At 48.9% G+C, this 216,095-nt stretch carries 199 protein-coding genes and 2 tRNA genes; 77 read left to right on the top strand and 124 right to left on the bottom strand.

What is annotated here, in order from left to right; all coding sequences use genetic code 11:
- The 10 genes from G441_RS0112925 to rplK form a co-directional block, all read right to left on the bottom strand.
- Window positions 1-767, bottom strand: a 767-nt coding sequence (locus G441_RS0112925; RefSeq protein ID WP_026376746.1) for an elongation factor Tu, incomplete at its 3' end; no start/stop codon positions are given.
- 63 nt (window positions 768-830) lie between these two features.
- Window positions 831-2,927: an elongation factor G gene (fusA, locus tag G441_RS0112920; protein WP_026376745.1), complete on the bottom strand. Its 2,097-nt coding sequence runs from the start codon at window positions 2,925-2,927 to the stop codon at window positions 831-833.
- 65 nt (window positions 2,928-2,992) lie between these two features.
- The gene (gene rpsG / locus G441_RS0112915) at window positions 2,993-3,463 is read right to left on the bottom strand and encodes a 30S ribosomal protein S7 (RefSeq protein WP_026376744.1); all 471 of its coding nucleotides are present in this window, start codon (window positions 3,461-3,463) and stop codon (window positions 2,993-2,995) included.
- A gap of 76 nt (window positions 3,464-3,539) precedes the next feature.
- Window positions 3,540-3,914 (bottom strand): 30S ribosomal protein S12, encoded by a 375-nt coding sequence (gene rpsL, locus G441_RS0112910; protein ID WP_026376743.1) that lies wholly within the window; start codon window positions 3,912-3,914, stop codon window positions 3,540-3,542.
- A gap of 280 nt (window positions 3,915-4,194) precedes the next feature.
- Window positions 4,195-8,373, bottom strand: coding sequence for a DNA-directed RNA polymerase subunit beta' (gene rpoC / locus G441_RS0112905; RefSeq protein WP_026376742.1), 4,179 nt, complete (start codon window positions 8,371-8,373; stop codon window positions 4,195-4,197).
- Window positions 8,374-8,459: 86 nt separating this feature from the next.
- Complete coding sequence (gene rpoB / locus G441_RS0112900) at window positions 8,460-12,488, bottom strand: DNA-directed RNA polymerase subunit beta (RefSeq protein WP_026376741.1); 4,029 nt, start codon at window positions 12,486-12,488, stop codon at window positions 8,460-8,462.
- A 279-nt stretch (window positions 12,489-12,767) separates the two neighbouring features.
- Entirely contained in the window at window positions 12,768-13,142 is a 375-nt protein-coding gene (gene rplL, locus G441_RS0112895; RefSeq protein WP_026376740.1) for a 50S ribosomal protein L7/L12, read from the bottom strand.
- Between the two features lie 71 nt (window positions 13,143-13,213).
- Complete coding sequence (gene rplJ / locus G441_RS0112890) at window positions 13,214-13,738, bottom strand: 50S ribosomal protein L10 (protein WP_026376739.1); 525 nt, start codon at window positions 13,736-13,738, stop codon at window positions 13,214-13,216.
- 310 nt (window positions 13,739-14,048) lie between these two features.
- Entirely contained in the window at window positions 14,049-14,750 is a 702-nt protein-coding gene (gene rplA, locus G441_RS0112885; RefSeq protein WP_026376738.1) for a 50S ribosomal protein L1, read from the bottom strand.
- A gap of 3 nt (window positions 14,751-14,753) precedes the next feature.
- Complete coding sequence (gene rplK / locus G441_RS0112880) at window positions 14,754-15,182, bottom strand: 50S ribosomal protein L11 (protein ID WP_026376737.1); 429 nt, start codon at window positions 15,180-15,182, stop codon at window positions 14,754-14,756.
- A gap of 340 nt (window positions 15,183-15,522) precedes the next feature.
- Between rplK and G441_RS0112875 the strand changes: the two genes are divergently transcribed.
- The gene (locus G441_RS0112875) at window positions 15,523-15,786 is read left to right on the top strand and encodes a DUF2746 domain-containing protein (protein ID WP_026376736.1); all 264 of its coding nucleotides are present in this window, start codon (window positions 15,523-15,525) and stop codon (window positions 15,784-15,786) included.
- Window positions 15,787-16,198: 412 nt separating this feature from the next.
- Here the strand turns inward: G441_RS0112875 and nusG are convergent, their stop codons facing one another.
- From nusG to G441_RS0112840, 7 genes are all read right to left on the bottom strand, one after another.
- Complete coding sequence (gene nusG, locus G441_RS0112870) at window positions 16,199-16,735, bottom strand: transcription termination/antitermination protein NusG (RefSeq protein ID WP_026376735.1); 537 nt, start codon at window positions 16,733-16,735, stop codon at window positions 16,199-16,201.
- Between the two features lies 1 nt (window position 16,736).
- On the bottom strand, window positions 16,737-17,114 hold the full coding sequence (gene secE / locus G441_RS0112865; protein WP_026376734.1) for a preprotein translocase subunit SecE: 378 nt from the start codon (window positions 17,112-17,114) through the stop codon (window positions 16,737-16,739).
- Between the two features lie 246 nt (window positions 17,115-17,360).
- A tRNA-Trp gene (locus G441_RS0112860) sits at window positions 17,361-17,437 on the bottom strand.
- Window positions 17,438-17,600: 163 nt separating this feature from the next.
- The gene (locus G441_RS0112855; protein WP_026376733.1) at window positions 17,601-19,442 is read right to left on the bottom strand and encodes an ABC transporter ATP-binding protein; all 1,842 of its coding nucleotides are present in this window, start codon (window positions 19,440-19,442) and stop codon (window positions 17,601-17,603) included.
- Window positions 19,443-19,521: 79 nt separating this feature from the next.
- Window positions 19,522-20,136: an RraA family protein gene (locus G441_RS0112850; RefSeq protein ID WP_026376732.1), complete on the bottom strand. Its 615-nt coding sequence runs from the start codon at window positions 20,134-20,136 to the stop codon at window positions 19,522-19,524.
- A gap of 16 nt (window positions 20,137-20,152) precedes the next feature.
- Window positions 20,153-20,566, bottom strand: coding sequence for an MAPEG family protein (locus G441_RS0112845; protein WP_026376731.1), 414 nt, complete (start codon window positions 20,564-20,566; stop codon window positions 20,153-20,155).
- Window positions 20,567-20,638: 72 nt separating this feature from the next.
- Window positions 20,639-21,046, bottom strand: coding sequence for a hypothetical protein (locus G441_RS0112840; protein WP_026376730.1), 408 nt, complete (start codon window positions 21,044-21,046; stop codon window positions 20,639-20,641).
- A gap of 301 nt (window positions 21,047-21,347) precedes the next feature.
- Here G441_RS0112840 and G441_RS0112835 point away from each other — a divergent pair, with 301 nt between their 5' ends.
- The 4 genes from G441_RS0112835 (at window position 21,348) to G441_RS0112820 (ending at window position 26,319) form a co-directional block, all read left to right on the top strand.
- Entirely contained in the window at window positions 21,348-22,640 is a 1,293-nt protein-coding gene (locus tag G441_RS0112835) for an APC family permease (RefSeq protein ID WP_026376729.1), read from the top strand.
- Between the two features lie 61 nt (window positions 22,641-22,701).
- Window positions 22,702-23,316, top strand: a complete 615-nt coding sequence (locus tag G441_RS0112830) for a hypothetical protein (RefSeq protein WP_026376728.1) — start codon at window positions 22,702-22,704, stop codon at window positions 23,314-23,316.
- Window positions 23,317-23,445: 129 nt separating this feature from the next.
- A complete protein-coding gene (locus G441_RS0112825) occupies window positions 23,446-24,240 on the top strand; it encodes a class I SAM-dependent methyltransferase (protein ID WP_026376727.1) in 795 nt (264 codons plus the stop codon).
- 6 nt (window positions 24,241-24,246) lie between these two features.
- The gene (locus G441_RS0112820) at window positions 24,247-26,319 is read left to right on the top strand and encodes a M13 family metallopeptidase (RefSeq protein ID WP_026376726.1); all 2,073 of its coding nucleotides are present in this window, start codon (window positions 24,247-24,249) and stop codon (window positions 26,317-26,319) included.
- 48 nt (window positions 26,320-26,367) lie between these two features.
- Here G441_RS0112820 and dbpA read toward each other — a convergent pair whose 3' ends face one another.
- The 3 genes from dbpA to pyrC all read right to left on the bottom strand — a co-directional run bounded on the left by dbpA (window position 26,368) and on the right by pyrC (window position 29,670).
- Window positions 26,368-27,753, bottom strand: a complete 1,386-nt coding sequence (gene dbpA, locus G441_RS0112815; RefSeq protein WP_026376725.1) for an ATP-dependent RNA helicase DbpA — start codon at window positions 27,751-27,753, stop codon at window positions 26,368-26,370.
- Window positions 27,754-27,766: 13 nt separating this feature from the next.
- Complete coding sequence (locus tag G441_RS0112810) at window positions 27,767-28,516, bottom strand: substrate-binding periplasmic protein (protein ID WP_051275585.1); 750 nt, start codon at window positions 28,514-28,516, stop codon at window positions 27,767-27,769.
- Between the two features lie 116 nt (window positions 28,517-28,632).
- On the bottom strand, window positions 28,633-29,670 hold the full coding sequence (gene pyrC / locus G441_RS0112805) for a dihydroorotase (protein WP_026376723.1): 1,038 nt from the start codon (window positions 29,668-29,670) through the stop codon (window positions 28,633-28,635).
- A 148-nt stretch (window positions 29,671-29,818) separates the two neighbouring features.
- On the opposite strand from pyrC, the gene G441_RS0112800 reads away from it, so the two are divergent.
- Entirely contained in the window at window positions 29,819-31,555 is a 1,737-nt protein-coding gene (locus G441_RS0112800) for a lysophospholipid acyltransferase family protein (RefSeq protein WP_026376722.1), read from the top strand.
- 1 nt (window position 31,556) lies between these two features.
- Here the strand turns inward: G441_RS0112800 and G441_RS0112795 are convergent, their stop codons facing one another.
- Entirely contained in the window at window positions 31,557-32,432 is an 876-nt protein-coding gene (locus G441_RS0112795; protein WP_026376721.1) for a LytR/AlgR family response regulator transcription factor, read from the bottom strand.
- A gap of 119 nt (window positions 32,433-32,551) precedes the next feature.
- Here G441_RS0112795 and G441_RS18645 point away from each other — a divergent pair, with 119 nt between their 5' ends.
- Both G441_RS18645 and G441_RS0112785 read left to right on the top strand, forming a co-directional pair.
- Window positions 32,552-33,784, top strand: a complete 1,233-nt coding sequence (locus tag G441_RS18645; RefSeq protein WP_051275584.1) for an acyltransferase family protein — start codon at window positions 32,552-32,554, stop codon at window positions 33,782-33,784.
- A gap of 122 nt (window positions 33,785-33,906) precedes the next feature.
- Window positions 33,907-34,641: a substrate-binding periplasmic protein gene (locus G441_RS0112785; protein ID WP_026376720.1), complete on the top strand. Its 735-nt coding sequence runs from the start codon at window positions 33,907-33,909 to the stop codon at window positions 34,639-34,641.
- Here G441_RS0112785 and G441_RS0112780 read toward each other — a convergent pair.
- The 4 genes from G441_RS0112780 to G441_RS0112765 all read right to left on the bottom strand — a co-directional run bounded on the left by G441_RS0112780 (window position 34,638) and on the right by G441_RS0112765 (window position 36,915).
- Window positions 34,638-34,988, bottom strand: a complete 351-nt coding sequence (locus G441_RS0112780) for a zinc ribbon domain-containing protein YjdM (RefSeq protein ID WP_026376719.1) — start codon at window positions 34,986-34,988, stop codon at window positions 34,638-34,640. The genes G441_RS0112785 and G441_RS0112780 overlap by 4 nt on opposite strands.
- Window positions 34,989-35,051: 63 nt before the next feature.
- Entirely contained in the window at window positions 35,052-35,558 is a 507-nt protein-coding gene (locus G441_RS0112775) for a DinB family protein (RefSeq protein WP_026376718.1), read from the bottom strand.
- A gap of 92 nt (window positions 35,559-35,650) precedes the next feature.
- Window positions 35,651-36,169 carry a lipocalin family protein gene (locus G441_RS0112770; RefSeq protein ID WP_034475103.1) on the bottom strand — a complete coding sequence of 173 codons (519 nt, stop codon included), beginning with the start codon at window positions 36,167-36,169 and terminating at the stop codon, window positions 35,651-35,653.
- 71 nt (window positions 36,170-36,240) lie between these two features.
- Window positions 36,241-36,915, bottom strand: a complete 675-nt coding sequence (locus tag G441_RS0112765) for a substrate-binding periplasmic protein (RefSeq protein WP_169726080.1) — start codon at window positions 36,913-36,915, stop codon at window positions 36,241-36,243.
- A gap of 188 nt (window positions 36,916-37,103) precedes the next feature.
- Between G441_RS0112765 and G441_RS0112760 the strand changes: the two genes are divergently transcribed.
- Both G441_RS0112760 and G441_RS19690 read left to right on the top strand, forming a co-directional pair.
- Complete coding sequence (locus G441_RS0112760) at window positions 37,104-38,075, top strand: aldo/keto reductase (RefSeq protein ID WP_026376715.1); 972 nt, start codon at window positions 37,104-37,106, stop codon at window positions 38,073-38,075.
- 243 nt (window positions 38,076-38,318) lie between these two features.
- A complete protein-coding gene (locus G441_RS19690; RefSeq protein ID WP_026376714.1) occupies window positions 38,319-38,504 on the top strand; it encodes a hypothetical protein in 186 nt (61 codons plus the stop codon).
- A gap of 11 nt (window positions 38,505-38,515) precedes the next feature.
- On the opposite strand, the gene G441_RS19930 is transcribed toward G441_RS19690, so the two are convergent.
- Together G441_RS19930 and folE are read right to left on the bottom strand one after the other, a co-directional pair.
- Window positions 38,516-39,688 carry a tetratricopeptide repeat protein gene (locus G441_RS19930; RefSeq protein WP_051275583.1) on the bottom strand — a complete coding sequence of 391 codons (1,173 nt, stop codon included), beginning with the start codon at window positions 39,686-39,688 and terminating at the stop codon, window positions 38,516-38,518.
- A 60-nt stretch (window positions 39,689-39,748) separates the two neighbouring features.
- A complete protein-coding gene (gene folE / locus G441_RS0112745) occupies window positions 39,749-40,393 on the bottom strand; it encodes a GTP cyclohydrolase I FolE (protein WP_026376713.1) in 645 nt (214 codons plus the stop codon).
- 149 nt (window positions 40,394-40,542) lie between these two features.
- Here folE and folM point away from each other — a divergent pair, with 149 nt between their 5' ends.
- Window positions 40,543-41,259, top strand: a complete 717-nt coding sequence (gene folM, locus G441_RS0112740) for a dihydromonapterin reductase (RefSeq protein ID WP_026376712.1) — start codon at window positions 40,543-40,545, stop codon at window positions 41,257-41,259.
- 56 nt (window positions 41,260-41,315) lie between these two features.
- Complete coding sequence (locus tag G441_RS18635; RefSeq protein ID WP_169726079.1) at window positions 41,316-42,086, top strand: substrate-binding periplasmic protein; 771 nt, start codon at window positions 41,316-41,318, stop codon at window positions 42,084-42,086.
- Here G441_RS18635 and G441_RS0112730 read toward each other — a convergent pair.
- Entirely contained in the window at window positions 42,076-43,716 is a 1,641-nt protein-coding gene (locus G441_RS0112730; RefSeq protein ID WP_034475053.1) for an acyl-CoA synthetase, read from the bottom strand. The genes G441_RS18635 and G441_RS0112730 overlap by 11 nt on opposite strands.
- 147 nt (window positions 43,717-43,863) lie before the next feature.
- Here G441_RS0112730 and G441_RS0112725 point away from each other — a divergent pair, with 147 nt between their 5' ends.
- Window positions 43,864-44,919 carry an agmatine deiminase family protein gene (locus tag G441_RS0112725; protein ID WP_026376710.1) on the top strand — a complete coding sequence of 352 codons (1,056 nt, stop codon included), beginning with the start codon at window positions 43,864-43,866 and terminating at the stop codon, window positions 44,917-44,919.
- Entirely contained in the window at window positions 44,912-45,805 is an 894-nt protein-coding gene (locus G441_RS0112720) for a carbon-nitrogen hydrolase (protein WP_026376709.1), read from the top strand. The genes G441_RS0112725 and G441_RS0112720 overlap by 8 nt, the downstream gene beginning before the upstream one ends.
- 50 nt (window positions 45,806-45,855) lie before the next feature.
- Here G441_RS0112720 and G441_RS0112715 read toward each other — a convergent pair whose 3' ends face one another.
- The 3 genes from G441_RS0112715 to G441_RS0112705 all read right to left on the bottom strand — a co-directional run bounded on the left by G441_RS0112715 (window position 45,856) and on the right by G441_RS0112705 (window position 51,138).
- The gene (locus G441_RS0112715) at window positions 45,856-47,700 is read right to left on the bottom strand and encodes a S8 family serine peptidase (protein ID WP_026376708.1); all 1,845 of its coding nucleotides are present in this window, start codon (window positions 47,698-47,700) and stop codon (window positions 45,856-45,858) included.
- A gap of 284 nt (window positions 47,701-47,984) precedes the next feature.
- Complete coding sequence (gene pdeM, locus G441_RS0112710; protein WP_051275581.1) at window positions 47,985-48,683, bottom strand: ligase-associated DNA damage response endonuclease PdeM; 699 nt, start codon at window positions 48,681-48,683, stop codon at window positions 47,985-47,987.
- Window positions 48,667-51,138, bottom strand: a complete 2,472-nt coding sequence (locus G441_RS0112705; protein WP_026376706.1) for a ligase-associated DNA damage response DEXH box helicase — start codon at window positions 51,136-51,138, stop codon at window positions 48,667-48,669. Before G441_RS0112705 ends, pdeM begins: the two co-directional genes overlap by 17 nt.
- Before the next feature lie 86 nt (window positions 51,139-51,224).
- Between G441_RS0112705 and G441_RS0112700 the strand changes: the two genes are divergently transcribed.
- Window positions 51,225-52,238, top strand: coding sequence for a ligase-associated DNA damage response exonuclease (locus G441_RS0112700; protein ID WP_026376705.1), 1,014 nt, complete (start codon window positions 51,225-51,227; stop codon window positions 52,236-52,238).
- Entirely contained in the window at window positions 52,238-53,818 is a 1,581-nt protein-coding gene (locus G441_RS0112695; RefSeq protein WP_026376704.1) for a cisplatin damage response ATP-dependent DNA ligase, read from the top strand. The genes G441_RS0112700 and G441_RS0112695 overlap by 1 nt, the downstream gene beginning before the upstream one ends.
- A gap of 6 nt (window positions 53,819-53,824) precedes the next feature.
- Here G441_RS0112695 and G441_RS0112690 read toward each other — a convergent pair whose 3' ends face one another.
- The 3 genes from G441_RS0112690 to ubiG all read right to left on the bottom strand — a co-directional run bounded on the left by G441_RS0112690 (window position 53,825) and on the right by ubiG (window position 56,355).
- The gene (locus tag G441_RS0112690) at window positions 53,825-54,433 is read right to left on the bottom strand and encodes a glutathione S-transferase family protein (RefSeq protein ID WP_026376703.1); all 609 of its coding nucleotides are present in this window, start codon (window positions 54,431-54,433) and stop codon (window positions 53,825-53,827) included.
- Window positions 54,434-54,611: 178 nt separating this feature from the next.
- A complete protein-coding gene (htpX, locus tag G441_RS0112685) occupies window positions 54,612-55,484 on the bottom strand; it encodes a protease HtpX (protein WP_026376702.1) in 873 nt (290 codons plus the stop codon).
- Window positions 55,485-55,587: 103 nt separating this feature from the next.
- Window positions 55,588-56,355, bottom strand: a complete 768-nt coding sequence (ubiG, locus tag G441_RS0112680; protein ID WP_026376701.1) for a bifunctional 2-polyprenyl-6-hydroxyphenol methylase/3-demethylubiquinol 3-O-methyltransferase UbiG — start codon at window positions 56,353-56,355, stop codon at window positions 55,588-55,590.
- A gap of 70 nt (window positions 56,356-56,425) precedes the next feature.
- On the opposite strand from ubiG, the gene G441_RS0112675 reads away from it, so the two are divergent.
- The gene (locus G441_RS0112675) at window positions 56,426-56,782 is read left to right on the top strand and encodes a DUF2237 family protein (protein WP_026376700.1); all 357 of its coding nucleotides are present in this window, start codon (window positions 56,426-56,428) and stop codon (window positions 56,780-56,782) included.
- On the opposite strand, the gene G441_RS0112670 is transcribed toward G441_RS0112675, so the two are convergent.
- The 16 genes from G441_RS0112670 to G441_RS0112595 all read right to left on the bottom strand — a co-directional run bounded on the left by G441_RS0112670 (window position 56,779) and on the right by G441_RS0112595 (window position 74,638).
- Window positions 56,779-57,189, bottom strand: coding sequence for a DUF4112 domain-containing protein (locus G441_RS0112670; protein ID WP_026376699.1), 411 nt, complete (start codon window positions 57,187-57,189; stop codon window positions 56,779-56,781). The two genes, G441_RS0112675 and G441_RS0112670, sit on opposite strands and share 4 nt — an antisense overlap.
- Complete coding sequence (gene hemH, locus G441_RS0112665) at window positions 57,186-58,265, bottom strand: ferrochelatase (RefSeq protein ID WP_026376698.1); 1,080 nt, start codon at window positions 58,263-58,265, stop codon at window positions 57,186-57,188. The genes G441_RS0112670 and hemH overlap by 4 nt, the downstream gene beginning before the upstream one ends.
- A 104-nt stretch (window positions 58,266-58,369) precedes the next feature.
- Window positions 58,370-59,959 carry an AbgT family transporter gene (locus tag G441_RS0112660; protein WP_420806154.1) on the bottom strand — a complete coding sequence of 530 codons (1,590 nt, stop codon included), beginning with the start codon at window positions 59,957-59,959 and terminating at the stop codon, window positions 58,370-58,372.
- A 223-nt stretch (window positions 59,960-60,182) separates the two neighbouring features.
- Complete coding sequence (locus tag G441_RS0112655; RefSeq protein ID WP_026376696.1) at window positions 60,183-60,695, bottom strand: GNAT family N-acetyltransferase; 513 nt, start codon at window positions 60,693-60,695, stop codon at window positions 60,183-60,185.
- Window positions 60,692-61,759 (bottom strand): ACP S-malonyltransferase, encoded by a 1,068-nt coding sequence (locus G441_RS0112650; RefSeq protein ID WP_026376695.1) that lies wholly within the window; start codon window positions 61,757-61,759, stop codon window positions 60,692-60,694. Before G441_RS0112650 ends, G441_RS0112655 begins: the two co-directional genes overlap by 4 nt.
- Window positions 61,752-63,992 carry a dehydrogenase E1 component subunit alpha/beta gene (locus tag G441_RS0112645; RefSeq protein WP_026376694.1) on the bottom strand — a complete coding sequence of 747 codons (2,241 nt, stop codon included), beginning with the start codon at window positions 63,990-63,992 and terminating at the stop codon, window positions 61,752-61,754. The genes G441_RS0112650 and G441_RS0112645 overlap by 8 nt, the downstream gene beginning before the upstream one ends.
- 129 nt (window positions 63,993-64,121) lie before the next feature.
- Window positions 64,122-65,018 (bottom strand): protease modulator HflC, encoded by an 897-nt coding sequence (gene hflC, locus G441_RS0112640; protein ID WP_026376693.1) that lies wholly within the window; start codon window positions 65,016-65,018, stop codon window positions 64,122-64,124.
- Between the two features lie 3 nt (window positions 65,019-65,021).
- Complete coding sequence (gene hflK / locus G441_RS0112635; protein ID WP_026376692.1) at window positions 65,022-66,173, bottom strand: FtsH protease activity modulator HflK; 1,152 nt, start codon at window positions 66,171-66,173, stop codon at window positions 65,022-65,024.
- A 105-nt stretch (window positions 66,174-66,278) separates the two neighbouring features.
- Window positions 66,279-67,568: a ribosome rescue GTPase HflX gene (hflX, locus tag G441_RS0112630; protein WP_026376691.1), complete on the bottom strand. Its 1,290-nt coding sequence runs from the start codon at window positions 67,566-67,568 to the stop codon at window positions 66,279-66,281.
- A 17-nt stretch (window positions 67,569-67,585) separates the two neighbouring features.
- Entirely contained in the window at window positions 67,586-67,837 is a 252-nt protein-coding gene (gene hfq, locus G441_RS0112625; RefSeq protein ID WP_026376690.1) for an RNA chaperone Hfq, read from the bottom strand.
- Between the two features lie 80 nt (window positions 67,838-67,917).
- Window positions 67,918-68,838, bottom strand: coding sequence for a tRNA (adenosine(37)-N6)-dimethylallyltransferase MiaA (miaA, locus tag G441_RS0112620; protein WP_026376689.1), 921 nt, complete (start codon window positions 68,836-68,838; stop codon window positions 67,918-67,920).
- Window positions 68,839-68,842: 4 nt separating this feature from the next.
- Window positions 68,843-69,577, bottom strand: a complete 735-nt coding sequence (locus tag G441_RS0112615) for a sugar-binding protein (protein WP_026376688.1) — start codon at window positions 69,575-69,577, stop codon at window positions 68,843-68,845.
- Between the two features lie 3 nt (window positions 69,578-69,580).
- Complete coding sequence (gene mutL / locus G441_RS18630) at window positions 69,581-71,335, bottom strand: DNA mismatch repair endonuclease MutL (RefSeq protein ID WP_051275580.1); 1,755 nt, start codon at window positions 71,333-71,335, stop codon at window positions 69,581-69,583.
- Between the two features lie 26 nt (window positions 71,336-71,361).
- Window positions 71,362-72,657 carry an N-acetylmuramoyl-L-alanine amidase gene (locus tag G441_RS0112605; RefSeq protein WP_240485140.1) on the bottom strand — a complete coding sequence of 432 codons (1,296 nt, stop codon included), beginning with the start codon at window positions 72,655-72,657 and terminating at the stop codon, window positions 71,362-71,364.
- 38 nt (window positions 72,658-72,695) lie between these two features.
- Window positions 72,696-73,157 (bottom strand): tRNA (adenosine(37)-N6)-threonylcarbamoyltransferase complex ATPase subunit type 1 TsaE, encoded by a 462-nt coding sequence (gene tsaE / locus G441_RS0112600; protein ID WP_026376686.1) that lies wholly within the window; start codon window positions 73,155-73,157, stop codon window positions 72,696-72,698.
- Complete coding sequence (locus G441_RS0112595) at window positions 73,157-74,638, bottom strand: bifunctional ADP-dependent NAD(P)H-hydrate dehydratase/NAD(P)H-hydrate epimerase (RefSeq protein WP_051275579.1); 1,482 nt, start codon at window positions 74,636-74,638, stop codon at window positions 73,157-73,159. The genes tsaE and G441_RS0112595 overlap by 1 nt, the downstream gene beginning before the upstream one ends.
- 16 nt (window positions 74,639-74,654) lie before the next feature.
- Here G441_RS0112595 and queG point away from each other — a divergent pair, with 16 nt between their 5' ends.
- Entirely contained in the window at window positions 74,655-75,788 is a 1,134-nt protein-coding gene (gene queG / locus G441_RS0112590; RefSeq protein ID WP_026376684.1) for a tRNA epoxyqueuosine(34) reductase QueG, read from the top strand.
- Between the two features lie 95 nt (window positions 75,789-75,883).
- Window positions 75,884-76,714: an HAD family hydrolase gene (locus G441_RS0112585; RefSeq protein ID WP_026376683.1), complete on the top strand. Its 831-nt coding sequence runs from the start codon at window positions 75,884-75,886 to the stop codon at window positions 76,712-76,714.
- A gap of 80 nt (window positions 76,715-76,794) precedes the next feature.
- On the opposite strand, the gene G441_RS0112580 is transcribed toward G441_RS0112585, so the two are convergent.
- The 3 genes from G441_RS0112580 to nudC form a co-directional block, all read right to left on the bottom strand.
- Complete coding sequence (locus tag G441_RS0112580; protein ID WP_026376682.1) at window positions 76,795-77,397, bottom strand: hypothetical protein; 603 nt, start codon at window positions 77,395-77,397, stop codon at window positions 76,795-76,797.
- 5 nt (window positions 77,398-77,402) lie between these two features.
- Window positions 77,403-78,470 (bottom strand): uroporphyrinogen decarboxylase, encoded by a 1,068-nt coding sequence (gene hemE, locus G441_RS0112575; RefSeq protein WP_026376681.1) that lies wholly within the window; start codon window positions 78,468-78,470, stop codon window positions 77,403-77,405.
- Window positions 78,471-78,754: 284 nt separating this feature from the next.
- Window positions 78,755-79,558, bottom strand: coding sequence for an NAD(+) diphosphatase (gene nudC, locus G441_RS0112570; protein ID WP_026376680.1), 804 nt, complete (start codon window positions 79,556-79,558; stop codon window positions 78,755-78,757).
- A 143-nt stretch (window positions 79,559-79,701) separates the two neighbouring features.
- Between nudC and G441_RS0112565 the strand changes: the two genes are divergently transcribed.
- From G441_RS0112565 to G441_RS20015, 5 genes are all read left to right on the top strand, one after another.
- The gene (locus tag G441_RS0112565) at window positions 79,702-80,151 is read left to right on the top strand and encodes an Rsd/AlgQ family anti-sigma factor (protein WP_026376679.1); all 450 of its coding nucleotides are present in this window, start codon (window positions 79,702-79,704) and stop codon (window positions 80,149-80,151) included.
- A gap of 17 nt (window positions 80,152-80,168) precedes the next feature.
- Window positions 80,169-80,597, top strand: a complete 429-nt coding sequence (locus tag G441_RS0112560) for a transcriptional repressor (protein WP_026376678.1) — start codon at window positions 80,169-80,171, stop codon at window positions 80,595-80,597.
- A gap of 69 nt (window positions 80,598-80,666) precedes the next feature.
- A complete protein-coding gene (locus G441_RS0112555) occupies window positions 80,667-81,131 on the top strand; it encodes a chemotaxis protein CheX (RefSeq protein WP_026376677.1) in 465 nt (154 codons plus the stop codon).
- Entirely contained in the window at window positions 81,121-81,561 is a 441-nt protein-coding gene (locus tag G441_RS0112550; RefSeq protein WP_026376676.1) for a secondary thiamine-phosphate synthase enzyme YjbQ, read from the top strand. The genes G441_RS0112555 and G441_RS0112550 overlap by 11 nt, the downstream gene beginning before the upstream one ends.
- Window positions 81,562-81,707: 146 nt before the next feature.
- Window positions 81,708-82,913, top strand: coding sequence for an OmpA family protein (locus G441_RS20015; protein WP_026376675.1), 1,206 nt, complete (start codon window positions 81,708-81,710; stop codon window positions 82,911-82,913).
- A gap of 55 nt (window positions 82,914-82,968) precedes the next feature.
- Here G441_RS20015 and dnaB read toward each other — a convergent pair whose 3' ends face one another.
- The 8 genes from dnaB to G441_RS0112505 form a co-directional block, all read right to left on the bottom strand.
- A complete protein-coding gene (dnaB, locus tag G441_RS0112540; RefSeq protein ID WP_026376674.1) occupies window positions 82,969-84,360 on the bottom strand; it encodes a replicative DNA helicase in 1,392 nt (463 codons plus the stop codon).
- Between the two features lie 151 nt (window positions 84,361-84,511).
- Complete coding sequence (locus G441_RS0112535) at window positions 84,512-85,477, bottom strand: DUF4097 family beta strand repeat-containing protein (protein ID WP_026376673.1); 966 nt, start codon at window positions 85,475-85,477, stop codon at window positions 84,512-84,514.
- A gap of 10 nt (window positions 85,478-85,487) precedes the next feature.
- Window positions 85,488-85,994, bottom strand: coding sequence for a hypothetical protein (locus tag G441_RS0112530; RefSeq protein WP_026376672.1), 507 nt, complete (start codon window positions 85,992-85,994; stop codon window positions 85,488-85,490).
- Window positions 85,987-86,553, bottom strand: a complete 567-nt coding sequence (locus G441_RS0112525) for an RNA polymerase sigma factor (RefSeq protein WP_026376671.1) — start codon at window positions 86,551-86,553, stop codon at window positions 85,987-85,989. The genes G441_RS0112530 and G441_RS0112525 overlap by 8 nt, the downstream gene beginning before the upstream one ends.
- A 137-nt stretch (window positions 86,554-86,690) precedes the next feature.
- On the bottom strand, window positions 86,691-87,143 hold the full coding sequence (gene rplI, locus G441_RS0112520) for a 50S ribosomal protein L9 (RefSeq protein ID WP_026376670.1): 453 nt from the start codon (window positions 87,141-87,143) through the stop codon (window positions 86,691-86,693).
- A 27-nt stretch (window positions 87,144-87,170) separates the two neighbouring features.
- Window positions 87,171-87,398 (bottom strand): 30S ribosomal protein S18, encoded by a 228-nt coding sequence (gene rpsR / locus G441_RS0112515; RefSeq protein WP_026376669.1) that lies wholly within the window; start codon window positions 87,396-87,398, stop codon window positions 87,171-87,173.
- Between the two features lie 11 nt (window positions 87,399-87,409).
- Complete coding sequence (gene rpsF, locus G441_RS0112510; RefSeq protein WP_026376668.1) at window positions 87,410-87,799, bottom strand: 30S ribosomal protein S6; 390 nt, start codon at window positions 87,797-87,799, stop codon at window positions 87,410-87,412.
- A gap of 209 nt (window positions 87,800-88,008) precedes the next feature.
- Complete coding sequence (locus G441_RS0112505; RefSeq protein WP_240485137.1) at window positions 88,009-88,899, bottom strand: DMT family transporter; 891 nt, start codon at window positions 88,897-88,899, stop codon at window positions 88,009-88,011.
- Window positions 88,900-88,997: 98 nt separating this feature from the next.
- Here G441_RS0112505 and G441_RS0112500 point away from each other — a divergent pair, with 98 nt between their 5' ends.
- Entirely contained in the window at window positions 88,998-89,456 is a 459-nt protein-coding gene (locus tag G441_RS0112500) for a cupin domain-containing protein (protein WP_026376666.1), read from the top strand.
- Here G441_RS0112500 and G441_RS0112495 read toward each other — a convergent pair.
- Entirely contained in the window at window positions 89,449-91,785 is a 2,337-nt protein-coding gene (locus G441_RS0112495) for a carbohydrate binding family 9 domain-containing protein (RefSeq protein WP_026376665.1), read from the bottom strand. The two genes, G441_RS0112500 and G441_RS0112495, sit on opposite strands and share 8 nt — an antisense overlap.
- Window positions 91,786-91,971: 186 nt before the next feature.
- Here G441_RS0112495 and G441_RS0112490 point away from each other — a divergent pair, with 186 nt between their 5' ends.
- Together G441_RS0112490 and G441_RS0112485 are read left to right on the top strand one after the other, a co-directional pair.
- Window positions 91,972-92,445 carry a hypothetical protein gene (locus G441_RS0112490; RefSeq protein ID WP_026376664.1) on the top strand — a complete coding sequence of 158 codons (474 nt, stop codon included), beginning with the start codon at window positions 91,972-91,974 and terminating at the stop codon, window positions 92,443-92,445.
- Between the two features lie 121 nt (window positions 92,446-92,566).
- Window positions 92,567-95,260 carry a M14 family zinc carboxypeptidase gene (locus G441_RS0112485; protein WP_026376663.1) on the top strand — a complete coding sequence of 898 codons (2,694 nt, stop codon included), beginning with the start codon at window positions 92,567-92,569 and terminating at the stop codon, window positions 95,258-95,260.
- A gap of 268 nt (window positions 95,261-95,528) precedes the next feature.
- Here G441_RS0112485 and G441_RS0112480 read toward each other — a convergent pair.
- Window positions 95,529-95,604 (bottom strand) — tRNA-Phe (locus tag G441_RS0112480).
- Window positions 95,605-95,746: 142 nt separating this feature from the next.
- Window positions 95,747-96,019 (bottom strand): oxidative damage protection protein, encoded by a 273-nt coding sequence (locus G441_RS0112475; protein ID WP_026376662.1) that lies wholly within the window; start codon window positions 96,017-96,019, stop codon window positions 95,747-95,749.
- A gap of 196 nt (window positions 96,020-96,215) precedes the next feature.
- On the opposite strand from G441_RS0112475, the gene G441_RS0112470 reads away from it, so the two are divergent.
- A complete protein-coding gene (locus tag G441_RS0112470) occupies window positions 96,216-96,782 on the top strand; it encodes a YceI family protein (RefSeq protein WP_026376661.1) in 567 nt (188 codons plus the stop codon).
- 7 nt (window positions 96,783-96,789) lie between these two features.
- On the opposite strand, the gene G441_RS0112465 is transcribed toward G441_RS0112470, so the two are convergent.
- Together G441_RS0112465 and mutY are read right to left on the bottom strand one after the other, a co-directional pair.
- Window positions 96,790-97,494, bottom strand: a complete 705-nt coding sequence (locus G441_RS0112465; protein WP_026376660.1) for a cupin domain-containing protein — start codon at window positions 97,492-97,494, stop codon at window positions 96,790-96,792.
- Between the two features lie 46 nt (window positions 97,495-97,540).
- Window positions 97,541-98,593: an A/G-specific adenine glycosylase gene (mutY, locus tag G441_RS0112460; protein WP_026376659.1), complete on the bottom strand. Its 1,053-nt coding sequence runs from the start codon at window positions 98,591-98,593 to the stop codon at window positions 97,541-97,543.
- Between the two features lie 84 nt (window positions 98,594-98,677).
- Between mutY and G441_RS0112455 the strand changes: the two genes are divergently transcribed.
- The 6 genes from G441_RS0112455 to G441_RS0112430 all read left to right on the top strand — a co-directional run bounded on the left by G441_RS0112455 (window position 98,678) and on the right by G441_RS0112430 (window position 104,278).
- On the top strand, window positions 98,678-99,403 hold the full coding sequence (locus G441_RS0112455; RefSeq protein ID WP_026376658.1) for an alpha/beta fold hydrolase: 726 nt from the start codon (window positions 98,678-98,680) through the stop codon (window positions 99,401-99,403).
- A gap of 71 nt (window positions 99,404-99,474) precedes the next feature.
- Window positions 99,475-100,194 carry a tRNA (guanosine(46)-N7)-methyltransferase TrmB gene (gene trmB, locus G441_RS0112450; RefSeq protein WP_026376657.1) on the top strand — a complete coding sequence of 240 codons (720 nt, stop codon included), beginning with the start codon at window positions 99,475-99,477 and terminating at the stop codon, window positions 100,192-100,194.
- Window positions 100,194-101,222 carry a methyltransferase gene (locus tag G441_RS0112445; protein WP_026376656.1) on the top strand — a complete coding sequence of 343 codons (1,029 nt, stop codon included), beginning with the start codon at window positions 100,194-100,196 and terminating at the stop codon, window positions 101,220-101,222. Before trmB ends, G441_RS0112445 begins: the two co-directional genes overlap by 1 nt.
- 72 nt (window positions 101,223-101,294) lie before the next feature.
- Complete coding sequence (glgC, locus tag G441_RS0112440; RefSeq protein ID WP_026376655.1) at window positions 101,295-102,518, top strand: glucose-1-phosphate adenylyltransferase; 1,224 nt, start codon at window positions 101,295-101,297, stop codon at window positions 102,516-102,518.
- A complete protein-coding gene (glgA, locus tag G441_RS0112435; RefSeq protein ID WP_026376654.1) occupies window positions 102,519-103,946 on the top strand; it encodes a glycogen synthase GlgA in 1,428 nt (475 codons plus the stop codon).
- On the top strand, window positions 103,946-104,278 hold the full coding sequence (locus G441_RS0112430) for a hypothetical protein (RefSeq protein WP_026376653.1): 333 nt from the start codon (window positions 103,946-103,948) through the stop codon (window positions 104,276-104,278). Before glgA ends, G441_RS0112430 begins: the two co-directional genes overlap by 1 nt.
- On the opposite strand, the gene G441_RS19340 is transcribed toward G441_RS0112430, so the two are convergent.
- Window positions 104,275-104,682 (bottom strand): DUF3293 domain-containing protein, encoded by a 408-nt coding sequence (locus G441_RS19340; protein ID WP_051275577.1) that lies wholly within the window; start codon window positions 104,680-104,682, stop codon window positions 104,275-104,277. The two genes, G441_RS0112430 and G441_RS19340, sit on opposite strands and share 4 nt — an antisense overlap.
- A gap of 183 nt (window positions 104,683-104,865) precedes the next feature.
- Between G441_RS19340 and G441_RS0112420 the strand changes: the two genes are divergently transcribed.
- Both G441_RS0112420 and arcA read left to right on the top strand, forming a co-directional pair.
- Complete coding sequence (locus tag G441_RS0112420; RefSeq protein ID WP_051275590.1) at window positions 104,866-106,440, top strand: sensor histidine kinase; 1,575 nt, start codon at window positions 104,866-104,868, stop codon at window positions 106,438-106,440.
- A gap of 149 nt (window positions 106,441-106,589) precedes the next feature.
- Complete coding sequence (gene arcA, locus G441_RS0112415; protein ID WP_026376651.1) at window positions 106,590-107,297, top strand: two-component system response regulator ArcA; 708 nt, start codon at window positions 106,590-106,592, stop codon at window positions 107,295-107,297.
- 36 nt (window positions 107,298-107,333) lie between these two features.
- Here arcA and G441_RS0112410 read toward each other — a convergent pair whose 3' ends face one another.
- Together G441_RS0112410 and pmbA are read right to left on the bottom strand one after the other, a co-directional pair.
- Window positions 107,334-109,145, bottom strand: a complete 1,812-nt coding sequence (locus tag G441_RS0112410; protein ID WP_026376650.1) for a cation:proton antiporter — start codon at window positions 109,143-109,145, stop codon at window positions 107,334-107,336.
- A 65-nt stretch (window positions 109,146-109,210) separates the two neighbouring features.
- Window positions 109,211-110,536, bottom strand: coding sequence for a metalloprotease PmbA (gene pmbA / locus G441_RS0112405; RefSeq protein ID WP_026376649.1), 1,326 nt, complete (start codon window positions 110,534-110,536; stop codon window positions 109,211-109,213).
- A 77-nt stretch (window positions 110,537-110,613) separates the two neighbouring features.
- Between pmbA and yjgA the strand changes: the two genes are divergently transcribed.
- Complete coding sequence (gene yjgA / locus G441_RS0112400; protein WP_026376648.1) at window positions 110,614-111,141, top strand: ribosome biogenesis factor YjgA; 528 nt, start codon at window positions 110,614-110,616, stop codon at window positions 111,139-111,141.
- On the opposite strand, the gene G441_RS0112395 is transcribed toward yjgA, so the two are convergent.
- The 26 genes from G441_RS0112395 to G441_RS0112270 all read right to left on the bottom strand — a co-directional run bounded on the left by G441_RS0112395 (window position 111,138) and on the right by G441_RS0112270 (window position 139,014).
- Window positions 111,138-112,118: an alpha/beta hydrolase gene (locus G441_RS0112395; RefSeq protein ID WP_026376647.1), complete on the bottom strand. Its 981-nt coding sequence runs from the start codon at window positions 112,116-112,118 to the stop codon at window positions 111,138-111,140. The two genes, yjgA and G441_RS0112395, sit on opposite strands and share 4 nt — an antisense overlap.
- Window positions 112,119-112,201: 83 nt before the next feature.
- On the bottom strand, window positions 112,202-113,644 hold the full coding sequence (tldD, locus tag G441_RS0112390) for a metalloprotease TldD (protein ID WP_026376646.1): 1,443 nt from the start codon (window positions 113,642-113,644) through the stop codon (window positions 112,202-112,204).
- Window positions 113,634-114,431, bottom strand: coding sequence for a carbon-nitrogen hydrolase family protein (locus tag G441_RS0112385; RefSeq protein ID WP_034475093.1), 798 nt, complete (start codon window positions 114,429-114,431; stop codon window positions 113,634-113,636). Before G441_RS0112385 ends, tldD begins: the two co-directional genes overlap by 11 nt.
- A 16-nt stretch (window positions 114,432-114,447) precedes the next feature.
- Window positions 114,448-118,347: a YhdP family protein gene (locus G441_RS0112380; RefSeq protein WP_026376644.1), complete on the bottom strand. Its 3,900-nt coding sequence runs from the start codon at window positions 118,345-118,347 to the stop codon at window positions 114,448-114,450.
- Window positions 118,344-119,810 carry a ribonuclease G gene (gene rng / locus G441_RS0112375; protein WP_026376643.1) on the bottom strand — a complete coding sequence of 489 codons (1,467 nt, stop codon included), beginning with the start codon at window positions 119,808-119,810 and terminating at the stop codon, window positions 118,344-118,346. The genes G441_RS0112380 and rng overlap by 4 nt, the downstream gene beginning before the upstream one ends.
- A complete protein-coding gene (locus tag G441_RS0112370) occupies window positions 119,800-120,378 on the bottom strand; it encodes a Maf family protein (protein WP_026376642.1) in 579 nt (192 codons plus the stop codon). Before G441_RS0112370 ends, rng begins: the two co-directional genes overlap by 11 nt.
- On the bottom strand, window positions 120,375-120,851 hold the full coding sequence (gene mreD / locus G441_RS0112365) for a rod shape-determining protein MreD (protein ID WP_026376641.1): 477 nt from the start codon (window positions 120,849-120,851) through the stop codon (window positions 120,375-120,377). The genes G441_RS0112370 and mreD overlap by 4 nt, the downstream gene beginning before the upstream one ends.
- Complete coding sequence (mreC, locus tag G441_RS0112360) at window positions 120,848-121,717, bottom strand: rod shape-determining protein MreC (RefSeq protein ID WP_026376640.1); 870 nt, start codon at window positions 121,715-121,717, stop codon at window positions 120,848-120,850. Before mreC ends, mreD begins: the two co-directional genes overlap by 4 nt.
- A 47-nt stretch (window positions 121,718-121,764) precedes the next feature.
- Window positions 121,765-122,808, bottom strand: a complete 1,044-nt coding sequence (locus tag G441_RS0112355) for a rod shape-determining protein (RefSeq protein WP_026376639.1) — start codon at window positions 122,806-122,808, stop codon at window positions 121,765-121,767.
- 187 nt (window positions 122,809-122,995) lie between these two features.
- Window positions 122,996-125,803, bottom strand: a complete 2,808-nt coding sequence (locus G441_RS0112350; RefSeq protein ID WP_034475045.1) for a DUF6701 domain-containing protein — start codon at window positions 125,801-125,803, stop codon at window positions 122,996-122,998.
- Window position 125,804: 1 nt separating this feature from the next.
- Complete coding sequence (locus G441_RS0112345; RefSeq protein WP_240485133.1) at window positions 125,805-126,233, bottom strand: type II secretory pathway protein; 429 nt, start codon at window positions 126,231-126,233, stop codon at window positions 125,805-125,807.
- A gap of 1 nt (window position 126,234) precedes the next feature.
- A complete protein-coding gene (locus G441_RS0112340; protein ID WP_034475041.1) occupies window positions 126,235-127,086 on the bottom strand; it encodes a PulJ/GspJ family protein in 852 nt (283 codons plus the stop codon).
- The gene (locus G441_RS0112335) at window positions 127,086-127,664 is read right to left on the bottom strand and encodes a type IV pilus modification PilV family protein (RefSeq protein WP_026376635.1); all 579 of its coding nucleotides are present in this window, start codon (window positions 127,662-127,664) and stop codon (window positions 127,086-127,088) included. Before G441_RS0112335 ends, G441_RS0112340 begins: the two co-directional genes overlap by 1 nt.
- A complete protein-coding gene (locus G441_RS0112330) occupies window positions 127,654-128,202 on the bottom strand; it encodes a prepilin-type N-terminal cleavage/methylation domain-containing protein (RefSeq protein WP_026376634.1) in 549 nt (182 codons plus the stop codon). The genes G441_RS0112335 and G441_RS0112330 overlap by 11 nt, the downstream gene beginning before the upstream one ends.
- A gap of 21 nt (window positions 128,203-128,223) precedes the next feature.
- Window positions 128,224-128,778, bottom strand: coding sequence for a prepilin-type N-terminal cleavage/methylation domain-containing protein (locus tag G441_RS0112325; protein WP_205622182.1), 555 nt, complete (start codon window positions 128,776-128,778; stop codon window positions 128,224-128,226).
- 50 nt (window positions 128,779-128,828) lie between these two features.
- Window positions 128,829-129,434, bottom strand: a complete 606-nt coding sequence (locus tag G441_RS0112320) for a type IV pilin protein (protein ID WP_026376632.1) — start codon at window positions 129,432-129,434, stop codon at window positions 128,829-128,831.
- A gap of 17 nt (window positions 129,435-129,451) precedes the next feature.
- Entirely contained in the window at window positions 129,452-129,976 is a 525-nt protein-coding gene (locus G441_RS0112315; protein WP_026376631.1) for a hypothetical protein, read from the bottom strand.
- A gap of 2 nt (window positions 129,977-129,978) precedes the next feature.
- Window positions 129,979-131,208, bottom strand: coding sequence for a type II secretion system F family protein (locus G441_RS0112310; RefSeq protein ID WP_026376630.1), 1,230 nt, complete (start codon window positions 131,206-131,208; stop codon window positions 129,979-129,981).
- A complete protein-coding gene (locus G441_RS18620) occupies window positions 131,195-132,964 on the bottom strand; it encodes a GspE/PulE family protein (protein WP_084407363.1) in 1,770 nt (589 codons plus the stop codon). The genes G441_RS0112310 and G441_RS18620 overlap by 14 nt, the downstream gene beginning before the upstream one ends.
- A complete protein-coding gene (locus tag G441_RS0112300; RefSeq protein WP_026376629.1) occupies window positions 132,961-134,025 on the bottom strand; it encodes a tetratricopeptide repeat protein in 1,065 nt (354 codons plus the stop codon). Before G441_RS0112300 ends, G441_RS18620 begins: the two co-directional genes overlap by 4 nt.
- Window positions 134,022-134,930 carry an ExeA family protein gene (locus tag G441_RS0112295; RefSeq protein ID WP_026376628.1) on the bottom strand — a complete coding sequence of 303 codons (909 nt, stop codon included), beginning with the start codon at window positions 134,928-134,930 and terminating at the stop codon, window positions 134,022-134,024. The genes G441_RS0112300 and G441_RS0112295 overlap by 4 nt, the downstream gene beginning before the upstream one ends.
- A gap of 2 nt (window positions 134,931-134,932) precedes the next feature.
- The gene (gene mshL / locus G441_RS0112290; protein ID WP_026376627.1) at window positions 134,933-136,600 is read right to left on the bottom strand and encodes a pilus (MSHA type) biogenesis protein MshL; all 1,668 of its coding nucleotides are present in this window, start codon (window positions 136,598-136,600) and stop codon (window positions 134,933-134,935) included.
- Entirely contained in the window at window positions 136,581-136,946 is a 366-nt protein-coding gene (locus tag G441_RS0112285; protein WP_156896368.1) for a hypothetical protein, read from the bottom strand. The genes mshL and G441_RS0112285 overlap by 20 nt, the downstream gene beginning before the upstream one ends.
- Window positions 136,939-137,589, bottom strand: coding sequence for a type II secretion system protein GspM (gspM, locus tag G441_RS0112280; protein WP_026376625.1), 651 nt, complete (start codon window positions 137,587-137,589; stop codon window positions 136,939-136,941). Before gspM ends, G441_RS0112285 begins: the two co-directional genes overlap by 8 nt.
- Window positions 137,582-138,190 carry a hypothetical protein gene (locus tag G441_RS0112275; protein WP_026376624.1) on the bottom strand — a complete coding sequence of 203 codons (609 nt, stop codon included), beginning with the start codon at window positions 138,188-138,190 and terminating at the stop codon, window positions 137,582-137,584. Before G441_RS0112275 ends, gspM begins: the two co-directional genes overlap by 8 nt.
- Complete coding sequence (locus G441_RS0112270; protein ID WP_156896367.1) at window positions 138,187-139,014, bottom strand: type IV pilus biogenesis protein PilM; 828 nt, start codon at window positions 139,012-139,014, stop codon at window positions 138,187-138,189. Before G441_RS0112270 ends, G441_RS0112275 begins: the two co-directional genes overlap by 4 nt.
- 341 nt (window positions 139,015-139,355) lie before the next feature.
- Here G441_RS0112270 and G441_RS0112265 point away from each other — a divergent pair, with 341 nt between their 5' ends.
- Window positions 139,356-141,440, top strand: coding sequence for a TonB-dependent receptor family protein (locus G441_RS0112265; protein ID WP_034475087.1), 2,085 nt, complete (start codon window positions 139,356-139,358; stop codon window positions 141,438-141,440).
- A 57-nt stretch (window positions 141,441-141,497) separates the two neighbouring features.
- Here G441_RS0112265 and ssb read toward each other — a convergent pair whose 3' ends face one another.
- Window positions 141,498-142,031 (bottom strand): single-stranded DNA-binding protein, encoded by a 534-nt coding sequence (gene ssb, locus G441_RS0112260; RefSeq protein WP_026376621.1) that lies wholly within the window; start codon window positions 142,029-142,031, stop codon window positions 141,498-141,500.
- A gap of 2 nt (window positions 142,032-142,033) precedes the next feature.
- Window positions 142,034-143,410, bottom strand: a complete 1,377-nt coding sequence (locus G441_RS0112255) for an MFS transporter (RefSeq protein ID WP_026376620.1) — start codon at window positions 143,408-143,410, stop codon at window positions 142,034-142,036.
- A gap of 196 nt (window positions 143,411-143,606) precedes the next feature.
- Between G441_RS0112255 and uvrA the strand changes: the two genes are divergently transcribed.
- From uvrA to G441_RS0112240, 3 genes are read left to right on the top strand one after another with little or no spacing between them, the layout of a single operon-like run.
- A complete protein-coding gene (gene uvrA / locus G441_RS0112250; protein WP_026376619.1) occupies window positions 143,607-146,438 on the top strand; it encodes an excinuclease ABC subunit UvrA in 2,832 nt (943 codons plus the stop codon).
- 17 nt (window positions 146,439-146,455) lie between these two features.
- A complete protein-coding gene (locus tag G441_RS0112245; RefSeq protein ID WP_026376618.1) occupies window positions 146,456-146,857 on the top strand; it encodes an acyl-CoA thioesterase in 402 nt (133 codons plus the stop codon).
- Window positions 146,858-146,859: 2 nt separating this feature from the next.
- Window positions 146,860-147,573 carry a 2OG-Fe(II) oxygenase gene (locus G441_RS0112240; protein ID WP_026376617.1) on the top strand — a complete coding sequence of 238 codons (714 nt, stop codon included), beginning with the start codon at window positions 146,860-146,862 and terminating at the stop codon, window positions 147,571-147,573.
- Between the two features lie 43 nt (window positions 147,574-147,616).
- Here G441_RS0112240 and G441_RS0112235 read toward each other — a convergent pair whose 3' ends face one another.
- The 3 genes from G441_RS0112235 to ppa form a co-directional block, all read right to left on the bottom strand.
- Window positions 147,617-149,236 (bottom strand): methyl-accepting chemotaxis protein, encoded by a 1,620-nt coding sequence (locus G441_RS0112235; RefSeq protein WP_026376616.1) that lies wholly within the window; start codon window positions 149,234-149,236, stop codon window positions 147,617-147,619.
- 131 nt (window positions 149,237-149,367) lie between these two features.
- On the bottom strand, window positions 149,368-149,838 hold the full coding sequence (locus G441_RS0112230; RefSeq protein WP_026376615.1) for a DUF3299 domain-containing protein: 471 nt from the start codon (window positions 149,836-149,838) through the stop codon (window positions 149,368-149,370).
- 97 nt (window positions 149,839-149,935) lie between these two features.
- A complete protein-coding gene (gene ppa, locus G441_RS0112225; RefSeq protein ID WP_026376614.1) occupies window positions 149,936-150,484 on the bottom strand; it encodes an inorganic diphosphatase in 549 nt (182 codons plus the stop codon).
- A 394-nt stretch (window positions 150,485-150,878) separates the two neighbouring features.
- On the opposite strand from ppa, the gene G441_RS0112220 reads away from it, so the two are divergent.
- Together G441_RS0112220 and G441_RS0112215 are read left to right on the top strand one after the other, a co-directional pair.
- The gene (locus tag G441_RS0112220) at window positions 150,879-152,873 is read left to right on the top strand and encodes a sodium-translocating pyrophosphatase (protein WP_026376613.1); all 1,995 of its coding nucleotides are present in this window, start codon (window positions 150,879-150,881) and stop codon (window positions 152,871-152,873) included.
- 215 nt (window positions 152,874-153,088) lie between these two features.
- Window positions 153,089-153,343 carry a hypothetical protein gene (locus tag G441_RS0112215; RefSeq protein WP_034475039.1) on the top strand — a complete coding sequence of 85 codons (255 nt, stop codon included), beginning with the start codon at window positions 153,089-153,091 and terminating at the stop codon, window positions 153,341-153,343.
- 17 nt (window positions 153,344-153,360) lie between these two features.
- On the opposite strand, the gene G441_RS0112210 is transcribed toward G441_RS0112215, so the two are convergent.
- Window positions 153,361-154,329 carry a class 1 fructose-bisphosphatase gene (locus G441_RS0112210; protein WP_026376611.1) on the bottom strand — a complete coding sequence of 323 codons (969 nt, stop codon included), beginning with the start codon at window positions 154,327-154,329 and terminating at the stop codon, window positions 153,361-153,363.
- Between the two features lie 184 nt (window positions 154,330-154,513).
- On the opposite strand from G441_RS0112210, the gene mpl reads away from it, so the two are divergent.
- From mpl to G441_RS0112195, 3 genes are read left to right on the top strand one after another with little or no spacing between them, the layout of a single operon-like run.
- On the top strand, window positions 154,514-155,872 hold the full coding sequence (gene mpl / locus G441_RS0112205) for a UDP-N-acetylmuramate:L-alanyl-gamma-D-glutamyl-meso-diaminopimelate ligase (protein WP_026376610.1): 1,359 nt from the start codon (window positions 154,514-154,516) through the stop codon (window positions 155,870-155,872).
- Window positions 155,859-156,488 carry a flavin prenyltransferase UbiX gene (locus tag G441_RS0112200; protein WP_026376609.1) on the top strand — a complete coding sequence of 210 codons (630 nt, stop codon included), beginning with the start codon at window positions 155,859-155,861 and terminating at the stop codon, window positions 156,486-156,488. Before mpl ends, G441_RS0112200 begins: the two co-directional genes overlap by 14 nt.
- Window positions 156,489-156,499: 11 nt before the next feature.
- Window positions 156,500-157,294 carry a S1/P1 nuclease gene (locus G441_RS0112195; RefSeq protein WP_026376608.1) on the top strand — a complete coding sequence of 265 codons (795 nt, stop codon included), beginning with the start codon at window positions 156,500-156,502 and terminating at the stop codon, window positions 157,292-157,294.
- A 16-nt stretch (window positions 157,295-157,310) separates the two neighbouring features.
- Here the strand turns inward: G441_RS0112195 and rraA are convergent, their stop codons facing one another.
- Window positions 157,311-157,796, bottom strand: a complete 486-nt coding sequence (rraA, locus tag G441_RS0112190; protein ID WP_026376607.1) for a ribonuclease E activity regulator RraA — start codon at window positions 157,794-157,796, stop codon at window positions 157,311-157,313.
- A gap of 474 nt (window positions 157,797-158,270) precedes the next feature.
- Between rraA and G441_RS0112185 the strand changes: the two genes are divergently transcribed.
- From G441_RS0112185 to G441_RS0112145, 9 genes are all read left to right on the top strand, one after another.
- Window positions 158,271-158,783, top strand: coding sequence for a phosphatase PAP2 family protein (locus tag G441_RS0112185; RefSeq protein ID WP_026376606.1), 513 nt, complete (start codon window positions 158,271-158,273; stop codon window positions 158,781-158,783).
- A complete protein-coding gene (locus tag G441_RS0112180; protein WP_026376605.1) occupies window positions 158,783-159,856 on the top strand; it encodes an MJ1255/VC2487 family glycosyltransferase in 1,074 nt (357 codons plus the stop codon). The genes G441_RS0112185 and G441_RS0112180 overlap by 1 nt, the downstream gene beginning before the upstream one ends.
- A 77-nt stretch (window positions 159,857-159,933) precedes the next feature.
- A complete protein-coding gene (gene lptM / locus G441_RS19555; RefSeq protein ID WP_084407362.1) occupies window positions 159,934-160,077 on the top strand; it encodes an LPS translocon maturation chaperone LptM in 144 nt (47 codons plus the stop codon).
- Between the two features lie 3 nt (window positions 160,078-160,080).
- Window positions 160,081-161,331: a diaminopimelate decarboxylase gene (gene lysA, locus G441_RS0112170; RefSeq protein WP_026376604.1), complete on the top strand. Its 1,251-nt coding sequence runs from the start codon at window positions 160,081-160,083 to the stop codon at window positions 161,329-161,331.
- A 40-nt stretch (window positions 161,332-161,371) separates the two neighbouring features.
- Window positions 161,372-163,393, top strand: coding sequence for a phytanoyl-CoA dioxygenase family protein (locus G441_RS19335; RefSeq protein ID WP_051275575.1), 2,022 nt, complete (start codon window positions 161,372-161,374; stop codon window positions 163,391-163,393).
- 220 nt (window positions 163,394-163,613) lie between these two features.
- Window positions 163,614-164,444, top strand: coding sequence for a diaminopimelate epimerase (gene dapF / locus G441_RS0112160; protein ID WP_026376603.1), 831 nt, complete (start codon window positions 163,614-163,616; stop codon window positions 164,442-164,444).
- A complete protein-coding gene (locus tag G441_RS0112155) occupies window positions 164,441-165,151 on the top strand; it encodes a DUF484 family protein (protein WP_026376602.1) in 711 nt (236 codons plus the stop codon). Before dapF ends, G441_RS0112155 begins: the two co-directional genes overlap by 4 nt.
- 2 nt (window positions 165,152-165,153) lie before the next feature.
- Complete coding sequence (xerC, locus tag G441_RS0112150) at window positions 165,154-166,050, top strand: tyrosine recombinase XerC (protein WP_156896366.1); 897 nt, start codon at window positions 165,154-165,156, stop codon at window positions 166,048-166,050.
- A gap of 9 nt (window positions 166,051-166,059) precedes the next feature.
- Window positions 166,060-166,776 (top strand): HAD-IA family hydrolase, encoded by a 717-nt coding sequence (locus G441_RS0112145; RefSeq protein ID WP_026376600.1) that lies wholly within the window; start codon window positions 166,060-166,062, stop codon window positions 166,774-166,776.
- On the opposite strand, the gene G441_RS0112140 is transcribed toward G441_RS0112145, so the two are convergent.
- Together G441_RS0112140 and cysE are read right to left on the bottom strand one after the other, a co-directional pair.
- On the bottom strand, window positions 166,773-168,920 hold the full coding sequence (locus G441_RS0112140) for a response regulator (RefSeq protein WP_026376599.1): 2,148 nt from the start codon (window positions 168,918-168,920) through the stop codon (window positions 166,773-166,775). The two genes, G441_RS0112145 and G441_RS0112140, sit on opposite strands and share 4 nt — an antisense overlap.
- A 19-nt stretch (window positions 168,921-168,939) precedes the next feature.
- Entirely contained in the window at window positions 168,940-169,755 is an 816-nt protein-coding gene (gene cysE / locus G441_RS0112135) for a serine O-acetyltransferase (RefSeq protein WP_026376598.1), read from the bottom strand.
- 139 nt (window positions 169,756-169,894) lie between these two features.
- Between cysE and uvrD the strand changes: the two genes are divergently transcribed.
- Window positions 169,895-172,063, top strand: coding sequence for a DNA helicase II (gene uvrD / locus G441_RS0112130; RefSeq protein WP_026376597.1), 2,169 nt, complete (start codon window positions 169,895-169,897; stop codon window positions 172,061-172,063).
- 22 nt (window positions 172,064-172,085) lie between these two features.
- Window positions 172,086-173,327 (top strand): response regulator, encoded by a 1,242-nt coding sequence (locus G441_RS0112125; protein WP_026376596.1) that lies wholly within the window; start codon window positions 172,086-172,088, stop codon window positions 173,325-173,327.
- Here G441_RS0112125 and rarD read toward each other — a convergent pair.
- Complete coding sequence (gene rarD, locus G441_RS0112120; RefSeq protein WP_026376595.1) at window positions 173,324-174,229, bottom strand: EamA family transporter RarD; 906 nt, start codon at window positions 174,227-174,229, stop codon at window positions 173,324-173,326. The genes G441_RS0112125 and rarD overlap by 4 nt on opposite strands.
- Window positions 174,230-174,295: 66 nt before the next feature.
- Window positions 174,296-175,000 (bottom strand): hypothetical protein, encoded by a 705-nt coding sequence (locus G441_RS0112115; protein WP_156896365.1) that lies wholly within the window; start codon window positions 174,998-175,000, stop codon window positions 174,296-174,298.
- Between the two features lie 184 nt (window positions 175,001-175,184).
- Between G441_RS0112115 and G441_RS0112110 the strand changes: the two genes are divergently transcribed.
- Window positions 175,185-175,820, top strand: coding sequence for a 2OG-Fe(II) oxygenase (locus tag G441_RS0112110; RefSeq protein ID WP_051275574.1), 636 nt, complete (start codon window positions 175,185-175,187; stop codon window positions 175,818-175,820).
- Here the strand turns inward: G441_RS0112110 and G441_RS0112105 are convergent.
- Window positions 175,817-176,638: a LysR family transcriptional regulator gene (locus tag G441_RS0112105; RefSeq protein WP_026376592.1), complete on the bottom strand. Its 822-nt coding sequence runs from the start codon at window positions 176,636-176,638 to the stop codon at window positions 175,817-175,819. The genes G441_RS0112110 and G441_RS0112105 overlap by 4 nt on opposite strands.
- Before the next feature lie 184 nt (window positions 176,639-176,822).
- Between G441_RS0112105 and G441_RS0112100 the strand changes: the two genes are divergently transcribed.
- From G441_RS0112100 to recQ, 4 genes are all read left to right on the top strand, one after another.
- Window positions 176,823-177,191, top strand: coding sequence for a MaoP family protein (locus G441_RS0112100; protein ID WP_034475037.1), 369 nt, complete (start codon window positions 176,823-176,825; stop codon window positions 177,189-177,191).
- Between the two features lie 134 nt (window positions 177,192-177,325).
- Window positions 177,326-177,823 (top strand): hypothetical protein, encoded by a 498-nt coding sequence (locus G441_RS0112095; protein ID WP_156896364.1) that lies wholly within the window; start codon window positions 177,326-177,328, stop codon window positions 177,821-177,823.
- Complete coding sequence (locus tag G441_RS0112090) at window positions 177,820-178,338, top strand: hypothetical protein (RefSeq protein WP_026376589.1); 519 nt, start codon at window positions 177,820-177,822, stop codon at window positions 178,336-178,338. The genes G441_RS0112095 and G441_RS0112090 overlap by 4 nt, the downstream gene beginning before the upstream one ends.
- Before the next feature lie 98 nt (window positions 178,339-178,436).
- On the top strand, window positions 178,437-180,251 hold the full coding sequence (gene recQ / locus G441_RS0112085; RefSeq protein WP_026376588.1) for a DNA helicase RecQ: 1,815 nt from the start codon (window positions 178,437-178,439) through the stop codon (window positions 180,249-180,251).
- A gap of 302 nt (window positions 180,252-180,553) precedes the next feature.
- Here the strand turns inward: recQ and G441_RS0112075 are convergent, their stop codons facing one another.
- The 3 genes from G441_RS0112075 to G441_RS0112065 are packed head-to-tail and all read right to left on the bottom strand — an operon-like array spanning window position 180,554 to window position 181,944.
- Window positions 180,554-181,219: a glutathione S-transferase family protein gene (locus G441_RS0112075; protein WP_026376587.1), complete on the bottom strand. Its 666-nt coding sequence runs from the start codon at window positions 181,217-181,219 to the stop codon at window positions 180,554-180,556.
- 55 nt (window positions 181,220-181,274) lie between these two features.
- Entirely contained in the window at window positions 181,275-181,595 is a 321-nt protein-coding gene (locus G441_RS0112070) for a hypothetical protein (protein ID WP_026376586.1), read from the bottom strand.
- A 34-nt stretch (window positions 181,596-181,629) separates the two neighbouring features.
- Window positions 181,630-181,944 carry a c-type cytochrome gene (locus tag G441_RS0112065; RefSeq protein ID WP_026376585.1) on the bottom strand — a complete coding sequence of 105 codons (315 nt, stop codon included), beginning with the start codon at window positions 181,942-181,944 and terminating at the stop codon, window positions 181,630-181,632.
- A gap of 126 nt (window positions 181,945-182,070) precedes the next feature.
- On the opposite strand from G441_RS0112065, the gene G441_RS0112060 reads away from it, so the two are divergent.
- The 4 genes from G441_RS0112060 to G441_RS18610 all read left to right on the top strand — a co-directional run bounded on the left by G441_RS0112060 (window position 182,071) and on the right by G441_RS18610 (window position 187,432).
- On the top strand, window positions 182,071-182,370 hold the full coding sequence (locus G441_RS0112060; protein WP_026376584.1) for a DUF3630 family protein: 300 nt from the start codon (window positions 182,071-182,073) through the stop codon (window positions 182,368-182,370).
- 48 nt (window positions 182,371-182,418) lie between these two features.
- Complete coding sequence (locus G441_RS0112055; RefSeq protein ID WP_084407361.1) at window positions 182,419-185,316, top strand: EAL domain-containing protein; 2,898 nt, start codon at window positions 182,419-182,421, stop codon at window positions 185,314-185,316.
- 86 nt (window positions 185,317-185,402) lie between these two features.
- Window positions 185,403-186,020, top strand: a complete 618-nt coding sequence (gene ribA, locus G441_RS0112050) for a GTP cyclohydrolase II (RefSeq protein ID WP_026376582.1) — start codon at window positions 185,403-185,405, stop codon at window positions 186,018-186,020.
- 80 nt (window positions 186,021-186,100) lie between these two features.
- Entirely contained in the window at window positions 186,101-187,432 is a 1,332-nt protein-coding gene (locus tag G441_RS18610; RefSeq protein ID WP_051275573.1) for a DUF3300 domain-containing protein, read from the top strand.
- Window positions 187,433-187,448: 16 nt separating this feature from the next.
- Here the strand turns inward: G441_RS18610 and G441_RS0112040 are convergent, their stop codons facing one another.
- The 3 genes from G441_RS0112040 to G441_RS0112030 are packed head-to-tail and all read right to left on the bottom strand — an operon-like array spanning window position 187,449 to window position 189,775.
- Entirely contained in the window at window positions 187,449-188,327 is an 879-nt protein-coding gene (locus G441_RS0112040) for an ATP-grasp domain-containing protein (RefSeq protein ID WP_240485131.1), read from the bottom strand.
- 10 nt (window positions 188,328-188,337) lie between these two features.
- Complete coding sequence (locus G441_RS0112035) at window positions 188,338-188,871, bottom strand: DsrE family protein (protein WP_026376580.1); 534 nt, start codon at window positions 188,869-188,871, stop codon at window positions 188,338-188,340.
- A 19-nt stretch (window positions 188,872-188,890) separates the two neighbouring features.
- Window positions 188,891-189,775: a substrate-binding periplasmic protein gene (locus G441_RS0112030; RefSeq protein ID WP_026376579.1), complete on the bottom strand. Its 885-nt coding sequence runs from the start codon at window positions 189,773-189,775 to the stop codon at window positions 188,891-188,893.
- Between the two features lie 123 nt (window positions 189,776-189,898).
- On the opposite strand from G441_RS0112030, the gene G441_RS0112025 reads away from it, so the two are divergent.
- From G441_RS0112025 to G441_RS0112015, 3 genes are all read left to right on the top strand, one after another.
- Window positions 189,899-191,056 (top strand): efflux RND transporter periplasmic adaptor subunit, encoded by a 1,158-nt coding sequence (locus tag G441_RS0112025; protein WP_026376578.1) that lies wholly within the window; start codon window positions 189,899-189,901, stop codon window positions 191,054-191,056.
- 5 nt (window positions 191,057-191,061) lie between these two features.
- Window positions 191,062-194,205, top strand: coding sequence for an efflux RND transporter permease subunit (locus G441_RS18605; RefSeq protein WP_051275572.1), 3,144 nt, complete (start codon window positions 191,062-191,064; stop codon window positions 194,203-194,205).
- Window positions 194,206-194,356: 151 nt separating this feature from the next.
- A complete protein-coding gene (locus G441_RS0112015; RefSeq protein ID WP_026376577.1) occupies window positions 194,357-195,490 on the top strand; it encodes a PQQ-dependent sugar dehydrogenase in 1,134 nt (377 codons plus the stop codon).
- Between the two features lie 24 nt (window positions 195,491-195,514).
- On the opposite strand, the gene G441_RS18600 is transcribed toward G441_RS0112015, so the two are convergent.
- The 6 genes from G441_RS18600 to recG all read right to left on the bottom strand — a co-directional run bounded on the left by G441_RS18600 (window position 195,515) and on the right by recG (window position 202,588).
- Window positions 195,515-196,144, bottom strand: coding sequence for a DNA-J related domain-containing protein (locus tag G441_RS18600; protein ID WP_051275571.1), 630 nt, complete (start codon window positions 196,142-196,144; stop codon window positions 195,515-195,517).
- A 56-nt stretch (window positions 196,145-196,200) separates the two neighbouring features.
- A complete protein-coding gene (locus G441_RS0112005) occupies window positions 196,201-197,886 on the bottom strand; it encodes a methyl-accepting chemotaxis protein (RefSeq protein ID WP_026376576.1) in 1,686 nt (561 codons plus the stop codon).
- A 163-nt stretch (window positions 197,887-198,049) separates the two neighbouring features.
- Entirely contained in the window at window positions 198,050-199,231 is a 1,182-nt protein-coding gene (locus G441_RS0112000; RefSeq protein WP_026376575.1) for a BaiN/RdsA family NAD(P)/FAD-dependent oxidoreductase, read from the bottom strand.
- A 20-nt stretch (window positions 199,232-199,251) separates the two neighbouring features.
- Window positions 199,252-199,725: a peroxiredoxin gene (locus G441_RS0111995; RefSeq protein WP_026376574.1), complete on the bottom strand. Its 474-nt coding sequence runs from the start codon at window positions 199,723-199,725 to the stop codon at window positions 199,252-199,254.
- Window positions 199,726-199,740: 15 nt separating this feature from the next.
- Window positions 199,741-200,520, bottom strand: coding sequence for a class I SAM-dependent methyltransferase (locus G441_RS0111990; protein WP_026376573.1), 780 nt, complete (start codon window positions 200,518-200,520; stop codon window positions 199,741-199,743).
- Entirely contained in the window at window positions 200,513-202,588 is a 2,076-nt protein-coding gene (gene recG, locus G441_RS0111985) for an ATP-dependent DNA helicase RecG (protein ID WP_026376572.1), read from the bottom strand. Before recG ends, G441_RS0111990 begins: the two co-directional genes overlap by 8 nt.
- A gap of 217 nt (window positions 202,589-202,805) precedes the next feature.
- On the opposite strand from recG, the gene G441_RS0111980 reads away from it, so the two are divergent.
- Window positions 202,806-204,290, top strand: coding sequence for a methyl-accepting chemotaxis protein (locus G441_RS0111980; protein ID WP_034475033.1), 1,485 nt, complete (start codon window positions 202,806-202,808; stop codon window positions 204,288-204,290).
- Window positions 204,291-204,309: 19 nt separating this feature from the next.
- On the opposite strand, the gene trmH is transcribed toward G441_RS0111980, so the two are convergent.
- The 5 genes from trmH to gmk form a co-directional block, all read right to left on the bottom strand.
- Complete coding sequence (trmH, locus tag G441_RS0111975) at window positions 204,310-205,014, bottom strand: tRNA (guanosine(18)-2'-O)-methyltransferase TrmH (RefSeq protein WP_026376570.1); 705 nt, start codon at window positions 205,012-205,014, stop codon at window positions 204,310-204,312.
- A 22-nt stretch (window positions 205,015-205,036) separates the two neighbouring features.
- Window positions 205,037-205,423: a RidA family protein gene (locus tag G441_RS0111970; RefSeq protein ID WP_026376569.1), complete on the bottom strand. Its 387-nt coding sequence runs from the start codon at window positions 205,421-205,423 to the stop codon at window positions 205,037-205,039.
- A gap of 25 nt (window positions 205,424-205,448) precedes the next feature.
- On the bottom strand, window positions 205,449-207,560 hold the full coding sequence (gene spoT, locus G441_RS0111965; RefSeq protein WP_026376568.1) for a bifunctional GTP diphosphokinase/guanosine-3',5'-bis pyrophosphate 3'-pyrophosphohydrolase: 2,112 nt from the start codon (window positions 207,558-207,560) through the stop codon (window positions 205,449-205,451).
- Between the two features lie 180 nt (window positions 207,561-207,740).
- A complete protein-coding gene (gene rpoZ / locus G441_RS0111960; protein WP_026376567.1) occupies window positions 207,741-208,013 on the bottom strand; it encodes a DNA-directed RNA polymerase subunit omega in 273 nt (90 codons plus the stop codon).
- Window positions 208,014-208,086: 73 nt separating this feature from the next.
- A complete protein-coding gene (gene gmk / locus G441_RS0111955; RefSeq protein ID WP_026376566.1) occupies window positions 208,087-208,725 on the bottom strand; it encodes a guanylate kinase in 639 nt (212 codons plus the stop codon).
- Between the two features lie 104 nt (window positions 208,726-208,829).
- Between gmk and G441_RS0111950 the strand changes: the two genes are divergently transcribed.
- The 7 genes from G441_RS0111950 (at window position 208,830) to G441_RS0111920 (ending at window position 216,084) form a co-directional block, all read left to right on the top strand.
- Complete coding sequence (locus G441_RS0111950; RefSeq protein ID WP_026376565.1) at window positions 208,830-209,498, top strand: alpha/beta hydrolase; 669 nt, start codon at window positions 208,830-208,832, stop codon at window positions 209,496-209,498.
- Window positions 209,499-209,516: 18 nt separating this feature from the next.
- Window positions 209,517-210,446 carry a hydroxymethylbilane synthase gene (hemC, locus tag G441_RS0111945; RefSeq protein ID WP_026376564.1) on the top strand — a complete coding sequence of 310 codons (930 nt, stop codon included), beginning with the start codon at window positions 209,517-209,519 and terminating at the stop codon, window positions 210,444-210,446.
- A gap of 3 nt (window positions 210,447-210,449) precedes the next feature.
- Entirely contained in the window at window positions 210,450-211,157 is a 708-nt protein-coding gene (locus tag G441_RS0111940; protein ID WP_026376563.1) for a uroporphyrinogen-III synthase, read from the top strand.
- Window positions 211,158-212,375 (top strand): uroporphyrinogen-III C-methyltransferase, encoded by a 1,218-nt coding sequence (locus G441_RS0111935; protein ID WP_026376562.1) that lies wholly within the window; start codon window positions 211,158-211,160, stop codon window positions 212,373-212,375. It begins immediately after the preceding gene.
- On the top strand, window positions 212,372-213,523 hold the full coding sequence (locus tag G441_RS0111930; RefSeq protein WP_026376561.1) for a heme biosynthesis HemY N-terminal domain-containing protein: 1,152 nt from the start codon (window positions 212,372-212,374) through the stop codon (window positions 213,521-213,523). Before G441_RS0111935 ends, G441_RS0111930 begins: the two co-directional genes overlap by 4 nt.
- Before the next feature lie 69 nt (window positions 213,524-213,592).
- A complete protein-coding gene (locus tag G441_RS18595) occupies window positions 213,593-213,994 on the top strand; it encodes a VOC family protein (RefSeq protein ID WP_034475031.1) in 402 nt (133 codons plus the stop codon).
- A 197-nt stretch (window positions 213,995-214,191) separates the two neighbouring features.
- Window positions 214,192-216,084, top strand: a complete 1,893-nt coding sequence (locus G441_RS0111920; protein WP_084407360.1) for a sigma 54-interacting transcriptional regulator — start codon at window positions 214,192-214,194, stop codon at window positions 216,082-216,084.
- Window positions 216,085-216,095 lie beyond the last annotated feature (11 nt).

Below are 216,095 nucleotides of genomic sequence, written 5' to 3'. Positions count from 1 at the left end.
CAAGTGGTCTTCGTGGTCTCTTTGATACCAACGATTTCTACTTCTTCACCTACCTTGACGATACCCTGCTCTACACGACCAGTTACTACCGTACCACGGCCTGAGATTGAGAATACATCTTCGATTGGCAGAATGAACGGCTTGTCGATTGCACGCTCTGGCTCTGGAATGTATGAATCCAGTGCTTCACCCAGCTCGATGATTTTCTTTTCCCATTCTGCGTCACCTTCCAGTGCTTTCAGAGCTGAGCCCTGAATGACTGGCAGGTCGTCACCTGGGAATTCATATTCTGAAAGCAGTTCACGTACTTCCATTTCTACCAGCTCAAGCAGCTCTTCATCATCTACCATGTCACACTTGTTCATGAATACGATGATGTAAGGTACGCCTACCTGGCGACCCAGCAGGATGTGCTCACGTGTCTGAGGCATTGGGCCGTCAGTCGCTGCTACTACCAGGATCGCGCCGTCCATCTGAGCAGCACCTGTGATCATGTTTTTAACGTAGTCAGCGTGTCCAGGACAGTCTACGTGCGCATAGTGGCGAGTAGGCGTGTCATATTCCACGTGTGAAGTCGCGATCGTGATACCACGCTCTTTTTCTTCTGGAGCGTTATCGATCTGGTCGAATGCCTGTGCGCTACCACCGTAAGTCTTTGCCAGTACAGTAGTGATCGCTGCAGTCAGTGTGGTTTTACCGTGGTCAACGTGGCCGATTGTACCGACGTTAACGTGCGGTTTCGTACGTTCAAACTTTTCTTTTGCCATTTTACGATTTTCCTAAGTTAAAAGTCCGACCCGCCAGTGGACCGGACCGAACCTTCATTAAGATTACATACGAGCGTCAATAATCGCCTGCGCAACATTGTTAGGCGCTTCGGCGTAATTGAAGAACTCCATTGAGTACGATGCACGTCCCTGCGTTGCAGAACGCAAATCAGTGGCATACCCAAACATTTCAGAAAGTGGCACCTTGGCTCGTACGATTTTAACGCCGCCTACGCCATCTTCCATTCCTTCGATCATGCCTCGACGACGATTTAGGTCGCCTACTACATCACCCATCCACTCTTCAGGAGTGGTTACTTCAACTTTCATGGTTGGCTCCAAAAGCACAGGGTTAGCCTCAGCTGCCCCTTTCTTGAAGCCCATCGAACCGGCGATCTTAAATGCCATTTCAGAAGAGTCAACATCGTGGAATGAACCATCGAATAACGTGACTTTGACATCTAAAACCGGATATCCAGCGAGCACACCGTTTATCATCTGCTCCTGAATGCCTTTATCAACCGCAGGGATATACTCTTTGGGTACCACCCCTCCGACGATTTGATTAACAAATTCGTAGCCTGCGCCTTCTTCCTGAGGCTCGATTTTCAGCCACACGTGGCCATACTGTCCACGACCACCAGATTGGCGAACAAACTTCCCTTCCACTTCAACTGATTTGCGGATTGTTTCTCGGTAAGCTACCTGTGGCTTACCAACATTACATTCAACGCTAAATTCACGCTTCATGCGGTCGACAATGATGTCCAGGTGCAATTCACCCATACCAGAAATGATCGTCTGTCCGGACTCTTCATCCGTATGTACGCGGAATGACGGGTCTTCTGCAGCCAGCTTGCCCAGAGCAATACCCATCTTTTCCTGATCTGCTTTTGATTTCGGCTCAACCGCAATTGAGATAACAGGCTCAGGAAACTCCATTCTCTCAAGCGTGATGATGTTATTTGGATCGCATAGCGTATCGCCAGTTGTGACGTCTTTCAGACCGATAGCCGCAGCAATGTCGCCGGCACGAACTTCTTTCAGTTCTTCTCTGTCTTTCGCATGCATTTGCACGATACGTCCAAATCGCTCGCGTTTGCCTTTGACCGGGTTATAAACAGTATCTCCAGTGTTTACCACGCCCGAATAACAGCGGAAAAACGTCAGCGTGCCCACAAAGGGGTCTGTGGCAATTTTAAATGCAAGCGCTGAGAATGGTTCGTTGTCGTCAGCGTGGCGATCTGCTTCCTTTTCGTTCTCTAATACGCCTCTGATCGGCGGTATATCAACTGGCGCTGGTAAGAATTCGATAACGGCATCCAATACTGCCTGAACGCCTTTATTCTTAAATGCTGAACCACAAGTGGCCAATACGATTTCGTTATTAAGCGTTCTGATACGCAGGCCTTGTTTGATTTCCTGCTCGGATAGGTCACCTTCTTCGAGATACTTATCCATCAACTCTTCAGACGCTTCGGCCGCGGCCTCGACCATGTTGACACGCATTTCTTCTGCGTGCTCTAGCATATCTTCCGGAATCGGATCGTAAGTAAAGGTCAATCCTTTATCTTCTTCATTCCAGTTGATCGCTTTCATTTTGATAAGATCAATAACACCTTTGAAGGTGTCTTCACTACCGATATTCAATTGAATCGGTACACAGTTGGCGCCCAGGCGCTTTCTAATCTGTCCTACGACGCGCTCAAAGTCGGCCCCCGCACGATCCATCTTATTGACGAATACCATGCGTGGTACCTGATATTTATTGGCCTGTCTCCAGACCGTTTCAGACTGTGGTTCAACACCAGATGAGCCACAGAATACAACGACCGCACCATCAAGCACACGCAGTGAACGCTCTACTTCAATAGTGAAGTCAACGTGTCCGGGAGTGTCAATAATGTTGATGCGGTGTTGATCGAACTGCTGTTCCATACCCGCCCAAAAACAGGTTGTTGCCGCTGAGGTGATCGTAATACCACGTTCCTGTTCCTGCTCCATCCAGTCCATGGTGGCAGCGCCGTCATGAACCTCACCCATTTTATGAGAGATCCCGGTATAGAACAGAACACGTTCGGTGGTAGTCGTTTTGCCCGCGTCTACGTGGGCAACGATGCCGATATTACGATAACGTTCAATCGGTGTTTTACGAGCCATACAATCCTCTTTAACAACAACCAGTTGGTTCTACCGGCTGGAACAACCGGCAGATTGGAATCAAATTACCAGCGGTAATGTGCAAACGCTTTGTTTGCTTCAGCCATACGGTGCACGTCTTCACGCTTCTTAACCGCAGAACCTTTGTTGTCAGCCGCATCCAGCATTTCTGCTGCAAGACGCTGTGCCATTGATTTTTCACCACGCTTACGGGCCGCTTCTACCAGCCAGCGCATACCCAGTGCATTGCGACGAACAGGACGAACTTCAACCGGAACCTGATAGGTTGAACCACCTACACGACGAGACTTAACCTCTACGGTAGGACGGATGTTGTCCAGTGCATCTTCAAATACATCCAGGTGCTCTTTGCCAGTTTTTTCAGCAACAATATCAAGCGCACCGTAAACGATTTTTTCAGCGACAGATTTCTTGCCGTCGAGCATTACGACGTTCATGAATTTGGCGAGTAATTGTGATCCGAACTTAGGATCCGGTAGGATTTTACGTTGACCTACGACTCTTCTTCTAGGCATCTTATATTCTCCGTGGAATTCAGGGGTAACCCAAAACTCTAAATTAATTCAGTTTGGCCTTACTAACGGAGAACCGTTAAGACTTGGGCCTTTTCGCGCCGTACTTAGAACGGGCTTGTTTACGATCGTTTACACCTGCGCAGTCCAAGGTACCGCGGACAGTGTGATAACGAACACCTGGCAGGTCTTTAACACGGCCACCACGAATCAGAACAACACTGTGTTCTTGCAGGTTGTGACCTTCACCACCGATGTATGACGATACTTCGTATCCGTTAGTCAGACGAACACGACATACTTTACGTAATGCAGAGTTCGGCTTCTTAGGCGTGGTGGTATATACGCGAGTACATACGCCACGACGCTGTGGGCAAGCTTGTAGAGCCGCTACGTTGCTTTTCGCAGCAGGCTTTCTACGGGGCTTACGCACCAACTGGTTAACTGTTGCCATTAACTAGCTCCTGATTAAAAACTACAAAAACCCGGAAACAACCGGGTGTTCTACTTAATGCGAGTGACTCGCTTCGGTTCCTACCATGAGGAACGTTTTACGCCCCGAAACCGTTATCTATACAGGTTCCCAAATTTCGGGTCGCGGGATCTTAATGACCAAACCCCGCACTGTCAAGGAAACTGCCGTTTATATGGACAGTTTCTTGGTGCGGGGTGTGAGATATCAGGGTGATGTTTGCCGCATAGTGCCTATACGGCATACATCAGTAAGCCTAATATTATTCCTGTGCGTCCGGGCTTTCTGACACTTCAGCATTCAGTGCTTCGGTCAGAGCCTGTTCTGCCTCAGCAGCAGATACTGACGGATCCTGCTCTTCAACCATACGTGACGCAGCACGCTTCTGGTGATAAGCAAAACCGGTACCGGCTGGGATCAGACGACCGACAATGACGTTTTCTTTCAGACCACGCAAATCGTCTTCTTTGCCCTGAACCGCTGCTTCGGTCAGTACGCGCGTCGTTTCCTGGAACGAGGCCGCAGAAATGAACGACTCCGTAGACAGTGACGCCTTTGTGATACCCAACAGCTGAATCTCATATTGTGCCGGGATCTTGCCCTGACGCTCAAGTTCGCGGTTGGCGATCTTGACGTTTGACACTTCAACCTGCTCGCCTTCCAGGAACTGGCTATCACCTGGGTGAGTGATCAGACACTTACGTAGCATCTGGCGAATAACGACTTCAATGTGCTTGTCGTTAATCTTAACACCCTGCAGACGGTAAACTTCCTGTACTTCGTTGACGATGTAGTTGGCTACTGCACTGATACCGCGCAGACGCAAAATATCGTGTGGAGACTCAGGACCGTCAGCAATGACTTCACCTTTCTCAACGGATTCCCCTTCGAACACATTGAGCTGACGCCACTTAGGAATCATCTCTTCATACGGGTCACCATCTTTAGGAGTGATCACCAAACGCTTCTTACCTTTGGTCTCTTTGCCGAAGCCAATCGAACCAGAGATTTCAGCAAGAATGGCTGGCTCTTTCGGCTTACGCGCTTCAAACAGGTCAGCAACCCGCGGCAGACCACCGGTGATGTCACGTGTCTTCGAGCTTTCCTGAGGAATACGAGCCAGTACGTCACCAGGCTGTGCAACCTTGCCTTCTGACGCTTCAATAGTGGTAAAGCTTGGCAGGCGGATTTCCTGTAAACCAACCTCATCACTTTCAAGAATCAGCTTAGGCTCTTTGGCATTGGCCTTAGACAGGTCTTTAACCACGATACGGGTAAGACCAGTCAGCTCGTCCTGCTGCATCTCAGTGTTGCTGTCGTCAACGTCAGCGAAGCTAATCTTCGCAGCGCGTTCCACGATAATTGGGTGACTATGCGGATCCCAGTTAGCAACGATGTCGCCAGCGTTTACATGTGCACCATCATCAATTGTCAGCACCGCACCATAAGGCACTTTATAGCGCTCTTTCTCACGGCCCTGGTCATCAATCATGGTCAGCTCAGTTGAGCGAGACACGATAACAATCTTGTCTTCGGTGTTACGCACATACTTGGCATTGTGCATTTTCAGCGTACCAGAGGTTTTCACCTGTACACTGTTTTCTGCAGACGCTCGAGATGCCGCACCACCGATGTGGAATGTACGCATGGTCAGCTGTGTACCAGGTTCACCGATTGACTGTGCTGCAATAACACCCACGGCTTCACCGTTGTTAACCATGTGTCCGCGCGCCAAATCACGACCGTAACACTTCGAACACACGCCGAAGTCGTTGTCACAGGTGATAACTGAGCGCACCATAACCTGGTCAACTGAGTTGGCTTCCAACATGTCTACCAACTGCTCATCAAGCATCACATTACGTTCAACCAGCACTTCATCCGTGCCCGGTTTAAGAATGTCTTCAGCCACAACGCGGCCCAATACGCGCTCGCGCAGCGGTTCAACAACGTCACCACCTTCAATCAGCGGTGTCATCTTCACGCCTTCATATGTGCCACAGTCTTCATTGGTGATAACCAAATCCTGTGCAACGTCAACCAGACGACGAGTCAGGTAACCTGAGTTTGCCGTCTTCAAGGCAGTATCGGCCAAACCTTTACGTGCACCGTGCGTTGAGATGAAGTACTGCAAAACGTTCAGACCTTCACGGAAGTTTGCAGTAATGGGTGTTTCGATGATGGAGCCGTCTGGCTTGGCCATCAGACCACGCATACCAGCCAGCTGTCGAATCTGTGCGGCACTACCACGAGCACCAGAGTCAGCCATCATAAACACAGAGTTGAACGAGTCCTGCTCTTCAATTTCACCATCGCGATTCGTCACCTGCTCTTTTGACAGGTTAGCCATCATCGCTTTGGCAACACGCTCGTTGGCAGCAGACCAGATATCGATAACTTTGTTATAACGCTCACCAGCCGTAACAAGACCGGACTGGAACTGCTCCTGAATGTCTTTCACTTCAGCTTCAGCACCGTCAATAATTTCAGTCTTCTCGTCTGGGATGACCATGTCATCAATACCGATAGATGCACCTGCAATCATCGCATAGTGGAAACCGGTATACATGATTTGGTCGGCAGCAATAACCGTATCTTTCAGACCCAGCTTACGATAACAGGCGTTCAGCAGCTGAGAGATCTGCTTTTTCTTCATTGGCTGGTTAAGCAGCTCGAATGGCAGACCTTTGGGCAGGATCAAAGACAGAATCGCACGACCAACGGTCGTTTCCATCAATGATACTTTTTCAGTTTTGTTGCCGTCTTCGTCAACGTCAAACTCAGTGATGCGGACTTTCACACGTGAATGCAGCTCAGCGTTACCTGTACGGTAGGCTTTTTCAGCTTCGTGCGGGCTGGTAAATACCATGCCTTCGCCTATGCCATTGACCTTATCGCGAGTCATATAATACAGGCCCAATACAACGTCCTGTGAAGGTACGATGATTGGTTCACCGTTAGCAGGTGCCAGGATGTTATTGGTTGACATCATCAGCGCACGTGATTCCAACTGCGCTTCAATAGTCAGCGGTACGTGAACCGCCATCTGGTCACCGTCGAAGTCGGCGTTGTAAGCAGCACACACCAATGGGTGCAGCTGAATAGCTTTACCTTCGATTAGCGTAGGTTCAAACGCCTGGATACCCAGACGGTGCAGCGTAGGCGCACGGTTGAGCAGAACCGGGTGTTCACGGATAACGTCATCAAGAACGTCCCATACCTCAGGTGCTTCGCGTTCAACAAGCTTCTTCGCTGCCTTGATCGTAGTCGCTAGACCACGAGCTTCCAGTTTGCCGTAAATGAATGGCTTGAACAGCTCCAATGCCATTTTCTTAGGCAGACCACACTGGTGTAAACGCAGTGTCGGGCCAACGGTAATAACTGAACGGCCAGAATAGTCTACTCGCTTACCAAGCAGGTTCTGACGGAAGCGACCTTGCTTACCTTTGATCATGTCGGCAAGAGACTTCAACGGACGCTTGTTCGAACCGGTAATGGCACGACCGCGGCGGCCGTTATCGAGCAGTGCATCAACTGCTTCCTGCAACATACGCTTTTCGTTACGTACGATGATATCAGGTGCAGCAAGATCCAACAGGCGCTTCAAACGGTTATTTCGGTTGATAACACGACGATACAAATCGTTCAGATCTGATGTGGCAAAGCGGCCACCGTCAAGCGGTACCAATGGGCGCAGGTCTGGCGGCAAAACCGGCAACACTGTCATGATCATCCACTCTGGCTTGTTGCCAGACTGTTGGAATGATTCAAGCAGTTTAAGGCGCTTGGTGATTTTCTTACGCTTGGTTTCTGAGTTAATCGAAGGTAGCTCTTCGCGCATTGCGGCTACATCGCCATCAACGTCGAGCACTTTCAACAGCTCAAATACCGCTTCTGCACCCATTTTGGCTTCAAATTCGTCGCCATGCTCTTCAAGTGCGTCCAGATATTCTTCTTCGGTCAGAAGCTGGCTACGCTCAAGCGTCGTCATACCCGGTTCGGTCACTACATAGCTTTCAAAATACAACACACGCTCGATATCACGCAGCGTCATATCCAGCATCAGACCGATGCGGCTTGGTAATGACTTGAGGAACCAGATGTGTGCAACCGGGCTAGCCAGCTCGATGTGACCCATACGTTCACGACGCACTTTGGTCAGTGTGACTTCAACACCACACTTTTCACAAATTACACCACGATGCTTGAGGCGCTTGTATTTACCACACAAACACTCATAGTCCTTTACAGGACCGAAGATGCGTGCACAGAACAGACCATCCCGTTCAGGCTTGAACGTACGGTAGTTGATGGTCTCTGGTTTCTTCACTTCACCAAATGACCAGGAACGGATCATGTCCGGAGAAGCCAGTCCGATTCGAATATTATCGAATTCTTCTGTCTTGTTCTGTTGCTTAAGAAACTTGAGTAAGTCTTTCACATTTTTCTCCCAGCGGAGTCTTGATTTTCGCTGCGCCAACGGCGCAGCGTTCCTGTCTTTTTGCTACGGCAGCCGTAAGCAACGCGTTACTGCTGTTCCAGCTCAATGTTGATACCCAGTGAACGGATTTCTTTCAACAGTACGTTGAACGATTCCGGCATGCCAGGTTCCATGCGGTGGTCGCCGTCCACGATGTTCTTATACATCTTGGTACGACCGTTCACATCGTCCGACTTAACGGTCAACATTTCCTGCAGCGTATAAGCAGCACCGTATGCTTCAAGTGCCCACACTTCCATCTCACCGAAGCGCTGGCCACCGAACTGAGCTTTACCACCCAGTGGCTGCTGCGTAACCAGGCTATATGAGCCAGTTGAACGCGCGTGCATCTTGTCGTCAACCAAGTGGTTAAGTTTCAGCATGTACATATAGCCAACGGTAACCGGACGCTCGAATGCGTTCCCTGTACGACCATCAAACAATGTAATCTGACCACTCTCCGGCAAATCGGCAAGTTTCAGCATTTCTTTGATTTCAGCTTCTGTCGCACCGTCAAATACTGGCGTAGCAACAGGTACACCTTTACGCAGGTTCTCTGCCAGGCGTTTCACTTCATCATCAGAGAAGTTATCCAAATCAACCGACTGATGTGATGAGCCGAGTGAGTAAACGTCTTTCAGGAACTCTCGAAGTTTGGCCACTTCCTGAGCTTCTTTGATCATGCGGTCAATCTTCACGCCCAGTCCGTGAGCAGCCATACCCAGGTGAGTTTCAAGTACCTGACCGATGTTCATACGTGATGGAACACCCAGCGGGTTGAGCACGATATCAACGGGTACACCGTTTTCATCATGAGGCATATCTTCAACCGGCTGAATGGTTGAAATAACACCTTTGTTACCGTGACGACCGGCCATTTTGTCACCAGGCTGAATGTGACGTTTAACAGCAAGGTACACTTTAACAATCTTCAGCACGCCTGGTGCCAGATCATCGCCTTGCGTGATCTTGCGGCGTTTGCCTTCAAACTTCTTGTCAAAGTCTTCTTTGATTTCAGTGTACTGATCGGCGATCTGATCCAAGTCAGACTGCGCGTCTTCATCTTTCAGCGTAATGTCAAACCACTTTTCACGTGGCATGCCGTCAAGCTTGGCTTCATCAGTACCGGCCTTAATCAACAGATTGCGGGCGCGAGCAAAGATGCCGTCGGCGAGAATATTGAACTCGTCACCGAGATCCTTCTTGACCTGACGCAGCTGCATATCTTCGATTTCCAGTGCGCGCTTGTCTTTTTCAACGCCGTCACGGGTGAAAATCTGAACGTCAATAACGGTGCCGTGTACGCTGTTTGGTACACGCAGTGACGTATCTTTCACGTCAGATGCTTTTTCACCGAAAATTGCACGCAGGAGTTTTTCTTCCGGTGTCAGTTGAGTTTCGCCTTTAGGCGTCACTTTACCGACCAGGATGTCACCGCCTTTCACTTCAGCACCGATGTAGACGACGCCTGACTCATCCAACTTAGACAGCGCAGATTCACCCACATTAGGAATGTCAGCACTGATTTCTTCTGGCCCAAGCTTGGTATCACGAGCGATACAGCTTAGCTCCTGGATATGGATGGTAGTGAAACGGTCTTCCTGTACAACCCGCTCAGAAATAAGAATCGAGTCTTCGAAGTTGTAACCGTTCCAAGGCATGAATGCGATACGCATGTTCTGACCAAGAGCCAGTTCACCAAGGTCGGTTGACGGACCGTCTGCCAACACATCACCTGCGACGATAGGGTCACCAACGTTACAGGTAGGCTTTTGGTTGATACAGGTGTTCTGGTTTGAACGCGTGTACTTAGTCAGGTTGTAAATATCAATGCCTGCTTCACCAGCAAACATTTCTTCTTCATTCACCTTCACTACGATGCGAGATGCATCAACGTAATCGATGACACCACCACGCTTGGCAACCACGGTCACACCAGAGTCAACCGCTACGGTTTTCTCCATGCCGGTACCTACCAGCGGCTTATCAGCACGCAGTGTCGGAACGGCCTGACGTTGCATGTTTGACCCCATCAGTGCACGGTTCGCATCGTCGTGCTCAAGGAATGGGATAATGCTGGCCGCAATCGATACGATCTGCTGTGGAGAGACGTCCATATACTTAATGTCTTCGACAGACATCAGCGTTGTCTCACCACGATAGCGACATGGGATCAGGTCTTCAGTCAGCTTGCCATTCTCGTCCAGTTCAACGTTTGCCTGCGCAATCGCGTACTGACCTTCCTCAATGGCTGACAGATAATCGATCTCGTCAGTGACGACGCCATTTTCAACTTTACGGTATGGTGTTTCCAGGAATCCGAAGTCGTTGGTACGTGCAAAACTCGCAAGTGAGTTGATCAGACCGATGTTCGGGCCTTCTGGTGTTTCAATTGGACAAACACGACCGTAGTGGGTGGGGTGTACGTCACGGACTTCAAAGCCTGCACGTTCACGTGTCAAACCACCTGGCCCCAACGCAGAAATACGACGCTTGTGCGTAACTTCTGACAGCGGGTTGTTCTGGTCCATAAACTGAGACAGCTGGCTTGAGCCAAAGAACTCTTTAACCGCTGCAGAAATAGGCTTCGCGTTGATCAGATCCTGTGGCATTACCGCATCTAAATCGCCCAGACTCAGGCGCTCTTTTACGGCACGCTCAACGCGTACAAGTCCGACGCGGAACTGGTTCTCTGCCATTTCACCGACGCTACGAATACGACGGTTGCCGAGGTGATCGATATCATCGACATCATCTTTACCGTCACGGATAGCAATCAACTGTTGCATTACCGCAATAATATCTTCTTTTTCAAGCGTACCTGAGCCGGTGAGTTCATCACGGCCTAAGCGGCGATTGAACTTCATGCGGCCAACAGAAGACAGATCATAACGGTCTTCAGAGAAGAACAGGTTATCGAACAGCGTTTCAGCGGCATCTTTTGTTGGTGGTTCACCAGGACGCATCATGCGGTATATTTCAACCAACGCTTCTAGACGGTTTGATGTACCATCAATACGCAAGGTATCTGAAATGTAAGAGCCGTGATCAAGTTCATTGATGTACAACGTCTCAAATTCAGTGATCCCTGCATCGACCAGTGCCTGAAGATTTTCCAGCGTCAGTTCATCGTTGGCGTGAACCAGGACTTCGCCAGTCTCTTCGTTAATATAACCACGGGCGTATACTTTACCGGCCAGATATTCAGCCGGTACTTCCAGCTCTGTAATGCCGGCTTTTTCCAGCGCACGAGTGTGTCGCGCTGAGATACGACGTCCGGTTTCAACCAGTACGTTGCCTTCGCCATCGATGATGTCGAATTGAGCTGTCTCACCGCGTAAGCGATCAGGCACAACGTCCATCATCAGCTTTTCGCCATCGACACGCACCATGTTCTTTTCAAAGAAGGTATCCAGAATCTCTTCTGTCGCCATATCCAACGCGCGCAGAATGATTGATGCAGGCAGTTTGCGACGACGGTCGATGCGGACAAACAGGTTGTCTTTCGGGTCAAATTCAAAATCTAACCACGAACCACGGTAAGGGATTACCCGTGCGTTATAGAGCACTTTTCCTGACGAGTGAGTCTTACCTTTGTCGTGATCAAAGAATACACCAGGTGAACGGTGTAGCTGAGAAACGATTACACGCTCAGTACCATTGATAACGAAGGTACCGTTTTCCGTCATTAACGGAATTTCACCCATGTACACTTCTTGTTCTTTAATATCTTTTACAGTACCTGGGGCGGCTTCTTTATCAAACAATACCAGACGCAGCTTAACGCGCAGAGGTGCGGAGAAAGTGACACCACGGATTTGACATTCTTTAACGTCAAAAACGGGTTCACCTAGACGATAACTCACGTATTGTAATTCTGAGTTACCTGAGTAACTTTTTATTGGAAATACGGAACGAAATGCTGCTTCCAAGCCGTATTGACCATCGGGATCGATGTCAATGAACTTTTTGAAAGAATCTAGCTGAATTGAAAGAAGGTATGGAATTTCCAGTACCTGTGGGCGTTTGCCAAAATCCTTACGGATACGTTTCTTTTCGCTATAGGAGTAAACCATGGGTTCCTCAGCCTGCTGATTTTTGACCCAACTTGCTGTCTGCCGGCCGACAAACAACAAACTTCCAGCACCCTTTTGCCGGATAATCCGACAGCATACACCAAAACTTCCGGCTTGATTAGCTAAGCGTTTGGTTTTATGCCATTTTTAGTTTTAATTGCGCTGATAAAGCGGATAGAAACTTCAGGGTGTAAAGTGCCTATCCTACAGCGCAAAAAGGCTGGTGATCAAATAATCACCAGCCTATGCCTTTTCAGGCGAGCAATTGCCTATTGGCAATTACTTGATTTCAACTTCAGCGCCAGCTTCTTCAAGCTGCTTCTTCAGTTCTTCGGCTTCTTCTTTGCTCACGCCTTCTTTGATAGCTTTAGGAGCAGATTCAACTACTTCTTTCGCTTCTTTCAGGCCCAGGCCAGTTGCGCCACGTACTGCTTTGATAACAGCAACTTTGTTGCCACCGAATGAAGTCATTACAACGTCGAATTCAGTCTTTTCTTCTGCAGCTTCAGCAGCAGCAGCAGGACCTGCAGCTACTGCAACAGCAGCAGTTGCTTCAACGCCGAATTTTTCTTCAGCTGCTTCGATCAGCTCAACCAGTTCCATTACTGGCATTTCTGCGATCGCGTTCAAGATATCTTCTTTAGTCAGAGCCATTTCTCTAAACTCCCGGGTTAAATGTTAAAAAATTCAAATCTTCAAAGACAAGTAGATTCAGGCGGCTCGCCTTAACCTTGTTTCTCGTCTTTGATCGCCGCCAATACGCGCACAAATTTGGTAGGCACTTCGTTGATCGTGCGAACGAACTTGCCAACCGGTGCTTTGAAGGTAGCGAGCAATTTCGCCAGAGCTTCGTCGCGAGTAGGCAGTGATGCAACTGCATCCAGTTTTTCTGGACCCAGCAAACCACTACCGATAGAAAGTGCAGTCACTTTCAGCTTGTCATTCCCTTTCGCGTAGTCTTTGAAAAGACGCGCCGCACCACCAGGTGCATCCAGAGAGAAGCCGTAGATCAGCGGACCTGTAAGGGCGCTGTCCATATCGCTAAACTTACTGTCTGCAAGTGCACGCTTCGCCAACGTGTTACGTACTACTCGTAAGTAAACGCCTTGTTCGCGAGCTTTCACACGCAGGTCAGTCAGTTCTGCAACTTCCATCCCGCGGTATTCAGCGACGGCAACGGATAGAGCACGAGATGCAACGTCATTAACTTCCGCTACGATCTCTTTTTTAGCTGCTAAACCTAGTGCCACTGAGTTCACCTCTTAAAAAACTGACATCCGTTGGCCTAAGCCTCTGTCTGCCAGAGTTCACAGATTGATGTAAAACCGAAGTCTTACACCGCTCTACGGTGTTCGATTTCCCAGAGAGTCTGAGTCAAACCACCGTCTGCGCAGGCTTGATGATTAAGCGTTCCATTAGCACAGAGGCTCTCTTACTTCCTCTGCTGGTGCGCACCTGCGGTCTAGGACGGGAGTCATGCATTTATGGCTTACGCCGATGATGACTCCAACCCAAAACCTTTAAAGAGAACGTCCAATCGAAACTGAACGCAGTATGTTCTTATGCCTGTTGGCTGATAGAACCCTGGTCAAGCACCACGCCTGCACCCATAGTAGTGCTCAGGCTGATTTTCTTGATGTAGGTTCCTTTAGCAGAAGAAGGCTTCGCTTTCTTCAGTGCTTCCAACAATGCTTCCAGGTTTTCCTGGATCTGCTTAGGCTCGAACGCAATCTTGCCGATGCTGGCATGAATGATGCCGTTCTTGTCGTTGCGGTAACGAACCTGACCTGCTTTAGCATTTTTAACTGCGGTTGCAACGTCTGGCGTTACAGTACCAGTCTTAGGGTTAGGCATCAGGCCGCGTGGACCTAAGATTTGACCTAACTGACCAACAACGCGCATCGCGTCTGGGGAAGCAACAACCACGTCAAAGTCCATTTCGCCTTTCTTAACCTGCTCAGCCAGGTCTTCCATACCAACGATGTCAGCACCCGCTTCTTTCGCAGCGTCAGCGTTCGCACCCTGAGTGAAAACTGCAACGCGTACATCTTTGCCTGTACCGTTTGGCAGAACTGTCGCACCACGAACGTTCTGGTCTGATTTACGCGCATCGATGCCGAGGTTAACAGCAACGTCTACGCTTTCAGGGAACTTGGCAGTCGCAAATTCTTTCAGGAGGGCTACGGCTTCTTCAAAACCGTACTCTTTAGTCGCATCGACTTTTTCGCGAATTGCGCGAATCTTCTTTGATAACTTGGCCATGTATTAGTCCTCCACTACCAGGCCCATGCTGCGCGCAGAGCCAGCGATGGTGCGAACTGCTGCGTCCAGATCGGCTGCAGTCAGGTCAGGTTCTTTAGTCTTAGCAATCTCTTCCAACTGAGCGCGAGTCACTTTACCCACTTTCTCAGTATTAGGACGACCAGAACCACTCTTGATGCCTGCTGCTTTCTTCAGTAGGAATGAAGCAGGTGGAGTTTTCGTTTCAAAAGTGAATGAACGATCTTCGTAAACAGTGATTTCTACAGGTACCGGTGCACCTTTCTCCAGGCTTTCTGTTTTGGCGTTAAACGCTTTACAGAATTCCATGATGTTTACGCCGTGTTGACCCAAAGCTGGACCAACCGGTGGGCTTGGGTTTGCAGCACCAGCTGCAACCTGCAGCTTGATTAAGCCGGTTACTTTTTTAGCCATGATGTGTCTCTCAAATGTGGGTTAAACGCCTCGCAAACACTGAGAATGTCTGCTCAAACGGCTCCCCGGTTCAATAAAAGGCCGCGAATTATAGGCGAGTTTTTAAGCGCACGCAAGGCTAATTTGAATAGTAATTAACGCGTTAGGCTAGATATTCAGTTGGTTTATTGGTCAACGCGCCAATGTAATCGTCAATTTAACCAATTCGAAACGTGTTATTTTGGCGTGCTTAGCTATATATCATTGTTTTTATTGAACTTTACAAAGTGGCCTAATGATTGCTGAATATTCCTGATACGACACCTATACTGATTTATCTACCTTGATTGAGGAGCACACTATGGATTCAGGTATGATTTTTGTCTTGGTAATACTTTTCGCATTTGTATTGCCAATTGTTTTCTTTGGTATTTGGACAACGCATAAAAAAGAAATGGCCAAAGCTGACACCAAGTTAAATAGTTCCGAAAAGGAAAACCTCAAAAACGAACTGGCGGCAGTCAAAAGTCGTCTTGAAGTACTTGAGGCCATTGTGACCGACAAAAAATATCAGTTGAATGAAGAGATTGGTCAGTTAAGTCGGAGCGAAGATCGATTGAATTAGTTAAACGTCATCGAAGAATGTTCGTAAAAGCTAAAGAACAGTCATCCCAAAATTTTTTGCGCCACCGTCATCCCGGAATTTTCGGAGAAAATGTCCGGGATCTCTAACCATATTCCAAATGTGAAAAAACTCGCCTTAGCGAGTTTTTTGGTATCTATCAACACCCCTTCCCTGGTGCTTGGTTCTTGGTGCTTGCTGCTAGCCGCGACATCCTGTCGCGTCGCTAATTGCCTATTTGAGTGACGTTAAGTCACTCAAATTCGCTACGCGACTTTTATTGCTATAAAACAACAGCACTTCCTGTGGCCTAGTTCCAGCCCGGACTTCCTCACAAGGCGTGCCCGTCCGGTCGTAAAATCTTTTTTCGAGTGATTACCTATCACTCGAAATTGCCCGAAGGGCAACCAAGATTTTACCCCTTTTCAACCTGTGAAAATTCCAGTTCTACCGGTGTTGAACGGCCAAATATGAGTACCGATACTTTCAGGCGGTTCTTCTCGTAATCGACTTCTTCTACAACACCGTTGAAATCTGCGAACGGACCATCTGTAACGCGAACCACTTCGCCTGGCTCGAACAGTGTTTTTGGTTTCGGCTTATCAACCGACTCTTCAAGACGATTCAGAATAGCGTCAGCTTCTTTCTTGCTGATTGGCATTGGACGGTCTGATGTACCACCAATAAAGCCCAGTACACGCGGTACGCTTTTGACCAGGTGCCATGAGTCTTCATTCATTTCCATCTCCACCAGCACATAGCCAGGGAAGAACTTGCGCTCGCTTTTACGCTTCTGCCCGGCACGCATTTCAACCACTTCTTCAGTGGGAACCAGCACTTCACCAAAGTAATCTTCCATACCGTGCATTTTGATATGTTCTAACAGAGTCTTCTGTACGCGAGCCTCATAGCCGGAGAACGCTTGAACGACGTACCATTTTTTCTCAGACATATCAGACTCCAATTCCTGTGATGAAACCAACAACCCGCACAATGATACCGTCCAGTCCCCACAGTAATAGTGCAACTACCACCGTAGCGGCTAATACTATCAGGGTTGTTTGCGTGGCTTCCTGGCGTGTTGGCCAAATGACCTTGCGAACTTCAATTCGTGCATCTTTAGAAAAGCTCAGGAACGCAGCGCCTTTTTCTGTCGTGCTGGCAATAAAGCCCGCGATGACGATGGCGACCACTGCGCCTAATGCCCGATACAATACAGACATTTCTTCATACATGTTGTTGGCAACAACAACGCCACCAAGCAATGCAATAACTATTAACCACTTCAGCATGTCTAAAGGGTTGGACGAATTTTCAGTCTTCTCGCTCATGCTTTATTCCAGCAATAAATGGGTTTTACCTGTACCAAGTCATCTATGACCTGATCCAATAAATATTCTGGCAGGGGTGGAGGGATTTCCTCAGTTACATCCTGTAACTGACCGCAAGCGGCGCGACGCGGTACAAATCGTTCCCGACGATTTGTCAAACCCAGTGGTGGTTCTCACCCTCCACTGTTTCGCTCTGCGAGCACACTGATGGAATCATTCCATCCTGCACAGTTTCAAATTTTCAGTTGGCAGGGGTGGAGGGACTCGAACCCCCAACCATCGGTTTTGGAGACCGCTGTTCTACCAATTCGAACTACACCCCTGCAATCACCGGTCGCCCTTTTGTGCTCCGGATTTTAGTTACACTTCCCTTGTGATGCGTCTGCCAGAAACTTGGAAAAACGGGATGTCACATAGGGAGGGACGCGTATTATACCTATCCTTTAAGGTTATACAACCGTTGCTATAGAGTTGAATTTGAGCATGTCATTCAAGACCAAGAAAACCGCCGGTTTGGTGTGCCCATAACTTGGCATAGATGCCATTCTGCGCAAGTAATTCCTGATGAGTCCCCTGCTCTACCACCTTGCCCTCGTCCAACACCAGCAACCTGTCCATTTGCGCAATCGTTGATAGTCTGTGCGCAATAGCTAGCACGGTTTTATCTTGCATAATTTTATTAAGACACTGCTGGATCGCGACCTCAACTTCAGAATCAAGGGCCGATGTCGCTTCGTCCAGAATAAGGATCGGCGCGTCTTTTAGCATCACCCGGGCAATGGCGATACGTTGGCGTTGCCCGCCTGATAACTTAACGCCTCTCTCCCCCACATGCGCATCGTAACCGTTTCGGCCACTATGGTCTGAAAGTCGCTGAATAAATTCATGTGCTTCAGCCTGCTGTGCCGCACGCAGCATATCTTCGTGACTGGCGTCTTCGCGCCCGTAAATAATATTGTCGCGCACCGACCGATGCAGCAATGAGGTGTCCTGCGTCACCATACTGATATGCTTGCGAAGACTTTCCTGACTGACCTGACTGATATCCTGTCCATCTACGCGAATGGCCCCGCCATTTATATCGTAAAAACGCAATAATAAATTCACCAACGTCGACTTGCCGGCGCCGGAACGCCCAACCAGTCCCACTTTCTCGCCTGCTTTGATATCGATATTTAAGTTATCAAAAACCTTGATAGTATTGCCGGCATTGCCGGGATAACTGAAGCTAACGTTATCAAAGCTAATCTGACCGCCAGAGACCACCAGGTCGGTCGCATTATCTTTATCTTTTACTTCTGTCGGTAGCGATAGCGTGTTAATGCCATCCTGGACAGTACCAATATTTTCGAACAGCGCCGACACTTCCCACATCACCCATTGCGACATGCCATTCAACCTCAGGCACAGGCTCACTGCGACCGCTATGTCGCCCGGCGTAACGATCCTCTCCATCCAAAGATAAATGGATAATGCCGCCATACTGAATACCAACAATGAGTTACTCAGCCAGACACAGCCTTTTAACACCGTCACCAGGCGCATTTGTGGATACACGGTGTGTAAAAATCCGTCCATCGCATCGCGCGCGTAATTCTCCTCGCGCTGACTATGTGAGAACAGTTTGACCGTCATGATGTTGGTGTAGCTGTCAACAATACGCCCTGTCATTAGCGAGCGTGCATCGGCCTGACGTTGCGATACTTTTTTGAGGCGCGGGATCAATGCTCTCAATATGACGATATAGGCAACAAACCACACCACCAAAGGCATTGCCAAGCGCCAGTCGGTGCTAAATATCAGCACCAGCATGCTGACAAAATACACGCCGATATAGACCATCAAATCGAGCAGCTTCATCACCGTCTCGCGAACCGACAGTGCAGTTTGCATAACTTTCGTCGCAACTCGTCCGGCAAACTCATTCTGGAAAAAACTCATGCTTTGTCTGACCAGATAGCGATGAGCTTGCCAGCGGATACTCATAGGGTAGTTGCCGAGTAAAGACTGGTGAACCAGCATCGAATGCAGCATGACGCTGCCAGGAAGTAATATCAGTACTACTGCTCCCATCCAGATGAGTGATGCTGACTCTTCCTGTATGAACGTCTCCCGATCCCGCTCTGCGAACCAGTCAACCAACTGTCCCAGGTAGCCCATCAGGGAAACTTCCAGAATGGCGATAAGAGCACTCAATATCGACACGATAATCAGTGTTGGCCACATCCCCGCAGAATAATAACGACAGAAAGCGACAAGGCCTTGAGGTGGTTGACCCGGCTGCACCGGTGGATAAGGGTTAGTCAGTCGTTCAAAAAAGGAAAACATGAAACAGTAGATTATGCCGACAGGAAAACATACAGGATACCCGATCTTCTCTCATCGGGTTCAATCGATACGGAATTATTTATTCGAGCGGAACCTGACCTATCGCTTTTAGCTTTTCATTTACCGTTTGCCGATGTTGAGCTTGCCATTGTGCTAAGGTCAGAGAAGCATCTTTCTGTGCGCGTTGCTGGGCGATATTGTGGGCTTGCGACGCTTGTTCCTTCGGCACAACGGCAATGCCCTCTTCATCCGCTACGATGATATCGCCAGGATGCACATGAACGCCGCCACAGACGACCGGCTGATTAAGGGGGTCGAACGCTTTCTTCGCGCCGGGTTTGGGTATGACACCACGACCGAAGACTGGAAACTGCATATCGCGGACTTCGGCAATATCTCGGATACAGCCATCTACTACAAAGCCAGCGATACCCCGCTGCTGCGCGATGGCACAGACGTTTCCACCCGCTAAAGCATATTCGTCGTCGGCCTCAACAACAATAATATCGCCCGGCGCGGCGGCATAAATTGCTGCATGCAGCATCAGGTGATCACCTGGCGCACAGCGTGCAGTGAAGGCAGGCCCCGCAATACGTGGAATGCCCTGCCAGAGGGGCCGAATACTGTGATGCAGGAACTGGCTGCGTGGCAGTGCATCCGCTAAATCACAAGGGGAAATGTCAGTAAAGTCCACGAGCCATCAACTCCTGTTAGATGAAGCGCATTATCAGCATAATTGTCCAGTACGCACAGATCAGAAACTGCACAAGAAACAGCAAAAATCTGAGCTGGATCGCAGCATTACTGATGGAAACAATATGCACTATGGATTGGCCGACCCTCGCCGCTAACAGCCACAATGCCAGCGGGTCAGTAATAGCGGTAACATCAAGTGCCATTGCCATTAGCATCAGACCGCCGATAAAACTAAAACTCTCTACACAGTTGGCTTGAGCGCGAGTCAATCTATAGCCCAACTCAGGTACGTCAAAACCGTCGGCCTGAAATCGTAGTCCCTTATGTTGACCGCTAATCGCCATAACACTTCGGTAGGTTGCCAACGCAAGGAGTAACAGGAGTGTCCAGCCGATATAGCCAGCTAACGCTAATATGGTTGCATTCATTTTCTTATCCTTTTTTCACCACTGTACTGCAGATGTGGACGTGATGCTATGGTGCAGATTATTGGAAAAACGTTATTTAATGGCTGACCATGCCATCAGAAAGCCTCGTCCCACAGACAGTGTTTGTCCTTCTATTTTCCCATTCATTGTCATCCTGCCCGAGGTAGAGTAAACACCGCTATTATCAGACGTCATAACAGAAAAAATTAGGTATTCGTCTTTGAAGGTATATCGAGCGCTATCAAATGGCGTGCCGTAGAAGTTTCCATCTAAGGTTCCATCCTCATTGACCGCAGATATCATCATGGTTGTGGTTGACGGTTTTGCTGTGGGCGAAAAATACAAGGAAACCTGCCATGCGCCGATAAATTGCTTTGCTAATTGAGGGTAGAAATCAGCACTGTCATCAGCGACAACATGATTGCCAAGAAAAACAGTGAGTAAAACACTGACCTCTTTCCATCCGATTTTTCGTTGCATTGGGACAGACTCACGATTGCGCGTTACTTAAAAGTAGCGCGTGTAAACAGAGATTCAAACATTGAAAAGCCTTGCTTCATTCTTTTCTTGCCCCTGCAGCACAGGCCGAAAAGAGGCCTGTATTCATTCAACAACGCCACACAGCTGAGGAAAAGTCTTTCAAATATACTTGTCTTGAACTGCGTACAAACGACCGATATAAAAAATATCGAAAACTGTCTATTACTAGCTACACTGGATTTAACGTAGATATCGTTGTCCTGAATAGCGATCTAAGACGTTGTCGCGTTAAGGATAAGACATGAAAAAAACAATAGGCTTTTGGAGATCTTGGGCATTGGTTGTCGGCACCATGATCGGTAGCGGCATCTTCCTCATACCAAGTGTTCTAGCGCCTTATGGATCAATCAGTCTTCTGGGTTGGTTTCTTACCGCATTTGGGGCATTACTGATTGCACTAACTCTCGGTTCATTATCCACAAGGGTGGAAAAAGAAGGTGGGCCTTATGCGTATTGTCACGAATTAATCGGCCCTGCAGTCGGCTTTTTCATGGGCTGGGGACTTTGGGTATCCTTTTGGCTTGCGATAGCAGCATCTTCTCTTGCTTTCTCAGGCTATGTGTCTGCGATGTTTCCCCTGTTTGATCACGAGGGAGTATTCCGAACATTAATTTCGTTATTACTTGTGTGGTGTCTGGCATCATTTTTTCTGTTAGGTATACGGGGAGTTGGCTTTCTACAATTGCTCACCACTATTCTTAAATTGATGCCGTTGCTTTTGATCCCAGCGTTAGGCTTTTTGTATGGCGATCAGTCACTCAGTGAAACGTTGGTTTACAACAAAGAAGTCGGCTTTTTTGAACAGATATCAAAGGTGATTTTAATCACCATGTTTGCTTTCCTGGGTATTGAAGTTGCAACGATTCCAGCGAATGAAACCATTAACCCGAAGAAAACCATCCACAGAGCATTATTTTTTGGATTACTATCGGTCAGTTTTGTGTACTTTTTTGCGACGATGGGGGTATGGCTTGCGTTACCCACTGACGCTTTATCAAATTCACCTTCCCCATTTGCTGACGCGGCAGAAATACTGATAGGTCCGATTGGCGCGACTGTGATTACGATAGGCATCATGATTTCTATCATTGGCTCTATGAATGGCTCTTTGCTTGCCGCTGTCCTGCTGCCTCAGAGTATGGCCAGCGACAAGCTGTTTCCTAAAATGTTTCAGGATAAGAATAAATACGAGGCGCCTTGGAAATCTCTGGCTATCGTAGTGATGTTGATTTCTGTGGTTTTATTACTCGGATCTACTACAAATTTAGTGACCTATTATGAAAAACTTCTCATTCTTTCGACCCTGACCGCGATACTTCCTTTTGCAGCATGCGCTATAGCCGAATTAGTTCTGCAAGTCAGAGAGCGACATTCGCATTCCATAAATATATTCACATTACTTCGCGCCCTCGGTGCACTCATATTCTCAGTCTGCATGATCATTGGTGGTGGGTTAGAGTCCGTCATTTATGGTGCTTTTATTCTAGCTGCCGGGGCTCCCATATATCTTCGATATAAAAGAACCAATAGATGAGATATTCAGTCTTAATCTGGTGTAGAGTTATTTCACATGAGTAGCCACCCCTCAGATACACATGGCGCTGTTAAAAAAAGAAACCTTTGTTCGTCTGCTCTTTGAATCTGGCTTAATCATATTCAGCGTTATGCTCGCGTTATTCCTTGATGAATACAGGGTCACTTTAAAACAGGAAGCAGCAACTCAAAAAGCGCTGTCTAATATTAAGCAAGAAATGCAAACCAATTTAACCGTGCTAAGGAAGTGGTATGACTATCACTCTCAAGTCGCTGTAAATATCGATCAGGTTTTACAATCGGACGACATCCCTAAAGAAGACTTTATCAAAGATGACGAAGTGCATTATTTTTCTGTCATGCCTCAGGGGGTTGTGCAGGACTTAATCGACGATTCTGCCTGGAACGCGTTTAAATCAACTGAATCTTATGCAAATCTAGAATTTGAAGTCATGCTGGTGCTCTCAAGAGTGTATAACCTTCAGCAATCCGGTGTAAAAAACACATTGCAGCTTATACTAAGTCACTTCTCTGGTAATGATTTTCTGGATCAAGAAAAGCTAAAAAACAATTTGATTCTGTTGAGAAGATCGTTTCGAGAAATTGCCTCGCAGGAAGCTTATCTTATTAGCGAATATGATTACGCCCTGAAGCATCTGGAAGATAACAATGGTTGATGGCCACACGTTAATTTTCTTGGCGTAAACTTGAAACTTATCCTTTTCACACACTGTTACAAGTTTGCACCGCGTGAAAGCTCAAGAATGTTTATATTATGACCATTATTTCGCGCTTTAAGGATTTTTATGAAACGGATGCTTCCGCTTCTTGCTGCTGCGCTCCTGTCTGGGGGCGTCAACGCAGACAACCACTCAACCACACCGCTAACGACTCAGGATATACTCAATATTCTTGCCCATCCCGAACGTTCTGACGCCGACAAGGCAAGAGACGCAGCCCGACAGCCTGCCAACGTTCTGACATTTTCTGACGTACAAAGGGGCTACACGGTGCTTGACATGAATGCCGGTGATGGTTGGTACACGGAACTGCTATCGCTGGCAGTAGGCGACAGTGGCAAGGTGTACATGCACAATGATGAAATTTATTTCCCATTTGCACAGAAAGACTTACAAACACGCACGCAAGATAATCGACTGAGTAATGTTGAACGTCTGGACAATGTGGCCGTTGAGGCCATTGCTCTGACAGACAAAAGTGTTGACCTCGCATTTGCCTCATTAAGCTATCACGATTTGTTTTTTACCGATTATGAACGTGACGGTGAAACCGTTGTATTGAGGTCAGAGGCGGTAGATTATCAAGCTGCGTTAAGCACGATCCATCGCATACTCAAGGACGACGGCGTTTTTGTCGTTATCGACCATATCGGGCAAGCAGGATCAGGAGATGAAGCATCAAATACGCTGCATCGTATTGATCCGAAAAGAGTCAAATACCAATTTTCTCAATCTGGGTTTAGACTGGTCGAGCAAGCCTATTACCTTGCTAATGCTGACGACGATTACACGAAGTCAGTGTTTGACCCGGCGCTCAGGGGTAAAACTGACCGTTTCATTTTTAAATTCGCAAAGAAGTAACACACTATGTTTAGAAAACACACGATTGTTACCGCACTCGCATTAGGCGGTCTGGTAGCCTGTAGCCCTGCACCTGAGACAACGACACCTCAGTCGGCAACCAGCGATGAACAGGCCCCTGTGACGCAGTTGGATTCTGGCGTCTATGTTGAAAATATGGATACCTCAGTGCATCCCGGCGATGACTTTTTCCGCTATGTAAATGGTGCTTGGGTCGATAATCTCACTATACCCGCAGACAAATCCAGTTACGGCAGCTTTGTTATTTTACGAGACGAAGCACAAGACGATGTAATGAACATCATCCGCTCATCAGCTGAAGGTGACTTTGCCGATGGTAGCGATGAGCAAAAGGTCGGCGATTTATATCGCTCTTATATGGATAATGAGGCTCGTAATGCATTGGGCATAGCACCACTCAAGCCCCAGCTTGAGCTTATCGATAACATTGACAGCTATGATGCATTGGCAGCGTATTTTGCCCGAGCCAGCAAATACGGCTTCGGCGCACCATTCAATACCGCCCAGTACGTCGATTTCAAAGACCCATCAACCTATATGATTTACAGCTGGCAGGCTGGCCTTGGCCTGCCTGAGCGTGAATATTATTTCAACGAGGACGACGCCAGCGTTGAGATTCGCAATGCCTACGTTGAGCATATCGCACGCATGTTTGAACTGGCAGGTTTCGAGTCGCCACAGGCAAGTGCGGATATGATCATGGCACTGGAGACCCGGCTTGCCGAACAGCACATGAAAAAAGAGCAAACCAGAAACATGGTGGCGCTCTATAACAAAGTGCCGGTGGCTGAACTCAACGAGCTGATGCCGAATTTCAACTGGTCTGCCTATCTGCAAGAGGCACAGCTAACGGATCTTGATGGACTGGTTGTAACTCAAATGGACTATATGCGTGAGCTTGATGGCATCATCCAGTCTGTATCTCTGCAAGACTGGAAAACCTATCTGAAGTGGGGCCTGTTGAATGCAAGTGCCACACGCCTAAGTGAAGAGCTGGATAAGGCGAATTTCGCATTTTACGGCGCTGTATTAAGGGGTGTAGAAGAGCAGGAGCCGCAGTGGCGTCGCGCAGTGAGTCTGTTAAACGCCCATGTTGGTGAGATCATCGGCAAAGTATATGTTAAGCAGCATTTCCCACCAGAAGCCAAAGCTCGTATGGAAGAACTGGTCGCTAACCTGCTTAAAGCCTATGAGCAAAGTATCAAAGAACTGGACTGGATGACCGACGAAACACGAGCGCAGGCACTGGACAAACTGGCTAAGTTTACGCCCAAGATTGGTTACCCTGACAAATGGCGTGATTATTCACTTCTAACCGTTGCTGAAGATGATCTGTTTGGCAATCTGATGCGCTCGGCAGATGCCCAATATCAGCAAATGCTGGATAAACAGGGCGGTCCTGTAGACAAGACCGAGTGGCAGATGACACCTCAGACGGTAAATGCTTATTACAATCCGCCAATGAACGAAATCGTGTTCCCCGCTGCCATTTTGCAACCGCCGTTTTTCAACATGCAGGCTGACGATGCGGTCAACTATGGAGGCATTGGTGCGGTAATAGGCCATGAAATTGGCCACGGTTTCGACGACTCTGGAAGTACGTTTGACGGTGACGGCGTGCTACGTAACTGGTGGACAGATGCCGATAAACAAGAGTTTGAAAAGCGCACTGGCAAACTTGTTGCCCAATATGATCAATTCGAAGTCATGGAAGGCCTCAACGTCAACGGCGAATTCACACTTGGTGAAAATATCGGCGACCTGGGCGGTATCAGTATTGCTCACAAAGCCTACAAGCTGTCGCTGCAAGGCGAGCCTGCCCCTGTGTTAGATGGGTTCACTGGTGATCAACGTGTGTTCATCGGCTTCGCTCAGGTTTGGGCCAGTAAGTACCGTGATGAAGCGCTACGCAATCAGGTGAACACCGATCCTCATTCGCCAGCCGTGTTCAGAACCAATGGACCGCTGCGCAATGTGCCTGAGTTCTACGAGGCATTCGATGTTACGCCTCAGAATGCGTTGTATCTGGCACCGGAAGAACGGGTAAAAATCTGGTAATAAAATTTCCGTAGCGCGCGTCATCGCGTGCTACGGAATATCCGTCAGCTATCGCAGCTTTCGGGCTCGCACTTTTTTTCCTTTCAGCCTGTTTTCACGCAGAAATTTCATGCTTCGTTTCACACTGCGTAGCTTAATTGCCACGTAGGAGTGATTCGCTGCGATCTGAATTTTACCAATATCTTCAGCTGGCACCTCAGCCTCTTTGCTGAGTGCGCCAAGAATATCTGTAGGCCTGAGTTTAGCTTTCTTACCGGCGTCAAGGTATAGCGTCACTAAGTCAGGCGTGACAATGCGGTTTAAATGAAATCGTAAGCTAGCGATACCTTTAGGTTTTGCGTCTATTGCCAGCTCTTCACAACACCTGCGCCATGTTGGCTGTTCATGGTCTTCAACTAGTGTCACACAGCGGCCGCTGGCGCCTGCCCGGGCTGTGCGACCAGCTCTGTGAACAAGGGTCTCCTGATTATCCGGCACCGTGACATTCAGCACCATGTCAACGTGCTCAATATCGAGTCCACGGGCTGCAACGTCTGTCGCTATCAATAGGTTGCAACTGCCATTGGCAAAACACGCCAGCACGTCACTTCGCGCCGCTTGCTGCATATCGCCATGCAAGGCCATACAGGCAATGTGCATCTCCTGTAAATCAGCGGCAAGGTCTCTTGCCATCTGTTTGGTTGGGCAAAACAGTATTGCAGAACTCGGTTGAAATTCACTCAATATCGCTGCCACAGCGTTAGCTTTGCGACTTTGCTGATTATGAAAGCTGAGAAATTCGATGTCCGGTGCTGATTGAGTATCAGTTACATCAATACTTATTGGTTCTTGCAGCCACTGCTGACAGGCCGGCTCTATAGCGCTTGGAAATGTTGCAGAAAACAGCAGGGTCTGCCGCCGTACGGGCAACATCCCCATGATATCAATAAGATCTTGCTCAAAACCAAGGTCCAACATGCGGTCAGCTTCATCTAGCACGACCTGCTGCAAAGCATTCAGGTTTATCCGTCGCTTTCTCAGGTGAGCCAGCAACCTGCCCGGCGTCGCGACGATGATGTGGGAGCCATGTTTAAGTGACTGAATTTGTGGACCAATAGGCGTACCACCACAAATAACCTGCACCTTGGTGTTGGACAGTTTACGGGCCAGCTGTCTGATGCTATTAGCCACCTGCTCGGCAAGTTCACGGGTAGGACAAAGTACCAACGCCTGGGGAAACGGCACCTCAACGTCCAGTCGCTGTAAAATACCAATCGCGAATGCCAGTGTCTTGCCACTACCGGTCGCCGCTTTCGCCATCACATCCCGATGCTTGAGGATCTCAGGAATTGCTTGCTGCTGCACGGGCGTCAGCTCGGCAAACCCCATTTCAAGGAGTTGCTGCTGCAATGGCGTAATAAGATTCAACGCCGCAAGTTGCGAGGCAAGACTCATCGTGTATTTCTCGTTACTTTTTAGACCAAAGATTTACTACGCCGTTTGCTTCATGCATCGGGCCAACCTGGTCCTGTTGATAGATAGTTAGCCACTTGTCCACTATCGACTGATAATCACTGGTGGCCTTAAATGCTTTAGCCGCATCCTGAAAATGTTTAACTTCGCTGCCACTACTGTCCAGTTTTGACATAACCAGATACGTGGTGACCAGTTCGTAGGTATATAACCGTTTGAGATCGCTACACGCTTTTTGCAATCTTCGACAAAACAAAACCAACCCGAAATCGGAAAAAAATAGCCCGTCTACCTGCTTTTCGACCAGAGCATCAACGGCATCGAGCCAGGTAGGATATGTCTTAACATCGATATCCGCAGCGCGCAGAATTGCTTCTCTAAAATCACCTTTGAGCACAGCGACCGAGCCGAACTCTGACACGTCAGACAGGACCCTGAACTTATTTTCTGCTGCACGCCCATAGATCCCGTATACGTTTGCGGTTATCGGCGTTATCCAATGATATTGGGATTCTCTTTCCGGCGTTCTGGCTAACGCAAAGACAAACACATTAGGCTTAACCCGCGCCTCTTTGAGAATACGTTCCCAGGGCGCCGCTAACACCATCTGGTCGACCCCAGCGTAGTTGAGGATCCCTTCCACTAATTCAACGGTGTATCCGGTAGGCCGACCTCTTTCATCCAACTGACTAAACGGTGGCTCAAGGTTGGTTAAGACCCAGTATTCGTTACCGTCTATTTGCATCGTATTGCTTTGTGCTCGTAAGAAAAAACACAAGCACAGCGACGCCACCAGCCAGCGCCACTGGCGAATTTCTATCCTGAAGTGTCTCGTCCCTGCTTTACATGCTATACAAAACGTCAACTTTGCTGCAGTTTCCAACTCACTGTTTCACCAGCAAAAAACGGTACAATAGGCTCACCGCTTGGCGGTGTGATGGAAGTTGGGATCTGCCATTCCTGTTTAATCAGTGTGAGGGTTGATGTGTTACGCGGCAAACCATAAAAATCAGGCCCGTAATGGCTGGCAAACCCTTCCAGTTTATCCAGTGCGCCGAGCTCTTCAAACACGTGAGCATAAAGCTCAATCGCGCTCCACGCACTGTAACAGCCAGCGCAGCCGCAGGCATTTTCCTTTTTGTGCTGCTCGTGTGGCGCAGAATCTGTGCCCAGGAAGAACTTGGGCGAGCCGCTGGCGACAATATTTCGTAACGCCTGCTGATGCGTATTACGTTTCAGCACCGGCAGGCAGTAGTTATGAGGCCTGATCCCGCCCACCAGCAAATCATTGCGATTAAGCAACAAATGCTGAGGCGTAATAGTTGCCGCCACGTTATCAGAGCTGGCCACAACGAAATCAACGGCATCTTTGGTGGTGATGTGTTCAAACACGACTCTGAGGTCGGTAAATGTGCTGACAATCTTTTGCAGATATTTGTCGATGAACGCTTTTTCACGGTCAAAGATATCAATCTCAGCCTCAGTCACTTCACCATGGACCAATAACAACATGTTTTGCTGCATGATTTCTTCAAATACCGGAAACAACGCGTCAATGCCTTCTACCGCGGCGTCTGAGTTGGTCGTGGCACCAGCTGGGTAGAGCTTACACGCCGTTACCCCGGCAGCCCTGGCGTCTTTAATATCCTGTCGCGTCGTTTGATTAGTCAAATACAGTGTCATCAGGGGTTCAAACTCGGCTCCTGCAGGCACCGCCTCCATGATCCGCTGCTTATACTCCGTCGCCATTTGCGCATTCACCACCGGCGGAACAAGATTCGGCATCACGATAGCACGTTTAAAACAGCGCGCCGTTGCAGGTACCGTCTCTTTTAACATATCGCCATCGCGGAAATGCAGATGCCAGTCATCTGGTGAAGTAATGGTGAGTGTTTGCATAATGATCTGACCCAAGTAACCAAACCTGCGCATTATGCCTGATTGCAGCTCTGCTGAGAAATACCATCTGGGCTTTATTGCACGTTTGCAGTATTTTACTTATTCATAGTCCTGAATTAATCCACTAAAAGCATAGACCCTTCACGCCATGTCTCAGCGCATTAGTCTGCTAAATCTCATTGCATCATCCCGTCGAGGGAGAGCAACCCGATTCGTGATAAGTCTGGTTGATTCGCTTCTGGGTATCCGACGTATGGATGCTCTTTATCGACAACACAATATGCAGGGCCTGAGTAAAGAGGACTTTGCTGACCGACTGTTGCAGATATTGGATATAAACCTGCAAGGACTAGAGGCACTGACCGAGAAAATACCCCGCAGCGGGCCCTTGCTGATCGCCAGCAATCATCCATTTGGTGGTCTGGAGGGGGTGATTTTGGCCAGATATATCGCAACCGTGCGACCCGATTTAAAAGTGCTGGCCAATCAGGGTCTAAAGCTATTCCCTGAGCTGAATGATTACTTCATTTACACCGATCCTCTGGCCGAGGGTAATCCCAAAAACGCCGCGTCTTTGCGTCAGTCTGTCAAACACCTGAAACAGCAGGGCGCCCTGCTGATATTTCCTGCCGGGCGGGTTTCCTATTTTCGACAAGATAAAGGACGCATCACCGATCATCACTGGAACCGGATTACAGGGACCCTTATCCAGCGCACACAGGCAGCGTTTTTGCCGGTTTTTGTCGACGGCCTTAATAGTCCATTGTTCTATCGTCTGGGACGTGTTTATTACCGCTTCAGACTGTTGATGCTGGCCAGAGAACTTCTTAATAAACAAGGTGCGACCATCTCAATTGCCTGCGGTTCACCTGTACCGTCAGAGAAGCTTTGCAAACAAGCTGACAGTATTCATCATACTGTTGTATGCCGTGCGTTGTGCTATGCACAGTCGCCACAGTGGCGCTACAGCTGGCCACCTGATGCAGTAACCCAGCATCAACCGCTGGCTGCCCCTGTCTGTACAGATACCATTGAGCGTGAGCTCGCGTTGCTGCCAGCGCACCAGCACCTGTTCGACTATAAACACTTTGCCGTGTATTACGGCACGCAGCAGCAGCTTCCAAACACGGTTCGGGATATTGCCAGACTAAGAGAGCTGGTTTTTCGTCAGCATAATGAAGGCAGCGGTGCGCCAATCGATACTGACCATTTTGATGCAACGTACACACAGTTGTTTGCATATGACCGTAAGTCACGTCGGCTTATCGGTGCTTATCGAATGGGCCAGACGGACCATTTGCTCAAAAAGCAAGGGCTTGACGGTTTATACCTGTCACGAATGTTTGATTTTCAGCCCGATTTTATTAACCAGCAGCAACCCTGCCTGGAGCTCGGCCGCTCTTTTCTTATACCTGAATACCAACGAAGCTATCAGGGTCTGTATCTTCTATGGCGGGGAATCGGCGCATTTGTGTGTAAGTTTCCTTGCTATCGCACACTGTATGGCACGGTGTCATTAAGCAAACTGTACGATCCACGCAGCGTCGCGCTGATAAGAGAAATACTGGTCCAGCACCCTGACAACGTGAACCCGCGCTTCCCTTTTATGTTCGACTTACACCCGGAGTGTCGGGATGCCGTCAACTCCAATGATATGACAAGTGACCTCAGTGCATTATTGGCTGGCATTGAGACGGATGGGAAGGATATCCCCGTGTTATTGCGACACTACATGAAACTGGGCGCACGGTTTCATGCTTTGGGACTGGATAAAAATTTTAACGATACGCCCGGACTATTATTAAGTGTTGATCTCGATAACGCTCCTGTAAAACTGATGAAATTGTATATGGGTAACGGTTTTCAGCAGTTTTATCGTAGCTAGCTCAACTCATAAGCTGTTTAAACCCATCCCGATAACGTCGGGACATATTGACATTGACACCCGATTGTAATGTCACAACGGCATCCCCACTCGGTTTAGCCTCGATACTTTGCACGAAATGGATATTGATACTCAGTGAGCGATGTATACGATGAAACCCTTTCTGTGCGAGCCGTTCAGTCAGCGTCCCCAGCGTACCGCGGAAGGGATAAATACGTCCTTTACTGTGTAAATTGACGTAATTTCCGGCCGATTCCAGATATTCAATGTCAGCGACTTTGACCAGAAACTCTTTATCCAGTTTTTTCACCAAAAGGTGTTCCGGGCAACTGGACTTGTTTTCTGTTTGTAAGTCTTCACTCTCTTCACCCTCTTCTGCAATAAGAGAAGCATCTCCTTTTAGTCGGCGATAGACAAACTGAAACACATGAAACAGGACGTAAACCAGCACATATCCCCAGGCGTCTTTTCTGTATTCATACAAGAACTCCATTCCTACATCGCCAAAGTTATAGTGCCCTCCGACGAAGTGATAGACCGCTTTTCTCATGACCACCATGAAAAATATGTGTAATGCTGAAAATATTAAGGTGCCAATAAGATGTGCGACGACTTGAGTGACAATGCCGGTAAAACGAGGAGGGTAGCGGCGAAACCATAATACAAGCAATGGCAACAGCAGAAAGGTACTCAACGCGCTGGTATATTCCCAACAAAAAGGTTCCCATAAGGCAATCGCCGGTTCACCACCGCGGTTTGCTTCCATCCATTCAGACGTAGCATTGATAGTGTTATTGATGAGAACGTATAGAGCGAACGCGCAAAAACCGTAAAGCTGCGGGTGTCTGTCCAGCTTATGAATCCACAATGTGTTCATTTTTTTATCCCTCAAAGCCACCGCTTATCACCAACGCTCATCAGTTCGTCATCCAGCACTGGAAAATCGCCATGCATCTACACGACTCTTAGGCCAGGCATAAACCATCGAGTATCCACATGCAAACCGACAATCCATTCATTTCCTGCGGGCGGCGTTACGACGTCGACTGGGTGCGCAGCCTAGCTTTCATCATACTGATCTTTTATCACGTCGGCATGTACTATGTCGCCGACTGGGGCTGGCATGTAAAAAGCCTACAGCAAAGCGTTTTATTGCAGGAACTGATGATCCTGACCAATCCATGGCGTATGAGTTTGTTGTTTGTTGTATCGGGCATGACATTAGCGTTGATTCAACACAAATACAGCGCCCCGCAACTTATCAAGGTACGTAGCAAGCGTATTCTTATACCGTTAATTTTTGGCATGCTGGTGATTGTACCGCCACAACTTTACTTCGAGCTGCGACAATCGCAGTTATTTGATGGAACTTACGTTACGTTTCTCGGTGAATACGTAAACCTTAACACTCAACTTGCTCCGCACAAGCCGTCTCCTATTGGCCTGCTGACTTGGAACCATCTGTGGTATCTACCTTACCTGTTTTGTTACTCGATTGTGCTGCTGGCGCTACGTCCAATTATCGATATTGTCATCAGTGATCGCTATATCCAGCGAACTCAAGGCTGGTATTTCATTGCGGCAATGTTACTGCTGTTTTGCGCTGCCCGGATACTACGAGCAGACTTTCCGACAACCCACGCACTTTTGGATGACTGGTATAATCATGCACGTTATTTTCTCGCTATGCTGGCCGGATATACCCTGGTAAAGCTGCCACAGGTATGGTCCAGCGCTATCCAGCACCGTAGACGGCTGCTAATAACGGGTGTTATCACTTACGCATTTTTTATTGCAGACCGAAACGGGGCATTTCCGCTTTTTGCCCAGTGGTATCAGCAATATGAAACCGTGAAATTGTCTTATTCGTTAATTGTTGCTGCCAACAGTATTGGCTGGATAGGCGCGGCGATTGGTTTTGCCGGGCACTATCTGAATAAGCCAAGCGCAACATTGCGTTACCTGAATAATGCGATATTACCGTGCTATATCCTCCATCAGACCTTGATTATCCTGCTTGCAATGTGGTTGCTACCACTGGCATTGCCAGCATCAATTGAGAGTGCATTAATCATCATGTTAACGGCGATGGGGTGCGTGTTTGGCTATGAAATAATTCGGCGAATTACTGTCCTGAGGTTTTTATTTGGCCTACCAAAACGAGTTTCAACGCACCTCAATAATGATTATCAGCCGTACGGGAGCATTGAAAATCAATCGAAAGTTTAATGGTATGCAAGTGCGTGAAATCCTAATCTTAATGAACAAGAGTCGAAAAATTTCTGTTTGATTTGAAGTTCCTATTATTGTTTCTGATCCTCATAGCGACGTCAGCATCTGCGGCTGACGCTATGACAGTGCGCACCTGCCTGATGAATAATGACTTATTTCCACTCTGGAGAGCACCGGGAGAAGAAAGCAGCTCTCTACCTGGTATCAATATTGAGCTTCATGAGGCTATCGCAGAAGAGTTAGGGTTCGTCATTGAATGGGTAAGAGCACCGTTTCCTCGCTGCCTGGTATTACTCAGAAACCATGAAGTAGACATGTTTAATGTCGCCAGCTATCGGGCAGATAGGGAAAAATACGGTAAATATCCGACACGTGATGGCGACATCGACCATGCTCGCAGGCTTAAAAGCGACACCTATGAGGCATTTGTAATCGATAAAGGTGCTGTGGACTGGAACGGAGACGCGTTTACTGTGCACGACAGATTACCCGTAGCGATAGAAATAGGCGCTTCTATCCGCAGCTGGTTAAATGAAAGAAACACCCGAGTGTATGAAGTAAGTCGTCCACAGCAGGCATTCGATATGTTAGCCAGAGGTAGGGTTGCGGCAGTTATCACCAACCAATTCAATGGCATCCCATACTTGGATAAAGGAGTAACCCAACTAATGCCTTCGATATCAGAGAAGTCATATTTCATCATGATAGCGGATGAATTTTATGAGCATCACCCGCTCTTAAGTGAACAGGTATGGGATGTATCGAAGATTGTCAGAGAAAGGATATACGGACAGTTACTGGTCAAATACAGTAATCTGAATGGCTGGCCGCCCCTATCCCCTACCGCAAACTAGGTCTTTTTGACATATTTAGACGTCAGCTTCATCGCGCCTAGCCCATCGATTTTACAATCAATGTTATGACCGTCTTTGCTGTGGTCCGCGTCAAGTAGCCGGATGTTTTTTACCTTGGTGCCGACTTTCACCACAGATGAAGAGCCCTTAATTTTCAGGTCTTTGATTACGGTAACGGTGTCGCCATCCGCCAACAGGTTGCCATTGGCATCGGTTATCCCCTGCTCACTGGCACTCTGCTGGTCTGCGTCAGTCCACTCAAATCCGCATTCTGGACAGATAAACAAATTGGCGTCCTGATAAACATATTGGGACTGACATTTCGGACATGGAGGTAAGGATGACATGAGCAAGTCTCTACATTTTCGTGGCGCAAGTCTAACAGGTTGACGGAAGGCTGGAAACGCGATTTACCCCGCCGCACGTCGCACATGACTGAGTGTCGCAGGCGCAACACCCAATCCGTCAGCAACGTCGACACCCTGATATCTTCGCATAATCGCAATCATCGAAAAATGATGGATAGCGTGGCTGGATACAAACATTAATTCTCGGCCCAGCGAAGAGTACACATGCTCATCAGACTGATCAGACAAAGAAACTTCTGATATGACAGTTAACGGCGCATCAAGTTGAGCATCGCTTAATGTCAGCAGCCATTGCCGTATGCGTTGCAGAACATTAAGTGCAGCATCAACCTCACTGGCGACCGGAGACTCTCTGTGTCGCGTATTATAATTAACTGACTGGCTTCGCTCACTGGACAACAATGCTAGATAATGGTCGGTAATGTGACGAATATGCTGTCCTATGCTCGCCTCGAACAGTACTGAATTGACGTCTGTGTAGTGCTCATCAGTGATGTTCGTTAATAGCTGGACCGCCTGATTAACGACGTCGACGTGATCTTTTATCATGTTTTACCTGATAACCCGCTTTACCCACATCGGAGTCTGCTTTGATGGTGAGACCCGGCGACGACCGGCTTTCTTTCACAATGTTAAGCATGTCACTGATGACTGACGAAAATCAACTCATCAACCGCAAAGCCCCATTGTTTAGCCTTAATTTGCAATTTTTCAAGCGTATCAGGTGCGAGCTCAGGTGTGCGTGATAAGATCCACATGTAGTCAGTATCTGGTCCTGTCACCAACGCATATTGGTAATCATCCTGATCGAGTTCAGCGATCACATAGCTCGCATAAAAGGGACCAAAGAAAGACACTTTTAAATGGCCAATGCTGGCATCTTCCACGAAATACGCTTTACCCTTTGCTTCTCTCCACTCACCTTTTTCGGTGTCGAAACCTTTATTCAACACGTCGATGCCACCATCATCACGCACAGTGTAGGTGGCCGATATCTGCTCAAGTCCTCGTTCGAAAGGATGGTCCAGCCTGGCTATTTCGTACCAGGTTCCTAAGTAACGATTAAGTTGAAAGTTATTAATCGGGCTGACGTTCTCTGGCACGGAAGTACAGCTGGCTAACACTATACACACCAGACTCAACAGGCTGCGTTTTAGCATAATAAAATTCTCAAAGGTTTCACTCACTAGGAGTACAGCATGGGTGCGCAAAATGACCAGAGAACATGTATTTACAAATTCTCTGCAATGCGATTTATCGTTGTGATTATAGATTCTGCGCCGGGCGCATCTTTACTCAAGAACAAATGTACCGGCAGCTGCTGGATTTGATAGAAGTGGAATTGTTGCTCCGGATACTTGGCATTTTCATACTGAAAAGGTCCGTAATAACCCAGTACACACTCTCCCCGCTCGAAAATTAATGCCTTAATGGCATTTTCATGAGTCTGCGCTTCCACCGTGATTTGGTATCCGTCTTTTCTGGTAAAGGTTTTATCCGTCCCGTACGTGTAGCCTGAAATCAGAATCACGGGATAACGCTTCAAATCAGAGAATGAGGAAATAGATAAGTTGGGCTGCAAACAAATCGCACCGAGTTTAATGGTGTAAACGGGAGCATCGCTTTTAAAAAACTTTTCGGGCGTTGGAATAAATGAATCGATCACTGTACTAAAGTCAACTTTACCCTGCTCGATATACAACTGTGCCCTCTTTGCCGGCAGCTCCACTGCATTGTAGTGAAGATCGACCTGCTTAAACAGGCGCTCAACACGGTCTGCGATAAGCCCCTGTACTTTTCCATCAACATCGTAATGGTAAGGCGCAAAATTAACGTATCCCCAGGTCAGCGACCGAGACGAATTAGCTACACTGCTTACACAAAAACACACAGATACTATGTACAAAACAACACGAATCAAAACAAGTTGCCAACGACTCTTTAATAACGTTTGCCACTAGTGTAGACCAGCCAATAAGCAGAACACAATGCGCTCTGGCTTATGATATTCAACCACCGCAATCGTATTCACTGCATCTTCACTTCAATAAGCACTACACTGTGGTGTTTGATGACAAGTGAAAGGTAAACATGATGACGACTCACGCCTTGCAGCACTATCTGCCTGACAGTTGCAGACTCGTTTCCGGCTGCATGCATCTTGGTGGCGAATGGGATAACTCAGCAATTACACAACAGCATATCAGTCAGGCGTCTGAATTGATTGATGTATGTACTGAGGTGGGTGTTAAAATCTTCGACCACGCAGATATTTACACGCTGGGTAAAGCCGAACAGGTTTTCGGTGAAGTATTCAAGCGCCATCCATCCCGTCGTCAGGAACTATACTTACAATCTAAGTGCGGTATTCGCTTTGACGACGACAGCGGCCCCAAACGATATGATTTTTCAGCGCAGTGGGTAGAGCAGTCCGTAGAGGGAAGTCTACAGCGTTTACATACCGACTATCTTGATATACTCATCCTGCACCGACCTGATCCGCTGACGGACAGAGACGAACTTGCCCGTGCATTACAAGACTTGGTAAAGCATGGGAAAGTCAGACATATTGGCGTATCGAATATGCACTGGCACCAGATCTCCTATCTGCAAGAGGCGCTTGATTTACCCATTATCGTTAATCAACTAGAACTTAGCCTGGGGCATCTAGACTGGCTTGATGAAGGGGTTACCGCTGGCAACAGACAGGGCGTGGATATCAATTTTACTGCTGGCACGCTGGAATACTGCCAGAGCCATGGTATACAGCTGCAATCATGGGGCAGCCTGTGCCAGGGCAAGTTTTCCGGCAAAGATACCAGCAATGAACCAGAAACCGTCAAGCAAACAGCCAAACTTGTCAGCCATCTGGCTGATGAATACAAGGTATCTGCTGATGCCATCGTTCTTTCGTGGCTGTTACGTCATCCCGCTAATATTCAGCCTGTCTTGGGCAGCACTCGCCCTGACAGAATCAAAGCGTGCGTTAAAGCACTGGATATAACACTTAGCAGAGAGCATTGGTATCAACTCTATGTTACTGCCAGAGGGGCAAGACTACCCTGAACGCATATTTTTTTACTCAGAAACAATTCAGAAACAAACATCAGACTGGAAAGCGATATAGTGTTTATCAGTTAATACGCAGCCCGTATTAATGCTCTCACCCTTATTAGCCCGGCATTCGTGTCGGGCATTTTTATTTGTAGCTCACGCCATTAACTACGTAGGAATATTTGCCAATTCTATTCGCGCAATACGCTGGCAGCGACTACGATTAATAGTGTAGCCATCAGGAGATCATGCACTGTGGATAAAGTCGAATTCAGATGCCCGCATTGTTTCCATGACAATACGGTAGAGTGCGAAACGATTAAAGAAATGTATCATGAGCACATCTTTACCTGCGCTCGCTGCAAGCATCCTGTTGATGTGATATGTGCTGATGGCCCCAATGATTCATTAAATGTCATTGCCAGCTGTGATGAAGACTGAACTGACAGGGCTTAATATCGGGTTTCTAATATACTAAGTTTGGCCTGATACAAATGTTGCTCAGGCGTGAACGCTGCAAGTTCATACGCCTTCTTGAGCGCCTTGTGCGCATGTCCCGTTTTACCCAAACTTAAATACGCCTTTGCTAATCCAAAGTGTCCTTCATGCAGGTATGGCGCATTTTCAACGGCTCGAGAAAAGTATTTTGTCGCCAGCCTCAATTCTCCCTTGGACAAGTGTGCTTCGCCAATGTCCAGCCACTGATATGGATTGTCATCTTCTATGTGCTGAATGGATTCACGTAAATTTGCTGCACCGTCCTTGTCACCTTGCTTTTCTAGAAGGGTCGCAAAGTTACTGATGAGATTGACTGACCCTGCACTGTGCTGTTGTGCATACCGGTAAATCTGCAAGGCTGCATTTTCATACCCTGCCCGTCTGTGTAATACCGCCAACGAATTTAATGTTTCAGGATTGCGTGGCGAGATTGTATGGGCACGTTTAAGCAAGCTGTATGCAGTATGGTTTTCGTTTTCAACCATCGCCTCGGCTGCAAGGTTCTGATAATACATCGAAACGAAATCGTGATAAGTGACCTGTCCGCCAGAAATATTACCCCGTTGAGGAAAGTAATCGATAACCATTCTGGGTTTGCGCAGCACTACGCTACCGTCTGGCGACTCGAAATCTGATTGATAAACAAAGGTTCGCACATGGGAAGAGATGGTCAACAAGTCACCGTGGCGCTGATATACGGGAGGAGCGTTCACCTTCTGGTACTCCACTTCCAGCCCCGCAAGCTTGGCAAGCGACGTTGTCAATATTGCCAGAGACAGGCAATTGCCTTCATTTGAATGATAAGCATGTCTGGCATTGTAGGTTTCGCCACGATAATGAAAACCTTCTATCGACGCTTCCAGGTATTCATACAAACGCTTGTGGCTGGGTACGTGCTGACGCTCTGCTGCATAAAAGAATGCAAGGAACTGCTGTTTCTGCACATCATCCAGAGTGAAGATATCGTGTTCAGACTCAACCGCTACGGTCTCAAACACCCCTTCTGGCAAGACAAGCTGAGTGGTGTGGCCGTAAGCTTTTTTTGACGAATCTACCGGTTGCTGATAAACAGCGCATCCCGAAAGGTGCAGAACAAACCAAACCGCCAAACACAGTCTACTGAACATATGTCACGCATACAGTTGCATCGATACCTGTCTGCAGGTTACCTGCAAATTCTGGGTTTGTCAGTGTCCGGTTACAAACTCAGAACGCAAAATTGCGTCTGTTTTAAACGCACCACCTAATGATGTCGTCCGTGTGTAAGAGTTATTGTCTCTTATCCCTCTGGCTTTCACGCAATAGTGTGTCGCATTGATGGACACGGCAACGTCTTCTGTACCGGTTAGCGCTTGCAGCGCCACCATAACCTGCTGAGTGAGGCGCTCCTGCACCTGCGGACGCTGTGCAAAGAAACCCACCAGGCGATTCACTTTGGACAGTCCAATAACCTTGCGCTTGGGGATATAGGCAACGGTCGCTGAACCATCAATTGTCACAAAATGATGTTCACAGGTACTGGTAAGGTTAATGTCGGAGACCTGAACAGGCTGGTCAATCTGCATCTTATTTTCAATTGCTGTGATCTTGGGGAAGTTCGCGTAATCAAGACCAGAGAATATTTCATCCACATACATTTTAGCGATACGCTTTGGCGTATCCATCAAACTGTCGTCATCCAAATCAAGTCCCAGCGTGCTCATAATATCGCGCATACTCGCTTCAATCTTCTGGCGCTTATCGGCATTTGACAGACCACTGTCCAGCATTGGCGTTTCAAGCCCTTTCGCTTCCAGCGCACTGCGAACAAGAATAGCCTCTTCTGAAATCATCTACTTTTTCCAGTCGTTACTTTATGGCGCTTATACGCAGCAAGGACGTATAAAGGTTTACTTTTCGTGTAAGCTAGCAGGCGAGCGTCAATGTTGATCTGAGCCCAAGCTCTGCACGTTAATGACAAAAAGAAAACCACAGGTAAATTATGACCACATCTGATTACCCTATCCTGATCACCGGCGGTGCCCAACGTCTCGGGTTTGCCATTGCCGAAGCGCTGCTGGCCCAGAACCAGCCAGTGATCGTCACTTATCGATCCAGACGCAGTGGTGTAGATATACTCGAAGCCGCCGGTGCCGTAACCCTGCATGCAGACTTCGCGGACGACCAGGGCATCCTCAAGTGCATTGAAACCGTGAGGTCAAAGACCAAAGGACTGCGAGCAATCATACACAATGCATCAGACTGGGTGGCAGAGCGCCCCGGATGTGATTTATCGGCGCTGATGCAGCGTATGATCCAGGTGCACGTCCAGGCGCCTTATCAGATTAACATGGCTTTGAGAGACTTACTCGACACACCTGAAGGGTTCACTGACATCATTCATATGACCGATTTCGTGCAAGACAAGGGCAGCAAAAAACATATTGCCTATGCCGCCAGCAAAGCTGCTCTGCACAATTTGACCCTGTCATTTTCCGCACTTCTGGCACCGAAAACAAAAGTGAACAGCGTCGCACCCGCATTAGTTATGTTTAATGAAGGTGATGACGAAGAATATCGCCAAAAGGCGTTGCGCAAATCATTGCTGGAAACCTGTCCGGGCGCACAGGAGGCAGTAAAAGCAGTTGAATATTTGCTCAGTAGCGATTACGTTACTGGTCGTACCATGTATATGGATGGCGGAAGGCATTTAAAGTAGTAATGGTCATTCACCTCACGTCGGTTACACAGTCTATACGTAAGCTGGCGTGTTTCATGCTGCTCGGGTTTGCACTGCCCACTCACGCACAAGATGAGTCACCTACGGTGCGATTCTACAGCGAAATAGCCGCGCCTTATTACTGGATCGACAAAGAAAATACTGCTCAAGGCGTTAATGTCGACTTAACTAATGCGCTGATTGAACAAACCAATGTTGAGGCTACTTTGGAACATCTTCCCTGGGCCAGGGCCGTTGCCGAAGCCGTCAGCGAACCGAATGTAGTATTGCTATCAGTGCTCAGAACACCAAGTAGAGAAGCAACCTTGCACTGGCTAGGCAAAGTCAGCGAAGTGCGCGCTTCACTGGTGAGCCTGGCCCATCGCACTGAGATAAAAATCAGTACAATGGATGACGCTCGCCATTATCGGGTTGGCACCATCCGTGGTTATGGCGCAGCAGACTACTTGTTACGTCAGGGTTTTAGTGAGCAGGATAACCTGGTGTTGGTGTCGAACATTGATCAGTTATGGTCTCTGCTGTTTAAAGACCGCCTGGACCTTGTCCTTACCGATCTGGCAACGGGGCGGTATGAGTTAAAGAGTCGCGGGCTACGACCACAAAACGTGGTCGAGGTGTTTGAAGTCAGCGAGTTAAACCTTTCACTCGAACTAGCAACTGGACAAAAAACGTCTGCGCAGCTCAGCGCTATGCTGGCGGATGCGTTGGCCGACTTAAAACAAAGCGGGCAGCTTGCCAGTATTCTGCGACGCTGGGACTTACAGCCATTCCCTGGCTTACCCGATGGCCCCGTTATCAGGCACTGATCTGACTGGCTTGCTCCCGCAGTACATATTTTTGAATTTTACCTGTAGAGGTTTTAGGTAATTCGGTGAAGACCACATGGCGAGGACATTTGAACTTAGCCAGGTTATCTTTGCAAAAATCGATAAGTGCCTGCTCAGATGTCTGACTGCCCGGCTTTAACTCAATAAACGCACAGGGGGTCTCTCCCCACTTTTCATCCGGTTTTGCCACGACGGCAGCAGCTTGTACGCACTCATGACTGTACAACACATCTTCAACTTCAATTGAAGAGATATTCTCGCCACCAGAAATAATAATATCTTTACTGCGATCTTTTATCTCTGCATAACCATCCGGATGCATCACCGCTAGATCGCCACTGTGAAACCAGCCGCCAGCAAATGACTCTGCAGTGGTTTTAGGATTATGCAAATAGCCTTTCATCACGGCATTTCCGCGGATCATGATTTCACCGATGGTCTTGCCGTCTTTTGGCACGGGTTGCATGGTGTCGGGGTCTGCTACCATCAAATCTTCTTGTAGCTCATAGGGCACCCCTTGACGCGCTTTACGATGCGCACGTTCATTATCAGGCAACTCATCCCACTCAGGATGCCAGGCACACACAATGGACGGCCCATACACTTCCGTCAGGCCATAAACGTGGGTAATTTCAATGCCCATCTGTTCAATCTGTGAAATAACCGCGGCTGGCGGTGCCGCGCCTGCGGTCATCATTTTCACGGGCCGGTCAAATTCATAACCACCTTCACGCTGAGCCGCAATCATGAAACTCATCACGATAGGTGCACCACACAAGTGTGTCACACCGTGTTGCTTGATTGCCTGCAGGATCTGATGCCCCTCCACTCTGCGCATACACACGTGGGTTCCGGCCATGGCCGTCACTCCCCAGGGGAAACACCACCCATTGCAATGGAACATTGGTAAAGTCCAAAGATAAACCGGAAAATGCGGCATCGCCCAGGTAAAACAGTTACCTAAGGCATTGATATAAGCACCTCGGTGAGAGTACACCACACCTTTGGGATTGCCCGTCGTACCAGAGGTATAGTTCAACGCGATTGACTGCCACTCATCTTCAGGAAGTCGAAATGCATAGTTATCGTCTGCTGTATCCAGCAATGCCTCATAGTCCATGATCCCAAGGCAATCGCCGCCGGGACCTTGGCTGTCAGCGATATCGATGACTAGGATTGAATGACTCACTTTGTTAAGCGCCTCTCTGATCACAGGCGCAAACTCGGTGTCAGTCAGTAACACTTTTGCCTGACAGTGGTTGAGAATAAATGCCAGGTGATCGGCATCAAGCCGAATATTAAGTGAATTCAAAACCGCTCCACAGAGGGGAACACCAAACGATGCCTCGATAAATTCAGGAATATTCGGCGCCATAATAGATACTGTATCACCGGTCTTCACACCGAGTTTTTCCAAACCACTGGCCAGCTGCAGGCAACGTTGATACATCTGCGAGTACGTGCGGCGAACCTCGCCATGGATGACTGCGGGACGTTGTGGGTAAACCGTTGCTGTGCGTCTTAGCATCGACAGCGGTGAGAGGCTGACATAGTTAGCAGCATTTTTCTCCAGTCCAACTTCATGTTCAGCGTGTACGGCGATCGTCATGTCATTCTCCTGACAAGGCATAATGAGTTAATAGGTAACGTTATAGTCCCAGACGATGTTCATGCATATAAGCTTTTGGTATTAGCACCGCCGACCGCTATACTCTGCGCCAATTACTCATATTGTGCTGACAAAGTCTTCATTATCATGCAACCACTAAGTCGTTTGTTGCCCGAATGGGCACCTCAGGATGCCATTATTCTTGCCTGGCCAGATGAACAAACAGATTGGCGCCTTTGGCTGTCTCAGGTAAGACAGGTCTATCTGGATATCATCAATGCACTCAATGACAGACAGATTGGCGTAATATTGCTTGTTCGTGATGGGCTTGAGAAGGACGTTCAGGCGCTGCTGGCCCAACAGTCTCAGGTGCTGATTGTGAACGCTGATTATAATGATACCTGGGTAAGAGATTATGCATTTTTGACCTGTGAAAGTGCCAATGGGCGAGTGCCTGTAGAATTCGTGTTTAACGGTTGGGGTAACAAATTCGATGCCAGCAAAGACAATCGGGTAAATAGACACTCGCTGGCAAGATTATGTCGTCTGCCCCTGCACCAGGTAAACATCGTGGCCGAAGGCGGTGCTATTGAAATAGATGAAAGTGGGCACTTACTCTCAACAGCAAGCTGTTTATTTAACCCAGAACGCAATGGTGACATGACAGAAGATGCCTACAAGCGCACCTTTACATCAGAGCTTGGAGCGGCAGAGGTCAGCATTTTACAGCACGGCCATCTTGAAGGTGACGATACTGATGGTCATATTGATACCTTGGTCAGATTTACACCAGATAAGGGTTTAGTCATACAAACCAGTTATAACCGTCCAGAAGATCCTCATTTTTCTGAACTGACTGCACTTACGGATGAATGCAGGGAAGTGTTTCCCGATCACAGATTGTTTGAACTGCCCTTGCCTTACATTGTCAACGTTGATGGGGACAGACTACCGGCGTCCTATGCTAATTTCTTAATCACCAATGGCGCAATACTTGCGCCAGTCTATCAGCAGCCCGAGGATGACGAAGCGCTTGACGTGCTGAGCCGTGCTTATCCACAACACGACATTGTTGCGATAAATTGCCGTCCACTAATAGAACAGTTTGGTAGTCTGCATTGCATCAGTATGCAGGTGCCTAAACACACTTTGCTTGATGATGTTGTCGAGCAGCTAAATTCAGGAGTTTCTGTGTATGTCTAATCGAACGCTCAATGTTGGTTTGGTACAACAAGCAATCACGTCGAATGACAAGGATGAAAACTGGCGACAGAGTGCAGAGAAAGTCAGACAACTAGCAGCCGATGGTTGCCAGTTGGTGATGTTACAGGAGTTACACAGCACGTTGTATTTCTGTCAGGAAGAAAACACCGACAATTTTGACCTGGCCGAGCCAATTCCCGGTCCAGCAACCGAGTATTTTGCTAAGTTGGCAGCAGAGCTCGATATCGTTCTGGTCACCTCCCTGTTTGAAAAACGTGGCTCAGGCCTTTATCACAACACCGCCGTGGTATTCGATAAACAGCAGGGCATGGTCGGTAAGTATCGTAAAATGCATATTCCAGACGACCCAGGATTTTACGAAAAGTTTTATTTCACGCCCGGCGATTTGGGCTTTACCCCCATTGATACCAGCGTCGGACGATTGGGCGTCCTGGTGTGCTGGGATCAGTGGTACCCAGAAGCAGCGCGCTTAATGGCCATGGCTGGCGCAGATATTCTGTTTTATCCAACAGCCATTGGCTGGGATATGACCGATACCGAGCAGGAGCGACAGCGTCAGTTTAATGCATGGCAGACGATCCAGCGTGGCCATGCTGTAGCCAATTCGTTACCTGTAGTAGTAGCCAATCGTACCGGCTTTGAGCCTTCACCTATTGAGGGCGATCCGGGCATTCAATTCTGGGGGCAAAGCTTTATCGCGGGTCCGCAGGGAGAAATTCTGGCGCAGGCGGGCGCAGACGAACAAACCACTCTGATGGTTGAGATTGATATGACCCGAACCGAACAGGTTAAGCGCATATGGCCTTATTTCCGTGACCGCAGGATAGATGATTATCATGATCTGACCCGCCGTTGGCGAGATTAGGACACAAAAAAGGCGAGCATCATGCTCGCCTTTTCATTCCTGCGTATAATTTAGAATATAACGCGCGCTGTGTCTGAACAGGTGCTGGTACCTTCGTCACATACCTGATACAGGTAGTCTCCGCCACCTTTCACATTCAGCGAGTCAGTATAGCTGCCGTCATTCTGTGTAGTAGAAATCAGCGCACCGTCTCTGTAGATATCAACGTTCGTGGTTGAAGCGCCAGACCAGTTAAGATCTACATTCTGGAGGCCGCGAGATTTGTAGCCAGTAGCACTCAAGGTGAAGTCACCGCCGCCGGTGTCACCACCACCGCCGCCACCACCTGAGCCGCCTGCACAGCCGTTTGCAGTCAGATAGGCGTCTGCATCTGCAGCCTGTACGATGCCGTAGCCAAAGAAGTCATCTTTGCCCGGTGCGCCAGAGTCCATTGCTGTGGCTTTCAGTGCCGCACGGATTTCCTCACCTGTACAACTTGGGTGATTTGACCATACCAGCGCTGCAACACCTGCTACCGCTGGCGTCGCCATTGACGTACCGCTCATCAGGCCATAATCACTGGCGCCGATGAAGATATCCATGGTTGCCGCTGCCAGTAAGGCATCGCGATCTTCCAGAGCTGCGCCTACTGCCGGAATCGATGTGGTGTTGGTGTCACCCAATGTGCCATAAAGCATGCCTGGCTCATTATTAATGATTACCGCACCAATACCGCCTGAGTTTTCGCAGTTTTGTACTTTGTCAAAAAACGAAATCGTACCGCGATCAATCACACAGACTTTGCCTGCTGCACCGCTGTCTACGCTGTTACCAATACCCATGAAGTAGGTTGCGCCTGTTGCGCTGCCTGCATTTTCCATAGCAGAGGACGCAAAGCCAACGCCATCAGCAGCCAGAGACGCTGAGGTCGCCATGCCTGCAGGATAAGTAGAGAGTGTATCTACACCACCCGCTGTTACCTCGACACAGATGGTTTCGTCTGTTGTCACACGTTTGCCGCGACCAGTAGTACAGCTAGGATATTGAGAGAAGCTGGCGATGTTGTTGTCAGCATCATTAGCACCGATCATCATGACCGGGGAATATCCTGCAGGATATGAGCGTACTGAGTTGCCATCATTACCGGCTGCAGCAACCACCAGACCGCCGTTATCCACGAACTGCTGGAACGCTGCTTCTTCAGTGCTGCTGGCACCGCCGCCGCCCAAACTCATGTTAATGATGTTTGAACCTGCCGCACCACAAAGCTGAGCGGCTTGAGCAAGCGAAGAAGAGTATCCCCAGCCTTCGGCATTAAACACTTTAATAATGTGCATATCCACGCCTGGTGCCATACCTACCACACCATAGCTGTTGTTCTCTGCACCGATTGTGCCCGCAACGTGCGTACCGTGTGGGCCACCATTATCGAACCAGTTGCCAGTGCCAGGATCGTTGTCGCCAGTAATCGCATTCCAGTTGAAATCAGGGTTGGTTTGATCGAGTCCTGAGTCGATGACACAGACTTTCATACCCGCATTGGCATCAAATGAGAGCTGGTCAGCCTGTGCCTGGTAAACGGCATATGGCGTGACCTGCTGGGTCATAGGGTTGCCTGCATCATCATTGAATAGCGCAAGCGGTTTGCGCACGTGATCCACTTCTACGAGCTTAACGTGCGGGTTATTCATCAATCCTTTGACATCGTCCAGGCTTTTACCCGCAAACGTTGCGGCAATAAAACCATCAGCATCCACTTCAATTGTTGCACCGGATTGTTTGGCAAGTGCTTTGACTACGCCTTTACCCGGATTATCAACTTGAATGATGTAGCGGTCTGCTGCAGATACACTGGCAGATGCGCCAAGCGCGACCAGTGTTGCCGCGAACAGCGGCTTAAGTTTGGTTGTTTTCATTGTACTGCTTTCCTGTAACTTGTCGTTATTATTTGCCGCGTCTGTCGTTTTACTTGGTGTGTTTTTATTATTATTTTTCCACATCGCGGCGGCCGGTAAACTGGACCGACTTCTTGCAAACTACTCCATGTTACAAATTGTTACAAGCACAAATATCATCCAAATTTATTGCTTTATATTCATAATTATCATCTTTGCTACGAAAAACAGCGCCTTAAGCTGATATTTTTTTCACTTATGGGCTCTATGCCGAATTTTATTTTGAGGTTGGACCAGCAACAGAGTTACGGCTTTATCGGCCAGACTTTCTCTTTGCGTAGTAGGTGATAATTAACAGATTGCTGGCCAAATAATGATGTGATTGCCTTATCATTAACGCCGAGGCCACCGGTGTAGCTGCCAAAGGATGGCAGAATCATCAGTGATGACGAGGCAACAACACATTTCCCCGTTACTTTCCTGCCAGCAGTCTTCACCGTCAATTTGGGATGAAAGTGGCCAACGATTTGCGGCGCGCTAATGTGGGCATCTGGCTCATGCAATAAACGTGCTTCACCAAGCGTCAGGCTGTCAACAATGTCACCCGTCAACCATTCGGGCAGATCGGGGTCATGGTTACCCTGCACCCACACCCAGCATTCAACCTGTTCAGCTAGCGCTGTCAGTGTGGCAAGGTCGGTCTCTGCCATCCTATCCAGTGCCCTGACGTCGTGAAAACTGTCGCCCAGACACACGACTCGCTGGGGCGAATAAAAATCAATGAGCTCTGCGAGGCGTTTTAACGTATCGAACGTGTCCAACGTGGGCAGTACGTTACCATAGTGGTTTAGATAAGACGCTTTTTCGAAATGCAAATCCGAGACAATCAGTGTCTGATGTGCCAGATTAACGATGCAGCCTTTACCATCTAACAGCCAGGTATCTCCGGCAAATTTTATCGGGCGAGCGTGGCCGTGTTGAATATGCTTAATCAGTTTGCTCAAGGTAGTCTCGTACGTCTTGCATCAGTTGGTCTGCCTCATCCATCAGGCTTGCTTGTTCAAGCAGGGCCTCCACACCCACACCTTTGACTTGTTCGCTGCGCACATCCAATACAATTGGGATAGCCATAGGGGACACTTTAGTCAGTGCCCTGAAACGCACTTTGCCGACAAAGCGGATCAGCAAATCGGCCAGCCGTGACAGATCCAGCAATTCTCGTTCTGCATCCTGTCTTGCCACTTTTAACAGAATGTGATCAGGGTCGTATTCACGCAGCGTATCGTAAATCAGATCGGTGGAAAATGTGACCTGCTTCATCGACTTTCGTGTTGCATGGTAATTTTGCTCTGTCAGACCGCTGACAACCGCAACACGACGAAAAGATCGTTTCAGCATAGGCGCTTCTAGCATCCAGTCCTCGAGTTCATCTCCAAGAATATCCGGATGAAACAGACGTGGGATAGCCGATTCACCAAATGCGACCAGCGAGCAGACCGACAGGCCATAATCGGTAACACTGAAACTTAACGGTTTCAGACCCAGTCGCTCCATTCGCTTGGTCACCAGCATGCCCAAAGTCTGATTGGCTTTACGTCCTTCGAATGTATAAAACAGGGTGTGAAACGCTTTGCGATAGGGGAATTGCTCTATCAGTACGCTGTCCCTGCCGGGCAGCTCAGAGAAAGCCTGTTGTAAGTCCAGCCACTCTCGCACCTGAGGTGACAGTGACGACCAACGTGAAGGTTCGTTGAGAAGCTGACGGACACCTTCGGCAAGAAACGTCGACAATGGCAGTTGTCCGCCCACGTAGCTGGGGATCTTAGGCTCGCCCCCTTTGCTTGGCGATGCCTCGACAAACATGTCTCTTATCCCTTCAAATTTCAGTACTTCGCCGGCAAATAAAAACGTATCACCTGGCACCAATTGCTGAGCAAAGTACTCCTCGACCTCGCCTACGACTTGGCCCTGATGTTTGCGCCGCAGCCGCTTTACTTTCAATCGGCCCGCCTCAACGATCGTGCCGATATTCTGCCTATGGCGTTGAATTACACGTTTGTTAGCTGGTTGGTAACGCCCTTCTTCGTCTTGGGAAAGACGACAATAGCGATCGTAATATTTCAGCGCGTAACCACCGTTTTCGGTGAATTCAAACAGTTTATCGAAATCTTCACGCGTCAGGTCAAAGTAGGGCTGAGCGTTACGAATCTCATCAAACAGGACATCAGGCGTATCAGCCTCGCTGCATAAACAGTTGAGAATATATTGCGGCACGATGTCCAGCGACCCCGGATGACCTGGCTCGCCGTCCAGTTTTTGAGCCTTGATCGCCGACATGGCCGCTTCACACTCAAGTGCTTCAAATCGATTCGCCGGTACCATAAGCGCCTGACTGGGCTCGTCCATCCTGTGGTTGGAGCGACCGATTCTTTGTAATAGCCGACTTACGCCTTTGGGTGCACCGACCTGTATAACGACATCAACGTCGCCCCAGTCTATCCCGAGCTCCAGCGCCGAGGTTGTGACAATCGCACGCAACATGCCCTTGGCCATCATGGATTCCGTTTTATGACGCTGCTCCTTGCTCAGTGAACCATGATAAATGGCGATGGGCAGGGCATCACGGTTGTGCTCCCAAAGCATTTGAAACATCAGTTCAACCTGCGCTCGGGTATTAACAAACACTAATGTCATCTGGCTCGCTTTAATCTGCGCGTAAATGTCTGCAACCGCATATTTAGCCATAAAGCCGCCATATGGCATGCGTTCTGAAGGCTCGACAACTTTAATATCCGGTAACACTGGGGACTGTTCAATCAGTAGCTCAGCTGGCTTAGCTTTGCTGCCAAGCCATGTTGCCAATGCTTGCGGCTCCGCCACCGTGGCAGACAAACCAAACCTAACGTAATGTCCCGCCAGCCGCGTTAATCTGGCCAATGCCAGGGTGGTGAAATCTCCTCGCTTATTACTTACGAAGCTGTGCACTTCATCGACGATGACGCACTTTAGTCTGGAAAAAATGCGGGGGGCATCAGCGTAGGAAAGCATGAGCATCAATGATTCAGGCGTGGTAAGCAAAATATTAGGTGGCAAGCGGCGCTGCCGCTGACGCTTGTGTGATGGCGTATCACCGGTACGGGTTTCAATGCTGATGTTGAGTCCCATCTGCTCAACGGGATCGGTCAGATTACGCTGAATATCGTTGGCCAATGCTTTTAATGGGCTGATGTATAAAGTGTGTAAGTGCTTGCACTCTTCAAGAGTCATGTTAACCAGGCTAGGTAAAAAGCCTGACAACGTTTTACCCGCCCCGGTCGGAGCGATTAGCAAGGTTGATTGCCGGCCATTAAATGCGTCGATCATCTTGAGCTGGTAGCTGCGCGGTTGCCAGCCACGGCTGGCAAACCAGTCTTCGAAGACAGGGGGAAGCGCTTGCTGGAAAGGGGAATTTTCTGACATAACGATATTTACTGAATTTTTCGCTATTTGATCACTGGCATCTGTCACTGCGTATTGTTCAGCACTGTGTTTTAACAACGAGCATTATGTCGACGCCTGCAGAGTGGATAGTCAAACAACCTCAGGGCCTGTTGGTCAAACCGGCCAGTGCATACATTGACCCTATGCAGCCGGTCGAGCACGCAATCATCACTCATGGCCATGCCGATCATGCCAGAGCAGGTCATAAGCACGTCTATGCTACACCTGAGACCCTGGCGATAATGGCAACCCGATATGGTCAGGATCACGCGCGTTTTATTCGCCCTATCCCTTATCGAAAAACCGTGGATATTGGCGAATCGACCCTGACCTTTTATCCTGCTGGACATATCCTCGGCAGTGCGCAGGCAGCCATTACTCATGCCAACAAAACAGTGGTATTTGCCGGTGACTACAAGCGTACGCCTGACCCTACCTGTGAGCCGTTTGAACCAGTTGATTGTGATGTCTTCGTTACCGAAGCCACCTTTGGGCTACCGGTTTTCAAACACCCGGATATCCGCCATGAAATGAAAAAGTTGCTCAGTTCATTATCGCTGTTTCCAGAGCGCTGCCATCTGGTCGGCGTATATGCACTGGGAAAGTGTCAGCGTGTGTTATTAGCCCTGCGTGATGCAGGATACGAGAAACCGGTTTTTTTACATGGCGCACTGAGCAAGCTCTGTGATCTCTACATTGACTACGGGTTTAATTTTGGTGAACTCATCGCCGTCAGTGACGTTGCAGATTTGCGCACACTGGCAGGCGAAATTGTATTGGCTCCTCCCTCCGCATTGGCCGACCGTTGGTCTAGGAAATTACCAAATGTGCTTACCTGTATGGCATCAGGCTGGATGCAGATTCGCGCTCGTAGTAAACAACGTAGAGCTGAGTTGCCGCTGATCATCTCCGACCACGCGGATTGGCCGGAACTGCTGCGAACCTTGCAAGACGTCAACGCACCCGAGGTGTGGGTGACTCACGGTCGTGAAGATGCACTGCTACATCAGGCCAGGAAAATGGGCTTTAAAGCGCAGGCGCTGTCTCTGGTGGGATATGAAGAGGATGACAGCAGTTAATGAAAGCATTCTGTGAATTATTAGACCGGCTGTATTTTACCTCCAGCACAAACGCCAAATCTTTGCTGTTGCAGGACTACCTGCGTACGACAGCAGATCCTGAACGAGGCTGGGCACTGGCCATTGTTGCAGGAACACTGGAAACCAAGCTGTTTACCCGTAGTCAGCTCAAAGACTTAATGGCAGAACGTGTCGATCCTGAGCTTTTTGCCATCAGCTATGACTATGTCGGAGAAATGAGTGAAACCATCGCCCATATGTGGCCGGATTCACCTCAAAAGGCTGAATCCGGTCTACCCTCGCTTACCGAATTGTTGGATGAATTTTCAAGTCGGAGTAAGTCTGATAAGGCCGAGTATCTGGCTGGGTTACTAGAGCACATGACGGCCAGTCAACGCTGGGCGTTGCTCAAGATAGGAACAGGCGGATTGCGTATTGGCATGTCCACCAGGCTGGTCAAGCGCACTCTGGCCGAATATGGCAATGTGAGTATTGAACAAATCGAAGGCGTCTGGCATGGACTCAAAGCGCCCTACACTGAACTATTTGACTGGTTAGAGGGCCACACCGACAAGCCAGACGTATCTGACAGAGTGGTGTTCCATCCATTGATGCTTTCCCACCCTATTGAACAGGGTGAGTTGCAGAGCATTGTGCCTGATGAATGGCAGGCAGAGTGGAAATATGATGGCATTCGCACTCAGCTTGTGAGCAGATCGACCGGCAAGGCTCTGTTTTCCCGGACCGGCGATGACATCAGTCACAGCTTCCCTGATTTACTGCAAGATATAGAAATAAACGCCGTCATCGACGGTGAGCTAATGGTCTACCGGAATGGCAAATTTGGCAGTTTCAATGAGCTGCAACAGCGACTGAACAAGAAGAAACCGTCGAAGAAACTCCAACAGACCTATCCGGTCGCCATCGTTGCATACGATGCGTTATCAATAGACGGTGAAGATCTGACGTCGCTGTCGCTTGTTGAACGTCAGTCTCGATTATTTAGCATGCTTGCGCAGCAAAAACATGGTCAAATCATTCCGTCACCAAGTATTGATTTTGACGATATGGACGAGCTCGCGAAGCTGCGCCAACAAGCAAGCGATGACAGTAATGGCAACATCGAAGGTCTGATGCTTAAAAGAAGAGCGAGTACTTACATTCCAGGAAGACCAAAAGGAAATTGGTATAAATGGAAAAGAGATGCAAAAGTCATCGACACTGTCATGATGTATGCCCAGCGCGGCCATGGTAAACGCTCATCCTATTATTCAGACTATACGTTTGGTCTATGGGATGGGAATCAACTGCTGCCTGTCGGAAAAGCATACTCTGGCTTCAGTGATGAAGAGCTCAAAAAATTAGACCGTTGGGTACGGAATCATGCCGTGGGGCGATTTGGCCCCGTCAGAGAAGTGGAGAAAGCACTGGTGGTTGAGTTGGCCTTTGACTCAGTGCATTACTCGAAACGTCACAAATCAGGGGTCGCAATGCGTTTTCCCAGAGTTCATCGTATTCGTTGGGACAAGCCGGCCGCAGAAGCTGACCAGCTTGATACGCTGAAAAAGATGATCCTGTAGATCAGCTCAGGCCTTAGCGCTTGGTCTGGCACTGACTTCTGCGTGCCAGCGCAATAGGTGCTCATGCTCAGGGTTAATACGAATATCCACGACTCGTGCGAAATCAATTGCGCATAGTGCAGTAATATCGGCGATACTGAATTTGTCTCCGGCAATAAATGGCGACTCTGCCAGTCGTTTATTCAGCAAGGACATAAACTTAGCTGCATTCTTTCCGGCTTCCTTACCAAACTCAGGAACCGGTGTCATACGATCTTTAAAATACCCTGACGTGTGCTGGAAACACATGCCTACCTGCATAAATAATCCCATCTCTACCTGCCTTTGCCACTGGGAGATGATGGCTTTTTCTAGCGGCAAGGTGCCCATTAAAGAGGGTTGTGGATGCAGCGCTTCAAAATAGGTGCATATTGCATCAGACTCGGAAACACAGGTACCGTCATCAAGCTCCAGAATGGGAATTTTGCCAATGGGGTTCTTGGCGCGCATTTCAGGAGAGAGGTTTTCTCCCTTCGCCAGGTCAACCTGAACATACTCCATGTCTATGCCTTTCTCGGCTAGAAAGATGCGCACGCGGCGCGGTGTAGGGGCGGTTTTGGTGTCGTATATTTTCATTATTGTTTCAGCCGCTGATAAGTCTAAAGCTAAGGATAAAGTGTAACGGTGGGGATAAGCAACTGCTCCACAAATAGTCGCGCCGGAAAAGACGGAGCCTACGACGAGTGTCATGCCGGAAAGGGCAGAGCCCACCAACAACTGTCATGCCGGAAGGGGCGTAGCCCCTGTCCGGCATCTAAACCTGCTGTAACGCTCTGATTCGGTCATCCAGTGGTGGGTGGCTGGCAAACAGAGCCTGTACTTTACCAGCGCTAATGGCAAACGCGGCCATTTCATCCGGTAGCGGTGCACCGCCCTGATAGCTTTTCAATCGTTTTAAAGCCGCTGCCATATTTTGTTTGCCCGCCAGCGCAGCTCCTCCCGCATCTGCACGAAACTCGCGGTAGCGAGAAAACCACATGACAATCATCATAGCCAGGAAGCCAAGAATGATTTCGGCAACAAAAGACACTATCCAGAATGCTGGTCCATGTCCCCGCTCGACTTTAAAGACGACACGATCGACGATGTGCCCAATTACTCTGGATAAAAATACCACGAAGGTATTCATGACGCCCTGCAATAGCGTCATAGTGACCATATCGCCATTAGCTACATGACTAACTTCGTGCGCCAGAACAGCTTCAACTTCCTCCTGACGCATACCCTGCAACAACCCGGTACTCACCGCAACAAGTGAATTGTTTCGACTCCAGCCGGTAGCAAAAGCATTCGGAGAAGGGTTATCGAATATACCCACTTCAGGCATGCCAATACCGGCCTGACTGGCCTGTCGTTTCACAGTGTTCAGCAACCAGCTTTCGGTGGCATTGCGGGGCTGTGTAATGACATACACACCCATCGACTTTTTGGCCAGGAATTTGGAGAGCAATAAGGAAATAAAGGCGCCACTAAACCCGATCACCGCCGAATAGACCAACAGTGCCTGTAAGTTCAGATCAACACCGTTCTGATATAACAGACCTTCTATCCCCAAAAGACTAAACGTGAGGCTAAGCAATACTAAAATGGCCATATTAGTACCGAGAAACAGGGCAATTCGAAGCATCAATCTCACTCCACAATATTTACCGTGAATATGTGTATTGCGGTACAGATAATCAATATGTGGATAGTGAATTTTTAGTAACCGGACGGGCTGCTTTTTATAGCTAAGATTTACGATAGCACTGCACGTAATTTACTGGCATCCGCTTGGTAAAACTCCACTTCTGTGACAAAGGATTAAACTTCATGCCTGTTTGAGTCTGTAATACCAGACCATGCTTTGCAGACCAGGCCTGTAGCTCTGAGGGTTTCACGAACTTTTTCCAGCTGTGAGTGCCCACAGGGAGATACCTCAGTACATATTCCGCACCAATAATGGCAACCAAATAGGACAGGAACGTGCGGTTTAAAGTCGCCAGAATAAGCATGCCTCCGGGTTTAACCAGCTGGCAGCATTGTCCTATCAGAGCTTGCTGATCGGGGACGTGCTCAACCACCTCAGCATTGATCACGATATCAAACTGTTGTCCTTCGTTAACCAAAGACTCCGCCAGACAATGTCTATACTCGACATTCACGGCTGATTTCAGCGCATGACGACGCGCCACTTCAACGCTCATCGCACTTGGATCTACGCCAAGCACGTTTGCCCCTTTTGCAGCCAATGGCTCACTGATAAGGCCACCACCACTGCCGATATCGACAACGCTGAGTCCATCAAGAGGCTTGTCTGATTGAACATCACGGTCGAAGTGTCGACATATCTGCGGCACCATATAACTGAGACGTGCCTGGTTAAACAGCAGCGCAGTTTTATACTTCCCGTTTGGGTCCCACCAGCTCTCCGCCAACGAATCAAAGCGCTTCACTTCCTCAGCAGAAACTGAATTGTGTTGCGAAATCGGGTCGCTTAACTCACTTTTATCCAACATAATTCATTTGAACCTGGTTAACAGACGACAAGTAACAAAGTTACGAAAATCACGGAGGTTTAGACCACGTATGGCCAATGAACAAAATGTATTGGGGAAGCCCCTAAAACTGTGTTGTCACAATGGTGGCTATACCCGCGAAGGGTTTTGCCATGTACCAGCCAGTGACTACGGCAGCCATAGTGTCTGTGCTGTGATGACCGATGCATTTTTACACTTCTCTCTATCCCGCGGCAACGACCTTATCAGTGCGCGACCGGAGTATTCTTTTCCGGGCCTGAAGGCAGGTGATAAATGGTGCCTGTGCGCGGCTCGCTGGCTTGAGGCAGAGCGTGCCGGTGTGGCACCACCTGTTATACTGGAAGCCTGCAATAAAGCGTGTCTTAACGTGGTAGACATTGAAATGTTGCGTCAATACGCCGTTTAATCCACTTCCCAGCTGGCAAGTTGTTGTTGCGTCTGCGCATCAAGGCGAGCTTTGTTTTGCTCAACCCACCAGCGTTCCATTATTCTCACGTTGGTCCGATTCGCCTTGTAGAAAATATCCACCAGGTCGCCGACAACGGGAATAAATCCCAGACCAAAGTCGACAAGGCAGTTGCGCACCATTTTCTTCAACAGGGGTTTAGGCACACCAATGCGTTTACCGAGTTGCACGATGCGAAACGCTACAAAAAGCATGATCGCATCACCCACTCCAGGGATAAGACCAATGAGAAAGTCCAGACCGACCTTTACGCCCAGTAAAGGAATACGAACGGCAGTATCTGTGATGTTGGCCAGGTATTGCGCCTTTAACAGTTCGTCGGGCGCGCGAAAAAGCTCCTCTTTCACTGTTCTGCGCCCAGACGTTTAGCTAACTGGTGGCGATGTTCTTCACCATGTTGCAATGCCCAGCCGTGCAGATTGTCCCTGACCAGATTAGTTAGCATATCCAGATGTTCTGCATCACTGTTTAATGCTTCAATGTACTCATAGCGCTCGCCACCAGCTTCCATAAAGTACTCGCGATTCTCTTCGCCTATTTCTTCTATGGTCTCAAGACAATCAGCAGAAAAGCCAGGGCATACCACCTGCACTGACTTAATGCCCTGCGAAGGCAAGCTTTTAAGTGTTTCATCGGTATAGGGTTTGAGCCATTCTTCGCGGCCAAAGCGCGACTGGAAAGACGTCATATACTCTGCTTCTGACAGGCCCAGCTTTGCTGCGATGAGGCGCGACGTTTTATGGCATTCGCAGTGGTAGGGGTCACCGTTTAATAGATAGCGTTTGGGGATACCGTGATAGGAAAACAGCAGTTTATCCGCTCGGCCATGTTTATCCCAATGAGCCTGAATCTTATTCGCCATTACGGTAATAAATTCAGGATTATCATGATAATGGCTGATAAAGCGAAAGTCCGGCAACCAGCGACGCTTGGTAAAAAGCGCTGATATTGCGTCAAAGGTGGAGCCGGTGGTCGAAGCGCAGTATTGCGGGTACATCGGCAGTACCAGCAGTTTTCTTACCCCCTGCTGTAACATGCTTTCAATGGTGTCAGCGATAGCTGGCTTGCCATAGCGCATGGCAAAATCGACTACCACATCGTCACCATACAGAGTTTTACAGCGTTCCCTGATCCCCTGCGCCTGATTTTTTGTGTGGGTCAACAGCGGCGAGCCTTCATCAGTCCATACAGTAGCATAGGCTTCAGCAGATCTGGCCGGGCGCACATTAAGAATAATCAGATTCAGAATGCACCACCATATCAGGCGCGGCACTTCGACCACCCTTGGGTCCGACAGAAATTCTTTCAGATAGGGACGAAGCGCCTGCTTAGTCGGCGCTTCAGGCGTACCTAAATTGGTAATAAGTACACCGATTTTATCTCGCTGACCGTGAGAGAAGCCTTTACTGCCAATGTATTTCATCGCGTTTCTCGTATTTTATGTGTGGCTGGCTATACGAAAACTCGTCCTGTTTGGACCTGTTGTTAGGCAAAGTTGGGCGATAAACCGCCCAACTCTGTTTGTTTCTATCCTAAGTAGGTTGCCGCACCTGGACCCACAGGCATACCCAGCAGGAATACCCAGATGTAGAACAATGCGGTCCAGCCAACGATGAACACCATACTATACGGCAACATGGTCGCAATCAGTGTGCCCATACCCAAATCTTTCTTATAACGCGTTGCAATCGCCAGGATCAGTCCAAAATAGCTCATCATTGGCGAGATGACGTTAGTGACTGAATCGCCAATACGATAGGCCGCCTGTATCACTTCTGGCGCGAAACCAATCAACATCAGCATGGGTACAAAGATAGGCGCCGTCACTGCCCACTGCGCTGACGCGCTGCCCAGTGAAAGGTTAACCAGACCACACATCAGAATAAACAGAATAAACACTTCAGGACCATCCAGACCCAGCGCCTGCAATAGGGCTGCGCCTTTTACAGCCAGTACCGTCCCCAGATTGGTCCATTTGAAGAAGGCAACGAACTGCGCAGCGAAGAACACTAGCGTGATGTAAAGTCCCATTGAACCCATGCTTTTGGACATCGCGTCGATAATGTCCCGGTCGTTTTTCATGGTGCCTGCGATGCGACCGTAAACAAAGCCTGGTATCGCGAATGAGATGAAGATAAACGCCACAATGCCTTTCAAAAACGGCGAGCCGGCAACTTCTCCGGTTTCAGGGTGACGCAAGATGCCGTTTTCTGGCACAACCGTAGCAGCCAGTACCAGACACACCAGCAGGAATGCCACACCTGCCCACGCCAGCGCTTTTTTCTCCTGGCTGGTAGGGGCTTCCATTTTCTGCTCACCCAGGTCGATAGATGCCTCGCTCGGGTCATATTTACCCAATCTTGGCTCGACAATCTTTTCAGTGACAAGGGCACCCATGAAGGACACCACAAACGTACTGATAAACATGAAGTACCAGTTCACTTCGGGCCCGACAACATAATCTGGGTCGATCATGTGGGCAGCGGCTTCAGTGATACCGGACAGTAACGGATCAACAGTTCCAAGTAACAGATTAGCGCTGTATCCACCAGACACACCGGCAAATGCGGCAGCCAGTCCTGCAAGTGGATGGCGTCCCAGAGAGTGGAAAATCATCGCAGCGAGCGGAATCAGTACCACGTAACCAAGTTCTGACGCCGTGTTGGAAACAATACCGGCGAACACGATAGTCACCGTTACTGCGCGCTTTGATGCGTTCATTACCAGTGCCCGCATGGCGGTTGAAAGCAGGCCTGAATGCTCTGCAACTGACACCCCAAGCAGGGCAACCAATACCGTTCCCAACGGTGCAAAGCCGGTGAAGTTGGTCACCAGACCAGTAACGATGCGCTGTAAGCCCTCAGCGCTCATCAGCGAAATAACTTCAATGCTACCATCTGCTTCACGTCCCGAAGAGCCCAGCGGACGAGGGTCGGCAACGCTGACGTCAAAGTAGCCTAAAATGCCACTCAATATGACAATGAAAAACGCCAGACTGGCGAATAAGGTAATGGGATGGGGAAGGAGATTTCCTAACCATTCTACGGTCGCAAGAAAGCGATTGAACAAACCACTTTGCGCGTTGTTACTCTGTGTGTTTTGAGTATCCTCTGCCAACAAAATACGTCCTCTTTCGCAGTGCTCTGCGGCACTTTCAATGTTGAAACTTTTAATAGCCCGCAATAGTACCGGAAAATTGCCATTAAAGGCAGTGTGAAAGGAATGACCATATTAAAACCAGCAAATATGCTAGCCGTTTTATACAAACACTCACTTCATCAATTCACATTTCATAAAGCGCACAACAGAGGGTAATGCCAACGCATTACCATTCAGCTCTTTATTGGTAGTCTGTGGCGAGAAATGCCTTGTGATAAAAAACCTCCCCTTGTGGAAGATCCCCTTCCAATAACAACGCTAGAAAGTACTCCTCTGGTACCCCCGAAAGAACTAACCCTTTCCTCGGTGCAAAGCCAAACCGATTATAAAACTTGGGGTCACCCAGCAAGACGCAACCTTTAGCCTCTATCTGTTTAAGCTGTTGGATAGCTGAGTTCATCAACTGTGAACCGATGCCGTTGCCTTGTCGCTCTGGAAGAACAGAAATTGGACCCAAGCCATACCAGTTGTTTGCACCATCTGATATCCGTACGGGAGAAAGCGCTACATGGCCGACAAGTAATCCATCCTCCTCTGCAACAAGAGATATCGTTAATGCGCCTAACCTTCTAAGTTCTCTGACAATAAACTGCTCGGTATGGTCTGCGTGTGGAGCTTTGAGGAATGCAGCAACGATGACATCGTGAATATGTACAATATCATCCGCCTGTTCTGACCGAATTCTGACACTCACTCAACCTCTCCATGCTTAGTCTCTTTACTCACTCTATTGCGTTGCGCCTCTATGCCCATGGACAACAGCAGTGGCTCACTTTCCTGCCTTGCAAGAAATGCCTGTTTACTGTTCAGTTCGTGCCATTGATGCGCAATAAGACATTGTGCCGTTGCGCCACCCAGCGTACTGCCTGGTCCAAGTGTAATCAGCATATCAGGGGCGAATTCTTTTAACGCAACCTCCACAGCTCTGCTGTAATCATAGGTATGTGTCACTTGCTCTCCCAACGTGTAGTCCCATAGAGCCTCGGGATCTGTGGCATAGGGTCGCCAGATATGCCCTCGCCCATCGATCATCGGTATTGTTGGAGGGTTGAATAACTGCGCAGATAGCTTTTGCTTGGCCTCAGCGCTGACCCTTTCCAGCAATGGTGTATGAAACGCAGCGTGATTAGGCAGTGAAAGAGGGTACCTTTCTTCAACAGGCTCAAGCTTATCTAGCAATAATTTTAAGCCGTCGTCCGAACCACCAATAACCCGGTATCCACCCAGGCGGATGGAGAGGAACACGCTGTCGGGAAATTGTTGATTGACTTGCTGCATGGCATTGTTGAGATGACTGGCACGGGCCTCACAATATCGCCAGTTCTCATCGACCACCGGATAAATCAATTGCCCACCGATAATACCTGACTGCATCATGCTGCCCATGGTGTCGACCAGTTCAATACCGTGCTGTGCCGATAACGCACCGGCCAGCGACAGCGTGGTATACCATCCCATTGAATTCCCGGTAATGGCAACGATATCGATAGATTCGGTTTCAATTGCGGCGAAATCATTTACTGAGCAGGCATAAATCAATGCCGACGCATGTTCACCTTTGGTGTGGATCGCAGGCTGGTAACGCTGTGATTGATCCAGCTCTATGACACCTGGCTTAGCCAGACGTTTACGATAATGTTCAATAGGTTCAATGCTATTCTCTGCAACACCGTAGCGATGCAGATAGCCAAGCTCTGGCGGATTATAGGTACCACGTCCGGGACATATCACCACGGCAGTTTTACGCACTTCACTCATTCGCTGCCTCCGCGCTATCCGTTACGAGCAGTGTCTGGGCAGCAGTAATGATTTGTTCGACGCTAGGTAGCACCGTATAACTGGCACTGCCCAGTGGTACAAAGCTGTCTTCAGCAGTCAGGCGAGCCGTTGCAAGTTGCCCTCCCTGCTGTTGCTGATACTCGCTCAGCATAGTCATCAGGGCCTCACTCAATGAGCCAGTATGACGACATTCATCAACCACCAAAACATGTGTGTGCGACTTTATGGCATCTAGAAGAGCGGCTTCGGGTAATGGCGCCAGCCATCTGATATCAATGACGCTGGCATTAATGCCTTTAGCTTGCAAACTACGCTGTGCTTTACAGCTGAGGTAGAAACCATTTCCATAGGTCAGAATACACAGATCCTTGCCATCTCCGTACTGCCCAAGTTCTCCCGGCATCAATATGTTTTCATCGGTATCTTTTGGATAATCAAACGCCCACATACCATCGCCTGTTTCATGTAAATCTCGCGTCATATAAAGGGCAATGGGTTCGATAAACACCACCACACGCTGCTGTTCGTCAGCCAGTTTCACCGCTCCACGTAGCATTTTTACCGCATCCGCACCGTTGGATGGACAGGCAATGACTATGCCGGGTATATCGCGAAACACAGCAAGGGAGTTGTCATTATGGAAATGCCCGCCAAAACCCTTTTGATAAGCCAAACCAGCGATACGTATCACCATGGGATTGCTAAACTGGCGATTGGAGAAAAATGACAGGGTGGCCGCCTCACCGCGGATTTGATCTTCCGCATTATGCACATAGGCCAGGAACTGAATTTCAGGAATAGGCAGGATGCCATTGTGAGCAAGACCTATTGCCAGCCCAAGAATCGACTGTTCATCCAAAAGGGTATTGATTACCCGGTGACTGCCAAACTTTTCAATTAGCTTACTAGTCACATTGTAAACACCACCCTTGCGGCCAATGTCTTCGCCGCACATAACGGTCCGCGGGTAGCGCTGCAGAATGTCAGCTAATGCCCAGTTAATTAGCTTCGCCATGTGCTGAGGCTTATCCAGATTGTGTTTATCGTGCGAAAACAGTTCGGCACGCTGTGCTGCTGTTGGCGATGCCTGCCGGCTGGAGGGCTGAGATTCAGGTAGCAAACTGGCTTTGACCTGTTCGGCGCTGGTCAGACGCGGACGACTGCCTGCAACCACCGCGACGCGTTCGATTTGTTGTTCAATGTCCAGATACAGTTTGGTGATTTGCGTCTCATCTAACACACTGTGCTCAAGCAACGTTCTGGCGCTATGTAGCAGCGGATCCTGCGCTTCGCAGCGTTCAATTTGGGCATTATCCCGATATACGAACTCTGCGTCTGACCCGGCATGGCCAAGCAATCTAACCGTCCGCATATGCAGAAATGCGGGTTTTCTGGTTTTACGCACGTAGTCAGCCGCCTCAGCCGCGGTGCGGTACGTGTCCAATAAATCCAGTCCGTCACAATAAAAGTATTTCAGTCCGGGACGATTTCTGAAATTAGCAGCAATCCAGCCGTCAGGCGTTGGGGTGGAAATGCCTAGTCCATTATCTTCACAGACCATTAATACCGGCATCGGAATGGATTGATAGCTCGTCCATGCTGCGGCATTGATTGCGCCCTGTGCAGTCGAGTGGTTTGCTGACGCATCACCGAAGTTACACAATACGATGCTATCGTCTGGTAATCTATCCTGAACCTCAAGCCTACGTGCCAATGCGATTGAATAGGCCGTGCCCATGGCTTTAGGCAGATGTGATGCGATAGTGCTGGTCTGTGGCGGCACGTTCAACGCTTTGCTACCCAGCACCTTGTGTCTGCCACCGCTGACAGGATCCTCGCTGCTTGCGGCAAAGCTTAATAACATATCGTAAAGTGGCGTCTGGCCATCCAGCTGCTTGCTTCTCTGCAGCATAAATGCGCCACTTCGATAGTGCAGGAACGCCATATCTGTTACGCGCAGCGCAGCGGCAATGGCTGCGTTGCCTTCGTGTCCGGCGCTGCCGATGGTGTAAAAACTTTGCCCTTGCTTTTGCATCAGCCGAGAGCGCAGGTCGAGATGGCGACTCATGACCTGGCTTTCAAACATATCACATAGCAGGGTATGACTGACGCCCGCGTCTGCTGGAGACAGCGGATGACTGGCAGCGGGAAATTGGCGACTCTTGATGGCAGTCAGAAACCGTTCTCTGACCAGACTGTTGCGATCCTGCATAAGGTTTCGTCGACCTCAATGTTGTTATTTTTTTAGGCAATGCCATCTTAGCGTGCAGTTCATGTTACTGCCAGGTCGATACTGCAGACATAAAAAAAGCGTCCAGAGGACGCTTTTTATTTAACTCGACTAATTGTCCAAGGGTGTCGCACCACTGGATTGTTTCATGAATCTGAAAAAGTCGCTGTTTGGCTCAATTACCAGCACGTCCTGTTTGGTATTGAAGCTGTTTTTGTAGGCATCCATACTGCGCAGGAATGAATAGAATTCAGGGCTTTGCGCATAGGTCTGGGCATAAATCTGTGCCGCCTGCGCATCCCCTTCACCGCGCAGTTTACGCGCATTCCTCTCAGCATCTGCCAACATAACCGTCACTTTGGCGTCTATATTCGCACGGATAACATCAGCCTGCTCACGTCCCTCAGAGCGGTGCTCACGAGCCACAGCAGCACGCTCTGCGCGCATACGATCAAAGATCGAATTACTGACCTCGGTAGGCAGGTTGATCTGCTTCACTCTGACGTCAACGATTTCGATTCCCAGCTCGTCTGAACTTCCTGATGCTTGCTGCAGCGCATCGTCCATCAGTGCAGACCGCTCGCCCGTCACGATTTGTGAAATGGTTCTGGTGCCGAATTCTGAACGAAGGCCGTTGTTCACTTTTTGCTTTAACAGCGCTTCTGCCTGCAAACGATTACCGCCTGTAGACAGATAGTAACGAGCGAAGTCATCGACTTTCCATTTCACATAGCTGTCGACAATAAGGTCTTTTTTCTCTGACGTTACGAAACGGTCTGGCGCATCGTCCAGGGTCTGGATACGCGCATCCAGATGCACTACCCGATCAATAAACGGCAGCTTGAAGTGCAAGCCCGGGTTGAACACAACGGTCTCGCCGGTGTCAGCGTCACGCTGAACCTTACCGAATTGTATAACAATGGCTTTGTTGCCTTCATTAACAACGAATACAGAACCGAAGCCCAGGACAACCAAGATCACAATCAATGCAATGGATAAATTCTTCATAGATTACTCCCGTCCTGATCTAAAGCGGTCACTGCTACGCACGTTATTGCTGTTAGTTGTCGAGTTAGCTGACGTTTCTTCTCGACCTCTTAACCCTTCCAACGTGTTGCGGCTGGCTGGCGGTAACGATGAACCCTGTTGTCTTTCCAGAATTTTGTCCAACGGTAGATACATCATGTTGCCACTACCTGCGTTATCCACCATGATTTTGCTGGTGCTGCTAAATACCTGCTCCATGGTTTCAATATAGATGCGCTGACGTGTGACATCGGGCGCAGCCTCATACTGCGGGAGTAGCTCAGCAAAACGTGCCACTTCACCCTGAGCCTCAAGGATCACTCGTTCTTTATAAGCTTGCGCCTCTTCACTCATACGATTCACCTGACCACGGGCGCGAGGCTCAATCTCACGCGCATAGGCTTCTGCTTCACGAATGAAACGCTGCTCATCCTCCTGAGCTGCAATAGCGTCGTCAAATGCCGCTTTAACTTCTTCTGGCGGACGAGCATCGCGGAAGTTGAGATCGATGATCTGTACGCCCATATCATAAGGCGTGATGATGCTTTCCATCTCTTCCCATACGCGCTGACGTGTGACTTCACGGCCACTAGTAAGCACATCGTCCATTCTAGAATGGCCGACGACATAACGGATCGCACTGTCTAATGCCTGACTCAAACTTTGCTCAGTATTCGTTACGGCGAACAGATACTTGTAAGGCTCTACCACGCGGTATTGCATCTCCATCTGTACGCGCACGACGTTCTCGTCTTCGGTCAGCATTGAACCCGCCGAAGACTGGTCGCGGATGGATTGCACATCAACTGGCAGCACCTTATCGATAAAGGTAGGTTTCCAGCGTAAGCCGGGGTCAACAAATTGATGGAACTCACCAAACCGCAGAACCACACCGCGTTCAGCTTCACGTACAGTGTAGAAACCACTTATCACCCAGATTACTATCAATAGTCCGGCAATAACACCGGCACCAATACCGCCGAATCCTTTGCCAGAGCCACCACTGCCTCCACCGGATTTGCTGAATTTTCCGAACAGGTTTTTAAAGATATCATCTAGGTCAGGCGGTCCCTGGTCGCGTCCACCGCGATTTTTCCACGGGTCGTTATTATTGCCACCCGGCTCATTCCAAGCCATTTGTCATACTCCGTAAAAATTAAATTTTATGATTACTAGTACTTATTATTTACGCTTTAGGATTGCTAGTCGGCGATGTCACATTGCGCACGCTCTCCACGCACGTTAGTGTCGCACAACATAATTTTCCAAGCTGCCATCCAGCTTTTTCTGTAAGCGGTACCAGTCGCTTTCTGGCATTCTAACATCAACGACCCAATCACCATCATCGGCATAATGCTGTGATGAGATGCAATCCAAGCCGTAGAGTACGCCGCGTAATTTGCCCTCTTTAGGCGGAATGCGCAACGTATGTTGGACCATTTTTCTCGTAAGACATTCAGTGAGGGCAGTTTGCAATAAATCAATGCCTAACTTTTCCTGCGCCGAGACCCATACGCGAACCGGCTCGCCCTCATCGTTGCGGTCGATGCGCGGTTGCATGCCCTCAAGTCTGTCTATTTTGTTACAAATTATAAGTTGCTGGATATCTCCCGCTTCGATTTCATCGAGCACTTCATTTACCTGAGCAGTATTTTCCCGATATTGATCATCCGAATAATCGATAACATGCAGCAGCAAATCAGCTTCCTGCGTCTCCTGCAATGTCGCTTTAAATGCGGCCACCAAATCGTGTGGGAGGTGCCTGATAAATCCCACCGTATCGGCCAATATTGCGGGCCCGACATCCTTCAGCATGATTTTACGCAAGGTCGGATCCAGCGTTGCAAATAACTGATCTGCCGCGTATACCTGCGCTTCAGTCAGCGTGTTGAACAATGTTGATTTACCCGCGTTGGTGTAGCCCACTAATGACACGGTGGGAACTTCATTGCGTTTTCTGGCCCGTCGACCCTGTTCGCGCTGTTTTCGGACCTTGTCGAGACGACGCAGAATCGCTTTGATACGGGCACGCAACAGCCGTCGGTCAGTTTCCAACTGCGTTTCACCCGGCCCACGCAGTCCAATGCCGCCTTTTTGTCTTTCAAGGTGGGTCCAGCCGCGTATCAGACGCGTCGATATGTGTCGTAGCTGCGCCAATTCGACCTGCAGCTTGCCTTCATGGGTACGGGCTCGCTGCGCAAAAATATCCAGTATCAGCCCGGTGCGATCGATAACCCTGCATTTACAAAGCGCCTCAAGATTGCGTTCCTGAGACGGGCTGAGTGCATGATTGAATATCACCACGTTGGCGCCAGTGGCCTTTACTGCATGGGCAATTTCTTCAGCTTTACCACTGCCTACAAAATATTTTGGATGCGGCGCGCTACGTGCACCTGTGACGATATCTACGGCATTAACACCCGCAGAGGACACCAGCATCTGGAGTTCGTGGAGGTCTTCTTTACTACTTTCGTCGGGGAAGTCTATATGAACGAGTACGGAGTGCTCGCCTGCTTCATAACGGTCAAACAAACAGCACTCCTGAATCTTTAGTCGGGTTGATTATTATCTGCATCTCCCTGATTTGTCGTGATATTAATGGCACGCGAGGGTACAACGGTTGAGATTGCGTGCTTATATACCATCTGGCTCACTGTATTTTTTAGCAGGATAACAAACTGGTCAAATGACTCGACCTGACCTTGCAGCTTGATCCCGTTAACCAGATAAATTGAGACTGGAATACGTTCTTTCCTTAACGCATTCAAAAATGGGTCTTGTAATGATTGCCCTTTAGCCATTTGAATTCCTTTGTTCTTATTATGTTTAGCACCACGCTCAGTCATAATACTATCATTGGCAATGCGCTGATAGCCAACGTCTAAAGTGTGACCACTGCCTGCACTTTAGTCAACTGATCTACGTCAAAAGTGTCAATCCAGTTCAAAGAAGGCCATCCACGTAACCAGGTCAGCTGTCTTTTGGCTAACTGGCGTGTCGCGATGATGCCTCTCTCACGCATTTCGGCGTAGTCCAGTTCACCGTCCAGATACTGCCACACCTGCCTGTAACCTACGCTGCGCATGGAGGGTAAATCCAAATGTAGATCGCCCCGCGCGCGCAGCCGCTGCACCTCTTCAATCAGTCCGTTTTCAAGCATTTGGTCAAACCTGAGCGCAATACGCTCGTGCAACACGGCTCTATCCTGAGGTGCTAACGCAAACTGGTGAAAAGTGTATGGCGCAGCACCGCTGTTTTGTTGCTGCCATTCACTGATGGGCTTACCCGACACGCGATAGACTTCCAGAGCACGCAAAATACGTTGCGGATCATTTTGGTGAATGCGCTGCGCGGCCTGTGGGTCAACGTCAGCTAATTGTTGATGGAGTGCCTGTAGTCCGTTCGCTTTCCATTCGGCATCTAACTGACGTCTGATATCAGGGTCTGATTTTGGCAGGGTTGATAAGCCCTCCACCAAAGCCTTGAAATACATCATGGTGCCACCGACTAGCAACGGTATACGACCAGCTTGACTAATTTCCTGCATATGCTGTAGCGCGTCACGCTGAAAGTCGGCCACCGAGTAACTTTCAGCAGGGTCGAGAATATCGATCAGGCGGTGTGGTGCACGACGTAGTTCTTCAGCGTCCGGCTTGGCGGTGCCAATGTCCATACCTTTATAAATCAGCGCCGAATCGACACTGACTATGTCACACGGCAAGGCTTCAACCAGCTTCATCGCCAGATCTGTTTTACCTGACGCAGTCGGTCCCATCAGTGAAATAGATACAGGAAGACTCATCGCATCATTTCACTAAACGGGTAGCACCAAATACAGAGGCATCTATCCACCCTCGGTTACGAGAGCCTTCGGCGGGCTCAATAGGGTGGGAGCCAACAAAATGCTCACGCACTTCACTGCCATCGTTATCGCAATAGCTGAGCATAAAGCCAAATTGATGATCTTTCTGTAAGGCCATTGCCTGCTTCGCAGCAGGAATATTCTCCCCCTGCTCGGGCACCAACTGTATACGTGCTTCCCAGGTAATGATATGCGGACTGGAAAGACTGCGCCGCCATGCCGTCTGCACATGGTCACTGAGTAAAATGGCGCGTTTATTGGTGTGTAGGTCTACCACCTGATTGTCCAGTGACACATGGTAGGCATAGGCAGAATGGTTATACTGATGGTCTCCGCCGCTGGCATCCGGGTCGACAAAAATTTCCAGACAATCATCGCTCCAGTATCCAACGAGTGGGTCCGGGTTATTGTCATAAAGAATGTCATCCTGAATTTCAGCCAGCAGATATAAACCTGCTTCGTTCCAGATCAGTTTATATCGACCGGAAAAGTCGTCGGTGTCAGGCCAGCTGCCGTCCCACAGCTGGTCCATTTTTTGCCAGTTCGCGCGGCTGAATAGCGATGCCTCTTCGATGCCATCGATTGCCGGACTAGCGCTGGTGTAAGGGACAAGATACTCAGCACTGACGCTGAAAGAAACCAGTATGTAACACGCAATAGATCGACACAGTGGAGACATCTATTATCCTCTTCCTTCGTTGTTTTGCTGTGGGTTGGTAGTGAGCACGACTCGCTGGCCGTGAGTGTAGCAAAGGTCCACAACGCTATCAGTATCCAATTGTGAAAACCAATCTATAGCATCCTCTGCAAATGACGCTACGGTCTTTTGCATTGCCCCGGCAATCGCACCGTCGACGTCAAGCTTTTGGGTCGCTAACAGTGTCAACACCTCAGGTAAAATGGCAGACCACGGCAGAGAGCGCAGTCCGGCAGGGACGGCACGCAGTAAAAGGTGCCCGGCAACGTTATTGAGATCGAAACCAAGTGCGCCAAGCTGCTGTTGAATCACTTGCATGGTGTCAGTTGAAATATCGCTGGTCTGAATCGACACAGGTAACAACAGCGGCTGAGGCGTGGACTGCTGCGTCAGGCGTTGCTTCACCATCTGTTCCGTACAGGCAGTGACTGGCACTTCAAACAACTCAGTATCGAGGCGTATCAGCACACTTTCATCACTTATCCGCATCCAGTCAGCAGCAGCGAATCTGCTACAAGGTGTACTTTCTTCTCGTACGCTCATCAACTCATAATAACGCTGTGTCGCTTGCTGGGACGGCGCGGCTGCGCGCTGATGCGTTTCTGTCTGCAGCGAGCGCGATGAGGGTGAGTGATTGACATCAGACTCTCTGCGCAGCGGCGTAATGTAATCATGGTTTACCGGGGCAGGTTCACTGTAGAAAGTTTTGTCAGATAGCGCATCACTAACTGGCTGAGCCGACATATGTTGCTGCAGGGCATCGGCCAGCACCCGATAAATAAAGTCGTGCACCAAACGCGCCTGGTGAAAACGCACTTCATGTTTAGCAGGATGCACGTTTACATCCACCTGCTCCGCTGGAACATCGATATAAAGTACAAATGCAGGATAGCTTTCCTGCGCAATCAACCCTTCGTAGGCTTGCCTGACGGCGTGGTTGATAAGTTTATCGCGCATCATACGACCATTCACGAAACAATACTGCAGATCATTCTGGTTTCGAGCGTGTTCTGGCTGAGCGATCCAGCCATGCAGTCGCATAGTGTCATGGTCACAGTCAATGCCGATGGCCGCGTCAGCGAAATTCTTGCCACATATAGCCTGCACACGACGTAATCTGCCAACATCGTCACTGAGAGCAGGATATTTGCGCATCAGTTTGCCGTTATGCGTCAGCTGAAAACTGACATCGAAGCGACTTAATGCAATACGCCTGATGACGTCTTCAATGTGACCAAACTCGGTTTTTTCGGTACGCAGAAACTTGCGCCGCCCCGGCGTGTTAAAAAACAAATCCAGCACATCAATGCTGGTTCCCTTGGGGTGAGCCGCCGGCTTGATATTCACCTGCATATCCCGGCCTTCACAACTTGCCTGCCAGGCTTGCTGTTGACTCGCTGGACGAGATGTCAGGCTGAGTCTGGATACAGCACTGATTGACGCCAGCGCTTCGCCGCGAAAACCGAGGCTCTGAATGGCTTCGAGATCATCCAGGCTGGCAATTTTGCTGGTTGCATGGCGACTCAATGCCAGACTGAGTTCCTGCTTGTCGATGCCACACCCGTTGTCACGGATGCAAATGCGTTTATGTCCGCCTTTTTCAATGTCGATATCAATCTGCGTGGCACCAGCATCCAGGCTATTTTCTACCAACTCTTTGACTACAGAGGCAGGACGTTCAACCACCTCTCCTGCGGCAATCTGGTTAGCCAGACGTGCTGGAAGTATCTGAATAGGCAAATGGCACTCGCTGTTTATTTTACGATTTAGATGCGTGGGATGGTTAACACCTGACCGATGCGAACCATATCGCTGGTCATATTGTTAGCCTGCTTAATGCTACTCACTTTAACATTATAACGTTGTGCAAGTAGTGATAACGATTCACCGCTGCGAACTTTGTGCGTACGCTGTTCAGCACGCTGAGATGCCCACAAGGTTCCTTCTGGTGGTGTTTTGCGGAAAAAGTGACTTACCGCAGTAAACAGTGATTCGGCCAGATCCTGACGGTACTTCGCCCAGTTCAGGTTCTTTTCCTCTTGGGGATTGGAGATAAAGCCCACTTCCACCAAAATAGATGGGATATCCGGTGAGGTAAGGACCGCCAGGCTGGCAGCCTGAGGCGCGCGCTTGTGCAGCTTCGTTACCTTTTTCAATTCCCGTAATATCGATTCACTGACGTCATAACTAGTGGCCATCGAGTAATCCATTGAGAGCCCCAGAATGGTCTCAGTAAGATAGCGCTCACTCGCTTTATCAGTAATCACTTCTGCAGCGCCACCAAGCAGCACTGAATGTCTTTCCGTATTCTCCATCCACCTTCCGAGTTCGTTATCAGCGCGGCGCATTGACAATACCCACACAGATGCACCACGCGGCTGAGGCGAGTGGAAAGCGTCGGCATGCACGGATATCAGCAGGTCGGCCTTGTGCTCACGAGCCAACTCTGGACGCCGGTTTGGATGAATGTAGTAATCTGCAGTTCGGATCATCACCGCGCGCATGCCCGGCTCAGCGTTTATTAGTGTTTCAAGCTTGCGGGAAATGCTCAAAGTGATGTTTTTCTCATAGGTGCCGCTGGGCCCGATTGAACCTGGGTCTTCGCCTCCGTGACCTGCGTCTATAGCAACAATGATGTCTCTATCTCGCTGGTTTTGCGTCCTGTCCAGCACAACCTGAGGCGCGGCTGGTCTTGAATCAATCAGGTCGATCACCAGTCTGTCACCGTAGGGCTCGGTGGGCGGCATAGCGAAAATCTCAGGTTTCGCTTTGCGGTTGAGTTCAATCACCACCCGAATTCCGTCATCGTGTTTCGGGGTGCTGTGGCGAATGTTCTTGATCAGGTCTCCAGAGATGTCGAATTGACTGAAGTCGACTTTTTTGTCGGTGTTATCAAAATCGATAACCAGTCGCTCTGGATTGGTCAATGGAAAATAGGTGTATTCAGGTTCAGCTGCGAGATCAAATACCACACGCGTGCTGGTGGGCGATGGCCATACACGAAGACTGTCGACGCGATTAATTTTAGCGAAAATGGGATGGCTGAGCAGCACACTGCCCATAAAGAGAAAGACAACGATGTGGTAACGCTTTAGACCCATCATGGTAATGATAACGACTTCAGCAGATTTTCACCCTGCGGCGATTCTGCACGCAGTTCAATGTTACGCCCTGTGCCTGAAAACTTAATACTAATGCTAATATCGGGCGCTGCCAAGACTTCCGCACCCTTATCAGGCCACTCTATCAGACAAATGCAATCTTTTTCAAAATAGTCACGAATGCCCATAAACTCCAACTCTTCGGGGTCGGATAAACGGTACAGATCAAAGTGGAACACCCGCCACGGTCCAACCTGATAGGGCTCGACAAGCGTATAGGTCGGACTTTTCACGTTGCCGGCGTGGCCCAACCCGCGCAGGAATCCTCTACTAAAGCACGTTTTTCCCGCCCCTAAATCCCCGTGTAAATGGACAACGGTCGCAGCATCAGTTACCGCTGCCAGCGATGACGCCAGTTGTTCTGTCGCCACTTCGTCTTGAGCAAAAAAGTCTATGCGCATCAATTATTCAGCTGTCTGAGGTATGGAAACAAATCTGACGCAATCATACCACGCTGACCTTGCTGCGCAGCAAGATCTCCTGCTGCAGCATGCATACAAACCCCTCGCAGCGCCGCATCTGTTAATGACATACCTTGCGCGATCAACGCCCCCAGCACACCGCTTAACACATCGCCCATGCCGGCGGTTGCCATCCCCGGGTTGCCCTCTGCGCACACCCAGCAATCCTTGCCATCAGATATTAATGAGCCCGCACCCTTCAACACCGTTGTGGCATTGAAATTATCGGCAATGTCTTTGACCGCTCGAAAACGGTCTTGTTCAACACTGGAAATGTCACAATCAAGCATACGCGCAGCCTCACCGGGATGCGGTGTGACTATCAGGCGCGATGAAGGCACGCTAAGCTTCATCTTCACCAGCAGGTTAAGCCCGTCGGCATCCACAAGTGTTGGCTTGTCGGCTAACTTCAATGCGTCAATGGTCTCTCTGACAACGCGCTCACTCCATTCACTGCGACCAAGCCCCGGACCAATGATGATACAACTGGCCCAGGCTATCATTTGCATAAGATCGTCAGCACTGACCATCACCTCGGGTCGGCCAGCGGCCACCGACGGCTGAGAATGAGGATGACAGTATACTTTGACCAGTCCGGCACCGCTCCTCAGTGCGGCTTCAGCAGTAAGACGAATCGCACCTGGCATGCCTTCGCCACCACCAATGCACAACACGCGACCATTGGCGCCTTTGTGGGCATTATTTAAACGTGGCGGTAGGGTAGGCGCGTCAGAAAAGTACAGTAATCTTGCTGAACTTGAAGCCAGTGGCCTGAATGTCTCTCTGATACCCAGGTCGTTAAATACCAGCTCACCACAAAGTTGTCTGCCAAGCCCTGTGACCAGGCCGAGTTTGACACCAACAAAGGTGATAGTGGCGTTTGCCTGTACGCTAATCCCCACAGGCGCCCCCGTATCCGCATGTGTACCAGACGGAATATCGATTGATAAAACCGGAGTTGATGAAGCGTTTATGCGAGCAATGATATCCACAAACGGTGCTCTTACTTCACCCGACAAGCCAGTCCCCAGAAGTGCATCAACGATCACATCAGCCGCGTCAAAATCGACATCATCCGCTGCCAGACACTGGCCTCCCAACTCCAGCCACTGCTCGGCGGCGCGCTTGGCATCACCGGCAAAGGCTCGTTCAGGCTGAACAACGCAAAGGGCAACATCCAGACCTGCCTGCAACGCCAGAGCAGCGACGATAAAACCATCACCACCGTTGTTTCCTACACCTACTGCAACAATAATGCGCCTTGCCTTTGGCCAGCGCTTTCTCAGATAAGTGAACGTTGACTGCCCGGCCCGCTGCATCAGTGTGAACATACTGACGCCCGCTGCCTGTGCCGCAGAAGGTTCATGTTGGCGCACCTGCTCGGCGCTGTATAATCGACAGGAATTCATTTGCATGGACATATGGGCGCTTATTGTCATGTCATCGTTAACCACCGAAGATCTCGCAACACTCGCAGACCAAATTAAACAATGGGGCAGCGAGCTTGGTTTCCAGCAAGTGGGGATCAGTGATATTGACCTTAGCAAACATAAAGACGCTCTGCACCGTTGGCTGCAAAATGGTTATCACGGCGACATGCGCTTTTTTGAGCAAAACCTGGATAAGCGCACTCAACCGGAACTCCTTCATCCGGGTACAGTGCGCGCTATTGCAGTGCGTATGGATTATCTGCCTCCGGATGCAAGCTTCGCCAAAGCGCTGTCAGCAACTGACAAAGGCTACATTAGCCGCTACGCGCTGGGCCGTGATTACCACAAGATACTGCGCAAGCGCCTCAAACAACTGGGCGATAAAATTAAGCATCAGTTTGCTGATAGTGACTTTCGTCCTTTTGTGGATTCGGCACCGGTGCTTGAGCACGCGCTGGCAGAAAAAGCTGGACTGGGCTGGACTGGTAAGCACTCACTTACTATAAATAAGGACAATGGCTCTTGGTTTTTCTTAGGAGAGCTGTTTATCAACCTGCCTTTGCCAATCGATAAGCCAGTTGAGGAAAACTGCGGTAGTTGCACAGCGTGCATGACAATTTGTCCAACTCAGGCCATTGTTGAACCCTACGTCGTCGATGCACGGCGCTGTATCTCTTATCTGACCATTGAATTGAAAGGTACTATCCCCGAGCAACTTCGCTCTCTGATTGGCAATCGCATCTATGGCTGTGATGATTGTCAACTGGTATGTCCATGGAACCGCTATGCCAAAATCAGTACGGAAGCTGATTTCATGTCACGCCCAGCATTAAAAGATCAAACCTTGCTGCAGCTATGGAGTTGGGATGAGCAGACGTTTCTCGACAATACACAAGGCACTGCCATACGCCGTATTGGCTATCAAAGATGGCGCCGAAATCTGGCCGTAGGATTAGGCAATGCACCATTTGATGACGCCATTGTCAACGCATTACAACGCGCTCGGGATGAGGCTTGTGTTCTAGTCAGAGAGCACATTGACTGGGCATTAGCGCAACAACATGCGAGCAAGGTTAGCATGTCTCGCACCACATCCAGGCTGATCAGAACAATAGAGAAGGGCTTACCCAGAGATGCATAACCATCAATAGTAGCCGGCGATGTGAGTGGATTTAATGTAAACGTTTATGCACCGAAACACGTATTTCATATTAACAATAAAAACATTCCCTGCCCATGGACCTGATATTTTTTGATTTAGATGGCACTTTGCTGAATAAGCAATCGTCACTTAGCACGTACACGCGGGATACATTAAACCTTCTAACAGAGAAGCGTATTGCGCACACCATTGCTACCGGCAGAACAATGCAGTCTGCGCAGCGCGTCATCGGTTCACAACTGTTTAACTTACCCCATATTTACAGTAATGGCGTAGCGGTATGGGACCCCAAGGACAATGGCCTGACGCTGAGTAATCTGCTCGATAATGAAGAGATTGATATTATCGTTGACAGTGCCACCTCGCTGGGACTTGCACCTTTTATCAACACAGTCGCCACCAGTAATGCCAGCCATTCTCATGTTGTGTTTTATGGCCCTACACATCACAAGATTGAAGAAGATTTAATTGCTAATTACTTTGTCCGCCAGAAAATATCATTAAAGCCCTACAAGTCCCTGCCAGCTAACCATCAGGTAACAAATATCAGCATGATTGGCGCACGAGAAACGATACAGAAGGTGAACGATCACATTGCGCAATTTGACAACCTCGTCGCCTATTCGGGCCAGGCGCTGGAAGGCGAACAGTTTAGCTGGATAGACATACACCACAAACTTGCCAATAAAGGCAGTGCCGTTGAGGAGTTAAAAAGCATGCTGGGTGCGACCAATGTCATTTGTTTTGGCGACAGTTATAACGACCTGAGTATGTTTGAACTTGCTGACGAGGCTTATGCGCCAAGTAATGCAAAAGATGAAATAAAACGGGCAGCCACAGACATAATTGGCCATCACGATGATGATGGCGTCGCGCAGTTTCTAAGAGACAGATTTAGTTTGTAAATCTCTAATTGAATGCATTAGTGAACAAGGTAACCAATATCGCTTTGCACCAAGCCAGTCATTAGATATTGCTATCCTCACTATTCTCTAACGTGCAAAACGAAGTACGTTACGCTGTCTTCTGATTTTGATGAACTGGAAACACTGCTGTAATGCCACCACTGCTGTCCACGCAGATCGTCAACAATCGTTTCCCACTGTTCGTGGGCGCCATCAAACTGACCAATGATATCGCAGATTTTCTCGGTACATCGTAGATGTTGTAAATCCACGTTGTCAGACAGCGGATGTAGAATAAAAAAATCACTGATCTCGGTCTGTGCCTGCCAGTCAATATCTTCATCGGGAACATCATCACTAATCGGCTCTGCTTGTCTCACGCCTGCCCGCTCGTTTTTGACTTTTTCGATTATGCCCGCAACGTCTGATGACTCCTCATCGCTGTTTTCAGATTGCGTCGAGGTGGGCGTAGCCTTGGCGTTTTCAGATACTGTTTCAGTCACGGACCCAACATTGCTATCTGCAAGTTTTGGGCGTTCAGATGTTGTGGTGCTGTCCGGTGTCGGTATTTGAGGCGTCAACTCAACAGAATTGGCTTCGGCGCCTTGTTTATAACCAAGCCAGTATCCTGTTGCAGCGCCTGCAATCAGCGCTGCCAACAGTACAGCCGTGTGTTTCAACACAGTGGTTAGCCTTGGTGATACTGACGTGAAAAACGATGCACGGCATCAACAAACACACCCGCATGCTCAGGCGGCACATCAAGGTGAATGCCGTGGCCAAGATTAAACACGTGTCCGCTGCCGCTGCCATAGCCTGCCAGGATACTCTGCACTTCCTGCTCGATTCGCTCTGGCTGCGCATACAGCATTGAAGGGTCCATGTTGCCTTGCAAGGCTACCTTATTGCCGATACGCGCCCTCGCTTCAGCGATATCGATGGTCCAATCGAGGCCGACCGCGTCGCAGCCGGTATCTGCAATCGCTTCTAACCACATGCCGCCATTTTTGGTAAACAAAGTAACTGGAACACGACGACCTTCATTTTCGCGTGTCAGGCCATCTACTATCTTGTGCATATACTGCAGAGAAAACAATTTGTAGTCTCTCGGGGACAGCACCCCGCCCCAGGTGTCAAATACCATCACGGACTGCGCACCTGCGGCAATTTGTGCATTCAGGTAAAGGACAACGGCATCAGCCAACTTATCCAGCAGGCTGTGTAGTGCTGCAGGCTCAGCAAAGGCCATTTTCTTTATTTTCGTAAAAGCTTTGCTGGAGCCGCCCTCGATCATGTAGGTTGCCAGCGTCCAGGGACTACCAGAAAAGCCGATCAAAGGCACGCTACCTTTTAACTCGCGGCGAATAGTTCGAACCGCATTCATCACGTAGCCCAGTTCCTGCTCTGGGTCAATGATTGGCAACGCATCTATCTGAGACTGACTGCTTAACGGAGACTCAAATTTGGGCCCCTCACCCGCTTCGAAGTACAGTCCCAAGCCCATGGCATCTGGGATAGTAAGGATGTCCGAAAATAAAATCGCTGCGTCCAGCTCATAACGTCGCAATGGCTGCAAGGTCACTTCACAGGCAAGTTCAGCATTTTTGCATAGCGACATGAAGTCACCAGCCTGCGCCCGAGTTGCTTTGTATTCAGGCAAATAGCGCCCGGCCTGGCGCATCATCCATACAGGTGTGACATCAACAGGTTCTTTTAACAGGGCTTTTAGATAGCGGTCGTTTTTTAGCGGCGCCATGTGTTCCTCAACGGTTACACCAACAAAGTCATCTCATTGGCAGTGCAGCAAAGCTGCGCATTCTATCCTAATCACTGCACGCTGAGAATGGTTTGCTGTTGCCTAAGGAGGCACTGTCAGACAGAAATCCATCATCTGCACGCCAAATGTTGCAAATTTGTGACAAAGTGGTTGCAACCACATATCACTCTTTGCTATAATAATGCTTGCGTTAAGACAAAAATAAAGAAGCTCGATTAACGAGCCCACCACGCTAAAATATTTAAGCCCCTCTAGGGGCTTTTTTATTGCCCGCTTTTTATGCGTTTTAACGTTTCTTCAATAAGCCTGCCCGCGATGGAGAAAGTGGGTGGTATAAGCGGTAGATTATCTGCGGCAAACCACTTCGCATCCTCGATTTCATCGGGCTCTGGGACTATCTCTCCACCATCGTATTCAGCCAGAAAACCGACCATCAGGGAATGTGGGAAGGGCCACGGTTGGCTGCCAAAATATTCCAAATTCTTCACCCGTACGGAAACTTCTTCCATAATTTCACGGTGCACTGCCTGTTCAAGGCTTTCGCCACTTTCCACGAAGCCTGCCAGTGTCGAATACATGCCTGTCTTTACGTGGCGTTTACCTAAGGCAAGAAGAATTTTGTCACCGTCGCGAATGGCGGCAATGATACAGGGTGATACTCTCGGGTAGCATCGATGTCCACAGCTGTGACATTGCGTCGCATACTCCCAATCGACTCTGTGACTGGCGCTGCCGCATTGCCCACAGAAACGGTGTGTACGATAAAAGAGCACCAATTGCCATGCACGGGCGGCTTGTTCAAATAATTGGTCGTTACATTGCATCAGCAACCTTCTCAGACTGACCAGTTCCATTCCTTCAACACTTGGCTGCTCAGCGCCCAAATCCAAAAAGTAGCAAGGTGTAGTGTCGATTTCTGAAAACTGGGTGACGTCGTCACTGTATTGCTCAAGCGTATTTAATGATGACCATTGCGTAAGCAACGGGCCATCACTGTCCACGGGTTGCAACACTCGGTCACCGCTAAAAATAAACCAGTATCCGTGCGCAGAATTAGTAATTTGCATATCTATTCCATACCACCTGTTTTAGTGCACATTAGCATGGCGCTGTGGGACTCGACCAGCCGAGCTGACCCAATCAAATGCTTGTCCCCCCTCGCGCCGATGTTATACTCGTTAATCCGATAACACGTACAGGGATACACCCTATGTTACACCAGGTCGAAAGAGCGGAATCACGTTGGGGTGGCAGTCACGACGTTATCGATAGCTGGCTGAATGAACGAAAAGAATTGCTCATACAGTATTGCCAACTAGCGGGCTTACCACCGTTCAGTCGGGCGGCGGGCGCACTACCTGACAAAGAGTCTGTTTTGGCGTTCTGTGAAATCCTGATGGATTATGTGTCCGCTGGTCACTTCGAAGTTTACGAAAAGCTGACAGGTGAAGAAGCCAAGCGTGACGACACTCACCACTATGCCAGCATTTCACAAACCACCGACGTCGCACTGGACTTTAATGATCGCTTTGCGACTGAGTCAGACCACGTCGGAGAGGGATTCGATAGTGCGCTTTCTGCGCTAGGTCAGGCGTTAGAAGAACGCTTTGAGCTTGAAGATGATTTAATTAATGCAATTTATGACAACGCAGACACCTGAGCTGTTAAAAGGCATTCATGGAGCAAGATACTATAATTAAAGCACGCGAATTTTGTGAAAGTCGCGGTGCCCGATTTACTCACCTACGTGAAAAAGTCTATCAACTATTGTTGAGCAGCGGTGGTGCCGTCGGTGCCTATGATCTGCTTGATACGCTGAAACAGACTGAAACCAATGCCAAGCCCGCTACCGTCTATAGAACGCTGGATTTTTTATTAGAATTCGGACTGATACATCGGCTCGAATCAACCAACACGTTCATTGCCTGTCATCACTTTGGATGCTCACACCCTGTGCAGTTTCTCATTTGTGATACCTGTGGCGAAGTTGAAGAAATACAATCAGACGGTTTGAAAGAGACCCTGAATAAGCAGGCTGCGTCGTATGGGTTTCAGGTGAGTAAACAAACCATAGAGGCACATGGAACCTGTGCTAAATGCCAATGACGATGTGGCCGAGCTGGCTATACTGATACTCAAACAGGACGATTTACGGATAATTAGTGACAATTTTTCATGAATGTAGAATTTATTAATCCCTTTATAAACGCACTGCGCAATGTTCTGGCAACCATGGCACAAACTGAGCTAACGCCAGGCAAGCCAAGTAAGAAAAAAGACGCTGTCGCACGCGGTGATGTGTCGGGACTCATCGGCATGGTAGGACCACAGGTTAAAGGGTCATTATCGATCACTTTTGATGAGACGCTGGCATTGGAAATTATGCATAAAATGCTCGGTGAGCGTCCCGCCAAAATTGATAATGAAGTCACAGACATGGTCGGTGAGATTACCAATATGATTTGCGGCGGTGCCAAAAACGAATTAGCGGAAAAAGGCTATGAGTTCGGCATGGCCACTCCCGCCGTGGTGTCGGGCAAGGACCACACGATCAGTCATCAAGTAGACGGTCCGAAGATCATCCTGCCGTTTAACGCGCCAGAGGGCAAAGCGTATATGGAAATATGCTTTGACAAATAATGTCTGGTACCAGCAAAAAGTGACGCTTACGGCGAAATCCAGAGGATTCCATCTGATTACTGACGACATTATGTCTGCCGTACCGCAAATAAGAGACATTGAAATAGGCCTGATGCATGTATTTTTACAACACACCAGTGCCAGCTTGTGTATCAATGAGAATGCGGATCCAACGGTAAGGCAAGATCTTGAAGCCCACGTTAATGTGTTGGCTCCAGAGAATGCGCCCTACTACCGGCATACCTATGAAGGGCCTGATGATATGCCCGCGCATATCAAAACGGCACTTCTGGGCAATCAACTTACACTGCCCGTTGGCCAGGGGAAATTACTGTTAGGTACCTGGCAAGGTATCTATCTGGGCGAGCACAGGAACCACAGTAGCGCTCGCACATTGCTTGTCACCTTACATGGACAAGGCTATACATAATGAACAGATGCGAGCGACAGCGGTAATAGGTAGAATCATTCACAGGTAAACAGAATTCGTGGTTTGCATTCTGCTTACAATCATAAAGTGGATGGCCTAGCCAACGTCGCCGGTCAACAAAATATAATGTTAAAAAGGAAACACTCATGCAACGCAAATCACTGCTGCCTCTTATCATGTTGGGTCTCGCCCCCACTGTTATGGCAGACGACCATAGCGGTAAACAGAACTGGGTTGGAGGCTTCGTCGAGTACAATCAACTTGACGGAGACAAGCCACCACCAACTGGCTATCTGGACGATGGTTACGGATTGGGTTTTGAGTTTGGCTATATGCTCAATGAAAACTGGGCTGCCAGAGTTGAAGTCTCTCGTCTTGATATCGACGTAGACGCGACGCCGCCGGTCATTGATGATAAGACCGGTACTCGCTATGGGATAGATGCGATGGTCTTTATGGACGACGACCTCATGTACCTTTTTGGTGGCGCTAAATTCCAGGATCTTGGCGACACTTACCGCATGGCCAATGTGGGGATTGGTAAGCACTGGCAGGTCGCAGACAGCTGGCGGATCATCACTGAGGCAGCGACCTATTATGATTTTGGCCAGGGTTACAATGACTACAGCTTTAAGCTTGGCCTTGCCTATGCCTTCGGTGCGCCCGCTGCAGCACCTAGTGCACCAAAAGATAGCGACAATGATGGTGTCATGGATGGCCGCGACATGTGTCCAAATACACCTGCTGGTGTCGCTGTAGACGAAAACGGTTGTAATAACGACCGCGACGGCGATGGCGTAATCAATGCCAATGACGAATGTCCGCAAACGCTGCCAGGCACAAAAGTCGACGCCAAAGGCTGCGCGATGAAAGCTGAAGCTGACAGTGACGGCGACGGCGTGGTTGACAGCAAAGATGCATGTCCAAATACTCCGCGCACTGACAAGGTAGATGCTACGGGCTGTAGCGTATTTACCGAACAGCAGGTAGCGGTGCAGTTGAACGTGCTATTTGCTAACAACAGTGATGTGATTGAAAATCCTGCTGACTCTAAATTCCAGGACTTCGCAAACTTTATGCGTCGTTTCCCGAATACCAAAGCGGAAATTGCCGGTCACACATCTTCTGTTGGTAATGCTGACTACAATCAGCAGTTGTCAGAGCGTCGCGCAAATGCCGTACGCACTTTGCTAATTGAGCGCTATAACATTGCAGCTAGTCGACTGACTGCGGTTGGATATGGCGAAACCCGCCTGCTCGATACGGCCAACACCGCTGCCGCGCACGCCGCAAACCGTCGTATAGAAGCAACGGTCAGCGCAATGGAAAAAGTCAAAGTTTCCAGAGACTAAAAATACCAACGGGAGGCAATGCCTCCCGTTTTTTTGCGTCTTGTAGACTTATATTCTAATAATCGTCTGCGCGTGCCGGTCCGGCATAATTATCAAAGCGTGAGAAATGCCCCTGGAATGTCAGGCGGCACGTACCGATAGGCCCGTTACGCTGCTTACCGATTATAATTTCTGCGATACCCTTGTCTTCGCTGTTCTCGTGATACACCTCATCCCGATAGATAAACATAATAAGGTCGGCATCCTGCTCGATTGATCCTGATTCACGCAGGTCAGAGTTGACTGGTCGCTTATCAGCCCGTTGTTCAAGGCTACGGTTTAGCTGTGACAATGCCACAACCGGAACTTCGAGCTCTTTGGCCAGGGCTTTCAGAGAACGAGAAATTTCAGCAATTTCCAGGGTCCGGTTATCGCTTAAGGCTGGCACCTGCATCAACTGCAGATAGTCGACCATGATCATGCTTATACCGCCGTGCTCGCGAGCCAGCTTTCTGGCGCGGGTGCGCACTTCCATGGGTGTAAGGCCGGAGGAATCGTCGACAAACAGATTGTTTTTATCTTTCAGCATTGCCATGGTGTTGGAGATCCGAGCCCAATCCTCATCATCCAACTGTGCAGTACGGATTTTGGTTTGATCAACGCGGCTCAAGCTCGCCAACATCCTCATCATGATCTGTTCAGAAGGCATCTCGAGACTGAAAACCAGCACCGGCTTTTCTTCTACCAACATAGCATTTTCAACCAGATTCATCGCAAAGGTTGTTTTACCCATTGATGGACGGGCGGCCACGATGATTAGGTCCGACGGTTGCAGTCCGCTGGTCTTTTTATCCAGGTCAGTAAAGCCTGTCGATACGCCGGTCACTTCTTTATTGGTTTTTAACAGTGCTTCCAGACGGTCTATTGTTTTACCCAGGATAGGCTCTATACCCTGAGGGCCTTCATTATTGGTAGTACGGCTTTCAGCAATCTCGAACACTTTGCTTTCGGCAAAATCGAGGATCTCACTGCTGTCACGACCCTGTGGGTTATAACCAATGTCAGCAATCTCATGTGCTACGCCAATTAACTCGCGGGTAATGGCTCGCTCTTTAATGATATTTGAATACGCCACCACGTTGGCTGCGCTGGGTGTATTTTTCGCCAGCTCACCGAGGTAAGCAAAGCCCCCCGCTTCCTCTAACTGCTCCTGCTGCTCGAGTGCTTCTGATACGGTAATCAGGTCAACGGGCTTATTGTCAGACAGCAGCTTGAGAATGGCGCGGAAAATAATTTGGTGTGAACGGTTATAAAAGTCTCTGTCTGTGATCAGTTCCGCAACCTTATCCCAGCTATCAGGCGCAATTAGCATACTGCCCAATACAGATTGCTCGGCCTCCATCGAGTGTGGTGGCACTTTTAATTTTTCGATTTTGCTATCAGCAGAGTTTTGCGGTACGACTTTCACGTCACATCATTGGTTTGAAACGAAGGGGACAGATTATGCGGGATCCTCGGCCAAGGTTAAAGTGATCAGCTGCCAACAAATCCAATACCTCTGATATTTATCCAAAAAAAAGCTGGCGATAATGCCAGCTTTACCAATCAATCACATGTCACTACTTTCTATCGACCTTCACACGACCGCTGACTGTGGATATTTCGACCATGCCGTCGCCACCGTTGACGGAAAACTCCAGCCAGCGACTTGGACCATATTTGGCCTTCTGCACCTGATCGCTGGTCAGGTCATTGTTGATCCGACCGCCGGCATGGGCCTGGATATCGAACCTGGCTGACACGTCTTTCTGAAAATACAGGCTGATTGAGCCGCCTACCGATGTCGCTCTCACATCCGCACCGCTTAACAGATTCATCGTCGCTTCTAGGCTGCCGTTAACCGTTGTCATATTCAAGTCTTCAACCTGATCAAGGGTCAGCTCAACGTCTCCATTGACGGTTTCCGCTTTAATATCACGACTGTCAGAAATCACCCGGATATCGCCGTTTACGGATTCAAAAATCAATTCTTCAGATTCAGTTTGCTCGGCCCGAATATCGCCGTTAACGGTTTCAGCTTTCAGATCTCCCCGCAAACGTTTGGCTTCAATGTCGCCATTCACTGATTCCAGGCGAATACGTCCGGCGACGTCATCAATTTCCATATCACCGTTGACGACATCAATATCAAGCCCGCCATAGACACCTGTCACGTCGACATCTGCATTGGTTGAGGTATAGTCAATCCGACTGTTTTCGGGCACGTAGATTTCCAGTCTGTCACCATCGTCATTATTCCAGCCACCCCAGCCAGAACTGCGTTTGACTTCTACCTTGATGATGGTGCGATTACCATCGCTCTCAAAGGTGAACTCTTCAGTACGGTCACCCAATTCGCCGCGCACGCGAACCTCATCCTGATCCCAGCCTTTAATGGTCGCACGACCATTCATATGCTCAATCTCTACATAGCCGTCTGCTGGTGCGGATAGGGTTTGGTCAACCTTTTCTCCTGCGGTTAATGGCAAACTCACCAGGCTGAAACCAACGACCCATCCCCATTTCTTTATGCTCATCAACTTCATGATAAACCCCTTAAATCTGACGCCATTTTGGCGAATGCACACGCTCTATGAGCGTAATTTGTTGTTGATACACGTTCTGCAACATCTGCAACAGGGCGACATTATCCGGGTCCTGTTCCAGGGCCGCTTTAATAGCAACCGCTGCTTCATCCAATTCTTTAAGCTGCTGCTGCCAGTTTTCCGTTAGCGCTGGCTGGTCCTGAAAGCTAACCATCAATGCATTTAGCTGCTGCTCATGTTGCTGACTCAGTGCTTGTACTAACTGTTCGCCAGCTTCGTCAGAAGCAGGCTGCTGTAAAGAAAACCAGCCTACGAATGCAGCCACTGCGATACTCGCTGCAATCGCGTACAACCCGCCCTGCGTCTTGTGTCCGCTGTGGCCTTGCTGCTGGGCCTGTGCGCCATTGTTTGCCAATGCATGTTCGATACCTGGCCACAGATCCCGCTGCGGTTGCTGCGACCTTGACAATGCATCAATATGCTCTGCAAGCTGTTGTTCAAAATTGGGCTTACTCATATCCCATCCACTCTTTCAGTAATTGCTTGGCACGATGAAACTGCGCCTTGCTTGAGCCGACCGCCATATTTGTCATCTCGGCAATTTCTTCGTGTCGGTATCCTTCAATCGCATGTAGTACAAAGACCACTCTGGCTCTTTCCGGCAATCTGGCTACGTAAGCATCCAAATCGATATCACCAACCGATTGCTCAGCTACACTCTCAGCTGCTGCACTTGTTTCGATATTAAACATACGTTGCAACCAGCCACGTTGTTTTCGTAAGTATGAAATCGTTATGTTCGACGTCACACTGTGCAACCAAGTTGAAAACTTGCTCTGTCCATGGAATTTGTCCAGCTTTTGCCACAGTTGGATAAATACTTCCTGTGTGGCGTCCTCGGCCAGTCCGCGGTCCGCAGTTAGTCTCATGCACAATGCATACACCTGACCTACATGAGCATGGTAGAGCGCATGATATGCCTGCTTGTCACCTGACTGTGCTGCTTTGACCATGCTGAGCGTACTGTTTTCAGCAAATTTGTCTTCTGCAGCAACAACGTTTCCGCTACGTTCCAATCGATTTATCTTTTAGGTTGCTTTGGAGGGTTAGTCGCAGGGTAAATCAGAAAGGTTTAAAAAGAAAAAGTAAAATATTTACGGGCAAAAAAAACACCGCCTTCAGGCGGTGTTTCTACTATTAAAAAGCGCTTTGCTTATGCTTCTGCGATGATAACCAGTTTGATTGTGGTCATCACATCAGAGTGCAGTTGCAGGTCGATTTCATATTCGCCAGTTTCGCGAAGTGTACCAGTAGGCAATTTCACTTCCGCTTTAGCGACTTCAACGCCAGCAGCTGTAATTGCTTCAGCAATGTCACGTGTACCAACTGAACCAAACAGTTTGCCTTCGTCACCTGCCGGAGCTGCGATAGTGACTTCAGCAAGCTCTGCCACTTTTGCTGCGCGGGCTTCAGCGGCTGCCAATTGCTCTGCAATTTTGGCTTCCAGCTCAGCACGACGTTGTTCGAACTTTTCTACGTTCTCTTTTGTCGCAGGAACCGCTTTTCCCTGAGGGAAAAGGAAGTTACGAGCATATCCTGCTTTAACAGTGACTTGGTCACCCAAACCGCCCAGGTTGGCGATCTTGTCTAGTAGAATGATTTCCATCTTTGCTACCTCTATATTCGCCGGCGATTACTTGTGAGAATCAGTGTATGGCAACAGTGCCAGGAAGCGCGCACGCTTGATGGCTGTTGACAACTGACGTTGGTACTTAGCACTTGTGCCAGTAATACGGCTAGGGACGATTTTGCCACTTTCAGTGATGTAGTTTTTCAGTGTCGCGATGTCTTTGTAATCGATCTCAGTGACACCGTCAGCTGTGAAACGGCAGAACTTACGACGTCTAAAATAACGAGCCATGGTCTGTCTCCTTACTCTTCTGCTTCTGCTTTCGCAGCAGATTTTTCTTCAGTCGCAGGCTTCTCATCACGCTTTTCACGGCGCTCTTCTTTTGCCATTGGCGACGGCTCAGTCACTGCACCCTTGGTGCGCATAACCAGGTTACGCAGGATAACGTCGTTGAAACGGAATGCTGTTTCCAGCTCTTCAACGGCTTCTGCAGTGGCTTCTGCGTTAATCAGCACGTAGTGTGCTTTGTGCAGTTTCTCGATTGGGTAAGCCAGTTGACGGCGGCCCCAGTCTTCCAAACGGTGGATAGTTCCGCCGTCCTGAGTGAGGATTCCGGTATAACGCTCGATCATGCCGGGGACTTGTTCACTCTGATCAGGGTGAACCATAAAAACGATTTCGTAATGACGCATCGTTGCTCCTTACGGTTTTCGCCTTGGACAGCTCAGCCACACTGTATAAAGGCAAGGAACGATTAAAGGGATAGCTGATTTGAGGGCGCGAATAATACAGCCTCAATGACTGCGTGGCAAGATTAATTTCTGTGCAGTGTGGAGATTGCCCGGTCAATGACACAAGACCGTCACACCCGACATCGCGCAGCGATGGTCGGGTACCCAAATTAGTGTGCGCCTAATTGTTCGGCACCAACCAATATGGCAACGCCTGATAGTGCCAGCAACGACCACCCAAGGGTACGGCGGTCGACATACTCACCAAGGATTTTTGCCACCAGCAGAGACAAGACGACACTGGTAGCAAACAGCGTCTGCACAATAGCGGCTTTGGTATAAGTAAAGGCTACCATTTGCAAATACAGCGCGGCGAAAGTACCAATAATGGTTGCACCGGCAAACATCAACCATACTTTTTGTTTTTCTGCGGCCTGCGGTAGCCAGCGTTGACGGGTCACCACCATCAGAACAACGATGATCGCCATGCCACCCCATAGTCGGTACTGGCTTGCAGTAAATGCGTCAATACCTGTGCGAGTCAGGACATCGCGACTCACAACGGCGCCGATTGCCTGACACAGTGCGGCCAGTGCCGCATACACATAGCCCGATAGCGCGAATAAGTGCATTTGCTCGCGCTTCTGGATTTTTATAATCACATCTACGGAAAACAGGACCAGGGCGACACCCAGCCACTGTTGCCAGGTCAGCCATTCGCCAATCCAGGCCATTGCTAATAGTGCGGTAGCAATCGGGGCGAGCGTTTCAGCGATTAAAATAGATTGGCTGTCACCAATTTTATTCAGGGCCTGAAAGAAAAACGTATCACCAAGGCCAATGCCAATGACACCGCTCAACAGCAACCACAGCATGTCTGTGCGGCTCAACACAACTGGCTCTGCGATAAACTGTGTGACCACCAGCAACATGCCGGCAGCGACCAGACCTTTCCAAAAATTAAGCGATAGCGGCGAGAAGCTTTTACCAAGAATACGGAACATTCGCGCAGCGACAGCCCAGCACAGGGCGGTGGTCAGGGCAGCTAGCTCTCCAATCATAACCTTCAACGTCTGTTACTCGATGGCCGCGGAGCTTATCGTCTGACAGCGTTGTTGGCCAGTGTTATAGTGCAGAAAACGGTTACACCATTAATGCCATGCAAGATTTGATTGAACGCTTCGCGCTTACCCCTCATCCGGAAGGCGGATACTATCGGCAGAACTACTGCTCAAGGCAACAACTCTCCTCTCCGGTTCATGGACAAACACGCCCTGCTCTTACGCATATTTATTTTTTACTCACTGCCGGACAGGTAAGTCGCTTTCATGAGGTTTTACATGATGAAGTTTGGAACTTTTATGCAGGTGCGCCGCTGAAGCTGATCGAATATGTCGAAGGTAAACCACGAGAAATACTATTGGGCGCACCACATCAACAATATTGTCACGTGATTGAAGCTGGGGTTTGGCAAGCTGCGGAGTCAACCGGCGACTACAGTTTAGTGGGTTGCACGGTTGCGCCCGGATTTGATTTTGCGGACTTTTCCTTTATTGAAGATGAATCTCTGAAAACAGAGATTCAAACACAGTGGCCTGACTTAAGTAGGTTTATCTGAGCCACGCATAGCTGAACTTCATGAACACAGATTGCGCGTCCTGCGTTAAATCGCTCAGCGTGTCATCAGCGAAGCCATTCTGTGCGTAGCCAACAAAGAACTTTGTGAGCGGATTCAATTTGTACGAATACAGCAGCTGCACGCCCAAATTTTCGCTGGTGCTATCGACCTCATCTAAGTAGTTGGCCTGATTACGATAAATATCTGAGTATATTAAGGTCAGACGTAGAAACTGACGCTGATCAAACTGGTAAGTTATACGAGCATCGGTCAGGTTAGCGGTGAAAACTTCTGCTTGCTCTGCATCTAGGCGACTGTATTTGTGTTTCAGTCCTAGCTGCAAGTGGCGACCAATACTCCAGTTAATCTCAGGCTCTATATAGGTCTGCTTGCCCAATCGGTTATTATCAAAATCAATTTGATCACCGCGCCGTACATGTAGCCTCAGTCGTAGCGCATTAGTTGGCCTGATATAAAAAGAGGTGTAAGCACTCTGTTCAACAAACTGGTCGGTGTTGCCATCGATATCAAGTAAGGTGTTGTTGTGTCTCAGTCCTACTCGCGTTCGTTGTCGCACGCCAGTGCCGAAATACAGCTGCAGTGGTCCGTTAATGGAGAAATTCAGCTCCTCTTCTTTCTCCAGTAGCTGGCCCTGATCGTTGTGGGTAATGTCCCAGTCGCCCCACACATTAATCCTGTTCCACCAGCTTGTCTCACTATACCAGTAATAACCACCACCTATTACACTGGTGGTGCGATCGACAGTTGACTGAAAACCTAAATCTGAACGGAAATCACCGCCGGTAGAAAAGTGTGCAGCACGGAAATTCCAATCTCGCTGACGATGGCGGTACTCGACTCGATAGGCATTGTCGCTAAAGGCGTCTTGCTGCAAGGTACGGGAGGCAGTTTCACTGAAATCCTCATCAGTAGCACATTCGTTATCACAAAACTCTTTGTACAAATCCAGAGGGTACTGCGTTTGTGAGGTGCTGAACTGGGCTCTGAGCGTATCCTGTTCAGTAATCAGGTACTTCATATCGACGGCGTTTACATAGTTATGATAATCGCTGTCAGCAGCCTGACGAAGTGTTGATACCAGACCCACAGAAAAGGCATCAGAGACATCATACCGATATCGCAGCGCCGCATTGACCGATTTTTCTTCAAGGGTAGCGACGGAGGATGAGAGGTTGCCCGGCAGAATGAAGTTTGTCTGCTGATCATTGGCGACAAATACACCAACCGTGTGATCATCGATACGCCCCGTAACTTTTGCCCCAAAGTCTGGCGCACTGATGTTGCGGGTATAAACAAGGTTGGTCCAGGAGCTAAAATAATCAGCGTTTTCGAGGAAAAATGGCCGCTGTTCTGCAAAGAACAGCGCAAAGTTGTTATTGATGCTTAACTGTGCCGAGTCCGCTTCAACTTGAGAAAAATCCGGGTTCAGGGTTGCCTGAAATGACACCTCAGGTGTTATGCCCCATTTTACGTCAATTCCTACTTCCTGATTGTTGTCATAATCCCAGTCGAAGGTGTCCAGAGGATCACGAGTTCTTTCTGCCGAAACCACCAGCGTTGGGATGATGGCCAGATTTTGCCCTTGTGTAGCATTTTCAAACCCTTCCACATCACCAAGCTGACAGAGGGTACAGGAATTGTTTCTGTCTCTGGGCAGGTTGGACAAGCGATAATTGTTGGAGCGAGGATAGAACCGCACGAACTCGGCTCCCCATACTTTATTCCTTTCCCCTTCGGCAAAGTTCAGCACATTGAGGGGAATAGCCATTTCCACAACATAACCATCATCAGTAATTTGTCCGTCTGACTGCCAGATGGCATCCCAACTGGCGCTCTCTCGCCCGGTCATCTCGTTTTCAATTGAATCAATCTGAATGCCCAGCGGGTTGACAAAAAACTGATAGGCCAGACGACTGTCATTGAAGGTGTCCAGCTTTATCCCTACCACATCATCACCCCATACCAGATCGCGATCGCGGTAGTGGGCAGCAATATTTTCCGGGTTGGCGTCAAATGCTTTAAAGCCCACATATAGAGTCGTCCCATTCTCAAATACATAGGCTTCGGTTTTCACCGGGGGGACAGCATTTTCGTCAGGATAGACCTCATAAGTGAGAGCAACACGAGTTGCCTGTTGCCACTGCGGCTCTGACAATTCACCATCAACTTCGATTGTGCCAGATTGGAACGGGATGATAATTTTATCGGCAAATAGCGCCTGAATGGGATCCAAGGGTTGCGTTTGCTCTGCACAAACTGGTAGAAAAAACAGGGCGGTCAGCAGAAAGACATACAACGACTTGAACATAGGGCAACAACAGCTTAGTAATTAATGTAGTGTGCTGACGTTGTCAAAGCGTAGGAGGTCGCCAGCGTTTTTCGCGCGCCGCAGAGTACTGTATTAGGGGCTGTCCGCCAAGAACGTTGCGACGATTGTTGGAATTACAACGGCGAATGCACCAAAGTAGTGAAAACAACGGGCGATAACACTCTCATGCACCGCGACACCCCCCAGCACATCATCACACTTGACGGCAAGATAATAACTGGCTACCAGGTTGCGTCTGGGCAAGGCAATCGATGTCCCTATCCACAGGGCAGTATCCGTCCACAATTGCCCATTTTCAAAGAAAGGGGACTTGATCTCTGCCATTGCTATCCCGGCACATTGAATATCGATATCAGTCCCTGGAGCTTTCAGCTAATCAAGCCAGATCATACCTTTCGAAACGTAAACTGGTACCAAGATATTATCGAGGATTTTTCGTTTGCTGCCTGTGGCATTTACATCGACAACAGCAGACATGATGTGTGGATTTACTACCCTCACCCCGACACCAAGCCCGATCATCAACAAGCGTCTACAACAATCGAGATACTCGCACCTTACTTACCGGCGGCACGATATGGACAGCAAGTACAACTAGAGATCGCTGAAAGCGTGATATTAGCGAACAAACTAACTTAACTACCTTGCACTGTTAACTGAATAAAAAATCCTGCGATACCGGCAGTTCATTAACAACAAAGCCAATTAGTATGATTTACTAATAAGTCACATGTACAACCAACAGCCTATTGATTCGCTTATGCATTTTACTCAATTCACCCGTTCGATTTTTGCCTTGCTTATAATTAGTCTGACGTCGTCCTTGGTCTACGCCGACCCGAAGAATGCAACACTATGGCCTGAGGTAATTTATGACGCTTCAATCCCAACGTTCAAACAAGTCCTGGGCTACGAGGTCGGCGAACGGATAACATCCCATCATGACATGTTGCGCTACTTTGACGCATTGCAGCAGGCTGCACCGGACAGAATTCAAATTAACGAGTATGCCAGAAGCTGGCAGGGACGAAGCCTTATCTATGCGGTGGTTGCTAAACCTGAAAATTTAGCTGCACTTGACGACATTACAGAAGATATTCAAGCACTTACACAGCCAGGTGAGACCAATAAACAGCAAGCTGCTGATATTGCTCGACAGCGTCCCGCATTTGTCTGGCTTCAATATGGAGTGCATGGCAATGAAATCAGTAGCACAGATGCAGCCATGTATACCGCTTACCATTTGCTTGCCGCACAGGATGACGAGATAACTAAACAGGTGTTGGCCAATACCGTAGTATTTTTAGATCCGCTACAAAACCCGGACGGCAGAGCCCGCTTCACCTCGTTTTACTACGATAACGTGGGTATCGAACATAGTCCGGATCGCTTAAGTGTCGAACACAACGAACCCTGGCCTCGGGGTCGCACCAATCATTACTTGTTTGATATGAACCGCGACTGGTTGGCCATTACCCAGCCTGAAACCAAAGGCAAAATTGCCGCGCTTAATCACTTTAAACCGCAGGTAGTGGTCGATCTTCATGAAATGTCCAGCGATCGTTCTTACTACTTTGCTCCGGCAGCCAGACCATTCAATCCGCACATGACCGACACGCAAATCGCCAACATGAATGCCATCGGACGGAATAATGGCGCGCATTTCGATCGCTTTGGCTTTGACTTTTTCACACGTGAGGTATATGACGCATTTTACCCAGGCTATGGCGATTCATGGCCGGCTTTTTATGGTGCATCCGCTTCTACTTACGAAGTGGGCTCAACTCGTGGCGAAAAGTTTCTCAAACGTAACGGAGAATTGTTTACCTATTGGGATACCGTGCAGCGCCATTTTGTTGCATCCATCTCCACGCTCGAGGGCGCAGCGGGAATGAAAGAAAAGCTGCTGAAAGATTTCTATCAATATCAGCTGGATGCAATTGAAGAAGGCAAGGATAACGATGCCAGAACCTATATCCTGCCCGGTCGGAAAAACCGTGAGGGGACCCATCGTCTGGCGACATTAATGGCTGAACACGGCGTCGATGTAAAACGTGCCAGTTCATCATTCAAGGCGTGTTCTGAAAGTTATGAAGCTGGCAGCTTTATTATCGATACTGCCCAGCCAAGAGGTCGCTATGTGACAACCACCTTTGCTGACCAGGTAGATATGGCCGCAGACTTTTTACAAGAGCAGGAAAGAAGACGAGCTCGAAATCTGGGAGACCAGATATATGATGTGACCGGTTGGTCATTGCCTATGATGTTTAATGTCGAGACCGTTGCCTGTGACAGGGCAGTCTCTGTACAAGGCGAGTTTATCGCCGCAGACCTCCCTCTTGAGGGCGAAGTGGTTAATCCGGAGGCTTCCGTAGGGTATGTTGTAGCCTGGGGTGATATGGCTGCCGGTCGTTTTTTAACCGCGGCATTGAGGGCTGGCATTACACTCAAAAGCGCGGACGAAGCTTTCACGTTGAACGAACAAAAGCGCTACCCGGCAGGCTCTCTGATCATAGAACGGCGCAGCAATGACGCCGATTTAAGTAAAACGATAGAGAAATTAGCCCAACAAACTGGTGCCTTGGTAGAAGGCGTTGATTCCTCTTGGGTAACCGAGGGACCAAGCTTTGGCAGCCCCCGATCCGTCACCATGACTGCGCCCAGAGTAGCCATAGCCTGGGGCAGCGACACCAGTTCGCTAAGCGCGGGCAACAGTCGCTTTGTGATTGAGCATCAACTTAACTACCCTACGACAGCTATGCTTATCTCGACGCTTGCAACGAGCGACTTAAGTCAATATGACGTTATCATTCTGCCAGAGGGAAGTTATAGCGGCTCGTCAGGCAGTGCATTAGCCAAGAATCTGAAAGGGTGGATGCAGCAAGGCGGCGTATTACTGACACTTGGACGTGCGAACCGATTCGCCACAGACGCGGACTTTGGGCTGCTGGATATCAAGCGTGAATATGCGTATAGAGCTGATGGTGAAAACAAAAAGGATAACGCGGACGACAAGAGTGATAGGGTGGAAGGCACCCTGTTTACCGAAAAGTCAGATTTGGTAAATGCTGCCGTTGAACCTGAGACATCGCCTGACTCTGTCTCTGGCATGCTCGCCAATGTCGAGGTTGATCAGGAGCACTGGTTAACAGCGGGGGTCTCTGAGAGATTAGTCACGCTGGCCTATGGCAACGACATTTATACCCCTATCAAGCTCGACTCTGGTAAAAACCTGGCCTGGTTTGTTGGCGCGGATGAACTTCTTGCCAGCGGTTACCTGTGGGAAGAGAACAAAAAGCAACTGGCCTACAAACCGTTACTCATTCATCAGCCTGTCGGAGAAGGAATGATTATCGCTTTTACCCAGTCCCCAACCAGCAGAGCATTTTTGGAAGGGATGAACGTGCTGCTAACTAACAGCATTTTCAGGGCTGCTGCACACGCGAAAAATTGATAATAGAGCCGGTGACAGCAGGTCATCGGCGCAACTGCCCTGGCGTATAAAACAAAAAACCCCGCCAAGAGGCGAGGTCGTGAATTTGCATCAAACCTTCCATGGTGCAGGGGGCCAGCCGCGCCATCCACGGCGCGTCGTTCACTGCTCTCGAAGTGATTACCTATCACTTCTCGTTCGCTTCGCGAACCGCAGTTCACCCCACAGGCAGAACCGCCTTGGCGTATAAAACAAAAAACCCCACCAACAGGCGAGGTTTTTCGTTTAATGGTGCCCAGAGGCGGAATCGAACCACCGACACGAGGATTTTCAATCCTCTGCTCTACCAACTGAGCTATCTGGGCGAAATCTTTTGACTAGAGGCTGCTGCCCGTCGTCGTGGGTGCGTATTAAACGGATTCTGACCATCCAAGTCAACCACTTTTCTGGTTATTTTTACTCGCAAAGGTCCGTCTGTACAAAAACACGCCATTTAGACGTATTAGACTACGCGCTGGGTGGCACATATCCTTCAATTTCTGGCTCTTTTCCTTCGAACAGAAAGGCAACCATTTGGGTTTCCAGAAATTTCCGATCATCTGCCTGCATCATGTTCAGCTTTTTTTCATTGATAAGCATGGTTTGTTTTTTCTGCCATTCAGCCCACGCTTGCTTGGAAATGTTATCGTAGATGCGTTTACCGACCTCGCCCGGATATAACTGGAAATCCAAACCGTCGGCGTCTTCCTTGAGGTACGCACAAAAGACTTTTCTACTCATGTTAACCGTCTCTTAATCTTGTTGCGGGATATCACCAATATACACTCTCAAAAGTGAATATGATGTCTTCATTCTGAAAATTCGAACAATGCTTTCACATTTCAGCAATATCGCGATGCAATCGCGCAAACTAATCTACATGCTGGTTATACCCGTAATGACACAGAATTTCGCATCACTTAAGGAGTTATATACGATGAAAACATTGCTCAGCTCGGCATTATTAATTGCCAGCGTTTCATTCGCTTCACATGCCGCCGATTATGTCATTGATACGAGCGGTGCTCACGCGTCAATTAACTTTAAGGTTCAGCATCTGGGGTATTCGTGGCTGACCGGAAGGTTTAACGATTTCGAAGGCAAGTTCTCTTTTGATGATAACAATATAGAAAATGCCACTATTTCTGTGACCATTAATACTGCAAGCCTCGATTCTAATCACACCAAACGCGATGAGCATCTGCGCAGCGACGACTTTCTGGCTACAGATAAGTTTCCACAGGCAACCTTCGTGAGTAAATCTATCGAGCAAAACGGTGATAACTTGAAGGTGACCGGCGATTTCACCCTGCGAGGTATTACCAAAGAGTTAGTGATCGACGCTGAGAAAATCGGTGAAGGTGCAGATCCATGGGGTGGATACCGTGCCGGCTTCATGGGTGAAACACAGTTCAAACTCGCTGACTATGGCATCGATTATGATCTGGGCCCCGCATCACAGACTGTTTACTTGTCTTTGCATGTTGAGGGTATCAAGCAGTAAAACAATGCTAGCGTTTAGCAGCGTGACTATTCAGATTATTAATGTCACGCTGCACATAGTTAAGGTGCCCCGCTTTCATCCACACACGGGCACCTTTATCTCCTGCGACCGCGTTAAGGGTGGCTCCAGCTGGCAAACGTAACCAGCTGTGTTTGACAAGCACATCTTTACCGTCTCTTATGCTGCCATCCAATACCAATAGTTCAACGCCCCCCGGGAATGACTGGGTGACTTCAGCCTTTTCCTCCCAGTGCTGGATAGTGACGGTCTCGCGGGTATCCTGAAACAGTGGGGTGACGGACACACCGGGTTGGTCACGATGTGGCACTTGCGGTATATAATCACTGCGAGCGCGAACCTGAACCCGATCATCAAGATCAAACTGCCAGAGTTTTACAAAAATCACACAACCATTTTCAGAGCCTGGTTTGTGCTTTGATTGAGGAGGATTACGTATATAAGAGCCTGTTGGAAAATCACCGTGCTCATCCTGAAATACACCTTCCAACACCAAGAACTCTTCTCCTCCCGTGTGTACATGGGGAGAAAACTCGCTACCGGGCGCATATCTTACGATAGTTGTTGCCCTTGCAACCTCTTCACCAATGCGATCGAGCGGACGACGATCCACCCCCGGCATAGGAGAAGCTAACCACTCCTGCGATGCACTGTGAACGACCACTCGCTTGTCAAAATCAGCATTAATTTCCATCGAACCCCTCAACTCCAGCAGCCTGACTACTGTTAAGTAGTCCGTTTCAAAGCAATTGGTTTAGTTGTGAGAGCAGCTTTTTGGTCGGTGCGGCTAATCCGACACGCTGCGGCTCGTCCAGCGAATACCACATTTCTTTTTTCTCACTGACTCGATTTTCGGGCATGTATCCCAGTATCAACACGAAAGGTGTGATATCCAGATGAAAATGACTAAAGGTATGGCGAAACGATTCCAGTTGCTGCGTTTGCCAGTCATTAACACCTATATTATGGAGCAGACGTTCGGCGTCCTGTTCTCCTTCTACTTCATTAAAAGACCACAGCCCACCCCACAGTCCACTTGCTGGTCGCTGATACATCAGCACCTGCCTCTGCCATAGAGGTATCAATAAGGTCGTTTGGCGGACGGGTAATGTCTTTTTTGGCTTTTTACCCGGATAGTCTTGCCAACGTCCTTGAGCATAAGCCAGACAATAAGATTGCAAAGGGCACTGATCGCACCGAGGTTTTGAGCGAGTACATACCATTGAACCAAGATCCATCATGGCCTGATTGTAGTCGTCACATCGCTGTTTGGGTGTTAATTGCTCTGCGACCTCCCATAACGCAGTCTCCACCTTCTTATTTCCAGGCCAGCCTTCTATTGCATAAAAGCGCGCCAACACTCTTTTTACATTGCCATCGAGAATGGCGTGATGAGCCTTGTTAGCCAGGCTTAATATCGCTCCAGCTGTAGAACGTCCCACACCGGGCAGGGCAACCACATCGTTAAACGTAGTGGGAAATTGTCCGTTATGCTGATCGCGGATCGTGATAGCCGCTTTATGCAGATTGCGAGCTCTGGCGTAATATCCCAGGCCAGTCCAGTGATGAAGCACATCATCAAGTGGTGCATTCGCTAACGTGTTGACATCGGGAAAACGCTGCATAAATCGTTCAAAATAGGGGATGACAGTGGTCACCTGAGTTTGCTGCAACATGATTTCCGACACCCACACTTTGTAGGCCGTTTTTTGTTGTTGCCACGGCAGGTGTTTACGCCCATTGGTATCAAACCAGGTCAACACATTGTTGGCGAAATCAAAACCTTTTGTCATGCTTATTGGTGTTCCGGCTTTACTTGAACTACGGCCGTAGATCATACTCAATTGCGTCATCAAAAGGTCAAACTGAAAACCCTAATGTCTAATTTCTTTTCGCAACCCGTGGTATTCATGCCTGGCACACAGTGCGATGAGCGAGTTTGGCTGCCGCTTTGGCAGTACGGTAGTTTTGAGTTGAGAGAATACGTTCCGCTGCAATGGGCTAATTCGCTGGACGACATGTTAAGCCTTTGTGATGACAGAGTTTCCCGTCATTCGCAGCCTGTGCATCTCCTGGGTTACTCAATGGGCGGATACATTGCAGCAGAGTATCTTCGCCACGCGCCTGCGCGAGCCATTGCATCTGTGACTATGATTGGTTACGCACCACAGGGCCTGAGTAAGACTGAGTGTGAGCAGCGGGAAATGCTGCTAGACGTAATAAAAAAAGGCCAGTACCCGGGCATGACGACGCGCAGACTTAAGAACTTTGTACATGACAGTCGACGCAACGACGATAATGTCGCAGGTGTGGTAACGGCGATGGATGTCGACCTGGGGAGTAATGTTCTGCAGTGTCATTTACAGGCCACCAGTCATCGGCCGGATATGACGGCGGTTTTAACGCGAGCTGCGAATAAAGGGCTTAAAATTCATTTTATTGGAGCCGAGGACGACCTCATTGCTCCACCTAAAAAATTGCAACAGGCTGCCAGTCTGATACCAAACAGCAGTTGCAAAATATTTACTGATTCGGCACACATGTTACCCCTTGAGCAACCTCGGGCGCTATGTGACTACCTGCATTCACTGATGGGTGGGTAAGTTGCATTTATCCGTTCAGGCGGCATAATGCGCGCCACTTTCATTCGCATCTAGCGACAGGAGAACATCTGGTGGGCCAATTTAAAAATCAACAGGAAGCCGAAGCGGCGGGTGTCTATGTTCGCAAAGTACAAAGCTTTGTAAAACGTGAAGGCAGACTGACCAAGGGTCAGGCCCGTGCACTTGAAAAAAATTGGCCTGTCATGGGTCTGGACTACGATGGGCAGACGTTTGATCTTGAAAAAGTCTTTTCCCGCCGCGCCCCCGTCGTCCTCGAGATTGGCTTTGGTATGGGCAAATCATTGGTCCAGATGGCCAGTGCCGAACCTGATAAAGATTTTATCGGTATCGAAGTGCATCGCCCGGGCGTAGGTGCCTGTCTGGCAGATGCTGAAGAAGCCGGATTGACCAACTTGCGAGTGATGGAGCACGATGCCGTTGAGGTATTAAAAAACTGTATTCCTGCCAATAGCCTTCACCGCTTGCAGCTGTATTTCCCAGACCCATGGCATAAAAAGCGCCACCACAAACGTCGTATTGTTCAACCCGATTTTATTAACGTAGTGCGGGGCGCACTGAGTGTGGGCGGACAATTGCACATGGCAACGGATTGGGAGCCGTACGCTGAGCATATGCTGGAAGTGATGCAGCAATGCGACGGCTGGCAGAACCTGTCGCCAACCGGTGATTACATTGAACGTCCCGAATTTCGTCCGTTAACCAAATTTGAACAACGCGGACAGCGGTTGGGTCACGGTGTCTGGGATATGCTGTTCGAGCGGGTTGCCTGATGTTAAGTTTGCCTAGTCAACTATTGTTGCGTAATCAGGATATATTTACAGAGGGGCACTGGCTGCTCGTCAATCCTACCGAAGCTTATATTTTTAATGATTTGGGTCGCACGCAAACCAATGGGTCGCTGGCAGGCTTTCATCAGTTTTATGATGTTTACGAGCAGTGTTCGCAATTTGCCAATCAATATTTTGGCGCGCAGGTAAACGAGCTTAAAGCATGCCGGGGCGCGGTGGTTTACTTGCCAAAATCCAAGGCTCACTTAGCGATGTTACTGCATAATCTCGCTTTCGCATTGCCGGAAGGTGCGACAATTATGCTGGTAGGCGCTAACAACGCGGGAATTAAAAGCGCAGGAAAGTTACTTAGCACCTACGGTAGCCGAGTACAAAAAGTCGATGCTGCCAAGCATTGTGGCCTATATGCAGTCACTGTTGAGCAACAAGTGAAAACTTTTGCGATAGAGGACTATGTCAGTTGGCGTGACTATAAAGTGGGGTTGCACAGCTGTCGTATTGCATCATTGCCGGGCGTGTTTAGTCACCGTGAACTGGACCCGGGTACACAGTTGCTCCTGGAAAACCTCACCGAGGTGCCCGACGGACGGATACTCGATTTTGCCTGCGGAGCTGGCGTCATCGGCTGTTTTGCCGCGCAGCAAAATCCATCTATCAATGTGGTGATGACAGACTTCAATGCACTAGCGCTTTACTGCGCCAGACAAAGTTGTAGTCAAAACCACGTCGACGCCGAGATCCTACCCTCTGATGGCTTAAAAAATATTACAGGAAAATTTTCAGCCATCTACACCAATCCACCGTTTCACGGCTCAGGTACCCAAACCGATTATGCCGTTACAGAATGCTTTATTCGGGACATTGCAGCACATATGCAGCCATCAGCATCGTTAACCTTGGTGGCTAATCGCTTTTTAAAATATCCTGACGCCCTGCAAAACCAGTTTGGTAAATTTTCCCTATTGGCGCAGACCGGCAAATTTTCTGTATACCATTGTGTAAAACATTGATCCAAATCTAGGCCTTAAAAAAGGCTGATTTGCTAGGCTTAGAAGACATACACCAGCCTGAAGATTCGTTCTATGTCACGCACTTTGGCCATGATCCTCGCAGGAGGTGCCGGCACTCGCCTGTATCCCTTAACGCAGTCCCGTAGCAAGCCTGCTGTGCCCTTTGCAGGAAGTCTGCGGCTGATAGACTTTGTACTGAATAATTTTGTTAACTCAGATTTTTTAAAGATCTACGTGTTAACACAGTTCAAGTCACAGTCACTCAATATCCATCTAAGACAGGCCTGGTATCTATCTGGATTGACTGGCAACTTCATTGATGCCATCCCGGCGCAAATGCGCATGGGCAAACGCTGGTATGAGGGTACTGCCGATGCAATTTATCAGAATATAAGATTAATCAGCATGCATGAGCCGGATAATGTCTGTGTATTTGGTAGCGATCACATATACAAAATGGACGTTCGACAGATGGTCCGATATCACGAAAAGTCCAATGCCGATCTGACCGTGTGTGCCACCCGGGTGCCTCTTGAGGACGCCAGGCGATTTGGCGTGATAGCCGTGGACGAAAATTATCAGATGATCGGTTTTGAAGAGAAGCCAGAAAACCCCACTCCGCTTCCTGATCATCCTGATATGGCCCTGGTGTCCATGGGAAACTACGTATTTAACGCTGAGTTCCTTTATCAGACATTGGACAACGACTCTCATCAGCTTGAATCGAAACACGACTTTGGTGCCGATATCATTCCAACCGTGTTTAAAACCCACAATGTCAGGGTGTATGATTTTCATCGTAACCAGATACCAGATGAAAATGAGTGTTTTTACTGGCGTGATGTCGGCACCCTGTCTGCGTTCTGGCAGGCTCACATGGACCTACTTGCTCACGACCCTCAATTCAATCTGTACAACAGAAAATGGCCGTTGCGCAGCTATCATCCGCCAGTCCCCTCAGCCAAAATTATGGCGGACAAAGCTGGTGTCGACAGCAGTGTACACAATGCCATTATCTCATCCGGCTGTGAGGTCGAAGGTGCAAAAGTGGAAAACTGCGTACTGGGCTACAACGTATTTGTGGGTGCCGGTTCATCACTAAAGCAAACCATATTCCTTGGCAAAGCAACGGTAGGCGAAGGTTGTCAGTTATATAAAGTGATTGCAGATAAGGGCGTAAGCATTGCACCCTGCACGCAAATAGGGTTAGATCTCGAGCTTGATAAATCCAGAGGATTAACGGTAACCGATGACGGTATCGTCGTTATTTCAAAAGGTATGAAGGTTGGGTATTGAATGAAAATTCTGTTCGTTGTGTCCGAGGTCGAAGATCTGGCCAAAACAGGTGGTTTGGCCGATGTCGCCAAAGCACTGCCTCTGGCACTAAAGGCGATGGGACACGATGTACGCATTGTAAAGCCATACTACAAAAGCGTCGCAGAGCAATATCAGCTGCAGGATGCATGTCCTCGCCAGACGCTTTACGCCTTTGATCGCCCTTACGAATTTGGCATAAAAGAATTAGATTTTCAGGGCGTGCCCGTTTATTGCGTCGATTATCCTGAATACTTTCACCGTCAGGGGCTTTATTCCGATGGGTATCATGCCTACAGCGACAACGCTGAGCGCTTTGCATTTTTCGCCAGTGCTGCCCTGCAGGTTGGCAAAGCTATGCATTTTCAGCCCGATATCATTCATTGCAATGACTGGCACACGGCATTAACGCCTTATTTCGCGCGCACTGACAGCTCAGGTTTTTATGCCAACAGTCGTGTGCTGCTGACCATCCACAATGGCGCCTATCAGGGAACGCATCGCTTTGAGGACATTCCTTACCTCCTTCCACATCAGGAACTTCGACGTCAACTGGATGGCGATGCACTTAACTTTCTGCGTATTGGCATTCGCTATGCGCACAAAATCAATGCCGTTAGTCCAAACTACGGCCAGGAACTGCTAACCCCTCTGGGTTCGCACAACTTGTATGATGAATTTCACCGACGTCGCCATGATGTCAGCGGCATTCTCAACGGCTGTGATTACACACAGTGGGATCCACATACCGATAAATACTTGCCGCAAAATTACACTGCCGAAGAATTCGAAGGCAAACAGGTGTGTAAAGCTGCACTACAAAAAGAATTTAATCTGCAAACCACAGCAGACATTCCAATTGTGGGTATGGTGTGTCGTTTAACTGAGCAAAAAGGCTTTGGCTACTTACTGCCAATCATCGGTCATTTGCTTGAGCACAACGTGCAATTGATCATTATCGGCACTGGCGACCCGTCGGTCAGTGACGTGCTTGAATCTCACGCCAAGCAGCATCCGGAAAAGTGCGTGTTTCGCAACGATTTCAGCGTCAGGCTGGCACATTTGGTCGAAGCCGGCAGTGACTTTTTTCTGATGCCATCCTTGTTCGAGCCCTGCGGGTTGAATCAAATGTACAGTCTGGCATACGGCACGTTACCTATTGTCAGAGCTGTTGGAGGATTGAAGGACACCGTTGCTGACCTGCATGATGATCCCGAGCAGGCTACCGGTTTTGTGTTTGAGCGCCCCGATGCCAGCGCATTACTGAATTGTCTGAGACGCGCTTTGTTGTTTTACCATGAATATCCACAGCGCTTCGAACGCATGCAGCGCCATGCCATGAGTTCACGATTTACCTGGCAGGATGCAGCACTCAATTATGAGAACCTTTACAACCAGATGAGTGCATAATGCAGTATAAAAGACCACTCATTAGCGTGTTGCTGGCGCTCATTGCCAGCAACGTTAGTTATGCACAGGAAATTGGCGACAATTGCCTGCAAGACCCCAATCGAACGCAAGCCTGCCCTCATACAATTATTAAACGCTCACCGGTAGATGTGCCGGTTATGAATGTGACAATGAATAGCCCGATATGCATCTGTCTGGCCGACTTTGCATTTTTAAATGAACCAGTGACAAATGATGTGCAGCGAATTGCCCGACAGACCAGGTTGCGAAAGCTCACGGCTGAGTTAGGTGTTGACCAGGCAACACTAGAGCGGCTCATTAGTTATCGTTAAGTTTGCACTCTGTCCTGAAATGCTCCTAGATGCGCTGCGCCTGCTAAGTCAAACATGACAGGTAGCAGAGTCAACTCCCCTTCCTGCACCCAAAAATAGGCGTTTTGCTCCAGCTCCTGACAAAGTAACGCTGCCATTACCTTATCGGTGCGTACCGCAAGACTCGCTTCGCTGTAGCTGAAATCAGGATTTCCCGCAAGGATATGACGGTATTTTATACCCTCTTCCGACAAACGATGCATTAACACCGACTGTCGAGTCTTATTGATTGAAGCAGGCGTGACGCGACTACGCGGATTCCAGGCCGTAATGATGGCAAAACGGGTCCACAATGGCTCTGCTTCAAGCCATTGAAAACGGGTAGTTTTGTAAGCATTCCAGAGCTTTTGACTATGCCTTTGCATCTTCAACTAACCTGTCGACCACCGCAGATTTTTCCGGTAGAACCGCTATTTACTTGAAAAAGTTTCATTTTCGCCAAGTTTATATCAATATTACATTTTAGTATTGCACGTTACGCAGTCACGGAATCGATATTGGATACGCGCCAATCGCTGTCAATCAAGCAACTTTTTGTCTGGGTCACCATGGCAATAACGTCGCTCGCGTTGCTTTTGACATCAGGCCTGTCACTGTTTAATCAGATCGATAACACCGAGCAATTATTAAAATCTGACGTCATCACCGCGTCACAAATTATTGGTATCGCCTACGCAGAACAGATGCAAAGTGGCGATGTGATTGAATTATCCAACTATCAAAACCTGCCCGGCAGTATTCCGGTCAAAATAATACACCTGTACGACGCTGCGCTTCAGCCCGTCGCACAATTCACTAATCTTAGTCGTTCTCCGGTTGGGGATATGTCAGAGCGCAAGGAAGAGTTGGAAAACCCGGTCATTACCGACACCTACATTGAAGTCATGACCCCGGTGTTAATAGAAAGGGATATTGTCGGATACAGCTATGTCAGGGCGTCCACTGAGCAACTTGAAGCCTTGATAAGCGACGCCATCATCATTGCAGTGGTCGTGTTGCTGTTGATGCTGGTGCTGTGTTTTTTGCTGGTTATGCGATTACAGGAGCGAGTAACCCGGCCGATTGAAAACCTCGTCAATTTATCCCAACGGGTAGCCAAACAAAAAGACTATTCCGCTCGTGCCGTACCGACCGGCATCACTGAGCTGAACAAGCTGGCAGATGGCATCAACGTCATGCTCGAGCGTATGCAGGATTACATGCTAGGTCAGGAGCAGGCAGAAGAAGAACACCGTAAGCTGAACGCCAGCCTGGAAGAAAAAGTCAATCAACGCACGCTAGCACTGAAAGAGGCCAATCAGGAACTTATTCAAACACTGGAAAAGTTACATCAGTTTCAGCGTCAGATGGTACAAAATGAGAAGATGGCCTCGCTTGGTGACATGGTGGCGGGCGTTGCACACGAAGTTAATACGCCGATTGGGTTGGGCGTAACGGCCTCGACAATGATGCTGGACAGGCTTAAAAGCCTCGACCAGGAATTCCAGAATAAGTCATTAAAAGCCAGTACTCTGTCTAAATTTATTAATGAAGGGCAGGAAAATCTCAACATCATTTACCGTAACCTGAATCGTGCTGCGGAACTGATCTCCAGCTTTAAGCAGGTTGCAGTTGACCAGTCCAGTGAAGGTAACCGAACCTTCTCATTTGCCAAACTGATGGATGAGATCCTGTTATCGTTGCGCCCTCGCCTCAAGAAAGTGCAACATGACGTCAATGTGCACTGTGATGAAAACCTGTTCATCGAGACAAAAGCCGGGCCCATCAATCAAATCATGATTAATCTGATCATGAACTCAGTGATCCATGGTTTTGAAAATATTGAACATGGTCAGATTGATATTTATGTCGAGATGATCGGCGATAACAAATTAAATATCGTGTACAAAGATAACGGTGTGGGCATCCCTGAACACTTACGTAAACGTATTTTTGACCCGTTCGTTACGACAAAACGCGGGCAGGGCGGTAGCGGCCTGGGCATGCATCTGGTATACAATCTCGTCACGCAAGCATTGAATGGCTCTATCTCGATTACCAGCGAGGAAGGCGCAGGTGTCGAATTTCAAATAATTTTCCCTGTACGCAGGGTAGCGCCCGATCTGGTTGCTAAAAGCTCATGACGGGGTCGACTAACCTGGCAAAACTGTAATAAAATTACAGAAATTGTTTGCATAACGACCATATCACTGTGTGCAGACAGAAAAAGACTAGCGTGTTCAGTTATACTGAATAAATTGAAAAGTATTAAAAACGTAATGGTAAAAGAATCATGCAGACGCCAAATATCCTGATAGTCGAAGACGAGGTCGTCACTCGCACCACACTCAAAAGTCTTTTTGAAGCGGAAGGCTACAATGTTTTCGAGGCGGAAAACGGCGAGCAGATGCATGACTTTTTCGAAAATCACACGATTAATCTTGTCCTCATGGACATTAATTTGCCCGGAAAAAATGGGCTGATTCTGGCACGCGAAGTGCGAGATAGAAAAAATGTTGGATTGATCTTCCTGACCGGTCGCGACAACGACGTGGACCGTATTTTAGGCCTGGAAATCGGCGCCGACGATTACCTGACTAAACCGTTTAATCCGCGAGAACTGACCATCCGCGCCAGAAATCTGCTGTCACGCACCAGCAATGCCAGCGAGGATGATGATTTGCCAAGTCGCGTCAGTTTTAACGGTTGGACCCTTGACGGTGACAGCAGAAGCCTAATTTCTCCGTCAGGCAAAGAGTTTAGACTGCCGCGCAGCGAGTTCCGTGCATTGCACCTGTTTTTGAGCAACCCCGGCAAGATCCTGACTCGCGAGCAGCTGATCATGGAAATGACCGGTAGAGAGCTGCGTCCTAACGACCGCACTGTGGATGTCACTATCCGTCGCATTCGCAAGCACTTTGAGTCTGAGCCAAGTGATGAAGAGTTGATTGTGACTATCCACGGCGAGGGCTATCGTTTTTGTGGCAGCGTAGACGTTTAGTGATAGCGCTACCTTTATGAAGTATTAAAAACGCAGCTACCCAGCTGCGTTTTTATTATCGTTTTCTTCTGCCTCTATCAAACTTATCACCTTCCACTCTGCTTTTGGTTTGAGGTCGTGGTTGGAAGTAAAGACATAGGTTTTAGCGTGTGGATCAATTGCCACTAGGCACAACGCTGATTCTCCATACGTGTTCAGGTAATCATCAAAACTAAACGACTCGGTGAGCCGGGTTGTCTTTAGTGTTGCACCTCTGCTGACCTTGCCCGATAGCGCGCCATAGGTTGCATCATCGTCAAACAGACACAGCTTTTGAGCATAATCAGACGATACCTGATGGCTCGGACGCTGGCTTTGCTCACGAGTACTCAATCCCAGCGTGGAGCCCTTGCCCAATGCATGTTCGAAGTGAAACGTGACTAACGGATTAAGCTGTCGGTAAGGTGATACCACTAACACTTTACCGATCCCTGACATATCAAGATTGAGTGAAGCATGTTCGGATATTGGATTACCGTAATAAACCGGCAGTTCTAACATTCGCGCCTGTCTAATGGCATCCCAGTTGGTATCCGCCAGACATACGTTTATCCCTTGTTTTTTCAGCTCTTTACCCAACATACGAGTAAACGGGTTGCTGCCAAAAATCAGAAAACCATTGGGCCTGGGAGCACGCACACCTAGCAATTGAGCAATCTTCACCGATGTCAGACTCTGCACCACTACGGTCGAAATAATCACCATAAATACCAGTGGCACTAACAGGCTGAATTGGGTATAGCCCTGCGCTTCCAGTTTCAATGCAAACAACGCTGACACCGCTGCGGCAACGATCCCACGCGGTGCAATCCAGCTTAACATTGCCAGTTCACGCCAGTTCAAATTGGCTCCGTAGGAAGAGGCCAGGACTGACAAGGGGCGGGCTACAAATAACACACAGGCGATAAGCAGTAATGCGCCCCATCCCAGCGACATCAGAGCACCAATGTCCAGTCGGGTCGCCAGCAAAATGAACAATGCCGAAATGAGCAGAACACTCAAGGTTTCTTTAAATTCGAGTATGCCGCTGACATCTACGCCACGCATGTTGGTCATCAGTATTCCGGCAACAGTGACAGTAAGCAAACCCGACTCATGGCTAAGGACATTAGATGCAGCAAAAGCGGCTAGCATAATTGTCAGTACGGCCGTGTTCTGAAGATAAACGGGCACCCAGCTATTTCTCACCATCAATCCCATGAAGTATCCCAGAGCAAGGCCAAACAGGCCACCGGTGACCAATGTCTGAGTAAACGCGATGCCGGTATGCAACAGTGGGTCCTGGGTCGCCACCACAAATTCAAATACAATGACTGCCAGCAATGCCCCGATGGGGTCGATGATGATCCCTTCCCAGCGCAGGATATTGGACAACCGACTATTTAATCGCACCGAACGCAGCAGAGGCACAATGACGGTGGGGCCAGTGACCGTAACGATGGCACTGAACAGAAATGCAACCTGCCAGCCAGCATCCAGGATAAAATGCGTGACCGGCGTCAACACCAACATGGTAACCAATGGCCCAATCGTGCAAAGATTACGCACCATTTTTCCATGCCCGGCAATGTCACTGAAGCGTAAAGTCAGTGCCCCTTCAAACAGTATGATCGCAACTGATAGGGAAACAATAGGAAACAGTAAATCATCGAACAGCGCATCTGCATTTAACACGCCGACCATCGGGCCCACTGCGATACCGGCCAGCAGTAGCGGCAAGATAGCGGGGAGCTTGAGCTTATAAGCCACAAACTGACAGACTATGGAAAGCACGCCGACTAACACTAACGCCACAATCGGGTCGTTCACTACGTCACTCCTTAAGCCTTTACCGTGATGTGTTTGATAGCCAGAATGGATGCAAGGTGCTGGACTCAGTCTCCGGCAATCTGCATGTTATCGATAAGTACAGCACCTGTACGAATACTGCCACGGGTTTCCTGCTCGCTGCCAACCGCCAGGATCTGTCTGTACATATCTTTTAAATTACCGGCGATGGTCACTTCATGTACCGGAAACTGAATTTCGCCATTTTCGACCCAGAACCCAGCCGCTCCACGAGAATAATCTCCCGTGACTATGCTGACTCCCTGCCCCATTAGCTCTGTTACCAGTAAGCCCGTGCCCATTTCTTTGAGTAACGATTTCTCGGACTGGCCAGTATCAGATATCAACCAGTTATGAATGCCGCCAGCATGCCCATTGGTTACCATGCCCAACTTACGTGCAGAATAACTGGTCAAAAGATAATGGTTCAGCACACCTTGTTCGACAATTTCTAAATCAGTTGTTCGTACACCTTCGTTATCAAATGGTGAGCTTGCCAGACCTTGCAAGATATGTGGGCGCTCACTTACCGAAAACCATTCGGGGAACAATTGCTTTCCTCGCTGATCGAGCAAGAAAGATGATTTACGATACAAACTGCCGCCGCTGATCGCTGACACAAAATGGCCAAATAGGCCTGGGGACAATTCTCGATGGAACAAAACCGGTACCCTTGTGGTGCCTATTTTTCGCGAACCCAGCCGTGAAACCGTCGCTTTCGCCGCATCAACCCCTACTTGTTCAGCACTATCCAGCGCGTCAGCTCTGCGACTCACCGTATAGCTATAGTCTCGCTGCATATCACCGTCCTGTTCACCAATCACGACACAGGACAGGCTGTAACGGCTACTACAATAGCCAACATTGACGCCATGGGTATTACCGTAAACTTTCGCACCCAAATTCGCGTTATAAGTGGCGCCATCTGAATTGGCGATGCGGCTATCATGGTCAAGCGCCGCAGATTCAGCCGCTATAGCCTGTTGTAGCGCAGCCTCGGTATCAAGCTCCTGAGGATGATAAAGATCGAGATCGGGTGGTTCACTGACCAGCGTTGATGGTTCTGCTATCCCGGAACACGGGTCTTCGCTGGTATGGCGGGCAATCTGCACGGCTTTTTCTACTGCCAGTTGCAGGGCGTCACGACTCAAGTCAGCCGTCGATGCGCTGCCTTTACACTGTCCCACATATACGCTGATGCCCAAACCACCGTCATTGGTAAACTCAACGGTTTCGACATTTTTCAGGCGCGATGAGACGCTTATTCCCTGTACTTTGCTCATGCTCGCTTCTGCGGCGCTGGCTCCCTTGCTAAGAGCGAGTTTCAGAACGTCATCGACAATTGATTGGATATCGTTAAGTTGCTGTTGCATCGTGGGTAACTTTCACTGTTAATCTTGGTCTTACCAAGGTTACAATTTACCGCTAGTGTAACACCAAAGCAGTGACAATGACGGATAACCAACAGCAAAATAACCCATCTACATCTGAAGATGACAGCTTTAAGAGCAAAACTCAGCTCAAAGCGGAGTCAACAGCGTTGCAGAAGCTGGGTGAAACGTTGGTGAATATGACGCCCGCCCAGCGTCAGTCAATGCCTTTGGACGATGAGTTACGGGATGCGATAGAGCTGGCATGTCGTATTAATCGCAAGAAAGACGGCTATCGCAGGCAGCTTCAATTTATTGGCAAACTGATGCGCAAGCGCGATGTGCAGCCTATCGAGCTAGCCGTTCAGAAGCTGCAACATCAGCATCATCAGAACACCGCGAAATTCCATCACATTGAACAGGCCAGGGACGCCATATTATCTGGTGGTGACAACGCCATTCAACATCTGCTCGAAAGTCATCCTACGCTGGACAGACAAAAACTGCGTCAGCTAAAACGACAGGCCGATAAGCAACAGAGTACCAACAAACCGCCAACGGCTGCGCGCGAGCTATTCCAGTATCTGAAAGCCGAAATGCAGGACTAGAGCCCAATCGGTCTATCAAGCTTGTGCCGACGCTCAACATGTGTCACCCGGCCGGTTTTGATCGCATCAGCAAAGTGTTCAACACAAGGGCTAACGATTTTCTGGTCTTTGCTTTCAATGAAGTAAGTATGTCCATCGGGAAAGTCCAGACTGTTGTTAAAGTCATCGCAGTCGACTTCGATAACGTTGCGAGGCGCCCTTTCCAGAGACTCAGGACCTGTCATGCCTAAGCGGCGGGAGAGCGTTTTCTGCTTGATATTGGCCACTTTAGACGCCGGCATGGCAAGGTCATCATTAGCAAAATAAACCACCAGGTTGCGTGTTGCATCAGCAATATGTTCACCGGTTTGGCCCGTCTCAAGGGTATGATTAACCACATCTGCGCCGACCATAAAAATATTTCGGAACAGCTGAGGCACAGGTCCGTGTTCTTCGTACCATTCCAGAAAAGCATGTTGCAGGACATTATTACCCATTGAATGGGCTAACAAATTAATGCGTCGCCGGCATGGATCATCAAGTTGAGCTTCCTGTCTGCGCCAGTCGTCAAATTTACCTAGCAAGCGCGAGAACATTTTGCCTGATGCCTTAGACGCTTTTTGGTCGTCCCAATAATCATCGATGATAGCTGCCGGATGATCGTCATCACAGGGCCAGATTATCGGCACCACCTTCACCAGCTCTCCATGTCTGGTCTCGTTCAAACGTGACTGCAGGCGAGTTGTCTGGGGAAATGCCGCTTTCTCCTGAAGAGAATTAAAACCGTGAATATAGAACAACACCTGTACGTGCGAAGGTAAGCTTTTCAATTCTGCAAAAAAGGCTTGAGACCCCACCTCAATATAATCTTCTTTATCGTTACGACGGCAAAAATACAAATTACAGGAGACGTCGGTGTTCTGATAATCAAAACTGATTGGGCGATTTTTTCTGAAGCGGGTTGACTGCCGCGGTACTCGAGATGTGATGAAAAGCATGGCGCCTCCGTGCAAGACCTTTCTGAGAGTATAGGTCAGCGAGCCAGAAGCGCCAGTGATAGGAAATAACCAAGCGTAAAGGCTTAAGCCGTTCCCCCCACGGTCAATTCATCCACTTTCAGGGTAGGCTGGCCGACTCCGACCGGGACACTTTGCCCATCCTTTCCACATACACCGACACCACGATCCAGTGCCATATCGTTACCGATCATGGACACCTTTTTCATTACTTCCGGACCATTGCCGATTAGCGTTGCGCCTTTAACAGGGGCAGTGAGCTTACCATTTTCGATCAGGTAGGCTTCTGACGTTGAAAAGACAAATTTTCCAGACGTAATGTCAACCTGTCCACCTCCGAAATTCGGTGCATACAGGCCGCGTTCAATGCTGCTGATAATTTCTTCAGGCTCATGTTGGCCACCTAGCATGTAGGTATTTGTCATCCTCGGCATGGGCAGATGTGCATAGGACTCACGTCGGCCATTGCCCGTCGGCGCGACCCCCATCAGCCGCGCATTGACTTTATCCTGCATATAGCCTTTAAGGATGCCGTCTTCGATAAGCACATTATATTGTGACGGTGTACCTTCATCATCGACATTTAGCGAGCCTCTTCGATCTGGCAGCGTGCCGTCATCGACAACGGTAACGCCTTTGGCTGCGACCTGTTCACCTATCCTGCCACTGAAGGTTGATGCGCCCTTACGGTTAAAGTCTCCCTCTAGTCCATGTCCTACCGCTTCATGTAGCAGCACACCGGGCCAGCCAGAGCCCAGCACTACCGGCATCATACCCGCCGGGGCGGCAACCGCCTGCATATTGATTCTGGCCATGTGTAACGCTTCATCTGCAAGGCTCTCGTAGCGCGGCCTGCCGTCCTGATCGTGCATAAAAAACGCATAGCTGTGCCGACCGCCAGCACCGGACGCGCCACGCTCTCGGCGCTCACCATTTTCCATCAGCACAGAGACATTAAGACGTACCAGAGGGCGAATATCCGTCACCAGAGTGCCATCCGTAGCCGCGATAAGAACCTCTTCATAGACACCACTCAGACTTACAATTACCTGACTGATGCCTGGCTCCTGCTGTCTTACATAGGAATCAACGGCTCTTAAAAGAGCAATTTTTTCCTCATCCTGCATGCCTAACAGTGGATTATCTTTGCCGAAGCGCGCATTTACTGATGAAGGGTTTAAGGCTTGTATTTTCTGCTGCCCCCCAGCCTGAGAAATGTTACGTGCAGCATTGGCAGCCTGCATCAGGCTGGAGTAGGAAATCTCATCGGAATAAGCAAATCCGGTTTTTTCACCACTCACCGCACGTACACCAACGCCGCGCTCGATGTTGTAGCTACCATCTTTGATAATGCCATCTTCCAGCACCCAGCTTTCATGCTGACTGGATTGGAAGTACAGGTCGGCGAAGTCATTCTGATGCTGATAGATTGTAGCCAGCGCCTGCTCAAGCGCAGCGTGGTCAAGATCTGATGCATGCAGCAGATTTTGTTCAACTTTATTGGTCAAAATTACTCCTGAATCTGTCATGTTGGCGTACAGGCATGGAGGCGCGAATACGCTCTAGCTCTGCGGCAGAACAAGGCGTTTGAATCACCCCGCTACCTTCACGCTTTTGCACCAGAATTTCTCCCCATGGAGAAACGATACACGAATGGCCATAAGTCTGACGGCCATTGTTATGTTCGCCGCCCTGGTTTGGAGCGACGACGTAGCATTGGTTCTCAATAGCGCGAGCCTGGATCAGTGGGTGCCAGTGTGCCTTGCCCGTTGCTTTTGTAAATGCACTGGGCAGCGCCAGAATATCGATCTCACCCATTGCATGAAAAAGACCTGCAAAGCGTAAATCATAACATACCGCCAGTCCCAGGCGACCAAATGGCGTGTCCACCACAATGACGTCATTGCCTGGCTTAGTATACTTGGATTCCATATAGCTGCGCGTATTGTCGTCAACCTGCACATCGAACATATGAATTTTGTCATAGCGTGCAAGCTCTGCACCATCGGGGCCAAACAGCAAACATGACGCGCTGAATTTGCTTTCATCATCCGTTTTTAATGGCATCGTACCAGCCACCAGCCAGATACCTTTTTCCCTTGCTAATGATGACAAAGCCGCCTGTATTGGCCCGCTACCATGTTCTTCAGCAATACCGAGTAAGTCGCGGTCTCGACCACCAAAATGAAACGCACACTCAGGTACCACCACCAACGTATCATCCTGGGTGTCCAGGTTTTCCAATAATGCAGTAACAGTTGCCAGATTCTGCTCAGGGACCGGCGTTGATACCATTTGTACAGATACAAGATTAAGCGCCACTGTTAAGCTCCTCACTGATAGTTAATGAAACACGCGGCAGATCGCTTCCCAGACTGCTTGTTTGCTCTACAGGCTGGTCAGGTTCAGCAGGACTAACAGGTTGGTCATCGCCAGGTGAGCGCTGCGCGGGTAACTCGATTTCGCGGCTGTCACGGCCCGTTTCTGTAAGGATAGGTTCATCCAGCGTGCCGGTAACGGAGTAATTCACATTAGATATCACTTTGGCACTGGTCAATACCTGGTCAATAGCGAGCGCGGCAATAGCCGTAGGCGCATTAACCATAAAATAAACCAGAAACGGTAAATTACCGGTCACATTCGGTGTGAAACTCACGTTGTAGTTGAGCTCCCGGCTGACTAAATCAGTATAGCCTTCTATCGTCATTTCACCGGCTCCGCCGTCAATGACCGTATCCCTCGTCAGTACTGTACCGTCATTAATGCTGAACGAGCCGTCCATTTTGTCGTAGAAAAATCCTTTGGCAAACACATCACGAAAGTCCAGGCTCAGCTTTCTGACCAGTGAATTGAGGCTAAGCAAAGTGAAAATTCTCGACCCCTGATCACTGACCTGAGTGAGGTAGCCGTCTGTCAGATTCCATTTCACGCCGCCATTTAACTGCTCAAAGCCAAAGTCGAACGGTGAGCCGCTCCAACTCAAATCAAAATTGAAATCAGCTTCGGAATCTTTGATACCTGCCTGCAGGTCAAATCCTTGTAAAAATTGGCCAAAGTCTGAACTTTCCAGGGTGCCACTTAGGTGTGTGCTGTTCACCTGTTCGGATAACAGCCAGTCACCAGACGCATCCAGCTTAGCGTGTGCACTCTGAATCAGAAGTCGCTCAATAGCCAAACCTGATTCTGCTTTGACCGCCCGCAGACTCACGTTGCCGAGCTCATATCCGAAAACGCTGCAGCTGCGACACTCTAATCGTATCGGCGGCAGGCTTTCAGGCTTCCATGACACTGACGCGCCATCGTCCGCTTGAGTACTTTTATCGAATCGAAGTTCAGACAGACGAATAAAGTCCGCATCGATATCAACACCTTTATTATTCCAGTCATCAAATAACGTCAGGTCTGCCCGAGCTTGCTCAGAATTGACCGCCAATAACCAGTCTTGACCGCGCTGCTTCGCCGTCATTTCTACACTTTCAATGGTTTGTCCGGCGATATGTAATTGTTGTGCCTCAACAAAAATTCGCTCTGGCGCGTTGAGCACACTGTGCTGGGCGCTCTCAACACCGCTGAGTAACAATTCAATGGTGCGATACCATTCGCTGGCATCTATTTCCGGCAAATTGGCAGAGATTGAAAAGCCGACACCGAGCCCAACGAAATCACTCTCACCCAACGCCAGATGTGCCCGTGAGAACTGCAGTTCGCGATGCGGGAGGATCCCGTTAAAGCGAATGTCTTCCCCCAGATTGATAGCCAATGTTGAGGCTTGCTCATTGCCTTTGCTGCTTATCAGCAGGGGTAGCGGTCGGTCCTGACGTTTTGCGAACGGTGCCGGCAAAGTCGAGGCAATATCCCGCATATCACTGCGTAAGATGAACTCATAGTCAAATCCATCTTCAGGCAACGTGAGTGATAGATCGGCCTGCCAAGCCTGAGCACCAGATACATACTCTGTAAAAGCAGGGTTTAATCGCTCAATCAATGGCAATATTTGCCACTGACCTGACAATCTGGCGTTAGCCTGATATCCCGAGCGGGTATCTTCGCCATCAAAAACCACCTCGATGGGCTGCTCAAATAAAAGCGCAGTAAGCCCTTCGGCAGTAACTTTGTCATTAACGAATTTAATTACGCCATTGGCTTGTTGGGTATTCAAGCCTACGCTTGGGAACTGCATAGGATTATCGCGTAGCAGCACCTCACCGCGGGCAACAACATCGTTTCCAGACAACGGAATGGTCAGATTCAGTGTAGCCTGGATATCGCCTTCAACGACCACACCTTGCTGCAGAGTTCGGCCTACACTGGAGGCTAACGAGCTTTCCAGCATCAGCTCAGTGAGTTGCGTTCCGGTGCCGCTACCCTGCGCATCAATAGTAAGCACTGCGCCATCGGCAAGACGGGGGATGACAGCGGTCATCTGACCTACATTGACGCCCATCAGTCGACTCGAAGGACTGCGCATAGTCAGACCTTCATTTTCAAATAGCAGCTCAATATCCAGCTCTTCCAGCATCGGCCACTCATCACTAAACCTGAAATCCGCCTGTTGAACATAGACTGATGCCTGGAAAATGCCGTTTTGCTCGGTAAACGGAAACGCTTCCAGTGCGCCATGCCACAACACATTCGCCCCAACAACTTCACCACGTTGACCAAAGGCATCGATCAGATATTCACGGGTCTCTTTGCCCATGTGTCGTTCTGGGAACAGTAACGGCAAGTCAGTGACATCCACGCTGGAAATATGTGTCTGCAAAGACAGGCGTGAATCAGCCGTATTCAAACGCATCGACTGGGTAAAGCTAAGCGGATCGCTAACAAACATCAGTTCTGGCACCACCACGGACATACCTTGCGCTGTGTCATCAAGATAAATTTGTGCCGCAAGCTGATTAAATATCAGATTCTCAGGTAAAAGATTGTCCACCAGCACTTCGCCGTATTCAGCACTGATACTCAACTTGCCCTGGTTTTTATACCAATAGAATGAACCATGCAGGTCCTGAATACCCGGAATATCCTCGGTTTGACGCCAACCAAGCTGTCGAAACTCAGATAACGCTGAGATCCCCTGCTGGCGTACATTCATCTGCAGTTTATCAACCCGCAAAGTCGGATCCAGTTGCGCAAAAAGCGCCTTCTGCTGCTCACCCATGTATAACGCGAGCAGCGGTTTCAGTGGGCTTAGGGTTATTGGTTCGGCACTGTTGAGTGTGATATTACCGGCATTATCGATGCGTCCAGCCCACGTACTCATTACAATTTCATCGTCAATCTGCAGGAGCACATCATTAAGGTTGAATATCCAACCCTGCTGATCGGGTATGGCAAACAGCTGTCCACCTTTGACTTTGGTCACCAACTCACCGTCTTGGGTGTCCCAGGAAAAGCTCGATTCTTCAAGTCGCAACTGCATGTTGGCAAGGCTGCCGTTTTGTATGCCTGCCCAATAAACGAAGTTACCCCGCCCAGCGCTCAAGGGCGCATCGGTTTGAAGTAACTCATTTACCCAGGGAGACACGTCAAGATCTTCCGCTTTGGCATAGAATACGCCGTTGAGATTGCTTTTATCGCCTCTCAGGTCCAGCGCAAAATAGGCGGAATTTTTAGCCAGCTCATCGACTCTCAGCTGACCTGTACCCTGATGTCGCTCACCACGGTTAAACCAGCTGACGCGCAATAGTTGGATAGTCTGCTGATTGTGCGTACTTTTGATATTGATACGGCTTTGACGCAAAGAAAATTGTTGCAGCTGCTCAAGGAACAAGCTGGCCAAGGCATCCACTACAGGGAAGTTTCCGCTGCCTTGTTGTAATCGTTCAAGGTCGACATCCAGATTCATACCAATCAGTTCGAACCGCTTCGACTTGATCATCTGCGAACGAACCGTTGCCCAGAAATCCAGTTCAATCTGCGTTTCAGTGATGTGGATACCGACTGGCGATGACTCATTCTGGGTCAGCACCACGTCATTTAAGACAATAGCTGGGCCCAGGCCATTCCAGGTCGCCGATAAACTGCCGATTGACACATCTACGCCATATTGTGTCGCGACATATTCCTCAAACAGGTCTTTTTTATCGTCCATATACGGCAGCGAATAGCGCAATACGCTGATTGCCACCGCGAAAAGCACCAGCAGAATCGCTGCCAGTGTCCATAATTTTTTAACTATATAAGCCGCATATTCTGTTGCGGTTTTCACATCATTACCACGTCAAACTTGTCCTGGTTATACAACAACTCCGTTTGCACTTTAATTTGTTTTGAGACAAAGACTTCAAGCTCAGCAAGCATATGTGATTCCTCACCAAGCAGTGCGTCTGCAACAGCGGGCGCAGCGTACACCACAAATTTGTCCGCATCATAAGCACGATTTACGCGCACAATTTCACGCATGATTTCGAAACAGATGGTTTCAACGGTTTTGATAGACCCTCTGCCCTTGCACACTGGGCACTCACCGCACAGCAAGTGCTCAAGACTTTCTCGCGTGCGTTTGCGCGTCATCTCAATCAACCCCAGCGCGGTGAAGCCATGAATATTAATCTTCGCTCGATCTTTACTGGTTGCTACCTCCAGACTATGTAAGACACGTCTTTTGTGATCAGGTTCAGACATATCGATAAAGTCGATTAGGATCATCCCGCCTAAGTTGCGCAGCCGAAGTTGTCGGGCAATCGCCAGGGTCGCCTCAATATTGGTATTAAATATGGTTTCTTCGAGGTTGCGATGACCAACAAATGCCCCTGTGTTGATATCAATGGTCGTCATTGCCTCGGTTTGATCAATAATCAGGTAACCGCCTGATTTCAAATCGACTCGACGTTCCAGGCCACGCTGGATCTCATTTTCGGCGTCATACAGGTCAAATATGGGACGTTCGCCCGGGTAGTATTCCAACAGTTTGTTTAGCTCCGGAGCATACTCTTTGGTGAACTGATGAAGTTCCTGGAATGACAGTTTGGAGTCGATGCGGATCCGATCAAGCTCAGTGCCAACAAAGTCGCGTAGAACACGACGAGCGAGAGGTAAGTCCTCGTACAGAACATGGGATTTGCGCTTTTTTTTACGCTGCTGAATTTTGTCCCAAAGACGGCGTAAAAATCCAGCATCTGAGGTTAACTCTTGTGCATTGACGCCTTCGGCCGCAGTACGAAGAATAAATCCGCCATCGTCACCACAAAAATCCTGTACTAATGACTTCAGACGTTCGCGCTCATTCTCATCTTCAATACGCTGAGAGACACCGACGTGTTTTACGCTTGGCATGAAAACAAGGTATCGGGAAGGAATGGTAATGTCGGTGGTCAGTCGTGCGCCCTTAGTACCAATTGGGTCTTTAACCACCTGGACAACAATATCCTGTCCGTCTCTTACCAAATCACGAATGTCTTTCTTTTGAATGTGACTGGTAGAGACCTCTTCGACTACTTCGTTATGAATCACGATATCGGAGGCGTGCAAAAACGCTGCTTTTTCAAAGCCAATATCCACAAACGCTGCCTGCATGCCTGGTAGCACACGGCTAACCTTACCGCGATAGATATTGCCGACTAATCCCCGTTTGGTATGACGTTCGACATGTATTTCCTGCAGAATGCCGTTCTCAATTAACGCAACTCTTGATTCAGACGGCGTAACATTGATTAATAACTCAGCACTCATATTGAATGACACCCATTTGTAAAAGTAACTCTGTGGTCTCAAACAGTGGTAATCCAACCACTGCACTGTAACTTCCGGATATGTGTTTTATAAAACGCGCGCCCAGTCCCTGAATACCGTAACCACCGGCTTTATCGTGCGGTTCACCGCTTTGCCAGTACCAGTGGATCTGCTGTGCGGTAAGTGGCTGCATGGTCACATCTGCGCCAACCGTTGCTGTCAGCGTTTTCTCTCTGCTGGCTACACACACGGCTGTCAGTACCTGATGGGTGGTGCCACTTAACAACGACATCATGCGTCGAAACTGTGACTCGTCTTCGGGTTTACCCAGTACCTGCTGGTTGACAACTACAACGGTGTCAGAACCTAACACGACCTCATCTGCAGCTACGCCCGGCAACACTGCCAGAGCCTTTTCAACTGCCAGGCGCGATACATAGTCCTGCGCTGATTCACCCATTCTTGGCGTTTCATCAATATCAGCAACCTGTTGTCGAAACGCCACGCCAATTTGTGTCAGTAGCTCAGCTCTGCGAGGAGATTGTGAAGCAAGTACTAACTTACTCATGACAATCTCAATTGACGGCGCACTTTACGCAACAGCCAAAATAGCCAGGGCCAGATGATCGTAGAGCTGACTACTGGCAGCAAATAATCAAACTGGAAATACACATCGGTCAGTAAGTGCTGTAACCAGAACAAAATGAGATGGTATAAGGCAGACAATAAACCGATGATGACTGCCTGCTGCCACACCGAATAATTACGCAGACGTTGATAATTAGCAGCCAGTACATAGATAACGATACACAAACCGATACTGTGGATGCCCAGACTAGTGCCGAGTAACACATCAAGCAACACGCCAGATAGAAATGCTACGCCAACATTCACTCGGTTTGGCAACGCCATTGTCCAATAAGCCAGCACTAGCAATACCCAATCAGGACGATAGATGTCGGCAATCGCAGGCATCGGCATAATCTGTAGCACCAGTGCGGTCATGATAGACAGCGGTATGGCAAAGGGACGCAGTCTCATGAACCTCCTCCCACGCTGGTTTGCTCCGGCGCAGATTCAGCACCGGAGTCATTGGGCCATAACAATAGCAGATAGCGAATGCGATCCAGATTGGCCATAGGTTTGGTGGAAACCTGAGCGAAAGGTCGGCCTTCATCGCGCACGATGGCGGTAATTTTCGCGACGGGGTAGCCTTGTGGGAACACATTACCCAGTCCGGAAGAAACCAGTAAATCGCCAACCTGCATATCTGTACTGTGAGGCACGTGCTGTAGCAACAATTCATCGAGCCTGCCACTGCCTGAAGCAATAAGCCGAACATTGTTACGAGCGATTCTTACCGGGATAGCATGCGTCACATCTGACAATAGCAACACTCTGCTGTTGGTCGTACCGACCTGCATAATCTGACCGACGATGCCCTGATCATCGAGCACCGGCTGGCCCTCATATACGCCATCCAATGCACCTTTGTTGATCACGATTTGGTGACTGAAAGGGTTATTGTCGACAGCCATTAGTTCAGCAATCATTTTACGCATGCCCGGCTGTACGGGCGAACCCAGAAGTTTGCGCAACCTATCATTTTCCTGCTGCAATACGCTAAAGCGCTGAAGCTGTTCACTCATCAGCATAATCTGACTGGTCAAGCGTGCATTTTCCTCGATCAATTGCTGTTGCGACGCAAGTCGTTCAGCACTCAGATTCAGCAGTTTACCGGGGAGATCAGCGAGATATTGCAAGGGACTGACTAACGAGTTGAGATAAACCCGGGTCGACTGGAAGCCGTCTAATTTATGGTCAACGAACAAAAGTAAAGCCGACAGTGCCAGAGCCAACGCCAGACGGTTGGGGAGTGAAGGGCCTCGGGTGAAGATAGTGTTCATGACTGCCGCAATACAAATGAGGCGGCCAGCGCCGCCCCACCTTCAGATTATTCGTAGCTGAACAAGTCGCCACCGTGCATGTCGATCATCTCAAACGCCTTACCGCCGCCCCGTGCAACGCACGTGAGCGGATCGTCTGCGATGACCACAGGAATGCCGGTTTCTTCCATCAATAAACGGTCTAGGTCTTTGAGTAATGCACCACCACCGGTCAGTACCATGCCTCGTTCAGAGATATCTGACGCCAGCTCAGGAGGCGATTGCTCCAGCGCGACCATCACCGCCGACACAATACCGGTAAGAGGCTCCTGCAACGCTTCCAGAATCTCGTTGCTATTTAGAGTAAATCCACGTGGCACACCCTCTGCCAGATTGCGCCCACGCACCTCGATTTCTTTGACTTCTTCACCAGGGTAAGCAGCGCCTATTTCATGTTTTATGCGCTCTGCTGTTGCCTCACCAATCAGGGAGCCAAAGTTACGTCGAATGTAGTTGATGATAGCTTCGTCAAACTTGTCACCACCGATTCGGACAGATGATGAATACACCACGCCATTCAATGAAATGATGGCAACTTCAGTGGTTCCGCCACCAATATCGACTACCATTGAACCGGTCGCCTCAGACACCGGTAACCCTGCACCTATTGCTGCGGCCATAGGTTCATCGATGAGATACACTTCGCGAGCGCCTGCACCCAGCGCAGATTCACGAATTGCACGGCGCTCAACCTGAGTTGAACCGCAGGGTACACACACCAGCACGCGAGGGCTTGGGCGCAGGAAATTATTGTCATGCACCTGCTTAATAAAATGCTGTAGCATTTTTTCGGTGACATAGAAATCAGCAATAACGCCGTCTTTCATTGGCCTGATAGCTTTTATGTTGCCGGGTGTACGACCCAACATTCGTTTTGCTTCAGCACCCACTGCGGCAACGCTTTTCGGACCACCCGCGCGTTCCTGACGGATTGCAACGACTGAGGGCTCATTCAGAACGATTCCCTGATCTTTTACGTAGATAAGCGTATTTGCTGTACCGAGGTCGATCGACAGATCGTTAGAAAACATCCCTCGAAGCTTTTTAAACATGGAATTACCGTGCCTTTATCAATGCGGTATAAACGATCCGCTAACTTTACCAATGCCCCGAATATTCAGCAAGTCGAAGGACTGGTGCCAGTTATAAAAATAGCAAAAAACGACTATTTTTCGGTTTTTTGTTAGCAACGAGGCAAAAAAATAACTTTTCTGTAACAGACGCTAACCAGCCGCAGCGTCACTCAAATACTTCGCGCCAATGGATGACTCTGTCGTTGCCGCGAAAAAGACCAAATGAAACGTTAGCACTGGGAAAATCATCGCTGTCGATATCGCCATCATCATCCCAGTCATCATTGAGAAACTCTGACCAAAACGCATCTGTTGCATCTTCTACCAGCGACACGCGCACTGTCCCTGTGTTCCCTTCACCAGGTGCATTTAGCAGCAAATCGTTTGCATCAGACTGACCACCGTTGAGCAATCCTGTGGCAAATGGCGCGCCCACCAAGTCACTGATATCAGGTGTACCAACAGGCTGCAGTTCAACCTGCCCGGCAGCACTTGCGTAATTGATCGGCGTCAGGTCATCCAGGCTATTACGGCGCCACTCTCCCTGCTCAAAATATTCTGCCATGATAGGTACATAGAGTGTTTCTGTCTCTGGGCCGTAGGTATTGAGTAATGTAAGTCGTCCATAACGAAGCGAATTGCCAATGATGTTGTCAATAGTAAACGTCTCGCAACCATCAGGATAATTACTTTGCCAACATACGCCATCACCATCAGTTAAGAATGCGCTAGTGAATAGCATATCTATACTGCCATTAAATGGCTCGACGGGGCCATAAGGTTCACTTTCAGTGTTGATCTTGTCATAGCGGAACTGGGCATTATTGATCTGCAGTAAAGCCTGTCCGTCATATACATCAACACCGCTAAGCAGAGGGGCGTCGCCCGCACTGACAACCGTTGCCGTCCCAGCATAGCCTGAACTGTCCATATAATTTATCTGGCTTTCTACATCGGTTTGATCAGGCAGCAGCTGCCATAGCGCATCGGCGTAATTGTTAGTGGTCTGTTCACGGGCGTTTTTCGCGGTGATCTGCAAAACCGGCTCTGCGCCTGAAACAAAACCAAACGTCTGACCAACGTACGTAAACGGGCCATGAGCATCACCCAACTCTGCGGTGTCGACCTGAATGATGTCAAAGTAGGCGGGACGGAACTGGCCGAGGTTTACTGGATTGACTGTTAATTCATTACCTAGATAATTATTGTCTTTCAATCCAAGTGTGGCTGCCCCTACTTCAGTGTAATATGCCTCACTATATTGGTATCTACCGTTGCTGAAATTCATCGGTACAACATCGCTAAAAGCATTATTTAGCTGGCTGGTAATTGAGTCATTTGCCGAATAAAAGAGCTCTCCTTCTACACCATCTGGTGCCGGGAGTGTGCGTTGTAGAGAAAGCTGTAATTGCCCGGGCTGATAGCCTGGCATCAAATTCCCCAGAGCACCCAGAACGAATACCCTTAATGTGAACGGATCGCCAGCAATATGCTTTGGCGTTGTAAGCCCACTGGCAAACATAAGTATTCGATATGGAATGACATCAACCACGCTTTGTCCAGACGTAAAGGTCGCGCCATCAATTTCTGCAGATGCCCTAAGCGCCAGTCTCCCCACATCGGGATAGCTGTAATCAGACAAAGTTGCCTGGCCAGATGCGTCGAACTCAAGAGTGACAGTACCGTCACTGTATCCGGTACCATCGCCATTTACAGGAATATCGGCGAAAGGCACACGACACATATCGGGGGAATAGCTGTCAGACGTTGGGGAGATGCAGTCGTATCCCAGTGACACCTCTTGCGTGCCCTGAACAAGAGCCGCACACACGCCGTTATCATCCCGTACCGCTTTAATGCCAATACTGGCAAGCGGCGTTTCTGCAATCTGGTCCGCCAGCGTTGATGTGCCGGTTGTGGCGTTGAAGAATGCCAGCCCGGCATCAACAAATTCGATATCACAGCTAGGCTCACAGACTAGCGGAGCGACAGGCACGGCATCTGGCATACTGATGGTGTAGGTACCGGGATCCCGAATTGTCAGTGATACCGCCGTCTCACCAATAAACGAGATGTTTATGGCTCCCCAGTCGGGTGGCTCCAGGATAACATTCGCAGGAATCGGTAACACGGCACTGCAGGCTTCGTCGGCGCACGCCGTTAACTGCATATTTTCGGCTTCGCATGTTAGCCCCTGACCATCATGCACCAATCGATAATATGCTGGAACCTCTGCTGCCTCTTCACACGCCCCGGCAAAATTAGCGGCGTCGACTGCGTCCGCATCATACGCAATCGAAGAGTTTTGTTGCATTGTCAATGATGGCGTCGCAACGCCGCCTGTAACCGCCGCATTCTGACTCACGGTAATACTGGTTTGCGCATACAGGAAGCCCTTAAATTCTGCTCCTTGAAGCAAGGTTATTTCACCGTAGCTAACAATTAGCGATTGTTCAGCACTTCCATTTAAATTAATTTCAGAACCAGGACCTATAACTGCATTTTGCGTAAACAGGGTAATGACCCCATCACCCAAGACGTTTACTGTAGCGTTACTTTCAACTCTGAATTGTTCAACCCAATATATTCCTGGCACTAGGTTAAGCGTAGAGTTGCTATTGACAGTAATGGAACGATAAAGACCTCCTGTAAGCGTTGCACTGCTGTTACTTGGAACCACTTCAGTCACATTGGCAGGCGAGGTTTGAAATGGTGCTAAAGTTAAAGGTTCAGATGTGTCACCAGTTGACACACAAAACTGAGCATCGCAGCTAGGGCCGTTATTTTTGGTATCGTCAATAATTGTTTCAAAGTCAATCAGGCCGTCACTTCCGATAAGCTGTCCTTTATTGGCAAATGTGACTGAACCGGTCTCACTAAATGAGGACGCTGCGTCCGGGAATACCACACTGCATTCCACCGCCAGTAATGACGTAGAAACCAGTGACAATAATGAAATCACCGTTTTTCTCACTTCACTGCTCCTGCTGCACGGCATCGGCCGCCACTGTTCTACTGACAATAACACTACCTGCTGCGCAATATCCGGTACTGGACAGCCGCACATACTGGCGAGTCTGGCCCGCAACCAGCAGCTCAGTTGTGCTGCAGCGCGCTTCATACTGACAGTTTTGCAACCCATCTATTTGCGAAAAGGCTGCATCACTGGTGATGGTGCCATTACAGACCGTTGGACTACCACCAACCGGAAAACTGCCTGCCAGGAGTTGCTGTAGCCCGCTATTTGCCGCATTAAAGGCGCGCTGACCCGTGACCTCGTAAATCACTGATTGGGAAGATGCTGATAACAGCCGCACCATTGTCACCCCAAGCAGCGCACCGACGATGAGCACAAATAAAGAAATCACCAGTAAGCTACCCCGTTGTCTGAGTGGGCCTTTCACATTATGGCACATTGGGAATATGTACCTCATTGTTGAATGTGATTAGCTCTCCACCACGCGCAAATCGTAATCGCAAATGCGCAACTGCATTACGGGTCAACGTTGCGTCATAAACGCGAAATGGATCGTCACTGACTGCGGATTGTGACCTTGGATTGGCGGACAGCGTATTAACCAGATTTTCCGCCATGAGTACGCCACCCGAGGTATATAAGGTTTGATTTTGCGTAATGACGCCCTCGTGACGATAGATTGCATTATTACGTGCACAGTATGACACCGCTGTGCTGGCGATATACACCCGTGATGCCGGTGAGCGTTGAGTAAAAGGCCCCTCAACACTGAGCTGTACGATGCCGTCTGCATCATCCTGAGTGACACAGTCACCGTCTCCGTCATCGGTACAGGCCGTAATCTCCTGTTGTCTGCCAAGACTGGCGTCGTAGACATCCTGATTGCGGGTTGGATAAATAAATGCGGTCATTCCAGTTGGCCCGCTAAACGCATTCCCATCAATATCAAACAACTCTACGACATTAATTTCGCCGTCATCAGCGCTTCTGGTCGGCAGCGAGGTGTAAAACGTGCTCCATTGGATGGGCACAAATTCAACACAGTGTGCGTCACTATTGCCGGTAACCCGTAAGCTAGCGGGCAGCGCAGCGCGAATTTCACGATTTAATCGCTCAACGACAAAACGACTGTCGCCAAGCAGTTGCTCGCGTTCTGAGACGTCCAGATAAGCTTGCGTGGTATTGCGCAGAAACGTCCCGACGCCAATCGAAATAGCGCCAAGCAGGGCAATGACAGTTACAAGCTCAATAAGGGTGAAGCCAGCACGGTAGTGCAACATCAGAAGTTGCTCCTGAGGCGCGAAAAAGCGAGGCGTTCGCCACCCGGCGTAGTGATAGTGACGGAAATTAACTTTGTATTGCCGACATAGGTGCCGCTATCCAGCGTGCCATCACCGTCGGTGTCGTCGTCATTAACACCATCGACGTTGTCATCGTAGAACACGCTGACCTGTGCGGTAAATCCGGCATACAGGCTCACGCCCTCAGCACTTAGTTGGTTACCCAGGGTATTAAGAATGGCTGCGCCTGATTGATTCAGCCCGTGATAGTCATCAACATCGTCGAAAATATCCCGACTTTCGCCCGCGTCAGGCCCCAGTGATGCACTCGGCGTGCAGTCTGTACCTTCATTACAGCGCGTCATGCCGCCGCCCCGATTGGAAGCTTCATCGAACGACTTGGCACTGATTTCATTCATCAGCGACTGCGCAAGTTCAGCTGCCCTTACCTGCCAGATAGGGTCAACACCTCGCCTGACCTGCGGTGCAATAAGTGTCGTCACGGTCAGCAATACGATACTGAATAACACCAGTCCAACGACGATTTCGATAAGGGTAAATCCACGTCTAACATGCATGGATGTAACCCTGTGACTCTACGCACACCGTCGCGGTCAATTCATTGCTAATGGTAATGCGACAGCCTGATGCGCACGCCCCTTCGTCAGTGAAAGGCCGGCCAAGTGTGTCGAACCCGATCAGTGTTTGGTTAGTATTTCCGCCATTGATAATATCTAGGGTAATATCATCGCCCGTCATTTCATCGCTGTCGGTGCGCAGATATTCAGGGCCGCTAAAATCTATTGAGGTCGCGCAGGTTGCCGCAGCATTGCCAGGTGCATAGTCTACGCTCGGCGGTCCAAATGCAGGATTGCCGCTGGCACTGGGAATGAAATTAATCTGAAAACAATAGCTGGGACGACTATCCTGCATCGCGCGCTGTTGCATAGCCCGTAATGCGGACACGGCGCGGACCTGATAAGCATATTCAGCAAATCCCGCTGTGCCTAAAAAGCGACTGGCGGCAAACACCGCCAATGCGCCTAATAGTGCAAGTACCACAACCACCTCAATTAGGGTGAAACCTCTAGCATTTAATGGTTGTGACAAATGCACGACTAATAACAATAGGTATCTTTAACAGCCGCCGGTGACAACACTGATAGTAGGAGAAGTCGTACTACTCGTTGCATTGGTGTAAAGCACATGACAACTTGCTCCGTCAGCTGCGGTTACAGTGAAATCAGGTGTCGACCCACTAGGAGAAATCCCAAAAGTGTTTCCACCCGGGACTGCAGCAGTCGCATCGTCAGGTGGATCACCCGCACCAGCACCTGCCGTAACGGTAAAATCAGTTAGCTCCACCCACTCTGCAATGTTTGCTGTGTTATTTGCATCTGGATAGCCAAAAACAGTGGCAACTGTATTTCCATTAAGTGTAATGCTACCCGTTGGACTGGCCTGGCTTCCTGCAATGGCTGATTTTGCATAAACCAGTTGAGAGCCACCTTGAAGTGCACTTTTAACGCCTTCAAGAGTTGACGAGGTTGCATCAGATTGCAGATCGATAAATCTTGGTGCGGCGGTGACCGCCAAAATCCCCAGGATAACGATCACGATGATCAGTTCGATAAGGGTGAAACCACGTTGTTGCATGTTACTTTCCTCAATATATAAAGATGGATTATCCATAAATTTTTATAGCGCCTTTATCCCTTAATTCGCCATGTTTGGCAACTGCCTTAATTATTACTGAATACTATTACCTGCCCAATCCGCGGATCATAGATAAATCCGTTGCCGACGGTGTTGTTGGTGGGTTCTTCACTAATGTTCTTTATTGTCTGTGTCAGGTAGTAGTAGCACAGATCGTTTCCGCCAGAGCCGGTTCCTTCACTGGCATTAGTAAAGTAGCGAAAATTCTCAAATGGTCGGTTTGACCAGTCAGACGTGATGGTTGGCGCGCTTTGCATGATCAGATTGAAAATGCTCTCGCAATCCACGTCAATCACCGCGTTGTCTTCACTGCTGGTATCGCTGTTAAGTTGACCCGTCGGGTAACCGGTGTCCTTGTCTACCCCTACCTGAATCCCTTCGATAGTGACGAAGCTCAGATTGGTGTCTGCGTTTTGCTGCGGACGCCCTTCAATCTCCCATTGCGCTCTGACCAGACCGACACCGGTCGCAAATCCACCCGCAACGCCCTCTACGGTCGCGTCTTCAGCATCCTCAGTGACATCAAGAAAGCGTGGGATTGCGGTCGCGGCAAGAAGCCCGAGTATCACCACTACAATAACCAGTTCAATCAGCGTAAAACCTGACTGGCGTTGTCCACTTGCTTTATTCATCACTCTCTCCTGACTAATCATTGTATAAGCCCTGACGTCTGACCGTCATAGACTCGGTAATCAAAATGCACACCTTGTGACAAACGGTAGCGGCACACGGCATCGCTTGGTCTATCGCCAATTTCTTCACCGGGGTAGTACTCCGCAATCACTTTAAACCCTTCTACACTGAGCGGTGTGTTCAAAATAGTTTGCCAAAATTTCCCACAGCCATCGCTGTCGTGAGGGAACCAGGGAAAGCCTGCTCTTATCGACTTACCCTCTGTTGCCATTTCTATCGGCACTCGATCTGTCTCGACACCGCTGCGATCATAAAAGATCAGAATGATACGGTCTGGCCTGCCCTCAGCCTGCCATTGATAGTGCGCTCTGGTCACTGCCCGGGACATTTCCTCTTCCATAGTCTCCATGACCGCAATAGCAATATCTGGCTCGTGTTTACCGAAGTGGCGCACAAACAGGGACATGAGGATCACAAATATGACCACAATGACGATATTAATAAACAGCGTTCTGGACACCTGACTCGACTCTCCTGCCATACTTAACGCCGCCCCGTATAAGCGCCCATCATATCCCACATTGGTGTGAATATGCCGAGGGCCAGAACGGCAACCATGACCGCCACGACGGAAATCAAAATAGGTTCGATTTTAGCGGTCAGGCTTTTCAGGTCATAATCAACTTCCCGCTCATAAAATTCTGCCGCTTCCTGCAGCATCTCATCGATTTGTCCGGTCTCCTCACCGACATTGATCATTTGCATCACCAGCGGGGTAAACATGCCACTACTTTGCGCAACGCGGCTCAAACTTTCTCCACGCTCAATATTGCGTCGCATGGTGATAATTAAATCAGCCATGTAGGCATTATCAACGGCTTCTGCAGTGAGGTTCAGCCCGGTTGTCAGTGGTACGCCTGCATTAAGCATCATGGAAAATGAGCGGGCAAAACGACCAAGCAATGAACGCTCGAAAATACTGCCAACAATAGGCAGTTTGATTTTCCTGCGATCCCAGAAGTAACGCCCTTTTGGCGTCTGTAGATAGCGCCGCAATACGATGATAGCCACCGTTACGATTGCCAACATATGCGGCCAGTACTGAATAAATGCGTCTGACATGCCCAACAAGAATCGGGTCGCCAGAGGCAGCTCTGCGCCAAACTTATCGAACATCGAGGCGAAAATTGGGATCACCATGACATTCATGATGACCATGGCAATGACCAATGCGATAACCACAAAGGTTGGATATCGAGTGGCCGTTTTTATCTGTTTACGGGTTTCCTGCTCGCGTTCCAGATATTCAGAAAGTTGCAAGAAGGCCTGATCCAGGCGACCGGTATTTTCACCAACATGCACGATGGCAACAAACAGCTGACTGAAAATATCAGCGTGAATATTCAGTGCGGTAGACAGGGTTCTGCCGCGCTCAAGCTGCTCGGCAACATCATACAATGCCACTTTCATTCGCGGTGAGTTGGTTGTATCCGCCAGACCATTAACAGCACGCAAAATAGGAATACCTGATTTAGTCAGGCTGTACATCTGGCGCGCAAAAATCACCAGATCATCCAGCTTGACTTTTGGGGTGTACCACTTAATTTCCTGCGCCCGAGTCGAACTTTGCGCAACGCTTGCCTGCGCAATATTGATGGGTATCACATTACGCGCTTTTAACTGCCGAGCGGCGGCTGAGGCATCAAGCGCGTCAATAGTGCCGGTGGTCAGCTGGCCGGTGGCATCACGGCCGGTGTAATCAAACATCGCCATAATCTACGGCTCCGTCTGCTTCATTTTCACTTTGCCCGGTTGCAACGGGGACGCGACGCTCCTCGGCGACCATTTCTATCAGTTTAAGTACTTCATCAAGGGTCGTGATACCCATTTTTGCGTAGGTCAATGCCACATGAGAGAGTGGCTGATAGCCAATGCTGCGTTTCGCTGCTTCTGCGAAGGCAACGGTATCGCTTTGCTTAAGCGCATTCATCATGGCATCGGTCATTTCCAATAATTCAAACACACCGACCCGTCCACGATAGCCGGTCTGATTGCACTTCTGACAGCCTCTGCCTTTTTTGAAATTGATTGTTGCGGCCTTTTCATCAAGGTGCTGTAACCAGAATAGCTCGTCAGCATCAGGCTCATCATCAATGACGCAGTTCTCGCAAATCTTACGCACCAGACGCTGGGCGACGATGGCGCGCAGCGCACTGGCAACCAAATAGCCCGGCGCGCCCATATCTAACAAGCGTATTGCACTTGAGATGGCGTCATTGGTGTGCAGCGTTGAAAGGACGAGGTGACCTGTCAATGCGCCTCGCAGGCCAATTTCGACGGTTTCATGGTCACGCATCTCACCTACCATGATGATGTCTGGGTCTTGTCGCAATGTGGTGCGCAGTACATGGGAAAAGGTCAAATCAATGCGGTTGTTGATTTGCACCTGATTGATCCTTGGCAGTCGATACTCGACCGGATCTTCTACAGTGATAATTTTTGATTCAGGTTTATTCAACTCACTCAACGCACCATACAAGGTGGTGGTTTTACCTGAGCCGGTTGGTCCGGTGACCAGAATCATCCCGTGCGGGCGATGCAGCAAGTTCCGAAAGCGACTTAGCATGGCGGTAGGCATGCCAGTTTGTTCCAGCGTTAACACACCTGCAGATTGGTCGAGCAAACGCATCACCACCGACTCACCGTGCTGCACAGGCATAGTAGATACCCTGATGTCGACGCTATGCCCCTTGATGCGCATGTGCGTTCGGCCATCCTGCGGTAAACGTTTTTCAGAGATATCCAGTCCTGACATGAGTTTCAGGCGCAGTACCAGCGCCGAGGCAATATTTTTTTCCTGGATGACGTTTTCCTGAAGCACGCCGTCCACACGCTGTCTGATCCGCAGCGCATTCTCATCCGGTTCAATATGAATGTCGGACGCTTTGGTCTGCACCGCATCTTCAAAGATTGATTGCAACAGACGGGCGACGGCGGTGTCTTGCTCATTTTCAAGCCCGCCTAGCAGCTCAAAGTCCTGATCCTGCTGATATTCCTCAGCTAATTCTTGCGCAAACGACGCAATATCTTCTGTTCGGCGATAGAAGTTGTCATAGGCACTGAACAGCTGACTTTCACTGACAACGGCCAGTTCCATCGGTTTAGGTAACAGCTCTGTCAGGCTATCCACGGCCGCGAGGTCGGCGGGATCACTCATCCCTACTAGCAGTGACTCGCCTTTATCATCCAGTACCAACGCGCGATAGCGTCGTGCCTGCACTTCAGGAAGTAACTTAACGGCCTGTTGATTAATACGATAATGATCAATATCGATAAGCGGCACGTTCAGATGCTGCGACAAAATCGTCAGCAATTGCTGTTCAGATACCAGACCCATGTTAATCACAGTCGCACCCAGCTTGCGTCCGGTTTTGCGCTGCTCTGTTAACGCTTGCTGGAGCTGCTCATCGGTTATTGCACCTTGCTGCACAAGCAGGTCACCGAGTCGCACACGCATTTTCACGTTCATGATGCGTTCTCCAATTCGCTGAGCCTCTGATCGATAAAATTAAGCACTGAGACATCTAATTGGGCGTGCTGACGGTTGACCTGTTTGGCACGTACGTACGACTCATATGCTTCGGCGAACCGCTGCTGACGCTCCAGACTGACAGCCAGTCCAAGCCACCAGCGCGCCTGCTGTTTGTCAGTTTGCAATAACAGGGTAAAGTCTTTCTGTGCTTGCTCATCCTGACCAAGACGTTCAGCCAGTCCGGCCCGCAAATTGATATAGTCTGGGTAAAGCTCAGCGCTAACCTGCTGGGCAAGCAATACTTGCAACGCTGTTTCCGACTCACCTTGATTGGCGTGTAAGCGAGCTAGCATAAGTCGTATATCAGCCGCCTGTGGCTGTTGCTCAAGCCCGTCCCTTAAAAGCTGTTCCGTGCGAGACGAATTATTTAATGCAAAGTGTAATGACGCCAGGCGCTTACGCAGGACAAGATTTTCGGGCTCACGTTTTAACAGTGACTCAAGGGCCGCGACCGCCGCAGGCTTATTATTTTCGGCCAGTGCTTTTTCCGCCTGCTGACGCAGTGATACTGCGGCGTCGGGCGCCTGCGGCTGGCGCTTGACCTGCATCAGGCCTTCACTTTCTTCTTCACTCTGAATAGGTTGAGACGACGTATTTTTTTGCTGATCTTCCTGCTCAGGCTTTACGTTAGCCACAGGCTCATCCGTTTCAACATCATCAGCGGCGACGTCGACTGGGCGTTCTTGTGTAACAGTCACTGTGGCTTGTTTTTCAGTCTTATCATCGGCAGCAGCAGTGACTTGCTTTTGCATCGCTTTCGGCTTTAAGGGTACTGCATTGACCTCGGTACTTGACGCCTTGTCTGCCGTTGCGGTGGGGGGCTGGGTTTGCAATGGCCAGTACATTGCCAGCAATGCAGCAATAATAACTGCTGCCAGCAATGCCCAAACCCACACTCGCAATGAACGACGTACGGGCGGCTGATAATCAGCGTTAACGGGTTGCTCATCGGCCTTTCTCTGCTCAAGGTCGTTGAGCATCTTATTCACCACGCTCATACTGCCCACCTTGGGTAAAAATAGACCATCGCCACAAATGCCACACACAGGACCAGCAAACTGCTCCATGCTAGCCAGTAGGTCTGCCCCGGTGACGATGCCGCTTCGGTGTCCTTGGCGGCAAGCATAATATAGCGCCGCGACAGACTTGTTTGACCTTCTCCATAAGCAAGCATCAAGACCTTGTGACACAACACATTGACGATCCTCGGCGTGCCCTTGCTGGCTTTAAATAACGCTTTACACAGTGGCTTGGTAAACAGCTCCGGGCCAGTGTAGCCGGCTACGTGCAGCCGATGTCTGACGTACTGATAGAGCTGATCAGCATCCATCAATCGCAGCGCATAAGAGAATGTAATGCGCTGTTTTAACTGTCTGAGCTCAGGCAAAGCAAGTTTGTCATCCAATTCCGGCTGACCAAATAACACCACCTGAAGCAACTTATTTGATTCAGTCTCAAGATTCGTGATCAGGCGTAAGGCCTCGATGCTTTCAACAGGTAGCGCCTGTGCTTCGTCGATAATAAGCACCACTGCTTTGCGCTGCTTATGGATATCGATGAGACGCTGTTGAATACGTTGCGTAAATTCCTGAGGGTCAGCCTGCTCAGTCAGTTCAACCCCTAGTTCACTCGCCACCGCGCGACGCAGTTCAGGCGGTGATAAGTATGGGTTTGGTATGTAGGCAGTGTGAAAATGCTGCGGCAATTCATTAAGTAATTTCCGGCATATCAATGTTTTGCCCGTGCCGACTTCGCCCGTTACTTTTATAAAGCCTTCTCCGGTTTTCAACGCCGTAATTAACACGTTCAGGGCTTCTTTATGGCTCGGCAAGCCAAAGAAGTAACTGGTGTTAGGTGTTAATGTGAACGGCAGCTCTTTAAGCCCGAAGTGATACAGGTACATAACTATTCCACGTACAGCCAGTCTGCCATCTGTTGCTGGGAACGCTGAATTTGTTCACGCCATGTATTGGGACCGACGACTGTCGGTTTGAGCAAAATAATCAGCTCTTTTTTAGTCTCTTTCTCGCGGCGATTCTTGAACAAGTTACCCAGCAAAGGAATGTCACCGAGTAGCGGTGTCTTTGAGTCAGTCTCTGAGATAATCGACTGCATTAAGCCGCCAATGACCACGATTTCGCCGGATTGAGCGCGAATAATCGTGTCGGATTCACGAATAGTGCTTTGCGCAAGTGGCAGAACGATCTGCTCCTGATTCAGCACCACGACTTTTTCCTGTTCCTCAGTTTCGATAACCGAGGGATGGACGTGCAGCAATACACTGCCCTGCTTATCAATTTGCGGCGTGACGTCCAGCGCAATGCCTGAGAAAAACGGCGTTAGCTCAATGTCGGGTACCACCGATGTGGTTGTTGAGGTGATAGTATTCTGACTGCTGACGTCGGTCACGAAGTACTCATCGTCACCCACTTTTATTACGGCCTTTTGGTTGTTTGTCGCCGTCACTCGCGGACTGGAAAGTACCTGCACATTGCCCTGTGTCGACAGCAATGACAACACACCGCTAAAATCCTGATTAATGAACGACAGCGTAGTCAGGCCGCCTAGTGAAGAGGTAATATCGTTACCCAACAAACCGGCACTAGTTGAAAATTCAAAGTCTGTACTACCAGAGTTTGCCAGTACCTGATTCCAGTTGATCCCCTGTTGAAACTCATCATTTAACACTACTTCAAGGATACGCGCTTCAAGCACCACCTGGCGTTGCACAATCTCTTCCGATACCTGCAGAAAATCCCGCACTGCCCGGATTTCATCAGGCATGGCCCGAACCGTTACAAGACCTGCCTGAGGCGTAACAAATACGCTGCGACCATCGCCGCCACCGACCATGGATTGCAACGTCTGCTGCAACTCCTTCCAGAAGTCAGTTTCTGAACGCGTACTAAGACGGGTACCATTAATGTTGTTGCTGTTCATCCCGCCGCCCAGATTATTGCCGTTCTGTGCGTTGCCACTGAAGTTGTTGAAATTACCGTTATTGTTACCGCGATTACCATTCTCTGCTTGCGATACACCGCCAGAAATAATACTGGTCTGGGTCTGACCATCACGCTGCATTAATAAATAATTCACAGCAAAGGTTTCGGTGCGCATGCCTGAGGGCAGGACGCGATAAATGGTGCGACGCTGTTCAATTTCAAACCCGTAAAGATCAGCGACCAGATCAAACACCTCGGGCAGCGTAACCTGTTTGAGATCGAGAGAGATTTTGCCATTCACTTCAGGATGAATCGCAACGCTGTAAGGCGTATCTTTCACCAGACCAGCAAAGAAGCTGGCAGCGGAGACATCTTTGGCCAACACATCAAAGCGTTCCTCGCCTTGCAATTCATCACCCGACGATGCATTCACCGGGGCCATCAGCGCTTCTGAAACAGCATCAGGAAGTGCTTGTAAAGTGGTTGGCTGCTTCGCCGCTGCGCGTTCTTCCTGGGTCAACAGGTCATGTTTCAGTGCTGTCTCAACATGGCTTGGTTGCGTACTTTGGCAGCCTGTCAACAGAATGACGGCGCCTACCAACAGAGCACTATTAGTAAGTTTCGGTAGCATGTTTTTTAATATCACTTTGCTTATCCAATACAATTCTTCGCGTCATTTCCACGCCGTCAATCACGTTGCTTATCTCAATTCCGGTTTTATCAATGTTAGTGATTATCATGCCGCCCAGCGCGTCGCCTACGCCATATGTCTGGTCGTTAATGATCGCGTACTGACTATCCTGTTTGACCACAATGGCCTGCAGATTAAGCCTGTAAAAACCGTTTTGACCGCCGCCGACATTCGACATATTTAGCTTATCGCTTAGCGGGCGCGTGGGATCTGTCACCATTGCCTGCTGTGCCATCACGGCACCGCATCCAAGCACCGCAATCAGCAAGCCAACTATCCTACACACCAATAAATGCTTCATTGGTACTCACCGTAAATATCTCCAACCTGACTTGTGCGTTCGGGTATTGACTCACCGTGTAGTCAAACTCCCGCCACTGAAACTGCCAGGGTAAATTTTCCAGCTCAGTCAGATACTGCCTGATGGCACCATATGGTCCCTCCAACGACAGTGCTACCCCGTGCCTGAACAACAGCGTTTCCTTGTCTTTCTGTTGCTCCGACAATGTAATAGCCTGAGGGGCGATAGAACGCATTTCAAGCAGCGTGACACCGTCATTTTTGGCCAGCAAATTTTTCAATAACTCAGGCATCTGACGGGCGGGCACCAGTTGCTGTAACTTTTCGCCTAACAGGTTATCGGCTTCTTCGAGCATTTGCTTCACGCGCGTGATCCGCGCGTTGACACTTTGATTAGGATCTTCAGCCAATTGAAGTTTTAACGCCTGTTCCTGCGTGGCCAGACTCTGTAATTGAACACTCGCTGTCGATAGCCGCTGTTTGACTTGAGCATGTCCTTGCATCGTTGGCTCAATAAGCAACACATAAAGTGCGATGACGAACAATATTGCGCCGCCCACCAACACCATTAAGCGCTCGCGCATGGACAAAGCAAGAAATGACTGATTAATTTTCTGCCATCTATTCACTTGTTTTCCCCTTACGCTGGCTCGAGGGGTTGGACGTCAACGTGAAATGAAGCCCGTTGTCATCACGAAATAAGCTCACTGCGCTGAATTCAGCACCTGTAAAATAGGGAGCATCGGCAAGTCCGCCCAGCCACTGGGGCAACACACTGGGGTCGCTTACCTTCCCCTCAAATTGCAGTGCCTGACCGGTAGCCGCAATCCGCGTCAGCGCCACCTGTTGGTGATGAAAGGTTGCCAGATCAGCCATTAAGCTGGCAAAGCCGCGTTGATTAGCAAATTGGCCATCGTTTAATAGCATTAGCAGCCGCTGTCGGTCATCATATTCAATCTGCAGTGATTCAAGCTGTTCAATCAGGACTGGGTCCTGTCCCCGATTTGCCAGCGCCTGTTTGAGTGAATCCAGATATAACGTCTGTGTTTGTATCTTCTGCTGTGTAGAAGACAGTTGCTGACTATCGCGAATGGCAACTCTTTGCAGACCAGCAAATACGACCAGCAAGACTACAACGCAAAGCCCCCATACCGCCAACGTACTACTGACAGTAACCAACTCAAGCTGCGGATGAAGGGGAGTTTGGTATAAGTTGATTCTGTTTTTCATGACGCAGCACTCCGGGTCAGAGCCGCGCCCAGGCTGATAAAGCTTGCTGCATCTGCATTTAAGTCCTGTGCATGGGTGATGCTTAACGATAATGGTTCAACCGGGATCAACACCAGCTGCTGGATTTGTTTAGCTAGCGCTTCTGTCACCGGCGAATCAACCGCAATCAGAATACGCTTTACGGGGGCTTGGCGCAGCTGACTGTCAAAATAATCCATAGAGCGCTGCACCTGCACGCAAAGTGAATCGACGACTCCCATTTGCAGCTCACTCTCGCTGAAGCTGGCCAGATTTTCAAAGCCTTTCAAACGACGGGAAAAATACAGGTTGCCCTGTTTAACAATATTCAGACAGATTTCCTGTCCAGGCTCTTGCACAAGTGTGATGATTGCCTCATCGGAAACAGGCAGCAGCTCACATATTGCCAGCTCTTCAATGCCAATTGATTGCAGGTCCAACTCGCAATCGAGAATATCTTTAGCCAACTGTGTCAGTTGTTCCTGGGGCATCGCCACCACATTCACTTTGTCCGCACCAGCAACCTGACATGGCGGATCAAAATAGTCGATGAATTGTGCTTTGTCTGTTTGGATAATGTCCTGAATTGACCAGCTCAGTGCTTGCGATATTTCGGCTGCTTCAACCTGCGGGCGATCGACCTGAAGCAGTTGATACCAGTCAATCGAGTAAACAACATGACAGGGGGTGCCTTGGGCACCAATTTGCTTAATCCATTGCGCCAGTTTGACTGGCCAATTCTGTTGACCAAAGGTCTGCTGATGCGACCATGTAGCAGTGTCGTTTTCACCTTTAAACGCAGACACGTGTACCGCCTCAGCGGTGAATCCTAAACCGATAGAAGAAAATGGTGATGATGCTGTCAGCTTTCGTTTTAAGTATTGTCGCCAACCAATTCGCATTGCCGCGTATCACATTGCAAAGTATTACTGCAATTACAGCAAAGATTGTGACAAAGTGCTAGCGCATACTGCAGCCTAGTAAAGAATAAAAAGCCCACTGACTTTCAAATACATAGAGCAGTTGAGGCTTTTTGCTACGAGCCTTGAACGGAATCGCTTTTTCTTTCGTATTGTATAACGGCTAACGTAGGCTATAGCTTCGCTTGTTGGCTTGGATGAGTTTTCGATTATTTACAGGTGTCAGATTGCTTCATTTTTCGAGAAAAAAAGGTGCAGCCGCATACTTTGCGCTATTCACGACGTTTGTCTGCGGCTCAAGCCTGGGACAGACAAAAGACGCTGATATTGAGCGCATTACGACAACCGCGACACGGGTTGCAAGCGATGTTTTCTCGTTGCCTGTATCAGTTTCTATCGTCAGTGAAAGTCAGCTAAACCAACTTTCTTCTACTCACATCCAGGAAACGTTAAGCACGATCGCTGGTGCTAACTTTCACCGCGGCAATGGACAGGAGTATTTGCCCGCGCTGCGCTCTCAGGTGCTGAGCGGCGCAGGCGCCTGTGGCGGATTATTAACTCTTGAAGATGGTATCCCTCTTCGTGCAGCCGGATTTTGTAATATCAATGAGCTGTTCGAAGCTCACACTGAGTTGGCCGAGCGTATCGATGTATTAAAGGGCCCCGGCAGCGCCTTTTACGGTTCAAATGCGATTCATGGCGTCGTTAATGTCATCACGCGAAATGCTATCGACAATGGTGAGTGGGGTAGTCTCGAACTCGGTTCATTCGGCTACAAGCGTGCCAAACTGAGCGCCGGCGCAGAAACCAAACAGGGTGGTATTGGCATGAATGTCAGCATCACTCGCGACAGTGGATACCGCGATGATGAAAGCGTCATGCAAGAAAAAGTGAATCTGCATTCTCGCTTTGAAACAGATGACTTGCGTGTGAGCAACGGGCTGACGTATACCAATCTTGACCAGAAAACGGCTGCCTACATCACCGGCTTCGAGGCGTATAAAGACGACGATATCGCTCAGCAGAATTTTGACCCCGAGGCCTATCGTAAAGCACGTTCACTGCGGGCATGGTCACGCTGGGATTGGGCGATTTCATCGCAATCCTCATTGACCTTCACACCCTATTTGCGTGTGCAGTCGATGGACTTTCGCATGCATTTTCTGCCGGGCGATCCCTATGAACAAAATGAACAGGACAGCGTAGGACTATTGACCGCGTGGCGACATGTGCTCAACGACTCACTTAGCATCACCGTAGGTGCAGACACAGAAGTTACCGACGGCGCACTGCGCCAGTTTCAACCCAATCCAACGTCCGGTTCTGCCTTTTTGCAGGCAACGGTTCCGCAAGGTCTCCATTATGACTATCAGGTGGATGCCACCATGCTCTCACCCTATGCCCATGTTGAATGGCAACAAGAAAGCTGGCTTTTCAGCGTTGGACTGCGATATGAAAAAATGCGCTATGAGTATGACAATCTTATGCTCGACGGACGTAGTCGTGAAGATGGCAGTCAGTGTGGTTTTGGAGGATGCAGATACAGTCGTCCAGGCGATCGCACTGACAGCTTTTCGAACCTGTCACCTAAACTTGGGGTGAGCTATGCGGTTAGCGAAAGTGTGCGGATTTACGGCAATGCATCGCGTGGTTTCAGAGCCCCCCAGGCTACAGAACTGTATCGCTTGCAGCGAGACCAGCAGGTTGCTGATCTATCTTCCGTGCGGGCAGACAACCTTGAGGTTGGCGTTAAATATCTGACTGTCGACTCAGCTGCAAATGTGTCGCTATATCGCATGGAGAAGGATAATTTTATCTTTCGCGACAGCAACTTTTTTAATGTCAGTAATGGACACTCTTTACACAGCGGTATTGAGCTGGAGAGCTGGCAGCGTTTATCAGAAAATTGGCAGCTAACCGTTGCCGCAACCTATGCCATACACACGTACCATTACGATGAACTGCTTGATGGCATCAATATCAATGGTAACGAAATGGATTCTGCACCCCGCTGGTTTGGCACTGTTCAACTAAGCTGGGCACCTTCTGATGCCACTCGCGTCGCTCTACAGTGGCAACACATGGGCAAGTACTACACTGATGCCGAAAACCTTCATCAGTATGACGGTCACGACTTACTTAATGTGTATATCAACTACACCCTGCAGAAGAACATAATGCTGAGACTGCGCATGACTAACCTGACCGATGAGGACTATGCAGAGCGAGCCGATTTCACAGTATTCAGCGGTGACCGTTACTTCCCTGGCAGACCTCGCCAGATATTCGCAGGTATTGAATACAGTTTTTAAAAAAACAGCCCCGCATTAGGCGGGGCTGAAATGCATTCAGTTCAAACGCGTTTTAGCTCAGAACGGGATGTCATCATCAAAATCAAAGTCTGGCTCTGACATTGGTGCAGGCTTGTTCTGATTACCCTGCTGAGGTGCACTTTGTGGAGGCTGCTGATACTGCTGATTGCCGTATCCCTGTCCGCCACCCTGTGGTGCACCCTGCGGGGCTCCCTGTTGACGAGGCTGGCCCTGATAGCCGCCATCATTTTGCGCACGTCCGCCAAGCATTTGCATTTGATCTGCAATGATCTCGGTCGTGTAGCGATCCTGACCATTCTGATCCTGCCACTTGCGGGTTTGCAGTTTACCTTCGATGTAAATCTGAGAGCCTTTTTTCAGGTATTCACCGGCCACTTCTGCCAAACGACGATACATGGTGACACGGTGCCATTCAGTGCGCTCTTGCAGCTGACCTTGCTGATCTTTCCAACTCTCACTGGTAGCCAGGCTGAGGTTTGCCACCGCGTTACCGTTTGGCATGTATCGGACTTCAGGGTCATTACCCAAATTACCAACCAGGATTACTTTATTTACGCCTCTACTTGCCATACTTATTCCTCTACTGTCTTTTCTGCGGCGGTATTTTTCACTATCGTTCTGGCCCGCTGAATATCAAAATCTTGCCCGTGTACTTTTAAATATACAACGCCCACCTGCGGGTCGACTGCGACCTCGGCAACACCTGCCAGGCCTGACAACTCGTCATGCAGCACAGTCGTTTGTTTACGATTGTGCACCTCAGTGAACTGAATAGTATACCGCTTTAACACATCACTGGCATCCACTCGTTTCACTACCCCTGTCCACATCAGACATAAGCCTATCATCACAATAAGGGTCGCATCCGGCGAAAACAAGCTGGTCAAAAGGCCAGACAATACACCTCCAGCGAAGGCGCCAAAAAATTGAAAACTGGCATACAGCCCCATCGCCGAACCTTTTCTTCCTGCTGGAGCAATATTAGACACTAACGCCGGAAAGTTTGCCTCCAGGTAGTTAAATCCAGTAAAAAATACCGCGCAACATACGATAATAACTGGCAGTGACTGCGGCCCAACAGCTAATCCTGCCATTGCCAGCGCAAGCAACAAGACTGCAACAATAATGACATTACTTATACTGGATTTTTTGGCTACCCGCATCAGCACAGCCATACCAATGATGGATGCAATCAACACCGGTAGATAAATAATCCAATGCAGCTCAACCTGAAGATCGTTAGCCAATAGCTTTGCAGGTACTGTGACGAAAAAAACCGTAATCAGCATATGCAGAAAAAGTACGCTTACATTTAGTCGCATCAACACAGGATTGCGTAGCATTTGCTTCACATCGGCCAGTCTTGGCAATGTATCACCGCTGGGCGCTGTCGCTGTTGGTGTAGGCACAACTAGTGCCACGATGGGAATGCAACACAGTGCCAGCACTGCTGTAGTTAAAAAGATAGCGCTTAAGCCGCCGAACTGACCTATCGGCGGCCCTACGAGTAGCGACAAATAGAATGAAAAACCAATAGCAATACCTATCACCGCCATGACTTTGGGACGCTGCTGTTCACGACTCACGTCTGCTGCCAGCGCCATAATCGCTCCAGCGATCGCGCCTGCTCCCTGCATAATCCGGCCCAGCACCAGTGTCCACATACTGTCTGCCAACGCGGCGATGATACTGCCAAGAGCAAAAATGGCTAACCCGATAACAATCACAGGCTTTCTGCCGAGCGAATCAGACCACATGCCCATGGGAATTTGTAACAGCGCCTGAGTCAATCCGTAGCCACCAATTGCCAGCCCCACCAGCATCGCTGAATAGTCAGGGTAATCTGCGGCATAGATAGCCAGGACCGGCATGACCATAAACAGGCCAAGCATGCGCAATACATAGACCATCGCAAGCGATGCAGCAGCACGGATTTCTAAAGCGTTCAAGGGCAGCTTTACTCGCACGTCCAGGAGGTTAAACAGGGCCGCGAAGTGTAGCATATTTCAGCGTTATACCAAGGTCTGGTAAATGTGATCCCTGCAGATTCAGAGACGTAACTGTTGCATCATTTTTTCGCCCATACGTGTCGCGGTTTAACGCGCAGATATGGCATACTAACCGTTTTGCATCACTCGGGTTCGCATGGACAAAATTGAAGTTCGGGGTGCGCGTACGCACAACCTGAAAAACATCTCTCTGGAGCTGCCGCGCGACAAGTTGATTGTCATCACTGGACTTTCCGGCTCTGGTAAATCGTCGTTGGCATTTGACACGCTCTACGCTGAAGGACAGCGTCGTTATGTCGAGTCACTGTCGGCCTACGCCAGACAGTTTCTATCCATGATGGAAAAGCCCGATGTCGATCATATTGAGGGATTATCACCTGCCATTTCTATTGAGCAGAAGTCGACCTCTCATAATCCGCGCTCGACTGTGGGCACGATTACTGAAATCTATGATTATCTGCGTTTGCTGTTTGCCAGAGTCGGCGAACCTCGCTGTCCTGACCATGATACGCCGCTGAATGCACAAACCATCAGCCAGATGGTTGACCGGGTGCTGGAGATGGAAGAAGGGACGAAACTGATGCTGCTTGCGCCGGTCGTGCAGGATCGTAAAGGTGAGCACATCAAGACGCTTGAAGGCCTGGCGGCACAAGGTTTTATCCGCGCACGGATTGATGGCGACGTTTGTGATCTTTCTGACCCCCCACCGTTGGACCTGCACAAGAAGCACACCATCGAAGTTGTCGTTGACCGGTTTAAAGTGCGTGACGATTTGCAGTTACGGCTCGCTGAATCATTTGAAACCGCGCTTAACCTGTCTGCTGGTAACGCCAAAGTAGCGTTTATGGATGATCCCGAACGTGAAGAGCTGGTATTCTCAGCAAACTTTGCCTGTCCCCATTGTGGTTACAGCATTGCTGAGCTTGAACCACGGATGTTTTCATTCAACAACCCCGCAGGTGCCTGTCAAAGCTGCGACGGACTTGGCACACGACAGTTTTTCGATCCTCACAGAGTAGTATCTAATCAGGAACTGAGTTTGTCAGGGGGGGCGATACGCGGCTGGGATAAACGCAGTTATTACTATTTTCAGATGCTGCAGGCTGTCGCTGAGCACTATAAATTTGACCTCACGGTGCCATGGCAGGAGTTAGACCGACAGGCACAGCAGGTTGTGATGTATGGCAGCAAGGGCACATCGCTCAAATTTAAATACATCAACGACCGCGGCGATATCATGGAACGTAAACATCCATTTGAGGGCATCATCCCTAATATGGAGCGCCGTTACCGTGAGACTGAATCTAATGCCGTGCGAGAAGAATTGGCTAAATATCTTAGCCAGCAACCCTGTTCAAGTTGTAATGGCACACGTCTGAGACTCGAAGCCAGGCATGTGTTTGTCAGCGATACCAATTTGCCAGCGGTCAGTGAAATGTCAATCGCTGAAGCGCTGACCTTTTTTGATGAGTTACTCCTGCAGGGTCAGCGCGCGCAAATTGCCGACAAGATCTTAAAAGAAATCAAAGATCGCCTCTCTTTTCTGGTCAACGTGGGACTGAATTACCTGAACTTGTCTCGCAGCGCTGAAACCCTGTCCGGGGGAGAAGCACAGCGTATCCGTCTGGCCAGTCAGATAGGGGCGGGGCTGGTCGGCGTCATGTATGTGCTTGATGAACCTTCTATTGGCTTACATCAGCGAGACAATGAACGATTGCTCAAGACCTTAACCCGACTCAGAGATTTGGGAAACACCGTGCTCGTTGTAGAGCACGACGAAGATGCTATACGAGAAGCGGATTACATCGTTGATATTGGTCCGGGGGCCGGCGTGCACGGCGGTGAAATAGTTGCCGAAGGCGGCATCGATGACATCAAAAATAGCGAGCGCTCACTGACAGGAAAGTACCTATCTGGAAAAGAAGCTATCGAAATACCAACGTCCAGACATAGAGACGAAAAAGGTCGCTGGATTACGCTTGAAGGCGCCACCGGAAATAACCTGAATGATGTCACTTTAAAGGTTCCAGTCGGGGTGATGACGTGCATCACCGGCGTGTCTGGCTCTGGTAAGTCAACCTTAATCAATGACACCTTCTATCGTATCGCTCACCGCGAACTTAATGGTGCAACGACAGGTGAACCCGCACCTTACAAACAGATTGATGGCCTGCAACACTTTGATAAGGTTGTGGATATCGATCAAAGCCCAATTGGTCGTACACCGCGCTCTAACCCGGCGACTTACGCTGGTATTTTCACTCCGATTCGGGAGCTGTTTTCTGGTACCCAGGAAGCCCGCAGCCGTGGTTATAAACCAGGACGATTTAGTTTTAACATAAAGGGCGGCAGGTGTGAAGCATGTCAGGGCGATGGCGTCATCAAAGTAGAAATGCATTTTCTACCAGATGTGTATGTGCCCTGCGACGTCTGCAAAGGCAAGCGCTATAATCGCGAAACGCTGGAAATTCGGTATAAAGACAAGAATATCCACGAAGTGTTGGAAATGACGGTTGAAGACGCGCGCCAGTTTTTCGATGCTATTCCTGCGGTATCCCGCAAACTGCAGACACTGATGGATGTTGGACTGTCTTACATTCGCCTGGGACAGGCCGCAACCACCCTGTCAGGTGGTGAAGCGCAGCGGGTCAAGTTGGCAAAAGAGCTGTCAAAACGTGATACCGGACAAACGCTGTACATTCTCGACGAACCGACGACCGGCCTGCACTTCCATGATATCAAGCAACTGTTACACGTCTTACATCGCTTGCGTGACCACGGCAACACAGTGGTGGTCATTGAGCATAATCTTGATGTGATTAAAACCGCCGACTGGATTGTCGACCTGGGCCCTGAAGGTGGTTCAGGTGGAGGTAACATTATCGCAGAAGGTACACCTGAAGATATCTGTAAGGTCAAAGCGTCTCATACCGGTCGTTTCCTCGCACCGATGCTGAATGCCAAATAATTAAAAAGGAAAATCTCGTGTTGAAAGAAACCTTTAAAGTGCGCTTCTATGAAACCGATGCACTGGCTCATGTGAATAACACCGTTGTGGCTGGTTGGTTTGAGACGGCTCGGGAGCCCATCTTCCGCGTATTTACACCCGATCTGGATTTACAAAACTGGCCACTTATCATTGCCAGTTATAAGATCGATTTTCTTCAGCAAATCATGTACGGGCAGGAAATCGAGATCCACTCCTACATCAGTCGCATGGGTAACAGCTCTTTTGATGTCTATCAGGAAGTCTGGCAGCAGGGTGAGAGAAAGGCATCGGGTACCACTGTGATGGTACATTTTGACTATAAAAATAGCCGCGCTACCCCGATCACCGATACGCAGCGCGCAGAACTACAAAAACACCTACTCAACAAGGACGACTAGACATGGCCGAGCATGATTTTATTGCTGTTATTGATGACGTACTAAGCAAGGAACAATGTCAGCGTTATATCGATGCTTTTGAACATAGCAAGGGACAGTCTCCGGGCAGAACCGGAGGAGGTGTCGATCCAGATCGCAAAAACAGTGTCGATGTATCGCTATCAGGCGCCGAAGATATGCACGACGTGTTGAAAGAGGTCCTGCCCATCGCTGGTGAGCAAATCCTAAAGTATTTCGATAAACATCACTTTGCCCTACTTGGACCCATTGGACTGACCGTTAAGCACCCAGACTCTGGTAAGCCAGTTAAGCTGACCCAGGATAATTTCGACGAGGTTGGTCGCCCGAATTTTCGCAACCTACTTAATTACCTGTTTCGTATCGGTGAAATAAATGCTCAGCGATACACCGCTAATGAAGGAGGTTACCCGTACTGGCACTCGGAAGTGTATCCACAGGCACCGCATAACGAGGCGCTACACCGTATTTTATTGTTCATGTTTTATCTAAACGATGTTGAGGAAGGTGGTGAGACCGAGTTTTTCTATCAGGGCCGCTCTATTTCACCGAAGGCCGGCCGAATGGTGATTGCTCCGGCATATTTCACCCATACACACCGTGGCAATATTCCGAAATCAAATGATAAATACATTCTTACTTCGTGGGTGTTATTTAACCGGGCGGAGCAGATTTATACGCAGAATCAGAATTCATGACAGCGTTGTGGGCACGAACGAAATCGTGCCCTGATCAGACCATCTAGAATTTAAATTGTTTGGTGATTTCGTTGAAGTGATCGGCCAGCTGCGCCAGTTCTGTGCTGACTTTCGTCAGCTGTGCCGAACTATTAGCCGTGTCTTCTGTGCGCTTATTCATATCATCAACATTACGAGATATGGAGTCCGCGACGCTCTGCTGGTCGCCAGTTAATGCAGCAATCTGGTCGTTCATCGCGGTAATACGACTGATGGTTTCGGTAATGGCGTTTAAGCTTTGACCCGCTTTATTGGCCTCTTCAACGCTACTGCCGGCTTGTTCTGTACCTTTTGCCATGACCGTTACAGCACTGCGGGCAGCACTTTGCAATTGCTCGATGGTTGCCTGAATTTCTTCCGTTGACTGCTGCGTGCGAGAGGCTAATGTGCGCACTTCATCAGCAACCACCGCAAAGCCACGGCCTTGCTCACCTGCTCGGGCCGCTTCAATGGCCGCATTCAGCGCCAGCAGATTGGTTTGCTCAGCGATCCCTTTAATCACATCCAGCACCGCGCCAACCTGATTCGAGTCTGCCTCCAGCTTACGGATCACCTCAGCAGTTTCTTCCACACTGCTTGCCAACTGCTGAATACTCACGACCGTCTGATTAACAACGCGCTGACCATCATCCGCTGCAGTAACGGCATCGCCTGCCGCCAGTGCAGCTTCAGACGCTGACTGAGCAACGTCATTTACGCTGTTTGTCATATCATCTACCGCGTGCTTGGCGTCACTGGCCGAACGTTGCTGTGCGCTGATCGTCACTGTGGCGCTGTCGGTCACGTCATTGAGTTTACTGGCAAGCTGCGAAAGTGGCATGGAAGAGTCGCAGATGTCTTTCACTACTGTCTGTAACTTTTCGACAAAGCGGTTGAACCAATGCACCAGATCGCCAATTTCGTCCTGATTTTTAGTACTGATGCGCACGGTCAAATCGCCATCTTCCTGAGCAATATCTTTAAGAGATTTCACGACGTTTACGATGCTGTTACGCAGGTTATTAACCACGGGGATGGCGGTAGCAAACATCAAGAATACCGTGACCAAAGCCATGATAATACCGACGGTGATAGTACGTTGCGCTGCATCATTTGAGTCAGAGATGGCTTGTTGAAAATTGGCCAGGCGCTGGTCACGAAACTTCGCCAAATCCTGCGTCGCTTGATCATAATTGCTATTCATTTGCTGTGACAGCTGACCGATTTTAGAAAAATCAGCCGTGTTGTTGACCATAGATTCAGAGACGTCGAAGGCGACTTTGTAATACTTTTCAAATGCGTTAAGAATTGCCCTGGCCTGTGCAGACGCGTCTGGATCAATCTGACTAATGTCCTCAAGCAACTCCCTTGTCATCTGTGCTCGCTCATTGGCACTATCCAGCGCATCACTGTCGCCGGTTGTTACGGCACTGGATAACAAATCTCTGACTTTTTCCATATCAACCAGCGCTTCATTAGACGCCATCAATGTAGGAAATTGCTTGTCTTTGGCATTATCCAGCAGCGAAACGTTACTCATTGCGGTAACAGAGGTCATCAGCAAATATATCGCAAACGATAATGTGCCAATAATAGGGATAAGATAAAGCTTTTGAGCAATCGATAGTCTGGTTAAGAAATTCATAAGACCTCAATAAACAACTACAACTCATATCGTGCGCAGGACAGCAAGCGCACCTCACATGCAGTATAGTTGAGGATTCAGAATTCCCACCTGTTATTAAGCAAATTCAGCGACTTAAGTATTTATCGTCACTAGCCGTCGTAGGGCTCTACCTTTATACCACTCATGGTGTAGCCTGTGGTTGCCAAATCACCAGAGTAGGTTGTCGTCGACAACGTCCCGGACACCCATACTGCATCGTATAGGTTATCTATCGGCACGCCTTGCTCAAACCTGACATATACAATTTGATTGGGCGGGGGTGGCGGCACGTGGATGCAGGCGCCGAAATAAGGCACTAACAGGAATTCAGTGGTCAGCGTCTCACTGCCCTCGAGTGGTACCACGAAGCCTGGAATTTTTACTTCCTGTCCGTCTAACTCTGCGACAATAGGCGCATCGAGGTTTTGCTGTGCCATCGGGTTATTATGGTCAACCGGGGTATCAGGAATGGTGAAGTCTTTTGGCATCAAGTCTTCCCAAAACAATTCCTTTGGCTCTGCCAATGCAGGCGCAGAAACCCCTAGCGCAACGGTAATAAACAGTAAACGTAATACTGACATCTCTTATATCACTCTAAATTTTTCGCGCCCATTATGGCACACCACAAAAAGAAAGGCCGGACATTGCTATCCGGCCTATCGAGTTAACCCAAGGTGTTTAAAATGCAGGTTTGTCTTCTGTCGTGTTGTAGCGCTCTACGCTGGACACAATTTCCTGCTTGGCCGCTTCAGCCCCTTGCCAGCCGTCGATCTTAACCCACTTGTTAGGCTCCAGATCTTTATAGTGTGCAAAGAAATGCTCAATCTGATTTTTCAGCAGGTCAGAAACCTGGTCAATTTCAGTAATGCCACGATAAATAGTCGACAATTTATCTGCTGGCACAGCTAACACCTTTGCATCAGCGCCTGACTCGTCGGTCATATTAAGCACACCAACCGGACGGCAGCGGATCACCGAACCTGCCAGCAACGGGAACGGCGTAATCACCAGCACGTCAACGGGATCACCGTCTTCAGACAGGGTGTGCGGCACATAACCGTAGTTAGTTGGATAGTGCATACAGGTTGCCATGAATCGATCGACAAAAATCGCGCCGGATTCTTTGTCGACTTCATACTTAACCGGATCTGAGTGCGCAGGTATTTCTATAATGACATTGATTTCATTTGGCACGTCACGGCCTGGAGGTACGGCATTCAAGCTCATCTTTATTCCTTCAATTTACAATAACGGGATGCCGGGATTATAAGTGTTTACCGTGCTGGAGTGAAACGCCGCACGGCAATTTGCGACTTATATCGCATATAAAATACACACTAGGCTTGAAGTCCCCCATATTTCATCGTTATAGTCGCAAAGCAAGTGTTAATATTTTGTAAATAAAACAATAAATTGGTGGTTGTGGTGGGGCCGGTTAAGGTTTTAATCATCCCGACTAATCACATAAAGCATAAAGCGTGTGTTTGTCATGTGTTTTACAAGCAGCAGTCGCACTTTATAACCAAGCAACTCAGGCACGTAAGACAGGGTAGCTCAGAAGGTCAGCAATAAGGTTGCTGTCACACTTTGTCAGTCGTGCAGGAACGCAAATGAGGACGTTATGACTGATCTGTTCTATCTACCCCCGGCTATGGGTGTAGCCGGACTTGTGTTCGCGCTAATCATATATCAAATCATCAAAAAGACGCCTGTCACCAACGAGGTGATAGCGAAAATAGCGGATGCAATTCACCACGGTGCCATGGTGTTTATGCACCGCGAATACAAAATGCTATTTATTTTCGCATTAATTGTAGGCATCGCCCTGTACTTCTCGCTGGGAGCAAATACTACACTCGCCTTTGTTACCGGCGCCGTGTGCTCGGCGCTGGCCGGCTACATTGGTATGTTTACTGCCACTAAAGCCAATGTCAGAACCACTCAGGCAGCCCACGATCAAGGTGCGCCGGCGGCGTTGTCGATAGCCTTTATGGGCGGTTCTATTATGGGCTTGTGTGTCGCATCGATGGGTCTGTTGGGCTTGGGCGCCTTGTACTGGTTCTTCGGGGGCGATCCTGAAACTGCACATTATATTCATGGATTTGGTATGGGAGCATCTATTGTTGCTTTGTTCTCTCGTGTGGGTGGCGGCATTTACACAAAGAGCGCCGATGTTGGTGCAGACCTAGTGGGTAAAGTTGAAGCCGGTATTCCCGAAGATGATCCAAGAAACCCGGGCGTAATCGCAGATAACGTGGGGGATAACGTTGGTGATGTGGCTGGCATGGGTTCAGACATTTTTGAATCATATTGCGGTTCAATGATTGCCACCATCGCGATTGCGTCAACCATGGCGGTGGGCGCACTCGGTAGTCGCGAGTCATTAATGTTTTTACCCCTGGCGCTGGCGTCAACCGGGCTCGTCTGTTCAGTAATAGGTATTTTGCTAGTCAAAGCGATGTCCGCCAGTAAGCCTGAAGTGGCGCTGCGCGCTGGCACCATGTCCGCCGCAGTGTTATTTATTGCCGCGGCATTCTTTGTCGTCGACGCCGCAGGAATAGCCAATAACGTATGGTGGTCCGTGGTCACCGGCGCCGTTGGTGGCATCATTATCGGTCTGGTCACAGAGTATTACACTGCAGCTGCGCCGGTCAGAAAAATCGCCAAAGCAGGCGAAACGGGACCAGCTACGGTGATGATCACCGGGCTATCTGTTGGTATGCAATCGGTGGCTATACCCCTGCTGACAATCTGCGCGATTATTTATTTTTCCACCGACTTATCCGGCCTTTACGGTGTAGGAATAGCGGCCGTTGGTATGCTGGCAACGGTGGGTATCACCATGGCGATCGACGCTTACGGACCCGTTGCAGATAATGCCGGAGGGATTGCTGAAATGGGTGGATTAGGTAAAGCTACCCGCGATATTACCGATTCGCTCGATGAACTAGGCAATACCACAGCCGCGATCGGTAAAGGCTTTGCAATTGGTGCCGCAGCACTTGCCGCGCTTGCCATCATTGCTGCATTTGTCGAAACCCTGTCACTGCAAGATCCAGGATTTACTCTGCATCTGGGCGATCCCATCGTGCTTGTGGGCTTGTTCATCGGTGGTATTCTGCCGTTTCTGATTGCATCCATCACCATGACCGCGGTGGGTGATGCCGCCTTTGATATGATTCAGGAGATACGTCGTCAATTTAGAGAGATCCCCGGGCTGATGGAAGGCAAGGCAGAACCCGATACGGGCCGCTGCGTCGATATTGCCACTCAGGCAGCATTGAAAAAAATGATCCTGCCAGGTGCCATTGCAGTGGCAGTGCCACCAATAGTGGGATTCGGCCTGGGTGCACATGCACTGGGCGGAATGCTGGGCGGTGCACTACTTGGATGTGTACTGTTAGCATTGATGATGGCGAATGCTGGAGGTGCCTGGGATAATGCCAAGAAGTATGTTGAAAAAGGCAATTTGGGCGGCAAAGGCAGTGATGTTCATGCCGCGACCGTGGTGGGAGACACCGTAGGCGACCCGTTCAAAGATACCTCTGGCCCAGCCATGAATATCTTGATTAATGTCATGGCCATTGTCAGTCTGGTGATAGCACCGCTGCTGTAAATAGCTAAGTAATGTTAATCGGCCGGTGTCATACCGGCCTTTTTTATGCCGCTAATTTTTTGTTTTGCACCTATTCCGAACTTTACACAGACTAACTCTCACACGGTACACTTAGTTCGACTGTCAACATTCCCTTGAGAGGTTGAAACATTAACGCAGCACGTATTATCAAACTTGCCGTACTCTGTGGACTGGTCGACACAACGATAGGACTGGTGGCATTCTTACTCAGTTGGCACCTATGGGATGTGTGGCAAGGGCCGGTGCCGGGCTATCAGATATGGCTGTGGCCTGCGAATTTATCACTGGTATATCTTTGGCATCCCTGGCTTACGGAGGAGATTGCGCTGCTGCCGAAACTGACGCTGATGCTTTGTTCGCAGTTTGTCATGGTCACGCTGTTAAGCGCTGGTGTGTTAGAGTTGTGGTCTGTGCTAGCAAAGCGCAGACAAAAGCCGGAGAGGCAATAAGCCCCTCCGGAGTAGGCCTATTTGTAGTAGCCCAGACAGGCTTCCACTTCATTTTTTGAACCCAGAATGACCGGAACACGCTGGTGTATCTCTTCTGGCATTACTTCCATAATCCGGCCATGTCCGGTAGACGCTAATCCACCCGCCTGCTCCATCAGGAAGGCCATCGGATTGGCTTCGTACAACAAACGCAGTTTGCCCGGCATCTTTGGATTACGTTTGTCAAATGGGTAGGCAAAAATGCCGCCCCGGCAAAGCACTCGATGGATATCACCCACCATCGCCGCTACCCAGCGCATGTTATAATCTTTACCACGTGGGCCCTCACTACCCGCGATTAAATCGGCAACATAGTTCTGAATGGGCTCTTCCCAGTGGCGCTGATTAGAAGCATTAATGGCGAATTCAGCGGTATCTTCAGGCACTTTAATATCGGCCTGAGTGACCAGAAAGCCACCATGGGTTTTATCCAGTGTATACAAATGCGTTCCGCGCCCCGTGGTCATTGCCAGCATGGTTGAAGGACCGTACAGTACGTAACCCGCAGCGACCATTTGCGTACCTGGCTGCAAAAATGCAGAAGGGTCATCTGGCTCCATCCACTGTGGCGCGTGGGCAATGCTAAAAATGGTGCCTATGAGACTGTTAATTTCCGTGTTTGATGAGCCATCCAGCGGGTCAAAACTAACCAGATATTTACCTTCCGGATTACAAGGCACCACATCGTCTTCCTCTTCAGAAGAGATGGCTTTAACATAACCAGACTCGCGCAAGGTGTCTTTGATAATCTGATTGGATATCACATCCAGCTTCTTCTGTTGTTCACCCTGAACATTTTCCGACAGGGTAGAGCCAAGCACGCCGGCTAGGGCGCCCTGACTGACACGGAAAGAAATCTCTTTACATGCCGCCAGCAGTGTTCGGATGAGAAGAATGAGCTCAAGCGGTGCACCATCTTGCTGTAGCTGCGAATTAAGTCGTTTCATTAGAAATGAGACCTTTTTTGTTTAATTGTGTAGGGGACAGGCGCGCTGGTATGCCGCGCGTCAGTATTGTAACCGTTCAACCGGCCTCTGTGAAATCTAAGCTGGCTAATGCAGCCGGTGTAGTCAAGCCGCACGCTTTACTGGTAGAGTACAGCGCTTTCTGTATGCAGTTATTGTAAACAATATGCACATCCACATTCTCGGTATTTGTGGCACCTTTATGGGCGGTATTGCGGCCATTGCGCGCCAGTTGGGACACACCGTGACAGGCTCTGATAAAAATGTTTATCCGCCCATGAGTACTCAGCTTCGTAAGCTCGGTATCCAGCTACATGAAGGATACGATATCGACCAGTTTGAGCCAGCACCTGACATGGTGGTCATCGGCAATGCGCTATCGCGAGGCAACCCAGCCGTAGAGTATGTACTAAACCGCAACCTACCCTACACTAGCGGCCCTCAATGGCTTCTAGACAATGTACTGAAAGATAAATGGGTGTTGGCTGCTTCTGGAACCCACGGCAAAACAACCACGGCCAGCATGTTAGCGTGGATCTTAGACTATGCAGACATGCAGCCCGGATTTCTTATCGGTGGGATACCGCAGAATTTTGACGTCTCTGCCCGTCTTGGTGACTCTTCTTTTTTCGTGATCGAAGCTGATGAATATGACAGCGCGTTTTTCGATAAACGCTCTAAATTCGTGCACTATCGTCCAAGAACATTGATTCTTAATAATCTGGAATTCGATCACGCTGACATTTTCCCTGACCTCAAGGCGATACAGACACAGTTCCATCATCTGCTTCGCATGGTGCCTGGAAACGGCAAAGTGATTTACCCGAGTGACGACACGGCCATTGATGAAGTCGTCAATATGGGCTGCTGGAGCGACATCTCACGTCTTGGTGAAGACTGGCAATATAGACTGGATTCAGCTGACGGTCGAAAATTTACCGTGCATTATCAACAGCAGAGTGTGGCTAACGTGGAATGGTCACTGTTAGGTACGCACAATGTCCATAATGCCGTGATGGCGATCGCCGCGGCTCATCATGTAGGTGTACCTGCAAACGTTGCTGCGCGGGCGCTTGAATTATTTCGAAACGCCAAGCGTCGCATGGAATTGCGCGCATCAATCGAAAGTATCAATGTCTACGATGATTTTGCCCATCACCCGACCGCGATTAAAACAACGTTAGAGGGATTACGGGCGAATGTTGGCGATGCTCGTATTCTGGCAGTGCTTGAGCCCCGCTCAAACACCATGAAAATGGGCATTCACAAGGATTCACTGGCCTCCTCCTGGCAGTGTGCAGATGAAGTGTTTGTGTATGAGCCAGCACAGCTTGGCTGGTCAATGCGGGATGCAATTCAGGGTGCAGTGCCTGCCAGCTTGTTCAGGGAGCTCGATGCGCTCGGCGATGAAATCGTTGCTAATGCACAACCCGGCGACCACATTCTGATCATGAGCAATGGTGGATTTGGTGGTCTGCATGATAAAGTGATCCGTGGATTGGAGCACAAATATGCAAACAGATAAGCGCATTACATTGGCAATGACAGGCGCGTCTGGCGCGCCTTACGGTTTACGCCTGCTGGAGCTATTAACCAAAGCAGGGTATGACATTCATCTGCTAATTTCCTCCGCTGCAAAAGTCGTGCTGGCCACCGAAGAGAACCTTAAGGTGCCAGCAAAAGCAGATAACGCCGCTGAGTTTTTCGCACAGCACGTTGGATGCGATAAAGAACAAATCAGCGTTTATGGAAAAGATGAATGGTTTTCCTGTGTTGCTTCAGGTTCAGCGGCACCACGGCAAATGGTCATCTGCCCTTGCTCTACTGGCACCTTGTCAGCTATTGCCAGCGGCGCCTGTGATAATCTCATTGAACGCGCTGCCGATGTCGTCATCAAGGAACGAGGTCAGCTAATTATGGTGACCCGAGAAATGCCATTATCCAGTATTCATCTGGAAAACATGCTTAAGTTGAGCAATCTGGGCGTGACCATGATGCCTGCATCGCCAGGCTTCTATCATAACCCAACGAAAATAGGTGATCTGGTTGATTTTGTGGTTGCCCGAATCCTGGATCATCTTGGCATAGAACAATCAATTATGGCGCGCTGGGGGTATAAACCCGGCCAATCACCGGACTGAGAACTGACAATATGAAAACACTGTACACTGTTTTTTTTGCTTTAGCTTGCACGCTCAGCGCCTCTCAGGCTCTGGCATGGGGACAAATTGGTCACCGCGTGACCGGAGCCATCGCTGAGCAGCACTTAACCGAACAGGCACAGGCTGCAATTAATGAAATATTACCTAATGAAAGTTTGGCTGAAGCGTCGACCTGGCCTGATGAGATGCGTTCAAACCCAGCCGAGTTCTGGCAGAAGGAAGCGGGCCCTTGGCACTATGTCACCGTGCCTCATGAACACACCTACAGTGACGTTGGGGCACCTGAGCAGGGCGATGCTTACTCAGCGCTAAAGACATTCCGTGCCACTCTGTTGGATAAAGATGCCAGCATGGCGGATAAACAGCTGGCACTGCGTTTTATCGTACACAATATTGGCGACCTGCATCAGCCGCTTCACGTCGGCAATGGTAAAGACCGCGGTGGCAATGACGTACGTGTAGAATTTTTCTGGGAAAGCTCAAACCTGCATCGGGTGTGGGACAGCGGCTTAATTGATCGCAGGCAGCTGTCATATACAGAATGGACCGCATGGCTAAGTGAAAAAATTACACCGGAGTTAAAAGCGCAATGGTATGAAGCTGACCCACTAGCATGGATTGCAGAAAGCGCCGAGATGCGAGACGCCATCTATCCACAAGGTGACAAAATTTCCTGGGATTACCTGTATCAGCATATCCCTACGGTGAAATTACGCTTGCAGCAATCAGGTATCCGTATCGCCGCTTACCTGAATGAGGTTTTTGCTCAGGATACCCAACCGTAGCGACGCGTTGTCACGGTTAATCGGTTTCTAAAGGCTCCGGTGACAAAATGATGCCGGTGCTGTCAGCATACAGGTGATCTTCCGGTAGGAAGGTCACCCCTGCAAAATTGACCGCAATATCGACTTCACCAACGCTTTCGGCGTCTGCACTGACCGGTATAGACGCCACTGCATGGATACCCAAATCCAGCTCTTCAAGTGCATCAACCTCGCGGACGCTGCCGTAGCACACAATCCCTTCCCAGTTATTGTCTAACGCCAACTGGGCAAGATTCGCGTCAATCAAGGCTCGTCTGGTGGAGCCCCCACCGTCGATCAGCAAAACACGGCCTGTTCCATCCTGTGTAAGGACCTTCTCTATCAGGCCTTTATCTTCATGGCACTTAATAGTGGAAATCTCACCACCATAAGATGACCTGCCGCCATAGCTGATAAAAAGAGGATCGAGCACGTCAACGCTGTCTGCAAACAGGTCGCACAGTTCGGAGGTGTTGTATTCCATTGCTTATCACGCCTAGATTAATACTCTCAGATTCAAAGTATACCTGTCTGCGCGAAATTGCCACTGCTATTCAGCATACGGTCAAAAGTTGGTGATGTAATTGAACCACTGATGTCCTTATCTTTCCGGGGAAATGAAGGCAATAAAGAACGATTGTCGACGGTCGTAATTCGGACAGCGCCAATGTCTCAAAAGAGGCTATGAGAAGACCTACCGTCATTGCAGCAGTGACAGCGTGGAAATCACTCATAGTTGTTGCACACTGGTTGCCCTAGCAATGCAATACGCGCCAATGAGAACCTGATATTCATCAGGATGAAGGGATATAACACTTCCGTAGACGAAACTGATAATTGTCGCGGTAGCGAGGTAACACCTTTCAGCCCATTGTCACAAAGTCTTCAATTTTCTGTCACCGAGCGTTCATGCTCACTTATTAATCTGATGCCGTGGTTATAGTAATCGGGCACGACTATGCACCTACTAACCAGAGCTGACAGAACACTGTTTTATTGGTTATACAACAAGACACGCAACCGTGACTGCCGCCCTATCCTTTGGATTTCACATAGCGGCGATGGGCACTTGTATCTGTGTATCGGATTTCTGTTATGGGCCTTTGAACCTGAACATGGCGCGCTGTTTATGTATACCGCGTTAATGGCCTATGCACTTGAGCTGCCTTTGTACGTTGTGCTTAAAAAGGTCTTTAAGAGACAGCGTCCTTGTGATCTGTTTAAGCCCCTACGCACTCACATTACACCATCTGATAAATTCAGTTTGCCGTCCGGACATACCGCGGCCGCTTTCCTGATGGCGACCTTACTCGCCAGTTATTACCCCGCTGCAGCGCTGCTTGCGTATGGCTGGGCAGCTTGTATCGGCGTATCAAGGGTGTTGCTGGGCGTTCACTACCCAAGTGATATTGTTGCCGGAGCGACTCTTGGCATCACTATTTCTTTGTTAAGTTTACATATCCTGCACTGATGAAAATTCTTTACGGCGTACAAGGCACAGGTAAAGGTCATATCGCACGGGCGCGCATTATGGCCGATGCCTTCTCGCAGCGTGATGATGTATACGTCGACTTTTTATTCTCGGGTCGTGATGAAAGTGACTACTTTGACATGCACCCCTTTGACCAGTATCAGACCCGTCGAGGTCTGACGTTTGTCACCCAGCGAGGCCGGGTTAGTCAATGGCAAACCCTGAAACAGGCTAATCTGGTGCAATTGTGGCGAGATGTTAAGGCGCTGGATTTAAGCGACCACGACCTGGTCATAAACGATTTTGAACCAGTTTCAGCCTGGGCTGCCAAACGCCAGGATACTCCGTGCATTTCGATTAGCCATCAGGCCGCTTTTGCCTATGATGTACCAACGCAGGGAGACAGCGCGATTGATCGACTGCTTACCCGTTATTTTGCGCCATCAAATATTAAGCTAGGTGTGCACTGGTACCATTTCAACAAACCCATTGTGCCTCCCTTCATCACTGACAAAGCTGCAGAGAAAGCCAGCCTTGCACACGTTCTTGTCTATTTGCCATTCGAATCCCTTGACGATATTCAAGGCTTTTTGGAGCCGTTGAGTGAATATCGCTTTGAGATATTTCACCCCGCCGTTAAACAGAACGATGAGTCTCGACAGCTTGCGTGGCGTAAAACCAGTAAGCAGCACTTCCGTCACGCACTTCAGCATTGTCGTGGTGTCATCGCCAACGGCGGCTTTGAGTTGTCCAGCGAGTGCCTGCAGCTAGGTAAAAAACTACTGATGAAACCTTTGACTGGTCAGTATGAACAGTTATCCAACGCCTTGACGCTGTCTACACTTGAGCTTTGCCATACCATGTATTCACTGGACACTGACGTAGTAGAAGAATGGCTGGAAAAACCGGGTATAGAGCCCATCACCTTTCCTGATAATCCTCACATATTGATAGACTGGCTGCTTGCAGGTGATTGGCAGAATACTGAGCCACTGTGTGAAACCCTGTGGCAACAAGTGCAGTTCCCAGACAAAACCCGGCTTAAACTTGCGCAATTGCATCCATCAGCATAAGTACATCGTTAAAACAGGCTTGTTTTTTGTATTTGCGGTGCGATGATATCGGCCTCAATCCATCTTCCGAGGTGCCTATGCGGGTTGTACAACGTCGCTTTCTGCTAGTCGTGCTGTGTGCCAGCGCGTTACTTACCGCCTGTGGGCAGACCGGCCCCCTTTATCTGCCGGAACCTGCTGAGCAATCTCAAAACGGTGACCAGCAGGACGAGGAGCAATAAGCGATGGACTTCTTTAACTATCAACAGGACGTATTGCATGGCGAGCAAGTACCTTTACATGAGATTGCCAGCCAGTTTGGCACGCCATGCTACGTGTATTCGCGTGCGACCATAGAACGACACTGGCACGCTTTCGACAAAGCAGCAGGTGAACATCCACACCTTATCTGTTATGCCGTGAAAGCCAACAGCAATCTGGGTGTGCTTAGTGTAATGGCGAAACTGGGTTCGGGCTTTGATATTGTGTCGGGCGGCGAATTAGCCAGAGTCATAGCCGCTGGCGGCGATCCGACCAAAGTTGTGTTTTCCGGGGTGGGCAAAACTGAACAAGAAATTGCCTACGCACTGGAACAAAAAATCCTGTGCTTCAATGTTGAGTCTGTTGCCGAACTGGAACGCATAAACCACGTCGCTGGACAGATGCACTGTCAGGCACCGATATCGATACGAGTGAATCCAGACGTTGATGCTAAAACGCACCCCTATATTTCGACAGGTCTAAAAGCGAACAAGTTTGGCATCCCCTCTGAGCAGGCTATCGACGTGTATGAATTTGCCGCGTCCCTGCCCAATTTATCGATTGTGGGAATGGACTGTCACATTGGTTCACAGCTTACCGACCTGTCGCCTTTTGTTGACGCACTAGACAGATTACTGGCCCTAATAGACGAATTAGCAGAAAAAGGTATCTCGATTAAGCATCTGGATGTTGGGGGCGGCCTTGGCGTGACCTATAAGGACGAACAACCTCCCCATCCCGACAATTATTCTGCCGCTCTGGCTGAGCGCCTTGCATCTCGTCGCGAGCTCACGCTCATTTACGAGCCGGGCCGAGCAATCATGGCTAATGCCGGTGTGCTGCTGACCAAAGTTGAATTCCTCAAACAGGGGGAAGAGAAAAATTTTGCTATTGTCGATGCAGCGATGAATGATCTTATCCGTCCAGCGCTCTATTCCGCCTGGCAAAACATTATTCCTGTCAACCGTGCTTTGCAGCGTGAACGCCACGTCTATGATGTCGTTGGCCCTATTTGTGAAACCGGTGATTTTCTTGGTAAAGACCGCGAACTCGCCATTGCACCTGATGATCTACTGGCCGTGCGAAGTGCCGGTGCGTATGGGTTTGTTATGGCCTCAAATTATAACAGTCGCTGCCGTCCAGCCGAAATAATGGTTGATGGCGACCAGGTTCATCTGGTCCGCGAGAGAGAAAGTTTGAAAGATCTCTGGAAAGGTGAGCATAAACTTGTTTAGGGGCATGCATTTCAACTACATCGCGAGACAATAGTTAATCATGAAGTATCTTTTTGGTATCGGCGTTGAAAAATGCGGTACAAGTTCACTATTCTCAATGCTTGATAGCCATCCGCTGTTCAACACGTCAGTAAATAAAGAGACATTTTTCTTCAGTAAGCACTATCAAGAGGGAATCGAATCTTATCTAAACTTGTTCAAACTCAACCCTCTTCAGTTCCAAGGCTACAGTGTAGATATCACACCTAGTTACTTCCGTAGTCCCGAAACACTTCGCCGCATACAGAGTTTTGAAGCAGAGAAAAAGATTCTGATCATGCTGAGGGACCCGATAAAAAGAGCATACTCGCACTATGTCCATGACGTGGTACATCACATATCTTCAGGCGAAAAAAGCCACAACTTTACTAAAAATATTCCTGTTTCGTTTGAACAACTTATCGATAGAAGACCTGACTATTACTTACCCGCATACTCGTCATTGGTCGAGAATGCCTTCAATGTTTTCGGGCGCCACAACGTTCATATTATCAAGCTAGAAGACTTAATTAGCTGCACCACGAGCACACTACAACAGTTGTGTTTATTTCTCGGCATTAATGAGACTGAGTTAGACAGCGCGAAACTGCTACATTCAAATGAGCGTAAAATCGTTCCTCAGATCATTGCACAATTGAAGTTGCCGAGCGGGCATTACAATATGGTGCAACAAGTCAGCGAAAAAACCGTAAAAACGTATCGCGACGTTACCTTTGAACAAATGAGTTTGGCATTGCAGCAACAGGAAAATTATAGCCTTTCGGTTTCGCCGACTGTAATTGAAAAGATCGTTAAACACTATCAGTCAGACCTCAAGCACCTATTTGATATAAGTGGGATGACATTTGAAATACATGCGCAAGATTACCAATTATCTGCTTCGTTAAGCACCCCAAATTACAGTAGACTTGACGACATTGGGCGAAATACAAAGCCAATATTAGCAAACCCTGTAGAGGCCATTTCTGGCATGAAGCCGACAGTCAAACAAATCACCTCCAAAACCGCAAAACTGGTTGAATTTCTTAAGACACCAGACAAGGCAGGCCGACTCAGACGAAAGCGCAAGCAGAATCTCAGAAACCTGTCTCTGAAAAACGCCAAGGACTATTCCGAACAAGGCCAGTGGCCGAAATCTCCTGAGCTTCAGCCATGGTTTGATCAACCCGATGCAAAGGCCATCATCGAAGATAAGCATCTCAACGGTGACGAAAAAAAACTCCTCGAACAGTGGGTGGATAAAGGGTATGTAATTGCCGATGTGCTGGATGGTGACATCTGTGATCAGCTTAAAGCCGAAATGGAGAATGATATTTGGGGGGGGCAGAAACGCTATCCCAATTTGCAAATTATCGGTGTACGCGGCAAGAACGAGGCAGAGAAGCAAAATCTCTTCCAACCAGATTTGCTGTCTCTGCCAGAAGACCAACGACGATGGATGAAGCTAAATAGTAATTGGCGTATCCATGGGTTGGACGAACATTCCGAAAGATTCGAGCGTGCGGCCGAGAATGGACGCATATTGCATATTGGGTCACTATTGTTTGGCGAAAAAGCGCAGACCGGTTTCACATTAAGCTTTGGCGTCGGCAGTCAGCAAACACTGCATCAGGATTATGCGCAGTTTCATATCTATCCGCGCAATTATTTAATTGGCTGCTGGATCGCTCTCGAAGATATTCACCCTGACAGTGGTCCTCTTGAATTTTATCCTGGCACCCACAAACTGGGGTACTGGTACAAACATGATGCCAACTACCCGCAAACAAATTTGCGCACATCAACCGATGCAGAGAAAGCCGAATACTTTGCCTGGTTAAAAAATGAGTCAGAAAAATTAGCAGACCGGCAGGAACTTATTATCAAAAAAGGCCAAGCATTATTTTGGCATGCTTGCCTGGCACATGGCGGAAGTAAGCGTAAAAATAATACGCTAAGTCGTCATAGTTTAGTGCTGCATCTTGTACCACAGGGGTTTAACGTCGATAAGCGACTGATAGTGAATTTGGATGATCAAAACTGATTGAGCACTGATGAATAGCAAAATGTGTTTCACCTTTGTGCAGTCTTACGTAAACTAGTTGCTAACACAGATTAATCATTCCGACACGGTATACCATTAAACACTCGGTTGTAGATGAGCAACATAGTTCGTTCCGTCACCTGACATGACGACAGACCTAATCAGGCAGCTTTCTGCCTGACGGTGCCAATGTGTATATCGTGCGGGTTAAGTAGTTAACATGCAGGTTCAGTTTTCAAAGATGCATGGTTTGGGAAACGACTTTGTCGTTATCGATAATGTTACCCAAAACGTGTTCTTTAGTAAGGAAAAAATTCAACGTCTGGCCGACAGAAATCGCGGCATTGGCTTTGACCAATTACTGCTGGTTGAGCCACCCTACGATCCTGAGCAAGATTTCCACTATCGCATATTTAATGCCGACGGCAGTGAGGTGTCACAGTGTGGCAATGGTGCACGCTGCTTTGCGCGTTTCGTACATATGAAAGGCTTAATCAATCGCAATAAAATCGTTGTCAGCACCAAAAGCGGTCGCATGGTGATGTATCTTGAAAAGGATGGTCAGGTAACCGTCAATATGGGTAGGCCCCGATTCGAGCCTGATGCCTTACCCATGCGCGCCAATAAAGAAGAAATTACCTACCTTATGCGTGAAAACGAGCACACCCTGATGTTTGGCGCAGTATCAATGGGCAATCCTCACGCCACGCTGACTGTTGAAGATATCAATCAAGCACCCGTTGATAGCGTAGGTCCGCTTTTAGAAAAACATGAACGATTTCCTGAAGGGGTAAATGTTGGCTTTATGCAGGTTCTCAACCCTCGCCATATCAAGCTTCGAGTCTTTGAACGAGGCGCAGGAGAAACACAGGCTTGTGGAAGCGGAGCGTGCGCGGCGGTTGCAATAGGCCAAATTCAAGGTAAATTAGACAATGAAGTGCGCGTCGAGCTGCCAGGAGGTAGCTTGAAAATCCGCTGGCAAGGTAAGGACAGCATTCTAAAAATGACAGGTCCGGCGGAACACGTTTATGATGGACAAATTACGGTATGAGTGACCCATCCAGTCGGCACAAAGTGGCGGTTGAACTAGAACCAGTATTCGAACAACAAGATGAACTGGATGCCAGGCAGGTACATGACTTTCTGCTACGGCATCCTGATTTTTTCGTCCAGAATCCCACCCTGCTGGAAAAACTGTCGATCCCCCATCAACAAAAAGGCAGTGTGTCACTGGTTGAGTTACAAAGCGAACAACTGCGCCGCAAAGTCCGCCTGCTTACCCGTAAGCTGAATCAACTGATCACCATTGCCAAGCGTAACGAACAGATTTATCGAATTTACGCTGACTTAAACATGCGCCTGCTTAAATGCGTCGACCTGGCCGATGTCCAGCATACCCTTGAAGAAGTGATGCAGGAACAGCTGAAAATGTCGGCCGTAGCATTTAGACCTTTCAAAGGCGCACTGGCGTTGCCAGAGTTACAAAGGCGTCTGATACTGGAAAAGCGATTTAAAGAATCAACGTTCTTCTTCGGTAGACTGTCTCAGCATGAACAGCAGGTGCTGTTTGCAGAACATGACAAACAGGCCGTGGTGGGTTCGGTGGCATTAGTGCTGTTGGGTGAATTCGGCGAGCTGGGCATACTGGCGGTGGCCAGCAAAGATCCCAGTCACTTCAATCCTGATATGGATACCCTTCTGATCAAACAGCTACAACAATTTATGAATGTGCTGTTACCAGGCTTAATCGGGTTTTAATTTTGAGTAATGACGCGCTGAACGCATGGATAGCGCGCTACATTGAATACCTGCGGGTAGAGCGAAACCTGGCGGCGAAAACCAGAGAAAGTTATCAGCGACAGCTTGATGCAATCACCTTACAATTAAGCATTTCATCCTGGCAACAGCTTACGGTTGAACATGTTCGCCATATCCTCGCGTCAGCCCGTCGCCAAAGCCTTTCTCCTAGAAGTATCAGTTTACGATTATCGGCATTACGCAGTTTTTGCCAGTATTTAATTCAACATCAGCAATTACAGCACAATCCGGCCAGCAGTGTATCTGCACCCAAGACCGGTAAGCCGTTGCCGAAACAGCTAAACGTCGATGAAACGCAGCAACTGCTTAACTTTGATCCGCAGGATCCTCTGGCGATACGAGACAAGGCGATGCTTGAATTATTATACGGCTGCGGCCTGCGACTGTCTGAGCTTACCGGCTTAAATACGAATGACATTCTCAGCGACCAGCAGCTCAGGGTGCTTGGCAAAGGCAGTAAGCAACGCCTTATCCCGATAGGTCGTAAGGCAATAGAGGCACTTCAACACTGGAGTCAGGTGCGTAACACGCTTCTGAAAGGTGAACAAAACGCGTTATTTATCAGTCAGCACGGCAATCGCCTGTCGAATCGACAGGTGGCAAACCGATTACAACGCTGGACTTCAGAGCAAGCGTTATCTCAACAAGTCAATCCGCATAAACTGCGCCATTCTTACGCTACCCATATGCTCGAATCCAGTGGTGACTTGAGAGCAGTACAGGAACTGCTCGGACACGCCAATCTTAGTACGACGCAAGTCTATACCCATTTAGACTTTCAACATCTTGCCAAGGTGTACGATGGCGCCCACCCCAGAGCGCGTAAAAAAAAGAATTAGGAGGCCTAAATGCGTTTTTATCGCCGGGTAGGCACAGTCAAAGCAATGACGTTCGATTTAGACGACACCTTATATGACAACCTGCCCTATATGTTGGAAGCAGAGGCAAAACTGTTAGCATATTTGCATGAGCACTTTCCGGCCACGGCGCAGACAAGCCTGAAACACTGGCGGTCAGTCAGAGATGCGCTGCTGACGTCTCGCCCTGAACTGAATTCAGATATGGGTGAACTGAGGCGTCTGACACTATTGCATGGACTCACCGCATGTGGCTACGACAACACTGAGGCAGAACATGGTGCACAGCAATGTTTTGATGTGTTCTACCATTACCGAAGTAACTTTACCGTAGATAAGAACATTTGTTCTTTATTGTCTACACTGGCAGAGCGGATCCCGCTGGTTGCCATTACAAATGGCAATGTAGACCTGAGTAAAATAGGAATTGCAGACTTTTTCCATACCAGCTTCCATGCCAACCTGAAACATCCCATGAAGCCTCATCCAATGATGTTTGATTTGAGTGCAGAGCTGTTGAGACTCTCTCCGTCGGATATCCTGCATATAGGTGATAATCTCGAAAAAGACGTATCAGGTGCCATCAATGCGGGTTTTCGAAGTGCATGGTTTGCTTGTAATCGGCCAATGGATTTACATCGTGAACAAGTAAGCGTGCTACCCGACGTTGTGCTCGATGATTTGTCAGAATTACTCCAGTTCGTTTAAGTTGACGGCTTTTGGTCGGCTAATACCTTGTCGACATAATCAAACAATGCCTGCTTATTGATTGGTTTGGCAATAAAACCGTCCATCCCGACAGCTTTACATCTTTCTTTATCCTCGCTAAACGCGTTGGCCGTCAAGGCAATAATGGGAGTATCCAGCTTCAGTGTTTGTCGGATTTTGACCGTCGCCTCCAGTCCATCCATATTCGGCATGTTCATATCCATGAAAATGATATCAAAGTGATAGTGAGTACAGGCAATAACGGCCTTCTCGCCATCACTGGCCAGGGTGACACTGTGGCCTTGCTGCTCAAGCATTGTGCGAACAATCTCAGCATTGATATCATTATCTTCTGCCACCAGAATATGGGCCGTCGGTGCGTCGTCTTCCGGCTCATCCTGCGGCACAGCGTCGGATAATATCGCTTTAAGTGCCAGTAAATCTTTCTCCAGTTCTGGCCTCTGGACGGGCTTCACATGCACCTGCCAAACGTGTCGTTGCAACGAGTCAGGGACATCAAGCTGTTCGGCCATCGCAGTGACAAAAATAACATAAGGGGGGGTACCTTCACAGAACTCCACCAACTGGCGAAGTGCGGTTATACCGTCCATCTCGGGCATCGCTACGTCGAGCAACACAATATCAAAGTGCTGCTTGGACGCGAGAAATTCGATAGGAGAGAGGAAACATGCAGCGTCCATTCCTAGCGATGTCACCACATGAGATAGGTATTCACAGCTGGTTTCTAAATCATCTACCACCGCACATTTAATTTTGGCTGGTACATGCGAAGCACTCGTCATAGTGCGGTCTATTTGAGTAGGAAACGTCAGGGTAAACGCACTGCCCTGCCCAACCACACTGGTCACTTGCACAGATCCCCCCATAGCCTCCGCCAAACCTTGGGTAATAGAGAGTCCCAGTCCGGTTCCGCCGAATCGACGGGTAGTGGACTGGTCAGCCTGTGAGAACTTAGTGAAAATACTGTCCAGCTTGTCCTGCTCAATGCCAATACCGGTATCTTTCACGCTGAAATGTAACCATGGGCGCTTGTCATTTATGAATGTCGCCACCTCCAGAGTTACGCTGCCCGTATCGGTAAACTTCACCGCGTTATTAATCAGATTATGCAGCATCTGCGCGATGCGTGTAGAGTCACCGATAATTTGTGTCGGGAGTTGAGTTTGTTTTGTAAACACAAACTGTAGCCCTTTGGCCCTGCAGTGTACTTCCTGCACCGACACCACATCATCAATGATCTGCATCAACGAGCAGGATCGCTGCTCCAGATTGATTTTGCCCGCCTCAATCTTTGAAAAGTCCAGCAGGTCGTTGATCAGGGTAAGCAGTTGCTTACCGGCATTTTTGGCTTTATTCAGATAGCCTTGCGCCCGGTCAGGATTATCCAGGGCTAGTTCCATCATACCGAACATGCCGTTCATCGGTGTACGTAGCTCATGGCTCATACTCGCCAGAAAGTCGGATTTTGCGCGGTTTGCCAGATTTGCAGCTTGCTCTGCCGCTCGCGCCTCGTCACGAGCCGTCTGAAGCAGCGTAATTTTCTCTTTTATTTGCTGCTCGAGTGGGCGAAATATCAACAGCGCCTCCAAAACCAGCAAACATAGTGTGAACATCCACAGATAAAGCTCTATCTGCTCTACCTGCTCGACTCTCTGATTCGCATCATTCTCAAAGACGCTAACCACTTCATTGAGGTCTCGTAGTAATTCATCTGTCTGCTGAGGTGTATACGAGGGTGGCAAATTTGCTACGTCTGCGGCATTAAGAATTTTTCTATTTTGTTGGATATACGCGAGAGAACGGTCATGCAGCTGCTTCTCTTTGAAATACATGGAGCGCGCTTGCTCTGGGAGATCAACAAGACTGACCAAATAAGAATGATTATTTTCAAATCGTGTTGTCGCCGCATCTAACTGGCTGCGACTGTGACCGCTGTTATCCGCTCTCAGACGCTCAGCGTAGAGCGCAATACGCTGTGAGAGCATGCGCTGCTGACCAGCGACATTAATGATCTCTGCATCACTTTTCTGACTCTCAAAGATAACCTGCATGATCAACGCTGACGTTGATACACTCAGCGCAATCAGGGTCAGCGCCAGAATATATTTGAGACGAATAGACAAAATTTGCTAGCTCTTCATTTTAGCGGCAAGCCCCTGAGTCATATTCGCTCAGAACGTTTTGATCCATCGACTCGCAGGGACGCTGACACTTTGGTCTGCCTACTATCTGAGCCGGTACGCCAACCACGGTCACATGAGCAGGGACATTATCCAGTACCACGCTGCCCGCCCCTACTTTCGAACCGCGGCCAACTTCAATATTGCCCAGTATTTTCGCCCCTGAACCTACCATCACATCCTCACGAATTTTGGGATGACGGTCACCGGACTCATTGCCCGTGCCACCCAGCGTTACGTTCTGTAAGATAGAAACATTGTCTTCTATCACTGTGGTCTCGCCCACAACAATGCCAGTCGCGTGGTCAAACATGACGCCCTGACCAATTTTCGCGGCGGGGTGAATATCCACCCCAAACACTTCTGAATTACGGCTTTGTAAAAATAGCGCCAGCTCATGACGGTCTTTATGCCATAAAAAATGTGCCAGGCGGTGCACCTGAATTGACTGAAAACCTTTGAAATACATCATAATTTGAATGTATGACGTGACAGCAGGATCGCGTTTAAACACCGCCTCTATGTCTGCCACGGCCGCTTCCACGATAGAAGGCTCAAGTAAATACGCTTCATCGAAGACTTCTCGCACAGCCAGCGCGGGCATAACGGCATCAGTCAGCTTATTGGATAAAATAAAACTCAGTGACGCCTCAAAATTATGATGGGTCAATATGCATGCGTGCACATAGCTAGCGAGCAGCGGCTCTTTCTCCACCGTTTGATGTGCCTCTCGTTTGAGCTGCTGCCAAAAATCGTCGGTCGGCGTGTCGTACTTCATTGTGATGTCCGCATGGTTGTCCGTTTTGCTCATTGTAGAGGGTTAAATGGCAATGCGCATAGTTCGGCATAGCAAATGTATAAAAACACAGTATTACTGGTATACTTCGCACCATCATTTATCGACATCATGAGCTGTAATGGACGTTTCCCGACTCCTTGATAACCTGAATGACAAACAACGCGATGCAGTTGCTGCCCCTGCCCAGGACATGCTGGTGCTGGCCGGTGCAGGTAGTGGTAAAACGCGGGTGCTGGTGCATCGCATTGCCTGGCTGATGGAAGTCGAGGGCGTCGCGCCTTACAGCATCCTGGCTGTGACCTTTACCAATAAGGCCGCTCGTGAGATGCGCGGACGCATTGAGCAGTTAATGGGCACTGCGTTGAACAACATGTGGATTGGCACCTTCCACGGATTGGCGCACCGGTTATTACGCCTACATTATCAAGATGCGCGACTGCCAGAGAACTTTCAGATCCTGGATTCTGACGACCAATATCGTCTTATCAGAAGGATCTTAAAATCCCTCAATCTGGATGAAAAACACTGGGCACCGAAGCAAATTCAGTGGTACATCAATGCCAATAAGGATGAAGGGTTACGACCCAAACATATCGAAACCCACAACGATCCGACCCAACAGCGAATGCGTGAAATTTACCAGACATACCAGGACACCTGCGATCGAGCTGGACTGGTAGATTTCGCTGAACTGTTACTAAGAGCACACGAGCTGTGGTTAAACAACCCCGCTTTACTTCAGCATTACCAGAAACGATTTCGCGCGGTGCTGGTGGATGAATTTCAGGATACCAACAATATTCAGTACGCCTGGCTGCGATTACTTGCTAGTGCCGATAATAATATGATGATTGTAGGTGACGATGACCAATCCATTTATGGCTGGCGCGGAGCCAATGTAGAAAATCTTCAGCATTTTTTGCGCGACTTTCCTCAAGCAAAAACCGTTCGGCTGGAGCAAAATTATCGTTCCACCAGCACCATTTTGAATGCTGCCAATGCCGTTATTGACAACAATAGCGACAGACTTGGCAAACAGCTTTGGACAGACGGCGGTGAAGGCGAGAAAATCTCATTATATGCGGCGTTCAATGAGTTAGATGAGGCACGATTTATCGTTGCGCGTATCAGCGACTGGCATAATCAGGGCAATGCGCTGTCTGACGTAGCCATATTATATCGCAACAATGCGCAGTCTCGGGTGCTGGAAGAAGCGCTTCTGCATCAGTCCCTCCCCTATCGCATATATGGCGGCCTGCGCTTTTTCGAACGACAGGAAATCAAAGACGCACTGGGCTATCTGCGGCTGATCAATCAACACCTCGACGATGCCGCTTTTGAGCGCATCATCAATACTCCTAGTCGCGGCATTGGCGACCGAACTCTGGCGCAAATTCGTGACGCGGCGCGCAGCACAGAGCAGTCACTATGGCAGGCGGCGACTATGCTATTAGTGGAAAAGCGTCTGTCAGGCCGCGCCGCAAATGCACTGCAAAGTTTCTTTGACCTGATTCTGCAATTGCAGGAAGACATAGCAGAGTTGCCACTCGAACAGCAGACAGACCATGTGATTAAACATTCCGGCCTGTATGCAATGTATCAGGCAGAGCGCGGCGAGAAGGCCCAGGCTCGACTGGAAAACCTTGAAGAATTGGTCACCGCCTGCAAGCAGTTTCTGGTGCCCGAGGAAGCAGACAATATGACACCTTTGTCAGCGTTTCTGGCTCATGCATCCCTGGAAGCCGGAGACACTCAGGCTGACAGTCATCAGGATGCTGTGCAGCTGATGACCATTCATACTGCTAAAGGACTGGAGTTTCCGTTGGTAATCATGGCCGGTGTTGAAGAAGGTATGTTCCCCAGTCAGCTTAGTCATGATGAACCAGGCAGACTGGAGGAAGAGCGTCGCCTTTGCTACGTGGGTATGACTCGCGCCATGCAAAAGTTATATATCACCTATGCGGAGGCACGCAGACTATATGGTCAGGACAAGTATCACACCGCGTCTCGTTTTATTCGTGAGATACCGACTCAGTGTGTAGAGGAAGTCCGCTTACGCTCAACGGTACAACGCCCGGTTCAGAACCGTTTTCAGTCGGCCACTTCTCATGATGCATTTGAATCAACCGGTTTCTCATTGGGTGAGCGGGTCTCCCATCCGAAATTTGGTGAGGGTACGGTGCTCAACTACGAGGGCAGCGGCGAACATGCACGGGTACAGGTAAATTTTGAGGCTTTCGGCACAAAATGGCTGGTCCTCGCCTATGCTAAGTTAAACAAAGCGTAACCGGATAGATTAGAGGTTTTCGATGCCGCAAAAAGTACTGGTCATTGAGGACAGTGCGACCAGTCAGAAAATGTTGCAGCAGTTGGTTAAAAAGGCCGGCTTCACGCCCATTGGCGCGACTTCACTGGCGCAAGCCAGGCATGTATTTGATGAATCAGTGCCAGAGAACTTTTTATGTGCACTGGTTGATTTCAATTTGCCCGATGCACCCAACGGCGAGGCCATTGATTACGCTATTGAAAGTTACCTACCCACGGTAGTGATCACCGGTCGAACCGACGACGAAACCCGCGAATATGTATTGAGCAAAGCCGTTGTCGACTACATTCCTAAACAGAATGCCCAGGTTTATGATTATCTGAGCCGACTGTTAGCACGCTTACAAAAAAATAAGCAGGTAGGTGTATTGGTAGTGGATAGCAGCCGAACAAGCAGAAATCACGTCCTATCTCTGCTACGTCGCCACAATTTCATTCCCTATGAAGCGGGCAACGCTGAGCAGGCAATAGCCCTTCTTAACCGCCATCGCGAAATAAAATTAGTTATTACCGAGGATAATTTACCTACATTAAGTGGCTCGGAAATGGTGGCGACTATTCGCCAGCAGTTCAGTAAAGAAGAGCTCGGTATTATCGGACTATCTTCTTCACAGCGTTCGGCGTTATCTGCACGCTTTATAAAATCCGGTGCTAATGATTTTCTCAATTTGCCTTATTGCCATGAAGAATTTTTTTGCCGGGTAGTACAAAACGTCGAGTACATTGAAAACATAGAAGCGATAAGGCGTGCGGCGAATTCGGATTACCTGACAGGGCTGCCAAATCGACGTCACTTTTTTAATCGCGTAGAACGTGAACTGCAAGTCAATCCTGCGCACCAATCCCTGGCGTTGATTGATTTGGACTACTTTAAACAGGTTAATGACACGTATGGGCATGACGCAGGCGACAAAGTACTCAAAGCAGTAGCCAAAATACTTGCCAGCATGTTCAGTGACTATCAGGTCGCACGATTTGGCGGAGAGGAATTCTGCGTATTTATGACCGATACGCCGCTATCACAGGCAAAGTCTTTGATGGAGCGCTTCCGTCAGCAGGTCGAAGGCAAGGTGATAAAGCATGCTAAATCAAGCATTTCTTGTACCGTCAGTATTGGCCTGACAGACCACTACAGTAAAACCATCGAGTCGATGCTAACGCGCGCAGATAAACACCTTTACATGGCCAAGCAGCAGGGTAGAAACTGCATTGTCAGTCAGTCCTAATCTGTCTGGGTGACCAGGCGACGATTTTTGCGGTAAGTGTTAAGCGAGTCGATGCTAAATAACACCAGCCCGGTCCATACAAAAGCAAACATTATCAGTCTGGCTGGTTGTAACGGCTCGTTGTATAAAAACACCGCCAGCACAAACATCAAGGTTGGGCCAATGTACTGAAAAAAGCCCAATGTGGAATACCTGATCCGTCTTGCCGCGCCGGTAAAACAGAGCAACGGCACCGTCGTAATGAGCCCTGCCGCGATAAGCGTAAGGTTGATACTGAGTGAGTTGCTGGTCATGTCACTTGCCTCAGAGGCAAACAGTACCCAGTAGCCTATTGCCAGTGGCAACATCATCAGTGTTTCAATCCATAGCCCGGGTAAGGAGTCAACGGCGACCTGCTTACGCAAAAGTCCGTATACACTGAAACTTGATGCCAGTGTCAGCGCTATCCACGGTAGACTGCCGAAGGAAAACACCATTATGCTGACCCCAATCACGGCCATCGCGACCGCGACAGATTGTAGTGGGCTGAGTTTTTCGGACAGGAAAACACGCCCGAGCAGTACGTTCAACAAGGGGTTAATGTAATATCCCAGACTGGCTTCTAAGAGATGGTCATTGTTTATTGCCCAGATGAATAGCAGCCAATTCGCGGCAAGCAACACCCCCGCCACTAGCAAGATGCCGAGCACGCGTTTGCTTCGCAGTGCAACTCGCACTTTATGCATATGTTTCAGACCGAACAGCAATACGGTCAGTACTGCCGCAGACCAGACGACGCGGTGGATCAGTATTTCCATCGCTGGCATATGTTGCAACAATTTAAAATACAGTGGTGCGAAACCCCAAATGGTATAAGCGGCGATCGCAAGTATCACACCAGTTTTGGCACTGCTATCAGACATGATAATAACGCTAGGTGAGCAGGCCGCAGAGTGTGGAGCAAAACCCGACTATGCGCAAGCTTGTGGTTAGAACGACCATTTATATTCAATACCGACAGCAACATTATTTACATCACTGCGGCGATATTGATTGATCCGATATTCCACTATCGCAAACCAGCCGGGACGAAATTCGTAGCCAAGCTGGGCCTCTGCGACGATAGGGTCTGAAGGCAATGAGTCTGGCAAGGGTTCGTCGAAGTTATGATCAATAAAGCCAGCCAGATACAACTTGTCACTGATATAGGGGAAGCGCATCCCAAATGAATGTTCAATCTGCCATGCCGTGCCATCTAACTGGTCAATCTGTATCGCATGGAGATTCAGTGCATAACGCATATGCAGCGTTTCAAAAAAGGATTTTAACCAGGATGTATCATTCAGCCGCCAGCGTATGCCAAATCGATAGCGATCATTGCTGTCACCGGTCCGTAAGTTCGCCTGAAAAGTCAAATCAAGGGGTGCCTGAGGTGCAATTTGCCAGCGCAAATTCTGCTCCGCAAAATACGCTAAGGACGAACGCCCGGTATCATCAGTTTGACGGTCAATGACATTGATAAAGCCAAAGTACGACAACCGATTCGGCAAACTTACCGCTGCATTGACGACAAACACGGCATCACTGTCTACATCGGTGAGATAGGGATAAGCATTTAAGTCAATGAAGCCTGTGTACTGATGTTGCTGTGCGTGACCGGTTGAGCTCCAAAGGACAGCACAGGTAACCATCAACAGTAAAACGCATTTGCTCGATGACATAGAGTAAAGGGTGTGAACGGGGATTGCTTAAGTGTGGTCGCTGATCACTAAACAGTCCAACTTAAAAAATTTTTTTGCCTGAAGATAAAAAATTGGATTTGCTCGAGAAGTAAAAACTGGGCAGATTTCCGCGTCTTTTTCGCCAGGATTTCACCATTTGAGCACATTACACGCCACTGATCTGACATTACCTGTCGGCAACGACTCAAGTGAGTCTATTGCCAATGAGCTTGCGTTCCAGGGCTACAGTATTCGCCATAACCTTATTCCCAGGCCTCTCTTATTAGCGTTGAGCCAGCACGCTAAGACAATGCATGATGGTCTTTTTCATCAGGCCGGTGTGGGACGTGAAGCTTCACATACAGTCAATCAGTTCGTGCGCAGTGATTCAATTAAATGGATTGAAGATGAATGCCTGGTTACGCATCAATGGCTTGAATGGGCCGAGGAACTTAAATCCAGTCTGAACCGCCACGCATTCCTGGGTTTGCAGAGTTTTGAATCACATTTTGCCCACTATGCACCTGGTGCATTTTACAAACCTCATGTTGACGCGTTTAAAGGGCAAACGAACAGAAAAATCTCACTGGTCACTTACCTCAATGAGGGCTGGCTGCAGCAAGATGGCGGACAGTTACGACTTCATTTAGAACAGGGACCGTTGGATATCTCTCCCATGTTAGGCACGGTTGTCTGCTTTCTCAGTGAAGAGATCGTCCATGAAGTATTACCAGCCACTAGAGACAGATATTCAATTGCTGGCTGGTTCAGACAAGGCACGCTACTGGGCTAAGATACATTACCTTCTATTGTATTCAGGCGTGCAATGAATTCCTGTAATCCCAGCTGTTTGGCGTCGTGCAGATAAAACAGAAAAATTGGCAACGTGACATGATCAAGCGGCAATACTTTTTGTAAGCCAAGACGAGCTCCCAGGTCTGTTGGCAAGACCGCCGCGCCGCCATTTCTTTGAATATACTGAATAGCCACCAGCACCGATCCCGTGCGTAAATGCGCTCGTTTGGCATACGTCACTGCCTGCTCAACGGCAGTATTAACCTTGCCACCCCAGTCGATGTGCACGTAGTGTTCTGACACATCGCCCTCGCAGTTTGTATAAAGCGCCAGGGGCATTTCGCAAAGCTGGACTTTTTCTACATCCTCAGATTTCAACGGCTCTATTGAAACAGCCAAATCGACAGTACGTTCATGTAACTGTCTGGAAAGGTGATCATTATTAAGAACTTCCGCACGTAAAGACAACTGTGGAAACTGCGCACTAAGCACACTCAGTCCCTGTTGCAGATATAACTCCCACGCATTGGGTGTGCCGGCAATAACAAGGTGCTGAACGTCATCTTCATTAAGGGCATGTCGAGCCTCACCAAGCAAAGTAATCATTTGATGAGCGTAAGGTAATAGCTTCTCACCCGCCGGGGTAAGTTTAATACTGTGACGAAAACGCATAAATAATGGCATGTTGAAGTACTCTTCCAACTGCTTTATGCGTGCACTCACCGCTGACTGGGTAAGATAAAGATTCTCCGCTGCTTTGCCGAAATGACGGGTTTCAGCAACTTCTACAAAGGTCCTTAGAAACCTGATATCCAAAAAATTATTACCTCATGTTTGCAGCTAACGAACGTCCAACCTAGGCCTACATGCCATGTTTAACTCAATCTCTCCGAGAAGAGAAATATTTTTTATCGTGTCGAAATAAATAATTTGTTTTTTTTTTTACAGAGATGCCATTACAAGGAGCGTGTTCATGACGTATTGAATGTGGAGAGCAATCATGACGACAATTCGCCAAGGAAAACGTCCTTTCGTAGACCGAATCAAATTCCCTCGTGGGTTTAACAGAACCGGTGATTTCAGCATTACCGAAGCGCAGTTGTTGACTCGCTACGGCGATACGCTACTGGGCCTTGAGAGCGGCGCGTTAACACCAGAAAATGAAGAAGAGCAGCATTTTATAGACAGCCTGCATGCACCTGAGTTAGCAGCTTCAAAACTGGAAAAAGTATGGCAGCGTTATGTCAGGCTAGCTCGTGGTAGAAAAGAGTTTCATACGCTCAATGGTGCAAAACGTGCATCTTCAGCAAACGATGATATCGTCGAGGTGGATGCTGACAACGACTTCGAGTTTGAGGTAGCAAGCTAGCCTCAAGGCAAGCCCAGCCGCTCATACTTTGCCTTATAGGAGCGGGTTGCGCTGACCCGCTCCAGCGTATTTTGTTTAGCCTCGCCTTCCTTCTGATATGCTATGGTGTATCGAAAATTGCTTTAGTCCAATGTATGCGCTTATTTCTAGTCGTCTTTTTACTCCTCTCCGTGCCCTGCCAGGCTATCGTACTGACTATCTCAGAGTCACAGCTCAATATGGCTATAAAGCCGTTTTTTCCGATAACCAAAAGCTTTGAGGGAATTTCTGCGACATTCTCAGAGCCCCGAATTGTGCTAGATGCTCTGGATGATACCGTGGAAATCGCAGTAACGATCCGTGCTCAACAAGGCGCTGAATATCTACTGGCAAAAGGAAAGCTGGAGGGCACACTTGAGTACGATGGCACGGATCAAGTGTTACATATTGAAGAGCCCGGACTTACAGAGCTGGATGTCATTGAAAATCATATGCAGCAGGCGGACGAACCGATTAGGGTCTTGCGACAAACTATTGGCAAAAGACTTCCCGTTATTATTCTCATTGATTTCAATGAATTAAATATCGAATACCTGCAAATGACGCCTAAAGAGATCGATATCACGCCGCGCGGACTAATGGTCACGTTTTGAATCACAATGAAATTGACAAGCTTGGGTTAGAAAGACAAGCGGCAGAATTATTCGGACAGTGTTTTGCAGAAGAGTTTCAGGTTCAATTCGCGTTTATTTCACACAATGTGCCCCGAAAGCCAGACGTTACCTGTTATGTAGACAACCAACTTGTTGATATTGAAATTGCTCATCTCTACGGTTCACAGGCTGAGGCACAGCGAATTCTGGGTAAGTCGTTAAGCAAGGAAACGCGAGAAGAGTTATGCGCTCTGGAACGTGACGGAGACACTGACTTACGACTTATCAAAGCGTTAAATCGTATATTGTCGAACAAGTCCGCAAAACGTTATGACAGCAAAAACGTGTGGCTGGTGATCCGAAATGCCAACCCTAACTGGGACAAAGCAAGCATATTAGGGTTATGTGACCGCATTCACGTGCCCGCGTCCCACCCGTTCACGCAAATATGGTTGCTAGGCGATTTTTTCGGTGCCAGCGGCCTGATCAGGCTATATCCCAAAAAGCAGCCGTGACGACAGGATTGTTGCCGGAGTAATCATGAATTCTGCATGAAGCGGGTTAAGAAAATCAGTACAATCACGTTCTCAGTTGTCTTAAGTCAAGTATCCAGTTGCCAAACGTCGCCAGCTCCATATCACATGATGTCGTCGCTCCTGCGCAGGTCTTACGCGACGTATTCGGCTACACACAATTCAGAGATGGCCAGCAAGAAGTCATATCGCACACCCTGGAGGGTGGCGACAGCCTGGTTTTGCTTCCTACTGGTGGCGGAAAATCGCTTTGTTACCAAATTCCAGCCATAGCGATGCAAGGCACGGCGATAGTGGTGTCACCACTGATCTCGTTGATGCAGGATCAGGTCGAACAACTCGCGGCGATGGGTGTAAATGCCACTTTCATTAATTCAGCATTGAGCAGAGAGCAGATTCAGCAGCGCTGGCAGGCCATTGCACATGACAAAGTAGACTTGGTCTATGTATCACCAGAGCGGTTAATGACTGTTGACTGTCTTGAGCGTTTGCGCTTTTTGAACATTAACCTGTTTGCTATTGATGAAGCGCATTGTGTATCTCACTGGGGACATGACTTTCGTGCTGACTATCGCCAGTTAGGCGTACTCAAGCAGCAATTTCCGCATATCCCGGTGATGGCACTGACAGCAACCGCAGACCTTGCCACTCGCGCCGATATTCTCCAGCAACTCGGACTTCAACAACCCTATATATACAAAGGTAGTTTCGACAGACCGAACATTCGTTACAGTCTGCTGCCCAAATACAAAGCGTTTGATCAGGTTGTGAATTTCGTCAATCAGCAGGAAGGAAGCGGCATTATATATTGCAGCAGTCGCGCAAAAGTCGACGACCTGACTACACGTCTGCGTAACCAAGGCATCAATTGCGCTGCCTATCATGCAGGAAAGGACGTTACCGAGCGGGAGTCAGTACAGCGGGCGTTTTTAAGTGATGATATCGATATCATTGTAGCGACGGTGGCTTTTGGTATGGGCATTAACAAATCGAATGTAAGGTTTGTCGTGCATCATGATTTACCGCGCAGCGTTGAGGCTTATTATCAGGAGACCGGACGTGCAGGCAGGGACGGCATGCCCTCTGAGGCATTGTTGTTATTCGACGAAAAAGACTCTGCCCGTATTCGTCAATGGATAAGCATGTCAGACAATGCGGCAAGAATAGACGTTGAATTACAAAAGTTTTCTGCAATGGAAGCGTTTGCCGAAGCCCAGACCTGTCGACGGCAGGTATTGTTAAACTACTTTGCAGATTATCGTAACGAGGCATGCGGCAATTGCGATATTTGTCTGGACCCACCTAGTCATTTTGATGGTACAGAAGACGCTCTGAAGGTCTTATCTTGTATTTTACGGGTCGGACAATCGTTCTCGGCACAGCATGTTATTGACGTACTGAGAGGCAAGTCACTTCGCAAGCTGCTCGACCTAAAGCACGACCAGCTCAGCACCTACGGCATTGGTCGTGAGAAGCCAGATACGTATTGGCACAGTATTATTAACCAATTGATCCACCAGGGCGTATTACGCATCGACATCACCAGAGGTGCGAACCTAAAGCTGACTGAAGCAGCCAGACCGGTGCTTAAAGCACAGACGCAGATTAAGCTCGCCGTACCGCGACTCAGTCTCAAAACTGAGCGTGGAAAGCCCGATGCACGTCATTACGACAGACACCTCTTTGCCAAACTCAAACACTTGAGAAAAAGCATTGCACAACAGGACGAGGTACCACCCTTTGTTGTCTTCAGTGATGCTACTTTGGCTGATATGGCTGAAAAGCTGCCAACAAATGAACAGTTATTCTTGAATGTGAGCGGCGTGGGTAAAACGAAACTCGCCAAATATGGCGACGCGTTTATCGCACTAATAAATGACTACCTACAACGCTAACTAGTTTGGCCCTTGTCTCTTTTTAACGGAAACAGCCCCAGCCAAAATGCTGCTTCAAACGCAAAGCCAAGCACAACAAAAACAAACAACCCCGTCTTGTGACCGTAGCTGTATGATGCTACAGCCGCACAGAGCAACGCGAAAAAAATGATAAAGCGGAAAAGATGACGCATTCAGGCCTGAGCTCCTGCAGTGCTTAGCTTATGTTCAGACCCTATCACGTGCACGGTGTCAGTTAGTTGTGCAAATTGTTTCCAAAGGTGTATAACTGCGCGCAAACGTGCCGCACTGAATGTGTTGTACTAGCTGGCGTAGTTGTATTCACCGCCTTTTTGTAACGCGCGTTTGTAGGCTTCTCGTGAGTGTACCTGTTTAACAAACCGCTGAATATTGACATATCCTTTGGCCACGCCACCCGCAACCGCCGCTTCAAGTGGGAAACTCATTTGCACATCAGCGCCTGTTAGTTCATCACCGGCAAACCAGGTATTGTCAGCCAGATGCTCATCAACATATTTTAGACTGGATTTGATGATCGGGCCATAGTAGGACGCCATGATCGTATCGGCGATTTTGCCTGCCAGAATTTTGATAGGAAACTTAGTTTTTTTACGCACATTGTCGAACACGATCTTGGCTACCATAGGTGGCATTAAGGTGCCTTCTGCAAAATGTAACCAATAGGTGTATTTCAGAAATTCTGGCGTATCGGGGGCAGGAATTAATGTCGGTTCGTCGAAGCGCCTGGCAAGGTAGTCAATAATCGCGCCTGACTCAGCAATAGCCAGTTCACCATCGGTCAGCACTGGTGACTTACCAAGGGGATGAACCTTTTTTAATGCCTCTGGTGCCAGATTAGTCTTGCTGTCCCGTTGATATGTTTCAATGCGATATTCTGCTCCCAGCTCTTCTAACATCCAAAGGATCCGCTGCGAGCGTGAATTGTTTAAGTGATGTACTACCAGCATTCCGTTCTCCTTGAGTCTTACTATCCTTATACCGTAACGAACGCAAAATAGTTTGCTATCGGGACATAAATCTCTGCACCTCGGTTGCAAAGGACGGTAGGAGGTTCATATCTAAACGCAATAGCGGTATCGCTGCATTCTGCATTTGCATAGTGCAGCTAAAAGCAAGCGTTGGCTCGGTAATCGCCTCCGCATTATTTTCAATGAGTAAACTCGCCTCTATCAGCACGAGGGAAAATAGTGATTGCTTTACACGATGAAGGTAGCATTCGGTGCTTGCAAACTCTGAGACCGACAAACCCGCCACAGTAGTTAGGGCAAGCGCCACCTGATTACGACGACGACTATCTCCATCAATGAGTGCTACCGTTCTCATATAAGAACAAAGGTTCTTGCTCGATGATTGGAATTTATTGACCAGCTGTTAGCTGTGCGTAGTAGGCCGACAGGTCTTCAATATCTTTATCACTCAACCCCGCTGCCATGGGCGACATCTGCATATGCTTGCGCATACCATCGCGGTATGCAGTGAGCGCACTGATAAGATACAACTCTTTCTGACCGGCCAAATTTGGATACATCGGGATACTCGACACACCATTTACGCCATGACACGCTGCACAGGCTGATGACAAGCTTTTACCCCGTTCAGCATCACCGGCGCTGGCCAAAAACGTCATGAGAGACAACAAACAAACGACTATCGCTTTTCCGAGCACTGACATGTATATATCCATACTTAAAATTTTATAAGTTAAGCTACCATATAATGTGTAGAGTCGATTTTACAAACATTATGCGCGGCTAGCTTATTCAGAAAGGCGCAATAACCATCAAGGGTCGGAAAGTCGGTGCACCTGCAACAAGATACACAAACAATTTTACTGGATTGGGAGTTGTTCAAGCACGATGAAATGGCGACGCTTGGCACTCACTTCCACCAGACATTACAGTCAATATTGGGCATCAACGTGATAGAAACGATGGTAGGCGCAGATCGGACCCAGATATTTTTCCGTTTTGATGAAGAAGACTATATCCTGCATCTTGAGCAATTATGCGAAGCGGCCTGGATTGAAAAGCTCTCTGGGCACCCTCAATCGTTAGAGAATTTATATCAACATCTTTGTCATAATACGCTTATCCGGTGATAAGATTGGTCAATTAGCGAACAAATCAATGGCACAAAACGAGACATAATGCCGGTTAAATTTGTCGGTACGTTTATTTTACTCTTGTCGCTTGCCTGGTTGGACGTATCAGCGCAGGACGCCACCCCGCCCCTTACCGAGTCTTCGGTGAGAACGCTGTCGATCAGTCAAGACTTTACCCATACCGACCTGGAAAATAACATTAGAGTGGCAAAGCCACCTCGTTACAGCCAACTTTCTGATGTGCAACTGCTGCGCGGATGGCAACCCGTGGTCGATGTCACCCCACTAAATCCGGATGAAAGTTTGTGGGTTAATTTCAGCATAGCGAATCACGGCAGCGGCACATCTAATTTATCCTTCAAACTTGCCAATCCGGCGTTAGATGAGATTGATGTGTATCTGGTTGACGAGCGCAATCGCATATTGCGCTCCTACCTAATCGGAGCTACTCGTGATTTTTCCCTGCGCCCATACCATCATCGCCACTTCATTGTTCCAATTACATTAAGGCCTCAGCAAACCATAGACGTCTACGTGCGCATCGTCGACGATGGCCCGATGGTATTCCCCATGTCCCTGTGGGAACGGGCTGCGCTGATAGCTGAAGAGCAAGTGTTGCTGATTTGTATAGGCATTATTGTCGGTGCACTTATTATTCTTACTGCCTACTACCTCATCACCTACGTACTGCTGCATTCCCCTGTCAGATTCTGGTACGCCTTGGCATGCGCTTTCTTATTATTAGCGATGTTGAGTATAGAAGGTGTGATTGGTCAGCTTACGGGCCTGTCTGCTTACACGACCATTACATCACATGTGTTACTGGGGTTAGTGTTATTCAGCGCTGCCAAAGTCGCACATGCACTGCTACACCATATCCCTGTTTACTGGCGTTACTGCGGTTACACGCTCGCGAGCGCACAGATAGTGACGCCATTTATTCTTACCACATACTGGCAAACCGTAGTCACTACGGCGATTATGGCAGCAGCATTTTTGCTGCAGCTCATCCTGGCAATCGTATATCGAAGTAAACAGGACAGTTTACCTAACCGACTCTATATTCTGGGTTGGATGACCATCATCACCGTTAGCGCAATTGATGTGAGCATGCATCTGTCAGGCCAGGCGCTGAGTGGCTATACCAATCTGTTGATGATCTTTTTGATTATGCTGGGCGTGCTATGCCTTGCCATGGCATTGGAAGCACATGAAGAAGTGTTAGTGCGCGCGACTCAACAAAAGCAACAAAGCAGAATACATAGTCTTCATCAATTTTATGACTTATTCAGAAACTCTGCCGAGGGCTTATATACGTCCACCCTTGATGGCAGACTGGTCAGTGTCAATCCCGCAATGTGCTCATTATTTGGCTTCCCTGACGAGGAGACTATGCTCACGCAAGTGACCAGTACCTCCAGTTTTTATGCCAACGAGACGGATCGGCTGGCACTGGTCGATGATATCCAAAAGTTTGGCATGGTGCTGGGAAGAGAGATAAAAGGCATTCGAAGGGATGGCAGTGAGTTTTGGTTCTCGATCTCATGCCAGCTCAGAGAAGAACAGAATCAAACCTTTATCTACGGCTCCATTTTCGATATTACTGAGCGCAAGCAGTCCAGCATAAGCCTCGAATATCTCGCCACCCATGACTCGCTGACAGGCGTATACAATCGCCGTGAGTTCGAACGAAGACTGCGTAAAGCGCTGGCAAATGCCCTGGAACAAGGTAGTCAGCTGACGCTGCTATATATGGATCTTGACCAGTTCAAGATCGTCAATGATACCTGCGGTCATAAAGCGGGTGATATGTTGATAAAGCAGCTGTCACAGCAGCTCAATGAAACGGTCAGCGATAAAGGCATGCTGGCCCGGCTTGGCGGCGATGAATTTGGCGTTATGCTTGAAGATGAACAAGCCGAGATGGCGTATTTGTTAGCCAATCGACTGCTTAATGTGGTGCAGGAATTCCGTTTTATATGGGACAACCGCATTTTTACGCTTGGCATCAGTATTGGTCTTGTGGAATGGTCAGAACAGGTTAAATCGCCCGAACAGTTAATGAGCATGGCAGACGCAGCCTGTTACATGGCGAAGGAGCAAGGCCGTAACCAGATCCATCGGTATTCCCAGCAAGACAAACACATGCAGCGCTACGAGAAGGAGCTCAACTGGGTCACGCAAATCACCAATGCGTTCGAACAGGAGCGATTTGTATTGTATTTTCAACACTATCGCCCCCTACAGGCTGCGGTTAAAGGTCACCACTACGAACTGTTATTGCGACTGCGAGATGATGAAGGAGAAATTGTCCCTCCCGGTGCATTTTTGCCTGCCGCAGAACGCTACAATATGACGGCCCAGATCGATCGCTGGGTCATCGAGCATTACTTCCGCTGGCTAGCCGACAACCCCGAACATATGCATGGATTAGCCAGCGCCAGCATTAATTTAAGTGGACATTCGCTGGCTGACAAAGATCTGAAGCTGTTTGTGCTTAATGCGTTTGAGAAGTTTTCTGTTCCGTATCACAAAATATGTTTTGAAATTACGGAAAGTCAGGCCATTGTTAAAATGGATGAAACATTGTCATTTATTAAAACGTTCAAGCAGTTGGGGTGCAGCTTTGCACTGGACGATTTTGGCAGCGGCTTTTCATCCTATGGCTACCTGAAAAACTTGCCTGTCGATTTAGTCAAAATTGATGGTGGATTTGTCAAAGACCTTCTGATTGACCCAATCGATATGGCCATGGTGTCTTCGATCAAAGATGTCGCCAAAGCGATGGGCATGAAGACCGTTGCGGAGTTTGTTGAATCCAAAGAAATCATGATCGAACTAGGTAAGATGGGCGTAGATTTTGCGCAAGGCTACGGCGTTGCCAGGCCTGCTCCTCTGCAGGATTTTTCGCCCTTTCAAAGCACTACTGATGCGCCGTCATGATCCATTGTTAGCATAATGCTTGTAAAAGTGCGATTAAGCCCCACATTGTTGAAGCCGTTCGTTCAACCAGGTTGTATACTCAGACAATGACACAAGTGAATAAAACATACGAATTTGTCAGTTCTGCGAAGCTTCCCACTCGCTGGGGACAGTTTCGTATTCACGGTTTCATTGAGCTGGATTCTAAACAGGAACACGTCGCGTTGTCTTATGGTGACTGGCAGGAGGGCGAAGTGGTGCCCATTCGCATTCACTCAGAGTGTCTGACCGGTGATGCATTGTTTTCAACCCGTTGTGACTGTGGTTTTCAGTTAGAAAAGGCACTGCAAAATATTGTTGAACATGGCAAAGGCGTACTGCTGTACCTGCGCCAGGAAGGTCGGGGCATAGGATTATTAAACAAAATTCGCGCCTACCACCTACAGGATCAGGGAATGGACACCGTCGAAGCAAACGAACATCTGGGGTTTGATGCGGACCTACGCGACTATGGCATTTGCAAATTAATGCTGGAGACACTCGGCGTAACCCGAGTAGAACTGATGACCAACAACCCCAAAAAGCTCGCTGCACTGCAAAAAATGGGCATAGAAGTCACCTCACGCAAGCCCATAGATCATGGCATTACACCTGAAAATAAAAGCTACATTCGCACCAAGACTGAAAAGCTTGGACACGAGTTTGATCCCCACCTATTGAAATAGTACTCAGGTTTCATTCAGTTTTTATTAAGCGTACGAGACCTATACCTGTATACGAGATAGAAACGTGTCAGGAGTACACTATGCGCAGTTACGTTAAATTAGTCGCCGCCCTGGTTATCAGCGTTGGCGTGATGATGGCACTGGCCATTAATCTTGCCCAGGCCCAGGAAGGCGCACCAGAGCAAAGCGTCATCGAGCTTGACCAGGCGCAACTCGATCAAATGCTGGCCCCCATTGCACTGTACCCGGATACCTTGCTGTCACATATTCTGATCGCAGCAACCTATCCACTCGAGGTTGTAGAAGCAGACCGCTGGCGTCAACGCAACGCCACCATGAATGAAGATCAGGTGCGTGATGCGGTCGAAGAGTTTGACTGGGATCCCAGCGTCAAAGCCCTTGCGCCTTTTTCTGATCTGCTGCGAAAAATGAGCAGTGATCTGGATTGGTTACAGGGACTGGGCGATGCGTTCCTTGCCAATGAACAGCAAGTGTTGGCAAGTATTCAATATTTGCGTACCAGAGCCAATGATAACGGCTACCTGAAAGACAATGAGTACGTAAACGTTGAACATGATGACAATCAAATCATCATTGAAACTGTGCGCAAAGAAGTGGTCTATGTGCCTTACTATGATACGCGTGTCGTGTATGGACCATGGTGGCATATCTCTGCACCGTTATACTGGCATCATCCATCACACTTTGTTTTGCATGCAGGATTTTACTGGAGCCCGCGCATCCGGATTTCACCACGATTTTATTTTGGCGGCTTTCACTGGCATCGTCGTTATATCGTCATGAATCATCACTATCCGCGCACCTGGCACAGCCATAATTCGCATCAGCGCCACTATAAGAGAGTCTATAGCCGTGAATACACTCGCTGGCAACATGACGCATCACACCGCCGTGGTGTGAGATATCGCTATACCTCGCAACCACGTGTCACTTCTAAGATCGTTGCTCGTTATGACCATGACGGAGAACGTTCAGTAGTCAGACACCGTGTGCCCGAGAAGCATACAACCGCCGTGCATCGCGCAAAGCACGTGCAGGACAACCTCAGGCAGGTAAGACCGCAAAATCGTGGTAAAAACATGAACCCAGACCGCCCCAGACATTCTGGGAAAGCGTATCGAGACGTAATGAGCCCCAATCAAGACTATCGGGAACAACACAGACGTGCAGGTAAATCTTTGCCTGTACCTTCTCAGCCGGTACGCAAAGCTGCGCCGGAAAGGCAGTGGTCCCCATCACAGCCAGTTTCTCGTCCAAGCGCCTCCGCATCGCGCGGCAACTCAAACGCCGCGCCTAAACTATACAGGAATAACAATTCTTTTAAAGAAAGCCGGCCGCAGATGAAAAGTCAGCGCCCAACACAGCGTGATACCAAACAAAAACAGCACTGATTAACATCTGGAATCATCAGTTTCCTCTGCCATGGACGGCAACAAAGTGTTCGACAAATCGTTCGCAGGCATCGGGAGCAACGTTGAAATATAATGAAGGTTCAATCAGCTCAACTTCCATCAGTGCCAGTGAGGTGCCGACGTAAGCCATATCAATTCTGGAATACAATGGCTTCTCTGGCAACGCGGCGAGCGTTTCGCTGGCCAGCTTTAGCATGGCATCGCTCGCATTAATTCGATGCATGTCTCCACCATGTTCTTCTTGCACGCGAAAGTCACCCGCTGCGGGTTGTTTACAGATGGCATGACTGAATTCATCATGAAAATAGAACAACGAATATTCGCCTTGCTCTGTAATTGAGCGCAGGAAAGGCTGGATCATGACTGGACGCGCTGCGAGGACATCTAGCAACATGGTCTGTAAGCCAGACAACGCGGATTTCGTGACGCGAAAGGTATCATCCGCATTGGCACTGACCTGTGGTTTTACTACCAACTCATCTGTGTTGAACTGCTCAAAAGCAAGTGACAAGTCGCTTATCGTTAGCCCGTCACGCCAGAGTGTTGGCACGATGTCGACGCCTGCATCCTGAAGCGCTTTCAAATACGTTTTACTGAGATTCCAGCGCACCAGTTCAAGGCTATTATCCATCGGTACACCGGTGTTAACAATCTCCTGCAAGCGCGCGATAAATGCGTCCGGGTCTTGCTGATAATCCCAGGTTGTTCGAATAACAATCGCATCATACTGGCGCCAGTTATGGTCATCTTGACGCCATGACACTTCCTCGGCGTCCCACCCGCGCTGTTTCAACGGTTCGAATAGCATGGAGTCGTAGGCGAAAAAATCTTCCAGACTGTCCATGGACAAAAATGCGCAGCGTTTCAATGCCAACAGCCTCTACTTAAAATGGGTTAACGGTATAGCCGTTTTGCTGCAAAACAGCATGGGCTGACATCGCTGAGATTGCCACATCTACGCCATCGATGAGCATGTCAGGCGCGATATCATGCGCGCCGGCAGACTGACCGCACAAAATGACCTGCACGTTATTGGCCATTAGTGCCTGCAATAGAGGCTTGTTTTTATTATCAGTACCAAATTCCTGCATAAATGCTTTGTCGTCCAACAGTTCCTTTGCTGCTCCACCATGTACGACCAGCGCCAAATGTATATTTTCGGGTTTTACACCCGCTGCAGCATGCATGTTGATAAAACGCGCCAGGCTATTGAATCGACGGTTAACCTGCCCTGGTTCTGGCGCTCCCGCGGCAACGTCGAACGCCACCTTGAACACGGCATCTTTATCCACTGCCATCGTCGATATTCCGATATGTTCGCCATACTCTTTAATCACAGGGCCCGGTTTAAAATCTTCCAGCCCTGCCAGCGCGCCAGCGGAAAATAAAATAGAAACTAACCAGCATGATGGTTTCATCGTGTTATTCCTCGTTATATTAATGCAAGGCTTCAGTATGCTTTTGCAGGGCGAATTGCCATTGCGAATAATTTCGTTGCGTAAAGCCTTCCTCGGCAAACCAGAGTGCTATGTCTTGCGACTGTGAAATGGCCAACAGGCCCTGATTAAGCCTGTCCATCAGTTGCTTCGCTTTTAGCTCGCTTTTCAGAGCAATGGTGTGCACTTCATTAATATCATAGGGCTCACCCACCTGTCGCATACAATCTCTGTTATCCAGATTCGCGTGATAAAGACAGTAGTAACCAATCATACTTTGGCCAAAAAACAGGTAGGTAAGACGGCCTTCTTCAAGCATGCGATAAAGCTGTGCACGCTCTTTAGTGGAATAAATATTCTTGAACCCTAATTCTTTAGCAAAACGCTCCTGCACAGAGCCTGCAGAGACACCTATCGACGCAGATTTGAAATCAATATGTTGCCTCGACCCAACGGGGTTGTCAGGTAACGTAAAGATGGCAGAGCTATCCGGTGCCAATGGCAACGAAAAGATTGCCCATTGCTGACGCTCTTTGGTTTTAAATGCGGCGAATACCAATGGCACCTTACCGCCCTTTAAACGGCTAATAGCTCCCTGCCAGGATGACTCTATTGGTTGTAATTTGATGTTTTGCAGAGCGGCGGCCGCCTCCATCAATCGCCAGCTTAGTGCATAGGCGCCGGACGCATTGATGTAGCGTTGATGCTGTTCAAATACGGCGATGTTAACAGTTTCCACTGCGCCTGTATTGCTTGCCGTAAATACCGAGCACAACATGAATAGCAAGGCGGTTAGGCTTCGATTGGTATGATTCAGCACAGAGGATAATCCATCAACGACGGGCAAAATGCCGATAGAGTAGCGGCAAATATGGCCCAGATTCAAGCCAGACGATTGCGAGACCTGTTACACGTGTTTTCACACTCTCTTACAAATACACACACTGTAGGTCACAACAAACACTTATAATTACAGTCTGCCACTGTTTTTCAATCAAATGGACGTTACATGAAACCCTTGTTTATCAAAATTGCGTTGCCTCTCATTGTCCTGGCCGTCGGTGTCGGCGGTATGCAGGTTATTAAAGCAACAGGACAGGAAGAAACGGAAAAGGAAGTGGTCGATACCCGGCCCATCGTGAGCGTGCAAGAGGCCCAGCGGCAGGATTATCAGGTACATATCAATAGTTTTGGTGAAGTGCAGGCGTTGGAGAGAACCTTACTGTCAGCACAGGTCAGCGGTGAAGTAATAGATTGGCATTCTAATTTCGTCGCCGGCGGTTTAGTGCTCAGGGATGATATTTTATTTTCGATTGAAAAAGATGCATATGAAGCAGCAGTGGCGATGGCTGAATCAGAACTCTCGCTGGCACAGGCACAGCTGATTGAAGAGCAAGCCAGAGCGGACGTCGCCAAACAGGAAGCAAAACGATTACCACCTGCACAGGTATCCGACCTTTATTTACGCAAACCTCAATTACTAAGTGCTCAGGCTCGACTCAAAGCAGCACAGGCACAGTTACAAATTGCCAGACGAGATTTGGCGAATTGCGATGTCAAAGCGCCTTATGATGCGCTTGTCATATCCCGAGACATTGGCGTGGGCCAGTTCGTTAGTGCAGGCGCCCAGGTTGCCCAGTTGAGTAACATCGAAAGTGCGGAAATTATATTTCCGATTGCGGGATTCGACAGTTCATTTTTGCCACAGGATATTGTTGGTAAACAAGCCGATGTGGTTATAAAAGGACGCCATGACATTTTACGTTCCGGCACCATTCACCGCAGTCTCGGCGTCATAGACCGGGATACGCGTATGGCACATCTTGTGGTTCGTATTGACGATCCTTATAGCCTGAATAGCGACGCTGTGCCGATTCAATTCGGCAGCTATGCTGAGATCACGTTCAACGGACAGATACTTAATGATGTATTTCGTCTACCGCAGTCACTGGTGACCAGACAGCGGGTGTGGACAGTTGATGAGAAAGGTAACCTGCTTGCCAATCCGGTCAACATTGTGCGTGAAGAAGGCGAGTATTTTCTTATCGATAAGGGGCTGAACGACAACGACCAAATCGTCATGACACTGCCTGAGTATCCACAGGATGGCATGGCCGTCAAAGTGGTCAGTGATGATGAAGCTCTATTAGCTGGCACTCAGGAGTAGTGCGCATGGAAAATAACACCACCAAGCAAACTGGGATCATTGCGTTTTTCGCCAATAACTCGGTCGCGGCTAACCTGATGATGGGTTTCATCATCATCATGGGCATAGTGAGTTACTTTACGATTCAGCGGCAGATGTTTCCCAATATCGAAATTAACTGGGTAGAAATTAACGCAACATACCGCGGAGCGTCGCCGCAGGAAATTGAAGAAAATATTCTGGTAAAAATCGAAGAGTCTTTGAAAGACATCACCGAGATTGAACGCACCATATCTCGTGCATTCAGAAATAACGGCAGAGTCTCACTGGAAATCGATCCGGATGAAGACTTGGCTGCAGTGATGGACAAAATAAAGCTCCGTGTCGACAGTATAGCAACCTTCCCTGCCGATATGGAGCCGGTGACCGTCTCACAGATAGAGTTCAGGCAAGATGTCATAGAAATGTCTCTGGTTGGTGATTTACCGCTGACTGCATTGAAACCTCTGGCGAAGCAAATTGAAGACGAACTGTTGCAGTTAGGTAACGTATCGCTGGTGCAACTTGACGCCCCAGAGGATGAAATCGCCATCGAAATCGATCCGCAGATGCTACGTAAGTACAACCTCACGCTGGACGATGTCACCCGAGCGATTCAGCGCTATTCTGCTAACTTTTCCGCCGGACAGCTGCGTACCGACGCGGGCATTATTTCTGTACGTATTGAAAATCAGTATTACAGCGGTGAGGAATTCCGGCAGATACCGGTGAAAATTGGTAACAATGGCGCCAGAGTACTGCTTCAGGACGTGGCCACCATCCAGGATGGCTTTACCGAAGGCGAGCGATACTTCAAATATTCAGGGGTGAATGCCATTTTCCTCGCAGTCAAGGCAACCAAACAGCAAAACATGGTGCCTGTCGCAAAGTCAGTGAAAGATTATATTGCTGAGCGCAATAAAACCCTGCCACAGGGACTTGAGTTAAAAATACTGGTTGATATGACCTACTACTTGAATGCCAGACTGGACATGATGCTTAGCAATCTGTTTCAGGGTGCTGTTCTGGTGGCAATCATGCTAACGGTTTTCCTGCGTTTTCGTCTGGCATTCTGGGTCATGGCCGGTCTGCCGGTGTGTTTCCTGGGCGCAGTTATGATGATGCCGGTGTTCGGCGTCAGTATTAATATCCTGTCTTTGTTCGCATTCATTATGGTACTGGGTATCGTTGTTGACGATGCCATCGTGATTGGTGAAAGCGCCTATACGGAAATTGAAAGCAAGGGGGGCGGTGTCGAGAACGTCGTGCGGGGGGCCAAGCGCGTTGCCACACCTGCTACATTTGGCGTATTGACCACCATTGCGGTGTTTGCTCCCTCTCTGTTCAGCAGCGGGCCGCAGGGAACATTCTTCTACAACATCGCCGTAGTGGTAATTCTGTGCCTGTTTTTCAGTCTGATAGAATCCAAGCTGATCCTGCCTGCCCACCTAGCCCACACGCGTTTCAGCCCGGTCAATCCAAATAGCTGGCGAGCCCGCTTCAATAAGCGCTTTTTCGGCTTTGTAAATGGCAGCTATAAGAATTTCATTATCAAGTGTACAGAGTGGCGCTATGCAATGCTGGCGATGTTTATCGCGTTGTTATTTACCAGCATCGGCCTGATTTCGGCTAATCATGTGCGCATGGTACCGACCCCAAAAGTGCCCCATGATTTCCCGAGCATTCGCATTGAAATGAATGAAACCGTATCCGATGCGGCGACCATTCGCGCCTTGCAGACGATTGAAAACGTGGTGTATCAGGTTGATAGTCAAATCGAGCAGGAGTATGGGCAACCGATGGTGCGTGACTTGCTCGCATTCAATCAGGGACGAACCCGTGCGCGCATTGTTGTGCCTCTGGTCGAGGAAGACCTTAGACCGGTAGATACGTTTGAGCTCGCCAGACGCTGGCGAGAAGCTTTACCTTCGATTGCTGGTATGAAGTCCATCACCATTCAGGATGACGTCAACGGCGGCGGTGATGACGGCGAGTTTGGCTACCTGCTTTACGGTAGCGATATTAAGAAGCTTAACCAGGCAGGCCGTCGTTTTATTGCCATGCTGCAGCAGCAGGAAGGGCTGTTTGATATCAGCTCAACGATTGATCCTGCGAGTAAGGAGATACGTCTTGAACTTCTGCCTGTTGCCTACGATCTCGGCCTGGATCTGGCCACTATCGCCAGTCAGGTTGGCGCCAGCTTCTATGGCGGCGAAGCGCAGCGGGTTCTGCGTGACGGCGAAGAAGTCAGGGTCATGGTTCGCTATCCTAAACTGACCAGAGAGAGCTTTGCTGAATTGAAATATGCGGTAGTCACAACACCATCCGGTCGCGAGGTCATGCTCGGCGACGTGGTAACATTGATTGAGGAACCCGGCATTAGCTATATTCGCCGTGAAGGTGGATTCCGCAGTGTTTATATCTCCGGTGCGATCGACGAAGAACTGGTCGAACCCAATGAAGTGACCAAAAAGATTGATGACGAGCTACTTCCCGAACTTAAACAACTGTTCCCCTCAGTGAAGACCGAGCTTGGCGGCGCGATTGAAGAACAGCAGGCACAGCAGAATGAGCAAATATTGTTCTTTATCGCCGGCATGATCATCGTTTTTATCCTGCTTGCGGTGCCGCTGAAAAGTTATGGTCAACCGCTCATCATTATGTCGGTGATCCCGTTCAGTTTTACCGGTGCAGTGTGGGGACACTTCTTCTTCGGCCTTGATATGAGCATGATGTCAACGTTCGGGTTGATCGCTGCGGCGGGCGTTGTCATTAATGACAGTCTGGTTATGACGGACTTTGTGAATCAGCGCAGGGCTCAGGGATACTCCATCAAGGAAGCCGTTGTGGAAGCAGGCTGCGCGCGTTTCAGAGCGATTACTCTGACCTCGATTACCACCTTCGCGGGCGTCTTACCAATTATGTTTGAAACCAGCCTGCAGGCACGTTTCGTCATCCCCATGGCAGTCGCACTGGGTTTCGCTGTACTCTACGCCACGCTAGTCACGCTGGTACTGGTGCCCTGTATGTACCTTATCCTGCAAGACCTTAGCACCCTGTTTGGTAAATTATTCAGAACCATTGGCAGAGGCCTGGGCATCGTTAAACCCGCGGATGCCCCCTCCTCCTGATATCCTCGTGCTGACTGGGCAGTGATCGAAACACTGCCCATTTACGTTTCATCTGAGATTATGTTTCGCTTGTCGAGTAAAGCTTGATCTCGGCCAGTGTTCATATTATCAACCCGGCTCGTTGATTTACTCAGTAGTTAAAAGGTCAGCTATGAAAAAATATGTGCTTAGTGCTCTCGCCGCGACATTGCTAAGTGCCAGTGTTTCTCTGGTAAACGCTCAGCAACAAGAGATACCGCTTTCTCCCAGTGCTAGTAAGTATCGCCTCGAGCTTATTACTCGAGATGTACAAATTCCCTGGGGCATGGTGTGGCTCAACGAGTCTGAATTATTAGTTACCAACCGCGCTGGCGACCTTCGTCTGGTTAAAGATGGAAAACTCATTGATGAAGCAATCAAAGGCGTGCCTGAAGTACATGCTGAACGCCAGGGCGGCCTGCTTGATGTAGAGATAGACCCTAACTACTCAGAAAATGGTTGGATCTACTTTTCCTACTCAGGTTACGAGGGGGAAGGCGAAGGCAACAACACGTCAATCATGCGTGCGCGACTCAAAGATATGCAGTTGGTTGACAAACAGCTACTATTCCACGGCTATCCAAATACTGACCGGGTTCATCACTACGGCTCACGAATTGAGTTCGACAAGCAGGGCTACCTGTACTTTAGCATTGGCGATCGTGGACAGCGCGACGTCCACCCTCAACGCCTGGACCATGATCCAGGCAAAATTCATCGCATTAAAGCAGATGGCAGCGTGCCGGACTCGAATCCTTTTGTCGGGCGTGATGACGCGCGCCCAACCATCTATTCATATGGGCACCGTAATCCCCAAGGGATGGCAATGCATCCTGTAACCGGAGACATTTGGACCCATGAGCACGGCCCCAGAGGCGGGGATGAAATCAATATCATCAAGGCCGGAGCAAACTATGGATGGCCTGAAATCACCTATGGCATCAACTATAACGGTACAACCATTACTGAAGAGACTGCCCGGGACGGTATGCAACAACCTGAATGGTATTGGGTACCCTCCATTGCGCCCTCTGCCATGCAGTTTATCACCAGTGATAAATATCCTGACTGGCAGGGTCATCTGTTAGTTGGCTCGTTAAAATTTGCACATGTGGTACTGGTTGAACTGGATGGCAGCAAAGTGGTTGGTCACAGTAAACTGTTCGAAGGAGCAGGCCGCATCCGCAGTATGGCGACACATCCCAACGGTGACCTGTACATTGGTACAGACGGAAATGGTATCTATCGGGTAGTGCCAAATACCTGAGTCAGGCGGACGGGTAGCTAATGGTTACCCGTCTATATACGCTTGCTCGGCAAAATGCATTAACACATCAAACGCCTGGTTAATACGCAGCACGTCTTCGTGTTTACCGCCTTTGTCCGGGTGGGCAGCATGCAGTAACTTTCGATAACGCTGTTTTACTTCTGCTACAGAAGGTTCATCCCCTTCGCACCAGCCAAATACATTGAGGGCATTCAGCACCTCACTTCTTTCAAGAATAAATGTTTTCAATCCTGCATAACGTTTCCAGAAGGCATCCAGTAATGCATCCACCTGTTGGGCACCGGTCGAATCAAAATTAGCCCAGTCCAGATAATAGTCTCGCAACGCGTCAACTTCAGACAGATCTGCTTTGGTCCTGCAATAGGGCTTCAAAACGATTTTAGTGACGTGAATATCCAATATCCCTTGCTGCTGGGTTAACAGAGTATCTCTTAGCATGTATAAAGCATTGAACAAAACAAAGTGACACTGAAACATGGCAAGTGAGTCACTGAGATCTACGTTCTCGAAAAGGCAGTGCGGCGGCGCCTGTAATATCTGTATCAGGTCAAATTCTTTGATGCCGGCTCGCAATTCAGGTAGTAGTGTCTGCAGACACTCCAGCAGTCTGTGAGTTGCGACAGTTCTTAACATTAAAGAGAGTACGCCTTTTTATAAAATGAAAGGAATGCCATCCAAGATAGCTGAAGTCACACTTTAAATTGACTAACAAGACTTTGTAATTCAACAACCTTTTCTTTTAACCGAACTGAGACTTCACCATTTCGAATAGATATTTCTTTTAAGTCATTAGTTTGATTAGAAATTTCAACTATCCTCTTGGTAATATCTTCGCTAACCATGCTTTGTTCTTCCGCTGAAGTAGCAATCATTGTGTTCTCTTCAGTTAAAATATTTACCGCCTTCGATATTGTCTCAAGATTAGCCGAGGTATCCATAATACTGTTAGAAGTGGACTCACTTCTTGACATGCTATTTCGCATAACTTCAACCGCTTGTTTTGCACTGACTTGAAGCGTATTTATCATGTCTTTAATTTCTTCAGTGCTACCCTGAGTCTTGCTTGCCAGGCTTCTGACTTCGTCCGCGACTACTGCAAACCCTCTGCCCTGCTCACCTGCTCTAGCAGCTTCAATAGCTGCATTGAGCGCTAAAAGATTAGTTTGGTCAGCTATATTTTCAATTACCTGCAAAATCGCTGTGATTTTTTCAACCTCAATACCAACTTGAGTTATCACACTACTTGCATTCTGCAGTTCATTTGACAGGCTACTCATTTCGTTGACGCTTGAACGCACACTTTGCAATGCCTGGACAGCTTCTTTATCCACATTGTTGGCAGCATTTGCAGCGTTTCCGGCATTCTCAGCGACTTGATGTGATGTTTCAGACATCTCTGTAGTAGCTGTCGCGATTTGATCTACCTCAGTGTGTTGTCGATCGCTTAATACGCTTATCTCATGAGCCTGCGTGTTCAATAGCTTTCCCTCTTCAGATACGGCAATTGAAACATTTTTGACGCTGGAAATGAGCTCATGTAAAGAGCTCAATAAGTCGTTTGTATTTCTGGCCAGATTGCCCATTTCAAATTTATCAACGACTGGGAGCCTTGCAGTAAGATCACCTCCACCTTTTGATAAGTCATGAAGTGAGCGAGTCGTTGCTTTAAGGGGAGATAAAATAGACTTTGAGACATAGATGCCGAAAACAGTAAACGCAATTAGTAGGATAATGACTGCTGTTATGATGAAAAGAATGATATCTGTTACTGTTGTTTCAACGCGATTACTTAACGAAGTGACTTGCTCATCAATTTCATAAATGTAAATCCCAGTGCCAATCATTAAGTCCCATTTTTCTAAATACAGAGAATAGGATAATTTTGGGAGAGGGGTATTTCCTCCCAGCTTTGGAAAGTGGTAGAGAACATATTTATCATCGTTGCTGGAACTATTTCGCCTGCCGGCTTTGACTAGGTCATTAATTAGGTAAACGCCATTTACATCTTTAAAGTCAGCAAAGCTGTCTCCTATTCTTGCATTGTCATCTCCACTAAAAACACGCACCGAGCTTCCTGAGTAACCAAAAATGTACCCATCTTCACCAAACTTAACCCGTTTTAAAATATTTACGGCATCACTCATTTCACCGTTATTTTCGTAAATTGGCTTAATAGTGTTGTAAGCAGTTTCAAGAATGTTCTTAAGTTCAGATTTTTTACTTTCAATCAATATGTCTCTTGAAGACGTGACAGACTCTTCCTGAAGATGATTCAACTGACTTATTATAATAATTGTAAGGATAAGGGATAACAGAATCAGTGGCAGACTCGACAGCGATAGCAACCTCGCTCTTATCGAAAAATTGCTGAGCATATTGAATATCCTTTAAGATCATAATACTGCAAACTGTTATAGCATCTTGATTTTATATTGCATATTTAATCGGCAGCATTAACGCGAGACTTTTTAGCTGGAAACCGTGCGATATAGATTCTTTCAAAGTGCGTGGAACCTTTTAAGGACACCCTATTAAATATTATGCATACTGGCCTGCGACCCAGCCACTAGACCAAGCCCATTGAAAATTGTAACCACCAAGCCAGCCCGTGACGTCTACCACTTCGCCAATAAAGAATAATCCTTCTACTTCCTTCGCTTGCATGGTTTTGGATGATAGCCTGTCAGTATTTACGCCGCCCAACGTCACCTCTGCGGTGCGGTATCCCTCTGTACCGTTAGGTTTTAAAAACCAATGGTGATAGGCCTCGGCAACCTGCTGCAGGCTTTTTCCCTGGAATTGCTTTAACGGTTTATTCGGAATGTCGAAATATGGCAGTGACGCCTGTACAAATCGCTTAGGGAAAAATTGTGATAACGCGGTGGAGAGCAGCGCGTCTGGAGAAACTTCCTGCGCCTGACGTAACTGCTCGTGTAAATCCCCATTCGGAAACAGATCGAACTCTACGTCTTCACCCGCGTGCCAATATGAGGAGATTTGCAGTACGGCCGGGCCGCTTATCCCGCGATGGGTGAACAGAATATTCTCATTAAAGCTGGCAAGTTGATTACCCGCCCTGGCGTCAATGGAAATGCCGCTTAAATCCGCGAAAACAGTTTTGTCCTGCTCATGTAATGTGAAGGGCACCAATGCGGCGCGCGTGGGCAGCACGTCAAGCCCGAACTGTTCTGCCAGTTGATAACCAAGCGGCGTTGCGCCCAGCTTGGGCATGCTCAAGCCGCCGGTCGCAACGACAAGCGATTCGCATTGATACTCGCCTGCACTGGTCAACAACAGAAATCCATCCGCCTGTCTGGTGACGGCAAATATTTCGCAGCGGGTGGTCACGGTGACATCAGCCCGCCGGCACTCAGACAGTAACAGGTCAACGATTTGCTTGGCACTATCATCGCAAAATAACTGCCCGAGCGTCTTTTCGTGGTAAGCAATACCGTATTTTTCTACCAGCGCAATAAAATCCCATTGGGTATAGCGGCTCAGTGCAGATTTGCAAAAATGTGGGTTGTTGGACAAAAAATTATCGGGACTGGCATACATATTAGTGAAGTTACACCGCCCGCCACCGGACATCAGAATCTTTCTGCCTACTTTCTTGGCATGATCGAGCACCTCAACCTTTCTGCCGCGAAATCCGGCCTGTGCAGCGCAGAACAAACCGGCGGCACCTGCGCCAATCACAATGACATCTCGCTTCAGCATTAGGGCAGGTACTCTTTCAGTTACAGCGCTTTCAGCATGGTTTCCGCGTCACTGACTTCAAAGCGCCCCGGATCTTCCAAATTCAGTTTCAGTACTGTGCCATCGTCAATCAGCATGCTGTAACGCTGTGATCTTACGCCGCCAAAATTGCCAGTATTCATGTCCAGGCCGATTGCACTGGTGAAACTGGCATCGCCGTCGGCTAGCATGATGATTTCTTCAGCGTTGTGGGCTTTACCCCATGCCTGCATGACGAAGGCATCATTCACGGATACACAAATAATACTGTCGACACCTTTGGCTTTAATTTTGTCGGCCATCGCCACGTAGCCCGGCAAATGTGCTGCGCTACAGGTAGGCGTAAAGGCGCCAGGGACAGCAAATAAAACGACTTTTTTGCCAGCAAACAGGTTGTTTGTATGAGGGTGTTGCATCTCGTCGCCTACCAGCAGACTGAATGTCACTTCGGGTAGCGTTGCACCTTCTTGGATCATGTTGTTCTCCAGTGTTTAGGATTGGTTGTGGGTAATATACACGTCAAAACGGTGTTTTTTGGTTTTTATTGACATGCTCGGCGCTTGATCATTCAGCGGCGCAGCGTAATCAGGGCGTTTAACCACCACCCTCTTGCCGGCAAGCTGCAATGCCGGAGCAAGTAATGTATCCGCATCGCTGTCTGCACCTAACAGCATTTGAAAGACTTTCATTTCTTTTTTAACTGCCGCCGATTTGCGCTTGTGCGGATACATAGGATCCAGATACACGACGTCAGGCTCCGCTCCCTGCCAGTTGCACAGCACGTTATAGCTTGGCGCCTGCTGAAATTGCATACGCTGACTTAGCCAGGAACCTATTTCTACATTCAGCGCACCACGCTCCAGTCCATCCTGCAACAGGGCAGCAACAATGGGTGAACGCTCCACCATCTGCACATGGCAACCAAGTGAAGCCAACACGAATGCATCACGTCCCAGCCCGGCCGTCACATCTAACACCGTAGGAAGGCTTTGGCCCTTGACACCAACGGCCTTGGCAATGGCTTCCTGTTTTCCGCCACCGTGCTGGCGACGCCAGCTCAGCGCATCACTGGCAAAATCGACATACACCGGCCCCATTTTTGGCTCGTCAAGATTACGCAGTTCGACTCTGTCATAGCATTGCACCAGCACGATACCTTTGTCTTTTTTCGACTGATAGCTCAGGTGCCAGCGCTCGGCATTGGCTTTGGCCAGATTAACCAGTGCCGGGTCATTGGCATTATCAGGAAGTAGAATATGCTGATCATGCATGGCTGAATTGCTCTTTGTGTCCCAGCCAACGATTGATAATAGCCTGCGCGTTGGCAGGATACTGCTGCCATAGGTGACTGGCCATATTCTGTACCTGCTCAATAAGATAGGCATCTCTGACCAGATCAGCAATTTTCATTTCTGCCAATCCGGTTTGCCTGGTGCCAAGTAACTCGCCAGGTCCGCGAATTTCCAGATCCTGTTGAGCAATGTAAAAGCCGTCATGATATTCGCGCAGTACTGCCAGGCGCTTGCTGGCGGTTTTTGATAATGGACTGGCGTACAGCAGCACACAATGACTTTCTACGGCTCCCCGTCCGACCCGACCGCGCAGCTGATGCAGCTGCGCCAGCCCAAGTCGCTCAGGATTTTCAATAATCATAAGACTGGCATTCGGCACATCGACTCCAACTTCAATGACGGTAGTCGCTACCAATAAATCCAATTCGCCGTTTTTGAATTCTTCCATGATAGCTTGCTTTTCCTGCGGCTTTAATCTGCCGTGCACAAGTCCGACACGCAGCTCCGGCAGCAACGTGCGCAGCGCGGTTGCCGTATCCTCTGCAGCCTGACATTGCAATACGTCAGATTCCTCTATCAGTGTGCATACCCAATATGTCTGACGTCCCTGTTCCAGCGCAGCTTGTCGTACCCGTTTGATGACTTCATCACGACGTGTATCAGGGATAGCAACCGTTGTGACCGGCGTACGCCCGGGCGGAAGCTCATCAATAATTGAGGTATCCAGGTCGGCATAGGCCGTCATCGCCAACGTGCGTGGGATGGGTGTTGCAGTCATGATCAACTGGTGTGGATAAAATCCCTGCTGCTCCCCCTTTTCCCGTAACGCTAGTCGCTGATGCACGCCAAATCTGTGTTGTTCGTCGACGATGACCAAGGCCAACTTAGAAAAGACTACCTGTTCTTGAAAAAGAGCATGGGTCCCGACCACCATCTGCGCCTTACCTGACGCAATGTCATCCAACGCCTCCGCGCGAGTTTTGCCTTTCAACTTACCCGCTAACCACCCCACGTTGATGTCCAGAGCAGTTAGCCAGTTTCTGAAATTCGCAGCATGTTGCTCGGCAAGAAGCTCCGTAGGCGCCATCAGTGCCACCTGATAGCCTTGCGCGATAGCCGATAGTGATGCCATTGCCGCCACCAGTGTTTTACCGGAGCCGACATCCCCCTGCACCAGCCGCATCATGGGAACCTTACCTTGCATATCCTGCAGAATGTCGGCAACAACCCGGGATTGTGCAGCAGTGGGTGCAAAAGGCAACGTGCTTAAAAATCTGTCTATCACTCCCTGATCAACACGAATAGGCACTGCGTTGTGCTTATCGCTCTGTGCACGTACTTTTAACACACTCAAGTGATGGGCCAGCATTTCTTCAAGAATAAGCCTTCTCTGAGCGGGATGACGGCCTTCCTCAAGTGCCTGTAAACCTGTGTCGGGAGGTGGACGGTGCACCAGTTGCAACGCATTATGTAAGGTTACCTGCTGCTGGTATAACCCAGCGGGGAATAATTCCGCCAGACCACCTTTTTCAAGTAATAACAGAGCCTGTTCGGTCATATTACGCAGTGTAATCTGGCGCACACCTTCAGTCGTCGGATAGACCGGGGTTAGGCTTTCCTCTAGTTGTTGTGTTTTATCAGATTGCAGCACTTTATATTCAGGATGCATCATCTCCAGGCCGTGCTTACCGGCGCGGATCTCACCAAATGCACGCACCCTCGAACCATTTGTGAGGCTCTTCACTTGGGCCGCAGAGAAATGAAAAAAGCGCATGGTCAAACCGGCATTGCCGTCATTAATCTTGACCAACAACATACGCTTTCGACCGTACTGAATATCACTGGATATCACCTCACCCTCTATGCTGGCATGCAGCCCCGGATACAAATCGATGATGGGATAGATACGGGTACGGTCTTCATAGCGGGAGGGCAGATGAAACAACACATCCTGAACCGTGTAAAGATTCAGTTTTTGCAGTTTTTCGGCAACTTTGTCGCCTACACCTTTTAGCGCACTGACAGGCATATCAGCCAACGACTGCATAGCGATGATTTCTCAATAAAAAACGGGTGATGTGTCGTGTTGCTCATCACCATAACAGGACGTCTGAATATAACAATCACATGAGTAAATATACAGTGTTGGTTGCATGTCGTTGATAGAGAGATGTTTTCAGGTAAATATCTATTTTTAGTTCTACACTCATCTATGCGTATAGTTTGTTACGCTGAACATCAAAAATGAGCTAAGAGGTAAGGTAATGAAGCAATATCCTTGGATTCATACCGCTAATAAGGCTTTCACATGGATTTTAGCTATCCAGGTAGTCATATCACTGGTATTGGGAATCTACATGGGAGCCTTTTTTTCCACGCTGATTATCATATTGATTAGTGCAGGCCTCGCTCTTTTTCTTATACAAACCCAGCCTTTCGCGCCAATCACGAGGCACTGTGTAGGCGTTGCAACACAAATATTAACGGCGCTGCATATTCAGCTCACCATGGGCATGACCGAGATGCATTTCGAAATATTTACGCTTCTTGCAGTGCTAAGTTGGTACAGGGACTGGAAGTTATTTATTTCAAGTGTCGGCTTTATTGCGCTTCATCATATTACCTTTTTCATCATGCAAAGCCAGGGGGTCAGCGTTTATGTGTTCGAAGCACATAACGTTTATTTCTATGTATTACTGATTCATGCTTTCTTCGCTGTTACCGAGGGGACGGTACTTGCCGTCATGTCACACCACAACTTGCGTGAGGGAAGAGAGAGCCTGGCCGCACAAGAAGGGGTCAATATTGTACTCAGGGACCCTAACATAATGGCAATCGATAAAGCATGTGAACTTGATAAGGAAAAAGAGACTCAGCTCGGCAAACTATTGTGGAGCTTTAGAGAGGCATTAACGTCAGTGCTAAATACCAATCGCGTGGTAAATGAAAACCTTAGTGTACTGAATGATGTTAACGAGCGAGTCAAACAAACGTCTTCAGACAGCGCCTCTGAAGTGGCAGCGATCGCCACGGCCATGGCAGAGATGGTCCAAACTATCCAGAGCGTTGCACAGCGCGCCTCTGAAGTAGGTTCAGCGTCAAATCAGGCTCTACATAACACCGATGAAGCCAGGAAAGTAATTACCAATAGTGGCAATGATATTGGGGAGCTTAAAGAAAGACTCGACAATATGGCGAAAATCGTCGCCTCGCTGGATACCAAGACCCAGGAAATTACCTCGGTCATGACCAGCATTGAAGCGGTTGCCGAGCAGACCAATCTCCTTGCGCTTAACGCAGCAATCGAAGCCGCCAGAGCCGGTGAGCAGGGCCGTGGCTTTGCTGTCGTTGCCGATGAAGTTCGATCACTTGCCGGTAACACCAAAGTCAGTACAGATAAAATCAGAACGGTTATCGAAGCCTTGGTCAAAGAGTCCCAGTCAGCAGTAGACATCATCACCCAGTGTGTGTCGCTGGCAAACAATACGGTTGAGTCGTCAGCAGGTGCGACGTCGACTGTCGATGAGCTAGCGACCCTGATAAATGAAGTGGCAGACAGTATCACTTCAGTAGCCACTGCGGCAGAACAGCAGGTCGCTGCGGCTGATGAGATTAACCGGGTTACGCAGCGCTTGAGTGAGCTGGCCGATACCAACAATCATGAGGCACAACGCTCCACCGAATCATTGTCATCCCTCAATAAAGCAGTGCGAAATTCAGAACAACAGCTAAGCGCGTTTTCGATTTAAATTTGCGGTGGCGAGCAGCTTAACGATCAAGCTCGCGCAGCGCCTTGTCTGAGAGCTGCATGGCCTGCCACCACTTTTCATCGGCTACCACCTGCCCGTTCTCGTCAATATGCGGGAACGGCAGTCCCTTTTTAACGCACTGTTTGAATAGCACGGGGTGGCCTCCTTCGAACAATAACGCCTGACATTCAGATTCAGGAACATGTTGATTACCGTACATGCCCGCAGCCTGTCGCTGACGCTGCGCTTCATACAATACGGTAGCCGCGGCAACGGAAACATTCAGCGATTGCACCATCCCCACCATGGGGATCACAATATCCTGGTCGGCTAGCGCCAGCGCCTCTTCAGTGGCCCCCTCTTTTTCCTGTCCAAGCAGAATAGCTGTCGGCTTGGTGTAATCGACCTCACGAAAGTCGACCGCAGCAGGTGACAAATGGGTTACCAGCACCTGCATTCCCTGATCTTTGAGGTGGCTAACCGCATCAGCAATGGTGTCATGGCTTTGGGTTTTTACCCAAAGCTGACTGCCTAATGCGGTCCCTTTACGCAACTTTGTCTTCTCATCCCACACAGCGTGTACGCGGTGAATACCCACCGCATCACACGTCCTGATCACGGCGGAGACATTGTGAGGCTTGTGCACCTCTTCCATTAAAACAGTGAGATCGGTCTGACGCTGTGCGAGCATCGAACGGATACGCTGGTAACGTTCTGGAGACATAAGCAGCTCTATTTAAGAATATTTATTCTGGAAGTTCCATTATACCGTCGATTTCTATCTGTGCGCCCTTTGGCAGTGACGCAACACCAATCGCCGCGCGGGCTGGATAGGGCTTCCTGAAATATTGACTCATGATGTCATTGACTGTAGCGAAATGACTCAGATCGGTGAGGTAGATATTGACCTTGGCCAAATCGTTGATACTGCCACCAGCAGCTTCGCACACTGCCTGGACATTCTTAAACACCTGTTGAGCCTGTTCGGAAAAGTCGTCAGAAACCATCTCCATCGTCTCGGGCGATAAAGGTATCTGCCCTGACAGGTAAACGGTATGTCCCGACTTCACGGCCTGGCTATATGTGCCAATAGCCTGAGGCGCCTTGTCGGTATGGATTACAGACTTAGCCATACAAAAATTCCTTAATATCGATAAATTATGAGTGTTTACTTTGACTGTGACGCGAGACACGCTGCACTTCGGGCATGGCGCGAATTTTTCGCATGATGTTGGCGAGATGGTTACGATCTTTAGTCGTCAGCTCAATCTCAATATAGTAAATGTTGCTTTCTTTTTCTTCTGTTTGCAGCGAAACGATATTTGAATCACAGGCGGCGATGGTATTCGTCAATGTTGCCAGTGTCCCCTGGTGATTAATCAGCTCGATACGAAGTGATGCTTTGAAGTTGCCCTGAGCGTGTCGGTCCCATTCCATCGACAGTACTCGCTGCGGCTCTTCTTTACTGAGCTTACGAATATTTTTACAGCCTATTTGGTGGATAATAACGCCTTTACCCGGGCTCAGTACGGCGACAATTTCGTCATCTGGAATAGGGTGGCAGCAACGTGAATAGCTGACCAACAGACCTTCCGTACCTTTGATCGCTACGGTGCCTTTTTTCTCAGGTAATTCTGCGTTTTCGCCCAACAGTCTGCGCGCAATGATGGCACTTAACTCGTTGCCCAGACCAATGTCTGACAACAGTTCATCAAAATTTTCGTGTTTGGTTTCCGCTACCACGCGATCCTTATCCTGCTGCGGAATATCGTCGAGTTTTACCGTGCCAAGCGCGTGCCTGAGCAATCGATTACCCATATTGATAGCTTCTTCTGAACGCTGACGCTTGAGGTATTGGCGGATGTTGGTTCGTGCCCTGGCGGTCACCACAAAATTGAGCCAGTTCGCATTGGGTTTGGCGCGCGGTGACGTAATGATCTCCACAGACTGCCCATTCTCCAATGGTTTGCTAAGCGAATAATTACGTCTCTCGACGCGCACACCAACACAAGAATTACCAATATCCGAGTGCACTGCATAGGCAAAGTCTACCGCCGTCGCCCCCATAGGCAGCTCAATAATCCGACCGTCCGGAGTAAACACGTAAATTTCTTCCGGGAACAAATCGGTTTTAACGCTTTCGATGAACTCGAATGATGAGCTGGCGCTTTGCTGCAGCTCCAACAATGACTGCATCCATTTACGTGCGCGCAACTGCGCGGTGGTGCCTTTATCACCTGGTGCTTTGTAAAGCCAGTGCGCCGCTACTCCTTTATCTGCCATGGTATCCATGTCTTCGGTACGGATCTGCACTTCGACGGGAATACCATGAGGACCAATCAATGAGGTGTGCAGCGATTGGTAGCCATTGGTTCGGGGGATTGCAACATAGTCTTTGAAACGATTTTCAATTGGCTTGTACAAGCCATGCATAGCGCCGAGTGCGCGGTAACAGTTGTCTACGCTGTCGACGACTACCCGAAAAGCATAGATGTCCATGACTTCGTTGAACATCAGCTCTTTATTGCGCATCTTGCGGTAAATCGAATACAGGTGCTTTTCCCGACCCACTACTCTGGCGCCAATTTCATGCGCAGCGAGACGGGTCTCCAATTCCTGACGGATATTTTCAATGATTTCCTTGCGATTACCGCGCGCCTGCTTCACTGCAGACTTAAGGGCACGATGACGCATTGGATACATGGCCTGAAATCCAAGATCTTCAAGCTCATTCTTAACATCGTGAATGCCCAGACGGTGGGCAATAGGGGCATATATTTCCAGCGTTTCCAGGGCAATACGACGACGCTTATCAGGACGCAGGCTTCCCAGTGTACGCATATTATGGGTACGGTCAGCTAATTTGATGAGGATGACACGAATATCCTGCACCATTGCCATCATCATCTTGCGAAAGTTTTCTGCCTGCGCTTCCTGTTTACTCTCAAACTGAATTTTATCGAGCTTACTGACACCCTCGACCAGGTCAGCAACAGTATCGCCAAACTCTTCAGCAAGCTGCTCTTTGCTATATTCCGTGTCTTCAATCACATCATGCAGCAGTGCAGCCATCAGGGTTTCATGATCAAGGCGCACTTCGGCCAGAATCCCGGCCACGGCGACCGGATGGGTGATATAGGGGTCGCCACTGGAACGCATCTGTCCATCATGGGCATCATGAGCGAGCACATAGGCGCGCTCGACATCGGCTACCTGGTCGGCGCTCAGATATTCGCTGATTTTGTTTTTAAGACCCTGAAACAGATACAAAGGCTTCGTCCGACGTTAGACACTTGTGAGACACACTTAATCAGTAGAATAAGGGTTATTTTGCTGATTTCCAACGACAAACCCATCGCATCAGCGTTTAAATCCTGAGCGATGGGCTGTTAAAAAGTGTTTTCGCAACCTGTCTTGGTTGCTGAGCTGACGTGTCTTTTTGTGACAGACTTACTGGTCAGAAAGAATATTGGCAACTGACGCAAACTCAGCGCGGTCCTGTTGCTCCTGGTCACGCATCTCTTGCTCTTCAATAGTCTGTGCCGTTACAAGGCCTTCTTCGATTTCACGCAGCGCGGTTACCGTGGGCTTGTCATTGCCCATATCGACCATTGGATCTTTGCCTTCTGTTGCCAACTGGCGGGCACGACGTGCCGCAACCAACACGAGGTCAAAACGGTTTCCAATTTTATCGACGGCGTCTTCTACTGTTACGCGAGCCATGCATTTCTCCGGTGAAAGGTGTTCAAAAAATCGGCCGCGCAGTATACATCAGCAACACGGCTTTTGTCAGCGTTTAATTTTTAAGTAATTCGGCTAATAAAGCGCCATGACGGGCTTGCTGTGATGCGCAACGCTGTCTTTGACCAAGAACTATCGCTTCAAATTCATACAGCGTGGTCTCGAAGTCGTCATTGACCAGTACAAAATCAAATTCACTGTAATGAGACATCTCTGACACCGCATCAGCCATGCGCCTTTCAATGATCTGCTCTGAGTCCTGTCCGCGAGAAGTCAGTCTCTGTCTCAATGTCGCCTTACTCGGGGGTAAAATGAAAATAGAGGCGGCCATTGGAATTTGCTGTTTAACCTGACGAGCCCCCTGCCAGTCGATATCCAGAAACACATCAATGCCCTGCTCAAGGGTCTGTTCGATGACAGGTCTGGAAGTTCCATAGTAATTATCAAACACTCTGGCCCACTCAAAAAACTCGTTACGTTCGATCATTTGTTCGAACTCAGGCACGGACACAAAGTGGTAATGTTGACCATCCACCTCTCCTGGACGAGGTGGACGAGTGGTATGTGACACACTGACCTGCATGGAGTCGCCGGTCAAATGCTGGCTTCGTTCCAACAACGCCTTGATGAGACTGGATTTTCCGGCGCCTGAGGGTGCAGACACAATAAACAGATTGCCAATTGTTGCTGTCATCTTTCTCTGGGAATCAAAAGGATGCTCAAATATGGAAGCGATGTTAGCATATTGCCAGGCTTAACGCCGCTTTGTGGCTTCAATCGGAAAGAAAGAATAATTACATGAGTGAAACACTCCCCTATGTAGAAGTGAATCCATCAGGATCACCAAAGGCATGTGTCATCTGGTTACATGGACTGGGCGACTCCGGCAATGGCTTCGCACCCATCGTACCGGAGCTGGGATTACCTGATGACGCCCAGATACGCTTCGTTTTTCCCCATGCCCCCATCCGTCCTGTCACCATCAATGGCGGCATGGCAATGCGTGCCTGGTATGACATAAAGAGTCTGGATTTCGGCTCTCGTGCAGATGTCGAAGGCGTTGTTGAGTCAACGGCCCAGGTAGAAGCCTTACTGGAGCAGGAAATTGCCAATGGTATTCCGCCTGAGCGTATTGTGCTTGCCGGTTTCTCACAAGGCGGCGTTATCGCGCTGCATATGGCCACACGCATTCAACATAAATTAGCAGGCGTGCTGGCACTATCTACCTATATGTGTGAACCAGATAAGCTCGCCAGTGAAGCAAATGATGTCAACAAGGCCACACCAATTATGATGGCGCATGGGCAACAGGATGAGGTCGTGCCAATGTTCCTCGGCCATGCGGCATACGCCACACTGCAGAGCAACGGCTACCCGGTAACATGGCACGAATACACCATGCAGCATAACGTTTGCATGCAGGAGCTGAAGGATATTTCTAACTGGCTGCAGAGCGTGCTCAAGTGAGCGGAGGGTGTAATAAACATGGCTGAACGCGTGATCCGCATTGCCACGCGCAAAAGCGCACTTGCCCTGTGGCAGGCAGAGTATGTAAAGCAGGCATTGCTCAATGCCCATCCACATATCGATGTTGAGCTTGTGCCGATGAGCACGCAGGGTGATCGCATTCTGGATACACCCCTGGCCAAAATCGGCGGCAAAGGACTGTTCATTAAAGAACTGGAGGTCGCCATGTTGGAAGGCCGCGCAGATATCGCGGTACATTCGATGAAAGACGTGCCTGTGGCATTCCCGGAAGGCTTTGGACTACATGCTATCTGCCCTCGGGAAAACCCGTATGACGCCTTTGTTTCTAATCACTTTGCCAGTATAGACGCTCTGCCACCAGGCAGTGTGGTTGGCACCTCCAGCCTGCGCCGCCAATGCCAGCTACGCCATCGCAGACCAGACCTGACCATCAAAGATTTACGCGGTAACGTCAATACGCGTTTGGCAAAACTTGATGAAGGACAATATGACGCCATCATTCTAGCCGCAGCAGGTTTGATTCGTCTGGATATGGCTGACAGGATCCAACAGTGTCTACCAGCTGAAGCGTCGCTTCCCGCTGTTGGCCAGGGTGCAGTGGGTATTGAATGTCGCAATGATGACAGCGAACTCATTGCCTTACTATCACCGTTAAATGACAACGACACGGCTATCAGAGTCAGAGCAGAGCGTGCGATGAATGCGCGATTAGAAGGTGGTTGCCAGGTACCGATAGGCAGTTTTGCCGAACTACATGGCCAGCAAATAAGGTTGCGCGGTCTGGTAGGCGCCATCGACGGCAGCAGACTTATTACTGCAGAACAGACAGGTAGCAGGGAAGACCCCGAAAAAATTGGTGTGCAGGTTGCCGAGTTATTGCTTCAACAGGGAGCAGGTGAATTATTGGAAGTATTGGAAAGCCAATAACACATGTTTCTGATTTTTAGGCCAAAAAATAAGATTAATCATTCTCAAAAAGCATTCTCACAAGCTGGCATGGATGCCGTGTCGGTCGCACTGACTGAAACCATCGTTATGCCGGACGCAGCCGAGCGTCTTGTGGAACAGCTTCAGAACAGGCCGGATATCATCATTATTACCAGTACCGTAGCGGCGCAAGTGCTTTGCCAAACGCACCGAATTGATGAAGCAGTCATGTTGACTGTAGGCAAGAGTAGCGCAAACAAGCTACGACAAGCTGGATACCATGTTGACTCACCTGCTCTGGAAACCAGCGAGGGATTATTAGCATTGGCACAGCTTGCACATGTGGATAGCAAACGAGTGTTGATCGTCAAAGGTGAGGGAGGCAGAGATGAGATATCTCACCAGCTGCGACAACGGCGAGCAAATGTGTCGGAAGTGGATGTGTATTTTCGACGGACGTTAGCTGAGCCGATTAACACGCAACACTGGCAGCGTGAACGAATACATTGCATTATTGCCACCAGCGGCGAACAAATCAGACAAGCATTTGCCCAGTACAACAGAGATTGGTTAGTTACGTGTAAATGGATCGTTGTCAGTCAACGTACGGCTGAAATAGCAGCTACACTTGGTGTAGAGCGTATTACCATCAGCGATGGTGCCTCAGACGACGCGCTTATTCGCTGTGCTAAACGTGTAGGGGAGTCTTAAATGAAATCGCAGGACGACATGTCCAACCAGGATGAGCAAAAAAAATTGGCTGACCTTGAGCAGGAGCTGAATCAAAAGGCCGATCTAAAGAAAGGTGATAAGGCCGCATCCGACACAACAACAGCACCCCGGCTATCCACAACCGCTGAGCCTAAAAAGGCTGAACAGCCAAGCAAGCCGGTACGCACTACCGGCCTTTGGATTTTCAGCATTTTTCAACTACTGCTGTTACTCGCGGTCGCCGGCGCTGCAGTATGGTTTTACCTGCAGTGGCAAAATAACGAATCCACCTATCAACAGCAAATCGACACCCAACAACAGCGTCTGCAAAGCCATATCACGCAAAGTAAAACTCAGCTGGACCGTATGAGTGAGCAGCAAGGCGCCCTGCAAAACACCATTGCCAGTATGCTCGACGATGCCAAACGCAATGAAACGCTGGCGGAGTCTCTGCGCCAGCGTCTCAATGAATTATCAGGGCGACGCCCGGCCGATTGGCTGCTGGCCGAAGCGGACTATCTATTACGCATGGCTGGTCGCAAGCTGTGGCTTGAGCAGGATATCCGTACGTCGGTGCTGTTATTGCAAAGTGCAGACAGTCGCCTGGCAGACCTTGCCGATCCGAGCCTGCTGCCGGTGCGTGCACTTATCGCAGAAGATATTCAATCACTACAGCAGATTAATCCGGTTTCCTTATCCTCGATTGCGTTGTCTATCTCTGGGCTTATCCCACAGGTAGCCAACCTGCCGTTGGACACCATTAAACTCCCTGAGTCAGTTGAGACGCAACAGGACACAGAGGTTTCTGATTCTGTATCAGACTGGCGCGAAAATCTGCGTAAAGTCTGGCATTCCATTGTGGATGACTTTGTTAAGGTGACGCAGCGCGATGCGCCGGTGCAGCCCTTCATGGCAGAGCAGCAACAGTGGCTGGTAAAAGAACAGTTGAAACATGCCCTGAGTCAGGCACAAACTGCCGTGTTAAAGGGTCAGGAGGCCGTTTATCAGCAAGCCTTGCAGCAATCGCTGGCAGTGATCGTTGAGCACTTTGATATACAGGCAGCCAACGTTGACCAGTTCGTTGCGGCACTACAGAACCTTAAACAGACCAATATCAGCAAGACATACCCCCAACAGTTCAAATCTCAGCCAGCACTGCGCGATGTGCTTGAGCAACGCATGCAAGGCGCATTCGGTCAGGGAGCACAGTCATTATGATTCGGCTGTTGCTGCTGTTATTGCTTTTAGTCGTAGGTCTGGTCGCTGGCCCGTTGCTGGTTGGACAGAAAGGTTATGTACTCATTGCCATGGATACACTGACTATCGAAATGACGGTGGTATCGCTTGGCCTGCTGGTGTTTTTCTCGGTCATTGGTTTTTTGTTTGTTGAATGGCTCATCAAGAAGCTGTACCGATGGCTAAGTGGTTCAACCCAGTGGTTCGGCGCGTGGACGGAACGAAAGCAGCGCAACGCGTTTTATACAGGACTGCAGGCAATGGCTGAGAATAATCCTGACGGTGCGTTATTAGCACTGGAAAAAACCCGCGATCGCGATTTCGCCGGAATCAATTTGCTTGCACTTGCTGACCTTTATCGTCGCAAAGGCGAACATAAGACAGCGACGGCATGCTTACAAGAAGCATGTGCCTACCCGGGCGCCAATACTGCTGCCCGCCTGACGCTTGCCCGTCTGGCATTACAACGTCATGATAGTCAGGCTGCTCTGGATGAGCTGGACAAAATTGATGAGAAACAACAGCGTCAAGGTCACGTCCTTAATCTGCGTGCACAGGCCATGGCCGAGGGCGGACATTGGCAGGAGTTGCAATCCAATCTAAAGAGCTGGAAAAAGTATCTTGGTAACGACTATGAATACTGGATGCAGCAGGCGTCAGTCGGCACATTTTCTGAAATTGCCAGCAAAGAAGGCGCAAACTCTCTCAAGCAGCGCTGGCAGGCATTACCTCGCGCAACCCGCAAAGACCCCGCACAGCAGGCTGCCTACATCCAACAGTTGCTTGATCAGGGCATGCATACAGATGCTGAAAATGCATTAGTGGAATACCAAAAAAATAAACCACACCCTGTATTGGTGGAGCAATTCAGACAGCTGAAATTACCCAATCCAACCAAAGCACTGAAGAGTCTGGAAGGCTGGCTCAAAGTCGATCCGGATAATATTGATCTGTTATCAGTACTTGGGCAGGTTGCCTACAATGCAAATGAGTTACGCCTTGCAGAACAGGCACTTGGTAAAGCAGTGAAACTAGGTAATCGCCGGCAAGACATTTTATTACTCGCGGCAATTCGTGAGTCTCAGCAAGATGAACATCAGGCACTGTCGCTGTATAAGCAAACCATCTAAGTTTTAGTAGTGTTCATCTGAGCACTATTATTGCATTCGATTGGGTTTTACCACCCTTTCGAGTGCACTATGAATCATCCAACTCACATCCATCACATCAATTTTCTGGTCAAGCAATTATCAGCAAGTGCCAACATACTGGCTAACATTCTTGGCCAATCCCCGCGCTTTGAGGCATTGCCTGAAAGAGGTGTCGATACAGCAACGTTTACCCTGACCGACACGCATTTGGTACTGGTATCGCCGCAGTCAGATAGTGGACCGGTAGCTGATATTCTACGTCAGCGGGGAGAAGGTCTTTTTTTATTGTCTTTGGGCGTGTCCGATCTTGATCAGGCTGCTCGCAGTCTTGCACAGCAGGGCATTCACATGGCATCAACGACACCTCGACAGGGCATACGGAACTGGCAGGTGTGGGACATCGACACTGACGCCGCACTGGGACCGATTTTACAACTGTGCCAGCAGTAACGATTTATTCACAAAATAATTTCATATTGAAATTATTTTTTCATTCTGAAACGCACACTGCGATATTTTCGGCTATGGTTAATCAGTAACCCTTCGCGACAACTGCAAAAACACGGTGTGTACAGGCCTTGTTGCCGTAAATTCATACACTTGGCACGGCCTGTGCAATTCCGAGTTCACTCAATATAGGTACACGCATGAATGTAAGCACGGGCGCGGCAAATGCCATTACAAAGTCCTTACTGTCTTCCAGCACTCCGCAGCCGCTGAAAGTGTTGATATTTGGTTATCAGGAATTCAGTCAACTGATGGGCACCGTGATCCCGGAATTTACTGAGCGCGCTCAGTTTCGCATTGTCGATGCGATAGTCGGCAGTATTTCTGAAATCCAGAGCCACATTGCTGATTATCAACCTGACGCTATCGTCAGCGCCGGCTCTAACGCCGCGTACCTCAAATCTGCACTCAGTTTACCGGTGCTGTCGCTAGAAGTGAGCGACACCGATATCATACGCGCCGTCAACCGTGCGGCAAAAGTCTCGAGTTCCATACTCTTGATCAGTATGCAACGTAGCAAAGAGCTGATTGGCATGCTTGAAAAGAGTCTGAATATCAGTATTCGTGCAGAACAATATACCACGCCCAAAGAGGCAAGAGAGTTGTTCGACCTGGCCAGACCTACTGTCGATGACGCTGTCGTGGGTGCTAGCCTGGTCTGTGGCATGGCCAATCAGGCCAACATTAAATCTTTTATATATTACTCCGCGGACTCATGCCGCAAGACGTTAGAAGAGGCCATATCCAGGGCCCGCACACATCGAGAAAACATCATTGGCCATGCATTAAATAACTGGCTACTGAATCAATCGAAAACACCTATTCTGATGATCAATGCGCGCACCAATCAGGTGCTATTCAACGCCGCGGCAGAAACAGAATTAAATCTGGGTAAAGACTATCAGATGGACCTCGAACAGCTGGTGCATCCTCGCACAGATCATCGGATCACAGATGGGGAATGCCAGATAAATGGAAAAGAATGGTGGTTCCATCTGGATACGCTCGAGCAGGATGGCAACACACATTACGTGTATCAGCTCTACAACAAGAAACCAGATATTCAACCTGCTCCTGTTAATAGACCGCCTACCCATACATTGGCTTATCGCTCTAAGGCCATTGAAAAGCTACTCAATCAGGTCAGCGCATTTTCTGCATCGCCCAGCAACATTCTGATTACCGGCGAATCTGGCACAGGCAAAGAACTCATTGCCCGCGCCATCCATCGCGACGGGCCCTTTCAACATGGGCGCTTTGTGGCCCTGAATTGCAGTGCTATCCCCACCGATTTGTTCGAGGGTGAACTGTTTGGCTATCTGGATGGTGCCTTTACGGGTTCGAGACGGGGTGGCAAAAAAGGCTTGGTGCAGGAAGCTGAAAACGGCGTGTTGTTTTTGGATGAAATCAGCGAACTGGCTCTTGATCAACAGGCCAAGCTGCTGCGCTTCCTGCAGGAGCGTACATTACGACCATTGGGCGCAAGCGAAGAAAAGCCGGTCAATCTGAAACTGGTGGCCGCATCAAACAAGCCGTTGGCGGATTTAGTGGAAAGCGGCGCATTCCGAAAAGACCTGTACTATCGCCTCAATGTATTCAACATCAACGTACCGCCTCTCCGCATGCGTCCAGACGATATCCAGAGTATCGCGCTGAACAAACTGGGCAAATTTTTAAATGACTATCGACTGGTGTTCGACCCTCTCGAAGTCTACCGGCCGATTGAGAAGGTCCTCAATCATTATTCCTGGCCGGGTAACGTGCGTGAGCTTGAAAATATTCTGGAACGTCTGGTCGCCAGCATGGTGTCAATTAACCGCCTTGCTGACCTGCCGGCCTTACTTCAGCAGGTTGCGCCTGAACTGTTTGCACAAGCCGTTACTGATAAATCGGACGGGTTAATCCAACAAAAAGAGTTAGAGCTGGTCGCGGATGCGATGGCTAAGTTTGACGGTGATAAACGCAAAGTCGCCGACTATCTGGGTATGAGTCAGACCACATTGTGGCGAAGGCTCAAAAGAATAAATCACTGACTGGGAAACAC

The organism is Aestuariibacter salexigens DSM 15300, from assembly GCF_000429145.1.
Classification (GTDB): Bacteria; Pseudomonadota; Gammaproteobacteria; order Enterobacterales; family Alteromonadaceae; genus Aestuariibacter; species Aestuariibacter salexigens.
Note: the sequence above shows the minus strand (reverse complement) of the source record. Positions and strands in the feature narration are given on the sequence as shown.

What these genes read in the sequence shown, in the direction of transcription:
- fusA (WP_026376745.1), bottom strand. Translation starts at nt 2,927, where the DNA reads ATGGCTCGTAAAACACCGATTGAACGTTATCGTAATATCGGCATCGTT.
- rpsG (WP_026376744.1), bottom strand. Translation starts at nt 3,463, where the DNA reads ATGCCTAGAAGAAGAGTCGTAGGTCAACGTAAAATCCTACCGGATCCT.
- rpsL (WP_026376743.1), bottom strand. Translation starts at nt 3,914, where the DNA reads ATGGCAACAGTTAACCAGTTGGTGCGTAAGCCCCGTAGAAAGCCTGCT.
- rpoB (WP_026376741.1), bottom strand. Translation starts at nt 12,488, where the DNA reads ATGGTTTACTCCTATAGCGAAAAGAAACGTATCCGTAAGGATTTTGGC.
- rplL (WP_026376740.1), bottom strand. Translation starts at nt 13,142, where the DNA reads ATGGCTCTGACTAAAGAAGATATCTTGAACGCGATCGCAGAAATGCCA.
- rplA (WP_026376738.1), bottom strand. Translation starts at nt 14,750, where the DNA reads ATGGCCAAGTTATCAAAGAAGATTCGCGCAATTCGCGAAAAAGTCGAT.
- rplK (WP_026376737.1), bottom strand. Translation starts at nt 15,182, where the DNA reads ATGGCTAAAAAAGTAACCGGCTTAATCAAGCTGCAGGTTGCAGCTGGT.
- G441_RS0112875 (WP_026376736.1), top strand. Translation starts at nt 15,523, where the DNA reads ATGGATTCAGGTATGATTTTTGTCTTGGTAATACTTTTCGCATTTGTA.
- nusG (WP_026376735.1), bottom strand. Translation starts at nt 16,735, where the DNA reads ATGTCTGAGAAAAAATGGTACGTCGTTCAAGCGTTCTCCGGCTATGAG.
- secE (WP_026376734.1), bottom strand. Translation starts at nt 17,114, where the DNA reads ATGAGCGAGAAGACTGAAAATTCGTCCAACCCTTTAGACATGCTGAAG.
- G441_RS0112855 (WP_026376733.1), bottom strand. Translation starts at nt 19,442, where the DNA reads ATGTTTTCCTTTTTTGAACGACTGACTAACCCTTATCCACCGGTGCAG.
- G441_RS0112845 (WP_026376731.1), bottom strand. Translation starts at nt 20,566, where the DNA reads ATGAATGCAACCATATTAGCGTTAGCTGGCTATATCGGCTGGACACTC.
- G441_RS0112840 (WP_026376730.1), bottom strand. Translation starts at nt 21,046, where the DNA reads ATGCAACGAAAAATCGGATGGAAAGAGGTCAGTGTTTTACTCACTGTT.
- G441_RS0112835 (WP_026376729.1), top strand. Translation starts at nt 21,348, where the DNA reads ATGAAAAAAACAATAGGCTTTTGGAGATCTTGGGCATTGGTTGTCGGC.
- G441_RS0112830 (WP_026376728.1), top strand. Translation starts at nt 22,702, where the DNA reads ATGGCGCTGTTAAAAAAAGAAACCTTTGTTCGTCTGCTCTTTGAATCT.
- G441_RS0112825 (WP_026376727.1), top strand. Translation starts at nt 23,446, where the DNA reads ATGAAACGGATGCTTCCGCTTCTTGCTGCTGCGCTCCTGTCTGGGGGC.
- G441_RS0112820 (WP_026376726.1), top strand. Translation starts at nt 24,247, where the DNA reads ATGTTTAGAAAACACACGATTGTTACCGCACTCGCATTAGGCGGTCTG.
- dbpA (WP_026376725.1), bottom strand. Translation starts at nt 27,753, where the DNA reads ATGAGTCTTGCCTCGCAACTTGCGGCGTTGAATCTTATTACGCCATTG.
- G441_RS0112810 (WP_051275585.1), bottom strand. Translation starts at nt 28,516, where the DNA reads ATGCAAATAGACGGTAACGAATACTGGGTCTTAACCAACCTTGAGCCA.
- pyrC (WP_026376723.1), bottom strand. Translation starts at nt 29,670, where the DNA reads ATGCAAACACTCACCATTACTTCACCAGATGACTGGCATCTGCATTTC.
- G441_RS0112800 (WP_026376722.1), top strand. Translation starts at nt 29,819, where the DNA reads ATGTCTCAGCGCATTAGTCTGCTAAATCTCATTGCATCATCCCGTCGA.
- G441_RS0112795 (WP_026376721.1), bottom strand. Translation starts at nt 32,432, where the DNA reads ATGAACACATTGTGGATTCATAAGCTGGACAGACACCCGCAGCTTTAC.
- G441_RS18645 (WP_051275584.1), top strand. Translation starts at nt 32,552, where the DNA reads ATGCAAACCGACAATCCATTCATTTCCTGCGGGCGGCGTTACGACGTC.
- G441_RS0112785 (WP_026376720.1), top strand. Translation starts at nt 33,907, where the DNA reads ATGACAGTGCGCACCTGCCTGATGAATAATGACTTATTTCCACTCTGG.
- G441_RS0112780 (WP_026376719.1), bottom strand. Translation starts at nt 34,988, where the DNA reads ATGTCATCCTTACCTCCATGTCCGAAATGTCAGTCCCAATATGTTTAT.
- G441_RS0112775 (WP_026376718.1), bottom strand. Translation starts at nt 35,558, where the DNA reads ATGATAAAAGATCACGTCGACGTCGTTAATCAGGCGGTCCAGCTATTA.
- G441_RS0112770 (WP_034475103.1), bottom strand. Translation starts at nt 36,169, where the DNA reads ATGCTAAAACGCAGCCTGTTGAGTCTGGTGTGTATAGTGTTAGCCAGC.
- G441_RS0112760 (WP_026376715.1), top strand. Translation starts at nt 37,104, where the DNA reads ATGACGACTCACGCCTTGCAGCACTATCTGCCTGACAGTTGCAGACTC.
- G441_RS19930 (WP_051275583.1), bottom strand. Translation starts at nt 39,688, where the DNA reads ATGTTCAGTAGACTGTGTTTGGCGGTTTGGTTTGTTCTGCACCTTTCG.
- folE (WP_026376713.1), bottom strand. Translation starts at nt 40,393, where the DNA reads ATGATTTCAGAAGAGGCTATTCTTGTTCGCAGTGCGCTGGAAGCGAAA.
- folM (WP_026376712.1), top strand. Translation starts at nt 40,543, where the DNA reads ATGACCACATCTGATTACCCTATCCTGATCACCGGCGGTGCCCAACGT.
- G441_RS18635 (WP_169726079.1), top strand. Translation starts at nt 41,316, where the DNA reads ATGCTGCTCGGGTTTGCACTGCCCACTCACGCACAAGATGAGTCACCT.
- G441_RS0112730 (WP_034475053.1), bottom strand. Translation starts at nt 43,716, where the DNA reads ATGACGATCGCCGTACACGCTGAACATGAAGTTGGACTGGAGAAAAAT.
- G441_RS0112725 (WP_026376710.1), top strand. Translation starts at nt 43,864, where the DNA reads ATGCAACCACTAAGTCGTTTGTTGCCCGAATGGGCACCTCAGGATGCC.
- G441_RS0112720 (WP_026376709.1), top strand. Translation starts at nt 44,912, where the DNA reads ATGTCTAATCGAACGCTCAATGTTGGTTTGGTACAACAAGCAATCACG.
- G441_RS0112715 (WP_026376708.1), bottom strand. Translation starts at nt 47,700, where the DNA reads ATGAAAACAACCAAACTTAAGCCGCTGTTCGCGGCAACACTGGTCGCG.
- G441_RS0112705 (WP_026376706.1), bottom strand. Translation starts at nt 51,138, where the DNA reads ATGTCAGAAAATTCCCCTTTCCAGCAAGCGCTTCCCCCTGTCTTCGAA.
- G441_RS0112700 (WP_026376705.1), top strand. Translation starts at nt 51,225, where the DNA reads ATGTCGACGCCTGCAGAGTGGATAGTCAAACAACCTCAGGGCCTGTTG.
- G441_RS0112695 (WP_026376704.1), top strand. Translation starts at nt 52,238, where the DNA reads ATGAAAGCATTCTGTGAATTATTAGACCGGCTGTATTTTACCTCCAGC.
- G441_RS0112690 (WP_026376703.1), bottom strand. Translation starts at nt 54,433, where the DNA reads ATGAAAATATACGACACCAAAACCGCCCCTACACCGCGCCGCGTGCGC.
- htpX (WP_026376702.1), bottom strand. Translation starts at nt 55,484, where the DNA reads ATGCTTCGAATTGCCCTGTTTCTCGGTACTAATATGGCCATTTTAGTA.
- ubiG (WP_026376701.1), bottom strand. Translation starts at nt 56,355, where the DNA reads ATGTTGGATAAAAGTGAGTTAAGCGACCCGATTTCGCAACACAATTCA.
- G441_RS0112675 (WP_026376700.1), top strand. Translation starts at nt 56,426, where the DNA reads ATGGCCAATGAACAAAATGTATTGGGGAAGCCCCTAAAACTGTGTTGT.
- hemH (WP_026376698.1), bottom strand. Translation starts at nt 58,265, where the DNA reads ATGAAATACATTGGCAGTAAAGGCTTCTCTCACGGTCAGCGAGATAAA.
- G441_RS0112650 (WP_026376695.1), bottom strand. Translation starts at nt 61,759, where the DNA reads ATGAGTGAAGTGCGTAAAACTGCCGTGGTGATATGTCCCGGACGTGGT.
- G441_RS0112645 (WP_026376694.1), bottom strand. Translation starts at nt 63,992, where the DNA reads ATGCAGGATCGCAACAGTCTGGTCAGAGAACGGTTTCTGACTGCCATC.
- hflC (WP_026376693.1), bottom strand. Translation starts at nt 65,018, where the DNA reads ATGAAGAATTTATCCATTGCATTGATTGTGATCTTGGTTGTCCTGGGC.
- hflK (WP_026376692.1), bottom strand. Translation starts at nt 66,173, where the DNA reads ATGGCTTGGAATGAGCCGGGTGGCAATAATAACGACCCGTGGAAAAAT.
- hfq (WP_026376690.1), bottom strand. Translation starts at nt 67,837, where the DNA reads ATGGCTAAAGGGCAATCATTACAAGACCCATTTTTGAATGCGTTAAGG.
- miaA (WP_026376689.1), bottom strand. Translation starts at nt 68,838, where the DNA reads ATGAGTCTTCCTGTATCTATTTCACTGATGGGACCGACTGCGTCAGGT.
- G441_RS0112615 (WP_026376688.1), bottom strand. Translation starts at nt 69,577, where the DNA reads ATGTCTCCACTGTGTCGATCTATTGCGTGTTACATACTGGTTTCTTTC.
- G441_RS0112605 (WP_240485140.1), bottom strand. Translation starts at nt 72,657, where the DNA reads ATGGGCAGTGTGCTGCTCAGCCATCCCATTTTCGCTAAAATTAATCGC.
- tsaE (WP_026376686.1), bottom strand. Translation starts at nt 73,157, where the DNA reads ATGCGCATAGACTTTTTTGCTCAAGACGAAGTGGCGACAGAACAACTG.
- G441_RS0112595 (WP_051275579.1), bottom strand. Translation starts at nt 74,638, where the DNA reads ATGTCCATGCAAATGAATTCCTGTCGATTATACAGCGCCGAGCAGGTG.
- queG (WP_026376684.1), top strand. Translation starts at nt 74,655, where the DNA reads ATGTCATCGTTAACCACCGAAGATCTCGCAACACTCGCAGACCAAATT.
- G441_RS0112585 (WP_026376683.1), top strand. Translation starts at nt 75,884, where the DNA reads ATGGACCTGATATTTTTTGATTTAGATGGCACTTTGCTGAATAAGCAA.
- hemE (WP_026376681.1), bottom strand. Translation starts at nt 78,470, where the DNA reads ATGGCGCCGCTAAAAAACGACCGCTATCTAAAAGCCCTGTTAAAAGAA.
- nudC (WP_026376680.1), bottom strand. Translation starts at nt 79,558, where the DNA reads ATGCAAATTACTAATTCTGCGCACGGATACTGGTTTATTTTTAGCGGT.
- G441_RS0112565 (WP_026376679.1), top strand. Translation starts at nt 79,702, where the DNA reads ATGTTACACCAGGTCGAAAGAGCGGAATCACGTTGGGGTGGCAGTCAC.
- G441_RS0112560 (WP_026376678.1), top strand. Translation starts at nt 80,169, where the DNA reads ATGGAGCAAGATACTATAATTAAAGCACGCGAATTTTGTGAAAGTCGC.
- G441_RS0112555 (WP_026376677.1), top strand. Translation starts at nt 80,667, where the DNA reads ATGAATGTAGAATTTATTAATCCCTTTATAAACGCACTGCGCAATGTT.
- G441_RS20015 (WP_026376675.1), top strand. Translation starts at nt 81,708, where the DNA reads ATGCAACGCAAATCACTGCTGCCTCTTATCATGTTGGGTCTCGCCCCC.
- G441_RS0112535 (WP_026376673.1), bottom strand. Translation starts at nt 85,477, where the DNA reads ATGAAGTTGATGAGCATAAAGAAATGGGGATGGGTCGTTGGTTTCAGC.
- G441_RS0112530 (WP_026376672.1), bottom strand. Translation starts at nt 85,994, where the DNA reads ATGAGTAAGCCCAATTTTGAACAACAGCTTGCAGAGCATATTGATGCA.
- rplI (WP_026376670.1), bottom strand. Translation starts at nt 87,143, where the DNA reads ATGGAAATCATTCTACTAGACAAGATCGCCAACCTGGGCGGTTTGGGT.
- rpsR (WP_026376669.1), bottom strand. Translation starts at nt 87,398, where the DNA reads ATGGCTCGTTATTTTAGACGTCGTAAGTTCTGCCGTTTCACAGCTGAC.
- rpsF (WP_026376668.1), bottom strand. Translation starts at nt 87,799, where the DNA reads ATGCGTCATTACGAAATCGTTTTTATGGTTCACCCTGATCAGAGTGAA.
- G441_RS0112505 (WP_240485137.1), bottom strand. Translation starts at nt 88,899, where the DNA reads ATGATTGGAGAGCTAGCTGCCCTGACCACCGCCCTGTGCTGGGCTGTC.
- G441_RS0112500 (WP_026376666.1), top strand. Translation starts at nt 88,998, where the DNA reads ATGCAAGATTTGATTGAACGCTTCGCGCTTACCCCTCATCCGGAAGGC.
- G441_RS0112495 (WP_026376665.1), bottom strand. Translation starts at nt 91,785, where the DNA reads ATGTTCAAGTCGTTGTATGTCTTTCTGCTGACCGCCCTGTTTTTTCTA.
- G441_RS0112490 (WP_026376664.1), top strand. Translation starts at nt 91,972, where the DNA reads ATGCACCGCGACACCCCCCAGCACATCATCACACTTGACGGCAAGATA.
- G441_RS0112485 (WP_026376663.1), top strand. Translation starts at nt 92,567, where the DNA reads ATGCATTTTACTCAATTCACCCGTTCGATTTTTGCCTTGCTTATAATT.
- G441_RS0112475 (WP_026376662.1), bottom strand. Translation starts at nt 96,019, where the DNA reads ATGAGTAGAAAAGTCTTTTGTGCGTACCTCAAGGAAGACGCCGACGGT.
- G441_RS0112470 (WP_026376661.1), top strand. Translation starts at nt 96,216, where the DNA reads ATGAAAACATTGCTCAGCTCGGCATTATTAATTGCCAGCGTTTCATTC.
- G441_RS0112465 (WP_026376660.1), bottom strand. Translation starts at nt 97,494, where the DNA reads ATGGAAATTAATGCTGATTTTGACAAGCGAGTGGTCGTTCACAGTGCA.
- mutY (WP_026376659.1), bottom strand. Translation starts at nt 98,593, where the DNA reads ATGACAAAAGGTTTTGATTTCGCCAACAATGTGTTGACCTGGTTTGAT.
- G441_RS0112455 (WP_026376658.1), top strand. Translation starts at nt 98,678, where the DNA reads ATGTCTAATTTCTTTTCGCAACCCGTGGTATTCATGCCTGGCACACAG.
- G441_RS0112445 (WP_026376656.1), top strand. Translation starts at nt 100,194, where the DNA reads ATGTTAAGTTTGCCTAGTCAACTATTGTTGCGTAATCAGGATATATTT.
- glgC (WP_026376655.1), top strand. Translation starts at nt 101,295, where the DNA reads ATGTCACGCACTTTGGCCATGATCCTCGCAGGAGGTGCCGGCACTCGC.
- glgA (WP_026376654.1), top strand. Translation starts at nt 102,519, where the DNA reads ATGAAAATTCTGTTCGTTGTGTCCGAGGTCGAAGATCTGGCCAAAACA.
- G441_RS0112430 (WP_026376653.1), top strand. Translation starts at nt 103,946, where the DNA reads ATGCAGTATAAAAGACCACTCATTAGCGTGTTGCTGGCGCTCATTGCC.
- G441_RS19340 (WP_051275577.1), bottom strand. Translation starts at nt 104,682, where the DNA reads ATGCAAAGGCATAGTCAAAAGCTCTGGAATGCTTACAAAACTACCCGT.
- G441_RS0112420 (WP_051275590.1), top strand. Translation starts at nt 104,866, where the DNA reads ATGGCAATAACGTCGCTCGCGTTGCTTTTGACATCAGGCCTGTCACTG.
- arcA (WP_026376651.1), top strand. Translation starts at nt 106,590, where the DNA reads ATGCAGACGCCAAATATCCTGATAGTCGAAGACGAGGTCGTCACTCGC.
- pmbA (WP_026376649.1), bottom strand. Translation starts at nt 110,536, where the DNA reads ATGCAACAGCAACTTAACGATATCCAATCAATTGTCGATGACGTTCTG.
- yjgA (WP_026376648.1), top strand. Translation starts at nt 110,614, where the DNA reads ATGACGGATAACCAACAGCAAAATAACCCATCTACATCTGAAGATGAC.
- G441_RS0112395 (WP_026376647.1), bottom strand. Translation starts at nt 112,118, where the DNA reads ATGCTTTTCATCACATCTCGAGTACCGCGGCAGTCAACCCGCTTCAGA.
- G441_RS0112385 (WP_034475093.1), bottom strand. Translation starts at nt 114,431, where the DNA reads ATGGTATCAACGCCGGTCCCTGAGCAGAATCTGGCAACTGTTACTGCA.
- rng (WP_026376643.1), bottom strand. Translation starts at nt 119,810, where the DNA reads ATGAGTGCTGAGTTATTAATCAATGTTACGCCGTCTGAATCAAGAGTT.
- G441_RS0112370 (WP_026376642.1), bottom strand. Translation starts at nt 120,378, where the DNA reads ATGAGTAAGTTAGTACTTGCTTCACAATCTCCTCGCAGAGCTGAGCTA.
- mreD (WP_026376641.1), bottom strand. Translation starts at nt 120,851, where the DNA reads ATGAGACTGCGTCCCTTTGCCATACCGCTGTCTATCATGACCGCACTG.
- mreC (WP_026376640.1), bottom strand. Translation starts at nt 121,717, where the DNA reads ATGAACACTATCTTCACCCGAGGCCCTTCACTCCCCAACCGTCTGGCG.
- G441_RS0112355 (WP_026376639.1), bottom strand. Translation starts at nt 122,808, where the DNA reads ATGTTTAAAAAGCTTCGAGGGATGTTTTCTAACGATCTGTCGATCGAC.
- G441_RS0112340 (WP_034475041.1), bottom strand. Translation starts at nt 127,086, where the DNA reads ATGTTGCACTACCGTGCTGGCTTCACCCTTATTGAGCTTGTAACTGTC.
- G441_RS0112335 (WP_026376635.1), bottom strand. Translation starts at nt 127,664, where the DNA reads ATGCATGTTAGACGTGGATTTACCCTTATCGAAATCGTCGTTGGACTG.
- G441_RS0112325 (WP_205622182.1), bottom strand. Translation starts at nt 128,778, where the DNA reads ATGGATAATCCATCTTTATATATTGAGGAAAGTAACATGCAACAACGT.
- G441_RS0112320 (WP_026376632.1), bottom strand. Translation starts at nt 129,434, where the DNA reads ATGAATAAAGCAAGTGGACAACGCCAGTCAGGTTTTACGCTGATTGAA.
- G441_RS0112315 (WP_026376631.1), bottom strand. Translation starts at nt 129,976, where the DNA reads ATGGCAGGAGAGTCGAGTCAGGTGTCCAGAACGCTGTTTATTAATATC.
- G441_RS0112310 (WP_026376630.1), bottom strand. Translation starts at nt 131,208, where the DNA reads ATGGCGATGTTTGATTACACCGGCCGTGATGCCACCGGCCAGCTGACC.
- G441_RS18620 (WP_084407363.1), bottom strand. Translation starts at nt 132,964, where the DNA reads ATGAACGTGAAAATGCGTGTGCGACTCGGTGACCTGCTTGTGCAGCAA.
- G441_RS0112300 (WP_026376629.1), bottom strand. Translation starts at nt 134,025, where the DNA reads ATGAGCGTGGTGAATAAGATGCTCAACGACCTTGAGCAGAGAAAGGCC.
- G441_RS0112295 (WP_026376628.1), bottom strand. Translation starts at nt 134,930, where the DNA reads ATGTACCTGTATCACTTCGGGCTTAAAGAGCTGCCGTTCACATTAACA.
- mshL (WP_026376627.1), bottom strand. Translation starts at nt 136,600, where the DNA reads ATGCTACCGAAACTTACTAATAGTGCTCTGTTGGTAGGCGCCGTCATT.
- G441_RS0112275 (WP_026376624.1), bottom strand. Translation starts at nt 138,190, where the DNA reads ATGAAAAACAGAATCAACTTATACCAAACTCCCCTTCATCCGCAGCTT.
- ssb (WP_026376621.1), bottom strand. Translation starts at nt 142,031, where the DNA reads ATGGCAAGTAGAGGCGTAAATAAAGTAATCCTGGTTGGTAATTTGGGT.
- uvrA (WP_026376619.1), top strand. Translation starts at nt 143,607, where the DNA reads ATGGACAAAATTGAAGTTCGGGGTGCGCGTACGCACAACCTGAAAAAC.
- G441_RS0112240 (WP_026376617.1), top strand. Translation starts at nt 146,860, where the DNA reads ATGGCCGAGCATGATTTTATTGCTGTTATTGATGACGTACTAAGCAAG.
- G441_RS0112235 (WP_026376616.1), bottom strand. Translation starts at nt 149,236, where the DNA reads ATGAATTTCTTAACCAGACTATCGATTGCTCAAAAGCTTTATCTTATC.
- G441_RS0112230 (WP_026376615.1), bottom strand. Translation starts at nt 149,838, where the DNA reads ATGTCAGTATTACGTTTACTGTTTATTACCGTTGCGCTAGGGGTTTCT.
- ppa (WP_026376614.1), bottom strand. Translation starts at nt 150,484, where the DNA reads ATGAGCTTGAATGCCGTACCTCCAGGCCGTGACGTGCCAAATGAAATC.
- G441_RS0112220 (WP_026376613.1), top strand. Translation starts at nt 150,879, where the DNA reads ATGACTGATCTGTTCTATCTACCCCCGGCTATGGGTGTAGCCGGACTT.
- G441_RS0112210 (WP_026376611.1), bottom strand. Translation starts at nt 154,329, where the DNA reads ATGAAACGACTTAATTCGCAGCTACAGCAAGATGGTGCACCGCTTGAG.
- mpl (WP_026376610.1), top strand. Translation starts at nt 154,514, where the DNA reads ATGCACATCCACATTCTCGGTATTTGTGGCACCTTTATGGGCGGTATT.
- G441_RS0112200 (WP_026376609.1), top strand. Translation starts at nt 155,859, where the DNA reads ATGCAAACAGATAAGCGCATTACATTGGCAATGACAGGCGCGTCTGGC.
- G441_RS0112195 (WP_026376608.1), top strand. Translation starts at nt 156,500, where the DNA reads ATGAAAACACTGTACACTGTTTTTTTTGCTTTAGCTTGCACGCTCAGC.
- rraA (WP_026376607.1), bottom strand. Translation starts at nt 157,796, where the DNA reads ATGGAATACAACACCTCCGAACTGTGCGACCTGTTTGCAGACAGCGTT.
- G441_RS0112185 (WP_026376606.1), top strand. Translation starts at nt 158,271, where the DNA reads ATGCACCTACTAACCAGAGCTGACAGAACACTGTTTTATTGGTTATAC.
- G441_RS0112180 (WP_026376605.1), top strand. Translation starts at nt 158,783, where the DNA reads ATGAAAATTCTTTACGGCGTACAAGGCACAGGTAAAGGTCATATCGCA.
- lptM (WP_084407362.1), top strand. Translation starts at nt 159,934, where the DNA reads ATGCGGGTTGTACAACGTCGCTTTCTGCTAGTCGTGCTGTGTGCCAGC.
- lysA (WP_026376604.1), top strand. Translation starts at nt 160,081, where the DNA reads ATGGACTTCTTTAACTATCAACAGGACGTATTGCATGGCGAGCAAGTA.
- G441_RS19335 (WP_051275575.1), top strand. Translation starts at nt 161,372, where the DNA reads ATGAAGTATCTTTTTGGTATCGGCGTTGAAAAATGCGGTACAAGTTCA.
- dapF (WP_026376603.1), top strand. Translation starts at nt 163,614, where the DNA reads ATGCAGGTTCAGTTTTCAAAGATGCATGGTTTGGGAAACGACTTTGTC.
- G441_RS0112155 (WP_026376602.1), top strand. Translation starts at nt 164,441, where the DNA reads ATGAGTGACCCATCCAGTCGGCACAAAGTGGCGGTTGAACTAGAACCA.
- G441_RS0112145 (WP_026376600.1), top strand. Translation starts at nt 166,060, where the DNA reads ATGCGTTTTTATCGCCGGGTAGGCACAGTCAAAGCAATGACGTTCGAT.
- cysE (WP_026376598.1), bottom strand. Translation starts at nt 169,755, where the DNA reads ATGAAGTACGACACGCCGACCGACGATTTTTGGCAGCAGCTCAAACGA.
- uvrD (WP_026376597.1), top strand. Translation starts at nt 169,895, where the DNA reads ATGGACGTTTCCCGACTCCTTGATAACCTGAATGACAAACAACGCGAT.
- G441_RS0112125 (WP_026376596.1), top strand. Translation starts at nt 172,086, where the DNA reads ATGCCGCAAAAAGTACTGGTCATTGAGGACAGTGCGACCAGTCAGAAA.
- rarD (WP_026376595.1), bottom strand. Translation starts at nt 174,229, where the DNA reads ATGTCTGATAGCAGTGCCAAAACTGGTGTGATACTTGCGATCGCCGCT.
- G441_RS0112100 (WP_034475037.1), top strand. Translation starts at nt 176,823, where the DNA reads ATGACGACAATTCGCCAAGGAAAACGTCCTTTCGTAGACCGAATCAAA.
- G441_RS0112095 (WP_156896364.1), top strand. Translation starts at nt 177,326, where the DNA reads ATGCGCTTATTTCTAGTCGTCTTTTTACTCCTCTCCGTGCCCTGCCAG.
- G441_RS0112075 (WP_026376587.1), bottom strand. Translation starts at nt 181,219, where the DNA reads ATGCTGGTAGTACATCACTTAAACAATTCACGCTCGCAGCGGATCCTT.
- G441_RS0112070 (WP_026376586.1), bottom strand. Translation starts at nt 181,595, where the DNA reads ATGAGAACGGTAGCACTCATTGATGGAGATAGTCGTCGTCGTAATCAG.
- G441_RS0112065 (WP_026376585.1), bottom strand. Translation starts at nt 181,944, where the DNA reads ATGTCAGTGCTCGGAAAAGCGATAGTCGTTTGTTTGTTGTCTCTCATG.
- G441_RS0112055 (WP_084407361.1), top strand. Translation starts at nt 182,419, where the DNA reads ATGCCGGTTAAATTTGTCGGTACGTTTATTTTACTCTTGTCGCTTGCC.
- ribA (WP_026376582.1), top strand. Translation starts at nt 185,403, where the DNA reads ATGACACAAGTGAATAAAACATACGAATTTGTCAGTTCTGCGAAGCTT.
- G441_RS18610 (WP_051275573.1), top strand. Translation starts at nt 186,101, where the DNA reads ATGCGCAGTTACGTTAAATTAGTCGCCGCCCTGGTTATCAGCGTTGGC.
- G441_RS0112035 (WP_026376580.1), bottom strand. Translation starts at nt 188,871, where the DNA reads ATGAAACCATCATGCTGGTTAGTTTCTATTTTATTTTCCGCTGGCGCG.
- G441_RS0112025 (WP_026376578.1), top strand. Translation starts at nt 189,899, where the DNA reads ATGAAACCCTTGTTTATCAAAATTGCGTTGCCTCTCATTGTCCTGGCC.
- G441_RS18605 (WP_051275572.1), top strand. Translation starts at nt 191,062, where the DNA reads ATGGAAAATAACACCACCAAGCAAACTGGGATCATTGCGTTTTTCGCC.
- G441_RS0112015 (WP_026376577.1), top strand. Translation starts at nt 194,357, where the DNA reads ATGAAAAAATATGTGCTTAGTGCTCTCGCCGCGACATTGCTAAGTGCC.
- G441_RS18600 (WP_051275571.1), bottom strand. Translation starts at nt 196,144, where the DNA reads ATGTTAAGAACTGTCGCAACTCACAGACTGCTGGAGTGTCTGCAGACA.
- G441_RS0112005 (WP_026376576.1), bottom strand. Translation starts at nt 197,886, where the DNA reads ATGCTCAGCAATTTTTCGATAAGAGCGAGGTTGCTATCGCTGTCGAGT.
- G441_RS0112000 (WP_026376575.1), bottom strand. Translation starts at nt 199,231, where the DNA reads ATGCTGAAGCGAGATGTCATTGTGATTGGCGCAGGTGCCGCCGGTTTG.
- G441_RS0111995 (WP_026376574.1), bottom strand. Translation starts at nt 199,725, where the DNA reads ATGATCCAAGAAGGTGCAACGCTACCCGAAGTGACATTCAGTCTGCTG.
- G441_RS0111990 (WP_026376573.1), bottom strand. Translation starts at nt 200,520, where the DNA reads ATGCATGATCAGCATATTCTACTTCCTGATAATGCCAATGACCCGGCA.
- recG (WP_026376572.1), bottom strand. Translation starts at nt 202,588, where the DNA reads ATGCAGTCGTTGGCTGATATGCCTGTCAGTGCGCTAAAAGGTGTAGGC.
- G441_RS0111980 (WP_034475033.1), top strand. Translation starts at nt 202,806, where the DNA reads ATGAAGCAATATCCTTGGATTCATACCGCTAATAAGGCTTTCACATGG.
- trmH (WP_026376570.1), bottom strand. Translation starts at nt 205,014, where the DNA reads ATGTCTCCAGAACGTTACCAGCGTATCCGTTCGATGCTCGCACAGCGT.
- G441_RS0111970 (WP_026376569.1), bottom strand. Translation starts at nt 205,423, where the DNA reads ATGGCTAAGTCTGTAATCCATACCGACAAGGCGCCTCAGGCTATTGGC.
- rpoZ (WP_026376567.1), bottom strand. Translation starts at nt 208,013, where the DNA reads ATGGCTCGCGTAACAGTAGAAGACGCCGTCGATAAAATTGGAAACCGT.
- gmk (WP_026376566.1), bottom strand. Translation starts at nt 208,725, where the DNA reads ATGACAGCAACAATTGGCAATCTGTTTATTGTGTCTGCACCCTCAGGC.
- G441_RS0111950 (WP_026376565.1), top strand. Translation starts at nt 208,830, where the DNA reads ATGAGTGAAACACTCCCCTATGTAGAAGTGAATCCATCAGGATCACCA.
- hemC (WP_026376564.1), top strand. Translation starts at nt 209,517, where the DNA reads ATGGCTGAACGCGTGATCCGCATTGCCACGCGCAAAAGCGCACTTGCC.
- G441_RS0111940 (WP_026376563.1), top strand. Translation starts at nt 210,450, where the DNA reads ATGTTTCTGATTTTTAGGCCAAAAAATAAGATTAATCATTCTCAAAAA.
- G441_RS0111935 (WP_026376562.1), top strand. Translation starts at nt 211,158, where the DNA reads ATGAAATCGCAGGACGACATGTCCAACCAGGATGAGCAAAAAAAATTG.
- G441_RS0111930 (WP_026376561.1), top strand. Translation starts at nt 212,372, where the DNA reads ATGATTCGGCTGTTGCTGCTGTTATTGCTTTTAGTCGTAGGTCTGGTC.
- G441_RS18595 (WP_034475031.1), top strand. Translation starts at nt 213,593, where the DNA reads ATGAATCATCCAACTCACATCCATCACATCAATTTTCTGGTCAAGCAA.
- G441_RS0111920 (WP_084407360.1), top strand. Translation starts at nt 214,192, where the DNA reads ATGAATGTAAGCACGGGCGCGGCAAATGCCATTACAAAGTCCTTACTG.